Source organism: Methanothermus sociabilis (assembly GCF_055392295.1).
On the sequence record NZ_AP042467.1, the window covers coordinates 346,029 to 575,106 of the forward strand.

Sequence of the window (229,078 nt, forward strand, 5' to 3'; positions counted from 1 at the left end):
TAAAGTTCAAAGCCTCGGGCGGGATTTGAACCCGCGACCACGAGATTACAAGTCTCGCGCTCTACCAGCTGAGCTACCGAGGCACATGAAAGCTAATGGATAGATTAGATAAAACCATATTTATATTTTTCGATTTTATAAATAATAAATAAAATTTAATTCTTAATACAATTTTTAACAACTGGAAAATTCGATGCAAAAAAATTAAGAAAACATTTTTTAACATTATTATATGAAATTCTATGTAACATTTCCTCCAGGATTAGAAGAAGTTGTTAAACAAGAACTTCAAAATTGTTATAAAGTTAAAATAGAAAAAGCGGAAAGAGGTAGAGTTTATTTTAGAGGCAGTGAAAAATTAATACCTGATTTAAATTATTGGGGAAGATACTGGGAAAGGGTTGTATGGTTGTTACATAAAGACGAAGTTAAAGATTTAGAAGAAATATATAAAAAAGTTAGAAGTATTGATTTTTCATTCATTAAACCTAATCAATCTTTTGCAATTAGAAGTAAAAGGTTCGGAGAACATGATTTCACATCTATGGACATAGCTAGGGTTGCAGGACAGGCTGTAATTGACAGTTATTTATCATCAAAAAATAAACGTTTAGAAGTGAATTTAGATGAGCCAGACGTAATAGTAAGGGTGGAATTAATAGATAATTTATTGCTTGTTGGAATTGACACAACAGGAGATGATGGGTTACATAAAAGAGGATATAGAACATATCAACATCCAGCACCATTAAATCCAGTTATAGCAGCTTCAATGGTGAAAATTTCTTCTTGGAAAATAAATGAGACTCTTGTTGACCCTATGTGTGGAAGTGGCACAATACTTGTTGAAGCAGCATTTATAGGTAAAAATATTCCACCAGGACATCTCAGAGATTTTGCATACAAAAAATTATTTGATATGGAACCCACACAAAAGAAAATACGTGAAGTAGATTTAAATTTGATTGGCATAGAAAAATTTAAAAAGCATGTAGAGGGTTGTAAAAAAATTGTAAAAAATCTAGGGTTAGATATAAAAATTTTTCAAGGTGAAGCTGAAAGAATGCATGAATATGTTGAAAATGTAGATGTGATAGTTACAAACCCACCATACGGGCTAAGAATTGGAAGAAAATATATTACAAAGAAATTATATAAAGATTTTTTAAAAGAGACTTATAATATTCTTCCATCTCATGGTAGAATTGTTTTTATAACACCTATGAAAAGATTTATGAGAAAAATAGCAAATAAAATTGGATATGATATTAATAAAGAAATAAAAATTGAATATGGTAAGTTACCTGCAAGTATATTTTTGCTGAAATGCTAGGTGTTAAAATTGATACCAAAGACACATCCAAGGTACAAATCTTTGATGTTAAGAGAAAAAATAATAGATGGGTGGAAGAAAGGTATAGTGGCAACTGCAGGATTAATAGCTCATGGAAGAGGAGAAGCTTTTGATTACATGTTAGGTGAAAAAACTACTCTTCCTGCTAAAAAAGCTATCAAAGCTGCTGCAGCATCATTGCTACTTTCAAAAAATCCAGTGATATCTGTAAATGGAAACACTGCAGCTTTATCTGCTAAAGATGTTGTAAAATTAGCAGAAATAATAGGTGGAAAAATAGAAGTTAATTTATTCCATAGAACGGTAAAAAGAGCTAGAAAAATAAAAAAAATATTAATGAAGGCAGGAGCTAAGGAAGTACTTGGAGTAGATGAAAAACTAAAACACATTGATGTTGATAGTAATAGATCTACTGCAAGTCCTCATGGTATATATAATGCAGATACAGTTTTAGTGCCTTTAGAAGATGGAGATAGAACTGAAGCATTGGTTAAAAGTGGAAAAACTGTAATAGCTATAGATTTAAATCCTCTTTCCAGAACTTCACAAACAGCAACGATAAGCATAGTTGATAATATAGTTCGTGCACTACCAAAATTATATGAAGAAGTTGTAAAATTAAAAAATAAAAATAAAGAAGAATTAAAAGAAATCATTGAAAAGTTCGATAACAAAAAAAATCTAGAGGAGGTGCTTAAGTTAATTGAAATTGAGAGATATAAAAGTCATAGGAGTAGTAGGACTTCCAGGAGCAGGTAAGGGTGTTGTATCGCACATAGCTGAAGACTATGGAATCAAGGTTGTAAGAATGGGGGATGTTATTAGAGAAGAAGCAAAAAAGATGGATGAGAGCTTGGGAACAGCATCTATAAAATTAAGAGAAAAATATGGGAAAAACGTTGTAGCTGAAATTTGTATTGAAAAAATAAAGGAACATTATTCTAGACATGGTAATGGTGTTTATCTTGTGGAAGGTGTGAGAAGTCCTGCAGAAGTTAAAACCTTTAAAAAACATTTTCCAAAATTTAGACTTTTATCTATTTTTGCAACGCCTAAAACAAGGTTTAAACGTTTAAAGAAAAGAAATAGAGCCGATGATGCTGATAAATTCTCAAAATTTGAAAAAAGAGATAAAAGAGAGTTAGAATTTGGAATAGGCACTGTAATTGCAACATCTGACTATATGATAGTTAATGAAGGACCATTATGGAAATTTAGAGAACATGTGAAAAAAATTTTAGAGAAGTGGTTAGACGATGAATGGTGAAATATTTGTTAGTGCGAAAATAAATCCTACTGAAGATAAAGAAAAGGTTAAGAAAGCTATTAATAACATATTTCCTTTAAAACTTGAAATTAACGATGAAATTAAGGGTAAGGGAGATTTAAGTTGTTTATTAAAACTTAAAGAAATGTTAGCTGAAAGAAAAATTAGAGATAGTGTTAGGCAATTGTTGTTAAATAATAAAATAGGTAATAAAACTTATTTTTATGTGAATAAACAGGCAGCTTTTGTGAACATTGTCAATATAAGTGATGAGGAGTTATCTCCCTTAGGTGATATAAAAGTTGAAATAAGAAGTGATGATATCGATAAAATTATTGATTGGCTTACAGAGCATTAATTACGATTTCTTTACTAGTTTAGCTTCTTCTATTCTTAGAATTCCATGATAATTAAACCATTCTTTTTTTGCTTTAACAATTTTTATTTTCTTTTTAAATATAGGACAATCTAAAACTAAAGTCTCAGCTTCTCCTCCTTCAAAAGCTATATGTATTCCATATTTTTTATTAAGTTCTAAAATATCTTCTAATGTTTTATAATTTAATTCTTTTCCTAGCCACGATTTATCAAAACCTTCTGCAGAAACAGAAGTTATAATAACTTTAAAATTTCTTTTTATTATTTTTTCCATGTAATCTAAAGGATCTACCTGCCAGAAAGGTGCTTTAGCTTTGATACCTAAGCGTTTACATACTTTATATACCCTTGACCTTTGGTAATTTGATTCTAGCCCTCCAAAATATAATACGTCAATGTCTAATTTTTTTAAAGCTTTCTCTAAATCTTTTACTTCTTTTTCTTTTTCTCCTTTTGTTTTTACTTGTATTAGAGGTATTCCAACAGCTTTTGACGATAATTTAGTTAATTCAATGTTTGGAACATGAAACATGTATGATTCTGGATTTTCTGGGAATACAGAAATAAGATATTTTACTTCTTCAGTTTTAGATTTTAAAGCTTCATATAGAGCCATAGTACTATCCTTACCACCTGAATACAATACACCTGCTTTCATTTTACTTTAATTCTCCTAACAGTTCTTATTATTGCATCTGAAAAAATTCCAGCAATTGCAACTAAAATACCTAAAATTCCTGAAAATAAAACAATCTGTGATTTTGGTGGCATCATAGATTTCACATTTTTAACCTTTTCTTCAACCGGTCCATGGATTCCTGTAACTATAACATTTTCAGCTGATAACATGTCCAAAACATTGTCAACTTTTGATGCATCAACAGTAATGCATGCATTCACTCTACTAGATTTTGTATATATGCCTCCTGTATAAATTAGCCAGTCAGATATTTTTTTTGTTATATTGTTTGGATCTCCACCTTCAGTTTTAATGATAATTTTGCCATTTGAATATACTTGCCAATCTTTTATATGAGGATCTAAATATTTTAATTTGCTTTCTATAAATTGTTTTCTTTGTTGTGAGAATGGGTCAGTGTGCATTATAATCCCTGTTGTAGAAATATTATGTACTCCTGGTGTGGATTTGATTTTTGAAACAATTGAACCTATATCTACACCAGTAGGTATTTCTACCGTTATAGTTTCAGTTGCATGTATTGTGTATTGGTAATAACCCCGTACTAATGATGGAATATCTGTATAAATAGGTAGTAGTAGGAAAGCACCTCCAACACAACCTAAAATAAAGCTTGTAATAAATGCAAATATGATGTTTTTCTTTGAATATGGTATTAGAGAAGCTAATGAAAAAATGAAAAGCATCAACAGAATGTAAATTATAATTATCAATGTTGTAATCAATATGTTCATTGTTTACCTCCTTAACTAATCTTTGTGAAAATTATTTTATCGCTATTTTGATCATATATTATTTCCCATGTCTCACCTGGATTCATGCTAGTAGGTGAAATTAAGTTTGAGTTTTCAGGTATAATATCTATTTTTGTAATGTTGTTGACATAAACACCAGTATCATTTACAGTTATTGTGTAGTTTCCATCCGGTAATGTGATATTAACCATGTAGCCAGGTCCATTAGTGTACACTAAATTTATGGTTTCAGCTACTTTTTCTCCTGCCATCCTGGCTATACCTGTTTTACTTACTTCAGTACTATTTAATTCTGAATTTATGAAATATCCTATTCCAGAAATAATTATAGTTGCAATAAGTATGGTTAGAATTATGTCTCCACTTAACACTTCACCTTTTTCATCCATAGCTAATTCTCCTTAAGGTAATACTGCTGCTGGGGGTTTAAAGTAATTTTGATAATTTAGGGATAAACAAAAAACATAACCATAGGGATCATATACATAACGATATCTATCGGGCAGGTTTTCACCAGGTCGGATAAATTTAACATTTGCATCGTCGTCATATGCTACTCCACAACCTGGCGTTCCATTAAAGTATTCATGATCTATTTTTGAAATAGCGGGGGATGAATCAATTTGTACTCCTAGTTTACTTTTATAATCAAGAGGATCACCTAAAATAAATGTACTTATTCTACCTTCACCATTAGGGCATGTTTTATTTTCTAATCTATCAAAAAATGATAAACCCTGAGGATCATAGAAATAATAAGGTCTTAGTGGTTTATCTAACTTACTTGGGTTATTTGTTCCATTTAAATAATCCCAAAGATGCTGTAATCTGCCTGCACTATCCACAGAATCATTAAAATGATAGTCACTTATGATCATTCCTCCAGGGCCGAAATAGCTAGAATAGTAAGGACTACGCCAGATGACATTACTTTGCCTACGTTTAGTGTTTATCCAAATATAAGGATCAACCACTCCTTCAATAGAGACATATGCATCTATAGGTTTTGTATATCCTTCAAATGCTTGATTTTGTTGCACAACTTTAATTTTTATAGAAGGGATGTGTACATAAAAACCAAAAGGTTCAGAGTCTGTTTGATAAATATAAACATCGTCAATATCAAAAACAGCTTGTGTATAATTATCTACAAGTATATCGTTAATATATATTTGCCTTCCAGTTTCATTTTCTAATTTTCTACATAAATCTATAGTTCTGTTGTTTAGTGCATCAACAATCAATTTCCTAACATATAAAACACTATTATTAGTACTTGTATCATTATAAGAACTACGTGGCTGGAAAAATCGTTCTTCGTCTATGACTTTCTGAGTGGCACTAAAAGACGCATTACGACCTGCATCTCTCGCAGCTTTTTGTAAATAAGATTGTATATTATCAGCGACTTTTATAGTTACATCTCCTCCAATTGCTATAGCTATAATTCTATTAGCTTCATCAACTATATGACCATATGCAACAGCTAATAATATGATTGGTATAAGTATTAGAACTGTAAGTGGTGTAAAGGCATATCCTCTATTATCCAAAATTAATCCCTCCAAAGATCTAACCTTACAGGAGTAACAGTTAAATTTCCAGTGTATAAAGCTTCTGTCTGTATAGCGTTTGGATCCACATTATACCCCATTTCATTGAGAGTTTTATTAAGAAGTTTTGTTGCATTTTCCATGGCTCCACTTGCAGTTTCATTAAATGATGTTGACCATACCTGAGTAAATGTCGTATATATCACAGCAACCCTAGTACCTGAAAATATCTCAGCATAATTATCTCCAGATTCCCACCCCTGACTTGGACCATAAACTGTAACCCTAACATAGTAATCTCTTGGATTACAGGTGTAATTGTCAGGGGTTCCACCACTTGTCAATATATTGTAGTTATTTTGCCTATCTATTGAACCAAGATCTATTGCAAACTGTGGTATGCCATCATAGTATAGTTTGTATTGACCAGTGTTTGGATCTTTAACTTCAACAGTTACTCTCTTTGTATCTAAACCAACTCCCATGAAGAGGTATATTCTTTTTGCATACTGACCAACAGATATCAACCTTTCTTGTGTATTTATATTAGTATTGCTTTGATAGCTATTAAATGGGAAATTCAGCCATTTAACTCCAAATGAACTATAAGCTACTGAGACATATGAATTCACAAGTCCTACAAAATCATAATCTCCGCCTGGAGCATAATCCCATATAGTTACACGTACCCTATTGTTAACTCCTGCCTTGAGCTTATCTCCAATATAAATAACCCCTGGTAAATTACCATATCCACTTCTTACTGCACTATAATCTGCTCCAAAAGAACAGAATACTACCTGCCATCCTTTACCATTATTAACTTCAACAACTGCAGCATCAACAGCTCCATATGGATTTAAGACAACATAGGCATCATGAACTGTTACATTACTAGGTATTGGGACATCTGTAACAGTGCAGACAGCAGATCCTTCAGTTGTGGAAGAAGGAATATCTGTAAGTCTAAAGACTTGATTTTCTGCACTTGGATTATCTTTACCTATCAAATCATTCCAGGATATTGTTAATGGCTGAGCAGAAGTTAATTTCCCAGTATTTAAGTCAAAGAAATATCTACTTTTTGGTGCTCCAATACCGGCTAAATCTTGCAATGGAAATGTTTGAAATGTTACAGTCTTTGGGACTTTTATTGTTGTTGTGTAATTTGCAATCAATGAGAACCATGGCATGTCATACCAATATGGCCTCATATTTGAAAAGGCAACATAAAATGAATTGTTGCCAGGTATTAAGCCAGTTGCATTTCCATAATATGTGTAGAAATACCATCCATTATTGTAGTAAAGATATTTAAACGCTGATTTATCTGCAGAATTATTTTGACCATTTAAAACTAAATTTGCAGAAAATCTGTCATTGTATCCATTACAAGCACTACCAATAATCCATTTAACAGAATTTATGGTTGTATTTTGTGGTGGGAGTGAACAATTTATTGGAACTGGTCTTTTCCACTTATCACAACCCCAATAAGGATATTTATAAAGTCCTCCATTACTACTATTCCAAGGATAAAAATTAGTAAGCCAGTTATGGAAATTCCAAACTGTTGTTGTAGTATTAATCTGTTTATCTTCAAAAGGAACTTCTGGAATATAATACCATGCTCTTCCTAACCAACCTTCCTTAGCAGAAACAACCTTAACTCTTGATGTAACATGTGTAAATGATGGGGGAGTATTGTTAGTAATTTTAACAAATCTATGATAATGCTCGCTCCATATCCAAAATGTATAGTTTATATGAGTAATACCAGGACTTAAAGTCTCATTAAGCGCAGGATCTATAACCTCATTTGCTTCCTCTATGGCTTTAGTGATGTTCTTGTCTTCATATAAATTAAACTTAACAACTGCAGCTATTAAACTTCCATCTTGTTCTAGAATATTTAATGTATCTATTGCTATATCACTCAAACGTTGCTGATCACTGCCTATGTATTCAGGTAAAACATAATAATGGAGGATTGAAGTTAGAAATATAAAGACAATTGTAAGAGCAATAATTGAATCAGTTGTAAATATTAAGCCTTTTTCATCCAATATTAACACCATATTTAATTTTTAATGTTTAGGCCATACAAACAATTCTAGTCTTGCATTTACTTCTTCAATATACTCTAACTTAATCATATCTTTTACAGTGTCTTTTGGAACTTTTACAATGTAAAAATCCATGGTAGCATTTTTCGTTGCATTTGAAGTCGTTATAGTAACTGAATTGGAACCGCTTTTTAAATAAGTGCTATTTATCTGCACTGGCATATCGTTGAGATTTGTCTCATTTACAACTGTATTATCATTAATCTTGACCGTAACATTAGTATATCCATTATTCTTAATTAATATCCAATAATCATAATTATTTAATTCTGCATCAGAAATTGTAAAATCTATTGTATATGGTGCCCATGTCCCTAGACGCTTTCTAATAACACTAACTAGTTCGCCTACAATAAGGTTCTGGAACCTAAAATTAACTAATGAGACTACAACTTCTATTGGATATCTATTCACTCGTACTTCTCTTTCAACACGATAAATATTAGGTACATTACTTGGAGGTGATCCTAAATCGTTTGATGAAAGATTTCTAATAACTGTATTGTTATGATCTACAACCCTCAAATAAAAATCATATTGTGGTCCTAGCATATTTTGCACTTGTTCTTTTCTTAGTGCAAATAATTTAAAACTTGATAAATGATTTTTTTCAACCACATTATTTCTTACAATTGCTAAACCAGGAATTCCTTGTCCAGTTAAATACCAATCTGGTGGTTTTCCAGGAGTTTCAACTAATGCATCTGCAACATTGGTTGCTGCTCTATCAATGGATGCATGGAACACTGTTAATTGAGAAAGATAAAATAAATTATCCATAGCTACAGTTGCCATGCCAAAAATTATTGTCAGTGGTATTAAAGCCAATAATAAATCACTACTTAATACCATGCCTCTTTCTTTCATACATGTACAATTTTTTTGAATTTTAATATATAATCTTTTTTATTTAACTCCATCAGCTGGAAGTCTCCATATGAATGTATAGATATGAATTAAAAAGCATTACATCAAAAGGGCTAAGCTATAGAAATAAGTTAAATATAATCATGAGAAAAATAAAGAAAAAATCTTAATAGTCTGTTTGAGAGAAGACATTTACTTAAGGAATATTTTATATATAGAAATGGTCTCTAGCAAGTTTTCTTGATGAAGCAAAAGTGAGGAGTTATATTTTACCAATTATTTTAGTAGGTTTGTTTCCTTTCACAGATAATCTTCCACCTTCTACTTTCAATTTAACAATTTCACCTTCTTTAACATCAAAATTTCCCTTCTCAACAATATATATATCAGGTAACACATTAGCTCTAATATCATAATCTACCTTAACATGTACTGTGTTTTTCCCAACTTCCACAACTTCACCATAAGTATAGTTCCTATAATATTTAATCCTAAAAACATAATACATGAGTAAAACAAGTAATATTGAAAATAGGATTAAAGTAATTGATGGAAAATATTGAAATGGTGTATATAACACAAAGAGAGGATTATCAGCAATCATGACAAGAAAAATACCTATTCCTACATAACTCAAGAAAAAATTACGGTATACTTCATAATCCTGAGGATACATAACTCTGATTTGATATTTTAAAATATAATAAATGAGACAAATAGTTGCAATGCCAAGGAATAAATATAAGGGCAATGAAAGGTAATTAAAAATGTATAAGATTGATAATAAAACAAAAGTTATTGAAAGAATTTGTAACTTAAAAACAGTCTTTTCCTTCTCTTTAATATCCATAATCTTAATGTCTTTAACTATTATTTCTCCTTCATCCTTGTTTTTATTCATTTCCCATTTATTTTGGAATTTCTTAAATTCTCTTCCTAACTCTCTAATATTTATTCTTTTTATTTTATTTGGTAAATTTACAATTTCAATGACTATAGTTCCCACCAATGAACATAATTTCAGAAAATATTCACCTATTTTTGATAACATTGGACCACCTTTATCTTTGCATAACCTTTATACCTTACCTAATAGTAATGGTTCCTCCTATTGGCCACTCAACAACAACTGTATTCCAACCTTTATTAAGTTGGATAGGAGGAATATTTGTGAAATTATACTGAGTAAATGTTGTTACATTGTGAGGCCCGTCACTACATGTTACCTGTAATGTAACGTTGTTTCCACTAACAGTTAAGTTTGTAGTATCAGGTACATAAACAGTGACAGTTCTTTTGGCTCCTGGACCATTTGAATAGACAACATCAAGTGCATGGGCAATCTCTTGAGCAGCTACCTTAGCATCTGATACTTTTGAAATGTCCATACTTGCATCTATAGATTTTCCAATCATGGGGATCATCACATATACCAAAATAAAAAATAAAAGTGCTATAATAAGAATATATTCAACTGAGACTATTTGACCTTTTGAATTCATAAAATCACCAACCAAATCATGTATATTCTTTTCTTTCCCTTACAAGTTTTAAAAGTTCAGCAGGAGTATCTATATCCTCAATTTCATATTGCCTAATAACAGGGACTCCCTTAAGAGATTCTTTCACATTTTCACTTTTCATAATAAAAGCTGCAAGAGACCCTGCTACTAATGAAATATCTTTAAGTGAGGATGCCAATTTTAACAATCTACTTTCACTTCTATTCTTCTCTAAACCTGTGATCAATGTTTCGTTTCTTTTTTTACCAAAGTTTGCTAACGCATCAAAAGGTGTCCTTCCTGTTTTAATGAAACTAAATCTGGAAAATTTTATCTTGTTCTTATTTTCATACTTTAAATTTTCAGGGACTTGGAAAACATCTATAGAAAATGTTATTTTACAACCTAAATATTTTTCTAGAGCTAAGGCAACATCAAAAGACATTCTCCCCAATCCTCTTTCATATTTATATATAGATTCTCTAGACACGTTTATATGATCTGCAAGATCTTTTAAAGATAAACCAAGTTTTTCTCTAACCCTACGTAATTTTCTTCCATCAATGTTTACGTAATACCCGCCTCTATCTGCAAATATCTCTGGATACTCTCCTTCAGCTATTATCCTTTTTAATGTATTGACACTTGATGCAGGAATTCCATATCTGGTATAAATCACGCCATCTTCTAAAGGTTTATCTTTTGATCTTATACCAACCAAAAATGGTGAGGCTAGAAGGTTTGAAGCAACCTTTTTCATTTCATTAGCTTGTATTTCATTGAATGAATTTATATTTACAAGTACTTTCAATAACAATAATAATAGTTCTTTCCGTGCTAAAAAATCGAAACAACTTCTTTCATATATTCTTGATACTTCAAAACCCTGGTCAATGAAAAAATTATACATGTCTTCGATAAGCTTTACTCTAGATTCCATAATTTATCACCGGTGATCATATGCTTCATATAGGTATAGATGATACAGACTCCAGCAAAGGTATGTGCACTACCTATATAGCTTGTATACTTTATCATGAATTTAAAAGTTGCGGATTTGAAGTGATAGGTTATCCTAGATTGATAAGATTAAATCCTTTTGCACCACATAAAACCCGTGGAAATGGTGCCGTATCACTCAGAATAAAAACAAAAAATGAAGAAAAAATTAAAAATAAAGTATTAAACACTGTTTCAAATTTAGCAGAACTTGAAGATGAAAACACAGATCCTGGAATTGTATTTTATAAAGGAAAAATAACTCCTGAAATGGAAAAATTTGCATTAAAAGCCATAAGGAAGATTGTTAGTTTAAATGAAGCTAAAAAATTAGCAAAAAAAGTTAATGCTGAAATTTATAAGTTTAAAAAAGGAAGAGGTATCATAGGAGCTCTTGCAGCAATCTCTTGTCCTCTAAAAGATAAAACTTATGAATTACTTGCATATCGAACACCAGAAAATTATGGTAAAGAAAGAAAAATAGATAGCAATTCTGTTTTTAAAATGGATAAATTATTTTATCCAAAAACATTTGACAATGTTGACAATGATAACATACTTATAACTCCAAATACACCATGTCCTGTTCTTTATGGTATACGAGGTGAAACTCCTGAAGATGTTAGAGAGGCAAATAAAGTTGTTAAGTCAAGGGAACCTATTGAAAGGACATGTATTTTTGAAACAAACCAACACACTGATCAACATATCCAAAAAGCAAAAAGAATAGCGGATATGAAGCAGTTTGAATCTTATGTTGTTATAGGGGAAGTAAAAGACGAACCAAAGGTTATTGAAGGAGGACATGTTTTTTTCACATTGAAAGATAGTTCTGGTGAAATTACTTGTGCAGCTTATGAACCTACAAAAGAATTTAGGAAAATTGTAATGAAATTAAAACCAGGAGACAAATTGAAAATATATGGAGGTATAGGTGTTCACAATACATTGAACATTGAAAAAATGAAAATATTAGAAGTAGCACCTTTATATAAAAAATTAAATCCACTATGTCCAAAATGTGGAAAAAGAATGAAGTCTGCTGGGAAAAATAAAGGTCTCAAATGTTTAAATTGTGGTAATAAAATCCCTTATGAATATAAAATAATTAAGAAAATTCCTAGGAATATAAAGAAAAAATGGTATGAAGTTCCCCCTGCAGCAAGGCGTCACCTTTCTAAGCCGCTTATAAGGTGTAAAAATGATATCTAAAGATTTGGCTAATTTTATTAAAAAAATAAAATATTCAAAATTAAATAAAAATGTTGTTGATAAAGTTAAATCTTCTTTTTTGGATTTCTTTGGAGTTGCATTAAGAGGATCAAGAGAAAAAAGTGGAATCATAGCATTTAAAAGTTTATACAAGAAGGGAAAGAATTCAACTGTAATTGGTTATGGAAAAAGCGATGAAATGACTGCAAGCTTAATAAATGGCATATTTGCACATAATACAGATTTAGATGATGGTCACAGAAATGCATTGATGCATCCTGCATGTACTGTAATACCAGCTGCACTGTCTCTTGCAGAAAAATACAATGTAAGAGGTAAGAGATTTATAGAAGGCATTGTTTGTGGTTATGAAGTTGGCATTGCAATTGGAATTTCTATAAATCCAGAACATAGGGAAAGAGGATTTCATACAACAGGCACATGTGGTGTATTTGCAGCCGCTGCAGCTGCATCAAAGGTTTTAAACCTTAAAAAGAATGAAATAGTCAATGCCATCGGGTTGGCAGGTACTCAGGCATCTGGATTGTTAGAATCTGATCATGCTGGTACAATGGCAAAACATCTGCATGCAGGAAAAGCGGCTCAAAGTGGAGTAATATCAGCTATTTTAGCTAAAAATGGTTTTACTGGTGCAAAAACTATATTAGATGGAAAAGAAGGATTTTTCAATGCATATTCTACTTTAGATAAAATTTCAATAATAAAAAGAGAATTAGGTAAATTTCACATTAGAAACACTTATATGAAAAAATATCCTGTTTGTAGACATCTTCATTCCACTTTAGATTCTGGAGAATCAATACTCAAAGAATTAGGAATTAAAAAATTAGATCCAAATAAAGTTAAAAAGATAATTGTAGAGACATATGAGGTTGCAGCACAACATAATAATTACAGACCTAAAACTGTGGAAGCTGTTAGACAAAGCCTACCTGTTTCTTTAGCAATTCTTTTGTATAAAGGTGATTTATCTTTAGAAAATTTAAAAGAATATGAAAGATTAGAGTCTGGAGTGAAAAAAATTATAGATAAAATTATAATAAAGGTAGATAAAAGTTTAGATGCAAACAAAAGACCATCAAAAGTTTGTATTGAATTTAAAAATAGAAGAATTGAAAAATTTACACCTATACCTAGAGGAGAACCAGAAAATCCCTTTTCAAAGGAAGATATATTGAAAAAATTCAAAAAATTGAATCCTGAATATCCAATAAAAAAATTAAAAATTATAGATGAGTTGGAAGATATTGAGGTTGGAGACTTGATGGAGGAATTGTCATGGAAGCAAGAGCAATAAATTTTCTTAAAAAAATAGGTATTAAATATGAATTTAAAAAATCTAACAAAAGATTTGAAGACGGATCTGAATATAGGTTTGAGGTTCCTGGAATACAAGGAGTGGAAGCTCTTGAAGCATTGATAGACGCTATAGATGAATATGATGTAACTGTTCATAGAGTCACTCAGACAAAGGGAATTATGATGCTCACTGATTCTGAGATAGAAAAAATGGCTGAATTGGCGTTGGAAGCTAAACTTGAATTGTTTTTAAGTGTGGGTCCACGAGCAACATATGATACAAGTGCAACAGTGCATACAAAAGAAGGAGCAAGAATTGGATATAGGTTAAGAGGTTATGAAAATTTAGTATATGCAATTGAAGATGTAATGAGGGCCATTGATTTAGGTGTTAGAGGAATAGTTGTTTATGATGAAGGACTTCTCTGGGCATTGAATAAAATGAGAGAAAATGGTGACATACCAAAAGATGTACATTTTAAAGTATCAGCTCATTGTGGTCACGGTAATCCTGCATCTGCAATTTTACTTGAAAAAATAGGTGCAGACTCCTTTAACCCTGTGCGTGATTTGCAGATACATATGCTTTCTTCATTAAGGCAGGTAATAGATATACCTATAGATGTGCACACTGAAAATCCAAAATCTTCTGGTGGTTTTATAAGACATTATGAAGTGCCTGATATGATTAAATTTTCAGCACCAGTATATCTTAAAACAGGAGGATCTGTAGCATTAACACATGCTTGGGAAACAACTAAAGATGAAGCAAAAAAAAGGGTAAAGCAAGTTTTACTTGTACAATCCATGATAGAGAGATACTATCCTGAAGCAAAGATTTCTAGTAAAAAACATTTGGCAATACCTTCACCTTAGGTGGTAATTTTGGACTTAGTTAAAAAAGTTAAAAAAGCTGTTATAAAATGTAGCACAGAATATAGTGAAGATCAAATAAAAGCTTATAAAAATGCCATAAAAAATGAAAACAATGAAAATGCTGTTTGGGTTCTTAAGTTACTCTTAAAAAATGCTAAAGTTGCAAAAAAGAAAAGAAGACCACTTTGCGATGATACAGGTATTCCTCATGTATATATAGAAATTGGCAAAAAATCAGAAATTTCTAGTACGTTTTTTCAAAAAATCAGGCGAGGCATAGCTGAAGGATTACGTGAGCTTCCAGGACGCCCTATGGCCCTAAAAGGAAATGATATAGAAAGAATAGAACAAAGTAAAGGGATATATGAAGATCCTGGGAAAGTGGTTCCTCCTTCATTCTTCATAGATAACAATAAAGAAGAAAATGGAACAAAAATTCATATAATGATGTTAGGAGGTGGTCCAGAAATTAGAGCTAGAACTAAAAAAGTTTTCCATGAACATGATTACAGAAAAGTATTTAAAGAAGTAATTAGATGGATAATAGTAGAGGCTAAATCTCTAGGTTGTACACCTTGTGTACCCGCCATAGGTATTGGAAGGACACATTATGAGGCAACATCGTTAATGCTCAAGGCAATTGCTCATGGTAAATTAGATCAGCAATCAGAACTAGAAGAATATATAACTAATTCTGTAAATTCTTCAGGAATAGGTCCTTTAGGTTTAGGAGGATCCACCACTGCATTAGGAACTTTAATTAAAATAGGTCCACAAAGAGCCAGCGGTGTCAGAATCGTATCTACAAGATTATGTTGTTGTGTAGAACCAAGAAAATACACGATAACCATTTGAGGTGAGTTTTATGACAAAAATGCGGACAAAATGGAGAACATCAATTACTAAAATTGAACCAAACAAAATAATAATTAGAGGAATTCCAATAGAAAGACTCATTGGGAGTATAAGTTTCCCGGAAGTTGTATATTTATTAATAAAGGGAAAATTACCTAGTGAAAAAGAGGCAAGAATGTTAGAAGCTGTATTAGTTTCATTTGCTGACCATGGAGTGACTCCACCTAGTACTCAAGTTTCAAGGATAATAGCATCAACAGGATCACCTGTCAATGCCTGTATTGCTGGTGGGCTATTAGCATTTGGTAAACATCATGCAGGAGCAATAGAACATGCCATGAAATTATTCCAAAATTCAGTTGAGTTATGTGATTCTGAAGATGATATACCTGAAGTTGCAAGGGATGTTGTAAATAAATACATTTCAAAAGGAAAGAAAATTCCTGGTTATGGTCATAGATTCCATAATGAGGATCCACGACCCGTGAGACTTTTTGAATTAGCAGAAGAACTTAATTTCAAAGGACCACATATGGTTTTTGCCCTTGAAGTTGAAAAAATCTTAAATGAATTAAAAAACATAAAAATGAATGTTGATGGAGCTTGTGCATCAATACTATCAGATCTTGGATTTGATTGGAGAATTGGAGTAGGAATGTTTATGTTAGGTAGGTTACCAGGAATTATAGCCCATATTTATGAAGAACGTACAAAAGAACCTCCATTTAGGAAATTCTTTGATGTTGATGAAATTGAATATGAAGAAGAACAAATATTCAGACCTCCTAAGTTAAAAACACCTGAGTAACTATTTATTTATTTTTTCCCAAAGAGTGCCATTATTGGTTTCATATCTTCTAGCATATCCTTCTCTTTCAAGAGCTTTTAATATATTTAACATGCTTTCAAATTTAAGTTCTTTAAATCCGACTTTTTTGACAAAATCATGCAATTCCTTAGCCGAGGCTTTTTTAGATGGTAATAAATGATATATTTGAGATTGAAAAGACGTAAGCCCGGGTTTAGGTTTAGATGTCAATGCTTCAATATATTTCTCAAGTTTTTTTAATTTTTTATCTTTTTTTGATAATTCTTCCTTCAAAACTTTAATTTTTTTATCTTTTTCTTGGATTATATTTTTTAAATTGATTATTTCTAAATTTTTATTTCTAATCTCTGCCTCATATCCTTCATTTTTTAATTTCTTTAGCTTATTCCGACATTTATTTAATTCTAATCTTAATTTAGAAATTTCTAATAAACATGACTTAACAACTTTTTTTAATTCTTCTTTTTCTGAATCTTTAAATAGTCGCATAGATATCCCAAAAAATAAAAATCAAAGAATTGTTTCTTTAATGAGTTCTGCGTTTAGCACTGACGCTCCTGCCGCACCTCTAATTGTATTATGTCCAACTAACACATATTTAAGACTATTTTCAATTGTGTTATCTTTTCGCAATCTTCCAACTGTTACAGCCATTCCATTCTCGTTATCTCTATCTATTCTTGGCTGAGGTCTATCTTCATCGTCTAAAACTATTATTGGTTTTTTTGGTGCAGAAGGAAGATTTAGTTTTTGTGGTAAACCCTTAAACTTTGCCATTGCATCTTTTATATCTTCTATATCAAAATTTTCTTCTAATTCAATGAATACGGCTTCAGTATGTCCATCTAACACAGGTACTCTATGGCAAGAAGCAGTTATTTTAAATTTTGCCGGTTCAATACTATCATCCTTTAAAGTTCCAAGAATTTTTAAAGTTTCTGTCTCTATCTTTTCTTCTTCGCCACTTATAAATGGTATTATATTATCTAAAATTGCCATGGATGGAACACCAGCATATCCAGCACCAGATACTGCTTGCATAGTTGCAACATATACTCTTTTTATATCAAATAAATCATAAATTGGTTTTAATGTCAATGTAAGTGCTATTGTCGAACAATTAGGGTTAGTAACTATAAAACCTTCCCAACCTCTTTTTTCTTGTTGTATTTCAATTAAATCCAATGATTCTGGATTTACTTCGGGAATTAAAAGTGGAACATCTGGTTCCATCCGCATAGCACTTGCATTAGATGCAACGATATATTTTTCTGCAAATTTAGGCTCTACCTTGGCAGCAATGTTTGATGGTAAAGCTGAGAATAATATATCTACATCCTCAACTTCTTTTGGATCTGTGTTAACAACTGTTATATCCTTAACAGATTCTGGCATTTCTATATCTAAATACCATTTAGCTGCGTCTTCATACTTTTTACCTGCTGACCTTGGGGAAGCTGTTAAAACTTCAATTTCAAAGTCAGGATGATCTGCCAACAAACTGACAAATCTTTGTCCAACCATGCCGGTGGCGCCGAGTATGCCTACTTTCAACATCTTATCACCTGAGGCCTAAAACATCTTTCATGTCACTTATTTTTCCTGGTTTCGCATGTTTTATATATCTTATAGCACGTAAAACTCCATTAACGAATGCTTGTCTACTATGTGCACGATGAATGATTTCCAATCTTTCACCATTGCCTAAAAACATAACTGTATGGTCTCCAACAACATCTCCGCCTCTTATTGCATGTACGCCTATCTCTTCGTCACTTCTTTCGCCAACAATTCCTTTTCTACCATAAACAGCCACATCTTTACTTTTTCCTCTTTTATCACATATTATTTCTAAAGCTTTCATGGCAGTGCCAGATGGAGCATCTACTTTGTGTCTGTGATGAGCTTCAATGATTTCTACATCATAGTCTTCAAGTAATGACGCAAGATCTTCAATAATTTTGAAAAAAACATTTACTCCGACTGCCATATTTGGAGAAATAACTGCTTTAATGTTATTTTTTTCTACACAATCCTCAATTATTTTCATCTGTTCCTCATTAAAACCAGTTGTACCAACGACTAAATTTACTCCCATTTTACTAGCTGTTTTTATATTTTCAACTGCAGCATTTGGAGTTGTGAAATCAACTAAAACGTCAGGATCTTTGTCTTTTAGAACTTCTTTTAAAAAATTTGCACCTCTTATCTTTACACCAACATGTCCTATACCAATTGTTTCACCAATGTCTTTACCTTCTAATTCCGTATTTGGAGCTTCTATCGCACCAACAAGTTCCATGTCTTTCTCTTTAACTACATTCTTTATAATTAATGATCCCATTCTTCCACAAGCGCCACAAACAACTATTTTCATGATTGATACCTCAATGCTAAATAAGTGATAACCTTTCCAATATTTCTCTTAAAGTTTTTTTATTTTCTTCTTTTAACGATGCTAAAGGCATTCTTACATGTCCTGCTGGTCTTCCCATCATATTCAATGCCTCTTTTACAGGGGCAGGGTTAGTTTCAATAAACAATGCCTCCATGAGTTCATAAAGTTCATAATGTTTTTTCTTAGCTGTTTCAAAATCACCTTTTAAAGCACTTTTTACTAGTTCACACATTCTGGTTGGATCTACGTTGGCAACAACGGAAACAACGCCTTTAGCACCCATAGAAATCATTGGCAAAGTTAAATTGTCATTTCCTGAAAGAACTATAAAATCTAAATTTGTATCCATGGTTTCTTTAATAATCATGGAAACTTTATTTAAATCCGTGCTAGCCTCTTTTATTCCTACAATATTGTCAACTTTTGCCAGTTCGCACAAAACATCTACACCTATATCTATTCCAGTTCTTGATGGTACATTATAGATGATAATAGGAATATCTGATTTCTCAGCCAATGTTTTGTAATGTTTTATTAGTCCATGTGGTTGTGGTTTATTGTAGTATGGTGTTATAACAAGTGCTGCATCTGCCCCAGCGTCTTCAGCATATTTTACTAATCCAAGTGCCTCTCTAGAAGAATTACTTCCTGCACCTGCTACTGCAGTTACTCTACCATTTACTTCATCTACGAGTATGTCTATAAGCCTTCTATGTTCTTCATGAGTTATTGTCGCTGATTCTCCTGTTGTACCTGCAGCTAAAAGTCCATCAACGCCTTTTTCAATCAAATAATTTATATTTTCACGCATTCCTTCTTCATCTATCTCATCATCTTTTGTAAAAGGAGTTACCATAGCAACTATCGTTCCTTCGATCTTCATTTTTCACACCCAAAATATACTATGAAAAAAGTTAAATATTGATTTTACGAAAATCATGAGGATCCTAAAACATCGCGAACAAGATTATAGACTTTTTCGCAATCTTTCCATTCTACAAAAATAACTATTGATGTCTGGGAAGATGAAATTTCCACAATGTTTATGTTATGTTTTTTCAATGGTTCTGTAATTTTTGAAATAATTCCAGGAGTTGTTACAAAATCAGGGCTTGAAACACTTATCATTCCTACATCTTTACCTATGGATACAGAACTAAGATCCTTGTCTTTAATAACTAATTCATGTAAAATTTTATGGGCTTTCCTAGCATCTTTTTTGTTAACAAATAAAGTTACAGAATTTTGACCTGTAGAAATTCCTAAAATATTTATATTATCTTTTGCAAGTCTGGAAGTTATTTTAGCAAGTATGCCTGGCTTATAAAGTATCTCTTCACCAACTACTGCTATAACAGATAATGGTTCTGGATAGGACATTGTTGTTTTTAAAGTTTTCTCTTTTGATGGTCCTATAATTTCAGTTCCAGGTGCAGATAAATCTCCATGCTTAAAACTTATTATTTTTGCTCTTAAATTAGGTTCTTTATATTTTAATGCATCTGGATGTAAAACCTTTGCACCATGTGTGGCCAAATCCCTCATTTCTTCTACTGATATTTTTTCCAATCTTTTTGCACTTTTTATTAAATTAGGGTCTGTCGTCATTACCCCACTTACATCAGTAACAATGATAACCTCATCTGCATTTAAACACTTTGCTAGAACAAAAGCAGTTACGTCACTTCCACCTCTTCCCAATGTTGTAATATGTCCTTCCTTGTCTTTACCAAGAAATCCACATATAACTGGAATTATTCCTTCATCCAGAAGATTTAATATATTTTTTGACAATTTTTTGGTTGTTTCTAAATCTACTTCAGCGTTTAATAGATTACTATCAGTTATTATTGGCCATTTATCGCTAAATGGATCTATATATTCAGATTTTACTCCAAAAGATTCTATAGCAGATGCAAATATTCTAGCACTGGTCATTTCACCCATAGAAATTACTTCAGCCAACTGTTTTTCTGTTACAATATTTTTTGTTGCATCTTCTACAATTTTAATTAGCTCATCTGTTGTTTTGTTTATGGCAGAAACTACGACTACTACTTTCTTTCCAGACATGTATTCTTTAACTACCGCATTGGCAGCCTTTCTAATTCTTTTTCCATTCCCTATTGATGTCCCACCAAATTTAACAACTATTAGTGCCATTTATACACCATTAAGATGATCTTTGTTTCATAAGTTTTGTTATGTAACCTGCTATTTTATTTCTCAAATGTTTTGTTTCTACGGTTGAAATTTCTTCTAAAACTGCCTTGTTTTCATCAAAATTGTCTGAAAACTTGTCTGGAAAAGTTTCTATTAATTCTTTTGCAACTCTTTTTATCAACGCAGTTCTAATGTTTCCCATACACTACCTCCCCATCACTTTTTTTTGTTCTTCTCTATTCATCTCAGTTAATATCTTTACTATTTTTGTAATTTTCTTTTCATTAATTTTATTTTTTCTAGCAATCTTCCTTGCCTTATTTTCAATTTCTTTCTCCCTTATAGGGTCTTCAATATCCATACCTAGTATCATTTTTGCTTTTGCTATTTTTTTGCCAAGGAGTGTTCTTTCACAGATAAGCTTCAAAATTTTTTTATCTAATATATCTATTTGTTCTCTTGTTTCATTTAGAATTTTCTTTGCTTCCGATTTATCCATTAAATCACCTTTGTTCCTTCATTGTCAACTTCAGTTAATATTACTTCGCCAGGATATGAATTCCATGCATCCACAACATTGTCAACTTTGTCATTGTCAACAATTGCAATGAAAGAAGGCCCTGTTCCTGAAAGCCCCGAAGCTAGTGCACCAGCATCCAGTGCATCAAAAATTATATCTGTGTTGAATCCAAGTGCAGAGGAATAAAGTATACCATTCAATGTTAAAGCCTTATAAATATTTTTATTTAAAAGTTCTTTGAATGCAATATCTACCCATGGTGATATTAACTTCATTCTTTTTACATCTGCTTCAGCAGTGAAAGATTTTTTCTTAGGATTATATATTACTACTTTTTTTTCATCCATTTTACCTTTATATATTATTTCCCTTCTTAAATTATCTGTTATTGTTAATCCTCCAAAAAATGATGCTGTGGCATCGTCAAAAGCCCCTGTTATTGTCACTCCTGCTTCTAATGATGAATCGATTGCTAACTCTATAATATCCATATCATCTAATTTTTCTGTGTCAAATTCTTCTGAAATTAATTCATATACTGCCAAAGTAACTGCATTTGATGCCGCACTACTACTTGATAAACCTGAAGCCACTGGAAGATTTGATTCAGTTTTTATTTTTAATCCTGTTTTTACCCCTAAACGTTCTAAAACTTTTTTTGCACAAATTTCCATTAGTTTTGTGTCAACTTTAGGTTTTGTACTACATTTAATACCAGAATTAATTATTTTAGCTTCAGCAGTAACATAAAGTTTTATTCCAAATGCTGATCCTTTTCCTGTGGCGATAGCATTAATAACTGTTGCTGAACCAGGAGATTTCACCTTTTTCTTAATAGGTATCCCTCCAAACAAAAATTTTTTCTAGCTTATTATATCATAATTTAGGAATAAAGATTTAGAGGTGATAATGTGGTAGTAAAAATAGAGATATTTACATCTCCCACATGCCCTCATTGTCCATCAGCCATTGCATTAGCCGAAGAAATTAAAGAAGAATATGGTAACAAAGTTGAAATTGAAGAAATAGATGTGATGGAAAATAGAGAAAAGGCAATAGAATATGGTTTGTTAGCAGTTCCTACAATAGCAATAAATGGAGAAGTTAAATTTGTTGGAACTCCCTCTAAAGAAGAATTTAAAAGAGCTATTGAAGAAGAATTAAAAAATGAATAAAAGTAAGATAGGAATAACAACAGGTAGTGCAGCCACTGCAGCTGCAACTGCTTGTATTTTATTTTTAAAAAAATCTAAAAAACCTAAAATTGTAAATATTGATGCACCTATAGGTAAATTAAAAATTGAAATAAAAAGTATAAAAAAAATATCTGAAAATGAAGCTGAAGCTTTAGTTGTCAAGAAAAAATATCCAGATCCTGATGTAACGATTGGACTTGAAATAGGAGCTAGAGTGAAACTTATAAATGAAAATAAGATAATTATTAAAGGTGGAAAAGGAGTAGGAATAGTAACTAAGCCAGGATTGCCAGTTCCTGTTGGTGAACACGCAATAAATCCTGTACCTAGGAAAATGATTAAAAAAAATTTAAAAAAATTCCTTGAACAAAATGAGGGTGCAATAGTCACAATATTTGTACCTAAAGGAAAAGAGGTTGCACAAAAAACTATGAATCCAAAGTTGGGAATTAAAAATGGGATATCAATCCTTGGAACAAAAGGCATTGCACGACCAATGTCATCTAAAGCATATAAAAAATCTTTATCTTATCAAATTGATGTTGCAATAGCACAAGGATTTGAAGAATTGTATTTTGTGCCAGGAAATATTGGTGAAAAAATTGCTTTAAATAAATTTAAAGTTGAAAAAGACAGAATTGTACAAACTAGTAACTTCATTGGTTATATGTTGAATGAAGCATCTAAAAAAGGAGTAAAAAATATTGTACTATTGGGGCATGCTGGAAAATTGGTGAAAATTGCTGGAGGAATATTTAATACACACAGTAAAGTTGCCGATGCTAGAAGGGAAATAATAGCTGCTTATGCAGCGTTAGCAGGGGCATCAAAAGTTCTTGTAAAGAAAATATTTAAATCTAAAACTACTGAAGAAATGATAAAATACTTAGAGAAAGCTGGAATCAGAGAAAAGGTTTTTAATTATATTGCAAAATCAATAAAGAAGAGATGCGAAGACAGATATCCATTAAAAGTCAAAGTTATAATAACAGACATGAAAGGAAGAGTTCTTAATAGTGTTAAGGGTGTGTAGATGAAAATATGTTTAATAGGTCAATATCCTCCACATGTTGGCGGAGTAGCTTCCCATGTTCATTTTTTATCAAACATGCTTAAAAACAAAGGTCATGAGGTATTTGTAATAACCTATCCACACAAAAATTTGAAATCTAATAATGTTAAGCAAGCTCCAACAATTAATATTAAAGGATTAAGAGGATTGATATTCACATTGACAGCAACGATTATGGCTCTCTATCTCATAGTGAAGGAAGATATTGATATAATACATTCACATTATCTATTGCCTCCTGGATTAGTAGGATATTTAGCATCTAAGATAACAGGTAAACCTCATTATGTAACTGTACATGGATCTGATGCTTTAATCTTATCATCTAACAGATTTTTAAGAATTTTGATTAAAATGATTTTACAAGATGCAGAAAATGTTCTAGTTGTTAGCAAAACATTAAAAAACAAAATTTTGGAAATTATAGAGGATGAAAAAAAAGTAGTAATAACAGGCAATGCTGTAGATTTAAAGACTTTTAATCCAAACATCAAAACAACATTTAGAGATGAATTAAAAATAAAAAAACCCATAATTTTATTTGTTGGGAATTTAGTACCTCAAAAAGGTTTACAATATTTATTAAAAGCAAAAAAATTGGTTAAAACACCATCAACCCTTGTCATTGTAGGAGATGGCCCTTGCCTTAATCAACTGAAAAAAATGGTTAAAGAAGAAAAAATTAAAGATGTGGTATTTACAGGTGTAAGGTATGATATAAATAATGTAATGGCTGCTGCAGATCTTGTAGTCCTTCCTTCTGTTTCAGAAAGCTTTGGATTAGTTTTGTTAGAAGCTATGGCCTGTGGAAAACCAGTTGTGGCAACCAAAGTTGGTGGTATCAAAGAAATAGTAACTGAAGATGTTGGATTGTTAGTTAATCCTCGTGATCCTAAAGCCTTGGCAAATGCTATAGATTATATACTTAAAAATGAAAAGAAAAAAAAGGAAATGGGAAAAAATGCTAGGAAAATAGCTATAAAATATTCAAAGATTTATGTCCCTTATCTAGGTGAAAAAGATGAAAAAGATTCAAATGGTAGAAATTAGGGAAAAACCTGTAGTTTATAGGTCTGCTATTGCATCAGGAGAAATATTTTTAAAAGAAAAAACAATCAAGGCAATAAAAAATAATAAAATTAAAAAAGGAGATGTATTGACAACTGCACAAATTGCAGCTATAAACGCTGTTAAAAATACTCCATCAATAATACCACTTTGTCATCCAATTCAAATCACTGGCGTTGACTTAGATTTTGAAATAAAAAAAGATAAAATAAAAGTTAATGTTAAGGTCACATCAGAAGGAAAAACTGGCGTTGAAATGGAAGCACTCACTGGAGTTAGTGCTGCACTTCTAACTATTTGGGACATGGTAAAAAGTGTGGAAAAAGATGAAAAAGGTCAATACCCAACTACAAAAATATCCAATATAAAGGTGGTTGAAAAAAGAAAGGAGAAAAAGTGATGAAAAATATCTTAAAAATTCTAAAAAATTGTTACCCTTATTTAAAAGATTTTAACCCAGCGCAAAAAGCTGCACTAAAGAGTGGTTTTCTTGAAAAAGATAAAAACTATGTAATTGCGATGCCAACAGCTAGTGGAAAAACATTGCTTGGTATCTTAGCAGCTTTAAAAGTTATAAATAATGGTGGAAAAGTAATTTATCTTGTACCTCTTATTTCACTACAAAACGAAAAATTACAAGAATTCAAAAAACTTGAAAATCATGCTAAGATTAAAATAGGTCGAGATCCTAGATATTCTGATTTGTCTGTCATGATATATGAATCATTTGACATTTTAACACGTACATATCCAGAAATTTTAAGTGATGTAGATTTGTTGGTTGTGGATGAATTTCACATGCTTGGTGATTATTCAAGAGGACCCATACTTGAATGTGCTATCACAAAAGCAAAAAAATTGAATCCAGGAATAAGAATTATTGCCTTATCAGCCACTCTTAAAAACATGCATGAGATTGCTAAATGGTTAGATGCAGAAGTGTTTGAACATGATTATAGACCAGTTCCTTTGCATAAAGATGTGTTAGTGGTAGAGAATCACAATGTTAGAAATAAAAACGATCTAGTTTTTAAGCTACTTAAAAAAAGTAGACAAATGCTAGTTTTTGTTTCAACAAGAAGATTTACAGAATCATTGGCAAATTATGTAGCTAAAAAATTGCAAAACAGGGAAAAGTTTGAAAAAATTGCCAAAAAAATTTTAGAAGTTCCAAAGAGTAAAGGTTCACCGCCAACACCTACATGTAAAAAACTTGCGAAATGTGTAAAAAAAGGAGTGGCTTTCCACCATGCTGGATTGTTTAATGAGCAAAGATCAATCATAGAAGAAGAATTTAAAAAAGGTAACCTTTTAATGATCACTGCGACACCAACATTAATGTATGGTGTTAATCTTCCATCACAAGTTGTAGTTATAAGAGATTATAAACGTTGGACACCAACAGGTATTCAAAACATCCCTATATTTGATTATGAACAAATGTCAGGAAGGGCTGGAAGACCTCAATATGATAAAAAAGGATATTCTTATTTAATAGCTAAAACTAATGAGGAAGCAGAAAAACTTTATGAATATTATATAGAGGGAGATATAGAAGAAACAAGGTCTCAATTACTTGATAATAAAGATTCTCTTTGTAAACAAATAATAGGTCAAATTGCTTCTGGATGCAGGGACATAAATGATATCATAGAATTTTTCTCAGATACATTTTGTGGATATCAAATCAAAAAATTTAGTTATGATGCTTTAGAATATGAAATTGAAGATGCTTTAGATTTCCTATTAGATTCAGATCTAATAAAAATGACATCTGCTGGATTCAAAATTACAAAATTAGGAGAATTAGCTTCAAAATCTAATTATTCTGTGGAAACCGTTGTAAAATTGAAGGAATTTGTAGAAAATACAACAGATCTAAATATAAATAACTTGATTTATGAATTATCACAAACTCCTGACTTACCATTAATATCCTTTAAGAATTATAACTACAAAAATCGTGTAAAGGAAAAATTATTAGAAAATGAAATATTTGTTTGGGATGTAGGAAATAGAGAAGCCACTGCAGCTTCTCTAATTGAATGGGTGAATGAAAAAACTGAATATGAAATTGAAAACTTTTTTGGTGTTTATGGAGGATCTGTACGCAGGGCTGCATATGAAGCTTCAAAACTTTCTAAATTTCTTAAAGATATTTGTGAGGCAATAAATATATACAAATATTCTCATGATCTAGAAAAATATTCGGCAAGGCTTTATTATGGCGTAAAAGAGGATATTTTACATTTAGTAGTTAGAGTTAAAGGGTTAGGTAGAAGAAGGGCAAGAAAAATTTTCAACATATTTGGCGATAATATTGCATCAGTCAGTGAAAAAGAACTTCAAAAAGTTGAAGGAATTGGTCCTAAATTAGCCTCTGCAATAAAAAAGGCATTCAGGTGATAATCTGTTAAATATTAACTTTTCAGAAAAAATATCAAAAAGAAAATTATTACACATCCTAAAAAAAGCTTCAAGGAAAGTCAGTGTAAATGATCTCATGAATGCGAGTGTTTTTTTAAATGAAGAAATTAAGTATATGCACAAGCAAGAAAAAAAGGAATATATAAGGAGATTTATGCATGCTTTTTTCATGAGATTAAATGAATTGAAAAACGATAAAAAAAGATATGAAGGGTCTGTAGATATTAAAAAACTAAAAGAGCTCGTTGATTTTATGGAAAATAAAATAAAAAATTCTAAATCTGAAAAAGAACGTAGTTTTTATAAAATAGCGGCTATTGTTTCTATCTATGCTACATTTGTCAAAGAGATGCCAATACATCCTCTAAGTACAAAGTTTCCTGGCAACTTAAAGATAAGATATAGGAAAGGTAAATATCTTTGTCCTGTAAAGGATAAACAAAAAGAAAGCCCTGAAGCATTGTGTAAATTTTGCGTTGCTGTACAGGATGAAAGTGTACTGTAAATATTGTTTTTAACCTCCACCATCACATACTTCTGAACTAACATCTACTTCTTCTAGTTCTTCACGCATTTTCTTCAATTTTTTAATTTGTTCTTTTATTTCTGGTTTAACTTTTCTTTTCTCTTTGTATTCTTCTTTTCCAATGACTTCAAGATATTTACTATTATACCAAAGGTCATTCTTATCTAATTTTACCCATCCTACATTATTTTCAACTTTTATTGCTGATACTTCACCAGTGGTCCCAGTGCCTGTATATCTGACTATTGAACCAATTGTTATTGTTTTACCTTTTTTGTCAACAACTTCCATCCTTCCACTCCTATTCTGTTTTTTCTAAAGTTACCTTTTTAGCCTCTTCTTTTTCTTCTACCTCTAATTCCTTAGGTTTAACTCCTAAAATAACATAATCACCTATTGTGTTTACATCTTCTATTTTAACTGGGAAAGTCTTAGGTTTAAATGATAAACCAGCTTTAGAAACAATTAAATAATCAATAGTCCCTGTAGAAGTGTCTATTTCTATATCTGCTATTTTTCCAACTTCGTTAGCATCTTTATCAATAACTTTTTTACCTAAAAGTTCGCTTGCTCTCATCTTCCCACCTCCCAGTTTAATTATATGTGTAATTTAACCATATATAATGCATGATGATAAAGAAAGCATGTCGCTACATAATAAAGCAAGTAAAGGAAGGAAAAGTTAAAAATAAAGATGAATTGGAAATTGTTAAGCGTAAAGCATGCAAAAAATTTGGCATAAAAAAATTTGTTAGCAATTCTGAAATTTTAAAATATGCTACCCAAGAAGAGAAAGAAATAATTGCTCCCATCATACGTAAGAAACCAGTTAGGACAATATCCGGTGTTGCAGTTGTAGCAGTAATGTGTCACCCAACACCTTGCCCACATGGAAAATGCCTATACTGTCCACAAAGTACTAAAGCTCCACCAAGTTATACTGGAGAAGAACCTGCTGCTCTCAGGGCACGTAGACATAAGTATGATCCATATAGACAAGTCAAAGATAGATTAGATCAATTAAAGAGCATAGGACATCCAATTGATAAAGTAGAATTAATAATTATGGGTGGAACCTTTCCAGCCCATGATTTATGTTATCAAGAGTGGTTTGTATCACGGTGTTTACAAGCGATGAATGAATTTGGATCTAAAAAAGAGAAAAAAGAATTTCAATATTTAGAAGACATTCAAAAAATTAATGAAAAATCAAAGGTTAGATGTGTAGGAATGACTGTTGAAACTAGACCAGATTACTCCAAAGAGGAAGATGTAGACAGAATGTTGTCATTTGGGGTAACTAGGGTAGAATTGGGAGTACAGACAATATACAATTATATATATCATAGAGTTAAAAGAGGACATGACATTAAAGATGTTATAGAAGCAAATAGGATTTTAAGAGATTCTGGATTAAAAGTGGGAATGCATATAATGCCTGGGTTATTTGCAGATGAAGAAAAAGATTTAAGAATATTTAAAAGATTATTTTCTGATCCTTCTTTTAGACCAGACATGTTGAAGATATATCCATGTTTAGTAACAAAAGAAAGTGAATTATATGAGTTATGGAAGAGAGGAGAGTATAGACCATATAATACAGAAGAAGCTGTCGAATTGATTGTAAAAATAAAAAAATTACTACCAAAATGGGTTAGAACGATGCGAATACAACGTGACATACCTTCACCATTAATTGTAGACGGTGTTAAAAAATCAAATTTAGGAGAGTTAGTTTACAGAAAATTAAAAGAAGAAGGTGTCAGATGCAAATGTATTAGATGTCGTGAAATAGGTCATAGAATGAAGGAAGGTGTCATGCCAGAGGAGGACAATATAAAAATTTTCAAAGAAGAATATAAAGCTGCAGATGGCAAAGAAATATTTATTTCTCATGAGGATAAAGAAAATGACGTATTAGTTGGATTTTTACGTTTAAGAATTCCTTCCAAAAAAGCCCATCGGAAGGAAATAGATGAAAACACGGCTATAGTCCGTGAATTGCATGTTTATGGACCTATGGTCCCTATTGGTAAAAAATCGAAAATGATTGGACAACATAGAGGTTATGGAGAAGAATTACTTAAATTTGCTGAAAATATAGCATTAAAACGTGGAAAGAACAAAATAGTTATCACTAGTGGTATAGGTGTTCGAGATTATTATCGAAATTTTGGTTATAAACGTGAAGGTCCTTACATGGCAAAGATTCTTGATCAGTAATTAAATATTTGGAATAGCTGACAATGGTCTTATGTTGTTATAAAGAGTATCTCTTAATGCTGGTATACGTCCTAAATTTTCTACTATTCTTCTTAAATTACTTACGTCAGTTTTAGTACCATGAGGAGACCCTGCAGACCTTGATATATTTTCTTCTCCAAGAGTTCCACCTAAATCGTTAGCACCTGCCATTAAACAAAATTGTGCAAATTTAAAACCAAGTTTCACCCATGACACTTGTATATTTTTTATTAGGTCATGGAACATTAATCTGGAGACTGCATAAACTTTAAGGTCCTCGATGCCAGTCGCACCAGGCCTTGCATCTCCAGAAAGATATAGAGGAGATTTTGCATGCATAAAAGTTAATGGTACAAATTCTGTAAACCCACCTGTTTCTTCTTGTATGTCTCTCAATATTTTGAGGTGCTTAACAATATTTTCCATGTTTTCTACATGTCCATACATCATTGTAGATGTTGTAGGTATTCCAAGCTTATGAGCTGTCTTAATTATGTATATCCATTGCTCTGTAGTTATTTTACTTGGACAAATTTTTCTCCTTACTTTGTTATCTAATATTTCTGCTGCAGTTCCAGGCATAGACCCTAATCCTGCTCTTTTAAGAATTTTCAAAGTTTTTTTAATGGATAATTCTGAATTTTTAGACACATAGTATATTTCCATTGGTGAAAATGCATGAATATGGAGCTCAGGATAATTATCTTTTATTTCTTTTATGAGTTCTTCATAGAAGTTAATATCTAAATTGGGATGTAAAGCTCCCTGGATACAGACTTCTTCAACACCGCTCTCAACAGCTTTTCTAACGACCTTTAGTATCTCTGGAATATCCATAAAATATGCTTCAGGATCTCCATCTTTTTTACGAAATGCACAAAATCTACAATTTCCAACACATATGTTTGTGAAGTTTATATTCCAATTTTTAATAAAAGTCACAATGTCTCCAACAATTTTTTTCCTTACTTTATCAGCTGTAATTAAAAGAGCATATAGTTCATCTCCACGCAAATTCATTAAATACATAGCTTCTTCTACAGTTATTTGCCTATAAAAAGATTCTTCCAAAATTTCTTTTGTTTTTGGTCTTATAGTTAGATTATTCAACATACATAAGTTATTTAAATTGAAAACTTTATATAAATTTATTTGAAACCTCAGATAAGATTTAAATAATATCAAGAAAGTGGTGTTTAACTTGGATATTGAAAAGGGTTTGAGTCCATTAGCAAGCTTTTTGAATAAATTTGTACCAAAAAAATTATTATTACATGTCCAAGAAAGCTTGGTACGCTGTGGAATATATATGAAAGCTTCTTATTTTCTTTCTTTATTGTTTATGTTGAGTGCTATTTCAGCTGTAGTTGCAACAATGCTTGCAATAATATTAAATTTTAATATAATTTTGGCAGTTTTAGCAGGGATTTTAGCACCTTTTGCTGCTGCATTTGCTGCATTGTATATTATAGCAGAGAGAAGAAGAGGAACAATAGAAGAAAGTACTCCTGATTTTTTAACACAATTAGCATCAGAACTTCGTGCAGGAATTTCATTGGAAAGTGCTATAGATGATTTAACAAAATATGGTGAAGGTCCTCTTTATGATGAACTAAAGAGAACCGCAATTGAAATAAAGATGGGTAGAAGCTTTGAAAGTTCATTGATAGCAATGGCCAATAGATTGAAATCTGAACAACTTAACAGAACATTTAGAATGATATCTGAGGGTCGTAGGGCTGGAGCCTCATTGTCACGAGTATTAGAATCTGTAGCTGAAGATTTAAGACAAGTTTTAGCCCTAAAAAGAGAAAGAAAATCAAATGTCATGATGTATGCAATGTTTTTCCTTATAGCAGGACTTTTTGGCGCTCCATTAGTTGTAGGATTAATATCAATTGTTATAAAATTTTTCATAGACTTATATTCTGCTTCAGGAGGAATTGGCGGCATGACACTTGTAGGAAATGTACAGCAGAGGCTTGTTAATTTAAGAGATCCTATTCAAATTGCATGTGGTGGTTATGTAGCAATACATGCATTTCTTGGAGGTATATTGTTAGGAACTGTGATGTATGGTGATCCTAAAAAAGGTTTAAAATATTCAATACCTATGGCTTTAGTTGCATTTGTAATTTATTATTTCATAAGTACAACCGGCTATGATCTCATAAGTTCATTTGGTGGAGGATTTAAAGGTGCATATAGTTATAGCAGATGAAAAAGGGCAAAGTAGTGCAGAATATATACTTCTTATAGCAGGAGTATTGGGGATAGTGTTAATAGTTCTTTATGCATCTATCTCATACATGAATGAAGTTAAAACTGGGACATTTAATGCCACAAATAATACAACGATTTGGAGTAGTTTAAAAGATAAATTTAAAAATTGGTGATAAATTTGGAAATGTTAATTAATGGAAAAAATGTAACTTCTGAGGATGAAATACCAGTATTAAATCCTTATAATCAAGAAGTTGTAGATACAGTTCCCTCAGCTTCTCAGAAAGATGTTAAAAATGCTATACAATCTGCAAACAAGGCTAAAATCAAAATGAAGTCACTTACGTCAAGAGAAGTTTCAGAAAATTTATATGAAGTTAGTAATGAAATGAAGAAGAAAATTGATGAATTTTCAAAAATGATAACACTGGAAACTGGCAAACCTATTAAATTCTCTCGTGAAGAAGCTAAACGTGCAATAGAAACTTTTAAATTATCTGCAGAAGAAGCAAAAAGAATTTATGGTGAAACTATTCCATTGGATGCATGCAGGGCTGGAGAAGGTCATATAGCATTTACAATAAGAGAGCCACTTGGAGTTGTTGCAGCCATTACTCCATTTAATTATCCACTAAATTTAGCAGCGCATAAGGTTGGGCCTGCTATCGCTGCTAAAAATACAGTAGTATTAAAACCATCTCTAAAAGCTCCTTTAACAGCTATAATGATGGGAAAAATAATAGATACCTATTTTCCTGACGGTGTAATAAATGTTATCACTGGAAATGCAAAGATGATTGGCGATGAGTTTATAAAAAGTGATTTAATCAATAAAATTACTTTTACTGGAGGATTAAATGTTGGAAAGAAGATTGCAAAAAGTGTTGGATTAAAGAAATTAACTTTAGAGTTAGGAGGAAATGATCCACTAATAGTTCTTAGTGATGCTGACATTGATAAAGCTGTTGAAGCTGCAGTTAAAGGATCCTACTTATATTCAGGACAAGTATGTATTGCAGTGAAAAGAATAATAGTTGAAAATGAAATTGCAGATGAATTTTCTGAAAAACTCGTTAAAGAAACTAAAAAATTAAAAATTGGAGATCCTATGGATCCCAAAACAGATATTGGTCCACTAATAGACCTAAATTCTGCTATAAATGTAGAAAAAGTTGTAAAGGATGCCGTAAAAAATGGTGCAGAATTACTATATGGAGGAAATCGTGAAAAAAATTTATTTGAGCCAACAGTGCTTGATTACGTGACTCCTGAAATGAAAGTTGTAAAAGAAGAAACATTTGGTCCTGTATCTCCAATTATTAGGGTGAAATCTATTGATGAAGCGGTGAAAATTGCAAATGATACATGTTATGCGCTTCAAGCAGGAGTTTTCACTGAAAATATACACAAGGCATTAGAACTTTCACAAAAAATTGAAGCAGGCGCAGTGATTATAAATAAACAATCTACATTTAGAACAGATAATATGCCATTTGGTGGATTTAAATGTAGTGGAATTGGAAAAGAAGGAGTTAAATATGCAGTTAATGATATGACTCGTGAGAAACTCATTATATTTGCTCCAAAATAATTTTTATTTTTTGTTAAAGATAATGATCAAACTTATTTTCACTGATAGATAATTTGCGCTGTGAATTGAAAAATTACCAAAAACTAATTCATTTAAATTTTTATTGTGGTATATATAAGGTTTTGTAGACTTATCTGAAGTTATAACTGTGGAATGCCAATAAGACCTTTCTTGTTGTTAAAGTCCTCGCTGCTAATTTCTAAATGTCTAAAATATTAAATTCTGCAAACTTTCTGGAAAGGTGATACACTATGAGTTTTGAACTTAAATATACTCCTAACATTTGTCCTTATTGTGGTTGTGGATGTGGACTAAATATAGTGACTCTTAATGGGAAAATAAAGGGAGTTGAAGGCTGGAAAAGGCATCCTGTTAATGAAGGCAAATTATGTCCAAAAGGTAATTTCTCATACCAGTTTGTTCAAAGTAAAGACAGGCTTAAACATCCTTTAATAAAAAAGAATGGAAAATTTATAGAAATTTCTTGGGATAAAGCTGTAGATATCATAGTTTCAAAATTAAATGAATATCGTAAAGAAAATCCTAATTCAATAGCATTTCTTGCTTCTGCAAGATGTACAAATGAAGAAAATTATATTTTACAAAAATTTGCGAGAGTGGCTATTGGTACAAATAATATTGACCATTGTGCTAGGTTATGTCATGCACCATCAGTTGCAGGTCTTGCTCAAACATTTGGCTCAGGAGCAATGACAAATTCAATTCTAGACATTGAAGAAGCCGAAAGTATTTTCATAATTGGGTCAAATACTGCTGAGCAACATCCCATTATATGGAGAAGAGTTTTAAAAGCTAAAAATAAAGGCGCAAAATTAATAGTTGCAGATCCAAGAAAAACTCCAACTGCTTCATTAGCAGACATCCATCTGCCGATAAAACCTGGAAGCAACATAGCACTGATAAATGCAATGATGAATGTTATAATAGAAGAAGGCCTTGAAGACACTGATTTTATTAAAAAAAGAACAAAAGGATTTGAAAAATTAAAAAAAGTTATTGAAAAGTATAAACCAGAAAAAGTTGAAAAAATTGTAGGTGTACCTGCAAAAAAAATAAGAGAAGCTGCAATAACTTATGCAAAAGCTGACAGGGCAACTATATTATATGCAATGGGAATTACACAACATACTACAGGTACTCATAATGTTATTTCAACAGCAAATCTTGCTATGTTAACAGGTAATATTGGTAAAAAAGGTACTGGTGTAAATCCTCTAAGAGGTCAAAATAATGTACAAGGCGCATGTGACATGGGAGCCCTTCCAGAATTTTACCCTGGTTATCAGAAAGTTACAGATAAAAATGCTATTGAAAAAATGCAAAAAATTTGGAAGTGCGATGATCTCAGTTCTGAACCTGGGTTAACAGTTGTTGAGATGATGGATGCTGCTATAGATGGAAAAGTTAAATGCATGTATATAATGGGTGAAAATCCAGTTTTATCAGATCCTGACATTAAACATGTTAAAAAAGCATTGAAAAATTTAGAATTCCTTATTGTACAAGATATTTTCCTTACAGAAACAGCTGAATTTGCAGATATTGTTCTTCCTACAACTGCATGGGGAGAAAAAAATGGTACATATACAAGTACGGAAAGGCGTGTACAATGTATAAGAAAAGCAGCAGATGGTCCTGGAGAAGCAAAAGATGACTGGAGAATAATATGTGAAATAGCAAAGAGAATGAATGTTAATGGTTTTGAATTCAATTCTACAAAAGAAATATTCAATGAAATTAGAAAAGTTACACCACAATATGCGGGCATGAACTTTAAAAGATTACAAAAACCAGGTGGATTACAGTGGCCATGTCCTGATGAAAGCCACCCAGGAACACCAATATTACACACAGAGAAGTTTGCAACACCTGATGGATTAGGAAAATTCATTCCTGTAGAACATGAAGAGCCAGCCGAACTTCCTGATGATAGATATCCATTTATCCTAACAACTGGACGTATTTTATTCCACTACCATACAGGTACAATGACAAGAAGATCAGAAACTTTAGACAATGAAGTTAGTACAGGATTTGTTGAAATAAATGATAAAGATGCTTCTAAATTAGGTATTAAGGATGGTGAAATTGTTAAAGTTATGACTCGACGTGGTGAAATTAAAATACCAGCAAAAGTGACTTCAAAAGTTAGAGAAGGTGTTTTATTTATTCCGTTCCATTTTGTTGAATGTGCAGCTAATATGTTAACAAGTACTAATTATGACCCTATTTCAAAAATACCTGAATTTAAAGTATCGGCGGCTAATATAGAAAAATTGGAGGATTAAACATGGTCAAAGTAGGTGACATGTTTTATGTTTATTCTGAAGATAAAAACATTAGAAATAAAGGGGAATATGGAGGAGCCATAACTTCTTTACATAAATTCCTTCTTGAAGAAGGAATTGTGGATGCTGTTCTCGCCGTTAAAAATGGTTCAGATCTTTATGATGCTGTTCCAACCTTGATAACGGACCCTGATAAAGTTATAGAGTCTGCAGGTTCACTCCACTGTGGTACACTCAACATTGCAAAAGTTATTACATGTTACTTAAATGGTGCAAAAGATATGAAAATAGCTGTTACAGTAAAGCCATGCGATGCAATGGCAATAGTAGAGGTTGCAAAAAAGGGTAAAATTGACCTTAACAATGTTATAATGCTGGGTGTCAACTGTGGAGGGACACTTCCACCTGTAAAGACAATACAAATGATAGAAGAAATATATGAAATGGACCCTGACAAAGTTATCAAGGAAGAAATAGCCAAGGGGAAACTTATAATTGAAACTCCAGACACTGAGAAGGAAATAAGTGTGGATGAATTAGAAGAGATGGGTTACGGTAGAAGAACCAACTGTAGGAGATGTGAAAATAATATACCTAGAATGGCCGATCTTACATTTGGTAATTGGGGAGTTATAGGACCTATGGCTGGAAAAGCAACATTTGTAGAAGTAACATCAAAAAAAGGTGCAGAAGTTCTTGAAAAAGCTGTAAATGCTGGGGTCATTCATGTAGAGGATCCAATACCTAAAGGTATCGAAATACGTGAAAAAATAGATAAAGCTATGGTTAATCTTGCAAAGAAATGGCAACAAAAAGAATTCAAAGATAAAAAAGATGTAATTGAAATATTCAAAGAATATATGGAAGAGTTCAGGAAGTGCATAAAATGCTATGGCTGTAGAGAAGCTTGTCCCTTATGTTACTGTGAAGAATGTTCACTTGAATCAGAAACTCCTGAATGGTTTAAAAGAGGGGAGATTCCTCCATCACCCATTTTCCATCTTGAAAGACTACTTCACACTATAGATTCTTGTGTCAATTGTGGTCAATGTGAAGATGCCTGTCCAGCAGAAATACCTCTTACAAGAATATGGCATGAACTTAATTGTAGAGTCAAAGATATCTTTGGATACGTACCTGGGTCACATCTGAAAGCACCTTTAACACAAGGTCAGAGGTAGTTTCCTCAATTTTTTATTTCTTTTAAAAATTTTCCTTTTCCTACTCTTTCCATAACTGCAGATAATCTTTCCCTCTGTGGTTTTTCGGCATATTTACTGTATACATTTAGTACAGCATCGATTAACTCTAATATTTTATCTTCATTGTCAATGATTCCGATGTCTATTCCCTCAACAATTTCACGTCCTGATTTCCCGCCTATATATAATCTATATCCTTCATCTTTAACTTCTCTTCCTTCATTAGGACATGCATCAATGCATTTGCCACATCCTATACATAGATTATAATTTGTGTACGATGTTTCTCCTCTAATGTCGATTGCCTCAACTTTACAAACTTCTGCGCATCTTCCACATCCATTACATTTTTCTTCGTTTATAAGTGGATATCTAACTCCTGCTACTCCTATATCATGAATTTGTGGTCTTACACATTTATTTGGGCATCCACTTATTGCAATTTTGAATTTATAAGGTGAAGGTCTTTCTTTAAATTTATCTTCAATTTTTTGTGCAAGTTTTTTAGTATTTATTATACCACTTCCACAATTATCTTTTCCTGGACAGGCAAGGGTTGCTCTTACAAGAGGACCTTCTGACCCTGTTATCAGTCCTTCTTTCATTAACTCCAAAACCACATCTTCAACATCATACCCTGCTATGCCATGTATTTCAAATCCACCTCTATTTGTGATTTTTAAATTAGCATCATATTCCTTAACTATTTTTAATATTTTTTCGACTTCATCAATATCGTACCATCCACCTGGTCTTGCTCTAATCCGTATAAAGTATGTGCCATCTGCTCTTTTACTTACTCCTGGATAACAATCTGTCCAATAAAATGATACTTTTTTTCTTTTTCTTTTTTTGATTTCTTCTTTAAATCTTCTGATTTTTAAACTTTTTAATTTTTCAATTGATTCGATATCTACACCTTTTTTTAATTTTACAGCGTTTTTAATTTCCTCTCCTTTTTTTGTCCTTATTATTATCGTTGAATATCCTTCTGGACTTCCAACAGACCCTACTGAAACATCGGCCATTTCAGAATCAAAATCCCTACATATTTTACATCCAGAACATACATCCAATTCTTTTAGAGGAATTTCATGTTTCTCATTTTTAAGATACACAAGTAGTTTATTCCCCTTAATATCAAATTTTTCTACTTTCTCAATATCTATCCCATGTTTTTCCAAAGTTTCATAAAAAGAATCATGTTCAAATTTTTCCATGCAGAACAATCCAATTAAATATTTTATTTTTGGTAATGAAGTAGGTTTCCCATCTTTACCTAACTCTCCATCATATTTTGCTAAATATGGGAAATATTGGATTTTTCTTAACCCTTGTATTTGACAAGGCAATCCAACAACTGCCACTTCTTTACATCCAATCTCACTTGCTTTCTTGAGGGCATCTAATGTTGACACCGTATATTTTGACTTTGCAGATTTTTCAATGTCATCTGGATCTTTTATAATCCATGAAGTAGGTTTCCACAATTCATCTCCAACTACAATTGCCCCATCAATTTTTCTCTTTTTTAGCAAATACTTCAAGAAAGTTGATACTACTCCACCATCCTGACCTTTTACATCTCCTTTCCCATAAAAAAATTCTTTTTTGAAACTTTCTCTAATTTTGATTTGATATCCACCAGATGATACACGAGGACATATGTCATAACACATTCCATTTCCCTTTCTTAAACATTCTTCAATAAGTTTTGGATGATTCTCAAAATCCAATAGATCATTTGGACAAACTACAACACATGTTCCACACTTAGCACATAATTCTGTATCTACAATTTCATCTTTTAATTTCCATTCCCATTGATGTGTCATGAATATAGCCCCTATCAAGTTCGTATTCCATGGTTATTATTTCTGATATAAATACTTTTCAACTCTTGTTTCCTAATTTGCAAAAGACTTCTCACTAATAAAGTTAAATTTTTTGATTATTTTTGTTATGTGTTTGTGAAACACCGTATCTTTAACCTTTAGACCTCTGATGCCGGCAAGAAATCCCGAACATCCACAAGCCATTTTAAAAATTAGAATTTTTTACAAACATAATTTTTTCGTTTTTAAAAAGATTGTGAAAAAGATTCCTTTCTATCAGGGATTGAGAAATAAGAAAAGTATTTATATAGATGAAGTACAAAATTAGCATTTGTTCTAAAAAATATACACAACTCTTCTTTTACTTCCTCTTTCTCTCTCCAAAAATGCTCTAGAAATTAAGAAAACTATATATATCCTCTCATGCTACTTTTTTCATACGAGATGACTTCCCATACAATTACAAAGCTGAAAAAAACTGGTAGGTAGTTAAGAAGGTCTAAATACATTAAAAGGATTAAAAAATAAGTTAGGAGATTATATATCAGCATTTAAGACACTGTTGAGGGAATAGAGTAACCTTGATAGCCTGTTTAAGAAAATACTCTACTCAAAACTATTTCATATAGAGATATAGTCTCTGGGCAAGTTTTTTCTATAAAGCAAGGGAACATCTGCAAAAGTTGGGGAGTAATTCAAAAACAGAAAAGTATTTTAAGTTGAAAATTACATAAAAATTAAACATGCCAGGCCCAAAAGATGTAGAATTGCAAAGAGCAATTGGAATTTTAGCAGTGATCGTTGGAATATTAATGTTGATATATCCATTACTTGTAGGTTATTTAGCAGGAATATTTCTAATAGTATATGGAGTCGTCAAAATTTTTACATAACCTCCAGATTAATTTCAGTGATTCACCAGGTTCTAAAGCTCCAGCACGATTCTCCCTAAGTATCCTTTGAATAGAATAAAATCTAAGTCTTGGGAACCTCTTATGAACTTCATGTAGTAATGGACATCCAAACCGTGCTGGTAACTCTAAATCAAAATTAGACACTTGTTGTTTAATTTCATGTTTTGACATGCACAGCAAGGCAGGAAGAGATATTTTTACAATTCCATCCTCTAGAGAAATGGCACCATATCCAGTACTTAACAAATCACCGAAAACTAAAATTTTTATTCCTTTCTTTTTACAATATTTTTTTATCTTTTCATATATTTTTTTGGAACATCGTCCGCATGGGTGAAAACGACCTTTTAAACACTCCTCTATAAAATTTGAAAAATCGGTCTTTATGTATTTGTGTTTAACCTCTAAAGTACTACATAACTTTTCTATATTTTTTTTAAATATTTTTGGTAATATCATTGGTCCTGGATCTACTGTCACTGCTTCCACATCAAAACCTAAGTATTTCATCACAACTAAAGAAAAACTACTATCTACGCCACCAGAAAGAGCCACTAATACCTTTTCATTAGTTTCAAAGTTAGGTATGTTAAAGAGAGGTAACTCAGTTATTCTATTCTTCAAAAGATTTCTAATAATTTTTAAAGATTCTAGCCTAAGAGATTTTATAAGTTTATTTAATTTTTCCAATGATAGTTTCATCCTATATTTTTTTACAAGAAGATCTGAATAGGTCTCTACATGGACATGTTTAACATTTAATGTTTCTCTTAATTTACCTACTACCCATCCACCCTTTCCAATTACAAGTGATTTGTCGTATCTATCAGGCACTATAATAATTAATTCATTGTTTAATTTATCAAATATAATTTCTTTAATTTTAATTTTCTCTTTTTCATGTCCTATTTTTTCTCTTATATTTTCCACTAGCTTTTCAAACTCTTTTTTATTTATCATCCAAATCACAAATATTTCTGGCTATGAGTAAAATTTTTTAATTTATTTATATTTAGTTATTAAAAAAGAAAAAATTGTGAAAAACAATGTCCATAAAATCTTTAATATTTGGTGAAGAAGTAAGAGATGGAAAGATAGATGAAAATGTAATATTAGGTTATGAATATAAAAAAGGTAGTAAACCACCAATAATTGGTAAAAAACCATTGATTAGAGCCAACACTATAATTTACAACGATGTAGTAATAGGTGACAACTTACAGACAGGTCACAATGTATTGATAAGAGAAAAAACAAGGATAGGAAACAATGTATTGATTGGAACAAATACAGTTATAGAAGGCTATTCAAAAATTGGAAACAATGTACGAATACAATCAAACGTTTATATTCCTAAAAATAGTTACATAGGTAACGATGTTTTTATAGGACCTTGTGCATGTTTTACAAATGATAAATATCCTTTAAGAGTTAAGTACAAACTTAAAGGACCTAAAATACAAAGAGGAGTTACAATTGGTGCCAATTCAACATTTTTATCAAATATAGAAATTGGTGAGGGAGCTATGGTAGCTGCTGGAGCTGTAGTAACTAGAGATGTACCTCCTTGGTCTTTAGCAATAGGAGCACCTGCAAAGATAAAACCATTGCCAAGAAAGCTTAGAACCCTAAACAAAGTTCCAAAAAATTTCAATGATTTAAATTCTTTATGAATTTCTCAGATTTTATTCAATGTATATTGCTGGTTTGTAAGGTTCTGCCATTTTTGATTTGTTTTTTGGATCATAATCAGGTTTTTTATGTATAACTATTTTTGCATTCACTTCTTCCTCAATATAGTCTTTGGCTTCCTTAAATACTTTGTATTCATCTATATAACCAACATATTCTTTTTTTGCTATTTCACTAATACTTTTCTTTATGAAATTCACAATTTCCTTTTTATCGCCTTCAATTTCTGACAATGCTTTAGGAATTATAGTTCCTAAGTCCTTTCTATCACTACTACTTATCATATCATATATTTTGTATTTCCACTTTGGAGATATATAGATGTGAACCTTTTCTGGTTTTTTTCTAATTATTTTCTTGATTTCTTTGATATCTTTTATAACTTCTTCTACAATCTCTTCAGACTTTTGTATTTTCTTGTCAATAAATTCTTCTTTGGGTTCTGGCCATTTAGAAACTGAAATTAACCCATTACCACCATATTTTTCCCATATTTCCTCTGCAATATGAGGTATGAAAGGTGCAACCAATTTTACCCATACCTTCATCACATATCTTAAAATTTCCTTGGTTTCTTCCAATTCAATCCATGGTTTTACTCGTTTTAAGTAATGATCAACATCTTTTCTAAATAAGAAAAATCCTTCTTGTAAAGCCTTCCTAGTTTGAAATTTCTCCAGAGCTTCTGTAACATTTTTTATTCTTTGGTTAACTTGACTTAATATCCATTTATTTATAAATTTTTTAGGCCTGATTTCCAATTTATTTTCAAAATTAAGTCCTATTTTTTCATCAATTTTTTCATATAGTTCAAAAAATTGTTCAATTCTCCTTTTAACACCAATAACTTCTTTTTTTCTCCAATCAAAATCTTGCCATGGCTCTGCTGAAGACATTAAAAACATTCTTACAACATCTGCACCATATTCTGAAATTGCCTCTGACAGAGTTACTATATTTCCTTTTGAAGATGACATTTTTTGTCCTTCAAGGAGACCCATACCAAAAACAACTATGCCTTTTGGCCATTTATCTTCTGGAAATATTGCTGAATGGTGAAATATATGAAATGTTAAATGATTACCTATCAAATCTTTTGCAGATAATCTCCAATCAAGAGGATACCAATATGCAAATTCTTCATCTGGATTATTTAAGAAAACTTCATCAAAGTATTCACTATTTAATTCTTCAGGATCTTTTTCTTTTATTTTATGAGCTATAGTATAATATGCCATGTAGATAGTTGAATCTGTTAATGGTTCTACAATCCACCTTTTGTCCCAGGGTAATTTTGTTCCTAATCCTATTTTACGTGCGCATGCCCAATCTTTTAACCATTTTATAAAGTATTCAATATTTTGTCTAATTTCATCTGGTACTATCTTCATCTGATTTAAGCAAGATAATGCTTTATTTTTCCATTCTTCATTTGAATATTTGAGGAACCATTGATCTTCCATTATTTTAACAACGCAGTTAGCACCACATCTACAGATTACAGGAATTTCAGAAAATTCATAAAGTTTATCAGCTTTACCTTCCTTACACAACCTCTCAATTATTTTTTCCCTAGCCTCTGAAACAGGTATTCCATCATATTCTTCAACTTTCATTATTCCTTTATTGTGCTCAACTTTGTAAATTTCATTGGTAGCCTTTTCAAGCTTAGGATCATTTTGATCCTTGACATTTAATTTATCTACTATATCTTTGGCAGGTAATTCTCCAAATCCTTCTACTTCTATTACTGGCACTGGTTTTATGGATGCCAGCATTTCTTTATCTAATTTATATTCAGCTATTATGTCATCGTTATTTTTTAAATCTCGTAATGCAACATAATCAGCTGGAGCATGAGCCGGAACTGAAAAAACTACTCCTGTACCAAATTTGGGGTCCACGAATTCTGCTGGCAATATAGGATGATCTTTTTTTGTAATGGGGTTTTTAACATGTTTTCCTATAAGTTCCTTTGGATTTACGTCTTCTAAAATCTCTATATCTTTCTGATGAGAAATATTTTCATAAGATTCTTTACTTATTATCCATTTTTCGTTTCCTACTTTAACTTTAATATACTTTGAATCAGGATTTAACCAAATATTAGTTGTACCAAAAATTGTTTCTGGTCTAAATGTTGCAGCAACAAGATAAGAGTCATCTATTTTAAATTTTAAAAGTGTTAACTCAACAATGTCTACACCTTCACCTTCCAGTAGATCATGATCGCCAACTGGGTTTTGACATTCTGAACAATATTTCACAGGATGTGTACCTTTTCTTATCAATCCCATTTCTTTTAATTTTTTCATTTGCCATTCTATGAACTTTTGATAATGTGGATCAGTAGTTTTGAATTCTCTTCTCCAATCTATAGAATATCCCATTTTTTTCATGATTTTTTTGTATTCTTTGCTGAAATACTCAACTATATAATGAGGATCTGAAAATTTCTTTAGTTCATCTTCTGGAACTTTATGAACTTCTTTATAAGTTTTTAATGTCCATGGATCCTTACGTTCTATTCTTTTAGCAATGCCTACCACAGGTGCGCCAGTTACATGCCAAGCCATTGGAAAAAGTACATTGTAACCTTGCATCCTTTTAAATCTTGCATACACATCAGGAACTGTGTATGTTCTTCCATGTCCTACATGCATTGCACCACTAGGGTAAGGATATGCAACTGTTATGAATATTTTCTTCTTATCATTAGGATCTGCTTCAAATATTTTTGATTCTTCCCATATTTTTTGCCACTTCTTTTCTATATTTGTGAAGTCCACGAAATCACCGCCATGTTTATTTTAATGATTCTTTTAACCATTTAGCATACTCTTCTGTAAGAGTTATAATTGGAATTGCTAATATACATGGATTTTCATAACTATGGATTTCTTTAGTTTTGTTTATCACATCTTGTATTTTAGATACTAATGTTTTAGCAATGACAACAGCTTCTACATCTTTTTCAATTTCACCTTCCCACCAATATATCGATTCTATTTTAGGTATTATATTCACGCATCCAACTAATTTTTCTTTAACTAAAGTGTTGCCAATCTTTTTTGCTTCATCTACATCTTTTGCAGTTATATATACAATTGCAAACATTTTCTCACCAGATACGTGCCACTTCAGGTGGATTTAGCTTATGTTCTGCATTTTTAATCATTTCTTCAACTCTTCCTATTGTTTTTAATGGTATTCCTAATTTTTCATGGATCTCATGATTTTTCAATTTTTTTTCAACCATCAAAAATAATATTTTGTCCAATGTTTCATAATCAAGACCTATTTCATCTTCATCTGTCTGTCCTCTCCACAATCCAGCACTTGGTGGTTTTTCAATGATTTTTTTTGGGACGCCAAGTTCATAAGCAATTTTTCTCACCTGAGTTTTGTAGAGATCACCTATTGGCAATATATCTACACCACCATCTCCATACTTAGTAAAATATCCTATCAACAATTCACTTTTGTTTCCTGTACCTGCAACAAGACTATTTAAAGAATTAGAATGATAATACAGTATAGTCATTCTTACTCTTGGTCCTAAATTAGCTATTGCTATTTTGTTTCCTTTATGTTTACACATTGACCTAAATTTTTTTAAAATGGGTTCTATATTTATTATTTCATAATTTATTCCAAGATTTTTTGCAATAGATATAGCATCCTTTACATCTTCCTCTTTAGTAGTTTCACTGGGCATTATAAGCCCAAATACATTTTTAGATCCAAGCGCTTTTTTTGAAAGATATGCAACAACACTTGAATCTATACCACCACTCAAACCTAAAACTACGCCGTTAGCACCAGCTTCTTCTACCTTTCTAGATATAAAATTTTCAATTTTATTTATAACTTCAGAATACTCCATTTCAAACACTAAAGACCCTCCACAGAAAACTAACAAATTTTAAAAAACAACAGATGATAACAAATAATTACTATTTCATTGTATTTACCAAACTTTATTTAAATTTAACTACTTATCATTAGAATTGGAGAGATAAAATGTTGAGTAAAATTAAAAAAGAAATGAACCAAATGATAAAACCTATAGCTGAAAGAACAAATCTTCACCCTGATTATATAACCATCCTTGGATTTATTTTAGCACTTATTGCTGGATATTTATTTGCAACAAAAAATTTATTTTTTGCAGCAATAGTTTTGGGAATAAGTGGATTTTTAGACATGTTAGATGGTGCAGTTGCAAGAATCAAATTTAGACCCACCCCATTCGGAGAATTCTTAGATTCTGTTATGGATAGATTTTCAGATGCAGCAATTGTTTTAGGAATAACCTTTGGAGGATTTATAAATTGGATTTTAGGAATTTTTCTTTTACATTCTTTTTTCACCATAAGTTATGTTCGCGCAAAGTCTGAGAGTATAGGTGTAAATTGTGAAATAGGAATTGCTGAAAGGCCTGAAAGATTGATTATTATATTTATAGCTTCTATTTTAGGAGAATTTGTAAACTTAAAAATAATGACAATATTTATGATATTCCTCCTCCTGATATCATATATAACTGTCTTTCAGAGAATTCACCACACTTGGAAAGCGGTGAAAAAATAATGAAATATAAGGAAAGAATTTACAAAGATATAGATTTATTTGAGGAAGTTTTAAAAGATCTAAAAGTTATAGAGCTTAATGAAAAAGAAAGAAAAATAATAGACATTGCAAAAAGATATAAAAAAGATGCAATTTTTTATTTAAAAAAGAAAGATTATTTAACATCTTTTGCGTGTATAAATTATGCACATGGATTAATAGATTCTTTAAGATTTCTTCATGGGAGATTAGAATGAAAAAAATAAAAAATTTATTTTATAGGGAATCAGAAGTCGAAAAATTTGTTGAGAAACATGTGGAATTAGTTGGCGAATGTTATGAAAAACTTAAACTTTTGATGGAAAACTTTTATGAAGGAAATTATGATGAAGTAGAAAAATTGGCCAAGAAAATATCAGAATTGGAAAGAGAAGCAGACGAAGTTAGAAGAAAAATGGAATTAAAATATTATTCAGGTGCATTTTTACCATTTGACAGAGAGGATAGAATATTACTTACAGAAAAAACAGATAAAATAGCTGATACAATAGAATCTGTGGCGTTCTCGATATCTTTAAGTAAAATAAGATTTCCGAAAATTCTTAAAAAAAATTTCAGGGAATTTATAGATGCTATAGATAAAACATTAAAAGCATTTGAAAAGAGTATGGAAAACCTCGATAAAGATTATGGAGAAGCCATTAAAAAAGCACATGAAACAGAAAAACTAGAAGAAAATGCAGATAAAGTTGAGAGGAAAATTATTAAAAAATTATTCAAACTCTATAAAAATAAAAAAATAGGAACAGTAAAACTACTGGGACTTAAAGAAATAACAACAAAACTAGGTCATATAGCTGATCAAGCAGAAGATGCATCCGACCGTGTACTCATAATTGCAGCGAAAATTAGAGGCTAAAAATTTTGTGATAAGATGGGAAAAATCGATGAAGCCATAAAAGATCTTAGATATTTACTTGATAGAGGATATAGGAAAACTATTGCATTAAAATTTGTTGCTGATCATTATTTACTTTCAAAAAAAGAAAGAAATTATCTTTCTAGACATGTTTTTTCCAGGAGGAAAATTAAGGAAAGGAAATCTAAAATTATTAAATTAAAAAATATTAAAAACAAAAAACTTCTTATTGATGGTTACAATGTGTTGATAACAGTGGAAAATATTATTAGGAATTCAAAGGATATATTCATTGCCCAAGATGGATTTTTAAGGGATTGTAGTGCTGTATTTGGAAAACATAAGATATCTACTACTACATATAAAGCTCTCAAAGCTATAATAACTACTTTAAAGAAATATCAACCTAAATATGTTGTATTTTATCTTGACAAAAATGTAAGTTTTAGTGGTGAATTAGCAAAAAGAATTAGGGCTTGCATGTCAAAACACAAAGTCAATGGAGAAGTTATTTTATCTAATAAAGTAGACTATATTTTAAAAAAAGAAGGTAAGAAAGGAAACGTTGTTGCAACAAGCGACAGCGTAATTATAGACAATGTCAAACAAGTTGTAGATATTCCTAAAGAAATTTTAAAATGTTCAAACACTTTACTTTCTTAATCCTCTATGTCCTCAAATCTATCTTTCAATTTTTTAAGTACATCTGGTAAAGTTGTATATTCCATCTCATCACTAGGTAACCTATGTGGCTCAAATGGCCCATGACGCCTCATATATTCAGATATATTTGCTGCTAATCTCCTTGAACGCTCAAAGATAGGGTCATCAAACAAATCGATAGGTCCTATTAATTTACATTCAGATATTTGGAAACCTAATGCCATAACACGTGGTGGTCCATCAAATCTTGTTGGAACTGCATCTTTTTCAGATACTGGCATTAAAGGACCATTATGTGATCCTCTCATCCATCCTCCAACTAGATGTGGTTGGGCAAACGCTTCTAATATTTCACCAGTTGCTGGAAATCCTGATTGTGCCCTAACTATTGCCACAGGGTCATCTTTTCCTATGTATTTCCCTGCTATTAAGTTTAATCTTTCAGTGCTTACTGAGGCAGCTATTTCATCATCTTTCTTCCTGTAGATTTTCTTTATCACATATCTACTAATTGATCCTAAAAGAGCAAGTAAATCATACATCTCTTCTGGACATGACATCATCACTCTTTTGTGGTCTATCACATCATATACCTCAAATTTATATCCTTTGTGTAGAGAAGGATCAATAACTAAACCAGCTGTGTTAAATGGATCAGCAAATATTCTGAAGAGTGGTAAATTAAATGCTCCTGGCTCTGTTTTATCACAACAAAACACAACTACAGGGTCACTAGGTCTTTCTTTAAACTCCATTTCTGCACATCCAGGTCCTAAACCCTTTACATTACCTGAAAAAGTGTCAGATAGTAAATCTTGTCCAGCACCATATAATTTCATCTTTTTAGAAACTTTAGTTGCTTCCTTGAATGCTTCCCATGCAGTCCTATGCACCTCTTCATCATCTTCTCCTCTTCTATGTGTCATTATAAGGTTTACATCGTCACCACAATTTGTGACATAAAAGTCCTCTATAATTCCATCTTCCTTTGCCTTTGACAGTACTTCTCTACATTTGTCTTTAAGGGCTTTATGTGCAACAACATGTCCAGCTACACTTCCAATATCTGCCTTTATAACACTAATAGTCGTTTTCATATAATCCCTCCAAATTTGTTTTACAATTTTTTAAGAATTTAAATTTTTTTATGATAATAGGTCTTTTTCCAATATATGAAGGAATGCACAAGGATCAGAAACCACTCCTAAAGCTTGATGACTACCTCTATCCTGAAGTCTAGTCACAACATAGGGATTCATATCCACACAAACAGTTTTAACTCTGGCAGGTAAAATATTACCTGTGGCAATACCATGTAACATTGTAGCTAGTATTATACACATATCTGATTTTTTAGCATATTTACGCATTTCATCCTGTGCTTCCATGACATCAGTTATTGTATCTACAAGTGGTCCATCATCTCTTAAAGATCCTCCTATCACGTATGGAACATTATTTTTTACACATTCATAAAATACTCCCTTATTTATTATTCCCTTTTCAACAGCTTTTTTTATGCCCCCTGCCTTTGATATTTCATTTATAGCAACTAAATGACTTTTATATCCGCCTTTTACAACTTTAGCTCTATCATTCATTCCCAAAGTTGTTTTAAATAATGCATATTCAATGTCCATTGTTGCAAACCCATTTCCACAAAACAATGCATCTACATAGCCTTCCCTTACGAATCTTTCTAAAATTCTATGTGCTCGGGTATGTGCAATTGCAGTACCAACAACCCAGACAATCTTTCCATTATTTTTCTTTATTTTTTTCATTTCTTTGGCAATCACTTTTGAATAATAATCTAATGGTTTTTCTGGTGAAACTTCACTTTGCATGAAACCAAAAATTTCTCTACTCCTTTCTTTTTCTAAAGGTATTACTTTTATTCCTTCATATCCAACAACTACTTCCTCTCCTTTCTTAACCAATCCCATCCTTTTACAAACAGGTATTTTTTCTCCATTTTCTTCTTTAATTACTATAACACAGTCCATCTCAATATCTCTAACTTTTTTCCATTCTCCATTTATCCTTACATAAGTTGGTAAATTTGTAGTGGCATAAAAATTGTCTGGTAAAACCCCATCTTTTGGTGCTTTTTTTGTTTTGACTTCTTTTGTTGGAACTATCGCACCTAATTGTTGAATTTCACCTAAAATTTCATCTATATTTTCACCTTTAACTATGAGTCTCGCATAACTCTCATCTTCATTTGTTTTTCCAACATCAAGCTTTTCTATTTCAAAATCCCCACCCATCATTATTATTTTATCCAAAACTTGTGACAGAATATTTGAATCTATTATATGGCCTTTTAATTCCACAACCTCAAATTCCAAATTATTACCTCCTTATCACTTATTGAAGATTTCAATCATTCGATTTATTGCACTTTTAGCTTTTTTGGCAATCTTTTTTGGAACTTTGACTTCATATTTTTCTTCTATCAATGAATTCCTTAATTTCTTTAAACTATGATACTTCATTTCTTCACAAATTGCTTCCTTATATGCAGGAATTGCCTTTTTATTAGGTACTTCTCTCTCTATTCTAGTACATAAATCAACTTCAGTGCCAATGATGAATTCTTTTGAATCAGATTCCATAGTTCTTCTTATCATTCCACCTGTACTTAAAATATGGTCAGCTAACTCCTGAACTTCAGGGTCACATTCTGGATGAACAAGAATTTCAGCATCCGGATATTTCTCTTTTAAACGTATGAAATGTTCAGGCTTAAACATTTTATGTACATAACAATGCCCATCTTCAGGCACAGGTATAATTTTTTTGTCAGTATTTTTTGCAACATACATGGCTAAATTTCTATCAGGTCCAAATATTATAGTATCTTCATCCAAACTATTTACAACCTCAACAGCATTTGCAGATGTACATATAATATCTGCTTCTGCTTTTGCCTCCGCTAAAGTATTTACATATAAAACTACAGCTGCATCAGGGTATTTTTTCTTAGCTTTCTTAATATCACTTACTTTAAGCATGTGTGCCATCTGACATTCAGCAGCAGGGTCTGGTATTAATATTTTTTTATCAGGGCTCAAAATATACGCTGTTTCAGCCATAAAATCAACGCCACAAAATACTACCATGTCTTTATCTTTTATTTTAGTTATTTTTAAACAAAGTTCTAAAGAATCACCTATAAAATCAGCTATTTCCTGTATCTCTTTAGGTTGGTAATTATGTGCAAGTATGATAGCATTTTTTTCTTTTTTAATTTCCTCTATTTCTTCCTGTATTTCCACAAAACCCATCCCCTTAATAACTTTTTATTAATATACAATGTGTTATCCATGCTGCATCTTTTCTTCCAGGAGGATAACATGTTATAAGCAATAAACGTGGTTTACCACCATGTTCAAATCTTATTGGATTATTTTTGTAATCCCATCTTATATCCTCACCATTTGAAACAACTACATAGATATATTTCCTTGAACGTGTATAATCATAAACTATAACTTCGTCTCCTGGTGACAACTCACCAATTCTTTTAAAAGGTCCAGAAAATAATGTCCTATGACCTAAAAGTGCACATTCTCCGTTTTCACCTAATCCTGCACTTTCTGGATAATGATACACAGTGTTATAATCATTTACCGATGTTTCTTTTATTAGACAATCTAGACCAATCTTTGGAATTACTAATCTTCCAATTACATTTCGTTGTGGTACAGCATATATACTAGGAGATGAAAGGCGCTGATTTCCATGTTCTTTAACAATTTCTTTATATTTTATAATTTTTTGATGATTTAAATAAGCTTTTAAAAAAATGAAGGAGGCGAAAATAAAAGATATAAATAAGATTAAAAAAGCATAGACTCTATAATTCATTTTGTCCACCTTTAACTTCATTAATTGTTTTTTTAACAATTTCTGCTAACAATGATTTATGGACGTCTATTTTAGAAGGATGTTTACTCCATACAACAATTCTATACTTTGTAGTGTCGTCTTTTACTTCTTCCACAAGAATTTTAGGTTTTGGATTATCTAAAGCCCATCCCATATTCTTTATTTCTTGTCTTAATTTTCTCTTTAATTCGTTAATTTTAATATTATTTGAAATTTCTATTGGTAATTCTATTCTTCTAACTCCTGCTTTTGTATAATTGATATATGCAGACTTTGAAAATAAAGAATTAGGCACAACAACAATTTCATTATTGGAAGTAAGTATTATTGTATTTCTAATTCCTAATTTTATAACCTTTCCTTTTTTATCTGTTATTTCTATTATGTCACCTACTTTAAAACTTTTATCTAAAAGTATAAACATTCCAGAAATAAAATTAGATAAAGTATCACGAGCTGCAAAACTTATTGCTACGCTTAATATACCTAAACTTAATATGATAGCAGTTATATCTATTCCAAATATCCTTAAAACAACTATTGCAGTAGCAAAATATATTCCATACTTTGTAATATCTAAAATTATATGAACTGCTGTAATGTCTAACTCCAGATCTTTTCCAGCCTTTCTTATGAAATGTGAGAAAAGTCTAACAAGGAAAACCGCAACAATTATGGTTAATAATGATAAAATACAATTTTTCAGTAATATTTCAAAGTTGATCTTAATCATTAAACTTCAACTCACTTCTTGGAATTGTTTCTTCATTTATTTCAAGTATTCTTCTTTTTATTTCTCTTATCTCTTTCCTTACTATTGTAATTGACATCAAATCCTCTGCAACTATTGATTTTTTAAATATTTTTTTTGCGTCATTTTCTATTTTTTTTGCTTCTCTATATCTTGTACTTAAGTGCGTTAACACAAGATACTTAACATTGGCTTCTTTAGCTATTTTAGCAGCGTCTTTTGCAGTTGAATGACCAGTTTCCAACGCTTTATTTTCTTTTCCAGCTTCAAATGTAGAATCATGAATTAATAGATCAGCATCTTTAGCAAATTCAATCATTTTTTCATGAGGAACTGTATCTCCAGAATATACAACTTTTATCCCCTTTCTAGGTTTTCCAAGTACTTCCTCAGGTTTTACGATTCTGTCTCCAACTTTTACAGGTATGCCTCTGTGCAATTTGCTGAATGCAGGTCCTGGTTTCACTCCTAATTTTATTGCTTTCTCTCTTAAAAACCGTGGTCTTTTTTTCTCTTCGATAGAATAGGAATAGTTTTCAGTAGTATGTTTTGTTTTAATACATTCTATTTTGTATTTTTCATTTTCAAATACTATTCCTTCATTTTTAATTTCCTTTACATTAATGTCAAAATCAATAGAAAATTCACCAAGTTTCATCATTGCTTCCTTTACTTCTTTAATACCTGGTGGTCCATATATAGTTAATGGTTTCTTTCTATTTCTAAAGCCCATAGATTGTATTAAACCAGGAATGCCTAAAATATGGTCTCCATGTAAATGTGAAATAAATATTCTTTTAACTTTCATTGGACTTACTTTTGCTATTGCCATTTGCCTCTGAGTACCTTCCCCACAATCAAATAAAAATATTTCTCCAAATCCTTTAATTGCTATACTTGCATGATTCCTATATTTGGAAGGTACTGCAGATGATGTTCCTAAAAATACAACTTCCATCATATATATATCTCCTCCAATGAAAATATCTCTAAAATATGATGATTGAATATTTGAAGAAATACATAATGGAAGATATTGGTGTCGAAGATATTACAACTAATTCAATTATCAAGAAAAATATGAAAGCTAGCGCAAAAATACTTGCAAGAGAGGAAGGAATAATAGCTGGTGTTAGGATAGCTGAAGAGATTTTCAAAGATTTTAATTTAGAATGTATAACTTATAAAGATGACGGTGAAAAAGTTGCTAAAGATGAATGTGTGATGCGTATTAAAGGAAATGCACGCAAGATTCTAACATTGGAAAGAAGCGTATTAAATATAATGATGAGAATGAGTGGCATTGCTACCATTACAAATAAAATTGTCAATAAAGTTAAAAGTGTAAACCCAAAAGTAATAGTTGCATGTACAAGAAAAACAACTCCAGGCATGCAATGGTTAGAAAAATTAGCAGTGAAAATAGGTGGTGGTGACACTCATAGATTCAGGTTGGATGATTGTGCAATGATAAAGGATAATCATTTAGCCTTGGTGGGATTGGAGAAGGCAATGAAAATGTTGAAGAAGAAAGTAAGTTTTACAAAAAAAATAGAAGTTGAAGTTGAAAACATAAATGATGCAATTTTAGCTGCCAAACTAGGGGCGGATATAATTCTTTTAGACAATATGTCTCCAAAAGAAATTAAAATGGTTATTAATGAATTAAAGAAAAGAAATCTAAGAAATAAAGTTATATTAGAGGCTTCCGGAAATATTAAACCAAACATAGTTCAGGATTATGCACGTACAGGTGTAGATGTAATTTCATTAGGATTTATAACACATTCAGCTCCAGCTTTAGATCTTAGTTTAGAAATTGAAAAAGATCTCTACTAAATTTTTTATTATTGCAGTATCATGTTTTACTTTTAAAATATTAAAAAAATTCATTAAAAAGAAAGATTAAACTAATTATGGTGACAAAGATGGTTAAGTTATCAAAGAAAATTATAGAAATGTTTAATAATGAATATTGTGATAAGAATAAACCCTTAATATGGGTTGCAACTACCGATAATGAGGGAAATCCACATCTGGCTCCAATTGCTTTTCTAAAGTTATAAATAAAAATAAGATACTAATTTCTATAAATTTTGCTAAAAAAACATTGGAAAATATAGAGAATGGTTCAAAAGTAGCTGTAGCTTCAGCAATTTACTATGATGGATATCTTGTGAAAGGACCTGCTTCAGTAATAAAAGAAGGAAAATATTTTGATGAAGTAAAAAGCATGGTAAAAGAAAGGTTTGGAGAAAAAATTAAACCACAAGCTGCAATATTAGTCGATGTAGAAGAAGTATATTCTCTAAAACCAAAACCAGGAAAAAAGAAAATAAAATTATGAAAATAGAAGAATTAGATGTTATTGAAAGTGTTTATGAATTAAAAATAGAGAATAGAGAAAGTTTAGAAAAAGAAATTTTAAAAAAGGTTAAAAAAGGCTATGATATATTGTTTCTCTGCACAATAGTTAACTCATGGATAGCCCAGAATTATAAACCTAATCTTAAAAAAATTGAGGTTCCACTAGATATCATCAAAAATTATAATAAAATTTAGTATAACCTAAATTTGTACACTAAAAAATTTTTAGTAATCTTTATATTTTGAGGCTTATCAGTCATTAATAGGTGATTATCATGACATTATTGAGGAAAAGGGAAGAAGAAGTTATAAGAGAAGATAGCATAGATAAAGAGTTTGCAGAAAAAATAAAAGAAGTTGGTGCAGATAGTGTTGAATATTGTTTCCAATGTGGAACATGTACTGGTTCATGTCCTTCAGGAAGAAGAACAGCTTACAAAGTTCGTCAAATTATAAGAAAATTAAACATGGGAATGAAAGAAGTACTTGCAGATCCAACACTTTGGATGTGTACAACTTGTTATACTTGTCAAGAAAGATGTCCAAGGCGAGTAAAAATTGTGGATGCAATTAAATTGGCAAGAAATGAGGCTGCTAAAGAAGGATATATGGCTGACAGTCATAGAGCTGTTGCATCATATGTTATAAAGACAGGGCATGCTGTTCCTATAGATGAAGCCACACAAAAATTAAGAGATGCTGTAGGCATTGGTAAAATACCTCCAACAACACATGAAGATAAGGAAGCTTTAAAAGAAGTCCAGGAGATTATAAAACAAACGAAATTTGATTCATTAGTTAAATTTAATTGGGAAAAAGGAGAATTAGAATAAAAAGGTGATAAAATATGAAGTTTGCATATTTCCTTGGATGTATAATGCCAAACAGGTATCCTGGTATAGAAAAAGCAACAAGAGTTGTTTGTGAAAAAATTGGAATTGAATTAGTTGACATGAAAGGAGCATCTTGTTGTCCAGCACCTGGTGTTTTTGGATCATTTGATAGAACTACCTGGGCAAGCATTGCAGCAAGGAACATAACTATTGCAGAAGAAATGGGTTTAGACATAATGACAGAGTGTAATGGATGTTTTGGATCATTATTTGAAGCAAATCATTTACTAAAAGAAGATAAAGAAATGAGAAATAAAGTTAATAACATTCTTTCAAATGTAAATAGAGAATTTAAAGGAAAAATTAAGGTAAGACATCTCGCTGAAATTTTATATAATGATGTGGGCCTCGATAAATTAAAAGAATTCATTGTGAATCCACTTGATGGTCTCAATGTTGCAGTGCATTATGGTTGTCACTTCTTAAAACCAAGCGATGAATTAGGCATTGATAATCCAGAAAATCCAAAAATACTAGACGAACTTGTTGAAATTACTGGTGCAAAATCAATAGATTACAAAGATAAGATGATGTGTTGTGGTGCTGGTGGTGGTGTAAGATCCAGAGATCTAGAAGTTGCTCTTGACTATACAAGAGAAAAAATAAACAATATGCTAGATGCAGGCGCTGATGTAATAGTGAATGTATGTCCATTCTGCCACTTACAATTCGATAGGGGTCAAATAGAGATAAAAGAAAAATTTGGAGAAGAGTATAACCTTCCAGTAATGCATTTAGCACAACTTTATGGAATTGCAATGGGACTTGACATTAAAGATATAGTGATAGATGCTCACCAAGTTAAAGTAGATCCAGTAATAAAGAAAATTGAGGAAGCATTTAAAGAACAAGACATTATTACTGGTGGAGAATAATTTTTTTCCTTTTTTTATTTTTTTTTAAAGAAAAAAATTAAGGCCTAAGGCCTAAAGAATTTTGCATATATGGCTCCAGTTGCTATTGCCAATGCACCAAGTAATAATGGAGCAAGTGGTGCACCTGTTTCTTTTGTTGGAACTGTTGTTTGTCCTGGATATGTTTTATTAGATATTGGTGCACGATATTGATATGCTTGTGTAACTTCTTTAAAAGCTCCAACAGTGGTTTTACTACCAGTCCATTTATAAGTGTATGTAAAACTCTTAGTCTCTTCAGGATAAAATTTAACATCCCAATATGCAATTTCTGAACCAGGCAATGATGATTTATCTATTAATGCAGGAGGATCACTACATACTAACTTTGAATTTATAGGTACTATAGGTGCTCTGATTATGCCACTTACAGCTTCATCAACCATGTTTTCAGCTTTAAAGAAAAATGTACCTCTCCATCCTACAATTTGTAAGTCTGGATTCAATGATTCTAATTCTTCTGGCATAAACCAACTTGTATAAAGACCTGGTTCACTAACAAGTGGCCAATATGCATTACTAGGAAGCATGCCCTCTGGTAAAATACAACTACCCTTTTCTCCAAAAGGGCCTTTAGCAGCTAGTACAAATGTAACTGTCTTTGTTTCTTTAGGGCCAATTCTCCACCCATAATCTCCTCCAAGGTCTGGATAACTTGTCCTAATCATTTTGTCTGCTTTTGGATAAGTATCAACAATTACCCATTTTATTTCCCCATTTAATCTACCTTCTGCTGTGTACCTTTGACTAATTTTGAAATAATATGGTCTGTTGGCATTATTTTTTACTGTTACTGTTACAATACAGGATAAACTATGTAGAAGCACATTGGGCTTGCCTTCAATCCATTTTTCTTTACCAACCCAAGCAGTTGTATTATTTTGTTGTGCATAATTAGTTTTAATGCAATACATTGAAAATCCTACTACCAATATAGCTAAAATAAAGTAAAATATTTTCTTTTTCATTTATATCACTCTTTTAATTTATAGACAAAGGTATTTGTTTTTTAGACCTTAATAAATTTTTTGCTAATATTAATCTAGTATTCTTTCTATTGGTACAATAAGTATGTCCCTTGCTCCTATTCTCTTTAATTCATTTACAACTCTGAATACTTCATCTTCATCAACAACCGCATGTACTGCAACCATATTATTATGCAAAACTTTTGAAACTGTGGGACCTGTCATTCCTGGTACAATTTTTTTTACTTCTTCCACTTTTTCTTCTTCGATGTTTAACATTATCAGTTTTTTGTTTTTTGCTTCAACAACGCCTTTCAAAGCCGTCCTTATCTCTTCAATTGTTTTATTTTTTTCTTTGTAACTTTCTTTATTTGCTATCAATCTAACAGAGCTTTCTAGAATAGTATCAATAACTTTTAGTCTATTCATTCTTAAAGTTGTACCAGTACTTGTTAAATCTACAATAAGATCTGCAACTCCTATTAATGGAGTTACTTCAGTTGATCCACTAACTTCAACAATTTTAACATCAATTCCTAATTTGTCAAAATATTCTTTAGTTAATTTAGGAAATTCTGTTGCAACTGTTAATCCGTTTTTCAGGTCTTTTTTTGATTTAATTTTTGAATTTTCAGGAGATGCTAACACTAATTTAGCTTCACCAAACTTTAAATCATCTAAAATTATAACATCACGATTTTTTTCTAAAATTAAATCAAGCCCTGTTATTCCTACATCTGCCGCTCCATCTGCTACAAATTCAGGTATATCAGCAGCACGTGTAAACATCACATCTATGTTTGGATGGTTTGTACGTGAAAATAATTTTCTTGTTCCAGTTTCTTGCATGAAAATTCCTGCATTATTTAATAAATCTATAGCTGGCTTGCTTATTCTTCCTTTAGATGGTAATGCAATTCTGACTTTTGAGTCTTCACGCTTTGTCAATTAAAAATCCTCCAATTTATTCAATTTGAAAATTCTGGTAATCACCATTGTATTTTCCAGATCCTTTAACCTTAACTAAAACAGCTTGTGCAAATCTTTCTCCTTTTTTTATCTTGTATATATATTCACCATGATTTACTATTAAAAAATACAACTTTCCTTCAAAACCAGGATCTCCAAGTGCTGTTCTGACATCTACAAAAGACCTAATAAGCGTTGAACGTGGAAAATATAACATTGCATAACCTCTTGGAATTTTTATTTTTTGAGTTTCAGCTAAATAAGCTTTACCAGGTTTCAATTCATATATTGGTCCTTCTATTTTATTTAATTTCGGTAAATTTTTTTCTTCATTTATTAAACTTGCAGCTGACTTCTGTTCATATAAATTTTTTAATCTTAGGTCAATCCCTGCTGGCTGTATATCTTTACTTCTAAAGATTTTCCTTAGCTCTTTTTCACCAATTATCATGAACTTTACACCTATGAATAATTTTTTGATAAGACAAATTTTCATAAAAATTAAAAAATTTTAAATATTTATTTAAGTGAACTATTTTTGAATAACTATAGTTAAATTTTTTAGGTGAATAAAATGTGTGAATCAAAAGTATATTTAAAAAATGGTGAATTACTAATGGATGACGTGATCTTGATAAAAGTAGATGGTGATGAAATTTACATGAAAGATATTTTGAATAGAGAAAACAAAATAAAAGGAAAAATTGTGGAGATTGACCTAGACAAACATGAAATTATTATAGAAAAAGAATAAAGAAAAAAAGAGAGGAATTATTTACTTGCAGGTATTATCAATGTTCTTTCACCGTCTGGCATGAATTCTCTTAATGCTCCTCTTGCAATTTCTTTTCTAGGCCATCTGAAGTCAAAGCTGAGATCGTTGTCTGCAAATGCAACCTTTATTAATGGATTGACAACGAAAGCATCCCCTCTTGCAGCATGTGGTGCTTGGGCTATACCTGCATATTCTGGTTGATGTCCAACATTCATTGCATAGTTTGGATAGTTAGGTCCACGTAATTCATGGACAAGGCCTTCATCACTTCTAATTGATAAGGAATTTGATGCTCCGCACTGATCTTGTAAATCATAACCATAAAATCCTAATCTTGAATGGCCTTCTTTATGTAATATCTGTGAAAGGTACCATGCATTGATTCCAGCATTTGAATTTCCAGTTGCAAATGCCGTTGAGCATCCTGCTGCTGCAGCAACGACTGCTGCTCTTTGTGAACCTCCAAAGTGATCCTCTAGAAGTGTTGGATATTCTTCATATTGTTCAAGACCATAAAGTGTAACTTCGGTTGCTATATCCTTAACAACTTCCATTGATGGTTTCACACCACAGAATCCATATTTGTCTTCTACATACTCTGCACCATAGTAAACAAAGTCATCTAAGATATCATCTGTATAGGTAGCACTTGCATATTGTGTGAATCCTACTCCTCCTGACATATAGGATCCTAACCATACCTGGTCATATAAAGTAGCTGCTGCACCTATAACCTCTAGAGAGATACGTGCAGGATCGTCACTAACTCTTGATGTTTGAATTATATCTGCAAACACTCCAAATGGAATTCCTCCAGGTTCATTAGGACCTCTAGCTCTTCTTGCTGGCAATATTGTACCCATTTCAATTACGTCTGCATGTTTAGCAGCGAATGAGAAATCTGCAATTGCAGCTTCACCAGCACATAATTTATATGCTGAAATAAAACTCATACCTATTTGCATTGCTGACCATCTTGAAACAGTTCCACCATCACAACATCTAACAACTATTGTTGGAACTCGATTAACTTGATATGTCCTATTACCTATGTATTTTTTAAGCATTTCTGCTTGTTCTTCGGGAAATTCTTTATTAATGTCTATAAGTACTCTTTTATCAAGTTCATCAGCTAACTCGTCATTCCCTGTGAATATTTTTGCATAACAATCGTCTACAAGTCCTGGATGTACTTCCACCATATGTTCTTGAACAACTGCTCCACCTGGTAATGCATGATTAATTGTTTCCATATATTCATTGATAGTCTCTGGTGTAACTTCTACACCAAGTCTTTTTTCGAGAACTGCATGAGCAGTATCCATTCCAACAATTACAGTTCTCTTTATATCATCTACCATCTGTTGAATTGCAGCATTATTTACAAAGTGTAAATCATCTCCTTCAACATATGCATCTGTACCTGAAATTCTATATGCCATCAATTTTCTTTGTCCAAGAGGTACTCCTATATCTGGATTATAAAATGGAATTCCTCGCTTTTTCGCAAGTTTTTTTGCATATTCAACAAATTCTCTTTTTCTTTCAGATTGTTTCCATCCTCCAAAACAATAAAATGTTGTTTTCTTTTCTTCTGGAGATTCGCCTTTAAATTTTTTCTCTAATGCCTCTAAAAATAATTTTTTATTTTTCTTATTCATTAGCACCACCTAATCTTTTATTTAAATCTTTTTTAAATACTTCCATGCCGAATCCGCCAATGGTTCTTGCTTCATGGATCTTATTTACAACTTCCAGTAACTCTTCATCTTCTCTCATTCCAATATTGTCTTTTCTGTAAATCGTTGTTATTTCTTTAAGTTCATCTTCAGGTAAGGGTTCTCCCATATCAACAGGTTGATCTAAGGGTCTTCCAACTTGATCTTTGACATAAACGACATGACCTGAATCTTCATCATAAATATATCTTTGCAATGCATCAAACATCAGACCATTTTCATCAAGCCTTAAAGAATGTCCATGCACTGTTGCTCCTCTTATTCCACATCTTGCTGGATCAAAAATTTCTGTTTCTAAAAGGATTTTTGAAACCTTTTCAAGGTCTAACTCCCTCATCTCAATAACTTGTCTTCCTGACAATGTTCCAGTGTCCACACCTCTGAATCTCCACATGTATGTCCTAGCTCTGTCATAAGGTTGTGCAGGAGCATTATACATAGAGTCAGCAAATTGTATATATCTAATTCTTGTACCTTGTTTTGCACCTTCTATTGGCTCAACAATGTCCTTCATGGGATCTTCTTCAAAATCCATTTCTTCTAATGGAGGATGTACAGTTTTAAAGCTTTCACCTGGTGATCTATGTCCTAATACTCTTACAATGTCTTCATCAGCAATTTCACGCAATTTTTTTAATTCATAATTGGGATTCATGTGTTTTCTTCTATTTTCAGCTATTTTGGTTTCTCCAGGATTGAATTGAGGTTCATATGCCATTGTTTAATCCTCCTAGATTATTTTATTAATTTTACATTTTCTTTGACCTTTGAATTTGGATCTACAAGACCTATATATCTTGGATCTAATTTTTTCTCAAATTTTGGACCATATTTCATCCAATCAGTAACAGTCACATCTCTCTTTGTATATGTACCAACCCACATTTGGTATGAGCAAGGTAAGTTTTCATCCATAATCTTTTCAATTTTGCCAATATTTTCATCCATTTTATCATCACAAAGTACTCCAACAATTATCTCCCCAACCTTAACTTTTAACTCTACTTCTTCTCCCTTAACTTTTATGACTTGTCTATCTTTATGATTAACTTTTATTCCTTTTGCAGGTCCGTATGGTATTTCTTTAGGTATTGAAGGCCCATGAACCAAAACTCTAACTATTCCATCCAAATCATAAATTTTGTTTAGAATTGTTTCCACAGTTTGTGGATTTAGTAGTCTATAAGGAACAACTTTTACATCAATAAATTCTACTTTTTCCATTTTTTCCATTATAAAAACACCTCAGATTTTATTTTTAATTTTTGCAGCCCCTTCAGCTACATATTTAATTGGTTCTCTGAAATAGTCTATTTCACTATAAACTTGTCCAACGAGTCCTGAAGTTCTTTCAGGTGAAAACATTTGTGTTCCAGCATCTAAAGACATTGCAGCGGCAACACAAGGCAATGCAAATCCTTTACTATGCCTTGTCACAACATGGTTTCCATGGAATATTCCAGGTCCTCCACCACCATAGATTGAGTGACTGAAGAATGAGAAACCTACAGCTGTACCTTCTGCCCTTCCAAAATCAACGCCAGGCAGGCCAGTTTCATATTCTAAAATATCATTGTAGTAAAGAACTGTTGATGCTACACCCTGAGCTGCCCTTGCAGCGCCTATATTAACTATTGTGGCTGCTAATAATCCAGCTGCAGCATATGCATTCCATAATACCCAATCAATAGGTTCATAAACTCTAAAGCCTGATGGCATTTCTTTGCTTACTTTTATTACTTTATCTTCTATGGCTCTTTCAACAAGAGAAGCTATTACAGTTCCAACAGTTCCTTTTTTATTTTCTTTAACTAAATCATATACCAAATTATCAGCGTTTAAGCCTTGATATGCTAGACCAAGTAAATGCAATCTTTCAAATGCTCCAACAGCGTCCCCAGTTTCAAACATTGCAGTTTGTTCTAATATTGATGATAGTGCAACTGCATTTAATGTATTTTTCTTTGTAGTTGCAACTATGTGATTTGTTAAAATATTTCTTAATCCATATCCAAGACCTTCTAGAAGTACAGGAGGACTTAACATTGCTGCAACATTTGCACCAGTGAAATCTACAGTTTGTGGATATCGTCCGAGCACAGCTGTTTTTACAGTACTTGCATCAAACATGTCTACATCAAATGTATCTATTATTGCTTGAATTGTTGCAGCGCCTGCAACCAATGTGGAAACGGTGTAATCTGCAGCTCTTTCAATTCTTATGGTTGGAACTTGTACAAGTAATTGTTGCCCATTATTTATCATTTTAACGTTTGTGTCATCGTTTTCATCAACTTGAACCATTTTTTTAATTTTTTCTGCGATTATCTCAGCATTTTCTACAATGTCTAAATCTAATTCCCTACCAGGAATAAAATTAGCTTTTCCACCTAATGCTGCTTTTTTAAGACTGTTTTCTATACCTGCTAAATTAACAGCCACTGATCTTTTTACATCGTTAACAATTTTCCCAATAGTTGGATTTTTTAGAGGACTTATTGCTTCTAATGGTACGTTTTCATCTAACAATTTTCCGTTAGCATCGTACAAATCTATTTTGTCTTCATAAATTGCCATTTTGTCACCTCATATTTTTATGTAATTTTTTATTAATAATAAAATTTTTGGCTAACATCATAATTTAAAATCACAAATATATTCATCAGCATCCAGATGTTTTTTGAAGCTATGTTAAAAACTGTTTATATCCTTTACTAAAAAAATAAAAAAGAAAATGTTAAATAAATCATAAATAACAAATAATTAGTAATAATCATGGAGAAAAAGAAAAAATAAAATTATTTTAGAAGGAGAGCATTGAACCTACATGCATCAATACATTTCTCACATAAAATACAGAATCCTTTCACTGGTAATTTTTCGTCATCAGTTAACTTCAATATTCCATAAGGACAAACATCAACACAATTTCCACACTTATCACATAAAGATGGATTGTACTGTATTCTATTCCTCTTAACAGTTTCTCCATTGACTTTTTTACTGACTTCAACAAGTTTTAATGCTCCTGTTGGACACACTGTTGTACATGCACCACAAGTTGTACAAATAGTATATGATTCCTTTTCATCCACCTTTTTAAGTCCTGGGAATACACGTCCTTTTGGACTTACAACGCGTATAGCCTCATTTGGACAATTTAGTGCACATCTACCACAGAATTTACAATTTTCGTCATTGTACACAATTCCTTCCTCTGTTACTGGTTTAGCTGGTCCTAATTTTACTTCCAATTCAATTGCATCTGTTGGACATAATTTTTCACAAAGACCACATGCTGGACAAATCTCTGGTAATGAAACTGTCAAATCTGATTTTGGTTCTATAAATCCTCCCGGGCATATTTCTACACAAGTATTACATCCAATACACTTCTCTTTATCAAGTGTAAAATTCTCGATAGTTCTGGAACGTTTTTGAGGTTTTTTTCCAGATATATAAACGGAATTCCATGGACATGTTTGTGCACAAATACCACATTTGATACATTTTTCTTCATCAATCTCAATGCTTTCTCCATATTTTGGTAAAGTAATAGCATTAACTGGACACTCAGGTACACATAATCCACAACCAACACAATCTACAATATATATGGGCTTATCAATTTTGATCTCTACTCTAGAAGGTTCCTTAACACCTTCTATCCCTATTACTTCAATTGGGCAAACATTGACACATTGTTGGCATAAAACACAAAACCCCTCTAGAGGAACTCTACTTGCTTTTCCATCATTAACAAGTTTTAGAATACCAGGTGGACATACTTTTACACATTCTCCACATTTATCACATTTTTCTGGACTATAAGTTATTTTCTTTTTTTTGATTCCTCCTTCTAAAGTAATATCTTCATATCGTAATGCGTCATTGGGGCATGCTTCAACGCATTTTGGTTCTCCTCCACACATATCACAATATATAACATCTTCTGGCTTCACACTAATTGCACCTGTAGGACAGACTCCCTGACAGGCGCCACATCTAATACAATCTTCTTTATTGATAACTATCATGAGACCACCACAGTGATTGTAGTATGATATATCCACAGTAGATGATTACTCACATATAAATATTATCATAGTCTCTTTACAACATTGCCCTCACTGTCAAGAACCTCCAATGTAAATAATTTTACTTTTCCATCTACTGTGTGTGTAGCACAAGATAGACATGGATCATAAGCCCTGATTACCATCTCCATTAAATTGTAGATTTTATCATCTACGTCTACACCTGGTTTTATATGTTCCTTTGCAACTTTTTGTATTCCCATCTCCATAGCAGGATTATTTTGCACTGTAGCTACAATCAAATTAGCTTTGGTTATAATACCATTTTTGTCGCATGCATAGTGGTGAATTAGAGTTCCTCTAGGAGCCTCTACGATACCTACACCTTCACCTTCTTGTCTTTCAAGTTTTCCGTGGATTTTTTTGCCTGATAAATCTTCTTCAAGAGCACTGGCCATGCATTCTGCCGCTGCTAACATTTCTATTAATCTTGCCCAGTGGTAAAGTAAAGGTTGTTGTGCATATCCAAATTTATTTCTAAATTCTTTGAAATATTCTTGGGCTTTTGGAGCAGCGTCTGGCATCTTGTCAGCTACGTTAAGTCTTGAAAGTGGTGAAACTCTGTATACGCCATCAGGATATCCTAATTCTTTGAGATATGGGAATTTAAGCCAGGAATATGGTTTTACATGTTCAGCAATGTATTTTGTATATTCATCTGGTCCAAATTCTGCAAAATTTTCTCCATTTTTATCTTTTACCCTCACAACTCCATCATATACATCCCATGTACCATTCTTCACTAAACCCATATGGTAAGTTTCTATTGTTCCTAATGATTCCACAAGATCCATATTATCTTCAAATATAGGAATTGCTAATTCAAGTGTTGACTCTGCAATTTCTACATTCCTTTTAGCCTTCTTTAATAATTTTTCCTGAGTTTCTTTGTCCAGTTCTGTAGTGATTCCTCCTGGTATAAAACTAACTGGGTGGATAGCTCTGCCACCTGTTGCAGCTACAATGTCCTGTGCATTTTTTCGTAATTCTATAGCCTGTTTTGCAACATCTGGAGAATCTTGTATTATTTTAAATATATTTCTAGTTTCTCTGTCTTTACCGCCTATAAAATCAGGTGCGGCCAAGAAATAGAAATGTAAACCATGTGAATGAACATATGAGGCCCAATTCATTATTTCTCTCATCTTGTATGCAGTCTCAGGAATATCTTCTGGTTCAAATCCAAAGCATGCATCAACAGCTTTTGCACTAGCTAAATGGTGTTGGACCTGACATATACCACATATTCTAGGAACTATTCTTGGAGCTTCTTCTATCCTCCTACCTTGCAAGAATTTTTCAAATCCTCTAAATTCCATCACATGAAATCTGGTATCTTTAACATTTCCTTCTTCATCTAACTGTACAGTAATTTTTGCATGGCCTTCAATACGAGTGACGGGTTCAAGTACAAGTTTTTCCATTTATTTCCCTCCTTTATGGACTCTCATAGGAATTAAAGATGCTGGTAATGTGTAGGTGTAGAAAGTTCCTACAATATCATCAAGTTGTTCAGCAACTTTTTCAGGATCTACAGTTTTATCTTTTTCAACTCCGAAATCTGAAGCAATCGCACTTATCATTTTTGCACCCTGATCTTCAACTGCTTTAGTTGGGCCATAACAACCTTGACATGGTATACCTACTTTAGGACATTGTGCACCACATATTGAAGTTGTTGCAGGCCCCATGCAAACAAGTCCTTGTGCTATTAAACATAAATCTTTTTCAGGTTCGCCAATCTCAAATTGTCTTTTTATGAAGTCCATTGCTAATCCTTCAGGAGGTTTTTCTCTTTCACATTCTTCACATAGATTTGTTGTAGGTAACTCCACCTTTTCACCATTTAAAGCTTTCATCAATACTTCAGCAGCGAAGTCAGATTTAGGTGGACAGCCAGGGATCTCCAAATCTACATCAACTACTTCACTTATTGGTTTTACTCTTTCTTCTAAATGTGGAACTTCTTCGGAAGGTATTACTTCATCAGGGTTTGGAGTACTGGGTGAATTTATATAAGCCTCTTCTATCACTTTCTCTTTTCTCCATAGATTTCTTAGACCAGGTATGCCGCCATAGACAGCACATGTACCATAAGCAACTAAAATATCAGATTTCTCCCTTAACAATTCTGCAAATTCTCTATTTTCATCGTTTGCTATTCCGCCCTCAATTATTACAACATCTAAATCAGGTATTTCGTCGTACTTTACATCCATTAATACAGGAGAAAATTTAATATCAGCAACTTCTAGGAGATCTAATAATTTTTCGTGAAAATCTGTTATTGAGATATGACATCCAGAGCATCCACATAACCACATAGTTCCTATTTTAACCTTTTTTTCTGCCAATTTTAACCCTCCTTAGCTTTCAGAAATTTGTTTTTTTAAATTTAAAGGTCCAAGTTCTTTTATTCTCTCGACCATCATCTTTACAGTTTCTGCAAATTTTTCACCTTCTGATGCTGAAATCCAATCATGATACACTCTTTCTCTTCCAATTCCAATTTCATCCAACAATTTATACACGAGCCTCATTCTTCTATCTAGTTTGTAATTTCCTGCATCGTAATGACAATCTCCAAGATGACATCCAGTAACAAGCACTCCGTCAGCTCCTTCTCTAAATGCTTTTAGTATAAACTGTGGTTCTACTCTCCCTGAACACATAACCCTAATTATCCTCACATTTGGGGGATATTGCATTCTTGCAGTGCCTGCAGTGTCAGCGCCTCCGTATGAGCACCAATTACAACAAAACATTACAATTTTTGGTTCAAATGCCATACTTATTCCTCCCAAAACTAATGTTTTAGCTTAATATTTAGATCTAAAGCATTACATATAAACTTTACTCGTAAATCAAAAGAGAAAGGCTTATATTTGTGAATACTAATTTATCATTTTGTAATAACCGTTAAGATTTTTTAAAATAAATTTAATACTGATATGATAATAATTCCATAAGTTTTAGTTATTAATACCAAAAATAACTCGTTTTTAGATTCCGAAAATTATATATATTAGTGATACCATTCACAATTTTTTTAAGAAATTAATAAAATGATATGTTGTTGTGTGAACAATGATCAATACAGATTGCGGAATCCAAGGAAAAAATGAGTTTCTTTTATCGAATTAAAAGGTTATGAGGTGTTATATATGGAAAAATTCATTGTAGAACACACAATTTGCCCATCCTGTGGAGTAGGTTGTGGTTTAAATATAATATGTATTGATGGAGTACCAAAAGGCATCTACCCTTACAAAAGACATCCAATAAATGAAGGAAAAAATTGTAAAAATGGAAGAGATTCATACAAAATTGTAGAGAACAGAATTAAGCATCCAAAAACTAAAAAATCTGAGATATCTTGGGACGACGCATTTAATCTATTATCTGAAAAAATAAATGAAAAAGACAAAATAGGAATTTTAGCATCTGGTAGATTAAGTAATGAAGAAGCTGAAACATTGAAAAAATTATCTGAAAAAATAGATGCAAAAGCAGGATTTTATACATATAACATACCTAAGCAGGAATATCCCTCAATTAATATAAAAGACATAGAGAATTATAAAAAAATTATACTTATTGGAGACATTTTAAACGAAAATCCTTTATTAGGCCGTCGTGTTTTACATGCGCAAGATAATGGCGCTGAAATAATCTACATTGGAGAAAAAAGTAGAACGATGTTTAATGCAGATAAACATGGTAAATCTTTAGAAGAATTAGAAAAGTTTGAGTGCAATGATTCCTGCTTAATACTTTTCAATAAACTTGAAAACGAAAATGATATTAAAAAAATTGTAAATTCTGGCGCTGATTTTTCACCAGTTTTTAAAGAATGTAATGCAAGAGGCGTGATGGAATTCATTGATCCATTAACTGATGAACAATTAAAAAAATTTATAGAAGAAATTGAATTACTTTGGGTAATGCATGCAGATCCTCTAGAATTGGAATGTTTAGAATCTATTGATGTTGATTTTCTTGTCGTACAGACAGTTGAAAAAAATAAAACTTCTGAAGTTGCAGACCTTGTACTTCCTACTTCTTGTTGGTTAGAAAAAAATGGAACTTTTACAAATAGCTTTGGATATACTCAAAAATTTTCAAAAATTATTGAAAAACCAGAAACAGTTTTAGATGATGAAGAGATCATGAAAAAATTTATTTAGAAGGGGTTGTTTGAAATGACAAAATATTATTTGGCAAGGGCAAAAGATAATGAAATTAGAAAAGCTGGAGAATGCGGTGGGGCTGTAACTGCATTATTCAAATATCTTCTAGAAAATGAAATTGTTGATGGTGTTCTAGGATTAAGGAAGGGAAAGGACATCTATGATGGAATACCTACTCTCATTACAGATCCAAAAGAGCTTACAAAAATTAGTGGTTCTTTACATTGTGCACCAACAATGTTTGCAGATTTAATTTCAAAATATTTACAAGACTTGAAATTAGCAGTTTCTGTAAAGCCCTGTGATGCAATGGCAATAAAAGAATTACAGAAAAGAAAGCAAATAGAAAATGAATTGTATTTAATTGGACTAAATTGTGGAGGAACATTGAGACCAATTCCTGCAAGAGAAATGATAAAACTATTTTATAAAGTTGACCCCGACGATGTGATAAAAGAAGAAATTGCTAGAGGTAAATTTATAATAGAATTAAAGGATGGTTCACACAAAGAAATAAGCATAGATGATCTCGAAGAGAAAGGATATGGAAGAAGAGACATGTGTCAGAGATGCGAAATGATGATTCCAAGAAATGCTGATGTAGCATGTGGAAATTGGGGTGCGGAGGAAGGTTGGACATTTATAGAGGTTGTAACAGAAAAAGGTAAAAAACTTGTTGAAAATGCGATCAACGATGGTTTTATTGAGGTAAAATCACCAAGTGATAAAGCAATTACCATAAGATCAAAAATTGAAAAATCAATGATAAAAATGGCCAAAAATTTCAAAGAAAAATACTTAGACAAAGAATATCCAAAATTAGAAGATTGGGAAAAATATTTCAAGAGATGTATAAAATGTTATGCATGCAGGGATGTTTGTCCTATCTGTTTCTGTGAGGAATGTGAATTAGAAAAAGAATGGTATAAAGAACCTGAAAATGTTCCACCAAATCCACTTACTTTTCATGGAATTCGTCTATGGCATATGGGCTTTAGTTGTATAAATTGTGGACAATGTGAAGATGTTTGTCCTATGGATATTCCAGTTGCAAGGTTGTTCCATAAAATTCAAGAAAAATATCGTAAAGAAACAGGTTTTGTTCCTGGTGTAGATGAAGAATTACCTCCAATGTATAGTCCAGAAAAAATATGAAGGTGGTGTAAATGGCATTTGAACCAAAAATTGTTGGATTTTGTTGTAATTGGTGTACTTATGGAGGGGCAGATGCAGCAGGTACTGCAAGAATGCAATATCCCCCAAATGTAAGGATAATTAGGGTTATGTGTTCAGGGAGAATAAATCCATCACATGTGTTGAAGGCATTTAGAGAAGGAGCTGATGGTGTATTTGTTGGTGGATGTCATCTTGGAGATTGCCATTATGACTCAGGAAATTACAAATGGCGTAGAAGAGCAGAATTATTAAAAATGATTTTACCAGAGCTAGGGATCGAAAAAGAAAGATTTAAATATGAATGGATTTCAGCATCAGAAGGTGAAAAATTCCAAAAAACTATAACAGAATTTACAGAAACTTTGAAAGAATTAGGGCCCATTAAAAAAACAGTTAATTTTTTAAATTTTAAATAATTCTTTTATTCTTTTTCTTTTTTTGATTCTTTTTTTATTAGATAAATTATATCTCTACTAATTCTCATAAATTTTTTATACAAGCGTAAGAAAGGGATGATGCTAATGCATGATATAGTTAAAGAAGCTGTAAATAATTTAGATGCTGCCTGGGAATTAGCAAAAATGAAAAAAACTCCTGAAGAGATAGTAGACGCCGTTTCTGATCTCAGTAGAGAAGAAACAATGCAACTTGGGAAAAATTTTAAAAGATTTCCAATAGGTTGTGATCTCACCGAAATATTGGTAGGTGCATGCGCATCAGATATTAAAAAAATAGATCTTTTAGGCAATTGTATTGTTGCAGACATGCTGGGAGCATCTATTCATGTTTGTGCATATGCTTTTGCAGACATTGCTGAGAATTATGGCATGCGTGGTGTAGATCTCGTAAAAGAAGTAAGAGAATTGGTAGATGTTCCACTAGATATAGATCATTTTGGTAAATATGGACCAATGAGATTTCCCAGTGATATAACTAGATGTTGGGGTCAATGTTATTATGAGGGCCCACCTTTTAAGGAATGTCCTCGAGGTAGAATTCATAAAAGATTGTTAGAAAAAGAAAAGAAAGGTATAAAAGAAAGAGATGAATGGATAAAACTTGCATCTTCAGTTGCAATTAATTTAATATCTGTTCAAGGTGGAGAAGCTCATGCAGCTCCATTAGATGAAGCTATAGAAGTTGCTAAACTTACTAAAAAATATGGAAGAGGCCTTGAAGCCATCATGTGCGTCGGAGATGGTTATGAAGACTTAATAAAAGCTTTTGAAGCAGCATTGGAAATAGGAGTGGATGTATTTGTAATTGAGGGAGGTCCATTTAATCAAGCGAAAGATAGGTTGGATGCATTTGCTAGAGCAATTACATGTGCAAGAATATTAGCTCCAGGAAAAGTTGTTGGTACCAATGGTGCGTATGAAGACGAATGTCGCATTGGTTTAAGATCTGGATTAAATGCAATAATTACTGGATTCCCGAAAAATCATCACGGATACATGTGTGGTTATTCTCCTGGAACTGCCAGAAGAGGTAATTTTGGAATGCCACGAGTAATAAAGATAATTAAAGAAGAAGTTAAAAATGGACTTACAAGAGCGCCTATCCAAAAAGACGAATTGATTGCCCTTACAAAATCCGTCAAAGTAATTGGGAAAGAGAATATTTATCCAAATAAAATAGGATATACAACAGTTGGAGATGCTCACTGGGTTTGCGTCTCATTGACACCTCTATATGAAAAACTTCATGTGAATAAAACTGTTGATGATATAGTTAAAATGGCAGAAAATGGTTTGATAGGTGAAAAAGTTGCATTATTAGGTGGAAGATTCATTGCTTGGGTTTTAGCAAAGAAATTAGATAAGTATGTAGATCAAATTTTAATTAGTGATGCAGACCCATGGGTTGAAAAAATAACTGTAGAAAATTTAAGGTCTGAAATTAAAGCAGATGTGCATAGGGCTCATTCTAATGATAAAGAAGCCTATAATGAATCTGATGCTACAATAATTTCTTCAACAATTCCTGGAGTAGTCAGAAAATTAACTAAAAAATTGCCAGAAAGTGTTGCATTAATCTAAAAAATTTAATTTTAGGCTTTTTTGAATTTCATCAACTACTCTTTTATATAAAACTTTTTCGATTTTTTTTAAGTGGAAAAGTATATATTAAAATTTTGGGGAAGTAATATTACGGCAACACTTTTGTTTTATACTGAAGCACGGAGAATTTCGGAATGTTGATGAGGGGTCATTTGGACCCTGATAGCTTATTGAGTTGTGAATTTGTAAATACAAGGCTCCTTGCTTATGCAAGGGGCAATTCAATTAAGAGTGAGGTGTTGAAATGGAAATAAAAAAAGTTGCAATATTAGGAGCCGGATGTTATAGAACACATGCCGCAAGTGGAATAACAAATTTTGCAAGAGCTTGTGAAGTTGCAGAAGAAGTTGGAAAACCTGAAATTGCTCTGACACATTCTACTATAACTATGGGAGCAGAATTAATGGAACTATGTGGTATCAAAGACATAGTTATATCAGACCCTGTATTTGACAATGAATTTACAGTAATCGATGATTTTGACCCTGAAGAAGTTATAGAAGCTCATAAAGATGATCCTGAAAAAATAATGCCTAAAATTAGGGAAAAGGTAAATGAAGTAGCAAAAGAAGTACCAAAACCACCTAAAGGTGCAATACATTTTGTACATCCTGAAGATCTTGGATTTGAAGTTACAACAGATGATGTTGAAGCAGTAGAAGATGCAGATTTTGTAATGACATGGTTACCAAAAGGAAATGTTCAAGAGAAGATAATTCCAAAATTTGCAGACAGCATTAAAGATGGTGCAATAGTAACTCACGCATGTACTATACCAACAACTAAATTTTACAAAATATTTGAAGAATGCTGTGGTAGCGATATGGTAACTCCACGAAAAGCAGCAGGATTAAATATTACTTCATATCACCCAGGTGCAGTGCCTGAAATGAAAGGTCAAGTTTTTATAGCAGAAGGATATGCACATGAAGAGGCTATTAAAACACTTTATGATATAGCCAAAAAAGCTCGTGGAAAGGCATTTAAACTACCTGCAGAATTGTTAGGTCCTGTATGTGACATGTGTTCAGCATTGACTGCTATAACCTATGCAGGAATATTATCATACAGAAATTCCGTAATGAATATCTTAGGAGCACCTGCAGATTTTGCACAAATGATGGCAAAAGAATCTCTTGAACAATTAACAAACCTTATGGAGAAAGTTGGAATAGATAAAATGGAAGAAAAATTAGATCCTAAGGCATTGCTTGGAACTGCAGACTCCATGAATTTCGGTGATTTATCAGAAATTCTACCTACTGTATTTAAATACTTAGAAAAAGAAAAGAAATAAATAACTCCTTTTCCTTTTTTATTTTCTTTTTACACATGTTTAATGACTTCTACGTCGCACATTACAATTAACCCTTGGTTTATCATTGGAGAAATTTTTTTAAGAAATTTTTTAATTTTCTCTTCTTCTTCAATAATTTCAATAACAATGGGGAGATCTGCAGACAATACTTCAATTAATGATGAACGATAGTCACTATGCAATCCAAATCCTTCTATACCTCTTAACACAGTTGCTCCACTGAGTCCAAATTCTTTGGCTTTTTTAACAATGGCTCTATACAAATTTTCAGCTTTATAGCGGTCTGATTCCCCAATATAAATTTTTAGAAGTTTAGCTTTATTTTTTAAAGTTTTTTTATTTTCCAATAAATATACCTCCTAATTTAAAAAGCAATTTTAAAATTAATCTCCCTAAAATAACTGCAAAAAGACTTAAAAACAAATTCAGTGAAACATTTAGCAATGCAGAAATATATGCACCTTCAGAAAAAAGAGACATGGTTTCATAACTAAAAGTTGAAAATGTTGTCAATCCACCTAAAATTCCTGTAACAATGAAAAGTCTTAAATTTGGAGGTATCAAGGCCGTACTTAAACTTAATTCCATGAACAAACCAATTAAAAATCCTCCAATTACATTAACAGTTAATGTTCCTAAAGGAATTTGACAAGGGATTCTTGAAAGATAAATAGAGATTAAATAACGAAGACAAGAACCAATGAAACCTCCAAATCCAACTGAAAAAATATTTATAATAAAAAGTCTATCATGCATTTTAAACCCCGAAATTTATTTTTTTCTTATTTTTGCTATATCCCCTATTGTAAGTTCACCTGTACTATAAGATGTTGATGATAGTTCTTCTTCCTCCTGCAACTTTTCTAATAATTTTATATTTAATGTCTTTTCTAATTTACGTGCTAAATTGATGTCAGGTACCATTTTTTCAGTTTCAATTCTACCTACAACCGAAACTTTTTCATTTATTTTTTTTGCAAGGTCTTCTCTACTCCAGTTTCTCTCTTCTCTAGCTTCTCTTACAATTTTTCCATAATTTTCTACTATATCATAGCTTGGTTCTTTAAAACGTGGTACACGCCTTCTTACAACTCTCTTTCTAATCTTTTTTCTTCTTTGAATTTCTCCAAATTTTGAACAATCTTTACAAACTCTCATCTCACTTCCTTCTATTTTTATCGTTAAAGGTCTTCCAAATATTTTTTTGCCACATATCTCACATCTCATCTAAACACCTATTTTTACTCTTCACCTTGCTTAAAATATTTTTTATATAATTAATGAGGTTTTTGAATATTAAATGTTGTTTATTTTTTCTTAACAATTTATTTATCTCTCTTTTTTTAAATTTCTAAATAAAAGATAAAGGCGTCAGTAAAATGAAAATATTTGTGTTTGACAATGCAGGAACGTTAACAAAAAGATATATTGCTGTTAAGGACTTAAGATCTGGTAAATATTGTTTTGACATAGGTTCCCAAGAGATTGTAGACCATACAAAGAATCGTGTTTTGTTAGGTATAGATACAGACCCACTCTCATGTTTACTTAATGCCAACCCAAATCAAAAAATATATGATTTTATCAAGAAGAACAAAATAAGAGTAAGTGCTACTTATCCATTCAAAATTAAGAACAAAACAATTATTAAAATGTTAAAAACTTGTGAATGTACAGTTAAGGAATTACAAGATTTATTGAGGAAAGTAGGTAAAAAAGGCTTTAATATACAAATATGTACAGGCTCAGGATTCATTGGAAACCTGGACACCTGTGAAATAGAATTTTTATTAGCAGCTGGTGGAAAATTATTTCCTGGTGTTAAAGAAGTTATAAATGAATTAAAAAAGAGAAACATAGAGATCTATATTGCTTCTGGTGATAGAGAAGAAGCTTTGAAAGAGTTGGCAAGGATTATAAAAATACCTATTTCTAATGTTTTTGGACATCTTGATCCTAAAGGAAAAGAGAAGGTTGTAAAAAATTTTAAAAAAAGAGGTAAAGTTGTTATGGTAGGAAACGGTCCAAACGATATGTTGGCACTAAAAGCTGCAGATATAGGTATATTAACTCTCCAACATGGAGAAAAAATACCTAATGATGTTTTAGATGCTTCTGACATTGTCATTAAAAATATAAAGGAAATATTAAAAATTTTAGACGACATAGACTGCTAAAAAAGAAAAATTTAAATATTTCTTTCTTTTTAGATAACTTTCACCTTTATGGAAAGGAGGTGAAAATATTGAGAAATATGAATAAGATGGCAATAATTTTTGTTGCAATTTTAATCATGATAACATTTATTTACTCTGTTTATTCTGATAAAAATCAGCCAGAAAACGTTGTTCATTTGGAGTCATCCGACAGAATATTGGTGATTGCCCCGCACCCTGATGATGAAGTACTTGCTGCAGGCGGATTGATTAATAAAGCTGTAAAAGAAAATATTCCGGTTTACGTTGTTGTAATGACTTGTGGAGATGCAGAAGGAAAACTTGGGAAAAAGAATATTATAAACCCTGTTAGATTGGGATATCTAAGACATCAGGAGACGATAAATGCTGCCAAAAAATTAGGACTACCTGAAAATCATGTCATTTTTCTAGGATTTCCTGATTGTGGATTGGCTGCAATGTTTGATAAATATTGGGATCCTGGGAATCCATACAAAGGTGCAAACGGATATGATCATGTACCTTATTCATTTGCATATAAAAAAGGAGAAGAATATTGTGGAGAAAACGTTGTAAATAATCTTGAGGAAATTATAAGTGTAACAAAACCTACAATAATCATATACCCTGATCCTGGAGATTATCACACTGATCATTGGGCCACATATCTCTTTGTACAATACACTTTAACAAAAATGAAATATACCTGCACAAAATATACATATCTTGTCCATAAAATAAAGGGATGGCCAAGTCCGCCTTATTATAGTCCCCAAATGACATTAGAACCTCCAAAACTTTTGAGAAGACATGTTAGGTGGGTATATTTCAACTTAACTGAAGAAGAAGAACAAGCAAAAGCTAAAGCCTTGTCACAATATAAATCACAAATAACACCAGATCCCACACTTGAAGCATTTGTAAGGAGAAATGAGCTATTTGGAATATATCCAGAACCAAAACTAGAAATATCAAAAAATATAACCGTACCTTCTATTTTAGCTTCTAAGGCAAACCAAGAGAAAAAAGTGAATATAAGTGATATATCTCAAGGCGACATTGTGGCATTATCCATCTTACATCAAGGAAATAAAATTAAACTAGGTGTTTCAACCAACTATAACATAGGTGAGAACTGTATTGTAATTTTCCATGTGAGGATATTTAGCGATAAGAATGTTTCACGAATAGACATTATATGTAGAGGGAATAATGCATTTTGTAAAAAATTTGCAAGTAATAGTATTTCAGTGCAAAATATAAGTATGAATAGAAATAAAAATTCTGTGATGATTGAAATTCCTACCTCAAGTTTTGATAATGCATATGCAGCGATGTTTGGCGTTGATATAATAAAACCAGGTAAAAAATTCAAGGAAAGGTCAGACTATGTGACTGTGTGGTTAAAATGAAAAACGTAATCAAAAAAATAAAAAAAGTACTTGATAAAAAAGATGAATTAAGAGAAGAAACTTTACAAATAACTAGAAAGATAATAAGATTGTCAGGAGAATGTATAAGAGCATTACATAAAGATGAGTTAGATTTAGCAACTGAAAAATTAAGGAATGCAGAAAAATTAGTTAAAAAACTCAGAAAAATGCTTAAAGATCACCCCGATTTGTATTATGCAGGATATGTTAGGAATGCACACCAAGAATATGTAGAGGCATTGTTATTTTATAATTATATAAATAAGAAAGATTTTCCTCTTCCAGAGGAAATTGGAATCCCAGAGTCTCATTATTTACTTGGCATTGGTGATCTAATAGGTGAACTTAGAAGATATTTTTTAGAAAAATTGGTTAAGAATGATTTAGATGAGGCAGAAAAAATTTGTAATTCAATTAAAAATTTACATGATGAGTTGCTAATTTTTGATTATCCAAAAGGGCTTATAAACATTAGACATAAACAAGACCGTGCTAGGTATATTTTGGAGAGAACTCTTGAAGATCTTGCACGAGCAAAAACTTCATAAATATAATATTTTAAAATTTATAATTGATAATATTTGGAGGATAATTAATGAAATACATTGCTTTAGCATTAACAGCGCCTTTCATATTAATTCTTGGTGCTTACATAGTGATAACTTTTGGATTTACAATCCCTCCAAACTTTTTTATGTATGTTGTTGGTGTGATACTATTTGTGATAGGTCTTTTAATGACATTAATAGCTATTTCTGGCATTTCTACTGACATAAGAGAACTTAAGAGACCTATAAAGAGCATTGAATCAAAAAGAAAAGAACCTGTTTTAAAAGAAAAACCAAAACCTAAAAAACCAAAAATCGAAAGATTAAAAAAAGCTATTGAAACTATCAAACCTAAGCCTAAGATTGAAAAAAAAGAAATAAAAAAACCTGTTGAAAGAATAGAAAAAAAGAAAGTTAAAACACAAAAAATTAAAGATAAAGAAAAGTTAAAGAGGAAAGATAAAGGTCTTAGTGGAAGATTGAAACAAATAACAAATTCTATTGGAAGTATTGATGACATACAAGGATTTATAAATGAAAAATTGTCAAGTACTACACCTTTAAGAGAAATAGGTGAATCAAATATTATATGGTCTTTTGATGACTCAAAATTAGATGAAACTTTAAGAAAAATAATAATGAGTGGCAAAAAAGAAATTTTGATGACATATCCTTGGATAAGAGAAATGAATTTAGATGTTGTTAAAAAATTAATAAGTGTTGACAATTGTAAGTTAATAGTGCAAGAGGCAAACCTTGATGATGAAATTGCTACGAGTATTTTAAAACTTTTAATAGATAATGGTGTTAAGATCAAAGTTATGGAAAATATACCAACTATAGCAGCTGTTGTGGATAACAAACAAGGGATTCTTATATCAACCGACCCAATTTATGATAGTTTTGAGGTAGGCAGTGTATATAAAGATAAGGAATCTGTATCTAAAATAAAAAAACTATTTGAAGAAGCATGGGGGATTTCAAAAGAGATAGGAGGTAAATTAACGTGAAAATAACATGGTTTGGCCACTCTGTTTTTGAAATAATATCTGAAGAAGGCCTAAAAATATTAATAGATCCGTTCATAAGCGAAAATCCTGCTTGTGATAAAGTTGTAGAAGAATTTAAACCTGATATTGTATGTATAACACATGGCCACAGAGATCATTTTGGCGATGCTTTAGACATTGTAAATAAAACAAATGCAACAGCTGTCACTATTCATGAACTTTCAGAGATATTTTCTGAAAATGGTCTTAGAGCTGAAGGTATGAATATAGGAGGTTCTTTGGAAATTGAAAATATTAAGATAAGAATGGTAGAAGCAAAACATTCTTGTACTGTAGATATAATGGGTGAAAGAAGACCAGGCGGTCATCCTGCTGGTTTTATAATAGAGTTGGAAAACAATAAAAAAATTTACCATGCAGGAGATACAGGACTTTTTGGCGACATGAAAACTGTAATAGGTGAAATTTATAAACCAGATATTGCTTTGTTACCTATTGGTGGACACTACACAATGGATCCTAAGGATGCAGCAATTGCTGTAAAATGGATATCTCCGCGCGTGGTAATACCTATGCACTACAATACTTTCCCTGTAATAAAACAAGATCCTGAAGAATTTAGGGATTTAGTTAAAAGAGAATCTCCAGAAACAAAAGTAGTAGTTTTAAATCCGGGAGAAAGTTATGAGGAGTGATATTGTGAATTTTTTTCAAAAATACTTGATAAACTCTTGAGAAGAAATAAAAAATTAAAATTGGGAATATATGGACACCCTAATGCAGGAAAAACAACGCTTGCAAATGCAATTTGTGAAGATTGGGTTGGAAAATCATTAGGCAAAGTATCTGAAATTCCCCATGAAACTAGAAAAGTAAATTTTCAAAGAGAAGTTGTAATTGAAAAAGACGGTGCAAAATTGATTTTTGACATTGTAGATACACCAGGAATAACAACAAAAGTTGATTATAGGAAATTTTTAGAGTTTGGTTTACCTCCTGATGAAGCTAAAAAAAGAGCTAAAGAGGCAACAAAAGGAGTAATTGAAGCAATTAAGTGGTTAAATGACGTAGATGGCGTATTATTGGTTATGGATTCAACCAGAGATCCATTAACTCAAGCAAATGTAACTATAATAGGAAATTTAGAGGCAAGAGACATACCATTTTTCATTGTTGCAAATAAAATAGATCTACCAGAAGCTAAACCACAAAAAATAGAATCTATATTCCCACAGCATATTGTAGTTCCTATATCTGCCCTTAAAAAAGAAAATTTAGATAAATTGTATGAGACCATGCTACGTACTTTTAGATAGGAGGTTTCAAATGGAAAAAGAAAAATTAAAAATGGATTTTTTATCTCGTGAATTGCTTAACAAAAAAACTAGTATGGAAAAAATATCGATGATTCTTGAAAAAGTTAAAAATGGAAATATTCTGGTAATTGAGGGTGGGTTATCTCCTACTGAGGAAGCAGAACTCATTGAAACAACGATGAGAGAGATTGATACTGAAAATTTTATTGGAATAGACATTCAAAAGTTTGAAAAAAATAAAAAATCATTTTTAGGCTTCTCAAGTAAAAAAGATGTAAAATTTACAATTATTGGACCTGCAAATATTATGAAAACTGTTAAAAGGAAACCTAATTTTCTTTCAATAGTTGCAAAGCTTGGTGATTCTTGTGCATCAATGCATCAAATGTAAGAAAAAATATAAATCCATGAAAGATGTTATTAATGGTTGTCCTAATTGTGGCAATAAATTTTTTAGATATTTAAAAGAAAAGAAAGATAAAGATGGCATTGAAACAATATCAATTAAAAAAGACGGTGTTTATGAGATTAACATTGGTATGCTTATGAACAGCGAATCTGTTATAGTGTCTGATAAGGAAGGAAGATATGCTATTGATCTAAATTTCATGTTAAAGAGATCATGAAACTAAGTCACATTTTCCCGGTGGTAAAACCCTTATTATATCTTCAATTCTAAAAATTTTTTCCTTATCTATTATTTTTAATATTTTTCGGGCTATAGTCTCTTTTTTTGTATAACCAGGTATAATTTTCACGTATCTTTTTGAAAATTTTTTAAGTGAGGATACAGGTCCACACATAACTCTTGGTCCTTCATAATCAACAATTCCAACTGCAAGTTCTATAGGAACATTTCTTATATAATTCCGTTTTCCTCTTATTACAAAAGCACCTTTAGATATATATTCTCCAGAAGGAGGGGATTTTGTAACTTGTTGAGGATAAACCCAATAGACATCTGCAGATCCTAATCCATATGTCCATGCTTTAGAAAATGATGCTGCAAATATAGCTGCTTCATTTATTGTATTTTCTGGAATTTTCTTGTTTTTATTTTTTATTACAACTGATGGTGCACCATGAATATCTGCATGTAAATAAATGTCATTTTCCTCCATGTATTTTTTTACGATTATTTCATTTGTTTGTGCATCTCTCCCTCCAATAACTAAGAATCCGTCTGAAGAAATAAACCATCTAAATTTTTCAAACCATTTTAATTTTCTTCTTTTTTTGATGGGTATGAGTATATTCTTTATTTCGATGTCTCTTTTCTTTTTAAGGTTGTTTAACTTCTTTTCTGTTTCTTCCATTGCTTTTATTGCGCCTTTAATCTTCTTCCTAATTTTTTTAGCCTTCTCGTAATAAATCTCTGCATTTTTTTCAAGACTTTTGTTGATATCTATATTCACACTTTTACCATCGATATTTAAAGTTACTATTCCATCCTTGGTTATAGAATTTATTATTTTAATTTTATTCTCTTTTTTTGCTTTTTTTACTTTTTCAATGATTTCTTTCCAAGTGTATTTTTCTTTAGCATTTTTTAAAGTATTTATTACTTTAGATATCAACTCATATTTGAGATATATTAAATCCCCAATCTCTCTATATTTCTTTGCTTTCTTTTTAAAACTCTTAATTGCATTTTTTTGAGAATTTAATATTCTCTCCAATTTTTCAATTTTATTTTTCCATACTTTTTCTTTTTCTTTTTTCAATTCTTCACGGAGTTTTGGAGTAAAAAATTCGTCAAGCGCCTTATTAAAGTTATCAAAGTACCTTTTTTCATAATTTTTATAAATTTTTAATTCAATAGGAACAACATCCTTGTCAACTATAATTTGAGGCTTAAAATTATACTCTTTGAGGGATCCATATATTTCCTCTATTGAATCATATATCTTATTGATTTCATTATCTGATAAAGATTTTGAAGGAGTGTTTTTATCTATTCCTGATCTATATACAATTTCTTCAGCATATGTTCCTCCAAAACCATTTAAAGCTAAAGTTCTAACAACATCTTTATCAGAATTTAATAATAATTCTTTAAGTTTAGATTTAGTTATTTTTAATGGATTTAATCCCCTACTTTCTGGATATTTGTATTTTTTACCAGCCAAAATTTCCCTATCACTCCATTTCTCAGTTCTTAGTGGCTGAATTATTTTTCCATTTTCTTCTGTTAAGATTATATTTCCTTTACCAAATAATTCCACTATTAACTTATAATTTTTCTTACCTAGAACCTTAACATTAAATTCTACAATCCTATCAAATTTATGTTGTTTTACAGATTCTACAATTCCACCTTTTAAATATTTCCTAAGTAGCATAGGGAATGATGGTGGAAATTTGGGATTTTCAAGTGAATATCTTGTAGCATGAATCCTAACTCCAGTTTGTATAATTACATCTACCCGACCCTTATTTTTAACATGGAATCGCAACACTATAATGTCTTTCCTTGGTTGATATGCCTTAACAAATTTTGAACCTTTTAATAATTTATTTAATTCATAAACAACTGCATAGACATCTACATTTGACATAGATTTCATTTTCTCACCAGGATTCAAAAATATTATATCTTTTAGATAAAAATCTATTCAACAGTCTTTTCATGAAATTAAAAAATTGGATGTGAAAAAAATGTCAAGTATGGAGAGTATAAAAAATCTTTCAAAATATATTTTATCATTGCCAGATACAAAATTTTCATTTTTAGCAATAACAATTGTGAGTTTTGTTATTGGAATTCTTAGTTTTATTATTTGCGACACTGCCCATAATCCTATCTACAATATTCTTTATGGTGGAACCTTTGGATTTTTAGTTTTTGGAGTTTCAGCTATTATAAGTGGTGCAATAACACAACCATGGGTTAATTCTCTTGGTGGAAGAAGAATGAAAATGAAACAGTCCATGTTTTTATCATTTTTCGCCATGACGATATCATCAATAATATATCTTTTAGGGTGTTGTATATATGCAATATTTAAAGTTGATGTTGTATTAAATGCTTTTATTTTTACTTGTGTATTGGTCTTTGCAATAAGGATGATCATAATATGGACAACGTCAAATATAAACGTATATAATTCATTACTTATAAGTTCTGTACAACCAGGCCTTATTGTAAGTATGTTTGTAATTTTAAAATTTTTAGATATTATAACGATGAATGTTGGCTACTTAAGTGTACTACTTCTTTCCATAAAAATAATTATTGCTTCAGCAATATTTTTATTTGCCATATATTCTTTTGTATTAGTTGTTGAATCCCCCTTAAGGAGAAATTTGGGTATAGGTGCACTTGAATTATTAAGCATGGCAATAGCACATCTCACAGAAGAATCACCAGCGTTAGAATCTGTATTCAAAGAAATTGGAGTACCTGTAAGTACTTTAGTTGGTCTAATTTCATTTAAAGCCAGAAATAAAAAGAAAGCATTGTTTATAACTCCTTGTGTACACCCAGGACCTATAGGTAAAATAGGTGGATCTAACATGCCTGCATTGTTGTCAAAACGTTTTAATACGTTTACTATGGTTGCCCATGGTCCTTCCACACATGATTTCAATCCTGTATCCTCTAAAGAAATATATAAAATAGAGAAAGCTATCAAACAAGAAATAAATAAGATAGAATATTCAAAACATGCTAGTAAAGTTTTTAAAGTTTCTAGTAAAGACTGCAAAATTAAAGGACAGTTTTTTGGCAAAGATTTATTGTTATTAATAACCTTTTCACCAAAAGGCTCAGATGATATAGATTTTGGTGTTGGACTTGCTGCTATGAATCTTGCAAAAGCAAAATGTAATTCAAAAAACGTGATAATTGTAGATTGTCATAATTCCTTCAACGAAACAGCTAGAATACTCCCAGGAAATAAAGAAGTGTTTGAAATTATGGACGCTATAGAAAAAATAGACTGTAATATTAAAAAATATCCAATAGAGGTTGGATGTTCATCTATAAAGCCAAATGACATTTCTAAAGAGGAAGGCATTGGAGAAGATGGTATCAAAACACTGGTAACTAAAGTCAATAATCAAAAATTTGCATATATACTATTAGATTCAAATAATATGGTAAAAGGTTTTAGAGAAGAAATTTTAAAAAAATTAAAAAATTATGTAGATGATGCAGAAATAATGACAACTGACACACATTCAGTCAACACTTTATCTGGAGGTTACAATCCTGTAGGTATGAAAAATCGAAAAAAAATAATAGAATATATTATAAAGTCTGTAAAAAATGCAATTTCTGATTTAGAACCAGTTGAAGTTGGATGCAAAGTCATAAGAATAGAAGGATTAAATACCTTTGGACCCACAGCATCTACAGAACTTATATCTACTATTAGTTCTACAGTGGCTGTAAGTAAAATTGTTGCACCAGTAATTTTTGCTTTGGCAATTATCTTTGCTTCATTGTGGATTTTTTATGCTCCGTAATCACAATTTAACACCAAGGTGCCAAAATAGATCATTTATTTTAATCTTAGCCACGCCTACAACAGTATCTGCCGCACCATAATATAGATAAATATCTTTATTTATTTTCACTGCTCCACAAGGAAACACTACATTTGGGACTATTCCCCATCTTTCATACCACATTTCTGGTTCAAGAATTGGATACATAGATCTACGTATGATTTTCAATGGATTGTCTAACTCTAAGAGCAAGGCTCCAACCCTATAAACTTTGTTTTTGTCAACTCCATGGTAAAATAAAATCCACCCATTATTAGTTTTTATTGGCGGCGCTGCAATTCCAACTTTTACGCAATCCCACATACTTTTTCTTGGTGATATCCATTTATTATCATCAAGCTCCTTCACAATATTTAAATCTTCACAAAGACTATAATGTATAGAATCATCTAAACGATGTACAATTATATATTTTCCAGCATATTTCTCTGGAAATATACATGCATTTTTATCCGGAATATCTAAAGGAGAAATTACTTTTGCTTTTGCCCACTTCCAATTTTGCTCTAAGAAATCATTTACATCTATTGATGTCATTGCTACTCTAGGTATTTCTCCATCAAATGCTGTATACAACATATAAATTTTGTCATCAATTATTGTTAATCTAGGATCCTCGCAGCCAGAGGCCGCATCTGGAAATTTTTTATTTTCAAAAGGTTCTTTTGGCGTATATATAGGTTCTGACGATCGATAATCAATATTTATGCCATCTTTACTTTTTGCATAACCAAAAACAGAAGTATTATCTTCTGATAGTGCCCTATATATTATATGAACCTCGCCATTTAGATATATAGCTCCTGGATTGAATGTAGCTTTGGATTCCCATTTATGTTTAATAATAGGTGTTATTATAGGACGTTTTGCTGCTCTTTTCATTTTGATTTTTCCATGTTTCATTGTTTTTATTAAAAAAGGTAAATCAATGAATGCTAAACAACATGTTGTATCTGCTGCACCATAGTATAAATAAATTACATTATTTTTAATAAATGCGCCACTTGGAAATATAACATCAGATACAATTCCTGTCTTTTCGTAATATTCTTCAGGTATAAGAATTGGAAAATTAGTCCTTGAAATTATTTTAAATGGGTTTTTTAAATCTAGCAATACTGCTTCAACTGTAAAAAGTCTTTCTTTTTCAGAAAAATAATTCTTTATGTAAGAATAGATTAACAACCAACCATAAGGTGTCTTTAATGGTGGAGTTCCAACTTCTATATGATCATCACTGCTTCTCTGTAGAGGTAAACTGTAATCTTCAAATTTTTGGTACCATTTATACCAATATTCACGAGACCAAATTTCCTTTTCATTATTAAAAGATGCTAAACATATTTTTGCTGGTGGAAGGTCTGTATGTACAGTTAAAATTGCCCATATCTTTCCATTTATTTTTTCTGGAAACAATGCCATTGCCTTTGCATTAAAATGTGTAATCAAATATTTTTTATCAATTTTTTTGAAATTTTTAGTTATGGCAAGTCCTACACGGATTCCATCTGGTCTTGGTGGATAATGAGAAAGAGCTGTATAAAATACATAATACTTATTATTTAATTTTGTAACTCTTGGATCTTCACAACCAAAACAATCCCAAAGAGTATCAGGAGTTATTAGCAATCTCCTTTTATGAAAACTGATACCGTCGTAACTTTCAGCAATGCCTATCTGTGAAATAGAAACTCCATTTTTATTTTTCCGCGTCATTGCCCTATAAAGAAAATATATTTTGTCATTTTTCTTCACCGGGCATCCATTGAATACAGCTTCGCTTTCCCAGGGACTGTGAGGGTCTGGTTCTAAAACAGGGTTTCCTTTGAATCTTTTTACTAACATCTTCATCATAATAGCATCCTCTTTCCTCTAATAAACTTTCGACAAACTCATCTATATTTGCATATGCAACACAAAGATATGTATCTGAAGCTCCATAATATACCAAAAGTTTAGAATTTTTTATAACAGCGCCTGTTGTATAAACAACTCCTGGTTTTATGCCACTGAATTCATAATTTTCTTTTGGCTCTAAAATTGGTCCATTAGAACAAGATATTATTTCAGTAGGATTTTTCTTGTCAAGTAACATTGCTCCAATTTTATAGTATCCGTCTTTGCCTATAGCGTGAAAAAGGAGAAGCCATCCTTCTTTTGTTTTCATTGGAGGAGCTGCAGCTCCTTTAACACACATTTCCCATCCAAACTTTGGCAATGGACAATGATAACTTTCAATGTCTTCAGGACATCTTAAATTCTTTAAATATTCTATATCTACTTCTGGTGATATTGTATGTAATATTGCATACCTTTTCCCTATTTTTTCAGGGAATATGACCCAATTTTTATGTATTCCATTCATAGGAGATAAAAGAAGAGGGGTTTTCCATCTCCAATTCCTAATTTTGAGATCCTTAATACTTATTTCTGTCAACATGACTCCTATATTGTATCCATCATAAAAATTATAAGTCATGTAAATTTTTCTTTCATTATTTACCCTAACTACACGTGGATCTTCAGCTCCATATCTACTTCCTCCAGAATTAGGTATTAAATTCCTATTATTGTTGAATGGAGAAGGATAGGAATGTTCAAAAACAGGGGAAGAACTTCTTTCCTCAATATTTATACCATCCTTACTTTTTGCATATCCAATTCTTGATATAAAATCTTCACCAATAGCTCTATAGAAAATATGGATAGTATCATCAATTAAAATGGCTCCTGCATTAAATGTTTGGAAATTTTGCCATTTATCGTCTGTAGGAGATAAAATAGGATTATCTTTCCATTTTACAAGTTTCAATTAAACCATCTCACAAACATGATAATATAATATTTAACAAAAAATAATAAATAAATTTTACGAAAAAAAAAACAAGCTATTTTTATCAAATATCACCAAGTATTGCTAGCTTCCCAGCAGTTGTTACTTTTAATTCATCTTTTTTTATCATTCCCTTCTCCCTAAGATCTCTAATATGATTGTAAACCATCCCTCTACTTATATCTAATTTATTTGATAATTCTTTCACACTAGTCGTACCTTTTGTAATTTCCATTAATATCTCTTTTTTTGTTTTTGATATACCAAAACTAAGTATTGGAATATCTAAAATTTCCTTTGTATCCTTTAAATATACAATCCTGTCTACATACCTGTATTTTGCATAGCAACCATATAACATTCCAAAACTTTGTAAATTATTACTACAGGTAATGTTTACAGTTATTTCATTATTTTTTTCATTTTCAATTATTTCAATGATTTTTTTAGCAGCTGCAACAATGTCACTACTTTCTACTACAGTCTCCTTTATATTTATAAAACTCATTGTTTCTTTAACTTTCTCTAAATTTTCAACTTTTTCTTCATATTCTTCCTTATCAAAAATTAAGTATGTACGATTTGGTGAAAAACGTGTTACACAAAACATAAATGATTCTAATGAATCTAATGGAGATACCAATACTTTCATAACCTCACCTCTATTACTTGTTAATTCACGCCTCTATGACTTTGATAATAATTCATCACTTGCATTTTCTGCGATTTCCATCACTTCTTTTTCGTTAATTACTTGAACAACATTATCTTCCATTAATATTTTTCCATCTACAATAACTGTTGTGACATTGTAACCATTAGCTGAATATACCAAATGTGAAATTGGATTCCTAAATGGGGTTAAATTACATCTCTTTACATTTATTAACACTAAGTCTGCTTTTTTACCTACCTCGATCAGTCCTGCATTTATTCCAAGTGTTTTAGCACCATTTATAGTAGCCATTGCAAAAACATCTTTTGCTGACAATTTTGTTGGATCTAAATAATGAACTTTCTGTAATAAAGCTGCTATCTTCATTTCTTCTAACATGTCAAGATTGTTATTAGATGCTGCACCATCAGTGCCCAAAGATACAGTAATATTTTCATCTAACATTTTACTAACAGGTGAAATTCCAGAGGCAAGTTTCATGTTGCTCACAGGGTTATGGGATATTTTCACATTATTATTTTTAATTATTTTGATTTCTTCTTCTGAAAGCCATACGGCATGTGCAGCTATTACATTTTCACCTAGAAAGCCTATGTCATCTAAATATTCAAACGGTCTCATCCCATACCTTTCTTTAATTGTTTTAATCTCCTCTCTTGTCTCTGAAACGTGTATGTGTATTTTTAAATTATTTTTATTAGCATATTTTGAAGTTTTTTTAAGTAATTTTTCTGAACAAGTGTAAGGAGAATGAGGACCTAAAGCCACCGATATTCTACCATCTGCCATCCCTTGACATTTCTTTACAATCCTTTTAGATTCTTTGATTTCTTTTTTCATTTTATCTTCGTTATTTAAATCAATCATCCCATGACTTATAACAGCCCTCAAACCACATTTTTCAATTGCCTTTGCAACAGAATCCATATAAAAATACATATCATTAAATGCTGTTGTTCCAGATTTTATCATTTCTATACATCCAAGAAGTGCACCAGCATAACAATAATCCTCATTTAAATGTTTTTCAAGTGGCCAAATATAATTTTCTAACCATTTATGCAGCTGTAAATCATCAGCTATACCTCTAAACAACGTCATAGATAAGTGTGTATGTGTATTAATTAATCCAGGAATAACCAACTTGTCGCTGGCATCTATAATTTTATCTCCTTCATCTTCTCTTATATCACCTATCTTTACTATCTTATCATCTTCAATAAGAATAGATCCTTTCCTTGTACCTTTAACATCAACAATTTTTGCATTTTTTATTAATATTGACATCCTATCACCTAAAAAATTAATAAAGTAAGGTAAATTCCTGAAGATAGTCACTATATTCTTTATCAAGAATTCTTAATGCTGACATACATTCAGGCAATGCCGCTGCTCTTTCTTCCACAAGATTTCTTAACGTTCCATTACGTATATGGGATTTTACTTCTCTTATTACATAATCTAATGTTTTTTTATTGTATTCAAGCAACTCTTTTTTATCAAAGTCATAGATTTTGTATGTATCTAAAGAATAAGATTTTGTTGGTGTCATTAAGACATTAAATTCAGCATAATACTTACATATCCCATCAGGAAAAATATCCACTCCCATGTAGACTAAAAGCGGTATAAACAAAGGTTCAGGAAATGTAAAGGATAAAGAAGTAGTGGGTTTAAGATTTTTTCGTAATTTTACAATTAGGTTAACAAGATCTTTTGGTCTTTTAAGTAATTCGGTTCCGTTACTTATCACTAAATTTGTAAATCCCAATTCCTCAAGTTTTGTTGCGCATTTGACTCTAAGATCAATGTATTTTCCACCAGTAATTATTGCAAACTCACCTTCATAACTTTTATATTTGTCTATAGTATATTCAACTGCCCACTCTGCTAATTCCCTCGGCACATCATAAGGTAGTGGAAGAAAGATGGGGTCTATATATTCCTGTGGAATTATAAGTGGTGTTTCTTTACCATCAATTTTTCCTAATCTAGCAGGACCGTCGTGAGCTATTATCTCTATCATTTTCTAAACTTCCTACAATCTTTGTATTTTTTAAATAACGTAAGTTTATATAAAATTTTTTACTAATTTGGAAAAGTTAATTTCATAAAAAAGAATTATTGAAAAGCAGAAAAAGATATTTATTTAAACACAAACACAAAAGGAGGTTCTTCGATTGGATACGGATGCTAAAATTACAAGTATTCATACAGTTTCGGGCATAATAGCCGGATTTATTTCATATATCTTATCCTCCGGTACTTTGCCAATTATAGGTAAAAATGAAGCCTTAGCAACATTCGTTGGAGTCATAATTTTATTAGTAGTTGGAAATTTATGTGAAAAATGGTTTAGTAAAGAAGAAGTTGGTGGTTTTAAAGGATGGTTTGCAAGTGGTGTTATACCATTCTCATTAGTTTGGTTTTTAGTTTGGGCAATGTTATTAACCATGAACTTACATCCATTGCATGCAAATCCACTTCCACAAGGAAAATAAAAGGTGTTAAAAATGAAGACTTTGAAAACACCCATATCTACTAAAGATATTTTAGAATTAAAAGTAGGAGACATTGTAAAGGTAAACGGTACAATTTTTACGGCAAGAGATCAAGCTCATAAAAAAATTATAAAAGAAGGACCACCATTCGACCTCAAAGGATCAGTTATTTTTCACGCTGGGCCCATAGTTAAAAATAATGAAAATTTTAGTCTAGTGGCTATAGGTCCTACAACAAGTGCTAGAATGAATCCTTTTGGACCTAAACTTATCCGAATGGGTGTAAAAGCTATTATAGGTAAAGGTGGTATGGATAAAAATACTAAAAAAGCTTTAATAAAAAATAAAGCTGTTTATTTAGCTGCTGTTGGTGGATGCGCTGCTATGTATGCAGATAAAGTGAAAAAAATAAAAAGTGTGAAATGGTTAGAATTAGGAATTCCAGAAGCTATATGGGAATTGGAAGTCAAAGATTTTGGACCATTGATAGTAGCTATGGATTCTCATGGTGGAAATTTATATGAGGATGTTGAAAAGAAAATTAGACACTTCAGAGATAAAATTAGAGGGAATGATAGATACACACGTCCACACAAAACCTGATATTAAACCACGTCTTAAAGATGATATTAGTGTCGCTAAAGATGCAAAAAAAGAAAAAATGAAAGCATTGGTTATTAAATCACATGGTGAATCTACAGTGGGTAGAGCGCAACTAGCTACTGATTTAGTGGGGATTGATGTTTTTGGTGGCATTGTCCTCAATGAAAATGTTGGTGGAATAAATCCTAATGCTGTAGAAGTTACTGCAAAATTAGGTGGCAAAATTGTATGGTTACCCACAGTTTCAATTGATAAAATAAATATAAACAAAAATAGTCTCGAAGATGTGATCATTATAGTAGCTGAGAATGATATGGTATTAGCTACTGGACATTTAAAGCCATCGCAGATATTTCAAGTATTAGATATAGCACAAGAATATAATTTAAAGAAAATTTTAATTAATCATCCTCTCACAAAAGTTGTTGGTGCTAATTTAGATGAACAAAAAGAAATGGGAAAATATGGTTTTTTAGAACATTGTTTTGTAGCATGCATGCCTAAACCTAAGCATGATGGCTTGGACATTACAAAAATCGTGGAATCTATAAAATATGTTGGATATAAAAGATGTATTTTAGCAACTGATTTTGGGCAAATACATAATCCTCCTCCTGTACTTGGATTAAAAATTTTTATAAAGGAATTGATGTGTCATGGAATATCCTGGAAACATGTGAAATACATGACTAGTGTAAATCCTAAGAAGTTACTCTACATGTGATGTAACAATGTATTTTTAATTTTATGGTGATATTATGCTTTATATGGTAGGACTAGGACTATATGATGAAAAAGACATAAGTGTAAAGGGATACAATATTTTAAGGAAAGTAGATAAAGTATTTGCTGAATTTTACACGTCAAAATTGTTTGGAACCAACATCGAAAAATTAGAAAATTTTTTTGGGAGGAAAATAGAGGTTTTGGAAAGAAAAGAAGTAGAAGAAGAAATGATTCCTGTAAAAGAAGCTAAATCAAAAAATGTTGCATTTCTAGTGCCAGGAGATCCTCTTATAGCAACCACACATCAATCATTAATCATCGAGGCAAAAAAATTAGGCATTGACGTTGAAATTATCCATTCTTCATCAATATTATCTGCGGCTCCAGGGATTACAGGATTACAAGCATATAGATTTGGAAAAACTACAACTATACCATTTCCTGAAGATGGTTATTTTCCTCATTCTCCATATCTTACTATCAAAAAAAATTTGGAGAATGAGGCACATACACTTGTGTTGTTAGACATAAAAAGCGATGAAAATAAGTATATGACTGCTAACGAAGGTTTAGAATATCTATTGAAAGTTGAAAAAGAAAGAAAAGAAGGAATAATAAATAACGACAGAGTAGTGATAGTTCTTGCAAGAATTGGATCTCATAATCCAGTAATAAAAGTTGGTAGAGTGTCTGAAATGATTAATGAAAATTTTGGTAAGCCTTTACATTGTTTGGTAATTCCTGCCTCTCTTCATTTTATGGAATATGAATACTTAACCACTGTTTTAGGTGCTAAAAAGGAAATATTGGAGGATATTGTGTGAAACATTGTGACTATGGTAAAAGTTCTGAAAAATATCTCAATGCTAAAGAAGTTTTAAATAAAATTGAGATGGAAGGTTGCAAAAGATTTTTAGATGCCGGATGCGGCAATGGTTTTATTTCTATTGAGGTTGCTAAAAAATTAGGTAAAAATGGAGAAGTATATGCTGTTGATATACATGAACCATCGATAAAGAAAGTTAGAGAAAAAATAAAGAATTTAAATATTAAAGTTAAAGCAATTCTAGCTGACATTACTAAGAAAATACCAATTGAGGAAAATTCTGTTGATATATATTTCATGGCAAATGTTCTTCATGGTATTGTAGCAAATGAAAAAACTGATGAGCTAATGAAAGAAATAAATAGGGTCTTGAAACCAAAAGGAAAACTTATAATAGTTGATTTTAGAGTTGATAAACCAGCAGGACCTCCTGAAAATTTAAAAATAAGTGAAGAAAAATGTGTTGAAATTTTAAATTCTTATGGCTTTAAAATTGAAAATATTGACAAAGTAGGTAAATACCATTACATCGTCACCGCTAGAAAATTACAAAGAGAGGGAAAAACATGAAATTTCTAAGATTTAAAGACAACGGTGCTATAAAATCAGGATATATAGCTGGTGATGAAATAGTTGAAATTGAAAATATCATAGATGCTTTGAATGGCGATCTTAAAATAATAGAATCTCAAACTTATTCATTTAAAAATATTGAAATTTTACCTCCAGTATCACCATCTAAAATTGTTTGTGTTGGTCTTAATTATAGAGATCATGCTGCTGAATTAAATATGGAAATACCGGAAGAACCAGTTTTATTTTTGAAACCACCTTCAAGTGTAATAGGACATGAAGATACTATTGTTTATCCAGAAATTTCAAAGCAGGTAGATTATGAAGTTGAGTTAGGTGTCGTAATTTCAAAAAAAGCAAAAAATGTAAATGCTTCAGATGCCTGGGATGTAATTGGTGGATATACTATTGTTAACGATGTTACAGCACGTGATATACAAAGAAAGGATGGTCAATGGACAAGGGCAAAAAGTTTTGACACTTTTTGTCCTTTAGGTCCTTTTATAGAAACAGAAATGGATCCACATAAACAAAAAATATCTCTTAGGTTAAATGGCAAAACTAAACAATTTTCAAACACTTCAAAAATGATATTTAAAGTAAATGAACTTGTTGAATTTATATCAAGTGTTATGACACTCCTACCAGGAGATATAATAGCAACTGGTACTCCTCCAGGAGTAGGTCCAATGAAACCTGGTGACATTGTCGAAGCAGAAATAGAATCTATAGGAACTTTAAGAAATTATGTTAAGTCTCAATGAGTATTTTTTATATTCGCTTATCAGGGATTGAGAAATAAGAAAAGTATTTATATAGATGAAGTACAAAATAACACTTGTTTTAAAAAATATACACAACTCTCTCTCACTCCTTCTTTCTCCAAAGCAAATTAATATTTAGAAAAAAGAAAAGCATAATATACCACTTTTCTTCATAAGATATAGCTATATAAATTCAGAAGTTTATTAAGCAAAGAACAGAAGATAAACTATTAGAAAAGTTTAGAGATTTATAGGCATGTTTATAATTATTTTTCTAACATGTAAGAATAAGTCTATATAGAGTATTGTTGAGGATATAAGGTAGTTTTGACTGCCTGTTTAGGAGAATGCTCTACTCAGGATTGTCTCTTATAGAGATATAGTCTCTGGGCAAGTTTTCTTTATGAAGTAGGAAGCTCTGTAGGAGGTAGCCTATATTCACTCCTGACATATTTACCTTTATTTTTAAATACTTCACCTTCCTCCATAATTACTTTGCCGCGAAGTATGGTCATTACTGCTTCTCCAATATATTCAAAACCTTCAAAAGGTGTATATTGTGCCTTACTATAAAATTCATCAGCACTTATCTTACCAGTTTTTTTATGATCTATGACAACAAAATCTGCATCCATGCCTTCCTTAATAAAACCTTTATTAGTTAAACCAAAAATAGTTGCTGGTTTTTCGCAAAACATAGTTTTTATTTCATTTAATTTAATTTTACCTTTTGCAAATAAAGTTAAAAATAATTTTAAAGATACTTCAAGATTAGGTATACCTGCTGGTGCTTCCCAAAATTCTTTTTCTTTTTCATCTAAAGTATGTGGAGCATGATCAGTAGCAATAATATCGATATCATTTAAGTCTTTAATATTTATACCTTCCTCTCTAGACCGTAGTGGGGGATTTGTCTTTACAAAACTGCCAAATTTGTTGAAATAACTTGAATCCAAAAATAAATGATGAGGTGTAACCTCACATGTAACTGGTGCTAAATTTCGCATATTTTTTATGATTTTTAAAGCTTTTTTTGAGCTTAAATGGCATATATGTATAGGATGATTATAATGAGCTGAAAATGAAACAGCTTCTGCAACTGCAATTTCCTCACTTATAGTAGGTCTTGCATCTGAATAAAAATGAGGACTTTTTCCTCTGTGATCTCTTTCATAATTAATTTCTCTTTTTTCACAATGAAAAGTAAGTGGGATATTTGTTGAATTTAAAATATCAAACATTTTTTTTATAGTGTTTATACTCGTGTCTTCCATGTAAATTTTAAAAGAAGCTGGACTTAACTTTACAATTTTTTGGACTTCTTGTAAATTTACACCAGCATGTAATCCAAAATCCACAATACTTTTTTTAGATGCAAGTTTAATCTTTCTTTTAAATTCTTTTAAAGTATTTGTGGGAGGTTTTGTATTTGGCATGTCTAGAACCGTTGTAAATCCTCCATGCGCTGCTGCCATTGATCCACTTTTAAAGTCTTCTTTATATTCCATTCCTGGTTCTCTAAAATGTACATGTGCATCAATCAAGCCTGGGAATATTATTCTACCTTTTATGTCTATTGTTTCACAATTTTTAAATGGTAATTTACTGATCTTTATTATTTTGCCATCTTCAACCCCAATATTTACAATTTTTCCATTTAATTTGCAATTCTTAATACATAGGTCCACCATGGTGAACTACTCCTACAGAGCTTCCTACTTCTAAAGAAAACTTGCCTACAGGCTATCAAGGTTACTCTATTCCCTCAACAGTGTCTTAAATGCTGATATATAATCTCCTAACTTATTTTTTAATCCTTTTAATGTATTTAGACCTTCTTAACTACCTACCAGTTTTTTTCAGCTTTGTAATTGTATGGGAAGTCATCTCATGAAAAAAAGTAGCATGAGAGGATATATATAGTTTTCTTAATTTCTAGAGCATTTTTGGAGAGAGAAAGAGGAAGTAAAAGAAGAGTTGTGTATATTTTTTAGAACAAGTACTAATTTTGTGCTTCATCTATATAAATACTTTCTAATTTTTCACTAATCCTTAGATAGCTTTTCTCTATGAGGAGTAGTTCACCAACCAAAAAAATATCTATATAAAAAGAAGTTATTTTATCTAATACTGGAAAAAAATTTACTTCTTTAGGAGATATACCATGAAAATTTTATTTATAGGTGCAAGATTATTTGACGATGTCCACTATTATGCTAAAGAAAAAGGAATTACAACAATACTTACTGAAGCTAATCCTAAATCACCAAATATTAAATTAGCTGATAAATATTTCATTGTGCCAAGAGGAATGAAATATCCTATGGAAATTGCTATTAAAGAAGATGTAGATGCAGTTGTACCATTGATAGGTGTAGATGAACCTCTAATAGGCGTTGCAAAAATGAAAGAAAAGTTAGAAAAAGATTATGGAATCCCAGTAGTTGCATCTAATTTACATGCAACATCAATAGCTGTTGATAAGTTCAAAACAAAAATATTTTTTAAAAAAATGAATGTTAGAACCCCTAAATATAAAATAATCAAAGAACCACCTTCCGAAGTAACAAAACCTGTTGTATTAAAGAATAAAAAGGGTCAGGCTGGAACTGGAGTAGTTGTAACCAACTCAAAAGATGAAATAACAGAATATCTAAAAAAATATGGTGTAGTTCTTATGGAAGAATTTATTAATGGCATTGAAATTTCAGTAGAAGTTTTAAGATGGGAAGGCAAGTCATTAGCCTTGGTCGTTGTAGATAAAGGTAGAACAACCTTAGAAGCTGTACATCCTCTATACAAAATAAAAAAAGCTCCAGCACAAATAAAAGGTTTAGACAATGAAAAGGTATTATTGTTTAGTAGAATGATAGTAAACAGTTTAAATGCAGAAGGTAATACTGACATTGACATGATATTTGATGAAAAACTTCGTAAAGTTTATGCAATAGAACTTAATACAAGACCAAGCGGTACTAGATATATTTCAGCTGCGGCCACTGGAATCCATCCACTACACCAATTAGTTGATATGGCTATAGGGGAATGGGATCCTAAGAAAATTAAACTTAAGAATTTTTTTGCAATAGAAATTCCTATAGGTACTACTGACTTAAAAACAACTAAAAAATTTGAAGGAGAGAAATGTTGGGTTGTTCATGGTCCTCCAGGACATCAAAGAATAACTATAAGAGGTAAAAACATGGAAGATATTGTAGAAATTTTGGAGGAACTAGACCTAAATAAGGTGATAAGATGTTTATATTAATTTTAGCTTTCGTTCTTACAGTTATTTTTACCTATATATTGAAAAAAATTCTTTTAGAAGCTGAAATAGTTGATAAGCCTATTGTAACTGAGCATAAACACAAAATAGGTACTCCAACAATGGGTGGTCTTGGATTTTTATTAACAGCCTCAATGGTGGCAATGGTTTTAGGAGATAGACATTTAAATCTGATTGTATTAACAATGGTGATAGCTGGCATAATTGGAGCCTTAGATGATTTACTTGGATTGAGCATTAAAGAAAAACAAAAAATTGTAAAAAATATTTCATCAGAAGTTGTTGAACTAGGAAGATTAAACCTCCAACCTGGTGAAGAAGCAAGAGTAGCAACTAAGAAAGCTAAACAAGATTTCAAAAAGCTAATGGCTGAAAAGAAAATTAAAGTAGTTGGTGAAGTTCCTATAAAAAAAGAATTTACAGAAAAACAAAAGATTATGTTACAATGTATTCCAGGAATATTTCTTGCATTATCATTTGGAGTTGGAAGTATTTTTGGATACTTTTTAGGATTCTTAACAATTCCAATTGTAATATTCGGAGTATTAGGCGCCATTAACGCCATAAATTTAATAGATGGAATGGATGGAATGGCAGCAGGAATAATTGCAATATCTTCATTATTTTGTGCATTTTATTCTTCTATGAAAGGCCTTCATAGTTCTGCATTTTTAATGTTATCAGGCATTTCATTAGGTTTCCTGGTGTTTAATCGTTTTCCTGCATCAATATTTATGGGAGATGTTGGATCCTTTGCTTTAGGTGCTGGATATGCTGCAGCAGTTATGATGAATGATATAATATATTATGGAGTACTTGCCATTGCAGTTCCTATAGTATCGGTAATTATAAGCCTTATGCATCGTGCAAACATTATAAAATTACCCGTGGAGCCATTACACCATACTCTACATTATAAAGGATTATCAGAAAAAACAATTGTAATTACTTATTGGTTAATAACATTTGTATTATGTAGTGTGGGGCTAATAATGTATAATTTAGGATTATTCCCATAACATGGTGGTTAAAAAATGAGATTAAGTGAATTAGCTTCATATGTTTCTGGAAAATTAATAGGGGAAGATAAGGAAATAAAAGTGGGTATATTTAATACTCTAGGCGATGCTAATCCAAATGATATTGTGATTAGACATTGGATAGATGAAAAAGGTGTAGAAATTGCAAAAAATAAAGAAGTATCAGCACTTATAACTCAAAATCCAAAAGGAAATTCATTAGAATATGCAAAAAAGTTGAAAGTACCTATAATTTTAGTTAACAAGATTGAACTTGCCAGTGCATTTGCCATAAAATGGACAATAAAAAATTTTGCACCAAACACTTATAGAGTTGTAATCACAGGTACTAATGGTAAGTCAACAACAACCCATATGATATATCATATTTTAACCCATGCTGGAAAGAAAGCATTTACAAACACAGATGCAAAGTCAGAGTTTAACACTCTGATAGACCCAATGGTAGCTAAGTTACTTGCTGAAAAGGCTAAAAAAGAAAACCTCGAATATTTGGTCATTGAAGTGTCTGAAGTTCAAGGATGGCTAGATCGTCTCATGAAAGACCATGCATATCTCATGACAAAATCCATAAATCCTAATGTAGTTGTAGTTACCAATGTAGCATTGGACCATATAGGTTTAGTTAATTCAATTGAAGAAGTGTTTGAAGAAACTAGTGGGGCTGTAAAAGCATTGGAAAAAGGATTTGCTGTACTTAATTATGATAATGAATTTACAAGAAAAATGGCTAAACTCACAAATAAAAATGTAAAAGTCTTCTTTTATGGAAAAAATTGTCCAGTAACTTTTAAAAGTGGTGGAATTTATGTTAACAATGATTTATTCATAAAAAAAGAAGAACTTCCATTCAAAAGTGAATATTTTATACAAAATACTCTTGCTGCAATATCTGCTTGTTTATGTTTAAATATTCCTCCAGACATTATAAAAAAAGGAATTTTAACATACAAACCACTAAAGAGAAGATTTTCAATTTTATGTAAAAAACCATTAATAATAGATGATTTTGCACATAACCCTGACGGTATCAAAATGGCCATAAAGAGTGCAAAAAAACTTACAAAAAACAAATTGTGGGTTGTATGTGCTATACGTGGGTCTAGAGGAAAAATTATCAACAAATTAAATGCGGAATCGTTATCAAAGACTTTAAAAAACATTGAAAATTATGAAGTTGTTATAACCAATAGTGACGATGTTGTGGATAACCTTAATAAAGTAAAAAAAGAAGAAGAAAAAACATTTTTAAAAACACTGGAGAAGTATAATATAAATTATAGATTCCACAAAAAATTGAAAACTGCTTTGGAAGAAACTTTAACTAATTGTAAAAAAGATGATACGATCTTGTTGATAGGTGCTCAAGGTATGGACCCTGCCTCAAAACTATTAAAAAAAATAAAAGTGATACCATGTTCATAAAAGTCAAAAGAGATACTCTTATAATTTTATTTGTGGCATATCTCCTCATATTGGCTGGTAGATTCTTAAATTATGCGTCTTATGCTTCATCTAAAGACTTTAGTGGGGCAGTTCCAATTTCAGGTGTTATTGTGAAAGGTAATGATATAGTACCAACAAGCTCAATAAAAATAAATGTAGCTGCTGCTGGATTTAGACCAGGAAGTTATATTAAAGATAACATGCTTATAACTTCAAAACGTAAAATACCACTTGATAGGGCTATAGCCAATGCAAGAGAATTTGTTAAACTGTCAACAATACCTGGTACAAAAGTCATGCCAATAGTAGATGCAGATGTAAAGGTTGATAAAAAAACAGGTATCGTAACTGTCACTGTAATTGAAGATTTTTCCTTGGCTAAGGTACAAGGGGGGTGAAGAAAGATTAGAAAATTTAGATATCTAGTATTATTTTTGTTAATAAATTTTATGATAGGTACTGTATCTGCAACATGTAATATAATTGTAATAACTGATCCATCAGGTAGAGATCCAAATGGAGTGGCAGGTGCTAGTTTATCTTATGCTCCTAACATGTTTCAATCAACATTCTTACTTTCTAAAGATAAAAAATTTGCAGTTTTATCAGGTGGTGAAGGAGAGGCAATTCCTAGATTGATGGCGATTGTAGAAACAATAAAAAGATTAGAGAATGGAATGTCAGCTGCTGACGCTGCTTCTGCAGCAAATCAATACCCTGGAATAAGAGTTATGTGTGGTGGACCAGGAATAGGTGCAGCAGTTGGTGGATCATTTGACGCATACATAGTAACTGTTGAAGATGATGGAACTATAAAAATTACTCCAGTATCTGGTGGGCTAGCCGTGCTACCACCTGGAAAAAAGGGAGCTATAATTCACTTAAGAAATACACCAGGGAATCCAAAATATGGTACTGCAGATAATGTACGTAGAGATGTAGCAATAAATGTAGGAAAAATGATTAGGGATGGATATCCAGCTACAGTAATTGTTGGGAAAGCTGTAGAAGAAGTTGCTAGAGATTCTGGAGAAAGATATGGTGGTGGTGCAGTAAACATTGCATCTGGTACAACAACTGGAGACATGTTTACTCCAGCTACATTAAACCAAACAGGATATCCACTAGATGAACCATATGTTAAACTGTGTCCACAATGTGGATGGAGTATGGGATTTCCAACAGCTGAACGTTATGATCGATGTCCCATCTGTGGAAGTCAGTTAAAAACTATATATGCTTATCAAGCACTTACAGATGCAATCACGGTCTCAAATAAAACAGTTATAGTGTCTGTGTATGGATCTGACAGTAAAGGTGTAATTGGAACTACTAAAGAAATTGTGGAGGCAGTAGTCAATAAATATGGATATGATCCTGTAAAAATTTCTGAAGCAATAAACCGTGCAATAGACAATGGATTAATTTTAGGTGTTAATTACGTTGAACCAAAAGATATTAATGTAAAACCTTCTGCAAGAGCTGTAGGTGTATATTATACGCCTCTTCCAGATAATAGGAGTGGACCACCATGGGATTTACCCATACCTGCAGGAATTTTAGAAACTCTTGGTAATGTCCAAACTGTTTTAGGTTTTGCACTTGCATTCCTAGCATTTTTCCGAACTATAGTGGTTGGCAGAGTTAAAAAATAAAGATATAAAACTTTTACAATCCTTTAACACACATATCAATCATCTTTTTTGTTTCAGCTGCCAGTTCTGGAGGTAAACCTTTTATGTCAATGCTTAAAAATCCTCTTACAATCATAGATATGGCCTCTTCTTCTGTTAAACCGCGAGACATTAAATATAATATTTTTTCCTCGTCAATCTTACCTACAGCAGCCTCATGTGACATTTCTAAATCTGTTGCACTTCCTTCTAATTCTGGAATCGCATGTATCATTGAATCATCAGATAATATTAACCCATGACACTCTAGGTGGCCTTTTACTCCAGGTATCCGACCTGCTAAATGACCTCTTGAATATATTTTAGATTCATCCATAGACACTGCTCTAGATATTACATTTGCACTTGATTCTTTACCTTCCAATATAACTCTTGAACCAATGTCAAGTAGCGAATTTTTCTTACCTGCCATGACAGATTGGAATATTGCCTTCGAATTTTTTCCTGTACAATATGCTGTAGGGTATGACTGTATTACGCGAACTGGACTTGTCAATATGTAATTATTTATATATGTTCCATTGTCACCAATCACAATGCCTGTTCTTGGTCTTACTTCTACTTGTTCTGCCCAATTATGAACCATTGTAAATGTAATTTTTGCATTTTTTTTAACATAAAATTCTGAGATCCCTATATGCAATGCTGAATTAACATCTTGTCCTGTGGCACAACCCGTAATTATGTGTAATTCAGAATTTTCTTCTGCAATAATTATATTATGAGCTGTTTGCATTATGCGTTCATCTCCAATAAATAAACATGCCTGCAGTGGAAATATTTCCTTTGATCCTGGCAATGATCTTATAAAGTAACCCGTATATTTTTCCTCTTCTAACTCTTTCAGAGCAACATGTGCCGTATATTTATCTGTATCTGGTGCAACTGCTTTCCACATATAATCTTTTACCCAATCATATTTTTCTAATGCTGATTTGATCCCCATTATTTCTACAGACTTAGATGGAGAAACAGAATATATTTCACTTTCATCAAGCTGTATATAAGTACCTGCTCTCTCTTTTTCTGATGTGTCAATACCTACTTTAACTAATGTATCCCTAACTTTTTTTGGTACATCCTCTATACTTTCAATTCTTTCATGTTCTCCAGGATCTTCTGCTAAAAATTTTTTGAGGTCTGTTTTAGGGCCATATGGTGATTCTTTATCTTTAGCTTTTTCTGCTCTCTTTTTTATGTCTCGTAACATTTTTTACACCCTTCAAAGCCTTCTTTCCTTATATCTTCTAATATTTCGTCTGGACACCCTGAACAAACAATTTTTCCATCTAGAAGTACGTGCGCAATTTCAGCTTTAACAAAATTTAAAATATAACCTAAATGCGTTATAATTAAGCCTGCTTTCTTTCTTTTACTTGGTTTTTTATCTTTTTCTAAAAGTTTGTTTATCATTTCAGCCAAAATTTCAACATTTTCTATATCTACACCAGAATCTGGTTCATCTAACATTATAAATTCTGGGTTTTGTGCTAGAAGCTGCAATATTTCAGATCTTTTCATTTCTCCTCCTGAAAATCCTAAATTTACATCTCTACTAAGGAAATCTTTATTAAATTTTAATTTTGTTGCAAATCTATATATTTTTGGATCTAATTTTTCATCTAAAGAACAACCACTTTCTATTTTTAATAAATCAATAAGGCGCACTCCTCTTATTGCTGGTGGATTTTGAAATGCCACTCCTATTCCCATTTTAGCTCGTTCTGTAGTATTTAAATTGGTAATATCTTTGCCTTTAAACAATATTTCTCCTCTAACTACTTTATATTCTGGAAAACCAAGAATTGTTAAAAATAAAGTACTCTTTCCTGCTCCGTTTGGTCCAAGTAAAACATGAGTCTCTCCCTTACCTATATAAAGATCTACACCATTCAATATTCTTTTACCATTGACCTCTACCACAAGATCATTAATTTCGAGAAGCAATTTAGATCCTCCTATAAAATTCATTTAAATTCATCAATCAATACCTTCTCAAATAATTTTAGACATCTTTTTATTCCATGAGCTTGTCTTTCCAAAATTTTTTTGGGTTCTGAAAATCTTAAATCTGCATGAACACCAGAATCTGTTATTATTTCAGATTTATTTGTTACAATTGCTATACCACCTCTACCAACGCCTGCTGTAGTGCCTATCCCTATATCCGCATTAGTGATTCTTTTAATGGATTTAGCCATCTTAAGAGCCATTTTTTTGTCTGATTTTTCATTGTAAACTTTTATATCTCCTAAAACATGGTCAGGTGTCAATGGCTTAATTTTAAGAATTGTTTTTAATCCAGAAATCGTTGGAATAAACAATGCTGCAACTAAAGATATTTTATAGTCTTCTCTCTTTATACTCCAATCATAGTTGAGAGGATATCCTTGTGCAAATGCATGTATTTCCCTGCCAATTTTTCCATGTGTGAAACATTCTGCTGTTGCTACCCTAATCATCTAACTTCTTCCTCAAAAGTTTTAAAATATTGGCTGTAATAACATTTGCAATTCTATCAAGGACATATGGAGTTATTGGTTCCCAATCTTTTATTAATTTACCTGTACCTACAAGAATATGATTTTTCTTAATTCCTTCATTTCTTAAACCTAAAACTATTGGATTCTCTGGAGCATCTTCTATATTGAATACTTTAATTTCTTCTTCCCCAATTCCAAAGACACCCATTGTACTTATTGTATATGCACCTATTTCATGAGCTTTTTTTATGATTTTAGCTGTGATGGGTATGGTATTACCTCCTGCAATAGTAATACACACAACATCTCCATCTATAATTTCTAGATTATCCTTTGACACATAACAAGGCATGGTTTCAATTTTCTTAGAACATGGTAATCTTTTTAGGAATTCTGTTTTATATTCTCCAATTTTACCTCCTAACATCCTAAATATAAAATCTTCTTCAGAAATTTTTTGACCATCTATTGCTTTTATTATTGCAGGTCCGCCTCTATGTACTTCTATTAAATTTAAAGCTATTCTAATACCTAACCTACCTAACCCAACAATAGTTACTTTACCTTTTGGATTTTTAAGTTTTTCAAGCTCTGAAATATTCATAATATGTCCCATTTTATTGGTTTGTCAGCTATATCTACTTCAATTCCTAAATTTGAAATAATTTTAGCAAGTTTGTATAGCCCTGGAAGTTCTGTGAAATAATGAGTGGCATCAATTAAAGTTAAATTTAGGTGATATGCTAAAACCATTGTTTTATAGATTAAATCACCTGAGAGATAAACATCTGCATTCTTTTCATATGCTTTTTTAACAAGATGTTCATTGCTTAAACCAAAGCCTGAAACAATTGCCACATATTCTACAATTAAATTTTTATCAAAATTAACAACTTTAACATTATCTATTGATAATTTTTCTTTGATAAGTTTTATAAATTCTGGTAAAGAAACAGCTTTTATTTTGCAAAGTCTTCCTATTCCACTATCCTCATCCAAAACATCCTTTATTTCCATATTTAATGTTTCTGCAAGAGCATCACAAGCTCCGCCTTTTACCACATCCCAATTAGAATGTATAACATAAGTAGGTATTTCTGGCTTAGACAAAGGTGGATGATGAAGAATCAGAAGATCATATTTGTTTAATTTTTTTGTTGGGACATAATCCATTGAAACCAAAACTTTTTTTACTTCTAAATTTTCAAGATCTTTACCAATAAAACCAATTTTATCCCCATCAACTGCAAGATTTTTTGGAACAATTTCTTCTATTTTTTTAAATAATTCTTTGGCCTTCATTTTATCTCAATAACTTTAGATTTTATTTTTTTAATAAATTTTTCAATTACTTTATCGCAAGATACTGGCCTCAAAGAAGACACAATAAGCGCATGTTTTTTTAATTTTTTCATGAATTTGGTGAAGTTATTTTCTTTAAATAACATTCCCTCATAAAATTCAAATGGTGACATGCAATAAAGTACGCCTTCAACATCAAAAAAATAATTCATAACATTTTTTAAAACCTCAATTGTGAGTGTCATTGTTCCAGAAGTTTTACTTTGTAGTCCATAAGTATAAAGAAAAGCCTTGTATTTGGCATTGATACTATCTATCAATCTTTTTTTACTGCCGATTTTTCTTATTGTTTTATCACTTCCGTCTGATCGTGGATCCTCAATTATAAATGCTTTTGTATAAAATTTATTTAGATTTTCTATGCCACCAATACCAGTAGTGTCTATAATTAGATCCCATTTCTTCCTTAATCCATCTAAACCAATCTTAAATTCTATATTTTTTTCTACTAAATTTATAACCTGAGGATGGATATCAACTAAAGTAATCTCTGTATTTAAATTATTGGCTAAAAAAGAACCAGTAATGTATCCACCAATTATCAGACAATTTTTTGGTTTTAATTTTTTTTCTTTGAGCCACTTTATCACTGCTTTAGTTTTAACTTCACCAATATATTTTATTATATCATGAAATGTGTATTCAGAATAATATGTTTTTACTGTTGGTGTTATACCATTTTCAACTTTCATGTTTTTCATTGAGTCCTATTCTTTTTAATGCAGTAATCATTTCATCTTTTACAGCTTTTTCAACACTTTTTTTGTGAATTATATGTGGTGGAGATAACGCTGCACTTAATATTCTACCTTTTGAATCCATGATAACTAACATTGAACCTGAACCAGGAACACCAAGCCTTCCTCTAGCAATAACTAAATCGCAGTCAACGATATCTAATGCCATTAATGCTTTACTTATTGCTGGTGTTCTATTTAGATCACATGCATCTGTGTAGAATTTAAGATGTTTTGCTTTTTGAATTCCAAATTTCTCTAATACTTCATTTATAGCTTTTACTTTCTCTTTTGTTTTATTTGGAACAACTATATTTTTTGCATTAAGAATATATTTTTGAATTTCCTTTACTTCTTTAATTTTATCTCCCTGTCTCCTGCCTTCCGCAGATTCAACATATGCTTTTTTTATTAATTTTTCCATAGTCATGCGCATCTAACATGTAACTTCAGTTCAGGTTTTAAATGTAATTCTTTAATAACACGTATTACGTCATCTAAATTTCCAACCTCTGGTGATCCTACACCTTTAACATCATGAGGATAGTTATTGGGGATAACTGTGGCTAAATTGTCAGCACCTGCCATAAGTGAATATTTAACATTTTCTGGTCCGATAGTAGGAGTAGGTACAGTTATTCTTATTTCCGGGTACATCAACCTAGTTATCGCAATAGTTTTCATTTGTTCATGTAAAGGACAAGGAGGATGATTTTCCATAGGTGTTCCTTTATATGGATTGAAACCCATGATTGGTATTTCTCCTAAAGTTTTAAAGGTTTTTAAAAATTTTAAATGCATTAACCTATCATAATATGATTCACCAATGCCTATCAATAATCCTGAAGAAAGTTCAATATTGGCTTCTGATACTAGTTTACATACTTTAATTCTATCCTCAAGGTTTTCACCAGGCTTTAAATCTTTAAATAACTTCCTGTTTATAGTTTCCAAATTACAACAAATAGTGTCGGTATCATATTTTTTCAATTTTAAAATTGTTTCCTTATTAAGATCTGAACCAACATTTATCAATAATTCAAGTGACGTGTTTTCCTTGACAATTTTGGCTGCCTTGACAGCCTGAGAACCACCATAACCATGTGCACCTGAACAGCTAACTCTTGGAATTCCTGATTTCTCTATTTTTTTTGCTGCTTCCAATATTTCATCACCAGTTTTATGAAATGGATGATAATAACCTTCTGGTGAAGTTCCTGCAGCGAAACCACAATATTTACATTTTGGAGAAATCTGACATATATTTGTGATGTGAATTGTTGAAGTTAATTTGATTGAATCCTTATATCTATCTCTAAGCTCAGAAGCAGTGTACATCAGTTCCTTGAAATCATTAGAATTCTTAATTTTAAACAATTTTAAAATTTCACAATCACTCAATTTTTTTTCTTTTAAAGCTTTTTTTAAAATGCTCTTAATCATCATCTTAGCATCACGGCTTTAAAAAATTATTCTGTTATTATTATGAATTCACCGACTTTTTCGACCCTGTGGAATGGAATGTAAAGATAATCTCCCCTTCTTTTTGCCCCTCTCAAATTTACGTTCTTTTTATCTTTTTCAACTTTAACAACAATGTCTGTTATTTTACCGGTTTTATCATTTATTATAATTTCTTCAAGGTCTCCAAGAATTCGAGCATTATTTGTGGCTACTCTATAGCCCCTAATTTCACTCCAAATTTTTTCTTCACTTTTAATTTTTGTTTTTTCCACCATTAAAACCACCAAATTTTTTGAGAAATTCAAGATCTTCAGGAGTATTGATATTCAATGCAAGTTCCAAAAGTGGAAGTTCTAACTTTTTTTCATCTTGTTTTTTATTTACAGCTTTTAATAAATTTAACCCTATTGGTATTTGTTCAGTGTTATATGGAGGAGGAATTAGCCCATATTTTTTGTAAATACTTCGTGGTACAACAACGGTTAAAGCCGGTTTATCACTTTTTTCATAAATATCTATGATCATGTTTATTGTTTTGGGTTTTACCAATGGCAAATCAGCGTTTATTACAAGTAATGTATCTCTTTTTGGAATCTTTGTAATTACATATCTTAAATCATTTACATAACCCTTTCCAGGTGTCACTATTACTCTATATCCTCTTTTTTTTATGTATTCTGTAGTTTTAGGTGTATGGACACTTGTTGCAACTATTATTTCCTTTACTCTATCAACTTTTTCTAAACATTCTATCACATGTTGTATCATTGGTTTACCATTTATATTTATGAGGGGCTTTTCTTTGAAAGATTTAAGAGATTTAAGGCGTGTTCCTTTACCGCCAGCCATCACTAAAGCCTTTAAAAATTTTAGCTAAACCCCTCCAGATTGTTTCTTTTTATGATATTTTAATCTTTCTGCAAGTATACATCTATCTCCACGATTACCTCCTATTGGTATACGTGGTGTCCCTAAAGAATTCATACATCTAGCCATCATGGCAGCTCCAAGTGCTAAACCATCAGAAACAAATACACAATCTTCAAAATAATCGTTAACATATTCAAGAATTAATTCAGGTTTTTTACCTGTTATACCAGCCCTACCTGTTACTCCCAAAACTGAGCCATCTTCAATTATGTCTTCATTAACAGCTTCTTCCACTAATCTTTTAGCTATTAGTGCACTTACATAATCAATTGTTCCAAATAAAAGCTCTAAACCATCATTTTCATAAATTTCTTTTCCAAGTTCTGATAGTTTATGGAATTTGCTTCCATTTTTTCCTACATCACACCCGATAAGAACTGTTCCAGCATTTTCTGCAGCTTTTGGGTCTACAGGTACAGTACCAAATCTACTTCTACTTTTTGGAACTTTTCTTATGTCTATATATTTATGGACTTCTTCTGCATATTCTTGTGCTTTTTCTGCATCATATTTACCTTTTGTAGCTTTTACATCTAATACTGCACCTAGTTTTTTATCAACAAGATTAGTACCCTTTATTATGGCATCTGGTATTGCACCAGCCAATCCACAGAAATTTCCAACAGTTTTAGCATATGGTTTTTCACTATTTACAATTCTCCCAGCTAGTGTAGTACCAAAATCCATTGATACACAAGGATTACGAAAATCAACGTCAGTCCATTTGGCACCAAGCTTTATTCCAGCAGTTACAAGTTCTCCTTCCATTTCATTTGCAACCACTTCTCTACCAGTAGGAGGAAGTACTCCAGCTACTGCACCATCAAATGCTATCTTATCTAACAAACTATAATCTTGAAATTCTTTAGGTAAATTTTCCAATGATAATGCAGGTGTCATTCTTGCTGGAGGAATGCCTGCCTTTAAACAACCCTCTGCCAATGCTTTTATCATTTTTCCAACTTCTTCCGGAGATGCAAAACCAGCTGTGACACCTGTAGATCTCACTACAAAGTGAATATCTTTTTTTATGTCTAATTTAGCTCTTTTTGCAGATTCATGTATAGTATCCTTGACCAAATCTGCCACAGATTCTTTTGTAAGTTCAACACCCCAAATTGTTTTCCCAAAAACTTTTTCACCGGGTTTTGGAGGTCTAACGTCCCGTGTCATTTTAACAGTTTTATCTAATAAATACGTTCTACTTGTTCTGAGGTTTGTAGCTGTTATTATGCATTTGGTCGTTGTGTTTCCTAACTCTACTGATGCAACAATGTAATGTACATCTGGCTCCATTGAATATCCAGAACCAACAGTTTTTTTAATAAAAGAAGTAGATTTTATTTCTTCTATTGTTTTATATTTACTTTTTGCTATGGTTGGTTTAGGTCCAAACAATCTTTTTAAAAATGACAAAAAATTACCTCCAAAAAAACAGAAAATAAAAATTAATTAAAAAAATAAAAAAATTAGAGAAGCTTAAAGAATGGATGCTCTTCAATAGGTTCAGTGCCTATATCTTTTACAGCTTCTGCTATAAATACATCACACATGGCACATGCTGGGAATGCCATCTTAGCGTTTTCTATTGGACCATATAATACGAAATCTCCACCTGCCATCTGTTGAATTAAATTAGATCCAACGTCACATACTGGCCATGCTTCTTTATGTTCTTTCCTGTATTCTCGTAGCCAATCCCATGCAGATGGCACGTTATGAATACCACTTCCAACTGGGTATCCCCATTTACTTTTGGCAACATATGATGTTCTTACAGCGACCCCAGCCCCTTGACCAAGAGGTGTTACTGCAACATCCAACAATGGTTTATCAATACCACATTCTTCTGCAATTTCTAAAAGTCCTTTATCTAATGCATCTCCACCATTTTCCCATATTGCGATTTTACCTTCAACACTAGGATCCATTGCATTAAATCCAAGGACAATTGATGCTGATACATCAGTTTCTTTTAGTGCATCAAATTCTTTTTCTTCTCCTGACATGTTAATTGAATTATAAATAGCGCGATCTGCTACTCCTATTTCATCTACATACTTTGCACCAGCTATTCTAGCATCAGCTGATGTTGAATCTATAAGAAATGGTGCGTCTGTGACATCTGCAACAAATTCTAAGTATTTAACTATTGCATCTTCTGTTGCACCGAAAACTTGTACAAGATGGGGATTTCCTGTTGTGTCAGACATCTCTTCTTGGATCTTTATTAGTTCTTCTGCCTTATCCTTATCGAATACACCTTTTTTCTCATCTTCAATGATGCTATGACCACCATAAAATATAGTTCCAGCTAATACTGTTGGATATTCACCAGGTTGTCCACCAATTTTTACTCCTGCGATATCAAGAACAATTTGTTCTTTATCAAATCTAAACATGTTGATTAAACCTCCTTTAACTTTTTTAAATTCTAAGTAATAATCTCACTGCTGGAAGTGCAAAGAAAATTATTAAAATTATTATACCTAAGATAACACCATAAGCTATTCCAATGTCTCTGCCAATTTGTTGTCCTAACCTTTCAAAATATTCTCCAGCTGCAAAGTCAACTTTCTTTTCCATTTCATCAAGTCTTTCATCTATTTTATTGTATTCATCTACTGATACTAATACACGAGGTATTGTGGTTCCTTCATCATCATTATTTGTCAATATATCATCCTCCTAAAGCTCTAAAAACGGCGACAATGCCTATTAAAATTACAGCAAGTAAAATACCATAGATTAATCCAAGAATTCTTGTTTGTATTAATCCTGAAAATACTCTTCCTTCTCTTGCAATCAACTGAACCCTATAGCAAATATCATCTGTTGTTTTTTTCACGCCTTTAATATTTGGTTTATTAGATAATGATATTGCCAAGAAATACACCCCCTCAAATTAGAAGTATAAATCCTATTAAAAGTGTAAGTGCAAGACCTATACCAGTACCTTGAATTTTTCCTGCATACATTCCTGCCCACATTCTCTGTATTCCTCCAACCATCATTATTTGTGTCTGCATATCTCTAATTCTTGCTTCAATTAAAGCTGTCTCTGGTGAAATTGGATTTATTTTCTCTGCTTCCCCTTCTTCCTCTTCTTCTTCAACCTTTACTACCATTGCTTCCTCTTCAAAAGCCCCTGGATCCTTCTCTATGCATTCCTTAACCTTTTCCTTTATCTGATCAGCATCCTCAACATCTATCAAATCAACAATCTCAACCTGTTTCTGGAATCTCTCCAATGCTTCCTCTGGTAAATTCTCTATGTAAGGTATTGCTCCCTTTGCACCAATTATCTTCTTTTTATCATCAACGCCATTCTTATGCAGTGCTTTTATACTTTGTCCAGTTATATGCCCTTGAACCTCTGAACCACATAGAACTAGGAATCTTATGTTTGGATTTGAGATTATATTTGCTATTACTTTCTCTATTCCTAAATTCTCTGTCTTGCAAGGCCCAGCTATTGCAGCTCCTGCATCTATTGGTATATCTTCTATATGTGATGCTAATGTTACTGCTGCAACAGGACTTTCAGGATCTCCAACAATATAATCTCCACTAACTACTGGCCATCCTTCTGCTGGTTCTTTTTTCTCAGCCAAAATCATACACCTCCAAATTTAAGTAAAATTAAAGCGAAAACTATCAATCCAAATACAAATCCATATATCATGTTTGTAATTTTTCCCTGAGTTTTGTAGATACCTTCTCTTCCTGGATATGACTCTGGAGGAATTGTATCAGGATCTAAAGAATTATAAAGATTATCCACAGCCACCTCCAATTTATCCAACTCTTTATTTAAATCGTCCATTGAAAGAACAATTACATCTCTTCCAAGTGCAGTACTAATGACACCAGCTGATGGATCCAAAGCTAAATTAAATTCAGGTGCTACATGAATGAAAGGAAGCATTTCCATTTTTATACAACCTCCAAGTGTTTTATAATCTATTGTTCTTCTTCAGGCCACCAGCCTGTTCTTTGTACTATTGTGTTCTCGAATACATCCTTGACAAACATTTTCATAGATATTGCCCAGCCAACAGCTGCAACTAGTGAAATTAGCCACCAATATGGATTCTTTATTATGGAGAGTATGCCTACAATTGCCATCATTGCAAATCCTGCTGCTAATGCACATTTCAATGTTCTGTATTGATCTTCATTTGGACCTAAGCAGGCATTAAATGGATGTTGAATTGCCATTGCACACATAAAGTATAAGGCAGGCATATAACCTGTGAGAAGTGTTGGATTAAGTAATCCTGACCCTGTCATTAAATAACTACCTGCTATAGCTGATGAAAATGCTAAAACAGATAACACACTAGCTCCAGCTAACTCTGTCGTACATTGTACAAATATAGGTATTTCCATTTTTATGAAAACTCTACCTGCAATTCCAGAAACTGCACCTATGATTAATGCAATTATTAAAGCTGCAATAGGTGCTAATAATGAAGGTATCGCTTTAGATAGTAGTGGAACTGAGACACCCATTATAACTGATAATAAACCTACTGCACCTAACATTGCTCCAATTGATGGTACTCCAGTACCTAATCCGTAACTTGCAACCCTCCTTACTGTATCAGCGCCCCAGAAAATTGCACATACACCGCCAAGACCTGCAATTACAGGACCAACCACTGGAATACCTGAAAGATAAATTCCTACTAAACCACCTATTGTTCCAAGAGCTATCAAACGAATAGGTGGTATTTCTACCTCAGCCACTTTAGTAGGCGCACCATGTCCACCAGCAGCGGGTGATACCATTAAAATGCACCTCCTTTAGCAATTATCAGTGTTAATATAGCTATCACAAATGATACTATTAAACTACCTACAATTCCACGAGGTAAACGGTGTATTTTAGGATCCCAAAGTCCTTCTGTTGTACCTCCAATGTTATAGGATGCTAGAACTGCATTAACAAAGAACATTCCAAGAGCATATGCCACAGCAATTGCTTTAGCACCAAGATCTCCAAAATATGGTATTGTCACTAAAGCATGATATAATGTCCAATATATTAATGCTCCACCAACTCCACCAAGGAAAGCTCCCATGGCTCCACTTATGTAAGCTGATGTAGGTGCTCCATGTCCTTCTGTACCTGGTGTAACATATTTCTCTTGATTCCAACCGGTAATTGGATCTTTTTTTCTCTTAGCAATTGTTGGCACTGATCCAATACCATACACAAGACAAATGTTTGTGAAAATTCCTGTCAACGTAATCATGACTGATGCACCAATGCCTCCTGCAAGTAGAATCATCCAGAGAGGTTTTTTCAATGCCATTCCTGCAACAATTAAACCTGTCATTGATGCACCAGCTGCAAGTTGGGTTGTACCTGTTGGTATTCCTGAAGATGTTGCCATTGCTCCTGATGCTCCACCAACAGGTACTAAATGAACTCCAGCAAAAACAGACATTCCACCTAGAGTTAAAGCTGCAACCAAAGTTATAGGATCTATCAATTTACTCCCTCCTGTATGGTCCATACTTTTCTCTTGCATGTTTTTCTAATCTATTATTTATTACTATCAACAACATTACGAAAAGAAATGCTGCAAGTATACTCCATTTTTCAAACACTATATCGAACCAGAATGTGAAAAGCACTATTAATCCAAATGCCATTCCTGTTATAGGAGATCCATATTTAACTGTGAAATTACCTACTTCCATAGGACTTCTAGCTCCAAGCACTCCCTTTCTTGCTATGTCTCCATGACTAGCTACTGGTATTCCCCCTCCAAATTTTTTATGTACGTACAGCACTTCTGCTCCATAATATACATCGCCAACTGCTGAACCTATTGCACCTATAGTCATTCCCCATATCATTCCAATGACAGGTATTGGGAATGGATGTGCAAATCCCTTTACAGGTAAAGTCATTAAGTATGATACTGCAGTTATAGTGAAAAATACTATAAATACATGTCCAGCTATTGGTCCTAAGTTCTCTGTTAGCATGTCTAAAAATACTGGCTGATTAAAATTAGATTGTCCAGATATTCTACCTAGATATGCAGTTGTTGAATATGCTAACCATATAAGTGTTGTAATTGCTGCACCTATTGCCAGTGCAATAACTGCATGAATATGTAGATATAACATTGCAACTGTTATTGCCCCAGATACTCCACAAAATGCACCATATGCAAATGGTTCTCCAGCTATTGCCTTATTAAAAAATCTATGTAAATTACCCATCTGTGGTGCTAACTGTACTTGTGAATTTGGGTTACTTTGTGATCCTATATTGGTCTCTACATCCTCAATTGTTTGTCCTATAATTGCAGAAGCTGTTGTAAGTGCCAAAATACCTAAACTAGCCACTGCGGGGTCCATATCATTCCTCCTTTTAACTTTATTAACTAAGTTATTACTAATTCTTTAAAAAGTTTTCGGAAAAATAAAGAAAAAGAAAAAAATCAAAAAATTTTGAATTATGTTAAGAATTTATTTACCAGCAGGCCTTATTAAGTCTCTTTCACCAGCTGGCTCAAATTCACGTAATGCTCCTTTAGCAAATTCGCCACGTGGATTTGTCCAATCGAATGGTAGATTGTCATCTGCAAATGCGACTTTAACCAATGGATTTAGACAATAGGCATCTCCTCTTGCAATATGTGCTGCCTGAACTATACCTGCATATTCTCCCTGATGTCCAACATTCATTGCATAGTTTGGATAGTTAGGTCCACGTAGTTCAGCTGGTAATCCTTCATCACTTCTAATTGAATATGTGTTTGCAGCTCCACATTGATCTTGTAAGTCATAGCCATAGAATCCTAATCTTGCATGAGCTTCTTTATGTAGTATTTGTGATAAGTACCAACCACTGAATCCTGCTTGAGCATTGCCTGTTGCAAAGGCTGTTGAACATCCAGATGCAGCTGCAGCAATCGCTGCTCTTTGTGAACCTCCAAAGTGATCTTCCATTAATGTTGGATATTCTTCATATTGTTCAAGACTGTAAAGTGTAACTTCGGTTGCTACATCAAGTATTGTGTCGAAATCATGTGGTGCCTCTGTTAGTCCACCATATTTGTCTTCTACGTATTCTTTACCATAGTATGTGAAATCATCAAGTATGTTGTCGGTATATGATGCTGTAGCATATTGTGTGAATCCTACTCCACCTGACATGTAAGATCCTAGCCATATTTGGTCATATAGCATTGCTCCAGAAGCTACTACATCTAATGCCACTCTCACAGGGTCTTCATAATGTACTCTGCTACTCTGGACAATGTCTGCTAGAAATCCAAATGGTACTCCTCCTGGTTCATTTTCACCTCTAGCTCTTCTAACAGGTAAATATGTACCTAAATGTATAACTTCTGCATGTTTTGCAGCATATGCGAAATCTGCCGTTGCAGCTTCTCCAGCAGCTTGTTTATATGCAGAAATCATTGACATTCCTATTTGCATTGCTGACCATCTTGATGTAGTTGCACCATCACAAGTTCTAGAAACTATTGTTGGAATTCTAACTGCTTGCCATATAGAATCTCCAATAGCTTTTTTCAATTGCTCAGCTTGGTGTTCTGGGAACTGTTTGTTTATATCTATTAAATAACAGGATTCTATTTCATCTGCTAATTCATCGTTACCTGTAAATACTTTTACATAACTGTCTGCAGTAAGTCCTGGATGTGTTTCTACCATGTGCTCCTGTACTACTGCAGCTCCGGGCATTGCGTGGTTTACAGTTTCTAAATAATGATTTATAGTTTCTGGTGTCACTTCTTTACCTAATCTCCTTTCAAGAATTCTATGTGCATGATTTAGTCCTACAATAACAGTTCTTCTTATGTCATCCCAGAATTGCTGCATTGCAGCATTGTTTACAAAATGTAGGTCATCACCTTCAACAAATGTATCTGTGGTAGAAACTTGATATGGCATTAAGACTCTTTGTCCTAATGGAGTACCAATGTCTGGGTTGTATGCAGGTATGCCTCTTTCCTTTGCAACTTTTTTACCATACTCTACAAATTCTTTCTTTCTTTCAGATTGTTTCCAACCACCTAAAGTATAGAAAGTTGTTTTTCTTTCTTTAGGTTCTTCTTTAAATTTTTTCCTTAATGCATCAACAAACAATTTTTTTCTTTCTTCAGCCATATTTAAACACCTCCTAATTATTCAGGGGAAAATCCTGCTTCTGATCTTAATTGATGAATTCTTTGTACAATTTCAAGGAGATCTTTGTCTTCTCTGTAAGGTATGTTATCTACTCTATATATTGTCGTTTTTTCTTTAAGAGTTTCCTCATCAAGAGGTTCTCCAAGGTCTATTGGTTCATCAAGTTCATCTCCGATCTGATTCTTGACCATTTTTACTCTGCCAGTTTCTTCATCGTAAACCTGTCTTCGTAACATGTCGAACATCATTCCATTTTCATCTAATCTTAGTGAGTGTCCATGAACAGCTTTTCCTCTAATTCCTGTTCTAGCTGGATCAAAAAACTCTGTTTCTATTAATTCTTTAGCTATTTTTTCAACGTCCCTCTCTCTAGCTTCAATTATTTGTCTTCCTGATAAAGTACCAGCATCTGCACCTCTGTATCTCCATAAATATGCTCTTGATCTAATATATGGTTGTGCTGGCGCAAAATACACAGAATCTGTAAATTGTATATATCTGACTCTATCTCCAGCTTTTGCACCTTCAGTTGGTTCAACAATGTCTTTTATTGGATCTTCTGGCTCATCTAATTCTTCAAGTGGAGGATGAACACTTGGATATTCTTCACCAGGAGCTCTATGTCCTAGTATCCTAACTACATCTTCATCTGAAATTTCTCTCAATTTTTCTAATTCTGCATCTGGATTCATAAATTTCCTTCTATTTTCAGCTATTTTCGTAGATCCAGGATAGAATTGGGCCATATCTAAACACCTCCTAATCTAATACTCCAAACGTGTTAAAACATTAAGCCATTTTTTAACTTTATTAACGATTTCATCTAATTTCTCCTGGGGGCAGGTTTCGCCTCTCACAACCCCACTTACAATGTCTACAACGATGCCTTTTGTTTGAGGTTTATCAGGCATTACTGCACTCGTCTTAACACCGATTTTTGCAAAATCTTCAAAATCTACTGGATATTCACACACAATAATGCAAGGAACATCGACGTTCCTTAGTATTAAACGAGCCTTGTAGATTATGTGATATCTGACAGCTCCCAAATGTACCAAAGCCAATTTATGTCTTCCTATTTGTTCTGCCTCTTCAGGAGTAATTCCAAAAAGCCCTCCCGCCCCAGCCTCAGGTGCATCACTTGGAACTCCAGCTCCAGCATTTAATACCAAAGTACTTACCTTTATATCATTTTCTCGCAATGCAAAGGTTATTTCACAAACAGGTTTAGTTATATGTCTTCTTCCTGGTGACATTGCAACAGCTACAACATCGCCACCACATTGAGCAAATGTACCTCTTTGGGCCAAACCTCCTCCTTCACCTAGTCCCATTGTTTCCCTACAATCTACAATATGTGTTGTTCTTCCAATCATTTAATCACGTTTTTTCTTTTTTGTTTTTGGTATTATTGATACCCTATCTTTTAATCTAGCACTTTGATCTGTCATTCCTACTAACTCCGTTGGTAACTTATCAACATCTTTACCAAATTTTATAGCATCAGTCACCGTTTTTTGTCTTCTAAAGAATGTTCCTGGAATTAATTCATATTTAAATGAAAATACTTCATCGCAAACTTCTTTAATTTTTTCCATTGTCTTTTTATCTTCTATTTCTACAAATATTCTCCCTGTTTTAACTTTAAGTTCTATATCCTGACCTTTTACATTTATAACTCGTCTATCAGGGTGTTCTCCTGCTGGTAATCTTTGACCTTGTATTATCATTCTTTTTATACCTTCAATCTCCCCAAGCTTATTCAACAATTTTTCAGTTGTCTCAGCACTGAGGAGTCGATGTGGAAATATCTCTATATCCATTTCCTGCCCCCAGGATCCACAGTTAACTTTATACTTTATCTTTTATTTCGGCTGCAGCCTCTACAACATATTTTAATGGCTCTCTAAATTCATCTACTTTACTAAACACGTCTTTTATTAATCCTGAAGTTAATTCTGGTGAAAACATTTGTGTTCCAGCATCTAATGCCATTGCAGCGGCAACACAAGGAATTGCAAATCCTTTACTATGCCTTGTCACAATGTGGTTTCCATTAAATATTCCAGGTCCTCCACCACCATAGATTGAGTGACTGAAGAATGAGAAACCTACAGCTGTACCTTCTGCCCTTCCAAAATCAACGCTAGGTAATCCAGTTTCAAATTCAATAATGTCATTGTAGTAAAGAATTGTTGACGATACACCTTGAGCTGCTCTTGCAGCTCCTTGATTAACAATTGTAGCTGCTAATAATCCAGCTGCAGCATATGCATTCCATAATGCCAAATCATCTGTACCATATACTTTGAATCCATTTAATTCTTTTTCAACTTTTATTACACCATCTTCTTTTGCTCTTTCAACAACGTCCTCAACAACTGATCCAACTGTTCCATCCTTTCCATTAGCTTTAACTAAATCATATACCAAATTATTAGCATTTAAGCCCTGATATGCTAGACCAAGTAAATGCAATCTTTCAAATTTTCCAACAGCGTCTCCCATTTCAAACATTGCCGTATGTTCTAGAATTGAAGATAAAGCTACAGCCTGCAATGTATTTTTAAGTGTTGCTGCTACTATGTGATTAACTAAAATGTTTCTTAATGCGTATCCAGGTCCTTCTAATTTTTGAGGTATATCTAACATTGTAGCAATGTTTCCACCGACATATTCTACAGATTGTGGATATCTTCCCAATACAGCAGCTTTAACCATGTTTGCATCATAAATGCTAATATCACATACATCAATTATTGATTGTATAAATGCTGATGCTGTAACAAGAGGTGCAACAGAGTATTCAGCAGCAGATTCTAATCTTAATGAAGGTACTTTAACTAAAGCTCTTTTACCATCATGTAGTAACTCTACAACTGTATCATCGCCCTCTTCCACTTGAATCATTTCTTTGGCTTTTTCAGCAATTGCTTCAGCATTGTCTATGACATCAACATCAAGTTCTCTACCAGGTATGTGACAACCAGGACCTCCAACCTTTGCGCTTCTTAATGCATTTTCAATTCCTTCTAAATTTACAGCAACTGTTCTTTTGATGTCATGTATAATTTTCTTTATTGCTGTATTTCGCAATGGACTTAAAGCCTCAATAGGTACTTGTTCTTCAACTAAGTTTCCCCTATCATCATACAAATCTACTTTATCTTCATATTTTGGCATTAATTAACCTCCTTTTTAAATATCTTTTTGTGAATAATTGTATAAATTACATATTTAATGAAATTTTCTTTTACAGTCAAGTAGAAAAATATATAAGTGCAGAAAAATGATTATATATTAGAGTTACTCCTAAAACTGTCTCATATTTTTTATTTCAATAGTATTATTACAACTACATAAAAGTGAAAAAAATGCAAATAATTGCAGATGTTGGAGGTAGGCCAGGCAAAGATTGCGGAGGCTTTTGCAAGTATTGTTACTTTAGAAATGTAGGTAAATTTAAACCATTTGGATGTAAAAATTGTCCACCAGGCAAAATAGGATGTAAAGTTTGTACAAAAGAAATAGCAGAACTTAACAATGGTTTTTTACCTCCAGCGTTTGTAATATCAAATATTCAATCAAGCCTTCTTATGTATGGACACAAAAAAGATGTAAAGATTAATATTAGTGGTGGTGGAGACGTCAGCTGTTATCCATATCTTCTTGATTTAACAAGAGAAATAAACAATTTAGGTTTACCCATACATCTTGGATATACAAGTGGTAAAGGAATCGATGATGCAAGAATAGCATATGAATTAATAGATAATGGCGTAGATGAGGTAACTTTTACAGTATTTTCTGTAAATCCCAAATTAAGAAAAGAATGGATGTCAGATAGAAAACCAGAAGAATCTCTAAAAGCATTGAAAATATTTTGCGAAAATATAGAGGTTCATTGTGCTGCAGTGATAATACCTGGTGTAAATGATGGTGAGGAGTTATATAAGACTTGCGCCAAGCTGGAAGAATGGGGAGCTGAAGGATTTATATTGATGAGATTTGCAAACTATAAAAACCAAGGATTAATTTTAGGCAATGGGCCAATAATTAAAGGAGTTGAACCACATACATTGGAAGAATTTTCTGAATTAGTTAAAAAATTAGACAAAGAGTTTGATTTGAGGATAACTGGTACTCCATTGTGTGATCCAAAAAATGGTGCACCATTTGCACTTTCACGTGAAGAAAATAAAGAATTTTTAAAAATATTACCAAAAATAAAAGGAGAGGCTACAATATTAACAAGTAAAATAGCTGCCCCATATATATATAAAATAATTAAAAATTTAGGTGCAGAAGACAAAGTGAATGTATATCCAACAAAAAAAGATATAGGATGTTTAATTACACGTGAAGACCTCAAAGACGTTGATTTATCTAAAATCAAAGACACTGTAATAATTCCAGGACGTGCGTTAGTTCATGACATGGAAGCAGAAAAAATCCTTAGTAAAGATGGAAATAAAAGAATCGTAGTTAGAGGACCTGACAGATTGTCAGTTGATGGTGAAATGAGTGGGACAATGTCAGAGTATGATGTAATAGAAACTGAAATGGAGGCATGGTACGAGTTAATTAATATAATAAACTTCTATGGGTTAAACCATGAATACCATAGTTATAAGCCCTGAATTCTACAATTATGGATCATTAGTTGTTGCAGGTATACTTAAGAATTTAAAACATAAAGTGAATTATTTTAAAGGATTTAAAAATAAAATAAATGCAGATATTACTTTTATAAGTCTCCAATCTACAATTCATCTTCTCAAATACCAAAAAAATATAAATTCAATTGATTCTTTTAAAGTTGTAGGTGGACCAGTAACAATGGATCCTAGCATGGTCTTTAAGTATTTGGATGTAGATGCTGTGATGGTAGGGGAAGCTGAAAACAAATTAGAAAATTTTATGAGAAAATTTGAAGAAAATAAATTAGATGAAATTGAAGGAGTAATATTAAAAGATCAAAAAGATGAAATTCCTAAAATGATACATTCTAATTCTTTGGATAGACCCCTACCATATATACCTCCAGACATCAAAAATGAAAATATAAGGGGCGCCAATGTTTACATAGAAACTCACAGAGGATGTCCTGGTAACTGCGGGTTTTGTCAAGTACCAAAATTTTTTGGAAGAGAAGTGAGAAGTAGAAAATTAAATGAAATTGTAAATGAAGTAAAAGAATTCGTAAAAATGGGTGCTAGGAGAATTGCCATAAGTGGGGGCACAGGAACTTTATATGGATGCAAAAAATTCAAAGAAATCAATGAAGAAGCTTTTATAGAGTTATTAAAAAATTTGAGTAAAATTACAGGAAAAGAAAACTTAACAATACCTGATATACGTGTAGATACAGTTTCACCAGAAATAATGGAGGCTATAAGTAAATACACAAATGGATGGGTATTTTATGGAATAGAATCTGGCAGTGAAAAAATTTTAAAGAAAATGAATAAAGGCATCAAAATAGAAACAGTTTATGAAGCTGTAGAACTAGCTAGGGAACATGGTGTTAAAGTTGCTGGATCATTTATAGTAGGGTATCCTGGTGAAACAGAAGATGATTTTGAGGCTACATTAAGTTTAGCTGATGATTTAATGTTAGATGATTATTTTGTAAGTATAGCTGAACCAATTCCAGGTACTCCTCTTGCTGAAGAAGTTAAAAACCTTCCACTAGATAAAAATCCTGTATTTATGGAAGTAAATGATACAAATGTTTCAACAATTGCTGAGTTTAGAGCATTGAAGCTCATGCTGGATTCATATGTTTTTAGGAAAATACCAATACCTATGACTGAAAAGTTATTTAACATGATTTTAAAAGAAGTCAAATCACAATCAAAACATATAAAAACCGTAACTTACATGATTAAAGACATGATTTAACTTTTAGCTTTAACAGCGTTTTTTATTATTTCTTCTAAGGAACTTCCTTCAGCTTTCACAATTTTACATTCAGGTAACAAAAATTCTAAATTTTTAGATGGATTTTTAATAGCCAAAATGTCTATATTCTCTGATTTTAAAAATTTTGCAGCTTTTATTCCTTTCTTCTTCTCTACTTTGGCTCCGGGATTTTCTTTCATTTCAATCTTTGTTATTTTATTATCTACAATTTTAGCTATAGCAAAATGAGAAGCTTTACCAAGATGTCCACTTACTTCACCATTTTTTAAAGGCACTGCAACAATTTTATAATTTTTTTCAAATGCCTCTGTTTGAATTGTTAAAATATCAACAGATTTTATTTCATCTTTAACCTTATCTTTTACCTTTAATATAATCTTATGTGCATCTTTAATTGTCTTCTCTGGATCTAGCTCCAGATGCATCTCACCAAAAATATATGGCCCACATCTTCTAAGTCTTATTGCATGTGCACCTCTAACACCATCAACCTTTTCTGCAATATTCTTTATCTTATTTATTATCTTTGGATCGATTCCTGCATCTAAAAGTGCAAGTATATCTGCTTTACATAACTCAATACCCATATGAAAAATTAAAATTGAAATTATAATACCTGCTAGACCTTCTATCCATTCATAACCAAAAAATGAGGATAAAATACCTATGAATACAATTAAAGATGAAAAAGTGTCGATTAAGCTATGTTTTCCATCGTTTATAAGTGCTTGAGATCCTATTTTTTTACCAATCTTCTCTTTATAAATAGCTAGAATATAACATATAATTGCAGATAAAAGTGCAATTACTATACCAATAGTAGGATACTTTAATGTATGGGGGTTTATGATACTTTTAATAGATTCATACATTATTTCAATTCCTGCCACCAGGATTAAAACCGATACCACAAAAGAAACAAAGGTTTCAACTTTGTAATATCCATATGGAAACCTCTGATTTGGTTTACGTTGAGAAATTTTTAATCCTAAATATACAGCCAAAGAAGAAAAGATATCAGAAAACGAATGCATAGCATCCGCTATTAAAGATATACTACCTGAAATATAACCAACAGCGCCTTTAACAACTGTTAAAAATAAATTTATATAAGTAGAATATTTTGCAACCTTTTCCCCTCTCTTTAAGTTCATTCTACCACATTATTAACTCAAATCTAATTTATTTTTAATTTTTTCTATTATTTCAAAAAACTTCTTAGAGATTTTTGAGTCTGGGTATTTTTCAATGACTGGAGCTCCATCGTTTAAAGCCTCTATATTTTTAATATCTAATGGTATCGAACCAAGATATGGAATAGAATATTCTTTTGCTAATTCCTTTCCATTTCCTTTACCAAAAATACGGGTTTCTTCACCACATTTTGGACATACAAAACTACACATATTTTCTACAATTCCTATAACTTCCATATTTAATTCTTTTACCATGTTTATGCACTTTTTAACATCGTCTATAGCCACTGATTGAGGTGTGGTAACAATTATCACTCCATCAAGATTAGATATAGATTGCAACACTGTTAATGGCTCATCTCCAGTACCTGGAGGATTATCTACAACTAAAACATCAAGATTTCCCCATTTTACATCAGAAAGTAACTGTCTAATGGCACCTGTTTTTTTTGGACCTCTCCATATAACCGGTAGATCATGGGAAGGAAGTAAATATTGCATTGAAACAACTTTTAAATTATTTCTTTTTAGAGGAATTATACCTTCTTTATCAACCATTAAATTACCGTCTAACCCTAATATTCTTGGAACATTAGGGCCATGGATATCTGCATCTAGCAATCCCACCTTAAAATCTTTACTTAAACCTACTGCAATGTTTACAGCAACTGTGGATTTTCCAACTCCTCCTTTCCCACTCATAATTGCTATCTTATGTTTTATTTTGTTCATTGCTTTACTTATTTTTATATCTTGCTCCATTAATTTTTTAGCTTTATTTTCGTCCAAATCTTCCACCTCCTCTATGTAAAATTCCCTTACATCCACATACTGGACATATCTTTATCTCTTCAGGCCATTCAGATTTACATTTTTTACATACATACTTTTTTTCTTCAATTATGTATTTTCCTCCACTTACAACTATCATTTTTCCCTCTATTATTGCTTCAGCAATTTTTGAACGTGCAGAAGTCAATATCCTATGAAATGTTGGTTGTGATACGTTCATTACTTTAGCAGCTTCTTCTTGTTTCATTCCCAAATAATCTTTAAGCCTTATAGCTTCCAATTCTTCTATTTCCATCTTTACAACTTCTTCTGTTGCCCAGGGAGGACAGGGACCAAAACTTTTAACTCTAGGTTTCTCAATAACCCTCCGAAACCTTCTTGGCCTTGGCATTTTTTCACCCAAAACATTATGAATAAATATTTATAATCCAGAATAAAAAGTTTATGATGATGAAAGTAGCTGTAGTTACAGATGGTAGATATGGTGAAAGAAGCTATAAAACAATAAAAAAATATTTTGATTGTAAGATTGTAAAGATGAAATGTCCTTCAGAAGCATTTTTAGATGATGTTGAGATCCCCAACAATGTATTTAAAAAATTAAAAGATACAGAGATAATTTTAATTTATATATTACATCCTGATGTAATTTATGAGCTTGTTAGAAGGATAAGTGATGGTAAAAAATGGATTATAGTAGCTTCATGGGATGGAGAAGGATTCAAAAAACAATTACAAGCATTTAAAAATGTTATATGTCCTGATTTAATGTGTAATATTAGAAAAATTGGTGACAAAACTTTTGATAAATTTGCATCTAAAATTGGGAAACCTAAAGTTGAAATTAAAATAAAAAATGGCAAATTAAAAGATATAAAAGTATTGAGGACTTCACCATGTGGGGCAACATTGTTTGTTGCTAACTACATTAAAAAGAAGTATATTAATAAAAAAATAACTAAAGATTTGCCTCGTGAAGCCGGTTTTAAAGTTCAACATTATCCCTGTATGGCACCTAAAATCAATATTCTTGTTGATAATGAATGTAAAAAACAATTTGCATCTGAATTACATAAAGAAGCATTTGAAAAAGCATTAAAGAATTTTTAAATTATATTTAATTTAATTTTATTTAAGAAAATTTTATATATTAATTGATTAAAAAAATTGATTTTGTGTAATAAAAATTTTTTAATTATTGAGAAGAGGTGGTATTGAATGCATATTCCAGATGGATATATTCCTTTGTGGCAGTGTCTCATCTACGGTATTATAGCAATTGTGGCAGTAGCTTACTCTCTTAGGTGGTCTGCCAGAAATCTTACAGAAAGAAATATTCCATTGTTTGCAGTACTAGCTGCAGGTATATTTGCTGTGATGTCTTTTAATGTTCCAATCCCTTGGGGTACCAGTGGTCATATGGTTGGTGCAGCACTTGTAGCAATTGTATTTGCTAGTCCATGGGCAGCAATACTTTTAATTTCAATAGTGTTGCTGTTACAGGCATTTATTTTTGGAGATGGTGGTATAACAGCTTTAGGTGCAAATATTTTAAACATGGGTATACTAGGAGGCTTTGTAGGTTACTATACATTTAAGGCATTAGTGAAATACAACAAACCAATAGCTATTTTCTTAGCAGGATGGTTATCAATATTTCTTGCAGCAATTTTATGTGCAATTGAACTAGCGTTAGCAGGCAAATTCCCAATAAACCTAGGACTTACATTTATGGGACTGTTCCATGCAGTAATTGGTATAATAGAAGGTGTCTTGACATTGATAGTAATCCTTGCAATTGAAAGAATACGTCCGGATTTAATAGTTTGGAAAAAAGCTCCAGAGGAGGCTGCAACAGAATGAAAGACACTCACAAAATCATAATAGTTGGTCTAGTAATTTCATTAATAATATGTTGTCTTTCACCATTTTTAGCATCTCAAAATCCTGATGGTCTAGAAAAAACAGCTGAACTAGTGAAAGCTGGTGAAGGAACAACATTCCATCAACCTCCAATGCCTGATTATGAAATACCAGGATTAGGAACTATTGGTTCTATATTGGCATTAGTGATAGGTACAATTATTGTATTTGCTATTGCCTATGGAGTAGCAATCGTTGCAGGTAAAAGAAAAGCTTAATTTTCTCCTTTTTTATTTTTTAGAGACATGACAGGCATTGATGATATTATATTCATTGAGAAAGATGCAAAAAAGAATAGCCCCATACATAATCTTGATCCAAGAGTGAAATTAATAATTTTTATTTTTTTAGTTGTTTATGCTGTTCATACACAATCATTTTATGTTTTAATTGCACTAGAATTGTATCTTTTCCTACTTATTTTTATATCTAAATTAGATTTCATAACTTTTTTAAAGAGATTACTTTTAGTTCTTCCATTTGGTGGTTTTATTGCTATTTTTCAAATTTTCATTAGACCAGGACATATATTACTTTCATTGCCTCTCGGAATCCACATAACTTTTGAAGGATTAGTATATGGGACTTTTCTTTTATTAAAGTTGATAACTTGTGTTACCTCAGTTCTCATGCTTTCATCAACAACGCCACTTCAAGATTTAGTTGAGGCTGGAAAAAGACTACACCTTCCTCCACTTTTTATGATGTTGATAAGCATAACAGTGAGATACTTATTTTATTTTTATGAGAAATTTGTAACAATTACAAATGCACAAAAATCAAGATGTTTTAGTATTTGGAATAAAAATTTACCATATCTTCTTAGATTAAGAAAAATTGGGGAAACAATAGCTATAGTTTTTCTCAAAGCATATGAACAAGGTGAAAAAGTATATTTAAGTATGTTAAGTCGTGGCTATAATGAAGAGAGTATCAGTAATTATCATACTCATGTGAAATTAAAAATGAGTGATTATATTTTTATAATAAGTAATGTTGCTTTAGTTTTGTTTCTAGAAATTGTTTCACTATTCATAATTTAAATATCCTTCATTGTATAATTTTTGTAGGTCTGAGGCATGCATCAATTCATAAATAGCATATGGATTGTTAAAATAGGGTTCAATCATACCTTTTATTACATAATAATATGCTCCAAATCTTCCATAATATTTCCAGGTTATTTGTACATATAGAGGGAAACCACAACCTTGATTTATCAATGGATTTCCTTCACGTACAGTCCCATGATAAAACATTGGAATTGGTCCTTCTTGTCCATTTTCTTTTGCAATTTCCATTACATAATTCATTGCTTCATCTAATGTATCAAACTCATATCCATCAGCTCTATACCTATATTTATTTTCAGGAATTCCAAATAAAAACGTCTGTATAACTTCTTGCCAATCTATATTTGTACGCATACCTCTATTATCTATAAATGCAAGATTTATAACTGTAATGTCTCCTTCTTTATAATGTGCATAACCAGATGCTCCTGCATAATGAACAACTAAGACACATTTTGATCCCATCCTTCTTGCATAATCTGCAGCTACTTTTGATTGTGGGTGTCCCGGATACATATCTGGATTTGCCAATTTAACAATTCCTAAGCGTCCTACGGGTTTTACAGGAGCTAAAGTACCATGAATATATAAATAAATCCCAAAAATCATGAAGACCATGAAGAATATACCTGTCTTTCTCATTAAAACACCTAAATAAATAATTAAGAAATTCTTACTATCACCTCCTTTTAAATATTATGGTTTTGCAATATTTTCTAATTTTTTTGTATTGATAGTGTTGCTAGGTATGTAATGCCATGGTACCGGCGTGGATTCGGAGTGCCTATTTAGGCTCGATGAAGAATCGCACTCCAGCCATGGCAACAAAATTGGTGAGAGCCTGAGTGAATAACTCAGGCTTGATCATAGGTCCCACGGGTGCTGGTAAAGTCCCAAAGGAATCCCCCGCCAACTCCGTTTGATCCTGGCGGAGGCCACTGCTATGGGGGTCCGACTAAGCCATGCAAGTCGAACGGGCCTTGTGCCCGTGGCGAACGGCTCAGTAACACGTGGACAACCTACCCTGGGGTCCGGGATAACCCCGGGAAACTGGGGCTAATCCCGGATAGGCGAGGTCTCCTGGAATGGGGCCTCGCCGAAAGGTCTTTTGACCGCCCCAGGATGGGTCTGCGGCCGATTAGGTAGTTGGTAGGGTAACGGCCTACCAAGCCTACGATCGGTACGGGTTGTGAGAGCAAGAGCCCGGAGACGGGGCCTGAGACAAGGCCCCGGGCCCTACGGGGCGCAGCAGGCGCGAAAACTCCGCAATGCGCGAAAGCGCGACGGGGGGACCCCCAGTGCCACTCCGTAAGGAGTGGCTTTTCCGGAGTGTAAAAAGCTCCGGGAATAAGGGCTGGGCAAGACCGGTGCCAGCCGCCGCGGTAACACCGGCAGCCCGAGTGGTGGCCGCGTTTATTGGGCCTAAAGCGTCCGTAGCCGGTCCGGTAAGTCTCCGGTGAAAGCCCGCAGCTCAACTGCGGGAGTAGCCGGAGATACTGCCGGACTTGGGGCCGGGAGAGGCCGGAGGTACCCCCGGGGTAGGGGTGAAATCCTGTAATCCCGGGGGGACCACCTGTGGCGAAGGCGTCCGGCTGGAACGGGCCCGACGGTGAGGGACGAAAGCCAGGGGAGCGAACCGGATTAGATACCCGGGTAGTCCTGGCCGTAAACGATGCGGACTTGGTGTTGGGGCAACCTCGAGTTGCCCCAGTGCCGAAGGGAAGCCGTTAAGTCCGCCGCCTGGGGAGTACGGCCGCAAGGCTGAAACTTAAAGGAATTGGCGGGGGAGCACCACAACGCGTGGAGCCTGCGGTTTAATTGGATTCAACGCCGGACACCTCACCGGGGGCGACGGCAGGATGATGGCCAGGTTGATGACCTTGCCTGACGAGCCGAGAGGAGGTGCATGGCCGCCGTCAGCTCGTACCGTGAGGCGTCCTGTTAAGTCAGGCAACGAGCGAGACCCGCGCCCCTAGTTGCCAGCGGGTCCCGTAAGGGACGCCGGGCACACTAGGGGGACCGCCAGCGATAAGCTGGAGGAAGGTGCGGGCGACGGTAGGTCCGTATGCCCCGAAACCCCCGGGCTACACGCGGGCTACAATGGCCGGGACAATGGGTACCGACCCCGAAAGGGGGAGGTAATCCCATAAACCCGGCCGTAGTTCGGATCGAGGGCTGCAACTCGCCCTCGTGAAGCTGGAATGCGTAGTAATCGCGGGTCACTATCCCGCGGTGAATACGTCCCTGCTCCTTGCACACACCGCCCGTCACGCCACCCAAACGGGGTTCGGATGAGGCCATGGCCTCTGGCCATGGTCGAATCCGGGCCCCGTGAGGAGGGCGAAGTCGTAACAAGGTAGCCGTAGGGGAACCTGCGGCTGGATCACCTCCTTAAAATAATAATATTCCTTTGGGACACCAAAAGCACCCGTGGGACCTTTTTTTATTTTTGGGCCCATAGCTCAGCCTGGGAGAGCGCCGCCCTTGCAAGGCGGAGGCCCCGGGTTCAAATCCCGGTGGGTCCATGCAACTAGCCATCTTATGATGGCTAGTGAAGCTAGATGATCAAAGATGATTCTAGGTGCATAGGTAGTTCGTGGACACCAACTGTAGGGAACTGGTCCAAGGTTTAAGCCGCCCGGTGGATGGCTCGGCTTGGGCGCCGACGAAGGCCGTGGCAAGCTGCGATAAGCCCGGGTGAGGCGCATGCAGCCGTAGAGCCCGGGATCGCCGAATGGGACCTCCTGGCCCTCCGTAAGGAGGGTCACTCCGTAAGGAGGGGGAACCCCCCGAACTGAAACATCTTAGTAGGGGGAGGAAAAGAAAGCAAAAGCGATGCCGTGAGTAGGGGCGACCGAAAGCGGCACAGGACAAACCGAACCCTCTGTAGCGATACAGGGGGGATGTGGTGTTGCAGGATGGCAACATATGTTCCCTGCCTGGTGAAGCCGAAGTCCGGCTGGAATGCCGGCGCCGGAGAGGGTGAAAGCCCCGTAGGCGTAAGCCAGGCAGGGAACGTTGCCATCCTGAGTAGCGTCCCTTGGATATGGGGCGCGAATCTGGGAGGCATCGACTCCCAATCCTAAATACGTCCCAAGACCGATAGCGCACTAGTACCGTGAGGGAAAGCTGAAAAGAACCCCTGACGGGGAGTGAAAAGAGCCTGAAACCGGGCGGCGACAATCCGGCAGGGCGCGAAAGAGATGACCCACCCCAAAAGAAACCCCGGCGACGGGGGAGTATGAGGGGTGGTGATCGGCGTCCTGCCGTCCGTGTTGAAACACGGGCCAGGGAGTTCACGGCCGTGGCGAGGCTAAGGGGTTTACGCCCCGGAGTCGTAGGGAAACCGACATGCCCGCAGCACTTTATGTGCGAGGGGCGGGGTCCGAAAGGGCCCGGAGTCACGGCCGTGAGACCCGAAGCCGGCCGATCTAGCCCTGGGCAGGGTGAAGCCACTCTTACGAGTGGTGGAGGCCCGAAGGGGTGTTGTAGTGCAAAACGCTCCCCTGACCCGGGGCTAGGGGTGAAAGGCCAATCGAGGCCGGTGACAGCTGGTTCCACCCGAAATGGCTCGCAGGCCAGCCCGCCCGGAGGCAGGTGGCGGGGTAGAGCACTTACTGGGTGTGCAGGGGGAGAAATCCCTCGGCACCCTGTAAAACTCCGAACCCGCCACCGCCGTAGAAGGGCGGAGTCAGGGGCACGGGGTAAGCCTGTGTCCCGAGAGGGGAACAACCCAGACCGGGGTTAAGGCCCCTAAATGCCGGCTAAGTAGCGAAGGTGGTCCCCGGCCTCAGACAGTGAGGAGGTAGGCTTAGAAGCAGCCATCCTCTAAGGAGTGCGTAACAGCTCACTCACCGAGGCCGGGGGCGCCGAAAATGGACGGGGTTTAAGCCGGCTGCCGATACCCCGGAGCACCGCGAAATGCGGTGATCTGGTAGGGTGGCGTCCCGCCAGGGCAGAAGCGGGGGCGTGAGCTCCCGTGGACCTGGCGGGAATGAGAATCCTGGCGGTAGTAGCAGCAAAGTAAGGTGAGAATCCTTACCGCCGAAAGGGCTAGGGTTCCTGGGCAATGTTCGTCAGCCCAGGGTTAGTCGGTCCTAAGGCCAGCCGTAACCCGGCCTGGCCGAAAGGGAAACAGGTTAATATTCCTGTACGGCCCAGGTACGCGGCGACGCAAAGGCTGGCTCCTGACGCCTCGGGGTAGGCCAGGTGGGGCTGTCGCCCCATTTAAAGGCTGAAGCCTGGGGAGTCCCGTAATGGGGAGAACCAGGTGAAGGCCTGAACAGCCGTCCCTTAAGGGACGGTCTGGCCGATCCCCGGGGCCCTTGAAAAGGGAGCCAGCTATGGATCCTGGGCCACCGTACCGAGAACCGACACAGGTGCCCCTAGCTGAGAAGGCTAAGGCGTGTCAGGGTAACCGGGCTAAGGGAAATCGGCAAATTGGCCCCGTACCTTCGGAAGAAGGGGTGCCAGCCGCGAGAAGCGGCTGGTCGCAGTGACTAGGGGGGCCCGACTGTTTAATAAAAACATAGCTCCCAGCTAGCCCGTAAGGGTGAGTACTGGGAGTGACACCTGCCCAGTGCCGGCACGTGAAGCCCCGGTTCAACGGGGTGAAGCGCCGGTAAACGGCGGGGGTAACTATAACCCTCTTAAGGTAGCGAAATGCCTTGCCGGATAAGTACCGGCCTGCATGAATGGTTGAACGAGGCCCCCACTGTCCCTAGCCCGGACCTGGTGAACCCGCTTTCTGGTGCACATGCCAGATACCTCCGGTGGGAAGCGAAGACCCCGTAGAGCTTTACTGCAGCCTGCTGTTGGGGTCTGGTCATGGGTATGCAGCGTAGGCGGGAGGCTTCGAAGCCAGGTCGCCAGGCCTGGTGGAGCCGCCCATGAGACACCGCCTTCCCATGGCCGGGCCCCTAACCCCCGAAAGGGGGGACAGCAGTAGGTGGGCAGTTTGGCTGGGGCGGCACGCCCTTGAAAAGATATCAAGGGCGCCCAAAGGTCGGCTCAGGCGGGTCAGGAACCCGCCGTAGAGTGTAAGGGCAAAAGCCGGCCTGACTGCACCCCTAACAGTAGGGGGTGCAGGGGCGAAAGCCGGGCCTAGCGAACCTCCGTGCCTCCTCGATGGGGGCCGGAGATGACAGAAAAGCTACCTCGGGGATAACTGGGTGGTCGCGGGCAAGAGCCCACATCGACCCCGCGGCTTGCTACTTCGATGTCGGCTCTCCTCACCCTGGGCGTGCAGCAGCGCCCAAGGGTGGGGTTGTTCGCCCATTAAAGAGGAACGTGAGCTGGGTTTAGACCGTCGTGAGACAGGTTGGTTGCTATCTACCGGAGGTGTTGGCTGCCTGAGGGGAAGGTGGCCCTAGTACGAGAGGAACGGGCCGCCGGCGCCTCTGGTGTACCGGTCGTCCGACAGGGCGACGCCGGGCAGCTACGCGCCGGGTGATAAAGGCTGAAAGCATCTAAGCCTGAAGCACCCCCCGAAAATAGGCAGCCATAAGGGGGCGCCTAAAAGAGGCGTTTGATGGGGCGGAGGTGTAAGCCTCGAGGCGAAAGCCGAGAGGCTTAGCCTGCCGCTCCCAACACCCCGAAAACCTTGGACCAGTTCCCTACAGGTGATATCCACGAACTACCTATGCACCTAGAAGGGTACGGCGACCATAGCGGGGGGGCCACACCTGAACCCGTTCCGATCTCAGAAGTTAAGCCCCCCTGCGTTGGAGGTGGTACTGCAACGTTAGTTGCGGGAAGCCTCCAACGTCGCCGGCCCACTTCATTCTCATCTTTTCATCATTTCACTTTAAACCCCCGCCGCGATACCCTACGGTCCTCCTATGATGATAGGCGTTTAGCCTCAGATGATTAGGAGAAACCAGGTATCGTACAATAGCCTGCCACGAGGGTTGCTCAGGGGAGGACAAGGACTAAGTCCTTCCTGTGAACCTGTTGAGTTAGTGGGCAGGCAACAATACGACTCATTTTTCAAATTTTTTTAGCATTTCATGATACATTTTCTTCACTTTTCCTTTTGATTGCTTATACAGCTTTTTCAAAATTAATTCCGGAGTACTTTTAGCAAGATAATTTATTTTTGGTGTCCTATCAACAATTAGATTATAGTTTTCATCTAAACCTTTAGCTTCAATTCCATCGACCCTGACATCAACTAACTTTATAATTTCTCTGGCCATGTGTGTAACTATAACAGCAAATGATTCTGATTCTTTTATAAATTCAATAAAACTTGCTATTATTTTTGCACCTGCATCTAATTCTGTTATTGACTCCAATTCATCCAATAATATTAATTTTCTTTTTTTAGTAGCTAAAGCTGGCGTAAATGTTTTAACAAAATGCTCAAACGCACCTGCATCTAAACTCCTTTGTTTTGAGAAAAAGTAAATTTCATCAAATATTGGAACTTCTGCATATTCAGCGTTCACTGGTAATCCCATATGTGCCAATATAACTGTCTGAGCTAAAGTCTCTAATAGTGTTGTTTTTCCTCCACTATTTGCACCTGTTAACAACGTTACTCCTGGAACATCATAATCTACTCTCTGTGCATTCTTAGTGTGGATCAAATCTAGATGCAAAGCATTTTTAATTATAAATCTCTTGGATAATTTAGGAGGATTTAATCCATAATTTAAAGCAAAAGATGCTAATGCAAATTTATAATCAAATTCTTGAAACCACTTTATTTCTTTTTTTACATCATTAATCAATTTTTTTAACTTTTTTGCGGCATTGACTTTTGCTTCAAATTTTTTAATTTCGTTTTTACCTTTTATTTCCCTAACAACTCTATTTAACTCGTTTTTATCTATTGATAATGGATATTCTTTCAAAAATGGGTCAAAATTAATTCCAGTTTTTTCTTTTATCTCTTTTTTAGCCTCTCTAATACTTTCTTCAAATATTTTATCAACTTTCTTAGTACTGCCTTCATTCAACAATTTTAAAACTTCTGCTCCTTCAAGCTTAATTTTCTTTATTCTTTCCTTGATTTTTTTATTGGTTTTAACTCTTACCGACTCAACAACTTCCTCTATATTTATCTCTTTAGGTTCAGATTTTTTTAATTTATTAATAATATTTATAACATCCTCTAAAACCGTTTTTTCGCCTAAAATTCTTTTTATTTTTAATATAATGTCCAACAATTTTTTATTTTCTATAAAATAATCTAAAATAATTTCAGGTACTATCTCTTCTTTAGTGAAATCAGGTGTAAGTGTAATTAAATTTGGTAGGTAATCTATATCTGCCTCATGTCCAGATTGTATATAAATTAGTAAGTCATAATCTTCCAATTCATCTGTACTTGGATTTAACAATATTTCACAATATTTATCTATTTTTAAATTTAAAAGATTTTCATATATTTTTTCATCATTTACTAAGACAGCTCTACCAAAAATAAAATTTGGTTTTGTATCTTTAATTTTGAATCGTCTGGCTTTTCTTAATAAATTTTCTATTTTTTTTCTGGGTAATTTTTCTAATTTATTTTTGAATTCTACAATAGAATTTAGATCTTCTTTTATTTTTTTTGGATCATTTGATGGATACAATAATTTTACTTTATTTTTGGAGTAATTAGTGTTAGTATATTTTAGAATTTTTTGTATGATATCTTGATAGAGTTGGAAGGCCCTTTCAGTTTTTAAAAATTTTTGAACTTTTTCTCCTCTAAATTTTTTTATTATTTCAATTGCTCTTTTTTCACTTACTCCTCTAACTTTGACAAGTTCATCTATCTCTAAATTATTTATTACTTTCTTAAATTCTCTTTCTCCACCAACTTCTTCAACAATTTTTTTAGCTAACTTGTTGCCTATTCCTTTTATTGTTTTAAGTTCTGCTATTACACTCATAGTTATTCTTTTTTTTGTATTTTTGCAGCGATGACTTTTAATATTTCGTTATGAACGGTTTTTATATCATTATTAGCATCTATAATGATGAAATTATGTTTTTTTGCTAGTTGTAAGTATTTCCTCCTAGCTTTATTTAAATATGAACTATTTTCAAATATTTCTTTTTTTTCACATCTTTTCATGGCTACATCAACATCTACATCAAGAAGAATTGTTATATCAGGTTTTAGAGCATATTTATTAACTTCCTCAACCCAATCTTCACCTATATCAATACTTTGATATACAAAACTAGACCATAAACATCTATCACTAATCACAAGATAACCTTTTTTTAACAATTTTTTTATTTTCTCAGATAATATAATTCTATCTGCAGCAAAAAGCAATGTCATCAATGCGTTGTTAACTTCTTTCCGCAATAATTTCCTTATCAATTTTCCTATTTCGGAATCGGTTGGTTCTTTTATCTGAATTACTTTGTATCCACATTTTTTTAGTTTTTCTGATAATAGTTTAACTTGTAGTGACTTTCCAGCCCCATCTATCCCCTCTATACATATATACATAAACAATAATTTTGTATGAGATGTATGTATAGTTATTGACTTCACACAAAAATATGTAAAAACAAATTCTTATTAGAAGAAATTTACTTCTCCAATTCTTTTATACGTTTTTTAAGATCTTTAACAATTAAATCCTTTGCCTTTTCTAGATCTTCTTTTTTACCTCTTAAAACTGGACCATCATCGGTTTGAACAAGTTTAAGATTATATTTATTCACAACTTTAGCAATACTACTATAACTCACTCCAGGAGGTATTCTCATCTCATACATTTTATCACCAATTTTTTACTTATTTTTATTTGGATTCAATTTTTAAATTTTTGGGAAAATTTTTTCTTAACAAATAATTTTAAATATTTAAAAATTAGATAATTTAGTTAGATCTAATCCCTTTTATCAAAAAATATTAAGTTCATAAATTTGGGAGTGGACATCATGTCTCGAAACTTAGACTACACAAATAAAATCAGGGAGCTTGTAAAGAAACATAATGAATGGATGAAAAAAAGCATTAATCTGATTGCCAGTGAGAATGTCACTAGCTTACGAGTTAGAGAAGTGTTAATTTCTGATTTGGGGCATAGATATGCAGAAGGCTTGCCTGGTAAAAGATTGTATGAAGGTTGTTATTATATAGATGAAATTGAAGAACTTACAATAAAATTATCGGAAAAATTATTTAATGCTGAATATGCAAACGTACAGCCTACATCGGGAGTTATAGCAAATTTAGCAGCACTTTTTGCATTTACAAATCCGGGAGATAATATAATAGCTTTAGATGTCCCAAATGGTGGCCATATTTCTCATGCTAATGTAGGAGCAGCCGGAGTTAGAGGATTAAAAGTTCATCCACACCCCTTTGATGAAGAGAAATTTAATATTAATGTGGATAAAATGGTAAAGGATATCTTAGAAATTAAACCTAAGGTTGTGTTGTTTGGTGGTAGTTTATTTTTATTCCCTCATCCAGTAAAAGAAGCTAGGGAAGCTGCAGATGAGGTAGGAGCAAAAATAATATATGATGGTGCACATGTCTTGGGATTAATAGCGGGTGGTCATTTCCAAGATCCTTTAAGGGAAGGCGCTGATATATTAGCAGGGAGTACTCATAAAACATTTCCAGGCCCTCAAGGAGGAATAATTCTTTGTAAAAAAGAATTTAAAAATAAAATTGACAATGCTGTATTTCCAGGACTTGTTAGTAACCATCATTTACATCATTTAGCTGCACTTGGCATTGCTACAGCAGAAATGCTGGAATATGGTGAAAAATATGCAAAGCAAGTAATAAAAAATGCTAAAACATTGGCTGAGAGTCTATATGACTTAGGGTTTAATGTTCTATGCGCCGATTTAGGTTTTACAGAATCTCATCAAATTGCTATAGATGTTTCAGACATAGGAAATTCTTCTCAAATAGCTAAAAAACTTGAAAAGAATAATATAATATTAAATAAGAATTTATTACCTTGGGATGACATAAATAATTCTGATAATCCATCTGGATTGCGTATAGGTACACAAGAAGTAACTAGAAGAGGCATGAAAGAATCAGAAATGAAAGAAATTGCTGAATATATCAAAAAAGTTGTTATTGATAATAAAGATGTTAAAAACGATGTTTCAGAATTTATGGAAGATTTTACTAAGGTTGATTATGCATTTGAGAAAGAAGAAGGTTATGATTATATAGAAATACTTGAAAAGTATTTGTAAAACTATGAGGGTAGCATGGGCTTTTACTGGTGCTGGACATTTCCTTAAGGAAAGTGTCATGATTTATGAGAAAGTAGCAAAGAAACATGACGTAACAGTGTTAATGTCTAAGGCTGGAGAAGAAGTATTGAAGATGTATGGATTATATGATAGAGTTAAAAAATTTACAGGAGGTTATTATAAAGAATTGGTACGTGAAAAAGATCAAGAATATAGTTTTCCAATAACTGGAAGATTTTCACTTGGTCGTTATGATTTACTTATAGTTTCACCAGCAACTGCAAACACTGTTGCAAAAATTGTGCATGGAATAGCAGATACGCTGGTTACTAATGCTGTTGCACAGGCAGGAAAAGGACGTGTAAAAACACTTATAGTACCTGTAGATATAAAAGTTGGAAAAAATGAAACAGTTTTGCCTTCTAAACTTGAGCTAGATTTATGTAAAAATTGTGAAACTTGTAAAGCGGCGGCAGCATGCCCAACAGATGCCATAATTCCTGGAAGAGAAATTGAACTGTTGAAATGCATTGGATGTGGAAGTTGCGAGAAAGCTTGTCCTTACAATGCAATAGTTGGTGGAAAAATCATTGAAATATATGTAAGGAAAATAGACGTAGAAAATACAAAGCTTTTAAATAAGTTAGAATGTGTTGAAGTCATAGATAATCCAAAAAAAATATTGGATTATATTACATCTTTCTCATAGAGATTTTATCGCCAATTTCAGTTTTTGACTTTTTTATCATGCCTTTTTTTAATTCTATAACATATTTGGCTCGTGATGTAGGAACATAAAAACTCCATGGTTCTAATGTTTCTGCATCTATCACTATTTTTTTGTCATTTAAAAATATAACGTCTATTGGCGCTAGCATGAAAAACGTATGGATTGCTGATGTAAATCTATTTCTTCCTGTAGGTATTTTTATAATTATACCTTCTTTTATTTCTTTTTTGAGCATTAAACCTTTAAATCTGGAAAAAAATGTATTAGCGCAAGTAGCTATACCTAGCTTAGAATTTTTATTTTCATTAAAAATTAAAAATTTAAGATGCCTTTGGTTGTCCATATAACATCTCAGCTATTTTTTCAAGTGTTTTAATGCCTCTAGCTTCTTTTTTAAGTAATGGAACTTTCGATATTTTTTTGTCTTTAAACTTTTCCTCTATTTCTTTTAATCTTTCGTTTTGAATTCTTCTTCTTGCCTTACAAAACTCACAATCATCTTTTTTTGGTAACACCTGATTAACTACAATGTTATCAACAGGGATATCATATTTTTTTAGAGCCTTTATAGCTCTTTCAGATTCATATATTGACATTTCCTCAGGAATAACTACCATTTTAAATGAAGTTCTTTCAGGATCAGACATTATTTTCCTAGCCTTCATTATCTGTTTTTTAGTTTTTTCTAAATTTTCTAGAGCTTTATCTTCATCGTTTTCATCTGATGTAAATGGTAATATTTTCTTGAACATTTTGGTCATTGCCTGTAGTTGTTTTCTTAATTTTATCATTTTGCCAACCCATGAGTCCATAATGTCTGGGAAGGATAGAAGACGAAGAGTGTGACCAGTAGGTGCTGTATCAAATATTACAACATCATATTCATTTGTTGTCATGTAACGTATAAACTGATCAAATGCTGCTGCTTCATCAATTCCAGGTGACATTGATGCTAAATCCATTTCTTCTTCTAGTAAATCTAACCCCATACCTTGAGTCATGTCCATTTGTGACTTTAATTTTTCTTTATATTCTTCTACAGCTTTTTCTGGATCTATCTCTACAGCATATAAATTTTCTATTATTTTTGTTGGTACATGTCCTATTTTCATACCAAAAGAATCTGACAGAGAATGTGCAGGGTCTGTTGAAATTATAAGTGTTTTTTTACCTGATTTCGCCATCCATAATGCTGTGGCAGCTGAAATGGTAGTTTTTCCAACACCACCCTTACCACCAACAAATATAAAATTTGTTTTTTTATTGTTCATTTTAATTAAATCTTTGATTGCCATATTGTCCCTCCTTTATTTTTGATCACTTTTGATTCCAAGTGCCATCTTTATTATTAACCAGTCTATTTCATCTAGCACTCTCACTGCAATTATTCCTATGAAATATGCAACAACGCCCAATATTATTTTTAGAATAAGATATATTGGCGTCATTAGTATTATAGCTAAAACAATGTTTAAGCATAAAATTTTTAGTACAGTGTTAATCATTGAAAACTTTAATTTATATTTTGTTTTGTTAACACAATAAATAAACATTATTGTGATGAGGAGTTCTGTTGCCACAGTTGTTATACTTGCACCAATGTAGCTCATTTTTGGTATTAATATTAGATTCACAACAACATTAAATGCTGCTGCGATTCCAGTAGTTTTTGTCACTGTTACTTGTCTATTTGACGAATTTAAAAGATTTGCAAAAATTCCATTGGTAAATATAAATACTATGGTCCATATTAATATTTGAAATGCAGGGACAGCAGGAAGATATTGTGGACCATATACTAGTAATGTTATTTCTTTTGCTAAAATTGTTGTAAACACTGCTATTGGCATTGAAATCAGCAGCATGTATTTTAATGATTTTTGATATGTAAGTGTAAGTCTTTCCGAAGATTGGATATAAAATTTAGACATAACCGGAAACAACGCTATCATGTAGGTAGAATAAATAAAAAGGAGAGCCTGCATGATTTTATATGGAGCATTATATAAACCCACTACAACATCATTTTTCATAAAAGACAACATTGCAGAATCTATCCAAAAATAAATATTTGTAAATATTCCTGTTATACCAAAAGGTAAGGCTTCTGGTAATATTTTTTTCCATAAATCAGAATTGACAGCGATACCAACTTTTAAAAATTTTGAATTACAGATAAGATATGAATAAAGTAAAGATATAAATGCTGAAAGTGTGTAGGCCATTCCAATTTCAATTATTCCTAATTTTAAATATATTACACCCAAAATGAAAATAAGGAGGAGAGAGTTATTTAAGATCGTGCTTATTGTTTGATACTCCATTTTTTCAAATCCTTGGAACACGCCATAAAACACGTTATTAAAAGATTGTAGTATTACATAGATGCCAATAAGAATTGTTACAATTTTTCCATAAACAGGATATTTACGGATAAAAATAATAACAAGTAAAAATGTGAAGGTTATAATCGAAAAAATTGTTTTGAGTGAAATAACGTTTCTAAATAAATTTAAAGATTTTTCACGTTTTCTTGCAATTTCTCTTGTTAAATATATGCTTAGGCCTAGATCTGCAAATATACCAAATATACTTGTAATAGCAAGGGAAGCTGAAATAATACCAAATCCACCAGCACCTAAATATCTAGCCATTGCTACAGTCCATATAAATCCTGCAATGTTTGTAAAGATTGATGCCAAAAGCAACACAAATGTGTTTTTTACTACTGTACGAACTTTACTCATTCCATCACCTTTTTATTTTTTTGAATTTAAAAGTAAAAATGTGTGTTGATGTATTTTCATTAAGAGGTGGTATTTTGAAAATTGGAATTATAGGTACTGGTTATGTAGGACTCACAACAGCAGTATGTTTTGCAGAGTTTGGTCATGAAGTTATATGCAGTGATAAAGATGAAAAGAAATTAAAATTATTAAAAAAATGCAAGTCTCCTATTTATGAGCCTAAATTGGAAAATCTATTACATAAAAATTTCGAAAGGCTAAAATTCACATCTAAAAATAAAGAAGTTGTGGATTTTGCTGATGCAATATTCATATGTGTAGGAACTCCTGAAAAAAATGGTAAGCCAGATCTTTCACAAGTTGAAGAAGCTGCCAGAGAAATAGCCCTATCTTTGAAAAATGATTATAAATTGATAATTGAAAAATCTACAGTCCCTGTCAATACTTATCAATGGGTAAAAAAAACCTTAAAACGCTATTCCAAATCTTCCATTAATTTTGACGTTGCATCAAATCCAGAATTCCTTAGAGAAGGATCTGCCATTGATGACTTCATGAATCCCGACCGAATAATCGTAGGAGTTGAAAATAAAAAGGCTGAAAAGATTTTAAGAAAAATTTATAAACCATTGATTAAGAAAGGTGTTCCCTTCCTTGTAACTGATCCTGCAACAGCTGAAATTATAAAACATGCATCTAATTCATTTCTTGCAATGAAAATTTCTTATATAAACATGGTTGCTAATTTGTGTGAGAAATTAGGTGTAGATGTTACCACGGTAGCAAAAGGAATGGGATATGACCCAAGAATTGGAGATAAGTTTTTAAATGCTGGAATAGGTTATGGAGGATCTTGTTTTCCAAAAGATGTTAGGACATTTATAAAAATAGCTGAAGAACATGGCATTAATTTTAGTTTATTACGGGAAACTGAGAAAATAAACAAAGCTCAAAGAAAAAGATTTATTGAAAAAGTTGAGAACGTACTTTGGATAAATAAAAATAAAAATATTGCAATATGGGGATTATCATTTAAACCAGGGACTGATGACATCAGGGATGCTCCATCAATTGACATTGTATCCGAACTTTCGAAGCAAGGGGCAAACCTAAGATTATATGATCCAAAAGCTATGGAAAATTTCAAGAAGATATTCCCAGAAAGTGAGAATATAAAATATTGCAATGATAAATATGAAGCACTCAAAAATGCTGATGCACTGCTAATATTAACAGAATGGGATGAATTTAAAAATCCTAATTTTAATAAAATGAAAAAATTAATGAGGTTGCCCATAATTATCGATGGAAGAAATATTTACGAATTAGATGAAATAGAAGAAGGTTTTGAATATTATTCTGTAGGACGACGAGCGGTGAAAAAATGAGAATACTCATAACAGGTGTCGCTGGCTTTATAGGTTCACATTTAGCTGAAAGGTTTATAAAAGAGGGTCATAAAGTTTTAGGAGTCGATAATTTCATTACAGGTAATTTTAGGAATATAAAAAAGTTAGTTAAATCGCCTAATTTCAAATTTAAAAAATTAGATATCTCAAAAAAAACTATAGATTTTGATGCAGATATTGTAATGCATTTTGCTTCTCCAGCAAGCCCTGTTGATTATTATAGATATCCACTAGAAACTTTGAAGGCAGGTTCGTATGGTACATTCAATACATTGAATATAGCAAGAAAAAATGATGCAAGGTATATTTTAGCATCTACTTCTGAAGTTTATGGAGATCCAGAAGTACACCCACAAAAGGAATCATATTGGGGTAATGTAAATCCTATTGGACCTAGGGCAGTGTATGATGAGGCTAAAAGATTTGCTGAGGCCACAACCGCAGCATATCATAGAGAATTTGGATTAGATACAAGGATAATAAGAATATTTAACACTTATGGACCTAGAATGAAGCCAGACGATGGCAGAGTTATTCCAAATTTCATAACACAGGCATTAAAAGGAGAAAAAATAACAGTTTATGGAGATGGTACCCAAACAAGGAGTTTTTGTTATATAGACGATTTAGTGGAAGGTATTTACAGATTGTCAATTAAAGACAACTTAGATGGTGAAGTTGTAAATCTCGGAAACCCTGAAGAATATAGGATAATTGATTTAGCAAAACTTATAATTGATCTTGTAGGTAAAGATTTGGAGATAACATATAAAAAGTTACCAAAAGATGATCCAAAACGCAGAAGGCCTGATATTACCAAAGCCAAAAAATTAATTGGATGGGAACCAAAAACTCCATTGAAAATAGGACTAAAAAAAACGATAAAATACTTTAAAAAAATATTGGGTGAAAAAACATGAAAGACGTTGCGGTTGCTTATAGAATCTACCCAGGAGTTTCTAAAACACCTGCAATATTTCAGGAGGATAAATATAAACTTTCAAAGTTATGTTTGGAATCATTTAGAGAGTCTCTTGGGGATTTAGATGTGAAAATTTTTGCAATTTTAGATGGCTGTCCTGATAGATATGTGGATTTATTTAAGGAATATTTTAATGATATCGAATTTATTAGGTTAGATTCAGTAGGTAACCAGAAAACATTTGAAAAACAAATAAATTTACTTTTAAATCAAAAAGACTCTGACATTGTTTATTTTGCTGAAGATGATTATTTTTATTTACCAAACACGTTTGAAGAAATGATAGAATTTCTTGAATATGAAGACGTTGATTTTGTAACTCCTTATGACCACTTGGATTACTATGAACATCCTCTACATCAGCATAGAAAAGAAAAAAGGACATACAAAGGTAGAATATGGAGGACTGTTGCATCCACATGCTTAACTTTCTTAACAAGTAAAAAAGTGCTTAAGGAAACCAAAAAAATAATGGAAAGTTATGTACATGGAAATCATGATGCTAGCCTATGGATAAGTTTAACAAAAATAAATATAAACCCTCTGAAGTGTTTAAAATCACGGGAAATGAGGTATATAATTTATTTAGCTTGGAAATATTGTTGGAAACAAATATTATTTGGAAAGAGATATAAACTCTGGGCTCCTAAGCCATCAATAGCTACACATATGGAAAGTACGAAATTAGCTCCAAGTGTAAATTGGAAAAAGTTAATAATGGCTAAAGCTAAGAAGATTGACCCTGAATGTAAATTTGTTGTTTAAACCATTCTATTGTTTCTTTTAGTTGTTCTTTAAAATTCCCTGGCTTAAATTTCAATTTTGATTTTAATAGGCTAATGTCTGCCCATGAATGTTTAATATCTCCTGGTCTAGGGTCTGTGTATATAGGTTCAACCTCTACATCTAAAATCTCCTTAATTAATCTAAATAATTTATTTACAGAGATGGATTCTCCCCTAGCAACGTTCAATACACCTGTAAAATTTGACTCTGCAACCTTTATATTTATTTTCACAACGTCTTTAACATAAATAAAATCTCTTGTTTGGGTACCATCTCCATAAATTTTTGGAGGCTCATTTTTAATCATTTTATAAATAAATTTAGGAATAACTGCTGCATATTGTGAATGTGGATTTTGTTTTGGCCCGAAAACATTAAAATATCTCAAAGAAACTGTTTTTAAGCCATACACTTCATTAAACACCTTACAATATAATTCAGATGAAGCTTTAGACGCTGCATATGGTGACAAAGGATTCAAAGAATCGTCTTCTGAGAGTGGTAAATTAGGATTGTCACCATATACTGCAGAAGATGATGCATTTATGACTTTTTTAACATCTGTGTCTCTAGCTGCTAATAATACTTTTAAAGATCCAGTTACATTAACTTTATGACATTCTATGGGATTTTCAATACTTCTAGGTACACTTGCTATTGCTGCATGATGAAAAACATAATCTTTATCTTCAAATATTTTTTTTAAATTGACTTCATTAATGTCTTTCATTATGACCTCTATATTCTCGTTTTCTAAATTTTTCAAATCACCTGTTGATCCATTGTCTATCACTGTAACTTCATTATTTTTAGATAATTCATTGGCTAAGTGAGAACCAATGAACCCTAAACCCCCCGTTATCACTATTTTTTTATCTTTCATTGTAGACATTAGATTACCTCCCACTGAAAAGCTAAAGCTAAATACAAAAGAAATCTTTTTTGTTTGTCTGTTCTGTTCCTTTTATTTCTATAGCATGGTTAAACTTTTTACATAATTCTATTCATAAATAACTTTTCACTTAATGTGAAAAATTAGTTTTGAAAAAACAATAATTTAAAAGGCAAAAAATTAGTTAAAAAAATTTAAAAAATAGGTGGAAAAATAAAAGAAGTTATTTTGGTTTGGCCATTAACGCTACTTTTTCTAATAATTCTCCTTTTTTACCATGTGGAGTTCTCTTTACAGTGTCATTTGATTTTTCTATTTCTCTAGCTTCTGAAGCTAATTTAGCAGCGATTGATACCATTTCGTGTGCTGAAGCAACAATAGGTATATATTTCTCTGGATCTTGTACCATAAAGCATCCTTTTACATCTAGATCAGCAGCTTTTGCTGCTATTTCATACGCTGCCATGGCTTTTGCTTTAGCATATGGATTTTCAAATTCTCCTGCTTCTACAGCCTTTTCACTGTCTATAATTAATTTTGGAAGTTCTATTTCTTTTCCTGCCTCAAGATCTGATATTAAATCATCTAAAGTTTTATGTATTAATCTGTATGCACCAGTACATGCTAAAACTTTAATTACATCAGCATTAAATGATGCCATTTCTGTTGGATCAAGGAATTCTCTTCTAGCACCTATCATAGGATCTGCTTCAACTATTATATATCCAAGACCCTGTTTTTCGATTTCATCTTTAACTCTTTTACCAGGAGCATCTCCTATGATAATGCTAGGTACATCGCTCTCAGATAACAATTCTCGAGCTTTTGCTGGACCTGGGGCACCAGGATTTGGACTTATGAATATCACTAAATCTCTGTCCATGTCTAACATCTTGGGTACAACATCTTCAACTTGTTCAGGATTCATTTTTGCGCTAGATCCAATAACTCTCACATCAATGTTTGGCCTATCAGCTCTTTCATCTAAAAGAAGATCTATCACCGGAGATGTCCCAATATTTCCACATTTAATTACGCCAATTTTTACAACCATAAATTCACCTCAGTATTAATTATACACGAACTTATAATACATGTTTTCAATATTAATATTTTTCGACTTATTCTTAACCATTATTCATATCTTCAACCTCTTACAAATGCTAACAGTTTAATTTTTAATTTTCCAAGATTAAAAATTTTGGGAAAACAAAATTTTTATTATTTTTCATCGAAAAATTATTTTAGAGAGAATCCTATTTTTGGTGATATTATTGAGAATTGTGTTAAGTAGTGAAACATCCAACAAATTAGAAAAAATTGTTGGAAATTTAAAAGTATCTAAACATTGTGTAGGTTGTGAAGGTTTAGATATTAAAAAAGAAGATCCACAACATCATCCATCAATTGAAATTACCCAAAAATGTAATCATAATTGTATTTTTTGTTATTCAAGATTAGTAAAAGTAAAACCAGGTATTTATGGAGATTTTGAGAAATCTAGTGCTGTAACTATAAGTCAATATGGAGAACCATTATTGTATCCAAAAACTGTTAAAAAATGTATAGAATATGTAAAATCATTTGGTTTAAGATGTGATTTACAAACTAATGGTTCTTTATTAAACAAAAAACTAATGGAAGAATTTAAGGAGTTGGGTTTAGACATTGTTATGATAAGTTTAAGTTCTTCTAATAAAGAAACACACCAAAAAATAACAGGTGAATGGAATTTTGATAAGATATTTGAAAATATAAAAATGGCAGGAAAATATTTTTATACAATTATTAGGGCTGTACATATTCCTGGCTTTAATGATAATGAGTTAATTGAGTTAGCTAGCATGCTTAACAAAACTGAAGTAGATGAGATGATGATACATAATTTAATTATTCATAAAGGAAACAAAGACAAAATTAAATATAATGAAAATATAGGAAGAATAAAAGATTTATTACTTTTAGTAGATGAAATACAGAAGAAGGCTCCAAAACTAAATGTCACTATAAAAGGATGTTTGCTTACTCACTTGAAAAAAATGGATGGGTTTACTCTTGAAGGAATAACTTTTAATAGTTTTTCAGATGTCCCAACCATTAAAAGAAAATATTCTCCTTTACCCTTTGACATCGCTGATTAATTTTCAATAACTTCTAAATATTTCTCAAGAGCTTTAGTTAATAATTTTATACAATTCTTAACATCGTCTAAATGTGCAACACTTACTGGAGTATGGATATATCTTGTTGGAACTGAGAGAACTCCTGATGGTATACCAGCCCTAGTAAGATGTATAGCTGTTGCATCAGTAGTTCCACCTTCACTTACTTCTAACTGATATTCTATATTTTCCTTCTCAGCAGTAGTTATTAATAATTTTCTAACTTTTGGATGTGTTATTATCCCTCTGCCACTTGCATCTGTTAAAACTATAACTGGTCCTTTACCTAATTCAACTGGTGCATCTTCTTTTTTTATTCCTGGATGATCTCCTGCTATAGTTACATCTAGTGCTATAGCTAAATCAGGGTTTATCTGATATGCAGAAGTTCTTGCACCTTTAAGACCTACCTCTTCTTGAACGGTTCCAACGCCATAAATAGTTGCAGAACTATCAACTTTCTTTAAAACTTCAATCATTACTAAACAACCAAGTCTATTGTCTAATGCTTTAGCTTTAAAAATTTTATCAGATAACATCTCAAAATTTCCTTCAAAGGTTATAGGATCACCTACAGATATTAATTTCTTAGCTTCTTTTTCATTTTTAACACCAATGTCTATGAACATGTTTTCATAACTTATAACTCTCTTTCTTTCTTTAGGCTTCATTCGATGTGGTGGTTTAGATCCTATAACTCCTGTAACTGTTTTTTCACCATGAATTTTAACTGTTTGGTTTAACAACATTTGATCGTTTATTCCTCCAATTTTAGAAAATTTAACAAAACCTTTTTTATTAATATGCTTGACCATTAATCCAATTTCATCCATGTGAGCTGCTAACATTACTTTTTTATCTCCTCCTTTTTTTACAGCAATGAGATTTCCAAGAGAATCATATTTTACTTCATCTACATAATCCTCTATTTCATTTTTTATGAGTTCTCTTATCTTTTCTTCAAATCCAGAAATTCCGGGAGTTTCAGTTAATTTTTTTATCAATTTTTTCATTTTTTTCCACCTTTACCAATGTTTTTCCAATTTCTAATGATCTCATATATTTCTTCAGGAGTTTTAAAAACATGAGTATTGTTCATTTTTTTTATTCTTCTTACATGTTCTACATCATGTTTAGTTATTGTTAATTCTAGTTTTTCTCCATTAGGCAACGTTGTCAATGTTTTTCCTTCTTTAAAATCTGTTGGCATAATATAAACTGGAACTCCTGATTTTTGTGCCATTATTGCTGCATTGGTAAGTAATGTGTCTCCAATTCTTAGAGAAATTTTTGCCACTGTATTCGACGTACATGGTGCCAATAAAAGAAAATCATATTTTCCTAATTGTATTTGCCCTGCCAAAAATGGAGAATTCGAATTAATTTCAACCCAAATTTTTCCAAAATTTTCTTCTAATTTTTCTGCTATTCCGTAATATTTTACAACTTGTTCTCCTGCTTTCGACATGAAAACCCTTATATCAATGTCTTTGTATTTTTTCTTAATATTCTTCATGGTTTCAAAAGTTTCAACAAGTTTTTCTCCAGCTCCTGTTATTCCCCAAGCTATTTTCATATTCTTTCCTCCAACTTATACAGCATAATTAAATTCTTAAATATTTTATGGCAAAATTTTATTAGTAAATATAAAGAAAAAAATTATTCATGACAAAAAGAGAAATTTTAAACAAGGCTTCATTGTTGCTTAACATGGGCAGGTTTAGCGATGCATTATACCTCTACAACAAAGTTCTTGAAGAAGATCCTGACAATTGTGAGGCTCTAAACAATTCAGGTATAGCATTGCTCTTTCTAGGCAAATATGAGGAAAGTATCCAATATTTTGATGAAGTATTAAAAATAAAAAATGATAGTGGGGCATGGATTAATAAGAGTAATGCATTAATAAACCTCGGGAGATATGAAGAAGCTATTGAATGTTGTGATAGAGCTTTAGAGATAGCAATCAATGATTCAGAAAAGGTTTATGCATTAGTAAATAAAGGTAATGCGCTTTTTAGTATTGATGAATACGATGAAGCTTTAGATTGCTATGATGAAGCATTAAAAATAAATCCAAACGACGTTGGTATATGGAACAATAAAGGTAATTTATTAAAATCAATGGGTAAGTATGAAGAAGCTATTGAATGTTTCGATAAGGCTCTGGAAATAGATCCTAGAAGTATTGGCAGTTGGTACAATAAATCATTGGCTTTGGAAGCATTAGGTGAATACGAAGAAGCTCTAAAATGTATAGAGAATGTCATTAAAGCTTATCCTGGATTTGAACCTGCCATGAAAATAAAAGAAAAGCTTAAAAAGAAATTGAAAAATGAATAAAATTTTGTGTGAAAAATTAACTAGGTGGAAGGGAAAAATGAAAGAGGAAGTTTTTTATGCAAAAGGAGTTAAGTATATAAAGGAGGAATATCCTGAAATATATGAAAGTCTTGTCAAGTTAAATGAAGCTGTTTACACAGGAAAGGTTTTAGATTATAAGACACAAAAGTTAATAGCTTTGGGAATAACTGCAGCTAAATCTGATGATAGAGCCATTAGGCAACAAATAAAAAGCGCTATAGAGGAATTTGGAGTCACAAAAGATGAAATTATGGATGTATTAAGAGTTGTGTTATTAACATCTGGAAATCCTCCATTTATGAAGGCAGTGAAAATATTACATGAAGTTTTAGAAGAATAGAGGTGCAAAAAATGATGTATAAATACATCAGAGAAGCATGGAAAAGGCCAAAAGATTCATACGTCAAAGAAATAATGATGGAAAGAGCCCCAAAATGGAGAAGAGAAAATGCAGTTCAAAAAATAAAAAGACCAACCCGTATAGACCGTGCTAGATCTTTAGGGTACAAATCAAAACAGGGATTTGTTGTTGCACGTGTTCGCGTTAAAAGAGGAGGTAGAAAAAAATCTAGATTTAAAGCAGGAAGAAGACCAAAAAGGATGGGAGTCAAAAAAATAACTTCTAAAAAGAGCCTTAAGAGAATCGCAGAAGAAAGAGCAGCAAGAAAATTCCCAAATCTCGAAGTCTTAAATTCATATTGGGTGTGGGAAGATGGTGTATACAAATGGTTTGAAGTTATATTAGTCGATCCACACCATCCTGTTATAAAGAGTGATCCTGATATTAACTGGATATGTGAACCACAGCATCGAGGACGTGTATTTAGAGGTTTAACTAGCGAAGGCAGAAAGAATAGAGGATTAAGAAAGAAAGGAAAAGGCGCTGAAAAAGTAAGATGATACATAATATTTCTTATAGGGTTTTTGTACATGCAACAGAAAATGAAGACAAGGTCTTAGAAGCTCTTAGGACAATTATCCCCAATGCAAAACCAGAGAAAGAAGAAATAGAAGGTCACCATCATAATCCAATTCTTGTAATGAAAGAAAAGATAACTGACAAAAAAACAATTAAAAAGTTTATTGAAACAATGAAGGAAATAGGTAAAGAGATAAACAATGACCTTGAGAACATGATTGATAACCATGCAAATTTATTTTTGAGATTTGATAAACAAGAAGCATATAAAGGAAGAATAAAGTTAACAACGCATGGTGATGCAATCCATATAAAAGCAAAAATAAAGGCATATCCAGCAAAGAAATCTGTAGCCATAAAAAAACTTAGAGAATTTTTGACAAATGAAGTTCTATGAGTTATGTATTGTTGGCAGTGACTATGATTCTGATCTACAACTTTTATTTGAAAGTAAAAGGCTAGGTTATACAGGGGCATGTATCAAATACTCTCCAAATAACTTACCTGAAAAATCATATTTTAAAGATCTTGAAGAGGAAGTTGGAATAAAGGTAATACCTCGGATAGAACTTAAACCTGAAAATTTTCCAGATCTTAGAAAGAAAGTAAATAAATATAGAGATAAATACAAAGATTACTTGATATCAATACATGGAGGAACTATAAAAGTTAATCGTGCTGCTTGTGAAAATTTACGGGTAGATATTCTTTCACATCCTTATCGTGGTAGAAGAGACCCAGGAATGGACCATATACACGCACGTGCAGCAAGTAGGAACAACGTTGCAATAGAATTATCACTGAGAGATCTCATAATGTCATGGTCAAATGTAAGAGCAAAACTGATGCAACATTTTAGAGATATAATAAAGTTACATCGTAAATTTAAATTTCCACTCATAGTTTCAAGTGAAGCAAAATCTCCATATGATTTAAGGAAACCAAAGGATATAATGTCTATTTTAGAATGTTGTTTTGATCTTTCTAAAGAGGAAATAATTAACATAGTTCACAAGACACCAATAGATATCATTAAATTTAATGAAGAAAGACCTAAAATGGTAGTATTAGGTGTCAAAGTTTTATGAAGTTAAAAATACTTCCTTCAAGTTTGCGATACAAAAAAAGATATATCGCATTTGAAATTATATCAGAACTTTCATTAAATAGACGAGACATAATAAATATTATATGGGATTCATGTCTCAAAGTTTATGGAGAATGTAACGTTAGTAAATTTCGAATATGGGTTACAAAGCTTTGGTGTCCTCCATCTTTACAACATGGAAGAGTAATGGCAGGTTTATTAAGATGTAAGAGAGGAGAAGAAAAAAAAGTTATTTCAGCATTGTCTTTAGTATCTCAATATAAAGGTAAGAGAGTTGTGATACATACTCTTGGAGTATCAGGTACTATGCGTGCTGCAATGCGAAAATTTATATTACCACTACTTAAAAATTCTTCAGGAAAGCTTGAGAAATAAAATTTTGAGGATAATGACAATAATTCTGATAACATCGTAAGCTTTATTATAAAAATCATTAAATAAATTTATTTTTTTAGTCTAAGTATTTAAATAAGAATTATAAAAAGGTGGGATATTATATGCAACCATTACAAAGTGCAGGATACGATAGAGCAATAACAGTTTTTAGCCCAGATGGTAGACTCTTCCAAGTTGAATATGCTAGAGAAGCTGTTAAAAGAGGTACAACATCATTAGGTGTAAAATCAAAAGAAGGAATAGTATTATTAGTAGATAAAAGACCAACAAGTAGATTAGTGGAACCAAAATCTATAGAAAAAATATTTCAAATAGATGAACACATAGGCGCTGCAACATCTGGTTTAGTTGCTGATGCTAGAGTAATAATCGAAAAAGCTAGGATTGAAGCACAAATTAATAGAATTACCTACAATGAACCTATAAGAGTTGAAACTTTAGTTAAAAAAATATGTGATATGAAGCAACTCTACACCCAGCATGGCGGAGTAAGGCCATTTGGTTCTGCATTAATAGTTGGCGGTGTTAATGGAAAGAAACCTAGACTTTTTGAGACAGACCCTAGTGGAGCATTAATTGAATACAAAGCTACAGCTATAGGTGCAGGCAGGCCAATAGCTATGGAAGAGTTTGAAAGGAAATACAGAGACGATATAACATTAAAAGAAGCTATAGATTTGGCATTGGATGCTGTATACGAAGCTACAGAGGGTAGAACAACAGCAAAAAGTATAGAAATAGCTACAATTACCACTAAGGATAGAAAATTTAGATTGTTACCAGATGAAGAGGTTAAAAAATATGTAGATGAATTGTTAGAAAGAAAGAAAGAAGAAAAGGAGGAAAAAGAGGAATAAAAAATGGTTAGCATCGAAGATGCAGTTATTGCACGTTTTGAATCTCATGGAGAAAGATTTGAAATTCTTGTAGATCCAGATTTAGCTTTAGAATTTAGAAAAACGCCAGAAAAATATGATATAGAGGATATAATTGCCGTAGAAGAAATTTTTAAAGATGCCAAAAAAGGAGAAAAAGCTTCTGAAAAAAAGATGGAAGAAGTGTTTGGTACAGCTGATCCTTTAGAAGTTGCAAAAAAAATTATACTCAAAGGCTCTATTCAACTTACAGCTGAACAGAAAAGAAGGATGATGGAAGAAAAATTTAAAAAAATAGTAAATAAAATTTCGCGAGAAGCAATAAATCCACAGACAGGTCACCCGCATCCACCAAAAAGGATAGAAAGGGCAATGAAAGAATGTAAAATCCATATAGATCCATTTAAACCTGTGGACGAACAAATAAAGGAAGTTTTAAAAGCTATACGTACAAAAATACCAATAAAATTTGAAAAAGTTAAAATAGCAGTTAAAATACCTGGTAAATATGTAGGATCTTCCTATGGTACTATAACTAAATACTGTAAAATTTTAGAGGAAGAATGGCAGGATGATGGATCCTGGATAGGGATTGTCGAACTACCAGGAGGTCTACAAAACAAATTTTATGAAGAACTTAGTAAATTAACTGCTGGTGAAGTAGAAACAAAACTCCTCAGAGAATAGGAGAGATAACCGTGTTGTTCGTCAAGGAAAGGGACATTGTGGTCCCTGGAGAAAAATTGGCAGGAAATGATTATATTGCGGGTAGAGGAACTTTTATTGAAGAAGATAAAATATATTCTTCTGTTGTAGGATTAGTATCAATAAAAGGGAAAAGAATTGAAGTTATTCCTCTCCAAGGTAAATATATACCTAAAAAAAATGATAGTGTTATTGGGAAGGTCGTTGATGTAAAATTTGCAAGATGGATTGTCGACATAAGATCTCCTTATTCTGCTATTTTACCAGTTTCTGAAGTTATAGATAAAGGTAAAAAGAATTTAGAAGAAATATTTGGCATTGGAGATACATTATTTTTAAAAATTATAGAAGTAGATGAAGTTAAAAAAGTTAAACTAGGTTTACATGAGGGTGGCCCAATAAAACTTGAAGGTGGAACATTAGCATATATAACACCTAGTAAGGTTCCTAGAGTCATTGGAAGAAAAGGATCAATGATAAAAATGTTAAAAAAATTGACGAATTGCGAAATCTTACTAGGACAGAATGGCGTAATTTGGGTTAAAGGCGATAAAAAAATGGAAGAAATTGTTAAACGTGCATTAGAGATGATAGATAGAGAAGCACATACTTCTGGACTTACTGATCGTGTTAAAGAATTTATAATTAGATCTATAGAATAAGGTTGATGATAATCGTGCCAGATACAGTAGAATTCGTTAGAAAAGATGGAAGAGCATACAACGAACTTCGACCAGTAAAAATTAAAGCAGGAGTATTAAAAAGAGCAGATGGATCATCCTATATTGAGTTAGGGTCCAATAAAATATTAGCAGCGGTATATGGTCCTAGAGATCCTCAAATAACAAAAATAAAGAGACCAGATAGGGCAATAATTAGGTGTAGATACAATATGGCACCATTTTCTGTAGAGGAACGAAAAAGACCAGGACCTGATAGAAGATCAATAGAGATTTCAAAAATAACAGCAGAAGCTTTAGCGCCTTCTATAATTTTAGAAAAATTTCCAAGATCATCAATTGATATTTTCATTGAAGTTTTGGAAGCAGATGGTGGAACAAGATGTGCAGGAATAACTGCTGCATCTGTTGCACTTGCAGATGCAGGAATACCTCTTCGTGATTTGGTAGTCGCATGTTCAGCAGGTAAAGTTAATGGTCATGTAGTATTAGATTTAACTGAAGAAGAAGATAAAGAAGGTGAAGCAGACGTTCCTGTGGCAATAATGCCCAGAACTAAAGAAATAACATTATTACAAGTTGATGGAGAATTGACACCTGAAGAACTTGAAAAAGCTATAGATCTTGCTATTGAAGGTTGTATGAGTATAAATAAACTTCAAAAAAAAGCATTGAAAGAAAAATATGGGTGTATTGACCATGGAAATAATTCCGGAAATAATGAAAGAAGATATAATAAGTCTTATTAGCAATAACAAAAGATTGGATGGCAGGTCTTTCTATGAATTTAGAGATATAAAAATTAAAACAGGTGTAATATCTAAAGCAGAAGGTTCAGCAAGAGTCAAATTAGGAGATACACAAGTTCTTGTTGGTGTAAAACCAACAATAGGTGAACCATTTCCAGATAATCCTAATTTAGGAATAATAATAACAAATTCAGAGCTTTTACCAATGGCATCTCCTACTTTTGAGCCAGGGCCTCCTGATGAAAGATCCATAGAGCTTGCTAGGGTCGTTGATAGGTGTATAAGAGAAAGTAATATGCTTGATTTAGAAAAGCTATGCATAATTGAAGGTGAAAAAGTTTGGATACTTTTCATAGATCTCCATATTTTGGATTATGATGGGAATTTGTTTGATGCCTCTGTACTTGGGGCAGTAGCAGCATTAATGGATACAAAGTTACCAAAAGTTAGCATTGAGGATGATGAAGTAGTCATTGATGACAGTTCAGTTGAGTTACTTGATATCAAAGATAAAGTTGCTATGTGCACATTTGCAAAAATAGGTGATGAATTAGTATTAGATCCTTCTTTAGAGGAAGAAGAAATACTTACAGCAAGATTATCAATAGGAATGAATTCAGAGGGAAAAATATGTGCCATGCAAAAAGGTGGAAAAGGTTCATTAAGTAGAGAGGATATATCAAAAGCTATAAATATTGCAGAAGAAAAAACACCTGAACTGTTACAACATTTAGAGAATATTAGGTGATACTTATGGGTAGGACAAAAAAAGTTGGAATAACTGGTAGATTTGGGCCAAGATATGGAATGAAAATAAGAAGAGCTGTTAAGAGAATTGAAGAAAAAATGAAAGAAAAACATATATGTCCATATTGTGAAATGCCACGCGTTAAAAGGATAAGTAGAGGTATATGGAAATGTAAAAAATGTGGAGCTGTTTTCACTGGCGGTGCATATTTACCACAAACATCTGTAGGTAAATCTGCATCCAGGACAATTAAAAGGATAATTGAAGGAGGATCTTAATTGTATAAGTGTTTAAGATGTGGGACTACTATAGACCCCAAAAAACAGAAAAAATACATGTGTCCTAAATGTAGGTACAGGATATTACTTAAAGAACAACCGGAAATTGTGAGAGAATTAAGAGCTAGGTAATCATGCCTAGTATTTTAATTACAACTTCCCGTAGACCTTCACCCCGCACTAGGGCTTTTTGTCAGAGATTTAAAAATGGATTAGATGCACTTTATATTAATCGTGGAAAAATGAATATGCAAGAAGTATTTCTGAAGGCATGTGAAGAAGGTGCACATGTTGTAGCTATTGTACTGGAGTTAAAGGGTAATCCCAGTCGTATAACTTTCTATGATGTGAGTGGTGAAGAATTAGCTTATATATTAATGAATGTTGCAATTCCAAGGAGAAGGGAATTTAATATTGATCGTAAAAGAGTTACAGCCAAAGTAGAGGTGGAAGAGTTACTTCCATTAACATATTTACTGTTCTTAACTCCCCATGATAGCCCAATGTCAAATTATTGGCATATAAAAAAAGGACATGGGAAATATATGGCAATAATGGAATTAATTGATGAAGAAGGTAAAAGTACTGGTCTTAAATTATTTATATTGGATTTTGAGGTTGTAAAGCATGGGACTTGAATCCATAATTTCAGATATTGAAATTTCCTTAAATTTAGAAAAAGATGCAGAAATTGTTTATAAATCCATTAAGCCAGAAGTTTTGACAGCACCATCACAAAGGTCTAAGTTAAATATTAAACGTGATAAAAAAAAGATATTATTTAAAATAATTGCAGAAGATTCACATGCATATAGAGCATCTTTAAATTCTATTTTACGTTGGGTTATAATTTCTCTAGATATTCTTAAATTAATGAAAAGAGGTGATATATAATGGAACAACTTCCAAAAAGTGTGCAACATCAAATAGCTCAATTTCAGCAATTACAACAACAAGCTCAGGCTATAACTGTCCAAAGACAAAGTATAGAGATGCAAATAAAAGAAGCTGAGAGAGCATTAGATGAATTAAATAAAGTTAAAGAAGATGCTGAAATTTATAAGTCTGTTGGAAATATATTGATAAAATCTAATAAAGAAGAGGTCAAGAAAGAATTAGAAGATAAGTTGGAGACTCTTAAGCTTAGGGAAAATACAATAAAAAGACAGGAAGAACGTGTAATGAAAAGGTTACGTGAAATGCAGGCTACAATACAGGAAGCATTGAGGGGAGGAGGATTAGGAACTTAAAATATCTCATACCTCTTCTTCTTTTAATTTTTTCATTACAGGTTGGCGCTGCTACACAAGTAAAAAATTTTAAAACTAATCAAACTTGGAATAGTATACAAAGGGCGATTGATGATTCCAACACTAAAGATGGAGATATTTTACTAGTCGATGGAAGATATTACGAAAATATTACTGTAAACAAACAATTGGTTCTATATGCCCCAAATGGAGCAGAGATACATGGCAGTATTTTTATATTTTCCCCTTCTGTAACAATCAATAATTTTACAATCTTAGGAGAAGTATATATAGAAAAAACTAAAGATATAATATTGAAAAACAATAAAATTAAATCTAATGCTAGAGGTATTTTTATAAATAATTGTCAACAGTGTATACTCACTCAAAATGAAATTTATGGATGTTCAAAAGATGGTGTATACCTTTTTAATTCTACTAACAATACAATTATTTTTAATGTAATTAAAAATAACTCGTGGTGTGGAATATCCTTAGACTCAAGTAGCAACAATATAATCACAAATAATGAAATTTTTGGAAATATAAATGGTGTTCGATTGATAAACTCAGATGGGAATTATATATTTAATAATGTTGTTCACAATAATTGGTGCGGTATATCTATCTATAAAAGTAATCAGAACATTATTGAAAACAATGTTGCTTTTAACAATGGAAAAGATGGAATATATCTGGAAAGAAGTTGTTACAACCAGATTAAAAATAATCATTGTTATACAAACAATGGATGTGGTATTTCACTAGAAACCTCTAGTTATAATGTTATATTGCAAAACATAGCAAATAATAATGGAGAGGATGGAATTTACTTAGGAAATGTTTATAATTGTACACAAAGAAATATGAGGATTTTATATGGTGTTGGCCATGATAATTTGATTTCAGGAAATGAAATTTATTCTAATTCTTGGAATGGAATATATGTGGAATTTAATTTTAATACAACATTATCTGCCAATAAAGTTTACAATAATACGGGAGACGGGGTGTTTCTTAGAGATTGTGAAAATTCATTGCTCATAAATAATGAAATTTATGGAAACCATAGGTCTGAATTGAAATTTGACAATGTTAGTTGTATAGTTTATTTCATGCCAGGAATTTATTATTTAAGTGTTAATTCTATGAGTGAGATATTTTTAATAGGTTCATCAAATTTTAAAAATACTGAAGATGTTTATTTAGAAGCAGTATTGAAGATGGATGTCAATGACATGGAAGTTAATTCCACTTCAACAATTTTGGCACCATATGAAGAAAAAGCATTGTCTGTAGAATATAAATTAAATAAAGTAGGAAATTATAGAATAAACATTTCCTATGAAAAATTTTTGAAAGAATTTGTATCACCAATATTAAATAATTTAACAGTCACTCCAACATCTGGAGTTGCACCACTAACAATAACTGCAACATGTAACATCACAAACACTGGAGGAACAGCTGGAAACTACACAGCAACATTATATGTGAATAACAATGCTGTAAATCAAACAACAGTAACACTAAATCCAGGAGAGTCAAAAACTGTAAGCCTATCTTACACCTTAACACAACCAGGAACCTACAACGTTACAATAGGAAACCTAACACCAGTTACGGTAACTGTAAGTCAAGCATCAATCCAAAACAAAACCTTCACAATAACCCTAACAAACTTAGGAAAATCAACAATAACCATAAAATATTACATCTCAATCTACACAAATCCAGTTAATGGAACTAAAGTCAGCTACAGAGAATTAACAATAACTCTAAAGCCAAATGAAACAAAAACAATAGAGTTAGGTAAATATCTATTTAAATATGCAGTATCTGGAACAATGATTGTCAAAAATCCATCAAGATATAGAATTCCATTAAATCTAAGAATAAAATATGAAATTGAGGGATTGAATCCACAGATGAGGGAGATAAGTAAATACATAGCTCCAAGGGGAGAATTTAGGTATATAGCTAGATACACAGGAAAAGAAGAAGGATATGTTGGCATGTGGTAATAGTGGAGGAAATATTGATGAGTCTTATTTTAGCATATGTCGGAAAAAAAGGTTGTGTTATAGCTGGAGACAAAAGAAAAATTGCATATTTTGGTGATAAGTCTTCTAGGAAAATTCTAGAAGAAAAATTGTATACTGGTAAAATAAAAACTTTAGATGAGCTTTTTGAAGAAGCTAAAAAGTTAGGAGTATCAATAAATATAACTGATAATGCAAAGAAAGTAAGAGAAAAGGGGCATGTTGCAATCGGAGAAGTAGGAATAAAAGCTACACATAGTGCAAAAAGAAGAAGATTATATGCGACAACTAACTGTTATGAAATTATAGAACTTGAAGGCTCAAAAATTGTTAAAAGAAAAAAAGGTAATAGTGCTCTGATTGTTTTTGGAAATAGAATAACAAAAAAAATTTCCAATGAAATTTTAAAAAAAGAGTTTAATCCAAAAATGAGTTTACAAGAAATAGCAAATTTATTTAAGAAAATAATAAAAAAAGCATCGGAATTAACTCCAACAATAAATAAGTCTTGTGATATCGTGATTAAAAATCCTATACTTAATAAAGAAATGGCAGAAAAGATATTGGAGATGAGTATATCAGAAGATATTAAAAACTTGCGAAAATGGAGAAAATCTTTAAAAGATAAGATGATAAAAGCTGCAAAAGAAATAACTTTAGCTTCCAAAATTATTACAGAAGGAGATGTCGGAGAAATAGTTGATATAAAAGATGGAAAAATAATGGTCAAATTAAATCAAGACGTTTGTGCATATGACTTAAATTGGGAAAAAGTTGCTAATCCGGGAGAAATTGTTACAATGACTGCTGACAATCCTTCAGAGATTAAAGTTGGAGACAAAGTAGTTATAGAAAATGAAGAATTATATGTGGAGCGTTGTAAAGAACCTTTACAATGTGAAGTAATACTAACATATTGTAACAGAGGATAAGGAGGTGGAATCTGTGTATTTAACATTCCTAGGAAGTGGGGGAGGTAGGTTTTGCTACCATAACACAAAAAAGAATGACTGGTGGATTTAGGATAGATCACCTAGATAACAAAAATTTTCATATTGATCCAGGACCTGGAGCATTTATAAGAACATATCAATTTGGTTTAAATCCCATAAACCTTGATGTTGTACTTGTATCTCATGCACACACTGATCATTATTCAGATGTTGAAGTCATGATTGAAGCAATGACAAAAGGAATGACTAGAAGAAGAGGAACTATAGTTGGAAGTAGGAGTGTAATAGAAGGTTATAATGATTTTGGTCCCTGCATATCAAAGTATCATTTAACAAAATCTGATGTTGTAGTGATGGAACCTGGAGACACGACAAAAATTGGAAATGTTAAAATTAAGGCCACACCCACACAACATGGAGATCCAACAGGTATAGGTTTTCAATTTAAAACAAAAGATATAGTTATATCCTATACATCAGATACAGCATATTTTGAAGATTTAGGAAAATATCACAAAGGCGCTGATATATTAATTGCCAATGTTATAAGGCCAAATGGTGAACGTATTAGAGGGCATATGTGTACAGATGATCTCAAAAAACTTTTAAATATTGTAAGACCAAAATTAACTATAATGACACATTTTGGTATGAAAATGATTAATAATAACCCTGCTAAAGAGGCTAGAGATCTATGTAAAGAAACATCGTTAAGAGTTATTCCAGCATCTGATGGAATGAAAATAGATTTATCAAATATTGCACAAAGAACCTTAAATGATTTTTTCATGCCTCGGTAGCTCAGTTGGTAGAGCGCGGGACTCGTAATCCCGTGGTCGCGGGTTCAAATCCCGCCCGAGGCTTTTATATTACATGGATGTATAATCCCACTTCTTATTAGATGATCAGCTATAACTATTGCAGCTGATGCTTCTGCAACAGGTACAATTCTTGGACAAATGCATGGGTCATGTCTACCTTCTATTTTTATTTTTGTTTCTTCCATTTTCTCTAAATCGACAGTTTTTTGAGGTATTGATATTGAAGGTGTTGGTTTGACAGCCATTCTTAATATTATTGGCATCCCATTAGATATTCCACCCAATATGCCTCCAGAATTATTTGTCACGGTTTTTATTTTATTTTTATCTAAATAAAATTCATCATTGACCTCGCTGCCCATATGTCTAGCAACTTCAAATCCCATACCTATTTCAACGCCTTTAACAGATCCTATACCCATTATTGCATGAGCTAAATCTGCATCTAATTTTGAAAATACTGGATCTCCAACCCCTGGAGGTACACCTAAAATAACTAATTCTACAATCCCTCCAATAGAATTTCCTTCTTTTTTTACTTTTAATATTAACTCTTCCATTTTTTTGGCAGCATTTTTGTCTATACACCTTACAGAATTTTTAAAACGTTCTTTTCTTTTTGAATAATCAATTTTTCCTGCTTTTATGTTTCCAACTTGTATTACATGTGCAAATACTTCAATGTTAACAGTTTTAAGTAACTTTTTTGCAACAGCTCCTCCAATTACATGTCCTATTGTAACTCTACCGCTGCCTCTTCCACCACCACGATAATCATAATGCCCATATCTTTTTATCCAACCATAATCTCCGTGACCGGGCCTTGGTTTATTCTTTAATTTTTCGTATGCAGAAGAATCAACATCTTTATTATACACCAAAGCTGCAATTGGAGTACCATCTGTTTTACCATTGAAAACTCCTGATAATATCTCAACCTTATCAGGTTCTTTTCTAGGGGTCGTTATTTTGCTAATCCCAGGCCTTCTTTTATCTAATTCTTTCTGAATATCTTTTTCACTCAACTCTAAGCCAGCCGGACATCCATCAATGACAGCGCCTAATGCTTTCCCATGGCTAGATCCAAACGTTGTTACTCTAAACATTTTTCCAATAGTATTTCCTGGCATAGTATCCCCAGACTTAATATACTACTCCTGACTAAGTGGAAATGTATTTTTCACAATCTTTTCTTTTATTTTAAAAATATACAAACTCTCTTTTATTTCTTCTTTCTCCAAATGCAATAATATATAGAAAATTTATTAATCCTTACTTTTCTTTATGTCATATATCTATACATATAAATCCAGACTTTATCCAGTAAAGAACAGGAAGACAAGCTATTGAAAAGTTTAGAGATTTGTAGGCATGTTTATAATTATTTTCCAAAGAATAAGTCTATATAGAGTATTGTTGAGGAGTGGAGTAGCTCTGACTGCCTATTTAGGAGAATGCTCTACTCAGGACTATACTTTTTCTTGATGAAGCTGGAAGCTCCACAAGGGTGGCTCACTGTCTGTAACCATGAGCAAAATCTCCATTATAAAGTTTTGAACGTTTAAAATCTTTTGCTTCTAAGATTTTACCAACTATTATTATTGCAGATCTCTTTATTCCTTTATTTTCAACCTTTTCAACAATATTCTCTAAGGTACCTTGTAAAATAGTTTCATCTTCCCATGATGCGTTTTTAACTACTGCAACAGGAGTATTTGGTGGATAATGCTTTAACAGCTTATCCACAATTTCTCTGATTTTATGTACACCAAGAAATATACACATAGTAGCTCTATGTTTTGCTAACTTTTCTATATCTTCTCGTTTGGGAACTGGAGTTCTTCCAGCAGGTCTTGTTATTATAACAGTTTGAGAAATTTCCGGCAGTGTTAATTCAACTTTTAAAGCTGCCGCAGCTGCGAATAATGAACTTACTCCAGGTATTATTTCATATGGTATACCTCTTTTATCTAACTCCCTCATTTGTTCTGCGATAGCTCCATATATTGAAGGATCCCCAGTATGGATTCTAGCAATTATTTTATTTTCCTTAGCTTTATCTTCAATTATCTCTATTATTTCCTCCAATGTCATAGATGCACTATTGTAGACTTCTGCATCATCTCTTGCAAATTCTAAAATTTTTTCATTCACTAATGATCCTGCATATATGATTACATCAGCTTTTTTTATTATTTTATAAGCTTTAAGAGTTAACAATTCAGGATCTCCAGGACCACCACCAATAAAAAATACCTTTCCATGCATTTTTACACCCTATAGAATAAAATATAAGCTAGTATCATCAATATTATCGCAAGTACAACTCCCAATATCGCCATCTGACGGTCACTGCCAAATATAATTGGAATAGGGCCTATCATTACAACTCCGCCAGTTTTCACTTCAGATTTCCCAGTTTTAGAAACACTAGCATATTGAAGAATACTTCCAACAATTACTAACAACATTCCAAGGAATACAATGACAATCCCAAATAACACTACTAGATCGGCTCGCATATTTGACACCTATGTTTATTGCTACAACTGTGTGTTAAGTGAAACTATTAATCTTTTATTTTGTATTTTGCATTTTTTTCCTTTATTATATCCATTTCAACCATTGCATTGAGAATTTCCTTTAACCATTCTTTTGAACATAATTTTTCTTCACAGAAGAAATAGTCACATGGACAAGATATCTTATTTTTTATTTCTTTTTTATCCATCCAATCTCCTGACTTTGACAATATATCATATACTGCCAGACACCATAAAGACTTTTCCTTGACTTCATCTTCTACATCTATAGTTTCTATTTCACCTTTTAAATTTTTGGCAAATTTTTTGACTTTATTTATTTCACATTCTGGTACAAGTGTTAATGCCTTTATTTCTTCCCTTAAAAAATATATGCCTCTATGAACCTCAAATTTGTCTTGTCTAAGTATTAATCCACCTATATCTTCTATGAATTCTTCAAACTCATCGTACTTATAAACACCACCTGTAAACAAAACTAATTCATACATATCTACATTCCCCAAAAACTTATAATTTTTGACTTAATTTGTGTATTTGTATATTAAGATTTGAAATTATTTACTTATTAAGGTAGGGGGTGGGTTTCTTGAACATCAAGAAATATCTCCTACTAGCTTTAGTTCTGTCTTTGCCATTTACATTTAGCTTTAGCTATGGATGGAAAGAAGAATCTCATCGCTATATAGTTGAATTAATCTACAATAACCTACCTTCTGAATATCAAAGCAAAATTGACCTCGAAGCTATGAAGGAGGGTTCAACAGCCCCTGACTTAATATTTAAGGACTTTAAAAAACACCATTTCCCTCCAGCTTATTATGAAGCTAAGAAATGGCTTAATAAAGGTAAAGATGCCTGGAAGAAAGGAAATTACAAGTATGCAAGTTATTGCTTTGGAGTTGCAACCCACTATATATCTGATTCTTTCTGTGCACCGCATTACGTCTCAGGAGAGTCAAAAAAAGATCATGAGATGTATGAGTCTCAAGTTATTGGTTATATTCCAACTATCAGGTATATTCCAGGAGATCTCTATACTTTGATGTCATCAGGTGTCTCCACACAAGAAGAATGGGATGCATGGTTAAAAACTAGAGATCCGAATATACCTAGAAAACATTTTGATAAGGCTGCATCAGTTGCATATTCTGCGATAAAAGATACTATAGATCCTATAGAAGGCAAAGACAAAAGAGGCTATTACCCATCTAATACAAATACAACTATAGAACAAAAACCACTGTTCAATAATTCAGAAACAATCCCAACAAAAAAAAACTGGCGTACCTCTCGCTCCACTACTGCTCAGTGCATTAATGATGGCGGTTGTAGCTATATACACAAGATACTTTAGACCTTAGATTTTTTCTTTTTAAAGTTTTTTAGATTTCTATACTATTTTAGTCTAGACCTTGAAGCTATGAAAGAAGTTCAATAACTCTCAGTCCCAGATGAGGCTAACATATTAAAAGAAATAAAATATGACATTTCCAGGGAAAATTAAAATAACGTCAATTTTAATTTTAAAGAGATTCTAAAATTCTATTTATTTTATTTTTTATACGTTTTTACTTTATATTTAGTCGAAATGTTTATATTTGCTTATCACTTTTAATTATATGTATATCGTTGGGAGGCTAAAAAATGAAAAAAGAAATTGGAATCATTGTTTTAGCGGCTATAATCATTGCCATTGTTGGATTATATGCAACAGGATTTTTTGAAACAAAACACGAAACAATAACCGTCTATGCAGGAGCCGGATTGATGAAAGCCGTAAATGAAATGAAGTCAGAATTTGAAAAATCAAATCCAGGAGTTACTGTGAACGTTAGGTATGGATCTGGTGCTGAGATCGTAAGTTTATTGAAAACACAGAAATCTGCAGATGTACTAATTGCTCCAGCAAATGATTATATGAAAACAGCGATAAAAGATGGATTAATAAAACAAGAAACCGTAAGGAATGTTACAAAACACGTACCTGTTTTAATTGTGCGTAAAGGTAACCCTAAGAATATTAAATCTATTTATGATCTCACAAAACCAGGCATAAGAGTAGCTGTTGGAGATCCAAAAAGTCCGGCAATAGGAAAAAAGACGTGGAAAATATTGAAAAAAGCAGGGATAGAAAAAGAAGTGGAAAAAAACATTGTAGCTAAAACGGGCACTGTCAATGAGTTATTGACATATGTTGCAACAGGACAAGCAGATGCAGCAATAATATGGGAAGACATGGCAACATGGAGTGAAGCACAAGGTAAAATTGAAGTTATACCAATACCAAAAGATATTAATGCTATAGACACTGTTTCTATAGGGGTGACCACCTGCACAAAGAATTACAAATTGGCTAAAAGTTTTGAAGATTTTGTTTTAAGTCCAAAAGGCAAATCAATTTGGCAAAAATGGGGATTTAAAGTTTTATGAGGGTCTAAAGATGAAATTTAAACATGTTCTTATTTTCTTTTCTTTTTTAGTTATAATATTGTTTTTTGTTACATTGACAAGTTTATTTGGAATGATAGATACAAAGAAATTTCTTACATCAGTTTTTTCCTATGAAATGCTATATTCGATAAAATTAACAATTTTAACATCTGTTTGTGCGACTTCATTAACAATGTGTACAGCTATACCTGTTTCATATGCTATGAGTAGGTATAAATTGCCATTTAAAAAATTAGGCAGAAGTATTTTAGTTGTTCCAATAGCATTGCCGGAATTAGTAGTTGGAGTTGCATTGGTATTATTATTCAGTCCTGATCATTTAGGTAGAATTATACCTTTAAGTTTTACAGTTCCTGGAATAATTTTAGCCCAATTCTTTGTTGCACTACCTTATGCAATTAGAATATTACATACGACTTTCAACTATATAGATGAACGTTATGAATTTGTTGCAAGATCTTTAGGATGTTCTGAATTTGGAGCTTTTAGACGTGTGACACTACCATTAGCAAAAAATGGTATATTAGCATCATCTATCATAGCTTTTGCGAAATCTATGGGTGCATTTGGTGCAGTACTAATGATGGGGGGAGGAACCTACTTAAAAACTGAAACATTACCAATCACTGTATATTTGAACATGTCTTATGGTAATTTAGACATGGCAATTTCAGCTGCTTGTGTGTTGTTAATCATTTCATTCGCAATTCTAATAATAATTGAAAAGTATTTTAAGAATGTTCCTGTTTATTGAAAACTTTCATATTATCTTTTCTGTAATCATTTAAAGATCTTCTTTTCATTTTTCCATCAGGAAAAACTGTTATCCATGTCTTTATTTTCTTTTTAGGAAGAGTTTCACGCCTACAGCTTTTACTTAAAAATACATTTTTAAGATATTTTTTAGCTATTTTATATACATTGAGCATTTCAGAATAAGTAGGTTCTCTTGAAAAATTTTTAATGGGCCTGTATGGATTTATTCTGTACTCTATTTCTGGATTTAATTTTGATAGAAATCTTGCTATATTCTTAATTTCTTTTTCTTCAACCCATCCAGGAATATATATTGTCTTAATTATTAAGTTAATATCTTTTTTACAAATGTTTTTCAAATTTCTCAAAATCCTTTTGTTTGAAAATCCAGTATATTTTTTATGTATTTTTTCGTCAAATGCCTTTAAATCAAGCATTATTCCATCTAAACCTGCCTTTATTAATTCATCAACATACTTATCATCTAGTAAATAACCATTGGATTCTATGATTATTTGGGAAGATCTCAAAGATGAAATAAGTTTTTTTAAATATTTTTTATTTAAGGTAGGCTCCCCACCAGTTATTATAATTTCTTTAGGTAAATCACCATAGTAACTTCTTGATGAATCCTCAACTAATTTTACGAGTTCTTTAACTGTCATTGGTTTACCAACAATGTCCTTTGCAATGCTAAAACAACCTAAACAATTAAAATTACAACCTGACAATGTTATCCAAACTCTTGGTGAAATTTCAGATAAAGTTATAAAAGGAACATGTCTTTTTCCTTTAAACAATGCCTACACCATTTTATTATATTTTTTATTTGGATTTTTTATTTTCTTTGTTGTTAAGAAAATATTTATATATTATAAAGTATATTTTAAAATGAAAAAATATTTGAAAACTATTAAAAATAAATTGAAGGGGAAGAGAGATGTAATTTTATTAGGTAAGTATTATTTAGAAATCTTATAGTAATAATAGTATATAGAAATATAAAAAGGGGGTTTAGATGAAAAAGTGGAGAATTAATATTTTTATGTTAATAATCTGTATATTTCTACTTTGTAATACAATTTCAGCTGCAGATTCCTCAGCAAATACTTCAAATAATCAAACACCGAAAATTGTAATCCTAAACGCTAACTGTCTCTCATCTTATTATCATCAAATACTAACGTCAGAAGCAAAAAAATTAACCGAAAGCAAAATACTAAATGTAAGCGTATATGCAGGAAGTGACCTCAAAGACCCAAGCATACCAAATGAACAAAAAATACCATCAAATATCAACCTCAGTGATTATGACGTAGTTTTTGCGGTTGGATATACTAAAGGAGCACCTGATTTACAATCTAAAATTGAGGAGGCAAAACAACGCACCAAAGTGATAGTTGTTTATCCAACTGCTTTAGGTCCGGGCAATATTGATCCAACCAAATATCCTGATATTTTTAAATACTTGGAAAATCCTACTCCCAAGAACCTGCGAAACCTGATTATATATCTTGGAGTCAAGTTTTGCAATTTAAATGCCACAGTTGAACCACCAGAAATCTTTCCCACAATAGGTATATACCATCCAGATGCACCAAAACTATTTACCAATTTAACAGAATACTTAGAATGGTATAAAAATCAAGACCCTAATTATACATATGATACAACTAAAATCACGGTGGGAATTCTTTTTTACCGAACTCATATACTTAGTAATAATACCAAAGTTATAGACTATATGATCAAAATCCTAGAAAAAAAAGGTTGTAATGTAATAGCAGTATTTGGGTATAGTCAATGGGATGTTCACAAATTTTTAGCTAGAGACAACAAATCTTTAGTAGACGTGATAATTTCTTTGGCATATAATGTTCAAAAAGAAGCAGAAAATTTCAAATTTTTAAATGTTCCTGTGTTATATGGTGTAGGACTTTACTATGAGTCTCCAGAACAATGGGAAAATAGTAAAGAAGGAGTATTTCCTCATCAAGTACCTTATATAGCCTTATCCGAAATATATGGTCTTATTGAACCAACAGTTATTTATGGACAGGTAATAGATGATAAAACTACAGGTGCTTATCATTATGAACCTATTCCATATCAAATTGATTACATTACAGATAGAGCCATTGCTTGGGCTAAGCTACGTAAAATGAATAACTCTGAAAAAAAAATAGTTATAGTTTACTACAACGACGGTGGTGGAAAGGCCAACATAGGGACAGAAATGGAATTTTATTTGGACGTACCTGCAAGCATGATTAATTTATTACAAGAAATGCAATCACGAGGATATAACTTAGGTGGATCAATACCGGACTTAAAAAACTTAACCGATTTAATGGTTAAATGTAGGAACATTGGTCCATGGGCTCCAAATGAACTAGATACATTAGTGAAGACAGGAAATACCATATTAGTACCAGAAGAAACATATTTATCATGGTTCCGAGAACTTCCCTTGAAAAGACAAGAAGAAATAATAAAATATTGGGGAAAACCTCCTGGAAATTTAATGGTTTGGAAAGATAGTAAGGGTAGAAAATACATCGTAATACCAGCAATCCGATTAGGAAATATAATTATTGCACCGCATCCTATTAGACCTGCATTTGCATGGCAATTATATGGAGTAAGTGTAAACAGCACATTTCCTGGATACCAAGGTGAGATACCACCACATCATCAGTACGTAGCATTTTATTTAGCCATGAAGAAAATATTTGGTGCACATGCTCTTATACAAATGTGGTCTCCATTTGCAGGAATTGCAGGAAAACAAGTTGGTCTCGGTAAAAACGACTGGAATGGAATACTACTGAGTGACATGATAAATCTACGACCATGGCCTCTTCATTACAATCCAGAGACACATAAAAGAAGAGGTGGTTTTGTTATTGTCAGTCATTTACCTCCCACAATGGTCCCTTCGGGTCTCTATGCAAACTTAACTACACTACAACAGAAAATCACATTATACAAACAAGTGACAGAAGAAGGCCTCCTGAAAAATGAATACAAAAAAGAAATCATCAGTGAATGTAAAAGGTTGGGTCTTGATAAGGATATGAACGTTGATCTTTCAACACTTAATGATACTACAGCTTTTGAAAATTTCTTAGAAGATTTGAGTGCGTACCTTAATGAAATTAAAGCTAGCTACATCCCCTATGGCTTACATATATTAGGTCAAGGACCTACTAATGAAAGTTTAGTAGCAATGATAGAAGCAATGTTTGGAGATTCTTTACGGAAAGATGTGTCTGCTGTAAACACACAGGAAGGTTTAACAACCAAGTTATTAGTGGAAGTACTCTTAAATGGCCTTAATCCTGAAGAAGCACAAAAAAAGGTTTTGGGACAAATATCGGCTAATGTGACCGTAGATTTGAATCTTGCCCTCAATTATAAAGAGATGATAAACAAAAGTGCCCAAATGGAAATTTCAAAAATACTGGCTGCCTTGGATGGACAGTACATAGAACCAGGTTTATATGGTGATCTGGTTGGTCATCCAGAGCTTTTACCAACTGGTAAAAATTTATACAGCTTTGATGGGCGATTGATACCTACCAAAGAGGCATGGAACATTGCAATGAAATTGGTAGATGAGTTAATAACAGAATATAGAAAAAAACATGGCAATTATCCCAAAAAAATAGCATTTATACTGTGGAAATCAGAAACGTGTAGACATCATGGTGTGATGGAAGCTGAAATTCTCTACTTGTTAGGTGTCAAACCAGTGTGGGATAAATACAACCGATGGACCGATGTTGAATTAATTCCCTCTAATAAATTAGGTAGACCAAGAATTGACGTAGTGATAATCACCAGTGGATCTTATAGAGATATGTTCGGTTATAAATTTGAGCTTTTAGAAAAGGCTGTTAAACTCGCAGCCAATGCCAATGATAGTGAATATCCAAATTATGTCAAAGAACATAGTAACAAAATTTATCAATGGTTAATAGAAAAAGGATATAATTCAACAGAAGCTTTTGAGTTGTCTACGGCTAGAATATTTTCCCACGAAGTAGGTAGATTTGGAACAGGTCTTAATGATGTAGTAGGTATGGATGCTCATTGGCGAAATGAAAATGACATCGCAAATGTTTACATAAGTTCCACTAGTTATATTTATGGGAAGAATTTCTGGAGTTTACAAGCAAAAGATGTCTTTCGGAAAAATCTCGAAGAAATCAATATAGGGGTATTTAGTACTTCTTCCCATGTAGTGGGTATCCTTGATCAGGGAGTAGATGGTTATTTAGGAGGTCTTGCTCTTGCAGTTCGGAGTATTTCCGGAGTAACACCTGATTTATACATAAATAATCTTCGTGACTTTAGTAACCCCACTATAGAACCATTAACCCGTACGGTTAACAGAGAACTCAGAAGTCGGTATTTCAATCCTAAATGGATCACAGGAATGATGAAAAATGGTTATGCTGGTGCTAGGAACATAGAAGAGTTTGTGGAAAGAATCTGGAATTGGAACGTTGAAGTGCCAAGTTTGATTTCAGAAAACACTTGGAACCAAATATATGAGACATATATACTAGATAAATATGATTTAGGGTTAAATAAATTCTTTAGTAGTAATAACCCCTATGCTAAACAATCTATCGTTGCTAGGATGATAGATGCTTTCATGAAAGGTTATTGGAATCCTTCACAAAAAGTGATAACAACGTTAGCCAATGAGTACATTAACAGCGTGATACGTTACGGTGTAACTTGCTGCCATCACACATGTGGCTACATCGACCTAAACAACTTCATAGTTAGAATATCAAATATGCCACTTCCATCATTACAAAAATTTGCAGCTGCATTTGCAGAAGCTACTGGAGTTAAGTTATCAATCCCTGGAATATCAATAACAGTCCCTGGAATTCCAACAACTACACCACAACCTTCAATTCCAGGAGCACCATCACAACTAGGAGCTCCAAGTGCATTAGGAAGAGTAGGAATTGGAACTGCAGCAACAAGGGGAGTTTCACCAGGAATTTCAGGTCCTTCAGGTAGAGTTGGTGGTGAAATTGGTGCAAAAGGAGCAGCTCAAGCTTCTGGAGCAGCAGGTAAAGCAGGAATTACAGGTGCTGCAGCAGGTAAAGCATATGAGATTACACCAGTGTCTAAAGGAATTGGAAGTCCATCATCAGTGCCATTTGCAGGAATAGTTGGTGTTATAATATTGATTGCATTAATAGCAGGAGGATACCTGTTAAGAAGGCCTGAGCGATAGTCACATGAATTTAGATCTTGCATCCCATATTTTTTTTAAACTTTTAAAACCACTTTTTTCTTTTTTTTCAAATGAGAAATTTTCTATTATTTTTACAACATTATTCACAGATTTTTTAGAACCTTCAATCAAACTTTTAGCTTTGGGTTTTTTAAGATTTGGTAGATATTTAGGTATATCTTGAATTTTAACAATAGGTATGCCGACTTCTTTAGCTAAATCAACACTTGCATGTTTATAGTGAAATCCAGCGACCTTTATTGATGGAATCTCTAAAACAGCGACTTCAATAGTTACACCCATACCAGCACAATAAATAACAGCGTTAGCATTTTTAATATAACTTAGAAGATCTACAAAACCTTCTAAAACTTTAACCTTTGAAGAAGTAATAAGACTTTTTATATAACTAGTTTTAAATCTAAAAGGAACAATTAAAACTTTTTCATCTAGGGATTCAATTGTTTTTATCAACTTTGGAACATCATGATATTTAATGTCTCCTCCAAGTACCAACAAGATAAAATCATCTTCTTCACATGTTTTTATTTCAGATTCAAGAACATATAGAGCGTGTGGATACCCACTAATGTTTCTTACATTTTTTAATAAATATTCTCTCTCTAAATATTCTTTATAATCTTTTGATGGAGCTGTAATAATATCTGCAAATGCTATCATTTCAATTGGGTTGTAAATATCCTGCTCAATATGTAATACAGGAATATGGAGTATGTTAGCTGAGATAATTCCTTTCCTTACATCCCCAGCATTTCCACATGTTAGCAATAAATCAGGTTTAATTTTTCTTAAAACTTTGGTAGTTCTAATTATGTCCTTAAATATTAAATAACAAGATTTTAACTTATTTTTTTTATAAGTTATTTTTCTACCTTTTCCAATATAATATAATGAAGAACAATATGGTTCCAATATATTTTTAACTTCTTTTCCATGCATTAATCCAATTATCTCATGCTCTTCTAGTCTTTTGATTATTGGAATAAAGGTTTTTGCTGGTGCTAACTCTGCTATAATACAAATTTTCATTTTTTACACCTTTTTAAACATTTAAGTGCAAAAACAATTCCAAAGAAATACAATATCCAAACAACTAAATCTGTAGGTCCAGTTTCAATCCATGTAAGTGCATGCGACATCATTATTGAATAAAATGCGGTGATCAATCCTTTTTCCTTCAATTGTAAATTATGTAAAAATTTAAGTATGAAACCTAAAAGGAACATTTGAATCAACATTCCTCCAATACCAAAATCTAAAAGTGGAGGGCCAATTATTGTGGATGTAGTGGAATGATGATATCCAAGAACTTTTAAACCTACAATTGCTCTTGGATCAACTGACATGAAAAATCCTACCAATGTGTAATAAAACAGTAAGCCATGAGTTATCCCCTGAAGTTTTGTTGCCTTTTCCACAACTAAAAGTGTGTAACCTGCCCTATACAACAATAATTGTATTGGATTTAAAGTCCAATGTTGCCATTCTATAAATTTGACAACTATGTATCCTAAAATTGAAATTATGAAGAATATAATTAGTATGCCTACCAACGAATATTCTACTGGTATTTTCTTTGTATAGTATAGTGTCATTAAGACACTCAAAATTATAACAACTACAGGGGTTCTATAACCTGTCAATGAAAATAGAACCACACCCAGAATTAAAAATATAAAGTATTTTTTATTGTAAAATTTGGCAAACAAAATATTTATGCTTGGTAAAAACAGCAAATATGAGAAAAACCAAAAAAGATTGACAGCCTTAGCTTTTAAGTGACCACTAAAAAGAGGTATTCCTCCTAAATAATAAAAATTAAAAATCTGTAACACAAATGCTGTATAAATAAAATATTTTAAAAGATTTTTGTTTATTTGTAACTTACATTTACAACCATCTCTCACAAATTTTACAGGATAAAAACCTAAGAGATAAAAAGCCATTGCAAATAAAAAATAAATATATACATATACAGATGGCAATTTAAGACCCTTAATACCCATAAAACATCCCAATGTTGCTAGAAAAAGATAGAAAAGTAAAGCAAAAATAAAAATAAGAGGATGAAATATATCTTTGCTCACTAAATCACCAAAAATTAATTATTTAAAATCATGAAAACTGCATCCTCAACGTTTTTCAACGATTTAACTTCTTCTAAAACATCTTCAGGTACCTTTTGATCTACTTTGAGTACCATTACAGCTTCTCCACCAGGTTTTTCTCTTCCTACTTGCATTATTGCAATATTTATATCATGTTCTCCAAGCTTTGTTCCAATTGCACCAATAGTTCCTGGCAAATCGCGATACTTAACAATCATCATGTTCCCTTTAGGTTCAACATCTACTTTATAACCGTTTATATTGATAATTTTTGGCTTATTGGTGTAAGTTCCTTCAATACTAAACTTTTCACTTTTTGTTTCTACATCTATCTGTATTACAGACTTATAATTATCTGCTTTTGGTCTTCTACTCTCCGTTACAACTATACCTCTCTTTTCCGCAATTGTATGTGCATTGACAATATTTACAGGTTCTGTTAAGATGGGATTTAAAATATTCTGCAATAAAGTCCTTGTTAAAACATCAAGACTTTTGAATTCTGAAATCTCACCAGCATAAACAACATTTAGACTTTTTATTTTGTCTGGTGCAAGTTGTGTAATCATCAAACCCATTTTTTCACACAATTCTATATAAGGTTTCAAAAGTTTAAAAGATTCTCTGTCTAGAGAAGGCATATTAATAACATTTTGTGGTGGCTTACCATCAAATATTCTTTTTATTTCATTTGCAACTATTATGGCTGCATCTCTTTGTGCCTCGACTGTAGATGCACCTATATGTGGTGTCAAAACAACATTGTCAAATTCAAGTAATGGACTATCTGAAGGTGGTTCTTCTTCAAACACATCTAAAGCTGCACCAGCAATTTCATTGTTTTCTAATGCTTCAATTAATGCTTCTTCGTCAATTATTCCTCCTCTAGCACAATTTATAATATATGCAGAATTTTTCATCATCTTTAATTCTCTTCTGGATATAAGGTGTTTAGTTTCCTTTGTTAGAGGAACATGTATAGTTACAATGTCTGATTTTTTTAACAATTCATCTAATTCAACTAGTGTTGCTCCTACACTTTCTGCACTTTCTTCATCAATATAAGGATCATATGCAAGTATCTTCATTCCAAATGCTCTTGCTCTCAATGATACTTGAGATCCTATCCTACCTAACCCTATGATCCCAAGGACTTTATCCTTAAGTTCTATCCCCATAAATTTACTTCTGTTCCATTCACCCCTCCTAACAGATTTATCAGCAAGGACGATTTTTCTTGCTAAAGTTAACATTAAACCCATCGTATGTTCAGCAACTGTTATAGATGTTGATTCTGGTGCATTCACAACCATTATTCCTTTTTCTGTTGCAGCACCTACATCTATGTTGTCAACTCCAACACCTGCTCTTGCTATGATCTCTAAATTTTTTCCAGCTTCTATAACCTCCCTTGTGACTTTTGTTCCACTTCTTACAACTAAGGCATTATATTTACCAATCTCATCAATTAATTCTTCTTGGCTCATATCTGTTTTTACAGTTACGTCTGCAATTTTTTCTAACTCTTTAATTCCTTTTTCATTAATGGGGTCTGTAACTAGTATTTTTTTCATGATTTCCACCACTTAGCCACATTCTAATGCTGCACGAGTAAAGTTAGCAGCAAATTTTGGATAAGATGCAACATGTATATGCATATAATTTGCAAGAGTGTTATTTGATATTAATCCATCTTTCGAATTAACAATTCCTCTACCTCTCATGATTCTAAATGCAAATTTTGGATTGCCAGTTATCTTTATTTTAGAATAATGAAATTCATGTCCTTTTATAATTTCTCCTTTCGAACTAATAATGTTGTTATTCTCAACTTTTGCTATAACATAACTTAATCCCTGAACGTTTTTAGTCATTTTTGCTATATGTGGATAAATTCCACACATTTTAGCACTATCTAATGCCTTCATAAGGTACATAAGGCCTCCACATTCAGCATATATGGGTCTACCATCCATATGAAATTTTTTAATTGATTTACGCATTGATATATTTCTTTCTAATTCTTTACTAAATATCTCTGGATATCCTCCCCCTATATATATGCCATCCACATCAGGAATCATCTCATCTTCGCAAGGACTAAACTTTATTATTTTAGCATTGTTATCCTCTAAAGCCTCAATATTTTCTTGATAATAGAAAGTAAATGCCTTATCATATGCAAGACCTATCTTCACTCTTTTCTTATTTTCCTTAACCCATAGAGATTCTCTTGAAGATGGTATCTTACCAGCATCTTTCATTATTTCCTTTAGCATGTCAATATCAATGTTTTCTTCAACAACCTTAGCCCATCTATCGATGTATTCAATGATTTTTTTATTCTCCACCGCAGGTATTAAGCCCAAATGTCTCTGCTTCACTGTTAATTCTTTTTTTCTTGGAATACCTCCAAGAACTTTCACGTCTGTAAGTGACTCTATAGCTTTTTTTGTTTTTAAATAATGTCTACGATTTTTAATAAAATTTAATATTACACCCTCTATTTTTACTCTTGGATCTAATTTTTCAAAACCAAGAATTATAGCTGCAGCACTTTTCACCAAACTTCTTGTATTCATTATTAACACAACAGGAGAATTAAGTGCCAATGCTATTGAAGATGTTGATCCAACGTCACTAATTGGACTTATACCTTCATAAAGACCTCTCACTCCCTCAATTATACCGGCTTTTGCATTTGATATTTCTAAACCTCTACAAAATGCTTCCCTAATTTGATCATCTGACATAAAAAATGAGTCCAAATTTCTGGAAGGTACTCCCGTGGCAAGATAGTGATAAGTTGGATCTATATAATCAGGGCCAACTTTGAAGGGTTGAACTTTCATTTCTTTTGATAGAGCCCTCATTATACCTGTAGATATGGTTGTTTTCCCTACAGCGCTTCCGGTTCCCGCCAATACTACTCGCATTAAATGCCTCCTAATAATAAAAATTAAGGTCCAAAATGGCCAAGTTCTGTCTGTACAATCACAGTTTTTAACCCAATGTTATTTAAAATTTCCTTTACTTCCAACATTTCATAAAAACTAGGTCTTTTTATATTTTTCCTCCTGAACTCTGGTCTATAATCAAGTACACAAATTTGAACTTCGTCATTCATTTTGTAGATTTCGTCTCCAATTTTTTTAACTTCTTGTTTTGAGATAAGTTCCTTATTGTAAGGAATTCCAATCCCTAAAAATACTTCATCCAAATAATTATCTATTATATATTCAACAGCTTTCCATGAAGTGTTAAGATACTTTTTTGCAATATTTTCATCGGCTAAACCAGTTATGTTCATAAAGGTGGAAACTTTTTTTGCCTTGATATCTATTCCAATATCAGTCATTCCAACTTCTATCAATTCATCTATATACTTTTTAGTTAGGATAGTTCCATTGGTATCCACATGTATATGAACATTCTCATCTTTTTCTCTAATTGATTTTATAAGTTCAATAAGCCATTTTTTATTTAATGTACATTCTCCACCAGATATTGCTATTCTATTTACTTTATACTTGTTTTTTAAATTTAGCAATATTTCAGCAGTTTTTTGAGCTTTTAATAAATATCCACCAGCTGTGAATGCTATTACATGATTTTGACATTGAGGACATCTCAAATTACATCCATGCGTAAACACTACAACCTCTATAGGTCTATTGTATGATTTGAGCCAATAAGGTGTACCAACACCGCCTACACTATGGGGGCCAAAACCACTTACAACTCTTATATCTCTTTCATTTACTTTTGTTTTTATTTTCATCCCATTTTTTAGTGGTGTACAACAAGCTAAAACTGGTTTTTTATTTACTTCAACGATACATGCATAACATGCGGCAGAATTACATGGAACAAATACTTTATCCTCTTCTGGAAACTTCGTGAATTTTGAACAAGATTTTAAAGCATCTTTTATAGTGCCAGAAGCAATGACTTTCTCTCCATCAACAAAAACAGTCTTTTTTTCATGTTTATATTTTTCCAAAATTAATGCTTCCCTTGGACATGCAATGATGCATAAACCACAACCAATACATTTATTATTCTTAATACTGTCCTTCACATTTCCCATAGGACATGCAACTGAAGCACAAATACCACAGTTTATACATTTTTCTGATAATAATTTTGCTATCATCATGAAATTAAATGAAATCCATTAATGATGTTTGTTTCAGTTTTTCGTTTTCAAACAATGATTTTATTGTAGATTCTAATAATTTAATTCTTTGCTTAACATATGGATCTAAAGGATATTCTTCCTTTAATTTAGTTGCAACATCAAGATACTTTATTACAGATCCTTTAGAAACTGTTAAAACTAAATTTCCTCCACATTCGCATTTACCAGAAAGAGGTATTCGCCTATATTTCTTATTACACGTTGTACATCTAACTTTTTGTCTTAAAAATGCCCTTACATTGCCTGCTATATCTGGAAGGAAATGAGAAACTAAAACTCTTTCAGCAGTGTCTTTATGGTCAACAGCTCTTATTTTTTTTGCCAATGATAATTGTGAATCAACTTTTTCTTCCATTTTACCTAATTTCTTATATAAGCATGTTTTTGGAGCACCGTCAATCTTCGAGGTATTATGTGAAAACCATAACTGTTTATATTGTTTGGAAGTACCAAGATGTTTTTTAACGTTGTCTATTAATTTTTCAACTTTACTAGGATCTGCATATTTCATTGTTTCATTGTAAAACTCTAATGGAAGTTCCTGCATAGTATCTATATTATGTGCTTCATCATCTATTTCTTCTGGATCTATTCTAGTTGATAATACCAGTGGTGCATCCATACTTCCTCCACGTTTTTCAGGTAAGTAATATTTGCTAAAGTTCAGTAATGCATCGAGAAGTAACATGACAGAGTCTTCATCGCCATCGCATTGGTGTGTCAAAATGTTTTCATTTATTAAAATTGTGTGGTAATTGTCAACATTTAATGAATAAACATAGTCTTCTTTTGGTTTTATGATTTCTATCTTCTTTACTTTTAAGATCTTTCCATCTTTTTCTTCAGTATTTGAAATTTTTAATATTGCTTCATTTCCATTATATTCATATTTACCAAATATACCAAGCTTTGATATTAACAATAAATCTATTTCCTCTAGCAATTCTTTCTTACCTCTAATTCTTAAATCATCGTCTGTAGCTATTTTAATCATCTCATGAATTTTCTCTTTTGACAAGTTAAATACAAAATCAGGAAGTTTATTGTTTCTCAAATCTTTAAGGAATGGTTGTGAAGAATCTAAAATTAATTTACCATTATTTTTATCATAATTGTTACCAAAAACTTTTTTAACATATTTTTCTGCAGAAGAAGGTAAAGTTACTTTATCTCCACAATTTTCACCCTCTCTCAAATAATATCCAATTATTTTTACCATTGAATCCAACTTTGGATCATCATAATTCTTTTCATTTAATCTAACTCTTGGTATAAAAATTGAATCTCCTTTTTGAACTTCAAATGCTCTTTTTTCTTTAAATTTTCCATCTTCATAAACAATTACAGGATGATCAATGGTTGTTTCAAAACTCCTATTATCCTCAAGTATGATTTTAATAAGATGATCTGTTGTAGGAACTTTTAAAACCTCTTTTATATCACTTAAAACAACTTTTTTCTTGTTTTTATCAAAAGAATATGCTTTTATATTATGGTCTGTCCGATCTCTAACATATGCCTTATTCTCATTCTTTTCATTGTAAAATTTCTCATATAACTCGTCAATCCTCATCTTGGAGATTTTACCATCTATTTGCACAAGTATTTTTGAATCTCCTGGGAAACAATTTCTTCTTTTTGCAGCATGGAAATATGGATGTGCATAACATGCGGAAGCCTTTGTAAATCCAATGATTCTACCCACAATTGCAGCAGACGTATGGGGTGCTAAAGCAGCTACAAGATGTCCAACAAGATCCTCCTTTTTCTTTACATTGTAAAATCTTGGTAGGCCATAATATTTTTCCAACAAATCATCTACAAAATTTGCAACCTTCATAAGATATGATGCACAATCTTCAGAAATTATAATGTCTTGAACTTTCAATTCTAAAATCTGATCATCACTCACAAGATCTCTACCATAACAATCTTTTTTATATCCTAACTCTTTCAACTTTTCTATGTCAACTCCTATTTCCTTTGGTGTGAAATGTGTTAATGGAAGGTTTGTTGAATCATGCCGGATTGTTCCATCTTTAAACGTTGATACTCCATTTTTAGCTCTTAATATTCCTTTTTCAAGTGCTTCTGGAAGTTTCTTACTTGATATCATTCCTTCTACGCCTTTAATTTCGTCTAATCCACGAGTGTTGGTGTTTTTGTATGCCCTTTCAAGCATGGATTTTATATTTATTTTTCTTTTCTTTGGATTGAGTAATTCTGTTTTTGACTTACAATATGGGCATACAGACCTAAATGAATTTATCTTACATTTTTTACATCTTCTACGTGAAATCTCAACAGTTATATTTACTTTTTTTGCAGCCTCTACAATATTTCTTCTGTTACCTCCACTTTTACCTATTGGGAACAATACATGTGGAGCTGGTCTCATTCTCCTTTCTTTACTTTTTTCAGGTCTTCCTATTCTTCCTCCAATATATGTAGGAGCTTTAGGCATTATTTTTACTGGGGAAATCTTATTTAAAGCTTTTAAAGGATCATCTAAGCTTTCATCTAATGGTTTTCTTAAGGTATTTAGTAATGCATAAGCATGATCATCCTTTATTATCACCTTTGAGTCTTTTATATGGTGAGGAACTCCCAATTTTTCTAATATTTTCTTTTCATCGCTTATTTTAAGACGTAAGCCTTTACCACTTATGTATTTAGATGATCTCAACCAATTGTATAATCTATTTAATTCTTTGACACTCACGTCATGGTAAAAGTATGTATATTTAGGATGAAGAGGAACATTATATTTCTTTGATATTTCAAACGCTTCTTTAGCATTTTTGGGTTCTATATCTTTATTAAGAAGTTTTTTCCACCATTCTTCACACCATGCAGAAGGCATAAAAGGGTGGTTGTTATTTATAAATTCACCAGGAGCTACTAGGATGTCACCTAAAAACAATATTTCATCTATTTCATTTTTAATTTTCCTGGCTTCTTCTCTACTTTTAACTTTTATGACATCTCCATTCTTTAATTTAACAATAGGTCCTTCAACACTATCTACAGGAACAACACAATTTCCTTTTCCCGGTCTTTCAATTTTCATCTGAGTTCCTACTGCTGTAAATTCCAATATTTCCATTGTAGCAGGGTGTAATCCCATGGCTGCCAAACCAGTATTCCTTGCCCTTCCATATCTTAATCTAAAACCACCTTTTTTTGAAGGATAAGCCAAAACTGGTCTTCCACCAATTACATCTTTTAAATATTTATCATTGGGTTTTACATTGACTTCTTCTTCATCTTCCTCTACTTTTAAAAATTTTTTTAACCATTTCCAATTATCTAAATTTAATTTTTCAGCATATTTTACAACCTTTGAAGCTTTTTGTATTAATCCTTCTACAAGCACTAATAAGGCTCCACCACGTAAATGATTTGTTTCGACTCTCTCAAGGTTACGATATGATACTTCAATTTTGTCTGTTGGTTCACCTGTTATCTCTACAGGTATATTACTAGCAACTAATCTCACTTCATCTGGAGATGGAGAATATTGAAAATTAGTTACTTCTGATTCATATAATTCAACTTCTTCCACATACCTCTCTATTTCTTCTTCAATTGGTTTATAAACATCTAAACCTAATTCTTTACGGATATAATCAGCTATAAGTACAGAAAGTGCTGATGCTGTCCCACCAGCACTACGAATAGGTCCTGCATAATATACTGATAAATATTTAGTACCATCATAATTATCTTTAATTTTAACTTTAGCAATTCCTTCAATAGGGGCTGCCACAACACCTTCAGTAAGTACTGCCATAGAAGTCCTTAAAGCCTGTTCAGCCATTTTTTCCTTGTTATTACCTTTTGATACAATTTTTTTGGCTATAGTGAATGCTATGTTTTCTCTACTTATGCCTTTTTCTTCTAGCTTTTTTATTTCTTTTGATATACCTTTGGGACCTACAATACCTTCTACTCTTTCTGCTAAATCTTTAGCTAATGGAATTTCAGGCGTTGGACTAGGATCAAGTCCTTTTGATCTTGCTGTTTCGGCAATTTTATATACTTTTTTAATTTCTTTTTCTAAAGAATCAAAATACTCGTTTACCATGAATTTATCCCTCAATGATAAATTTTGTCCTTTTGTATCATCTAAAAAACATTTATTATGTTTTTTATTATAGTTTTTTCTTAAAAAATAAAATTAAAATAATTTTGAAAAAAGTTATATACAACTTTACAATACCAATGAAAATAAAAGTAATAACAAAAAAGGAGGTGAAAAGTTGAGGAAGTTTTTAGTGATTGCATTGTTTGCAGTGTTTTTATTGATTTCAGGGGCTTTTGCTGAAAATGTGACTATGACTGATAAAGACGGTAATTTTATTTTTGAAAATGTAACACAAAAACCTCACATACTTTGGATTGAAAATAAAGACTTTCAAGTAAATAATATATGTGCAGAGAAAATTGTGTTAAGATTAGAACCTGATAAAAGCAATAGAAGTATAGTAGGTCCTATAGATGTATATGCAGAATTTAAGGGAACAAAAATACAAGGAAAAGTTTGTTTAAATGGTAAAGGTGTCCCAAACATACATGTCTATGATCCAGAAGAAATAAATTTGGTAGTGTTTGGTGCTAAACAATCAATGATTCAAGCTGCTTATCAACTTTGTAAAGATTATCCCGAAATTAAACCTATTTTTGTTGGAGACCAAAATATTACAGAAACTGAAACAAAGAATTTGATAGAGAAAGCAGATATTATTTTCATAGGCATGACAAGTACTTATTGGACAATAAAAGGAATTTATGACAAAAATCCTAGTATTTTCAGTGGTAAAACTGTTTGGTCAGGTATTATGTATGCTGAAAGCATGAATCTAACAAAAATCAGAGGCGAAACAGTTTTTAAAGGTTTTACATTAAGTCAACTACAAAACATCTCTGATGGAATTTTCGCTGCCAAAGATCAATTTAATTATATACTGAATTTAACAAGGCAGTACCCAAATGACCATCCAATTCAATTCTGGTTATATTTAAGACTTGTATACAACAATGCGTGTCCAGATGATTACTACAATGGTTTTCTATACATGGTGTGGACACATACAAGAAATGATAAATACAAGAAATTTTTACCAATTGAAAAATTGAAAAAGCCTGATTACTTTATTTACAGAGATGGATCATTGTATACTAGTTTTGATGATTACAAAAAATTTATAGATCCTTCAAAACCAACAGTTGGAATTGTAGTGATGTATTCAACTTATAGTGATGGAAATATATACATAGCAGAAGAAATAGCGAAAAAACTTGAATCAAAGGGTTTAAATACAATAATAGTTGTTGGAAAATATTATCAACCAATATTTAAAGGCATACAAGAATATTTCTGGGATTCCACAAAAAATAAAAGCAGAGTAGATTTAATAATTTCGATATGTGCTTTCACAATTGGAGGAGCTACTGGTGGTGTAAACGCAAGTGATGCAGCCAGATTTTTTGAAAAACTTAATGTACCTGTATTATTAGCAATAATATCTTCTGATGTAACAAAGGAAGAATGGTATATATCAGAAAAAGGTTTAAGTTTTACAGCAGTTTATTATTGGCTTGCAATGCCTGAACTACAAGGTGTATCAGAGCCAATTATCGTTGCTCTTCCCAAAATTGTTAGGGATTCACTAACAGGTGCAATTGTTAAAAGACCAGAAATTTTACCAGAGAGAATAAATAAATTAGTTGAAAGGGCATGCAATTGGATTAAATTAAGATATAAACCAAATTCTGAAAAAAAGATAGCATTTATCATTTATAACCATGAGGCAGGTAAAGCAAACATAGGTGCATCTCTCCTAAATGTTCCAGAAACATTGATAGAAATTTTGAAAAGATTAAAACAGGAAGGTTACAATGTAAGTGAAATTCCAAACAATGCTACTGAACTTGTCAATATTTTACTTAAGAAGGCTATAAATGTGGCTACTTGGGCACCTGGTGAACTAGAAAAATTAGCTAAGTATGCAATACTTTGGGATGCTAACGAATATGTAAATTGGTTTAAAAAACTTGATCCTCTAGCACAAAAATGGATGGTTGAAGGTCCTGTAGGGTACTTAGAAGCAATAATTAAAAAAGCTATCGAAGTAAATGAGAGAAAAGAAATATTTAGAAGAATAGAACAATGGAAGGAAGAAACTGGAAACGCAATAAAAAATGTACTAAAAGATGATCAAAATAAACTACAAAAAGCCTTGTCACTTCTAGATCAAATAGTGCAATGTGCAAATCAGTTGCTTAACAACACAGACAATGAAACCTGGAACAAATTTTATGAGTTAAAAAAGGAATTACAAAAGATGGAGATTGATGGACTAAGTGGATGGGGAGAACCACCTGGTAACAGAATGGTTATTGAGAAAGATGGCAAAAAATACATTGTAATTCCTGGAGTAATATTTGGAAATATATTCATTGGTCCTGAACCATTGGCAGGCTATATAGGGGACGAAGCTGCTTTATACCATTGTCAAGTACTTCCAAGACCACACCAATTTTTAGCATTTTATGCATGGCTTGAAAATGTTTTCAAAGCAGACGCAGAAATACATGTTGGTAAACATGCTAAATATGAGTGGAGTGTCCTTAGACAAACAGCATTAGGTCCCGATGACACACCTGACATTTGTGTTGGAAATGTGCCTCAACCCTACATCTATATAGTAGATGATATAGGTGAAGGTTTACAAGCAAAAAGAAGAGGATCAGCAATAATTGTTGACCATAGAGTTCCTGCATTAAGAAATTCAAACCTTTACGGTAATTTAACAGAATTAGCAAACCTAATTAATCAATATAGACAAAGCAGTCCAGAAAATAAAGATTTAAGATCAAACATAATTTCAATTTTGAAACAAGAAGTTAAAAAACGTGGAATAGATAAAGAACTTGACATAAACCTTGATAACATCACTGACGATGAACTAGTGGAAGCTGTAGATGATTATCTATCAGATATGACAAGTATGTATATGTACTATGGATTAACAACGTTTGGTAGGCCTTTCAACGATGAAGAACTCTCATATATGGTATCAGCAATGCTTTCCATTGATGGAACAAATTATACAGCGCTGCCAAATTTAATTGGAAAAATTAAAGGCATAAATTATGATAAAGCTACAGCACTAATAAAAGATGAAATTAACAATCAATGTATAGAAATTTGTAAAAAGTTAATTTCAGGAAAATCTGTAGACGAACTAGCGAGGGAATTAACTAATAATCAAACCTTACAAGAGGAAATAATAAAAACTTTAAAAGCAGGTCTAAAATATCTTGATCTTTTCAAACAGTGTCCAATATGTGAAATGAACAATCTTATCAATTGCTTGAATGGCGGATTTGTACCACCAAGGATTGGAAATGATCCTCTAAGAAATCCAGATTCATTGCCAACAGGTGCCAATTTTTATGGTATTGATCCATCTTTAGTTCCTACGAGAGCTGCATACCAATTAGGTTCAAAGCTGGCAAACATGACAATCCAAAAATTAGGAAAAGTACCAGAGAAAATTGGAATGATATTATTCGCTGTAGAAACTCAAAGAGATCAGGGAGCAAATATCGCATTTGTACTTTATATGATGGGTGTAAAACCAATTTATAATCCTGCAGGTAGAGTACAAGGTGTTGAAGCAATTCCACTTTCTGAATTAGGAAGACCCAGAGTTGACGTAATAATACAGAGCAGCGGATTATTTAGAGATCTCTTCAGCTATTCTGTTGTCAATGTTTTAGATATTGGAGCTAGAGTAGCATTGGCAGCATCGTATAACACCATTATTAAGAAATATCCTGAACTCCAGGCTGAATTAGATAAGGCAATGAAACCATTAATAGAAAGAAATATTCTTAAAAAAGGAGATGACCCAATAGAAATGAATTATATTGCAAAACATTGGATAGAACTCGTCAAGAAAGGATATGATGGGGATTTGGCTATATCAAGAGTTTTCACAGAGCCTGTTGGTGATTATGGAACAAGAATAGCTGAAGCTGTAGAACAGGCAAGCACTTGGAAAGATAGAGACAAACTTGCCACCCTTTACTTAACAAGAATGTGCCATGTTTACTCAAACACTAACTGGGGTATTGCAAATAGAAATCTATTTGAAGATTTATTAAAAGGAACTGAAGCTGTATTCCACACTCGTACAAGTAATGCCTATGGAATTGTAGATGTTGATGATTGGGCCCAATATCTAGGTGGTCTTTCATTAGCTGTAGAAAAAGTTAATGGATGGAAAGCACCTGCAGCTTATATACTTGAATATAGTAATCCTGCTAGACCATGTGTAGAACCACTTTCATATGCTATAGGTAGGGAAATTAGGGCGAGATATCTCAACCCAGAATGGATTAAAGGAATGATGAAAGAAGGATATGCCGGAGCTAGACAGTTTAGTGAAAAATTTGTTTCATATGTTTGGTTATGGGATGCAGTTACTCCACATGCAATCCACGACGAACAATGGAATGAAATTGTCAATGTTTACGTCAAAGACATCTACAACCTAGGCCTTAAACAATTCTTCAACACCCATAACCCCTGGGCAAGACAATCATTAATAGCTACAGCATTAGTGGCAGCATACAAAGGATTCTGGAAAGCAGATAGAGAAACTTTAACTTTCCTAGCAAGAGAATACATTGAAAGTGTCAATAAGTATGGAGTTACATGCTGCCATCACACATGTGGCTATATCGACCTAAACAACTTCATAGTTAGAATATCAAATATGCCACTTCCATCATTACAAAAATTTGCAGCTGCATTTGCAGAAGCTACTGGAGTTAAGTTATCAATCCCAGGAGCTCCAACTACACCACAGCCTTCAATTCCAGGAGCACCATCACAACTAGGAGCTCCAACTGCATTAGGAAGAGTAGGAATTGGAACTGCAGCGACAAGAGGAGTTTCACCAGGAATTTCAGGTCCTTCAGGTAGAGTTGGTGGTGAAATTGGTGCAAGAGGAGCAGCTCAAGCTGCTGGAGCAGCAGGTAAAGCAGGAATTACAGGAGCTGCAGCAGGAAAAGCATATGAGATTACACCAGTGTCTAAAGGAATTGGAAGTCCATCATCAGTGCCATTTGCAGGAATAATCGGAGTTATAATATTGATTGCATTAATAGCAGCAGGATATCTATTGAGAAGGCCTGAGCAATAGTCTTTTATTTTTCATTTTAAAAAGAAGGGGGTGATAAATTGCCAGCAGTCCCAGGATCAGAAGCACTCCAAGGAATTATGCATGTAGTTTCACAAAGCCTCCTAATCCCAGCAATAGTAACATTGCTGGCATTTGTTGCTTATAGTGTAGTTGCACTTGGAGGATTGATTGCTGAATATGTTGGAAGGGTTAGAGTTGATGTAGATGAAATAAAGGAAGCCATATACAACATCTCAAATCCAGGGGATCCAAAGGAGATAATAGAGATAATAAATAATTCAAAGCTCCCAGAGAGGCAAAAAGAAATATTAACAGATATTGCAAACACAGAGGACTTAGATTCAAGGACAAGAGAAGCACTTGCAAGGAGATATGTTGAAGGAGAAGAACTGAAAGCCATGAAATCTGTTGAAATAACAGATTCAATAACAAGGCTTGGTCCACAGGTAGGACTCCTCGGAACTTTAATTCCAATAGGTCCTGGATTAGTTGCTTTGGGAGCCGGAGACATAACTCAGCTAGCAAATCACTTCTTAGTTGCTTTTGATGCAGCAATACTTGGACTTGCTTCAAGTGCAATCTCTTTCTTTGTATCAAAGGTTAGGAAAAGATGGTTTGAGGAATATCTGGTTAACTTGGAAACTCTGGCTGAGGCTATATTGGAGGTGATGGAACAACCATCCATAAAATAATTTTTTCAGCAAATTTTTTTATTGAACCCTTATTTTTAGTTTAATTTTTTGAAACCATAAACTTTATAAATTAGTTTCAACAAAATCTTTTGAATGGTCTCTATTCTATCGATTTTTATTCCGGATTCCCTAACAATTGAATCTAAGGATAAAAAAATAAAAACGTATAAGGTTGGAATAATTGGAAGAACAGCAGCAATATTCAGAGTCAATGAAATAATCATATATCATGATGAATTTGGAAATAGTAAGGAAGGAAAGTTCATTAAAGATATTTTAACATATATGGATACACCACAATATTTACGTAAAGATACTTTTCCATTAACTAATAATTTAAGATATGTAGGTGTACTCCCACCACTCAGGACTCCCCACCATCCTACTGGACAACCAAAGGTCGGTGAATTAAGGCAAGGATTGACACTTAAAAGCACGAAAAAAGGAACTATTGTAAATATAGGAGCTAAACGATTAGCTCTTTGTAAAGAAAAGTTACCTATCTATAAAGTTTATACTTTTCGTATCAAAAAACTTGGAAAAAGAATTTTAGTTGAAAGAGACATTCCAGAAAATGTCTATTGGGGATACAAAGTAAAATACATTAATAAACCTATAGAAAAAGCGATTAAAATGAAAAAATATGATTCAATAATAGCTACATCACGTAAAGGTGTTCCAATAACTTTTGTTCTCGAAGAAATAGAAAATATTATACATAATACTCATCATTTAGCAATATTATTTGGAGGACCATACAAAGGTTTACCAACAACTTTAGATAGAGAGATAGATATGAAAATAAACACTATACCAAACCAAGGTACTGAAACCGTAAGAACTGAAGAAGCAGTTTTAGCGACATTGTCAATATTCAATATGTTGCAACATAAAAAATAGAGGAGGGAAATTATATGGCTAAGCATCATCGTCCAAGAAGGGGTTCCTTAGCATTTAGCCCAAGAAAGAGAGCATCAAGAGAAACCCCAAGAATAAAATCCTGGCCTGAAATTAAGGACACGTGTTTGTTAGCTGCAGCTGGATATAAAGTTGGCATGACACATGTAATGGCAATAGACAATAAAAAAAATTCACCTACTGAAGGAATGGAAGTTTTTACCCCTGTTACAATAATAGAAACACCTCCGCTCACAGTGATGGGTATAAGAGCATATGAAAGAACAAGTAGGGGACTTAAAACATTGACTGATGTTTTGGCGGATGATTTAAAGGAAGACCTTGAAAGAAGGATTAATTTACCTAAAAACTATGATAAAGACAAGGCATTGGATAAAATAGAAGAAAATAAAGATTATATTGAAGAAGTGAGAGTACTTGTGCATACTAATCCAAGATTAGTGACAGGAGTTCCAAAGAAAAAACCTGAAATATTTGAATGTGGATTAGGAGGTAAAGATCCACAAGAAAAATTGGAATATGCATTGGAGCTACTAGGTAAAGATGTGAAAATTAGTGAAATATTTTCAGAAGGAGAATACGTTGATACAATAGCTGTTACAAAAGGAAAAGGATTTCAAGGACCAGTTAAAAGATGGGGAATAAAAATTCAAAATGCTAAAACTGCCAGAAGTGGTAAAGGCAGACATATAGGATCATTAGGTCCATGGACGCCTTCAAGAACTATGTGGAGAGTTCCACAAGCAGGACAGACAGGTTACCATAGAAGAACTGAATATAATAAAATGATAATGAAAATAGGTACTTCAGATGAAGTTGAAAAAATAAATCCAAAAGGAGGATTCATTAGATACGGACTAGTAAGAAATGATTATTTATTAGTTAAAGGCTCTGTTCCCGGGCCAACAAAAAGATTAATAATGTTAAGAAAAGCTATAAGACCAAAAGTGAGACAAGAAAAACCTCCTGAGATAACTTATATCCATAAAGCTTCTTAGAGGGATAACATGAAAGCTAATGTTTATTCATTAGATGGAGAGGTAATAGAAAAGGTGAAACTACCTGAAATATTTGAAGAACACCTTAGACCTGATTTAATAAAAAGAGCAGTATTATCAATTCAAACAGCAAGGATTCAACCTTGGGGACCTAACAAAATGGCTGGAAAAAGAACAACTGCTGTATCAAGAGGAGCCGGATATGGTATCGCCATGGTCCCAAGAATAAAAACACCTCCAGAAAGAGCAGCATTTGTTCCACAGGCTGTAGGAGGTAGAAAAGCACATCCACCTAAACCCGAAAAAATATATCATGAAAGAATAAACAGAAAAGAAAGAAGACTTGCATTAAGGTCTGCAATAGCAGCTACAGCTAATAAAGAATTAGTTAAACAGAGAGGTCATAGAATAGACAATGTTCCAGAAATTCCTTTAATAGTTGAAGATAAATTATCAACATTGAAAAAAACTAGGGAAACTAGAGAAGTATTTAAGAAATTAGGAGTGATGGATGACATTATAAGAGCCAAAAAAGGTAGAAAAATTAGATCTGGAAAAGGTAAAATGAGAGGTAGAAAATACAGAAAACCAAAGGGGCCATTAATTGTAGTGGATGAAGATAGAGGAATAGTGTTAGGAGCAAGAAACCATCCTGGTGTAGATATTGTCACTGTTGAAAATTTAAATGTTGAATTGCTGGCACCTGGTACTCATCCAGGAAGATTCACAATATATACAAAGTCAGCTTTAGAAAAATTAGAGGAGATGCCATGGTAGGTGGTAACATGGACCCTCACAAGATTCTCATAAGACCTCATGTAACAGAAAAAACTATGGATCTCATAGATAACAATAATGAATTAGTATTTGTAGTTAATAGGAAAAGTAATAAGCCAAAAATAAAAGCAGCATTTGAAGAATTATTTTCTGTAAAAGTAGAGAGAGTAAACACACATATAAACCCCAAAGGCGAAAAAATAGCTTACATTAAATTAGCAAAAGAACATAAGGCAGAAGATATTGCAATGAAATTAGGAATTCTCTAAAAACATAAAATGGTGATAGTATGGGAAAAAGAATAATACCACAAAGAAGAGGTAGGGGTACTCCAACATACAGGGTTGCATCACATAGATTTAAAGCTAAAATAAAATATAAAATGATGAATAAAGATAAAAATGGAAAGTTAGAAGGTACTGTAGTTGACATTATTCATGATCCTGGTAGAACAGCTCCAATAGCTGAAGTCCAATTTGAAAACGGTGAAAGAGATTATATATTAGCTCCTGAAGGGATTAAAATTAATGATACAATTGAAGTTGGACCAGAAGCATCTATCAATATTGGAAATATATTGCCACTCAAAAAAATACCAGAAGGTACTCCAGTATTTAATATAGAGAATAGACCAGGAGATGGAGGTAAATTAGTTAGATCATCTGGTACACATGCATCAGTAGTTACACATGAAGAAAATAAAGTAATTGTTGAGCTACCTTCTGGTGAACTTAAAGCATTTCATCCAGAATGTAAAGCAACAATTGGTGTCGTTGCTGGAGGAGGAAGAATAGAAAAACCATTTGTCAAAGCTGGTAACAAGTATTATGCAATGAAATCAAAAGGTAAGAAACATGTCAAAGTTAGAGGCGTAGCAATGAATCCTGTGGATCACCCACATGGCGGAGGACATCACCAACATCCTGGTAAACCAACTACAGTGTCTAGACATGCTCCACCTGGAAGAAAAGTTGGATTAATAGCTGCTAGAAGAACTGGAAGAAAGAAAAAATAAGGAGGTGAGTATGTGGCACGTGAATTCATGTATCGAGGTTATAAATTAGAAGAATTACAAAAAATGCCACTTGATAAGGTAATAAAATTGTTTCCAAGCAGGCAAAGAAGATCTTTGAAAAGAGGATTTCCACCTAGACATAAAAAAGTATTAGAGAAAATAAGAAAATATAAACGTGAGAATAAAACAGATAAAATAATTAAAACACATTGTAGAGATTTAATAATATTGCCTGAAATGGTTGGTTTGACATTTGGAGTCTACAATGGTAAAGAATTTGTAAAAGTTAAAATAAAACCTGAAATGATAGGTCATTATTTAGGTGAGTTTGCACCTACAAGGAAGAAAGTAGAACATGGAGATCCTGGAATGGGTGCTACAAGATCTTCAATGTTTGTACCTCTCAAGTAGGTGAAATTACAATGCCTAAATTGAAATATGCTTACAGACCTAAAAATAAAAACAAAGCCGCAAAAGCCATAGGTAGAGAATTACAAATTTCTACAAAACATTCGGTAGAGATATGTAGAGAGATTCGAGGGATGATGCTAGAAGATGCAAAAAGATATCTCAAGGAAGTCATGGAAAAGAAAAGACCAGTACCATTCAAAAGATATAACAAAAAAGTTGCACATAGAAAGGGATTACAAGGATGGCCAAGTGGAAGATACCCTGTTAAAGCTGCAAGGGAGATCCTTAAAGTATTAGAGAATGCAGAAGCCAATGCAGAATATAAAGGTTTAGATACAGAAAGATTGAAAATTACTCATATATCAGCCCATAAAGCCAGACCTATTCGTGGCTGGATACCAAGAGCGTTTGGAAGATCAACACCATTCAACACTTCAAGAACACATATACAAGTGATATTAGAGGAGATATAATGATAGAAAAGGAATTTATTGCTGAAAGTCTAAAAAGAGCAGAAATCGATGAATTTTTAGAAAAAGAATTAGAAAGAGCAGGATATGGTGGAATGGATATACAACTTACACCATTAGGAACAATGATAACAATTTATGCAGAAAGACCAGGACTTGTCATTGGTAGAGGAGGCAGAACTGTCAGAAGATTAACAAATATATTACGTAAAAGATTTGGTTTAGATAACCCACAAATAGAAGTCAAGGAAGTTGAAGTACCAGAGTTAAATCCAAAAATAATGGCACATAGGATTGCCAGTATGTTAGAAAGAGGCATGCATTTCAGAAGAGTTGCATATGGTACATTAAGAAGAATAATGGCTGCAGGTGCACAAGGAGCTGAAATAACAATATCTGGAAAAATAAGAGGTGCAAGAGCAACATCCGTCAAATTTACCGAAGGTCATATTAAAAAATGTGGAGAACCTGCAGAAAAGTTTGTTAAAACAGGTTTTGCGACCGCACAATTAAAACCTGGGGTTTTGGGTGTGCATGTGAAAATAATGCCTCCCGGAGTTAAATTGCCTGACGAAATAAAAATCAAAAAAGAAGCCCTAAAAGAAACTGAATCTAAACCAGAAGAATCCGTTGAGGAAGGTGCTTCAGAAGAATAATCTGGGAGGCAGAGAAAAATATGGCTATATTAAAACCAGATGAATTGAGAGAAATGAGTGTTAAAGAACTAGAAAAAAAGTTGGAAGAACTAAGAGCAGAATATTCTAAAGAAGAATCCAAAGCCGCAGCCAGTGGAGCTCCAGATAATCCTGGCAGAATGCGTGAACTTAGAAGAACAATAGCTCGAATACTCACGATCATTAATGAGAAAAAAACTTGATAAGGAGAAGTAAATGAAGAAGATTTGTGAGAAGTGCGGTCTTCCAAAAGAACTTTGTGTTTGTGAAGAAATAGCTCGAGAAACACAAAGAATTAAAATATATACTGTAAAACGCCGTTTTGGAAAGATAATGACGATTGTGGAAGGTATAGACAGTCAAGAAATAGACCTAAAGAAATTGACCAAAGATCTCAAGTCCAAATGTGCATGTGGGGGCACAACAAAAGATGGACGAATTGAACTACAGGGCGATCACAAAGAAAAAGTGAAAAAAGTGCTTATAAAGAAAGGTTTCCCAGAGGATGCCATTGAAGTACGATGATAACACCAAGAAATGTATTTAGGCATGAGTTAATAGGTTTAAATGTTAAGATTGCAAAGTGTACACATAAGCCACTAGAAGGTGTAGAAGGAAGAGTCATCGACGAAACAAAGAACACACTAAAAATTGAACTAAAAAGTGGTAGAGAGATTATAGTACCAAAAGATATTGCAATATTTCATTTTAAATTGCCTGATGGTACTAAGGTAGAAATTGATGGGAAAATACTTGTAGCTCGGCCAGAGGAAAGAATTAAAAAGAAATTTAAGAGAGTGTGAAATAAATGGTGGGTCTAGATGTAAAAAAACCTAAAAAAAAGTGTGACGATCCAAACTGTCCGTTTCATGGGAATTTAAGAGTTAGAGGTCAAATATTGGAAGGTGTAGTTGCAAGTGACAAAGCACGTCGTACAGTAGTTGTAGAAAGGGAATATTACAAGTACATTCCAAAATATGAGAGATATGAAAGAAGAACATCGAAAATAACAGCTCATAATCCAGATTGTATAGGTGCAAAAGTTGGAGATAAGGTCAAAATAGGAGAATGTAGACCAATAAGTAAAACGAAGTCCTTCGTTGTTATAGAAGTAATGGAGGATAAAAAATGAAAGCAATTCCAGCAAAAGTCACTAGAGCATTGCCAGTTGGTGCTAGACTTCATTGTGCAGATAATACTGGTGCCAAAGAACTAGAAATAATAGCTGTAAAGGGATATAAGGGTGTAAGAAGAAGATTACCAGCTGCAGGCGTTGGAGATATGGTAGTAGTTTCAGTGAAAAAAGGAACTACTGAGATGAGAAGAGAAGTTTTAAATGCAGTGATTATAAGGCAAAAAAAAGAATATAGAAGACCTGATGGACTAAGAGTTAAATTTGAAGATAATGCAGCAGTTATAGTCACTCCTGATGGTAAAATGAGAGGATCTGAGATAAGAGGCCCAGTTGCAAAAGAAGCTGCTTCAAGATGGCCAAACATTGGGAGTGCCGCAAGTATGATTGTATGAGGTGAAAAAATGCCTAAAATAAAATCTAAACAACCAAGAAAACAAAGAAAATTTCTTAGGGAAGCACCACTACATATACGTCAGAAAATAATGCGTTCAACATTGTCTAAGGAGTTAAGAAAGAAATATAAAAGAAGAACTGTTCCAATAAGGAGAGGAGATAAAGTAGAAGTCATGCGTGGAGATTTCAAAGGACATGTTGGTAAAGTTGAGAATGTAGATTTAAAGAGATATAGAGTTTATGTAGAAGGTGTTACAATACAGAAAGCAGATGGAACATCTACTTACTATCCTCTCCATCCATCAAATCTTAGAATAGTTGAATTAAATTTAAAAGATGAAAAAAGGGTTGAAATGTTAGAAAGAAAATTGAAGGGATAAACATGGCTAGGATGGGATCAAGAAGACACCTAAAACGATTAAAATCGCCAAGACATTGGCCAATACCTAGAAAGGAAAAAAAATGGACTGTAAAACCTTCCCCTGGTCCTCACAGTGCTGATGAATCTTTACCATTGTTAATAATAATTAGGGATGTATTGGGTTTAGCAGACACTGCTAGAGAGGCAAAAAGGATAATTCACCATGGAGAAATACTGGTTGATGGTAGACCAAGAAAAGATCATAAGTTCCCCGTTGGATTTATGGATCTCTTAGAAATTCCAAAAATTGATAAAAGTTATAGAGTTTTAATAGATAAAAAAGGTAGATTGTATTTACATGAAACTAAAGAAGAAGAAAGATACAAATTATGTAAAATACTTAATAAAACTACTGTAAAAGGTGGAAAAATTCAATTAAATTTACATGATGGTAGAAATCACCTAGTTGATAATGATTTCAAAACTGGAGATGTTATTAAATTAAGAATACCTGATCAAGAAATATTGGATAAAATAGAATTTAAAGAAGGAAATCTTGCATTTATAACTGGTGGAAAACACGTTGGTGAAATAGCAAGAGTAGAAAAAATAAACATCATTAAAGCTCCAACACCTAACACTGTAATATTAAAATCTAGAGACGGAAAAATGTTTGAAACAATACATGAATATGTTTTCATGATTGGAGAAAAAGAACCAGTGATTCCATTGCCGGAGGGTTAACGATGAATCCAATGAGAAAAATAAGAATAGAAAAAGCAACATTAAACATTAGTGTTGGAGAGAGTGGAGAAAGATTATTAAAGGCAGAAAAATTATTAGAGAAGCTTACTGGACAAAAACCAGCTAGAACATATGCCAAGGTAACCAACCCAGATTTTGGAATCAGGAAAGGTCAACCCATTGGTTGCAAAGTAACTTTAAGAGGTAAAAAAGCAGAAAAAATAATTAAAATGTTTTTAGAAGCGAAAGGAAATAAACTCAAAAAGAGTCAATTTGACGACTTAGGTAATGTGTCTATGGGAATAGAGGAATACATAGATTTACCAGGCATGAAGTATGATCCTGATATAGGGATATTTGGCATGGATTTAGCAATAACATTTGAAAGGCCAGGATATAGAATCCAGAGAAGAAAAATTCAGAGAAGAAAAGTGCCAAAGAAACATAAAATTACTAGAGAAGATACAATGAAGTTTTTAGAAGATAAATTTAATGTAAAAATAGAGGAGGGATAAATCAATGCCAAGAAAAAAATTTGGAAAGGGAGCTATCAAATGTTCAAGATGCGGAGACCATGCAGGAGTAATAAGAAAATATGGTATAATGTTATGTAGACAATGTTTCCGTGAATTAGCACCAAAGATGGGATTCAAGAAATATAGTTGAGGTTATACTATGACTCTCAATGATCCACTTGCAAATGCACTTACAACTATAAAAAATAATGAAATGAGAGGCAATATACGATGTAAAATAGCCCCAGCATCTAAATTGGTAGGAAGAGTATTGAGAACTATGCAAAAAGAGGGATATATAGGTGAATTTGAATTTGTCGATGATGGTAAATCAGGACAATTTATAGTGGAGTTAAAAGGTAACATTAACGATTGTGGTGTTATAAAACCACGGCATTCTGTAAAGAAAGATGAGTTTGAAAAATTTGAAAAAAGATATCTTCCAGCACGAGATTTTGGAATACTCATTGTAACCACGCCTGAAGGAGTAATGACACACCGTGAAGCAAAAAAGAGAGGCATTGGCGGCATACTCTTAGCTTATGTTTACTAGGGTGATTTTATGGTCTTAACTGCAATAATCAAAGATGAAATTCAAATACCAGATGAAGTAGATGTTAAGATAGATGATCATAAAGTTAAAGTAAAAGGTCCTAAAGGTGAATTATCAAGAAAATTTGATTATCCTAATGTCAAAATTATAAAGAAAGATGAAAAAATAATTTTAGAAAGTAGATTTCCAAGAAAAAAAGATAAAGCAATGTTAGGGACCATTAAAGCACATATTAAAAACATGATAAAAGGTGTAACCAAAGGTTTTAAATATACTATGAAAATTGTTTATGCTCATTTTCCGATGTCTGTAAAAGTTTCAGGCAGGAAAGTCATAATTGAAAATTTTCTTGGTGAAAGGCATCCAAGAGTCGCTAAAATTGTTGGTAAAGATACTAAAGTAGAAGTAAAAGATGACAAAGTCTACATTACAGGAATAAACAAAGAACATGTTGGACAGACGATGGCTAACATAGAACAAGCAACGAAAATAAAAAGAAGGGATCCACGAGTGTTCCAAGATGGAATATATCTTGTAAGTAAAGAATAGTGTTAAGGGGTCATAAAAATGAAAAAAAGATTCAAGAGGCAAGAGTATGCAAGATATAAGAGGTTAGGAGAAAAATGGAGAAGACCTCGGGGAAAAGATAGTAAAATGAGAAGGAAAGAGAAAGGTAAACCACCAATGCCTAACATAGGTTACAGGTCACCTAAAGAAACTAGAGGTTTACATCCATCAGGATACGAAGAAGTATTAATACATAATCCAAAAGAACTTGAAGATTTAGATGCTGAAAAACAGGCTGCAAGAATTTCTGCAAAGGTTGGTAAAAGAAAAAAAGCTTTAATTTTAGAAAAGGCTAAAGAACTTGGAATTAAGGTGTTAAACCCTTAATAGGGAGGAAAAGTTATGGATCTTAGTACTCAAAAGAGATTAGCCGCAGATATTCTCAAAGTTGGAGTAAACCGTGTATGGATAGATCCAGACAGAGTAGACGAAGTTGCTAGAGCTATAACTAGAGAAAGCATTAAAAAATTAATCAAAGAAGGTGCAATAAAAGCTAAACAAAAAAAAGGTATAAGTAGATATAGGGCAAGAAAAATCGCAATGCAGAAGAAAAAAGGTAGAAGAAGAGGAAAAGGTAGTATAAAAGGTGCTAAAGGAGCCAGAATGCCTAAAAAAAGAGCATGGATATCCAGAATACGTGCATTAAGGAGAACTTTAAAAGAATTACGAGATAAAAGGAAAATTAGCACAAAAACATATCGTAAAATTTATAGAATGGCCAAAGGCGGAATGTTTAGAAGTAAAGCTCATATGAATGCATATATTAAAGAACATGGGTTATTAAGAAGATAATGGAGGAGAAGTGATGGCACACGGGCCAAGATACAGAGTACCATTCAGAAGGAAAAGAGAAGGTAAGACAAATTATAGGACTAGAATGAAATTAATAGAGAGTGGCAAACCAAGGTTTGTTGTTAGAATTACAAATCAGCATGTTATAGCGCAAGTTATAGATGTAGATTTTGATGGTGATAAAACATTAGTGTCTGCACATTCTAAACAACTTCAAAAAATGGGTTGGCTTGGTAATACCAAAAACACTCCTGCAGCATATTTAACAGGGTTTTTATGTGGTAAACGAGCCGTAAAAAAAGGAATCAAAGAAGCTGTTTTAGACATTGGACTTAGAACACCGACAAAAGGTGCAAAGGTTTTTGCAGCACTTAAAGGTGCAGTGGATGCAGGCATGAATATTCCACATAGCGAACATATATTTCCAACTGAAGATAGAATAAAAGGAGAACATATAGCAAAATACGCAAAATTGCTGGATGAAGAAGAATGTAAAAGGAAGTTTTCTCATTACTTCAAAAGAGGTCTTCCACCTACGAAATTACCAGAGCATTTTACGGAAATCAAGAAAAAAATAATTGAGGCAGAAACATGAGTGTAGATATAGAAGAATGGGAGCCAAAAACAAAAGTAGGTAGGATGGTTAAAGAAGGCGTAATAACAGATATAGATGAAATTTTGAAAAAAGGACTTCCTATAATGGAGCATGAAATTGTAGATATTTTACTTCCTGATTTGGAAGAAGAAGTTTTAGATGTAAATTTAGTACAGAGAATGCATAAATCAGGTAGAAAAGTAAGATTTAGAGTCACAGTAGCTGTTGGAAATAAAGATGGATATGTTGGCGTTGGTGTGGGAAAAGCCAAAGAAGTTGGACCAGCAATTAGAAAAGCAATAGACAATGCTAAATACAACATAATAAAAGTTAGAAGAGGTTGTGGAGATTGGGGATGCATCTGTGGGGAAAAACACTCAATACCATTTAAAGTAACAGGTAAATGTGGAAGTGTTAGAGTTACTCTTTTACCTGCACCTAGGGGTGTAGGTTTAGCAATTGGAGATGTAGGAAAAGCAGTTTTAAGGTTAGCTGGTATTGAGGATGTATGGTCAAGAACAAAAGGTAAAACTCAAACAACTATTAATTTTGCTAAAGCAACTTTTGATGCTTTGAAACGATTAAATTACATGAAAGTCAAAGAAAGTACACCGAGCTCTCAGTAGGTGAAAATAATGTATGCAGTTGTTAGAGTAAGGGGAAGAGTAGGTGTTAGAAGAGACATAGCAGATACTCTTAAGATGCTTAGACTTCACAGAGTAAATCATGCTGTACTTGTCGATGAGACTCCAAGTTATGAAGGAATGTTACAAAAAGCAAAAGATTACATTACATGGGGAGAAATAGACTTAGATACACTTGTTGAATTAATTAAAAAACGGGGTAGATTACCAGGAAACAAAAGAGTTGACGAGGAATATTTCAAAGAACTTGGTTATTCTTCTATAAAAGAATTTGCAAAAGCATTGCTTAACAATGAAACTTCTCTAGAAGATGCAGGGCTAAAACCAGTATTTAGGTTACATCCTCCAAGAAAAGGTTATGAAAGTGTAAAAAAACCATTTTCAGAAGGCGGAAGCTTAGGTTATCGTGGAAAAAAAATAAATGAATTATTAAAAAGAATGATTTAGGAGGGAAAAAATGATACGAAAACGACGAAAAATTACGAGGATGAGAGGAACAAGGACTGTCGGTGGTGGCAGTGCAAAAAAAAGAAGAGGTGCAGGAAATCGTGGTGGAAGGGGAATGGCCGGAAGCCACAAGCATCTCTGGACATGGATTGTCAAATATAAGCCAGATCATTTTGGTAAAAGAGGATTTAAGCGTCCAAAAGCAGTTACAAGAGAAGTAAAAACTATAAATTTAAAAGAAATTGATGAAAAATTAGATGAATTGTTAGAAAAAAATTTAGCAGAAGAAAAGAATGGAATGATATATATTGATTTGGAAAAATTAGGATATGATAAGTTGTTAGGTGCTGGTCAAATATCAAGGCCTATATCAGTTAAATCACCAGAAATTTCAAAAAAAGCTAAAGAAAAAATAATAGAGGCTGGTGGAGAAATTAGATAGGTGAAATGAATTGCAAGAAGTTTCTAAATTAAAAAGAAGTTTTGAACCAATATTTTCTATATTACCTTATGTAAAGGCGCCTGCATACAGAGTTCCACTTAAAGAAAAATTAAAATGGACAGGAATAGTTTTAATATTATATTACTTACTTACACAAATACCTCTTTATGGTCTTAGCCCTACTGCTGTTGACCAATTTGCACAATTAAGAGCTGTTATAGCCGGTAGTTATGGATCAATATTAACTTTAGGTATTGGACCAATTGTGACAGCTTCAATAGTATTGCAACTACTAGTAGGTGGAAAAATTTTAAGGTTAGATTTGTCTAGACATGAAGATAGAGCATTTTTCCAAAGTTTCCAAAAACTTTTATCGATAATTTTTGTTGTATTGGAAGGAGGCGCACTGATAGTAAGCGGTGCCCTTCCACCAATCTCACAAGCCTTTGCACCAATTTTACTCCTTCAAATTGTAATAGGAGGAATTTTAGTAATTTATCTTGATGAAGTTGTATCCAAATGGGGACTTGGAAGCGGGGTTGGACTTTTCATAGCTGCAGGAGTTTCACAAGCAATAATTGTAGGAGCATTTAATCCATTTCCATCCCCTGCACAACCAGGAGTCCCTGCTGGTAGAATAACAGGGTTTATATATCTTCTAGCAACAGGACAAATGCCAGATTTCCAAACATATCTATTGCCAGTTATATCATTGATATTTGTATTTTTAGTTGTTGTGTATGCAGAAAGTATGCGTGTAGAAATTCCAATAGCACATGGTGGTGGAAAATATCTTAAAGTTCCAATTCAAAAATATCCAATCAAATTTTTATACCCAAGTAACATGCCTGTAATTCTCACAAGTGCACTTCTTGTCAATCTTCAAATGATTGCAATGATGTTCCAAAAGATTGGTCATCCAATACTTGGCATTGTTGAAAGAGGCAGGCCAATAAGTGGTTTAGTTTATTATTTAAGCCCGCCACGTGGAATAGATGTATTATTGGTAGATCCTGCCCATGCATTGATTTATGGAATTGTATTTATATCTCTTTGCATTGTTTTTGCATGGTTCTGGGTAGAAGTGGCAAATTTAGGTCCTAGAGATCTTGCAGATCAGTTATATAAAATGGGTATTAAAATACCAGGGTTTAGGGGAAGCAAAAGACATATCGAAAGAATATTGAATAGATACATCCCACCATTAACAATCCTTGGAGGAGCATTTGTAGGATTCCTAGCTTTTGGAGCAGATCTAACAGGGTCCTTAGGTGGAGGCACTGGTGTATTATTAACTGTCGGAATACTACATAATCTATACGAAGAAATAGCACGAGAACAAATGATGGAATTACATCCAGCATTAAGAAGATTTTTCAAATGAGGAAGATAACATGAAAACTGTGGTAATAACTGGAGTACCAGGTTCTGGAACTACAACCGTATTAAAAAACGCATTAAAAAATCTGAATTACGTAAATGTTAATTATGGTGACGTAATGTTAGAAATTGCAAAGGAAAAGAAACTAGTCGAAGATAGAGATCAAATAAGAAAATTACCATCGGATATACAAAGAGAAATCCAAAAAGAGGCTGCAAGAAAAATTAGAAAGATTGCAGAAAAAGAAAATGTTATTGTAGATACTCACTGTACAATAAAAACACCAACAGGATTTCTTCCAGGGCTTCCTAAATGGGTATTAGATGAATTAAATCCACAATTATTTATATTGGTTGAGGCAGACCCAGAAGAAATATTAGTTAGACGCATAAATGATAAATCAAGATCCAGAGACATGGAAAAGATAAATGAAATAAAGCTCCACCAAGAGATGAACAGAGCAGCTGCAATGGCTTATGCTGTGTTAACAGGTGCAAGCGTAAAAATAATAGAAAACCATGATGAAAAATTAGATGAAGCTGTTAATGAACTTGTTAATATATTAGAAGGTGTGAAACAATGACAATTTTTTTAAATCCGGTTGCTTTAGATCCTAATCCAAATAATCCACTCTTCACAATATTTTTAATATCAATTTTTGTAGCTTTTATAAGTACTTTAGCTAGTAAAATATTAATAGACCATGAAAAATTAGAAAAACATAAAAAAGAAATAGAAAAGTTTCAAAAAGAATTAAAGAAAATAAGTTCATCATCCGACCCCGAAGCGATGAGAAAATTACAAGAAAAACAAATAGAATTTTTTGACAAACAAAAAGAAATAATGATAATGTCATTCAAACCATTATTAGTAACTTTCATTCCAATACTTCTTGTATTTTATTGGATGGCACGTGATCCACATATATCAAAGACTGTAGTAATACTACCAAAAGTTGCCTATTATTTATTACTTGTGCCACTTTGGCACATGTTATATCCACCACATCATCCTTTACCACCTTACTCAATAGGATGGTTAGGTTGGTATATACTCTGTACCCTTACATTGTCACAAATATTCAGAAAACTTATGGGAGTAAAAGCATAATAAGAGGTGTTATGTATGCCACAACCAAGATATAGATCCAGATCATACCGAAAAGTTTTCAAAAGGACACCTGGTGGAAGAACTGTAGTACATTATGAAAAAAGGAAACCAAACCCTGCCAGATGTGCTGGCTGTGGGAAAGTACTTCATGGAGTACCTAGAGAGAGACCATATAGAATTAGAAAATTATCAAAAACAAAAAGACGGCCAAATAGACCATATGGTGGTTATTATTGCTCAGAATGCATGAGGAAAGTCTTTAAAAAAGAGGCTAGATCAATATGATAATAACCATCAGTGGTTTGGCTGGCAGTGGTACAACCACACTATCTAAAATTTTATCAAAAAAATTAAATTATAAGCATATATCTGCTGGTGATATTTTTAGGAAAATGGCAGAAGAAAGAAATATGAGTTTATTAGAATTTAGTAAATTTGCAGAAGAAAATGAAGAAATTGACATAAAAATAGATGAAAAACAAGCAGAATTGGCAAAAAATTCTGACAATTTAATAATTGAAGGTAGATTATCTGGTCATTTTGTAGATGCAGATTTAAAGATATGGTTAACAGCGCCATTTGATGTGAGAGCAAAAAGAATTAGTAAGAGAGAATCTAAACCGTTAGAAGTTGTTAAAAAAGAAATAAAAAGAAGAGAAAAAAGTGAAGCACTTAGATATAAAAAAATACATGGAATAGATATAAACAATCTTGATATTTATGACCTTATAATAAATTCTAGTACTTTTAGTGCAGAAGAAATAGCCGAAATCATAATAAAAGCATTAGAGGTGATTCAATGGCGGCAATAGACATTGGAAGAGTATGTATAAAAACTGCTGGAAGAGAAGCAGGGAACGTTTGTGTAATTTTAGATATAGTTGATAAAAATTTTGTTGAAGTTGTTGGACCTAACGTTAAACACAGGAGATGTAATATAAAACATTTAGAACCAACTAACAAAAAAATTGATATAGACACTGATGATATAGAAGAAATAAAGAAAAAACTTGAAGAATTTGAAGAAAAAATAAGAAGTTGAAGATGAAGCAACAATTGGCTGTTTTTAATTCTTTTTTTGTAGGGATATAATGTGTAGCTTCTTAGTAAAATCTGAGGCCAATACAAATCCCAAGTATGGATGTTCTCCAGAAGATAGACCTATAGAGGAGTATATAGCTAAAGGAGTTGTAAATTTAGATAAACCTGCTGGACCTACTTCTCATGAAGTTGCAGCCTGGGTTAGAAAAATATTAGGCGTTAAAAAAGTTGGACATGGTGGAACTTTAGATCCTAAAGTAACTGGAGTATTACCCATAGGTATAGAGAAAGCTACAAGGATAATGCCTCTTCTCCTAAAAGCAAAAAAAGAATATGTTTGCTTAATGAGACTACATAAAAAAGTAGATGAAGAAGAAATTCGTAAAATATTGGAAGAGTTTCAAGGTAAAATTTTTCAAACGCCTCCCTTACGTTCAGCCGTAAAAAGAGAATTAAGAGTTAGAAGAATATATTATGTGAAATTGTTGGAAATAGAAGGTAAAGATGTTTTATTTAGAATAGGTTGTGAAGCAGGCACTTATATCAGAAAATATTGTTACGATGTTGGGGAAGCTCTAGGTGTAGGAGCACATATGGCAGAACTCCGACGTACAATGGTTGGTCCATTCAAGGAGGATGACACATTAGTCACCCTTCATGATTTGACTGATGCATATCACTACTATATTGAAGATGGTGATGAATCTTTACTTAGAAAAGTCATATTACCTATGGAGAAAGCTGTTGAACATCTTCCTGAAATTGTGATACGTGATACTGCTGTTGATGCTATATGTCATGGTTCATATCTTGCAGCTCCTGGTGTTGTTGGATTAAGTGATAATATTAAGAGGGGAGATATTGTAGCTATCAAGACTTTAAAGGGAGAATTAGTTGCTGTAGGGACAGCCACCATGTCCTCACAAGAAATACTTCTTTCCAGTAAGGGCATTGTTGTAAATATTAATAAAGTTTTTATGGAGAGAGGTATATATCCACAAGTATGGAAGACCGAAAAATATAAAAATAATATATCATAATAAATAAAAATTTGCAGAAAGCCGGGGTAGCCTAGCCTGGTAAGGCGCGAGCCTGGAGAGCTCGTGGGGCATTACGCCCCTCCTGGGTTCAAATCCCAGCCCCGGCGTATTTAATACATGATTTCTATTAATCTTTTTTGATAAAAGATCATTCTTACTGGAGGTCATAGTATGGAAAAAGAATTTAAACATATTGTTCGTTTAGCAAGAAGAGATTTAGATGGAAATAAAAATGTAGAGGAAGCAATAACAGGCATAAAAGGTATTGGAAAAGCTTTAGGTAAAGCTATAGCTAGAGTCACAGGATTTGAAGGTAAAAAAATAGGTTATTTATCTGATGAGGAATTAGAAAAATTAGAAGATGCCATAGAAAATCCTGGTAATTATGGTATACCTTCGTGGATGTTTAACAGAAAAAAAGATTATAGAACTGGTGAAAACAAGCATCTTATTGAAGCAGATTTAGAGATGACTATTAGGGAAGACATAAATAGACTTAAGAGAATTAGATCCTACAGAGGTATAAGACATGAATTAGGCTTACCTGTAAGAGGTCAAAGGACAAAATCAACATTTAGAAAAGGACAAACAGTTGGTGTGAAAAGAAGACGAAGGTAAGGGATATTTATGGGACATCCAAAAAAACCTAGGAAAAAATATGATACACCCCCACATCCATGGGATGCTCAAAGAATAAAAGAGGAAAAAAAATTAGTTAAAAAATATGGATTAAAAAACAAAAAGGAGATTTGGAAAGCAGAAACTATGGTAAGAAGGTATCGTAGAGAAGCAAGAAAACTTTTTGGAATGCCAGAAGAACATGCAAAAGTAGAATCAAAGCAATTAATGAAACATTTGTGGAAGCTAGGACTATTAGATAAAGATGCTGAGTTGAGGGACATCTTAGATCTTACTGTTGAAGATGTACTTAGACGTAGACTTCAAACTATGGTTTATGAAAAAGGACTTGCAAGAACAATAAAGCAGGCAAGGCAAATGATTGTTCATGGACACATAGCAATTGATGGCACAAGGGTGAGATCTCCTGGACACATTGTAAAAAGAGAAGAAGAGGATAAAATTGATTTTTATCCACACTCACCAATGAAAGAGATTATAAAAAGTGAAAAGGAAAAAGCAGAAGGATAAAAGGTGAAAAATCATGGCAGAAAAAAAGAAAAAACGAGAGAAATGGGGAATTGCTCATATCTATTCATCCTTTAACAACACAATCATAACAATTACTGATATTACAGGAGCTGAAACTATAACTCAATGGTCTGGTGGAAGAGTTGTAAGAGCAGATAGGCAAGAAGGAACACCATTTGCAGCAATGGAAGCTGCAACTAGAGCTGCCGAAGATGCAAAAGAAAAGGGCATTGTAGGTGTACATATCAAAGTACGTGCACCAGGAGGAAATGGTCCTAGAACACCAGGTCCTGGTGCTCAGGCAAGTATAAGGGCTTTAGCAAGGGCAGGACTAAAAATAGGTAGAATAGAAGATGTAACACCAATACCTCATGATGGTACTACTAGACCTGGAGGCAGGAAAGGGAGAAGGGTTTAAATGGATGTTGTTGTAAATAAAGAAAACAATACTGAAATTAAATTTACAATAGATGGCGTAGATACTTCTTTCGTCAATGCTTTAAGACGAGCTTCAATGACTGAAGTTCCTAAATTAGCTATAGAATATGTAAGAATTGTCACTAATACATCAAGAATGTATGATGAAATGCTAGCACATAGGTTGGGATTAATACCGCTACGTTCTAATGAAAAAATTGTTGGTAATCTTTTAATGCCTGAGGAATGTGATTGTGATAAATATTGTGCAAAATGTAGTGTTTCTTTCACTTTAAAAAAACAAGGGCCTTGTGTTGTTTATAGCGGTGATCTTGTACCATCTGATCCAGAAATAAAACCAGTGTATGAAAATATACCTATTATAAAACTTGAAGAAGATGAAAAAATAGAATTAGAAGCAATTGCTCAACTTGGTTTGGGTAAAAAGCATGCAAAATGGAGACCTACAACTGCGTGCGGATATAAATATTATCCAAAAATTATAATTAAAGATACATGTGACAATTGCCAAGCTTGTATTGAAGAATGTCCCAAAGATGTACTAAAAGCTAATAAAGATACAACAAAAATTGAAAATATCGAAGCATGTTCATTGTGCAGAGCTTGTGAAAGGACATGCGAAAATGAATCTATCTCTGTTCAATACATCGATAATAAATTCATATTTAAGATGGAAACTGATGGTTCAATGCCGCCAAGAGAAATTTTAAATAAAGCATGTGATTCTATTATAAAAAAGGCAGATGAAATTATCAAGTTCTGCGAGGGTGAATAAAATGCCATTAAATATTACCAAAACTAATCCTTACCTTGTAAATCTAATCATAAAACTTAAAAAGAAATCTAACGAAGAAAATGTAAAAATATGGAGAGATGTGGCTGAAAGACTAAATAGACCTACAAGACGTCGTGCAGAAGTAAATATATCTAAAATAAATAGATATTCTAAAGAAAATGAAACGGTACTAGTGCCTGGAAAAGTTCTTGGCAGTGGTAAACTTGATCATAAAGTTACAGTAGCTGCATTGGCTTTTTCAAAAAACGCTAAAAATAAAATAAAGAAAGCTGGTGGTAGGTGCATAAGCATAGATACTCTACTTGAAGAAAATCCAAAAGGTAGTAATGTAAGAATAATGGAGTGATAATAATGATTTACATTGATGGCGAGGGTCATATATTAGGGAGGCTTGCAAGCATTGTTAGTAAAAAATTATTAGAAGGAGAAAAGGTTACAGTATTTAATACTGAAAAAATAATTATCACCGGTTCAAGAGATTGGATATTAGAAAGATATCAACAAAGAGTTAGAAGATCAAGTCTTACAAATCCTCGAAGAATGGGACCAAAATATCCACGAAGACCTGACGACATATTTAGAAGAACTGTGCGTGGCATGTTACCTTACAAAAAACCAAAAGGAAGGAAAGCATTCAAAAATTTAAGAGCTTACGTAGGAATACCCAGAGAATTTAAAGACGTTGAAACAATTAAAATAAAAGAAGCTATGAGAGAAAGAATTAAAAAAGGTATAACACTTGGTGAAGTTTCTAGACATTTAGGAGCTAGATTTTGAGGTGTTCAGATGGATAGGATTGTACAAGTAAGTGGTAAAAGAAAAACCGCGATAGCCAGAGGTACAATAAGAAAAGGTAAAGGAAGAGTCAGAATAAATAAAAGACCTGTAGAATTATATACACCTGAGTTAGCACGTTTAAAAATAATGGAACCATTAGTTCTTGCTGGTGAAGACGTTGTTAAGAATATTGACATCGACATCAAAGTACAAGGCGGCGGAGTGATGGGACAAGCAGAAGCTGCTAGAATGGCAATAGCTAGAGGGTTAGTTGAATGGACAAATGATGTTGAATTAAAAGAGAAATTTATGCAGTATGATAGAACTATGCTTGTTGGAGATCCAAGACGCTCAGAACCTAAGAAATATGGTGGTAGAGGAGCTAGAGCTCGTAGACAGAAGAGTTATAGATAAATTTTTAGGATGGTAAAATGATAATACCTGTAAGATGTTTCACATGTGGAAATCCAATATCAAGATATTATGATGAATTCCAAAAAAGGGTTAAAAAAGGAGAAAAAATAGAAAAAATTTTAAATGATTTAAATATCAAAAGATATTGTTGTAGAAGGATGCTAATTTCACATATTGATATACTGTGATGGGACCGTGGGGTAGCCAGGTCCATCCTCCCAGCCCGGGGATGGACCCACCGGAACGCTGGAGACCCGAGTTCAAATCTCGGCGGTCCCATCACATTTTCTCCCAAAAAACTACTATTTTTTTATTTAGGAGGAAAAATAATGTCAAAGAAACTTACACGTTTTGAGAAAGCTAGATTACTTGGATCTAGAGCATTACAATTAGCCATGGGTGCAAAACCCTTAGTAAAAACAGATAAAATTAATCCTGTAGATATTGCAATTCTAGAACTTAAAAAAGATGTGATACCATTAAAAGTTGTAAGAAACAGTGATTGAGGTGAATCTTGTTGAATAGCATTATTGAAGATATTAGAGTTAGAAAAATAATAGACAGTAGGGGCAATCCAACAATTGAAGTTGATGTACTAACTGTAAGTGGTTTTGGACGTGCTGCCGCACCTAGTGGTGCCAGTACTGGTGTCAAAGAAGTTAAGGCGTTTCCTGAGGGAGATATCGATAAAATAATAAGTGATATTGAGGACATACTATCATCAGAATTAATAGGTATGGATGCTGAAGATTCTAGAGAAATAGACGCTGTTTTAAAGGAAATAGATGGCACAAAAGATTTATCATCATTGGGTGGTAACACTATAGTAGCTGTTTCAATGGCTACTGCTAAAGCAGCTGCATCTTCTTATGGATTACCTCTGTACAAATTCTTAGGTGGTAATCTTTCATTTAGATTGCCTTATCCGTTAGGCAACATGATAAATGGAGGAGTGCATGCAGGTAAAAGAACACCAGATATTCAGGAATTTTTGGCATTGCCTAAAGGAGCATCTACATTTAAAGAAGCTGTACTCACAAATTCAAAGGTTCACAAAAGAATTCGAGAATTAATAGATAAGAAAGATAAAACATTCACTGGTGGAAAAGGCGATGAAGGCGGATGGACACCAAATATAACAAGTATGGATGCATTGGAAATATTATCAGAAGCTTGTGAAAATGTTAGTGATGAAACTGGTGTAGAAGTTTCATGTGGATTAGATTTTGCAGCAAGTGAGTTATGGGATCACGAGAGAAAAAAATACATTTATGAAAGAGATGTTTTAGAGAATGATCCTGGAGAACAAATAGACTTTGTTATAGATGTTATAAAATCATTTAATCTTTATTATGTTGAAGATCCATTCCATGAAAATGATTTTGAAAGTTTTGCAGAGTTAACAAAAAAAGTTGGCGACAAATGTATAATTTGTGGCGATGATTTGTTTGTAACGAATAAAAAATATCTAGCAAAAGGTATAAAATATGGAGCTGCAAATGCAATAATTATAAAACCCAACCAAGTTGGAACATTAACAGATACTTATGATACTTTAACACTTGCAAAAGAAAATCAATATATACCTGTAATGTCTCATAGATCTGGAGAAACTACTGATGAAACAATTGCTCATTTGGCTGTTGCATTTTCTTGTCCAATCATTAAAACAGGTGCTATTGGTGGAGAAAGAATAGCCAAACTCAATGAACTTATAAGAATAGAAGAAGAAATTATTGATTCTTCAATGGCAGAATTAGAGAGGTGATAATTTGTCAGAACTACTAATACCGTTGGACAATTATCTAGCAGCTGGTATACATATTGGAACTCAGCAGAAAACTGCAGATATGGAAAGATACATTTATAGAGTTAGATCTGATGGATTATACATCCTAGATGTTAGAAAAACAGATGAAAGAATAAGAATTGCTGCAAAATTTCTTGCAAAATATGAACCACATGATATATTAGCTGTTTCAGTAAGACAATATGGACAACCGGCTGTTAAAAAATTTGGAGAGATAACTGGAGCAAAAGCAATACCTGGAAGATTTATACCAGGAACATTGACGAATCCAAACCTTGATTCATTTGTAGAACCAGAGGTATTAGTTGTAACCGATCCACGTGCTGATTCTCAAGCATTGACAGAATCAAAAGAAATTGGTATACCTACAGTTGCATTTTGTGATAGTGAAAACTTATTAGGTAATGTAGATATTGCAATACCAGCAAATAATAAAGGTAGAAAATCTCTTGCTACTTTATATTGGTTATTAACCCGTGAACTTTTAAAGGAGAGAGGGGTTATTGAAAAGTATGAAGAATTTGACGTGCCTCCAACTGAATTCGAATTTAAACTTTAAAGAAGTGATTATATGAAAAGAAAACCTGCTGTAGCAGGAACATTTTATGAATCAGATCCAAAAGCTCTCAAAAATAGAATAGAATGGTGTTTTAAACATGAATTAGGTCCTGGAGATTTTCCTAAAGTCGGTGGAGATAGAAACATAGTTGGGGTCATTGCCCCCCATGCAGGTTATATTTATTCAGGACCTATTGCAGCCCATGCATATTACAGAATAGTTGAAGATGGATTCCCAGAAACATTCATAATTTTATGTCCAAACCATACAGGTATAGGATCTTCTGTTTCATTGATGGCGGAAGGTGAGTGGGAAACCCCACTAGGTTCTGTTAAAATTGATGAAGAATTTTCTAGCGAATTGTTTAAGAAATCAGAAATAATAGACATCGATGACACAGCACATTCACAAGAACATAGTTGTGAAGTACATATCCCTTTCCTTCAATATTTTAAAAAAGACTTCAAAATAGTTCCAATTTGTATGTGGTTACAAGACTTAGAGACTACAAAAGAGGTTGCACAAGCAATTGTTGGTACAATTAAAAGCTTAAATAAGGACATTGTTTTAATTGCTAGTACAGATTTTACACATTATGAACCCCAGGAAATAGCAGAAAGCACTGACAAAAAAATTATAGATGCTATATTAAAATTGGATGAAAAAGTTATGTACAAAAGAATAAATGATCTTAACGCTACTATGTGTGGTTATGGACCAGTATCAGTTGTTTTAATATCATCAAAAAAGCTTGGAGCAAATAAAGCAAGGCTTTTAAAATATGGAACTAGTGGAGATGTTACAGGAGATCGCTCTTCAGTGGTTGGATATGCATCCATAACAATAGAAAAATAGGTAAGGTAAATATGCATTCGGTTGCTTCTGCACCAAATAAAATAATTTTATTTGGAGAGCATGCTGTAGTTTACAAAAAACCTGCAATTGCAGTAGCTATAAACAAAAGAGCAAAAGTTTCTATAAAAAATACCAAAAAAGATTCAACAATAATTAAATGTAATGATATAGGTCTTCATGCAAATATAAATCCTAAAACTTATAATATTGAATTTTTAGAAGGTAAAAAAGGAATATTAAATTACATTTTAGAAGTATTAAAATCTCATCATGATAATTCCCCTATAAAAATAGACATATCTTTGGAAGTTCCTTTGGGGATAGGATTGGGATCATCAGCTGCAATTACTGTAGCACTAATAGCTGCACTACATAATTATCATGAAAAAGTCATCGATAAATCTTCGCTGTCAAAAAAAGCTCATGAAATAGAATTAAAAGTTCAGGGTGCAGCAAGTCCTCTTGATACAGCAGTGTCAACATATGGTGGAATGATTTATCTAAAAGATTCAAATATTGAATATATTAAACCAAATATTGAAGGATCTTTTATAGTTGCATATACACCAAAACCAGCAGATACAAAAAAGATGGTATCGCTCGTAAAGAAGAAACTGGAAAAGTATCCAAACATTGTTGGCAATATTATAGATACTATAGGCAATGTAACTAAGACTGCATATGAACTAATAAAAGAAGGAAAATTTGAAAAAATTGGAGAACTAATGAATATAAATCATGGATTGTTGGATTCTATTGGTGTCAGTTCATCTGAATTATCACAGATGGTATACAGCGCAAGAAACGCTGGTGCACTAGGTTCAAAAATAACTGGTGCTGGTGGTAGTGGAAGTATAATTGCATATTGTATAAATAACGAAGATAAAGTGTTAAATACATTAAAAAGTCAGTGGGATGCGTTTAAAACTAAATTCTCAAAAGACGGTGTAATTATACATTAGGTGTTTTCATGATTATTATTAAGATAGGTGGTAGTGTTATCACTGATAAAAATTCAAAATATCCTAAATTAAATAAAAAAAATTTGAAAAGGGTTTGTAAGGAAATTTGTGAAGTTATGCCCTTCCCTTTAATTTTGGTACATGGGGCAGGATCATTTGGCCATCCAATCGTAAAAAAATATGATATTATTGCTAATCCCAATAAAAAAGGTTTTTGTATTGTCCACTATTGGGTAAAAAAGTTAAATCTTTATGTTTGTAGGTATCTACTTAAATATGGTATGGATGTAATATCCATACAACCTTCTTCATGTATTATAGCATCTGATGGGTTTATAGATTATTTTAATGTAAAAATTATTGAGCAATATTTAGAAAAAGAAATTGTTCCTGTGTTATATGGGGATATAGTATTAGATAAATCATTAGAGTTTTCTGTTATTTCTGGAGATCAAATTGTAAGATATTTAGGAGAAAAAATGAAAGCTAATAAAATTATATTGGCTACAGATGTTGATGGTGTATATGATAAGGATCCAAAAAAACATAAAGATGCAAAATTAATAAAAAGGATAAAACCTGAAGATAAAATCAAATTAAAAGATTTTAAAGAAGACGTAACAGGAGGTATGGCAGGCAAAGTTTCAGAACTTTTAAAATTAGCAGAAAAAGGTGTAAAATCTGAGATTGTAAATGCAAAAAAGAAAAACAGATTGAAAAAATTACTACTTGGGAAAAGAGTCCGTAGAACAATAATAGGTTAAAGATTGGAAGAGGGTGTAAAATTGACCTCAAATAGAAAACTAGAGCATTTAATACTTTGCCTATGTCGTGATGTAGAACACAAAAAGAAATCTGGTTTTCAAGACATCGAACTGATACATAGAGCATTGCCAGAGATAAATAAAGATGAGATAGATATTAGTGTAAATTTTCTTGGTAAAAAGTTAGAATCCCCTTTTATGATAACAGGTATAACAGGCGGTCATGAAATATCTTATAAGATAAACAAGGAATTAGCTAAAGCTGCTAAAGCTACTGGGGTAGCATTGGGTTTAGGAAGTCAAAGAGTTGCCATAGAAAATCCAGAGCTGGAATATACATATACAATTGTAAGAGAAGTAGCTGAAGATGCGTTTATTATAGGGAATATTGGGGTTAGTCATGTTAAATATGCAAAAAAAGCTGTTGAAATGGTTGATGCAGATGCCTTAGCAATTCATTTAAATCCATTGCAGGAAGCAATACAGCCAGAGGGCATTACTCACAGCAAGAAAACATTGGAAAAAATAGGAAAAATTGTGAAAGAGCTAGATGTTCCTGTAATAGTAAAAGAAACTGGTGCCGGAATATGTTATGAAGATGCTAAATTGCTAAAAAATAAGGGAGTTGCAGCTATAGATGTTGCAGGTGCTGGTGGAACTAGTTGGTCAGCTGTAGAAGCATATAGATCTAAAAATAGCCATTTAGGGAAACTTTATTGGGATTGGGGTATTCCAACAGCAATAAGTACTGTAGAAGTTCGGGAAGCTGTAGACATACCTGTAATTGCATCAGGTGGTATAAGAACAGGTTTAGATGCAGCAAAAGCTATTGCCCTTGGTGCAGACATAGTAGGCATGGCCTTACCAATAATGAAGAAGGCTTTTTTCGGATATAAAGAAGTGATTTCATTTATTGAAAATTTCAATGAAGAATTAAAAATTGCAATGTATTTAGTTGGTGCAAAAAACATAGAAGAGCTAAAAAAATGTCCATTGGTTATAAGAGGCAAAGTAAGGGAATGGCTACATGAAAGAGGATTCGACACAAAAAAATATGCAAGGAGGTCACTTCATGGACGTTGAAATAATTTCGATAGGAGGCTACGAAGAAGTAGGTAAAAATATGACTGCAGTCAAAGTTGGGAAGGACATAGTAATTTTTGACATGGGCATTCATCTAGATAGAGTACATATTCATGAAGATACTAATCTAGCACGTATGCACAGTCTAGAACTGATAAATAGGGGTGTAATACCTGATGACACAATTATGAGAAACGTGGATGGGAATGTACGTGCAATAGTTTTTACTCATGGCCACTTAGATCATATTGGAGCTGTAACAAAGCTTGCAGAAAAATATAATGCACCTATAATATCAACTCCCTACACATTAGGATTAATAGAAAGGATGTTAAAAAGTGAGAAAAAATTTAATGTACTTAAACGTTTACAAGTTCTAAAAGGCGGGGAAAAGTGTCAGATATCCTCTAATATAATACTGGAATTCATACATGTGACACATAGTATTCCCCATTCAGTTATTGCAGTGTTACACACACCAGTTGGAGCAATAGTTTATGCACTTGACTTTAAATTTGATAATCATCAGATAATATCACCGCCACCGCAATACTCAAGATTGAGAAAACTTGGCAAAGAAAATGTTTTTGCATTAATAGTTGAGTCAACTAGAGTTGGGGAAGTTTGTGAAGTTAAAACACATTCAGAAAGAATTGCAAGATTTGTACTTGAAGACATAATGAAAAATCTTTTAGATGAAAAAGTTGGAATAATAATAACGACATTTTCTTCACATATAGAACGTATTCAAGCAATAGCTGATATTGTGGAGGAGAACAGCAATAGACACATGTTAATCCTTGGAAGATCTATGGAACGTTATTGTAGTATAGCTGAAAATATGGAACTTTTAAAATTACCTGAAAATGCAAGTATATATGGAAATCCAAAAGCAGTGTCACAAGCACTTGCCAGGGCAACCGCTAATAAAGAAGACTATGTACTTATAACCACCGGACACCAGGGGGAACCAGATGCATTGCTTCCTAGAATAGCAAATTCGAAAACACCATACAAAATACAGAAAACAGACAACATTATAATTTCTGCTCCAGTGATTCCACATCCTGTAAATACTGCAAACAGATATCTTATGGAAAAACGTCTTCAAGCAAGAGGAGCAAGGATATTTACAGATGTGCATGTTTCAGGACATGCTGGAAGAGAAGACCATAGAGACCTAATTAGAATGCTAAATCCAATGCATATAATACCAGCTCATGGTGACCTCCAGATGTTATCAGCATATGCAGAACTTGCAGAAGAGGAAGGTTATAATCTTGGTGAAGATATACATCTTCTTCGAAATGGTCAGGCACAAGTTTTTGAAGGAGGACAATAAATGCATTATTTAGAAAAATATTCTAAATTAATTGAAGAGGAAATTAGGAAAAATATATCAGACATTGAACCTACTGAATTATATAAATCATCAGCACATCTAATTGAAGCTGGTGGGAAAAGAATAAGACCATCATTAGTGTTGTTAAGTACAGAATCAGTTGGTGGAAAGATTGAAGATGCATTAAATGCAGCAACTGCTATAGAATTAATACATACATTCTCTCTTATACATGATGATATAATGGATAAAGATGAGGTTAGAAGAGGTAGGGCTACAGTACATGTCATATGGGGAGAACCTCTAGCAATCCTTGCAGGAGATGTTTTATTTTCAAAAGCATTTGAAGTCATGTTAAAAAGTAATATAGATGAAAAAAGATTGGTTAAGGTATTAGATGTCATGACAAAAGCTTGTGTCAATCTTTGTAAAGGGCAGGCATATGATATGTTATTTGAAAAAAATTTTGAAGTTAAAGAAAAAGAATATCTTGAAATGATATATTACAAAACTGCTTCTTTGATAGCAGCATCTACTAAAATTGGTGCTATAATTGGCAATGGATCAAAAGAAGAAATAAATGCTCTTTATAATTATGGAAAATTCCTTGGATTAGCATTTCAAATTCATGATGATTATTTAGATATCGCTGGGGATGAAAAACAATTGGGAAAACCTGTGGGCAGTGATATAGTTGAAGGAAAAATGACATTAATAGCTATAAAAGCATTAAATGAGGCTAATAAAGAAGATAGAGAAAAATTAATTTCAATTTTGCAAAGTGGTGATGAAAAAAAAGTAAAAGATGCAATAGAAATTTTTAAAAAATATAATTCCATAGAATATACACATGAAAAGGCTTTAAAATATGCTAAAAAGGCAAAGGCCAGCATTGAAGTACTTGAAGATTCAAAAGCTAAAGATACGTTGCTTTCCATTGCTGATTTTGTTGTTAAAAGAGAATATTAGGGATGATTATGGTCACAGATCTTAAAAAACTTGCTTATAAATGTGCTTTGAACAACGCTGTAAAACACGGAGGCAAAGCAAAAGAAAGCGCTGTCATTGGCATGATTTTTTCACTTGAACCAAAATTCAGAAAAAATGTTCAGGAAGTGATACAGGCTACAAAGGACGCTGTGAAAAAAGTAAACAAAATGGAAAAAGATGAGCAGATTAAAGAGCTTGAAAGAATTGGAAAAATAAAAAGTAAAAGAAAAGAAAAAAAGGAAGAGTTAGAAGAGTTACCAGAACCTCACAAAAATGTAGTAATGCGTTTTGCACCAAGTCCAAGTGGTCCTCTACATATAGGACATGCAAGGGCTGCAATTCTTAATTATGAATATACAAAAAGATACAATGGAAAATTGATAATTAGAATAGAAGATACAGACCCCAAAAAAGTGTATCCTGATGCTTATGAGATGATACCTGAGGATCTTGAGTGGTTAGGTGTAAAATACGACGAGATTGTTGTACAGAGTGATAGGATACCTATTTACTATGATATAGCAAAAGAGGTTATAAAGAGGAATGGCGGATATATATGTACCTGTGAACCTGAAAAATTCAGAAATCTTCGTGACAAATCAATTCCTTGTCCTTGTCGTAATAATTCAGTTGAAGAAAACTTAGAAAAATGGGAACAAATGTTTGAAATGGATGAAGGTAAGGCTGTTTTAAGAATAAAAACTGATTTAAAGCATAAAAATCCAGCAGTCAGAGAATGGGTAGCTATGAGAATTGTGGATGCTGAACATCCAAGAGTAGGAGATAAATATAGAGTATTTCCAACAATGAATTTTGCTGTAGCTGTAGATGATCACTTAATGGGAATGACTCATGTACTAAGAGGAAAGGATCATTTAGCAAATACAGAAAAACAGAAATATCTTTATAAACACATGGAATGGGAACCACCTGTTTTTATTCATTATGGTAGGGTCATGATTGAGGATTCACAGCTTAGTACAAGTAACATTAGGAAAAAAATAGAAAAAGGTGAATATTCAGGATGGGATGATCCACGGCTTGGTACTTTAAGAGCTCTGAAAAGAAGAGGGATAAAACCTGAAGCATTGAAAAAATTGATACTTGAAATTGGAATTAAAATGGCTGATGTCACAGTGTCTTGGGAAAAAATATATGGATTTAATAGAAACATTGTAGAGAAAGAGGCCAATAGGTACTTCTTTGTTCCTAATCCAAAAAAAGTTAAAATTAAAGGACTTCCAAAAAATTTTGAAGGCAAGGTTGTTAAACGACCTCTACATCCTGATTTTCATGAAAGAGGGTATAGAAAGCTAACAATAAATAAATGTGTATATTTACCAACAGAAGATATTTCTGGCGATGGAATTAACTTCAGACTTATAGATGCTATAAATGTTAAATTTGAGGAAAATGATGTAATATATCATAGCAAAAGCTTAGAAGATGCTCATAAAATAAAAGCAAAAATGATCCAATGGTTACCTTGTGATGAAGTTATTAAAGCCAAAGTTATAATGCCTGATGCATCTGTTGTTAAAGGAGTAGTAGAGAAGAATATTTTGAAAGAGAAAACAAATGATATTGTACAGCTAGAAAGATTTGGATTTGCAAGAATAGATAAAATAGATAAAAATGAAATAACATTATATTATTCCCATAGATAGGGGGAATAAAATTGGCAAAAATCAATGAAAATTATTTATTACTTCCAGAAAATTACATATTTTCAGAAATTGAAGCAAGGATACAAAAATTCAAAAAAGAAAATCCTGATGCAAATATCATAGATTTAGGTATTGGGGATGTTACAAGACCACTACCTAAAGCTGTTATTGAGGCATTTCATCGTGCTGTAGATGAAATGGGAAGACCTGAAACATTTAGAGGATATGGACCTGAACAAGGGTATAAGTTCCTTATTGAAAAAATAATAAAATATGATTATGAGAAAAGAAATATAGAATTGTCAGTAGACGAAGTTTTCATAAGTGATGGTGCAAAGTGTGACATAGCCAACATACAAGAATTATTTGATGTAAATAATCGTGTAGCTGTATTGGACCCAGTATACCCTGTTTATGTTGAAACAAATGTAATGGCAGGACGTGCAGGCAAACCAACTGATGGAAAATATGAAAATATTGTATATTTACCATGTAAAGAAGAAAACAATTTTATACCTCCTCTACCAGATGAAAAAGTAGATCTTATATATTTATGTTATCCTAACAATCCAACAGGTACAGTGCTTACAAAAAAAGAATTAAAAAAATGGGTAGATTATGCACATGAAAATGAGAGTATAATTTTGTATGATGGAGCATATGAAGCATTTATTCAGGAAAAAAACATTCCACATAGTATATATGAGATTGAAGATGCTAAAGAGGTTGCTATAGAATTCAGAAGCTTTTCAAAAACTGCTGGATTTACAGGAGTTAGATGTGCATATTGTGTTGTTCCTCTCCAAGCCAAAGCAAAAGACAATAAAGGTAGAAAACATTCCTTAAACAAATTATGGAGACGTAGACAGGCAGCAAAGTTTAATGGAGTATCATACCCTGTTCAAGTTGCTGCGAGTGCTGTGTATACAAAAAGAGGACAAAGAGAGATTAAAGAGTCTATAGAATATTACTTAAATAATGCGGAAATTATGAGAAAAGCCTTGAAAAAAATTGGTTTAAAGGCTTATGGAGGTGTAAATGCACCTTATATCTGGATAAAAACTCCTAATGGTATGAACTCTTGGGACTTTTTCGATTATTTACTTGAAAACGCACAAATAGTTGGAACGCCGGGTATTGGATTTGGACCCAGTGGTGAAGGATACTTTAGGATAACCGCGTTTAATACAAGAGAAAATACTAAAGAAGCTATGAAAAGATTAGAAGATTTGTAGTTGATGAATATGACGAAGTTAAATCAAGTGTATAGATGTAATGTTTGTGGAAATATTGTAGAGGTTTTGAATCCAGGTGAAGGAAAGTTAGTTTGTTGCGGACAAGAAATGGAGTTATTGCTTGCAAGAAAGACTGATGTAGGTCCTGAAAAACATGTTCCTGTTATAGAGAATTTTGATAACAAAATTAAGGTAAGAGTTGGCAAGGTTCCACATCCAATGGAAAGTAATCATTACATTTTGTGGATAGAACTAATAACACCTAAAAAAAGTTATAGAATATCATTAAACCCTGGTGATAAACCTGAAGCAATATTTCCAAGGCCTAAATCTAAAAAATACATGGTTAGGTGCTATTGTAATATACATGGTTTGTGGCATGACTTAGAAGGAAAGATGAAATTTTGAGGCCTTAAAATGAGAAAAATTTTGCTGTCGCTGTTTTTTATTTTATTAATCTTTATTATTTTCCATGTTTATAGCAATGATCATGATCTAACAAAAATATCAGAGGAAATTAATAACCATCTTAAACAGGGAAATAAATACTATAATAATGCTGTTATAGCTATAAATTCTAATGATACCTATTCTGCCTCTAAAAATTGTGAAAACGCAATATCTGAATATAAAACTGTACAAAACTTAACATTATTGGCCTTATCTGAAGGAAAAAATGATGAAGTTTTTAATAGATATCTTAATTTAGTTCTTAAGGACATAGAAAACAGAATAAATGCTGTAAATGAGTTAAAGTTAGCAATAGAAATGATCAGTAATGGTAAGAATGTAACTGCAAGAGAACATGTAAAGAACGCCAACTATTATATGCTGGTTTCAGAGAATTTAGAAAAAGAACGAGAAAAGATAATGAAACAATATCCTCAAAAATTTATACAAGTTTATTTGTTGGTCTTGATTTAGGTTTATATGTAGCATAGAAGCCATCAGTGTCTGCATATACAGTATGAAATCCAAATTTTTCAGCTTCTTTTATAGTTTCTTTAATATATTTTCTACCCCATGCTGTTATTGCTTCTGCACATTCAATACAATACCATCTAAAATTAGGATATCCATAAACACCATACATTGTGTTGGCTAATCTTTTCAATGCTTCTTGCTGTACATTTAAAATCTTTTTTTCTAGAGGATCTTTTGTTTTTTTCATCTTCTCTTTTATTTCTGCTCTTTCATCCAATATTTCTCCAATAATTGAAGGTATAAAACCTTTAGGCTTTTTTAAAAATTTATGTCCTGATTCTGGTGCAACATAAACATCTTTCTTATCTTCGTTTGTCAATGTATCAGGTGAAACATTTTTAGAAATTATTATACTTGGATATAAACTTTTAAAATCAAATTGTACAAGATCCTCATGTAATCCTTTTTCAGGTTCTTTTACATATCCACCTACAGGCCGTCTTCGTTTTCTTTCTTCAAGTTCAGCTTTTGATGGTTTGTTTGGTACCAATTCATTGCGTTCAAATGCTTTCCTGATTAAAAACCATTCTACTTGTTGTCCCGTTGTCATTCTTGCTATATCAGAAAGAGGCTGACCAACTATCCTTGTTAATTCTAATATTAGAGGTAAAATTTTTTTAGCTATTTTGTATGTAGATTCTGCATCATCAAGAGAATATTTAAATAATTCGTCTCTTTTTTCATCACTATCCCAATACTTCCATAGTTCATCGCCAGGTATTCCTAACTTCTTCTCTTCACCAAACAATTCATAATAAACACGTTCAAGTGTATAGGTATCCAATCTTATATATTGCCGTATTACCCAATAAAGATCAACATGTAATATTCCTTTAATCATTGCTGCAGTTGAAAATCCTCTCCTCACAAACTTTATTTCTGATCCATCAACTCCAAGATCTAATTTAATTCCCAACTTCCTTGCTCTATCTCTTATGTAAGGGAAATCAAAATTATCTGAGTTATAACCAATAATTATATCTGGATTTTCAGACTTTACTATTTCTTTAAACCTTTCTAAAATTTCTTTTTCATTGGAAACTTCTTCAACAAAATTTAGTGTACTTCCTTCACTTGATATTACTTTCTTTACACCAGAATTACCCACAATACTGATCATTATAATTTCATCTTTTTCTGGACGCGGCATGCCTTTTGGATTCCGAACTTCAATATCAAAAGCTAAAATTTTATAATCATGATAAACATCTTTCAATACTTTAGGAGGTTTCTCAAGTTCTATAAAAGTGACATCGCCCCTTTTATATTCTTTACCTTCAGCAATGATTTTTGACATTGGGAATAAATTGTTATCAATAAGATATCGTCTATAAAATGGAATATCATATTCTCTAATTTCCTTTACTTCATTTAATTTTCGTATCTTATCTCTGACTTTAGGAACTTCTTGTGGATGTGAAAAAACAACCTTCAAAACTTTTATTTTTTTACCTAAATCTCTTTTCTCTATAACTTTAATTTCTTCTACATCAAATTTTTCCAATTTTTCTTTACACTTTTCAATGTCTTTTGGTATAACATAGATATATGGCTTAAATGACCTATCTAATGCAATCACAGGTCTCCTATTATTATCTTTACAAAATAAACGTACCACGGGTTTCTTATTTTCCGTCTTATAGTCAGCATCTAATAATATCATTTTATCTCAAATTAAGTTGTTTAAATCATTAAATATTACATCTAAATTGTTACTTGGCAAGTAAATAGCAGCTTTTGCAGAATCAACGCCAATAGTCTTATATCCAAGGTCTTCAATAGGAGTTACTACCATACAAGTATCACATAAAATTTTTCCTCCAGATTTTTCGATAATTTTTGTGTAGCCCATTCTATCTGCCATAATTTTTGTGGACAATGACGTACAAACCCACAAATCACAATTTAATTTTTTATTTGCTACTATTTCAGCAACTTTTTTAATATCCTGAATTGATGAATGAGGACAACCTATACATACAATTTCAGGTTTTTCATTTGTTGTAGATAATTCTTCCTTTGCAGCCTTTAAATCTTTTTTGGTTACAGTAATTTTATCTTCAAATTCATTTTTATCTATAAGAGAATACTCAGGTGTTACTCCTTCGATATGGTAAAGAGCAACAGCTCCAGCAGATGCCAGTGCAGCTCCTAAATTTTTTAAATCATCTACATCTGGTCTATTTAACATTTTAAAATAAGGTATTTTATCATTTATTTCTTTACCTATTAAATATCCTAAAACAGCATAATCAATTCCATTTAATTTTTCTTTTACTTCCACTAATACATTTGGATTTCTATTTTCCTCTAAATGATATCCATATCTTGGTGTTTTTCCACATATAGCAGCTGCTAGTGCACTTGGACCTCCTTCTCTATTTGTTCTAGCACCTAACACTGAATTTGCATATATAACTGCAGAGGATTCTGACCATGCAATATGTGATTTAAAAGTTGGAATATTTCCACAAAAATAGGGAGTACATGTACATGATAAAGTCACGCCCATCTTTTGATAGGCTTTAACTATTTTAATTTGTTTTTTAGCAAAATTAGAAGGTATATTCAATTCTTCCCATCTTTTTAAATCCATGCCAATTGGATTAAGCGTTGTGTAAACACTTGTAGTTGCAGAATTTTTTACCATATCTTCTAAATATTCAAGTCCAGCATCTCCGATAGTCTTATAAGATGCTCCCGAAACTTGCGCTGAAGAAATATTTATCAATCTATCAGCATCATATATATCACCTAATGTAACTAGTATTTCCATACTTATCCTAACAGCCTCTCCAAATTCTCCTTCATACATCTTTTCTTCTTCACGTGTAAGATACATGTTATACACGCCAAATCACTTTTTTTGCTCACCAACAATTTCATCTACAATATTTAAAAAATTATTCATTTCTTTGTATGGTATCATTGCACCTGCAGCAACGTTATGGCCACCTCCATTTCCACCAACACTATCAGAAGCCCGTTTCAATGCCTTACCTAAATTTACACCCTTTTCAACGACAGACATGTTTGTTCTTGCAGAAACCTTTACATGGTTGTTAATTTTGTATAAACCTAAAGTCGGCATTGAATCATCAAGAATTCCTACTGACATTGCAATACTTACCAATGTTCCTATAATTGGCTTTATAGATTTATCTTCTGTGTAAACGTATTGTATATTCTTCATTTTTTTACTATTTTCTCTTTTTAACCACTTTAATCCCTTTATTATTTTTTCATTATATTTTTTGAGGATCTTTGTGGCTTTTTCAATGTCTTCATTTTTATTTTTGAGACATATGCTGAGTGCCAAGCCATACTCCTTGCTTTTACCACATGCGTCCAAAATTTCTGAAAAATATCTAAGGTCTTTAAGTTGACCAAATCCAGGATCTAAATAAATTTTTCCATAGATATCTGGATTTATTTTACATAAGGATTCTTTAAGTTTTTCTTTTTCTTCTTTGTCCAATTCGTTATACCTTGCTTTGGGATTTATCCCTATTTTTTCTAAAAATTTTTTTGCAGAATCAAAATCTCCAGTTATTCCGGTAAGTGGTGGATAAAAAGTAAATGCAAGTGCTCTATACAAATATTCATCTTTATGTAATATCCTAATATCTTCCTTCACTTTAATCTCGCCTTTTTTCAAACCTTCATCTAATATTATTTTATTTACACCCAAAAATCCATTTTCACATTGCATGTCACCTATAGCACCTACTAAAGCCATGCTAGCTAAATGTTCTATTTCAAAATTTTTCATAATTAGATATGCAGTACCTGAAGCGCTCAACTCTTGTGTACCATCAATATTAAAAAGATGTGGGTTCACATGAACAATGTTACCATTTCCTTCAATATCGTTTATTTCTCCAGTTATCTGATGGTGATCAGCAACAATTACATCTCCTTTTAAATTTTTTGATAATATTTCTATCTCAGAACTTCCCATGTCACAGAAAAAGAATACTTTATATTTTTCTCTTGCTAATTTTTTTATAAATTCTTCATGAAGTCTAGAAATTATAGATACATGAAATTGTCCATCATTTTCAGATATGGCACGAGCTACCAATCCTGCAGATGATAAACCATCAGAATCATTATGTGATATTATACGCACAATATTTTCATTGTCCAAATGTTCTTTAAGAATTTTAAATCCTTCATCTGCCTTATTTAACAAGGACTGCAGCTTTTTCTGGGTCATACTTCCATCCTTCTGGAAGAACACCTTTCCTCTTGTAATATTTTACTAGACGCCTGATCTTTGACTCTATTAATTGCAATCCTCTCTTACTATGTAGATCTTTTGGATGTTCTTTTAGGTGTTCACGTAATCTAACTGCTCTACGAATTAAATTCATTAAATCCTCAGGATATTCTGGCTTTAAGCCATGTTTTTCAAGTATTTGTGTAATTTTAAGTCCAATGACATCCTTTACTTTTGGAATTCCATATTGATCTCTTAATATTATACCTATTTTGCTTGGTGGATGGCCTTCTTTGTATAATTTCACCACTAATTCTTCTATTTCTTCTTTTGAATAATCTACCCAGTCAGGTTTTCTTCCTCTCATTTGATCACCTTCTGTTGTTTTTTGAACCATGATACAAATTTTCTAAAGGATTTGCCTCTATGTGATATTCTGTTTTTTTCTTCAGGATCCAATTCTCCAAATGTTTTTTTGTATCCTTCAGGATAGAAAATGGGATCAAATGCAAAACCCTTATCACCAATCTCCTCTGTAGATATATTACCTTTAACTACTCCTACAAAAATTTTAGGTTTTGAACCTGGTTCACAATAACCTACAACAGATTTAAATTCAGCTTGTCTATCCTCTATGTTTTCCATTAATTTAAGTATACCTTTATTTCCTATTGTTTTTTGTACATAGGAAGAATAAGGCCCTGGAAATCCATTTAAGGCCTTAATAAATAATCCTGCATCCTCAACAATTACAGGGTGATTGAGTTTTTCCGCTAATTTTTTTGCTGCATGAGAAGCCACTTCTTCTAATGATCCTTGGATCTCATAATATTTAACATTTCTATGCTCCATCTCTATATTATTTTCCTCAAATATTTTCCTTGCCTCAGATACTTTGTGTAAATTACTAGTTATAAATATTACCTTTTTCATGTCTTTCCCTCATAACTTTTTAAGAATTATGTATAACGTCGTCTTGCTTCTATTTCTTTTATTTTTTCCATAATTTCTTTTTCTCCAGTCACTTCAATATATGCTTTCATAATGTTTTTAAAGCACTTATCTGATATATTAAAATTAGTATTTTCTAATGATTTTTTTAGAACTAAAAGATCTACTCCTTTATCTTCAATTTCATTTGAAAATTGTCCAAGGCCAAAATCTATAAAAACTAATTTTCCATCCCTTAAAATAATATTTGAGGTTGTGAGATCTCCGTGAATAATTCCTCCATTGTGGAGTTTCCCAATGCATTTCCCTAATTTTTTACAGATTTTTATACATTCTTTGTAATTTATACTGTGAAATACGTCCTTAAGTGCTTTTCCTTTTATGTATTCCATCACAATAGTTTTCTTTTTTAAATTTATATCTAGAAGTAGAGGTGTCAACACGCCTTGTTTCTTTGCTTCATGTATTAATTTTGCTTCTCTTTTCACTCTACTTTTTCTAAGTATTTCATCTATTTCTTTTATCCTATATTTTTTTGGAATTCTCTCTTTAACAATTGTATCATAATCATTCCATTTAGATTTATAAATATTTGCTTCTGCTCCTTTTGCAGTTATATTTCCAGGAGGTTTAAGTCTACTACCTAAAGATTTCATCCATGGAACATCAACTTCATCAGTTCTATATCGTTGAATTACAGTTGTATTCTCAATGTCATCTCCACCATGATATTTATACATCAGCTGTCCTAACCATGCTATCATTGCTCCATTATCGCCACAATATTTAGCAGGAGGTACATAAAATTCTGCTCCATGTTCATCACACATAATAGACAACATTTCCTGTAATCTTTTATTGACAGCTACTCCTCCACAAAGTAAAACTTCATCTTTTTTTGTATGTTCTAATGCCCTCTCAGTTACTTCTGTTAACATTGAAAAAGCAGTTTCTTGAAGACTGTAACATAAATCCTCTAGTGATGCTCCTTTTTCATATTTTCTTATGGTAGCTGTTAATAATCCAGAAAAAGATAAATCCATTCCTTTCACTGTATATGGAAGTTGAATATATTTGGATGATTTTTTAGCCAGTTTCTCTACAATTGGTCCACCAGGGTGTCCTAATCCAACTTCCCTACAAAATTGATCTAAAAGATTCCCAACAGCTATATCTAATGTTTCTCCTAAAACACGATATCTTCCTTCTTCAAAGGATATTATTTGTGTGTTACCACCACTTACATAAAGTGAAACAGGGTCTTCAGCACTTGTTGTTAAACGTCCAATTTCTATATGTGCTATACAGTGATTAACACCAACAATTGGTACTTTAAGACCTAAAGCTAATGTTCTAGCAGCTGTAGCTACAGATCTTAAAGCAGGACCTAATCCAGGTCCTTTTGAAAATGATACAAGATCAATATCATGTATATCTATTTTTGCTTCATTTAATGCTTTTTTTATTAATTTAGGAATAGTTTTAGCATGATGTTCAGCAGCTTCTCTTGGATGAATTCCCCCAGCTTGTGGAATCAAAGCCTCACCAACAGATGCTAATATGTTTCCATTGTTATCTACAATTCCTACTCCTGTTTTTTCAGCTGTACCTTCAATACCTAGTGACAACATTTATATATCCCCAGTTTTTTATCTGATATTATGGATTTTTTAGACTTAATACATTACTACAATAATTATCTATTCAATATAATTAATCATAAATTAGATAATCCATATTTTGACGTCATAATGCCTA

259 protein-coding genes, 5 tRNA genes and 3 rRNA genes (1 of these 267 running past the window's edge) are annotated in these 229,078 nt (G+C 32.6%); 158 read left to right on the forward strand and 109 right to left on the reverse strand.

The features are described 5' to 3' along the window. Positions 1-10: 10 nt before the first annotated feature. A tRNA-Thr gene (locus ACZ5LY_RS01860) sits at positions 11-83 on the reverse strand. Between the two features lie 149 nt (positions 84-232). Here ACZ5LY_RS01860 and trm14 point away from each other — a divergent pair. Genes trm14 through ACZ5LY_RS01880 form a run of 4 tightly spaced genes read left to right on the forward strand, consistent with a single transcriptional unit; the run spans position 233 to position 2,979 of the window. Further along, on the forward strand, positions 233-1,333 hold the full coding sequence (gene trm14, locus ACZ5LY_RS01865; protein WP_464577761.1) for a tRNA (guanine(6)-N2)-methyltransferase: 1,101 nt from the start codon (positions 233-235) through the stop codon (positions 1,331-1,333). Positions 1,334-1,342: 9 nt separating this feature from the next. Next, entirely contained in the window at positions 1,343-2,113 is a 771-nt protein-coding gene (locus ACZ5LY_RS01870) for a 4-phosphopantoate--beta-alanine ligase (RefSeq protein WP_464577762.1), read from the forward strand. Further along, positions 2,058-2,621, forward strand: a complete 564-nt coding sequence (locus ACZ5LY_RS01875) for a nucleoside monophosphate kinase (RefSeq protein ID WP_464577763.1) — start codon at positions 2,058-2,060, stop codon at positions 2,619-2,621. The genes ACZ5LY_RS01870 and ACZ5LY_RS01875 overlap by 56 nt, the downstream gene beginning before the upstream one ends. After that, complete coding sequence (locus ACZ5LY_RS01880) at positions 2,611-2,979, forward strand: RNA-binding domain-containing protein (protein ID WP_013413735.1); 369 nt, start codon at positions 2,611-2,613, stop codon at positions 2,977-2,979. Before ACZ5LY_RS01875 ends, ACZ5LY_RS01880 begins: the two co-directional genes overlap by 11 nt. On the opposite strand, the gene ACZ5LY_RS01885 is transcribed toward ACZ5LY_RS01880, so the two are convergent. The 9 genes from ACZ5LY_RS01885 to ACZ5LY_RS01925 all read right to left on the reverse strand — a co-directional run bounded on the left by ACZ5LY_RS01885 (position 2,980) and on the right by ACZ5LY_RS01925 (position 11,442). Continuing rightward, a complete protein-coding gene (locus tag ACZ5LY_RS01885) occupies positions 2,980-3,657 on the reverse strand; it encodes a diphthine--ammonia ligase (protein ID WP_013413736.1) in 678 nt (225 codons plus the stop codon). After that, entirely contained in the window at positions 3,654-4,433 is a 780-nt protein-coding gene (locus ACZ5LY_RS01890) for a hypothetical protein (protein WP_464577764.1), read from the reverse strand. The genes ACZ5LY_RS01885 and ACZ5LY_RS01890 overlap by 4 nt, the downstream gene beginning before the upstream one ends. Before the next feature lie 11 nt (positions 4,434-4,444). Continuing rightward, entirely contained in the window at positions 4,445-4,843 is a 399-nt protein-coding gene (locus tag ACZ5LY_RS01895) for a hypothetical protein (protein WP_013413738.1), read from the reverse strand. 12 nt (positions 4,844-4,855) lie between these two features. Next, positions 4,856-6,007 (reverse strand): hypothetical protein, encoded by a 1,152-nt coding sequence (locus ACZ5LY_RS01900; RefSeq protein WP_464577765.1) that lies wholly within the window; start codon positions 6,005-6,007, stop codon positions 4,856-4,858. A gap of 2 nt (positions 6,008-6,009) precedes the next feature. Next, on the reverse strand, positions 6,010-8,073 hold the full coding sequence (locus ACZ5LY_RS01905; protein WP_464577766.1) for a hypothetical protein: 2,064 nt from the start codon (positions 8,071-8,073) through the stop codon (positions 6,010-6,012). Between the two features lie 21 nt (positions 8,074-8,094). Beyond that, complete coding sequence (locus ACZ5LY_RS01910; protein WP_464577767.1) at positions 8,095-9,000, reverse strand: hypothetical protein; 906 nt, start codon at positions 8,998-9,000, stop codon at positions 8,095-8,097. Positions 9,001-9,262: 262 nt separating this feature from the next. Further along, a complete protein-coding gene (locus tag ACZ5LY_RS01915) occupies positions 9,263-10,051 on the reverse strand; it encodes a DUF2101 family protein (RefSeq protein ID WP_464577768.1) in 789 nt (262 codons plus the stop codon). A gap of 34 nt (positions 10,052-10,085) precedes the next feature. Next, positions 10,086-10,502, reverse strand: a complete 417-nt coding sequence (locus ACZ5LY_RS01920) for a class III signal peptide-containing protein (protein WP_464577769.1) — start codon at positions 10,500-10,502, stop codon at positions 10,086-10,088. Between the two features lie 16 nt (positions 10,503-10,518). Further along, a complete protein-coding gene (locus ACZ5LY_RS01925) occupies positions 10,519-11,442 on the reverse strand; it encodes a transcriptional regulator (protein WP_464577770.1) in 924 nt (307 codons plus the stop codon). A 20-nt stretch (positions 11,443-11,462) separates the two neighbouring features. Between ACZ5LY_RS01925 and ACZ5LY_RS01930 the strand changes: the two genes are divergently transcribed. The 5 genes from ACZ5LY_RS01930 to ACZ5LY_RS01950 are packed head-to-tail and all read left to right on the forward strand — an operon-like array spanning position 11,463 to position 16,572. Continuing rightward, positions 11,463-12,713 (forward strand): exodeoxyribonuclease VII large subunit, encoded by a 1,251-nt coding sequence (locus ACZ5LY_RS01930; protein WP_464577771.1) that lies wholly within the window; start codon positions 11,463-11,465, stop codon positions 12,711-12,713. Further along, positions 12,703-14,031: an MmgE/PrpD family protein gene (locus tag ACZ5LY_RS01935; protein ID WP_464577772.1), complete on the forward strand. Its 1,329-nt coding sequence runs from the start codon at positions 12,703-12,705 to the stop codon at positions 14,029-14,031. The genes ACZ5LY_RS01930 and ACZ5LY_RS01935 overlap by 11 nt, the downstream gene beginning before the upstream one ends. Then, the gene (locus ACZ5LY_RS01940) at positions 14,013-14,909 is read left to right on the forward strand and encodes a peptidase (RefSeq protein ID WP_464577773.1); all 897 of its coding nucleotides are present in this window, start codon (positions 14,013-14,015) and stop codon (positions 14,907-14,909) included. Before ACZ5LY_RS01935 ends, ACZ5LY_RS01940 begins: the two co-directional genes overlap by 19 nt. A 9-nt stretch (positions 14,910-14,918) precedes the next feature. Further along, the gene (locus tag ACZ5LY_RS01945) at positions 14,919-15,764 is read left to right on the forward strand and encodes a fumarate hydratase (RefSeq protein ID WP_464577774.1); all 846 of its coding nucleotides are present in this window, start codon (positions 14,919-14,921) and stop codon (positions 15,762-15,764) included. Between the two features lie 10 nt (positions 15,765-15,774). Beyond that, positions 15,775-16,572: a citryl-CoA lyase gene (locus ACZ5LY_RS01950; protein WP_013413749.1), complete on the forward strand. Its 798-nt coding sequence runs from the start codon at positions 15,775-15,777 to the stop codon at positions 16,570-16,572. Here ACZ5LY_RS01950 and ACZ5LY_RS01955 read toward each other — a convergent pair whose 3' ends face one another. The 8 genes from ACZ5LY_RS01955 to ACZ5LY_RS01990 are packed head-to-tail and all read right to left on the reverse strand — an operon-like array spanning position 16,573 to position 22,510. Further along, entirely contained in the window at positions 16,573-17,082 is a 510-nt protein-coding gene (locus ACZ5LY_RS01955; RefSeq protein ID WP_464577775.1) for a hypothetical protein, read from the reverse strand. A 21-nt stretch (positions 17,083-17,103) separates the two neighbouring features. Beyond that, a complete protein-coding gene (gene asd / locus ACZ5LY_RS01960; protein WP_013413751.1) occupies positions 17,104-18,150 on the reverse strand; it encodes an aspartate-semialdehyde dehydrogenase in 1,047 nt (348 codons plus the stop codon). Positions 18,151-18,154: 4 nt separating this feature from the next. After that, on the reverse strand, positions 18,155-18,973 hold the full coding sequence (gene dapB / locus ACZ5LY_RS01965) for a 4-hydroxy-tetrahydrodipicolinate reductase (protein WP_048060561.1): 819 nt from the start codon (positions 18,971-18,973) through the stop codon (positions 18,155-18,157). A gap of 13 nt (positions 18,974-18,986) precedes the next feature. Continuing rightward, the gene (dapA, locus tag ACZ5LY_RS01970) at positions 18,987-19,874 is read right to left on the reverse strand and encodes a 4-hydroxy-tetrahydrodipicolinate synthase (RefSeq protein WP_013413753.1); all 888 of its coding nucleotides are present in this window, start codon (positions 19,872-19,874) and stop codon (positions 18,987-18,989) included. Positions 19,875-19,927: 53 nt separating this feature from the next. Continuing rightward, positions 19,928-21,154 carry an aspartate kinase gene (locus ACZ5LY_RS01975; protein WP_013413754.1) on the reverse strand — a complete coding sequence of 409 codons (1,227 nt, stop codon included), beginning with the start codon at positions 21,152-21,154 and terminating at the stop codon, positions 19,928-19,930. Between the two features lie 10 nt (positions 21,155-21,164). Continuing rightward, positions 21,165-21,356, reverse strand: coding sequence for a 30S ribosomal protein S17e (locus ACZ5LY_RS01980; RefSeq protein ID WP_013413755.1), 192 nt, complete (start codon positions 21,354-21,356; stop codon positions 21,165-21,167). A 3-nt stretch (positions 21,357-21,359) separates the two neighbouring features. Further along, on the reverse strand, positions 21,360-21,653 hold the full coding sequence (locus ACZ5LY_RS01985) for a chorismate mutase (RefSeq protein WP_013413756.1): 294 nt from the start codon (positions 21,651-21,653) through the stop codon (positions 21,360-21,362). Beyond that, positions 21,653-22,510, reverse strand: a complete 858-nt coding sequence (locus ACZ5LY_RS01990) for a shikimate kinase (protein ID WP_048060670.1) — start codon at positions 22,508-22,510, stop codon at positions 21,653-21,655. The genes ACZ5LY_RS01985 and ACZ5LY_RS01990 overlap by 1 nt, the downstream gene beginning before the upstream one ends. Positions 22,511-22,585: 75 nt before the next feature. Between ACZ5LY_RS01990 and ACZ5LY_RS01995 the strand changes: the two genes are divergently transcribed. The 6 genes from ACZ5LY_RS01995 (at position 22,586) to ACZ5LY_RS02020 (ending at position 27,942) form a co-directional block, all read left to right on the forward strand. Then, positions 22,586-22,849, forward strand: a complete 264-nt coding sequence (locus tag ACZ5LY_RS01995; protein ID WP_013413758.1) for an MJ0307 family thioredoxin — start codon at positions 22,586-22,588, stop codon at positions 22,847-22,849. Next, on the forward strand, positions 22,842-23,903 hold the full coding sequence (cbiD, locus tag ACZ5LY_RS02000; RefSeq protein WP_464577776.1) for a cobalt-precorrin-5B (C(1))-methyltransferase CbiD: 1,062 nt from the start codon (positions 22,842-22,844) through the stop codon (positions 23,901-23,903). Before ACZ5LY_RS01995 ends, cbiD begins: the two co-directional genes overlap by 8 nt. Beyond that, on the forward strand, positions 23,904-24,992 hold the full coding sequence (locus ACZ5LY_RS02005) for a glycosyltransferase family 4 protein (protein ID WP_464577777.1): 1,089 nt from the start codon (positions 23,904-23,906) through the stop codon (positions 24,990-24,992). After that, positions 24,964-25,410 carry a cyclic pyranopterin monophosphate synthase MoaC gene (gene moaC, locus ACZ5LY_RS02010; RefSeq protein ID WP_464577778.1) on the forward strand — a complete coding sequence of 149 codons (447 nt, stop codon included), beginning with the start codon at positions 24,964-24,966 and terminating at the stop codon, positions 25,408-25,410. The genes ACZ5LY_RS02005 and moaC overlap by 29 nt, the downstream gene beginning before the upstream one ends. Beyond that, the gene (locus ACZ5LY_RS02015; RefSeq protein ID WP_464577779.1) at positions 25,410-27,416 is read left to right on the forward strand and encodes a DEAD/DEAH box helicase; all 2,007 of its coding nucleotides are present in this window, start codon (positions 25,410-25,412) and stop codon (positions 27,414-27,416) included. The genes moaC and ACZ5LY_RS02015 overlap by 1 nt, the downstream gene beginning before the upstream one ends. A gap of 97 nt (positions 27,417-27,513) precedes the next feature. Beyond that, positions 27,514-27,942: a DUF2115 domain-containing protein gene (locus ACZ5LY_RS02020; protein ID WP_464577780.1), complete on the forward strand. Its 429-nt coding sequence runs from the start codon at positions 27,514-27,516 to the stop codon at positions 27,940-27,942. Between the two features lie 9 nt (positions 27,943-27,951). On the opposite strand, the gene ACZ5LY_RS02025 is transcribed toward ACZ5LY_RS02020, so the two are convergent. Then, positions 27,952-28,254, reverse strand: coding sequence for a DUF2098 domain-containing protein (locus tag ACZ5LY_RS02025; protein WP_464577781.1), 303 nt, complete (start codon positions 28,252-28,254; stop codon positions 27,952-27,954). Between the two features lie 10 nt (positions 28,255-28,264). Next, on the reverse strand, positions 28,265-28,540 hold the full coding sequence (locus ACZ5LY_RS02030) for a PRC-barrel domain-containing protein (RefSeq protein ID WP_013413765.1): 276 nt from the start codon (positions 28,538-28,540) through the stop codon (positions 28,265-28,267). Between the two features lie 56 nt (positions 28,541-28,596). Here ACZ5LY_RS02030 and ACZ5LY_RS02035 point away from each other — a divergent pair, with 56 nt between their 5' ends. Further along, entirely contained in the window at positions 28,597-30,186 is a 1,590-nt protein-coding gene (locus tag ACZ5LY_RS02035; protein WP_048060671.1) for a tRNA uridine(34) 5-carboxymethylaminomethyl modification radical SAM/GNAT enzyme Elp3, read from the forward strand. On the opposite strand, the gene cofH is transcribed toward ACZ5LY_RS02035, so the two are convergent. After that, positions 30,187-31,320 carry a 5-amino-6-(D-ribitylamino)uracil--L-tyrosine 4-hydroxyphenyl transferase CofH gene (cofH, locus tag ACZ5LY_RS02040; RefSeq protein ID WP_013413767.1) on the reverse strand — a complete coding sequence of 378 codons (1,134 nt, stop codon included), beginning with the start codon at positions 31,318-31,320 and terminating at the stop codon, positions 30,187-30,189. 79 nt (positions 31,321-31,399) lie between these two features. Between cofH and ACZ5LY_RS02045 the strand changes: the two genes are divergently transcribed. From ACZ5LY_RS02045 to ACZ5LY_RS02065, 5 genes are all read left to right on the forward strand, one after another. After that, the gene (locus tag ACZ5LY_RS02045; RefSeq protein ID WP_464577782.1) at positions 31,400-32,428 is read left to right on the forward strand and encodes a type II secretion system F family protein; all 1,029 of its coding nucleotides are present in this window, start codon (positions 31,400-31,402) and stop codon (positions 32,426-32,428) included. After that, positions 32,406-32,603, forward strand: coding sequence for a class III signal peptide-containing protein (locus ACZ5LY_RS02050; RefSeq protein ID WP_013413769.1), 198 nt, complete (start codon positions 32,406-32,408; stop codon positions 32,601-32,603). The genes ACZ5LY_RS02045 and ACZ5LY_RS02050 overlap by 23 nt, the downstream gene beginning before the upstream one ends. A gap of 5 nt (positions 32,604-32,608) precedes the next feature. Next, entirely contained in the window at positions 32,609-34,021 is a 1,413-nt protein-coding gene (locus ACZ5LY_RS02055; protein ID WP_464577783.1) for a lactaldehyde dehydrogenase, read from the forward strand. Positions 34,022-34,272: 251 nt separating this feature from the next. After that, complete coding sequence (gene fdhF / locus ACZ5LY_RS02060; RefSeq protein WP_464577784.1) at positions 34,273-36,330, forward strand: formate dehydrogenase subunit alpha; 2,058 nt, start codon at positions 34,273-34,275, stop codon at positions 36,328-36,330. A 2-nt stretch (positions 36,331-36,332) separates the two neighbouring features. Beyond that, the gene (locus ACZ5LY_RS02065) at positions 36,333-37,511 is read left to right on the forward strand and encodes a Coenzyme F420 hydrogenase/dehydrogenase, beta subunit C-terminal domain (RefSeq protein ID WP_464577785.1); all 1,179 of its coding nucleotides are present in this window, start codon (positions 36,333-36,335) and stop codon (positions 37,509-37,511) included. 5 nt (positions 37,512-37,516) lie between these two features. On the opposite strand, the gene ACZ5LY_RS02070 is transcribed toward ACZ5LY_RS02065, so the two are convergent. Further along, complete coding sequence (locus tag ACZ5LY_RS02070; protein WP_464577786.1) at positions 37,517-39,367, reverse strand: Coenzyme F420 hydrogenase/dehydrogenase, beta subunit C-terminal domain; 1,851 nt, start codon at positions 39,365-39,367, stop codon at positions 37,517-37,519. Positions 39,368-39,439: 72 nt separating this feature from the next. Next, on the reverse strand, positions 39,440-39,571 hold the full coding sequence (locus ACZ5LY_RS02075; protein ID WP_464577787.1) for a DUF5402 family protein: 132 nt from the start codon (positions 39,569-39,571) through the stop codon (positions 39,440-39,442). Between the two features lie 563 nt (positions 39,572-40,134). Here ACZ5LY_RS02075 and ACZ5LY_RS02080 point away from each other — a divergent pair. Beyond that, complete coding sequence (locus ACZ5LY_RS02080) at positions 40,135-40,260, forward strand: hypothetical protein (protein WP_464577788.1); 126 nt, start codon at positions 40,135-40,137, stop codon at positions 40,258-40,260. Here the strand turns inward: ACZ5LY_RS02080 and ACZ5LY_RS02085 are convergent. Next, on the reverse strand, positions 40,225-41,241 hold the full coding sequence (locus ACZ5LY_RS02085; protein ID WP_464577789.1) for a 7-cyano-7-deazaguanine synthase: 1,017 nt from the start codon (positions 41,239-41,241) through the stop codon (positions 40,225-40,227). The genes ACZ5LY_RS02080 and ACZ5LY_RS02085 overlap by 36 nt on opposite strands. Positions 41,242-41,327: 86 nt before the next feature. Between ACZ5LY_RS02085 and ACZ5LY_RS02090 the strand changes: the two genes are divergently transcribed. Then, on the forward strand, positions 41,328-41,954 hold the full coding sequence (locus ACZ5LY_RS02090; protein ID WP_464577790.1) for an acyltransferase: 627 nt from the start codon (positions 41,328-41,330) through the stop codon (positions 41,952-41,954). A 12-nt stretch (positions 41,955-41,966) separates the two neighbouring features. Here the strand turns inward: ACZ5LY_RS02090 and leuS are convergent, their stop codons facing one another. From leuS to ACZ5LY_RS02105, 3 genes are read right to left on the reverse strand one after another with little or no spacing between them, the layout of a single operon-like run. Further along, complete coding sequence (leuS, locus tag ACZ5LY_RS02095) at positions 41,967-44,762, reverse strand: leucine--tRNA ligase (RefSeq protein ID WP_464577791.1); 2,796 nt, start codon at positions 44,760-44,762, stop codon at positions 41,967-41,969. A gap of 16 nt (positions 44,763-44,778) precedes the next feature. Next, on the reverse strand, positions 44,779-45,090 hold the full coding sequence (gene cutA, locus ACZ5LY_RS02100) for a divalent-cation tolerance protein CutA (protein WP_013413832.1): 312 nt from the start codon (positions 45,088-45,090) through the stop codon (positions 44,779-44,781). 4 nt (positions 45,091-45,094) lie between these two features. Further along, complete coding sequence (locus tag ACZ5LY_RS02105; RefSeq protein ID WP_048060681.1) at positions 45,095-45,859, reverse strand: NAD+ synthase; 765 nt, start codon at positions 45,857-45,859, stop codon at positions 45,095-45,097. Positions 45,860-45,996: 137 nt separating this feature from the next. On the opposite strand from ACZ5LY_RS02105, the gene pgsA reads away from it, so the two are divergent. The 4 genes from pgsA to ACZ5LY_RS02125 are packed head-to-tail and all read left to right on the forward strand — an operon-like array spanning position 45,997 to position 48,127. Beyond that, positions 45,997-46,566: an archaetidylinositol phosphate synthase gene (gene pgsA / locus ACZ5LY_RS02110; protein ID WP_013413830.1), complete on the forward strand. Its 570-nt coding sequence runs from the start codon at positions 45,997-45,999 to the stop codon at positions 46,564-46,566. Beyond that, positions 46,566-46,802: a DUF357 domain-containing protein gene (locus tag ACZ5LY_RS02115; protein ID WP_013413829.1), complete on the forward strand. Its 237-nt coding sequence runs from the start codon at positions 46,566-46,568 to the stop codon at positions 46,800-46,802. Before pgsA ends, ACZ5LY_RS02115 begins: the two co-directional genes overlap by 1 nt. Then, a complete protein-coding gene (locus tag ACZ5LY_RS02120) occupies positions 46,799-47,464 on the forward strand; it encodes a TIGR00153 family protein (RefSeq protein ID WP_013413828.1) in 666 nt (221 codons plus the stop codon). Before ACZ5LY_RS02115 ends, ACZ5LY_RS02120 begins: the two co-directional genes overlap by 4 nt. Before the next feature lie 15 nt (positions 47,465-47,479). Then, complete coding sequence (locus ACZ5LY_RS02125; RefSeq protein ID WP_013413827.1) at positions 47,480-48,127, forward strand: DUF434 domain-containing protein; 648 nt, start codon at positions 47,480-47,482, stop codon at positions 48,125-48,127. On the opposite strand, the gene fbp is transcribed toward ACZ5LY_RS02125, so the two are convergent. Genes fbp through rnz form a run of 6 tightly spaced genes read right to left on the reverse strand, consistent with a single transcriptional unit; the run spans position 48,124 to position 53,730 of the window. Beyond that, the gene (gene fbp, locus ACZ5LY_RS02130) at positions 48,124-49,224 is read right to left on the reverse strand and encodes a fructose-1,6-bisphosphate aldolase/phosphatase (RefSeq protein ID WP_013413826.1); all 1,101 of its coding nucleotides are present in this window, start codon (positions 49,222-49,224) and stop codon (positions 48,124-48,126) included. The genes ACZ5LY_RS02125 and fbp overlap by 4 nt on opposite strands. Positions 49,225-49,272: 48 nt before the next feature. Continuing rightward, positions 49,273-50,478 carry an ornithine cyclodeaminase, nickel-pincer nucleotide-dependent gene (locus tag ACZ5LY_RS02135; protein ID WP_464577792.1) on the reverse strand — a complete coding sequence of 402 codons (1,206 nt, stop codon included), beginning with the start codon at positions 50,476-50,478 and terminating at the stop codon, positions 49,273-49,275. A 15-nt stretch (positions 50,479-50,493) separates the two neighbouring features. Then, on the reverse strand, positions 50,494-51,417 hold the full coding sequence (gene nadA / locus ACZ5LY_RS02140) for a quinolinate synthase NadA (RefSeq protein WP_048060568.1): 924 nt from the start codon (positions 51,415-51,417) through the stop codon (positions 50,494-50,496). Between the two features lie 4 nt (positions 51,418-51,421). Continuing rightward, positions 51,422-52,000: a class E sortase gene (locus tag ACZ5LY_RS02145; RefSeq protein WP_464577793.1), complete on the reverse strand. Its 579-nt coding sequence runs from the start codon at positions 51,998-52,000 to the stop codon at positions 51,422-51,424. Then, entirely contained in the window at positions 51,990-52,754 is a 765-nt protein-coding gene (locus tag ACZ5LY_RS02150) for a mechanosensitive ion channel family protein (protein WP_013413822.1), read from the reverse strand. The genes ACZ5LY_RS02145 and ACZ5LY_RS02150 overlap by 11 nt, the downstream gene beginning before the upstream one ends. Beyond that, on the reverse strand, positions 52,747-53,730 hold the full coding sequence (rnz, locus tag ACZ5LY_RS02155; RefSeq protein WP_083790807.1) for a ribonuclease Z: 984 nt from the start codon (positions 53,728-53,730) through the stop codon (positions 52,747-52,749). Before rnz ends, ACZ5LY_RS02150 begins: the two co-directional genes overlap by 8 nt. A gap of 53 nt (positions 53,731-53,783) precedes the next feature. On the opposite strand from rnz, the gene nadC reads away from it, so the two are divergent. From nadC to hdrB, 6 genes are all read left to right on the forward strand, one after another. Next, the gene (gene nadC / locus ACZ5LY_RS02160) at positions 53,784-54,611 is read left to right on the forward strand and encodes a carboxylating nicotinate-nucleotide diphosphorylase (protein WP_464577794.1); all 828 of its coding nucleotides are present in this window, start codon (positions 53,784-53,786) and stop codon (positions 54,609-54,611) included. Between the two features lie 89 nt (positions 54,612-54,700). After that, on the forward strand, positions 54,701-54,838 hold the full coding sequence (locus tag ACZ5LY_RS02165) for a hypothetical protein (RefSeq protein WP_464577795.1): 138 nt from the start codon (positions 54,701-54,703) through the stop codon (positions 54,836-54,838). A 44-nt stretch (positions 54,839-54,882) separates the two neighbouring features. Then, on the forward strand, positions 54,883-55,119 hold the full coding sequence (locus ACZ5LY_RS02170; protein WP_464577796.1) for a hypothetical protein: 237 nt from the start codon (positions 54,883-54,885) through the stop codon (positions 55,117-55,119). Then, a complete protein-coding gene (locus tag ACZ5LY_RS02175) occupies positions 55,116-55,334 on the forward strand; it encodes a hypothetical protein (protein ID WP_464577797.1) in 219 nt (72 codons plus the stop codon). The genes ACZ5LY_RS02170 and ACZ5LY_RS02175 overlap by 4 nt, the downstream gene beginning before the upstream one ends. A gap of 80 nt (positions 55,335-55,414) precedes the next feature. Next, a complete protein-coding gene (hdrC, locus tag ACZ5LY_RS02180) occupies positions 55,415-55,972 on the forward strand; it encodes a CoB--CoM heterodisulfide reductase subunit C (RefSeq protein WP_464577798.1) in 558 nt (185 codons plus the stop codon). A 14-nt stretch (positions 55,973-55,986) separates the two neighbouring features. After that, on the forward strand, positions 55,987-56,907 hold the full coding sequence (gene hdrB, locus ACZ5LY_RS02185; protein WP_013413816.1) for a CoB--CoM heterodisulfide reductase subunit B: 921 nt from the start codon (positions 55,987-55,989) through the stop codon (positions 56,905-56,907). A 44-nt stretch (positions 56,908-56,951) separates the two neighbouring features. Here the strand turns inward: hdrB and ACZ5LY_RS02190 are convergent, their stop codons facing one another. The 3 genes from ACZ5LY_RS02190 to ACZ5LY_RS02200 all read right to left on the reverse strand — a co-directional run bounded on the left by ACZ5LY_RS02190 (position 56,952) and on the right by ACZ5LY_RS02200 (position 59,331). Further along, entirely contained in the window at positions 56,952-57,914 is a 963-nt protein-coding gene (locus ACZ5LY_RS02190; RefSeq protein ID WP_464577799.1) for a hypothetical protein, read from the reverse strand. Between the two features lie 69 nt (positions 57,915-57,983). After that, positions 57,984-58,862, reverse strand: coding sequence for an ATP phosphoribosyltransferase (gene hisG, locus ACZ5LY_RS02195; protein ID WP_013413814.1), 879 nt, complete (start codon positions 58,860-58,862; stop codon positions 57,984-57,986). A 16-nt stretch (positions 58,863-58,878) separates the two neighbouring features. Further along, a complete protein-coding gene (locus ACZ5LY_RS02200; RefSeq protein WP_048060676.1) occupies positions 58,879-59,331 on the reverse strand; it encodes a dCTP deaminase domain-containing protein in 453 nt (150 codons plus the stop codon). Positions 59,332-59,457: 126 nt separating this feature from the next. Here ACZ5LY_RS02200 and ACZ5LY_RS02205 point away from each other — a divergent pair, with 126 nt between their 5' ends. Then, positions 59,458-59,637 carry a CooT family nickel-binding protein gene (locus ACZ5LY_RS02205; RefSeq protein WP_013413812.1) on the forward strand — a complete coding sequence of 60 codons (180 nt, stop codon included), beginning with the start codon at positions 59,458-59,460 and terminating at the stop codon, positions 59,635-59,637. A gap of 17 nt (positions 59,638-59,654) precedes the next feature. Here the strand turns inward: ACZ5LY_RS02205 and mcrA (ACZ5LY_RS02210) are convergent, their stop codons facing one another. The 8 genes from mcrA (ACZ5LY_RS02210) to ACZ5LY_RS02245 form a co-directional block, all read right to left on the reverse strand. Continuing rightward, positions 59,655-61,319, reverse strand: coding sequence for a coenzyme-B sulfoethylthiotransferase subunit alpha (mcrA, locus tag ACZ5LY_RS02210; protein ID WP_013413811.1), 1,665 nt, complete (start codon positions 61,317-61,319; stop codon positions 59,655-59,657). Further along, positions 61,312-62,115, reverse strand: a complete 804-nt coding sequence (gene mcrG / locus ACZ5LY_RS02215; RefSeq protein WP_464577800.1) for a coenzyme-B sulfoethylthiotransferase subunit gamma — start codon at positions 62,113-62,115, stop codon at positions 61,312-61,314. The genes mcrA (ACZ5LY_RS02210) and mcrG (ACZ5LY_RS02215) overlap by 8 nt, the downstream gene beginning before the upstream one ends. Before the next feature lie 17 nt (positions 62,116-62,132). Next, a complete protein-coding gene (mcrD, locus tag ACZ5LY_RS02220) occupies positions 62,133-62,630 on the reverse strand; it encodes a methyl-coenzyme M reductase operon protein D (protein ID WP_013413809.1) in 498 nt (165 codons plus the stop codon). 12 nt (positions 62,631-62,642) lie between these two features. Then, entirely contained in the window at positions 62,643-63,974 is a 1,332-nt protein-coding gene (gene mcrB, locus ACZ5LY_RS02225) for a coenzyme-B sulfoethylthiotransferase subunit beta (protein WP_464577801.1), read from the reverse strand. Positions 63,975-64,195: 221 nt separating this feature from the next. Next, complete coding sequence (locus tag ACZ5LY_RS02230) at positions 64,196-65,434, reverse strand: 4Fe-4S binding protein (RefSeq protein ID WP_464577802.1); 1,239 nt, start codon at positions 65,432-65,434, stop codon at positions 64,196-64,198. A 65-nt stretch (positions 65,435-65,499) separates the two neighbouring features. After that, positions 65,500-66,918, reverse strand: coding sequence for a Ni/Fe hydrogenase subunit alpha (locus ACZ5LY_RS02235; protein ID WP_464577803.1), 1,419 nt, complete (start codon positions 66,916-66,918; stop codon positions 65,500-65,502). After that, entirely contained in the window at positions 66,919-67,818 is a 900-nt protein-coding gene (locus ACZ5LY_RS02240) for an NADH-quinone oxidoreductase subunit B family protein (RefSeq protein ID WP_464578028.1), read from the reverse strand. Positions 67,819-67,860: 42 nt separating this feature from the next. Beyond that, positions 67,861-68,283 carry a hydrogenase iron-sulfur subunit gene (locus tag ACZ5LY_RS02245; protein WP_013413804.1) on the reverse strand — a complete coding sequence of 141 codons (423 nt, stop codon included), beginning with the start codon at positions 68,281-68,283 and terminating at the stop codon, positions 67,861-67,863. Between the two features lie 375 nt (positions 68,284-68,658). On the opposite strand from ACZ5LY_RS02245, the gene ACZ5LY_RS02250 reads away from it, so the two are divergent. From ACZ5LY_RS02250 to hmd, 5 genes are all read left to right on the forward strand, one after another. After that, entirely contained in the window at positions 68,659-69,681 is a 1,023-nt protein-coding gene (locus ACZ5LY_RS02250) for a molybdopterin oxidoreductase family protein (RefSeq protein WP_013413803.1), read from the forward strand. A gap of 15 nt (positions 69,682-69,696) precedes the next feature. Then, positions 69,697-70,839, forward strand: a complete 1,143-nt coding sequence (locus ACZ5LY_RS02255; protein WP_464577804.1) for a Coenzyme F420 hydrogenase/dehydrogenase, beta subunit C-terminal domain — start codon at positions 69,697-69,699, stop codon at positions 70,837-70,839. A gap of 11 nt (positions 70,840-70,850) precedes the next feature. Continuing rightward, positions 70,851-71,276, forward strand: a complete 426-nt coding sequence (locus ACZ5LY_RS02260; RefSeq protein ID WP_013413801.1) for a hydrogenase iron-sulfur subunit — start codon at positions 70,851-70,853, stop codon at positions 71,274-71,276. Between the two features lie 105 nt (positions 71,277-71,381). Continuing rightward, a complete protein-coding gene (gene hmdC / locus ACZ5LY_RS02265) occupies positions 71,382-72,899 on the forward strand; it encodes a 5,10-methenyltetrahydromethanopterin hydrogenase cofactor biosynthesis protein HmdC (RefSeq protein WP_464577805.1) in 1,518 nt (505 codons plus the stop codon). A 265-nt stretch (positions 72,900-73,164) separates the two neighbouring features. Then, positions 73,165-74,217 carry a 5,10-methenyltetrahydromethanopterin hydrogenase gene (gene hmd / locus ACZ5LY_RS02270; RefSeq protein WP_464577806.1) on the forward strand — a complete coding sequence of 351 codons (1,053 nt, stop codon included), beginning with the start codon at positions 73,165-73,167 and terminating at the stop codon, positions 74,215-74,217. A gap of 29 nt (positions 74,218-74,246) precedes the next feature. On the opposite strand, the gene ACZ5LY_RS02275 is transcribed toward hmd, so the two are convergent. Genes ACZ5LY_RS02275 through ACZ5LY_RS02285 form a run of 3 tightly spaced genes read right to left on the reverse strand, consistent with a single transcriptional unit; the run spans position 74,247 to position 75,465 of the window. Beyond that, on the reverse strand, positions 74,247-74,585 hold the full coding sequence (locus tag ACZ5LY_RS02275; RefSeq protein WP_013413798.1) for a DUF190 domain-containing protein: 339 nt from the start codon (positions 74,583-74,585) through the stop codon (positions 74,247-74,249). Then, the gene (gene crcB, locus ACZ5LY_RS02280) at positions 74,575-74,994 is read right to left on the reverse strand and encodes a fluoride efflux transporter CrcB (RefSeq protein ID WP_013413797.1); all 420 of its coding nucleotides are present in this window, start codon (positions 74,992-74,994) and stop codon (positions 74,575-74,577) included. The genes ACZ5LY_RS02275 and crcB overlap by 11 nt, the downstream gene beginning before the upstream one ends. 15 nt (positions 74,995-75,009) lie before the next feature. Further along, positions 75,010-75,465 carry a multiprotein bridging factor aMBF1 gene (locus tag ACZ5LY_RS02285; protein WP_013413796.1) on the reverse strand — a complete coding sequence of 152 codons (456 nt, stop codon included), beginning with the start codon at positions 75,463-75,465 and terminating at the stop codon, positions 75,010-75,012. A gap of 152 nt (positions 75,466-75,617) precedes the next feature. Here ACZ5LY_RS02285 and ACZ5LY_RS02290 point away from each other — a divergent pair, with 152 nt between their 5' ends. The 8 genes from ACZ5LY_RS02290 (at position 75,618) to ACZ5LY_RS02325 (ending at position 81,348) form a co-directional block, all read left to right on the forward strand. Next, the gene (locus ACZ5LY_RS02290; protein ID WP_464577807.1) at positions 75,618-76,415 is read left to right on the forward strand and encodes an HAD-IC family P-type ATPase; all 798 of its coding nucleotides are present in this window, start codon (positions 75,618-75,620) and stop codon (positions 76,413-76,415) included. A gap of 77 nt (positions 76,416-76,492) precedes the next feature. Next, positions 76,493-77,827 carry a PIG-L deacetylase family protein gene (locus ACZ5LY_RS02295; RefSeq protein WP_464578029.1) on the forward strand — a complete coding sequence of 445 codons (1,335 nt, stop codon included), beginning with the start codon at positions 76,493-76,495 and terminating at the stop codon, positions 77,825-77,827. Then, complete coding sequence (locus ACZ5LY_RS02300; RefSeq protein ID WP_464577808.1) at positions 77,824-78,396, forward strand: translin family protein; 573 nt, start codon at positions 77,824-77,826, stop codon at positions 78,394-78,396. Before ACZ5LY_RS02295 ends, ACZ5LY_RS02300 begins: the two co-directional genes overlap by 4 nt. A gap of 47 nt (positions 78,397-78,443) precedes the next feature. After that, positions 78,444-79,406 carry a hypothetical protein gene (locus ACZ5LY_RS02305; protein WP_464577809.1) on the forward strand — a complete coding sequence of 321 codons (963 nt, stop codon included), beginning with the start codon at positions 78,444-78,446 and terminating at the stop codon, positions 79,404-79,406. Beyond that, entirely contained in the window at positions 79,403-80,101 is a 699-nt protein-coding gene (locus ACZ5LY_RS02310) for a metal-dependent hydrolase (protein ID WP_013413791.1), read from the forward strand. Before ACZ5LY_RS02305 ends, ACZ5LY_RS02310 begins: the two co-directional genes overlap by 4 nt. 36 nt (positions 80,102-80,137) lie before the next feature. Then, positions 80,138-80,722: an Era-like GTP-binding protein gene (locus ACZ5LY_RS02315; protein ID WP_013413790.1), complete on the forward strand. Its 585-nt coding sequence runs from the start codon at positions 80,138-80,140 to the stop codon at positions 80,720-80,722. A gap of 10 nt (positions 80,723-80,732) precedes the next feature. Further along, positions 80,733-81,113, forward strand: a complete 381-nt coding sequence (locus tag ACZ5LY_RS02320) for a DUF2073 domain-containing protein (RefSeq protein ID WP_013413789.1) — start codon at positions 80,733-80,735, stop codon at positions 81,111-81,113. Then, positions 81,091-81,348: a Zn-ribbon domain-containing protein gene (locus ACZ5LY_RS02325; RefSeq protein ID WP_464577810.1), complete on the forward strand. Its 258-nt coding sequence runs from the start codon at positions 81,091-81,093 to the stop codon at positions 81,346-81,348. Before ACZ5LY_RS02320 ends, ACZ5LY_RS02325 begins: the two co-directional genes overlap by 23 nt. Here ACZ5LY_RS02325 and rqcH read toward each other — a convergent pair. Further along, positions 81,343-83,289, reverse strand: coding sequence for a ribosome rescue protein RqcH (rqcH, locus tag ACZ5LY_RS02330; RefSeq protein ID WP_464577811.1), 1,947 nt, complete (start codon positions 83,287-83,289; stop codon positions 81,343-81,345). The two genes, ACZ5LY_RS02325 and rqcH, sit on opposite strands and share 6 nt — an antisense overlap. A gap of 91 nt (positions 83,290-83,380) precedes the next feature. On the opposite strand from rqcH, the gene ACZ5LY_RS02335 reads away from it, so the two are divergent. Beyond that, complete coding sequence (locus tag ACZ5LY_RS02335) at positions 83,381-85,192, forward strand: DUF2070 family protein (RefSeq protein ID WP_464577812.1); 1,812 nt, start codon at positions 83,381-83,383, stop codon at positions 85,190-85,192. Here the strand turns inward: ACZ5LY_RS02335 and ACZ5LY_RS02340 are convergent, their stop codons facing one another. From ACZ5LY_RS02340 to ACZ5LY_RS02360, 5 genes are all read right to left on the reverse strand, one after another. Beyond that, entirely contained in the window at positions 85,193-87,088 is a 1,896-nt protein-coding gene (locus ACZ5LY_RS02340; protein WP_083790787.1) for a glycoside hydrolase family 130 protein, read from the reverse strand. Continuing rightward, the gene (locus ACZ5LY_RS02345; RefSeq protein ID WP_464577813.1) at positions 86,976-88,046 is read right to left on the reverse strand and encodes a glycoside hydrolase family 130 protein; all 1,071 of its coding nucleotides are present in this window, start codon (positions 88,044-88,046) and stop codon (positions 86,976-86,978) included. Before ACZ5LY_RS02345 ends, ACZ5LY_RS02340 begins: the two co-directional genes overlap by 113 nt. Positions 88,047-88,131: 85 nt before the next feature. Then, positions 88,132-88,719, reverse strand: coding sequence for a CRISPR-associated CARF protein Csa3 (csa3, locus tag ACZ5LY_RS02350; protein WP_013413783.1), 588 nt, complete (start codon positions 88,717-88,719; stop codon positions 88,132-88,134). Positions 88,720-88,752: 33 nt separating this feature from the next. Continuing rightward, positions 88,753-90,030: an amidohydrolase family protein gene (locus tag ACZ5LY_RS02355; RefSeq protein ID WP_464577814.1), complete on the reverse strand. Its 1,278-nt coding sequence runs from the start codon at positions 90,028-90,030 to the stop codon at positions 88,753-88,755. 16 nt (positions 90,031-90,046) lie between these two features. Beyond that, positions 90,047-90,769 carry a queuine/other tRNA-ribosyltransferase gene (locus tag ACZ5LY_RS02360; RefSeq protein ID WP_013413781.1) on the reverse strand — a complete coding sequence of 241 codons (723 nt, stop codon included), beginning with the start codon at positions 90,767-90,769 and terminating at the stop codon, positions 90,047-90,049. A 154-nt stretch (positions 90,770-90,923) separates the two neighbouring features. On the opposite strand from ACZ5LY_RS02360, the gene ACZ5LY_RS02365 reads away from it, so the two are divergent. Genes ACZ5LY_RS02365 through ACZ5LY_RS02390 form a run of 6 tightly spaced genes read left to right on the forward strand, consistent with a single transcriptional unit; the run spans position 90,924 to position 94,736 of the window. Then, entirely contained in the window at positions 90,924-91,244 is a 321-nt protein-coding gene (locus ACZ5LY_RS02365) for an EMC6-like membrane protein (protein WP_013413780.1), read from the forward strand. 12 nt (positions 91,245-91,256) lie between these two features. Beyond that, positions 91,257-91,847, forward strand: coding sequence for a FumA C-terminus/TtdB family hydratase beta subunit (locus tag ACZ5LY_RS02370; RefSeq protein WP_013413779.1), 591 nt, complete (start codon positions 91,257-91,259; stop codon positions 91,845-91,847). Continuing rightward, on the forward strand, positions 91,771-92,571 hold the full coding sequence (locus ACZ5LY_RS02375; RefSeq protein ID WP_464578030.1) for a DUF6282 family protein: 801 nt from the start codon (positions 91,771-91,773) through the stop codon (positions 92,569-92,571). The genes ACZ5LY_RS02370 and ACZ5LY_RS02375 overlap by 77 nt, the downstream gene beginning before the upstream one ends. 34 nt (positions 92,572-92,605) lie before the next feature. Next, positions 92,606-93,397: a diphthine synthase gene (dph5, locus tag ACZ5LY_RS02380; protein WP_464577815.1), complete on the forward strand. Its 792-nt coding sequence runs from the start codon at positions 92,606-92,608 to the stop codon at positions 93,395-93,397. Further along, entirely contained in the window at positions 93,394-93,969 is a 576-nt protein-coding gene (locus ACZ5LY_RS02385; RefSeq protein WP_464577816.1) for a class I SAM-dependent methyltransferase, read from the forward strand. The genes dph5 and ACZ5LY_RS02385 overlap by 4 nt, the downstream gene beginning before the upstream one ends. Further along, positions 93,966-94,736 carry a fumarylacetoacetate hydrolase family protein gene (locus ACZ5LY_RS02390; RefSeq protein WP_464577817.1) on the forward strand — a complete coding sequence of 257 codons (771 nt, stop codon included), beginning with the start codon at positions 93,966-93,968 and terminating at the stop codon, positions 94,734-94,736. The genes ACZ5LY_RS02385 and ACZ5LY_RS02390 overlap by 4 nt, the downstream gene beginning before the upstream one ends. Positions 94,737-95,137: 401 nt before the next feature. Here ACZ5LY_RS02390 and ACZ5LY_RS02395 read toward each other — a convergent pair whose 3' ends face one another. Continuing rightward, positions 95,138-96,427: a dihydroorotase gene (locus tag ACZ5LY_RS02395; RefSeq protein WP_013413774.1), complete on the reverse strand. Its 1,290-nt coding sequence runs from the start codon at positions 96,425-96,427 to the stop codon at positions 95,138-95,140. 473 nt (positions 96,428-96,900) lie between these two features. Between ACZ5LY_RS02395 and ACZ5LY_RS02400 the strand changes: the two genes are divergently transcribed. The 5 genes from ACZ5LY_RS02400 to ACZ5LY_RS02420 are packed head-to-tail and all read left to right on the forward strand — an operon-like array spanning position 96,901 to position 102,163. After that, positions 96,901-98,004 (forward strand): ATP-grasp domain-containing protein, encoded by a 1,104-nt coding sequence (locus tag ACZ5LY_RS02400; protein WP_464577818.1) that lies wholly within the window; start codon positions 96,901-96,903, stop codon positions 98,002-98,004. Then, complete coding sequence (locus tag ACZ5LY_RS02405; protein WP_464577819.1) at positions 97,992-99,041, forward strand: glycosyltransferase family 4 protein; 1,050 nt, start codon at positions 97,992-97,994, stop codon at positions 99,039-99,041. Before ACZ5LY_RS02400 ends, ACZ5LY_RS02405 begins: the two co-directional genes overlap by 13 nt. 15 nt (positions 99,042-99,056) lie before the next feature. Further along, positions 99,057-100,487 (forward strand): Mur ligase family protein, encoded by a 1,431-nt coding sequence (locus ACZ5LY_RS02410; RefSeq protein ID WP_013413839.1) that lies wholly within the window; start codon positions 99,057-99,059, stop codon positions 100,485-100,487. Further along, positions 100,478-100,906: a hypothetical protein gene (locus ACZ5LY_RS02415; protein WP_464577820.1), complete on the forward strand. Its 429-nt coding sequence runs from the start codon at positions 100,478-100,480 to the stop codon at positions 100,904-100,906. Before ACZ5LY_RS02410 ends, ACZ5LY_RS02415 begins: the two co-directional genes overlap by 10 nt. Positions 100,907-100,957: 51 nt before the next feature. Further along, complete coding sequence (locus ACZ5LY_RS02420) at positions 100,958-102,163, forward strand: hypothetical protein (RefSeq protein ID WP_464577821.1); 1,206 nt, start codon at positions 100,958-100,960, stop codon at positions 102,161-102,163. 13 nt (positions 102,164-102,176) lie between these two features. On the opposite strand, the gene ACZ5LY_RS02425 is transcribed toward ACZ5LY_RS02420, so the two are convergent. From ACZ5LY_RS02425 to mcrB (ACZ5LY_RS02540), 24 genes are all read right to left on the reverse strand, one after another. Further along, positions 102,177-103,412 (reverse strand): SufB/SufD family protein, encoded by a 1,236-nt coding sequence (locus ACZ5LY_RS02425; RefSeq protein WP_464577822.1) that lies wholly within the window; start codon positions 103,410-103,412, stop codon positions 102,177-102,179. Further along, positions 103,397-104,149, reverse strand: a complete 753-nt coding sequence (gene sufC, locus ACZ5LY_RS02430) for a Fe-S cluster assembly ATPase SufC (RefSeq protein WP_013413843.1) — start codon at positions 104,147-104,149, stop codon at positions 103,397-103,399. Before sufC ends, ACZ5LY_RS02425 begins: the two co-directional genes overlap by 16 nt. A gap of 20 nt (positions 104,150-104,169) precedes the next feature. Further along, the gene (locus ACZ5LY_RS02435) at positions 104,170-104,664 is read right to left on the reverse strand and encodes a UPF0254 family protein (protein ID WP_013413844.1); all 495 of its coding nucleotides are present in this window, start codon (positions 104,662-104,664) and stop codon (positions 104,170-104,172) included. After that, positions 104,657-105,289, reverse strand: a complete 633-nt coding sequence (locus tag ACZ5LY_RS02440; protein ID WP_464577823.1) for a hypothetical protein — start codon at positions 105,287-105,289, stop codon at positions 104,657-104,659. Before ACZ5LY_RS02440 ends, ACZ5LY_RS02435 begins: the two co-directional genes overlap by 8 nt. Beyond that, on the reverse strand, positions 105,286-105,987 hold the full coding sequence (locus ACZ5LY_RS02445) for a Nif3-like dinuclear metal center hexameric protein (RefSeq protein WP_464577824.1): 702 nt from the start codon (positions 105,985-105,987) through the stop codon (positions 105,286-105,288). Before ACZ5LY_RS02445 ends, ACZ5LY_RS02440 begins: the two co-directional genes overlap by 4 nt. Further along, positions 105,984-106,748: a DUF1188 domain-containing protein gene (locus ACZ5LY_RS02450; protein ID WP_013413847.1), complete on the reverse strand. Its 765-nt coding sequence runs from the start codon at positions 106,746-106,748 to the stop codon at positions 105,984-105,986. The genes ACZ5LY_RS02445 and ACZ5LY_RS02450 overlap by 4 nt, the downstream gene beginning before the upstream one ends. Next, complete coding sequence (locus tag ACZ5LY_RS02455; RefSeq protein WP_464578032.1) at positions 106,729-107,214, reverse strand: DUF3236 domain-containing protein; 486 nt, start codon at positions 107,212-107,214, stop codon at positions 106,729-106,731. Before ACZ5LY_RS02455 ends, ACZ5LY_RS02450 begins: the two co-directional genes overlap by 20 nt. Further along, a complete protein-coding gene (gene hmdB / locus ACZ5LY_RS02460; RefSeq protein ID WP_464577825.1) occupies positions 107,211-108,227 on the reverse strand; it encodes a 5,10-methenyltetrahydromethanopterin hydrogenase cofactor biosynthesis protein HmdB in 1,017 nt (338 codons plus the stop codon). Before hmdB ends, ACZ5LY_RS02455 begins: the two co-directional genes overlap by 4 nt. A 26-nt stretch (positions 108,228-108,253) precedes the next feature. Next, positions 108,254-108,523, reverse strand: coding sequence for a PRC-barrel domain-containing protein (locus tag ACZ5LY_RS02465; protein WP_013413850.1), 270 nt, complete (start codon positions 108,521-108,523; stop codon positions 108,254-108,256). Next, the gene (locus ACZ5LY_RS02470; RefSeq protein WP_013413851.1) at positions 108,501-109,097 is read right to left on the reverse strand and encodes an NTP transferase domain-containing protein; all 597 of its coding nucleotides are present in this window, start codon (positions 109,095-109,097) and stop codon (positions 108,501-108,503) included. Before ACZ5LY_RS02470 ends, ACZ5LY_RS02465 begins: the two co-directional genes overlap by 23 nt. A 24-nt stretch (positions 109,098-109,121) precedes the next feature. Further along, positions 109,122-110,594 carry a methanogenesis marker 14 protein gene (locus tag ACZ5LY_RS02475; protein ID WP_464577826.1) on the reverse strand — a complete coding sequence of 491 codons (1,473 nt, stop codon included), beginning with the start codon at positions 110,592-110,594 and terminating at the stop codon, positions 109,122-109,124. 53 nt (positions 110,595-110,647) lie between these two features. Then, positions 110,648-111,580, reverse strand: coding sequence for a tetrahydromethanopterin S-methyltransferase subunit H (gene mtrH, locus ACZ5LY_RS02480; protein ID WP_464577827.1), 933 nt, complete (start codon positions 111,578-111,580; stop codon positions 110,648-110,650). Positions 111,581-111,605: 25 nt separating this feature from the next. After that, positions 111,606-111,854, reverse strand: coding sequence for a tetrahydromethanopterin S-methyltransferase subunit MtrG (gene mtrG, locus ACZ5LY_RS02485; RefSeq protein ID WP_013413854.1), 249 nt, complete (start codon positions 111,852-111,854; stop codon positions 111,606-111,608). 4 nt (positions 111,855-111,858) lie between these two features. Then, entirely contained in the window at positions 111,859-112,065 is a 207-nt protein-coding gene (gene mtrF, locus ACZ5LY_RS02490; protein WP_464577828.1) for a tetrahydromethanopterin S-methyltransferase subunit F, read from the reverse strand. A 13-nt stretch (positions 112,066-112,078) separates the two neighbouring features. After that, a complete protein-coding gene (mtrA, locus tag ACZ5LY_RS02495; RefSeq protein ID WP_013413856.1) occupies positions 112,079-112,792 on the reverse strand; it encodes a tetrahydromethanopterin S-methyltransferase subunit A in 714 nt (237 codons plus the stop codon). 2 nt (positions 112,793-112,794) lie between these two features. Next, complete coding sequence (gene mtrB, locus ACZ5LY_RS02500) at positions 112,795-113,112, reverse strand: tetrahydromethanopterin S-methyltransferase subunit MtrB (RefSeq protein ID WP_464577829.1); 318 nt, start codon at positions 113,110-113,112, stop codon at positions 112,795-112,797. 29 nt (positions 113,113-113,141) lie between these two features. Then, complete coding sequence (gene mtrC, locus ACZ5LY_RS02505; protein ID WP_464577830.1) at positions 113,142-113,972, reverse strand: tetrahydromethanopterin S-methyltransferase subunit MtrC; 831 nt, start codon at positions 113,970-113,972, stop codon at positions 113,142-113,144. Continuing rightward, positions 113,972-114,676: a tetrahydromethanopterin S-methyltransferase subunit D gene (gene mtrD, locus ACZ5LY_RS02510; protein WP_464578033.1), complete on the reverse strand. Its 705-nt coding sequence runs from the start codon at positions 114,674-114,676 to the stop codon at positions 113,972-113,974. Before mtrD ends, mtrC begins: the two co-directional genes overlap by 1 nt. A 4-nt stretch (positions 114,677-114,680) precedes the next feature. Next, positions 114,681-115,559: a tetrahydromethanopterin S-methyltransferase subunit E gene (mtrE, locus tag ACZ5LY_RS02515; RefSeq protein ID WP_464577831.1), complete on the reverse strand. Its 879-nt coding sequence runs from the start codon at positions 115,557-115,559 to the stop codon at positions 114,681-114,683. A 111-nt stretch (positions 115,560-115,670) separates the two neighbouring features. Beyond that, positions 115,671-117,338 (reverse strand): coenzyme-B sulfoethylthiotransferase subunit alpha, encoded by a 1,668-nt coding sequence (mcrA, locus tag ACZ5LY_RS02520; protein ID WP_464577832.1) that lies wholly within the window; start codon positions 117,336-117,338, stop codon positions 115,671-115,673. 17 nt (positions 117,339-117,355) lie between these two features. Continuing rightward, positions 117,356-118,105: a coenzyme-B sulfoethylthiotransferase subunit gamma gene (gene mcrG / locus ACZ5LY_RS02525; RefSeq protein ID WP_464577833.1), complete on the reverse strand. Its 750-nt coding sequence runs from the start codon at positions 118,103-118,105 to the stop codon at positions 117,356-117,358. An 18-nt stretch (positions 118,106-118,123) separates the two neighbouring features. After that, positions 118,124-118,735 (reverse strand): methyl-coenzyme M reductase I operon protein C, encoded by a 612-nt coding sequence (gene mcrC / locus ACZ5LY_RS02530; RefSeq protein WP_464577834.1) that lies wholly within the window; start codon positions 118,733-118,735, stop codon positions 118,124-118,126. Continuing rightward, complete coding sequence (gene mcrD / locus ACZ5LY_RS02535) at positions 118,736-119,182, reverse strand: methyl-coenzyme M reductase operon protein D (protein WP_464577835.1); 447 nt, start codon at positions 119,180-119,182, stop codon at positions 118,736-118,738. 28 nt (positions 119,183-119,210) lie between these two features. Beyond that, positions 119,211-120,542, reverse strand: a complete 1,332-nt coding sequence (mcrB, locus tag ACZ5LY_RS02540) for a coenzyme-B sulfoethylthiotransferase subunit beta (RefSeq protein WP_464577836.1) — start codon at positions 120,540-120,542, stop codon at positions 119,211-119,213. A gap of 191 nt (positions 120,543-120,733) precedes the next feature. Between mcrB (ACZ5LY_RS02540) and mmp10 the strand changes: the two genes are divergently transcribed. Together mmp10 and ACZ5LY_RS02550 are read left to right on the forward strand one after the other, a co-directional pair. After that, positions 120,734-121,999 (forward strand): methyl coenzyme M reductase-arginine methyltransferase Mmp10, encoded by a 1,266-nt coding sequence (gene mmp10 / locus ACZ5LY_RS02545; RefSeq protein ID WP_013413866.1) that lies wholly within the window; start codon positions 120,734-120,736, stop codon positions 121,997-121,999. After that, positions 121,974-123,263 carry a methyl-coenzyme M reductase glutamine C-methyltransferase gene (locus ACZ5LY_RS02550; RefSeq protein ID WP_464577837.1) on the forward strand — a complete coding sequence of 430 codons (1,290 nt, stop codon included), beginning with the start codon at positions 121,974-121,976 and terminating at the stop codon, positions 123,261-123,263. Before mmp10 ends, ACZ5LY_RS02550 begins: the two co-directional genes overlap by 26 nt. On the opposite strand, the gene ACZ5LY_RS02555 is transcribed toward ACZ5LY_RS02550, so the two are convergent. The 3 genes from ACZ5LY_RS02555 to ACZ5LY_RS02565 are packed head-to-tail and all read right to left on the reverse strand — an operon-like array spanning position 123,260 to position 125,663. Further along, entirely contained in the window at positions 123,260-124,438 is a 1,179-nt protein-coding gene (locus ACZ5LY_RS02555) for a cation diffusion facilitator family transporter (protein ID WP_464577838.1), read from the reverse strand. The genes ACZ5LY_RS02550 and ACZ5LY_RS02555 overlap by 4 nt on opposite strands. A gap of 12 nt (positions 124,439-124,450) precedes the next feature. Continuing rightward, the gene (locus tag ACZ5LY_RS02560) at positions 124,451-125,242 is read right to left on the reverse strand and encodes an Mrp/NBP35 family ATP-binding protein (RefSeq protein WP_464578034.1); all 792 of its coding nucleotides are present in this window, start codon (positions 125,240-125,242) and stop codon (positions 124,451-124,453) included. Positions 125,243-125,255: 13 nt separating this feature from the next. Beyond that, positions 125,256-125,663 (reverse strand): DUF134 domain-containing protein, encoded by a 408-nt coding sequence (locus tag ACZ5LY_RS02565; protein ID WP_013413870.1) that lies wholly within the window; start codon positions 125,661-125,663, stop codon positions 125,256-125,258. A gap of 59 nt (positions 125,664-125,722) precedes the next feature. Between ACZ5LY_RS02565 and ACZ5LY_RS02570 the strand changes: the two genes are divergently transcribed. The 4 genes from ACZ5LY_RS02570 to cbiQ all read left to right on the forward strand — a co-directional run bounded on the left by ACZ5LY_RS02570 (position 125,723) and on the right by cbiQ (position 128,238). Next, positions 125,723-126,382, forward strand: a complete 660-nt coding sequence (locus tag ACZ5LY_RS02570; protein ID WP_464577840.1) for a DUF166 domain-containing protein — start codon at positions 125,723-125,725, stop codon at positions 126,380-126,382. A gap of 108 nt (positions 126,383-126,490) precedes the next feature. Then, positions 126,491-127,135 carry a cobalt transporter CbiM gene (cbiM, locus tag ACZ5LY_RS02575; protein ID WP_464577841.1) on the forward strand — a complete coding sequence of 215 codons (645 nt, stop codon included), beginning with the start codon at positions 126,491-126,493 and terminating at the stop codon, positions 127,133-127,135. Beyond that, the gene (locus ACZ5LY_RS02580; RefSeq protein ID WP_464577843.1) at positions 127,132-127,413 is read left to right on the forward strand and encodes a PDGLE domain-containing protein; all 282 of its coding nucleotides are present in this window, start codon (positions 127,132-127,134) and stop codon (positions 127,411-127,413) included. The genes cbiM and ACZ5LY_RS02580 overlap by 4 nt, the downstream gene beginning before the upstream one ends. 27 nt (positions 127,414-127,440) lie before the next feature. Continuing rightward, the gene (gene cbiQ / locus ACZ5LY_RS02585; protein ID WP_013413874.1) at positions 127,441-128,238 is read left to right on the forward strand and encodes a cobalt ECF transporter T component CbiQ; all 798 of its coding nucleotides are present in this window, start codon (positions 127,441-127,443) and stop codon (positions 128,236-128,238) included. Here the strand turns inward: cbiQ and ACZ5LY_RS02590 are convergent. Next, positions 128,224-128,910: a hypothetical protein gene (locus ACZ5LY_RS02590; protein ID WP_464577845.1), complete on the reverse strand. Its 687-nt coding sequence runs from the start codon at positions 128,908-128,910 to the stop codon at positions 128,224-128,226. The two genes, cbiQ and ACZ5LY_RS02590, sit on opposite strands and share 15 nt — an antisense overlap. Before the next feature lie 270 nt (positions 128,911-129,180). Between ACZ5LY_RS02590 and ACZ5LY_RS02595 the strand changes: the two genes are divergently transcribed. The 4 genes from ACZ5LY_RS02595 to rrf all read left to right on the forward strand — a co-directional run bounded on the left by ACZ5LY_RS02595 (position 129,181) and on the right by rrf (position 134,043). Further along, positions 129,181-130,660, forward strand: a 16S ribosomal RNA gene (locus ACZ5LY_RS02595). Between the two features lie 59 nt (positions 130,661-130,719). Beyond that, a tRNA-Ala gene (locus ACZ5LY_RS02600) sits at positions 130,720-130,793 on the forward strand. A 94-nt stretch (positions 130,794-130,887) separates the two neighbouring features. Next, a 23S ribosomal RNA gene (locus tag ACZ5LY_RS02605) occupies positions 130,888-133,877 on the forward strand. 47 nt (positions 133,878-133,924) lie between these two features. Further along, a 5S ribosomal RNA gene (gene rrf, locus ACZ5LY_RS02610) occupies positions 133,925-134,043 on the forward strand. The 16S, 23S and 5S rRNA genes sit together here with 1 tRNA gene alongside, the layout of an rRNA operon. Positions 134,044-134,249: 206 nt before the next feature. Here rrf and ACZ5LY_RS02615 read toward each other — a convergent pair. Genes ACZ5LY_RS02615 through ACZ5LY_RS02625 form a run of 3 tightly spaced genes read right to left on the reverse strand, consistent with a single transcriptional unit; the run spans position 134,250 to position 136,998 of the window. Next, complete coding sequence (locus tag ACZ5LY_RS02615) at positions 134,250-136,154, reverse strand: MutS-related protein (protein WP_464577847.1); 1,905 nt, start codon at positions 136,152-136,154, stop codon at positions 134,250-134,252. Between the two features lie 2 nt (positions 136,155-136,156). Then, on the reverse strand, positions 136,157-136,771 hold the full coding sequence (gene tmk / locus ACZ5LY_RS02620) for a dTMP kinase (RefSeq protein ID WP_464577850.1): 615 nt from the start codon (positions 136,769-136,771) through the stop codon (positions 136,157-136,159). Positions 136,772-136,809: 38 nt separating this feature from the next. After that, positions 136,810-136,998 (reverse strand): hypothetical protein, encoded by a 189-nt coding sequence (locus ACZ5LY_RS02625; RefSeq protein ID WP_013413878.1) that lies wholly within the window; start codon positions 136,996-136,998, stop codon positions 136,810-136,812. Positions 136,999-137,163: 165 nt separating this feature from the next. Between ACZ5LY_RS02625 and glyA the strand changes: the two genes are divergently transcribed. Both glyA and ACZ5LY_RS02635 read left to right on the forward strand, forming a co-directional pair. Next, positions 137,164-138,447 (forward strand): serine hydroxymethyltransferase, encoded by a 1,284-nt coding sequence (gene glyA, locus ACZ5LY_RS02630; protein ID WP_013413879.1) that lies wholly within the window; start codon positions 137,164-137,166, stop codon positions 138,445-138,447. 4 nt (positions 138,448-138,451) lie between these two features. Continuing rightward, complete coding sequence (locus tag ACZ5LY_RS02635) at positions 138,452-139,156, forward strand: dihydromethanopterin reductase (acceptor) (protein WP_013413880.1); 705 nt, start codon at positions 138,452-138,454, stop codon at positions 139,154-139,156. Here ACZ5LY_RS02635 and ACZ5LY_RS02640 read toward each other — a convergent pair. From ACZ5LY_RS02640 to ACZ5LY_RS02650, 3 genes are read right to left on the reverse strand one after another with little or no spacing between them, the layout of a single operon-like run. Next, the gene (locus ACZ5LY_RS02640; protein WP_013413881.1) at positions 139,140-139,520 is read right to left on the reverse strand and encodes a DUF192 domain-containing protein; all 381 of its coding nucleotides are present in this window, start codon (positions 139,518-139,520) and stop codon (positions 139,140-139,142) included. The two genes, ACZ5LY_RS02635 and ACZ5LY_RS02640, sit on opposite strands and share 17 nt — an antisense overlap. Beyond that, complete coding sequence (locus ACZ5LY_RS02645; RefSeq protein ID WP_013413882.1) at positions 139,498-140,472, reverse strand: ArsA family ATPase; 975 nt, start codon at positions 140,470-140,472, stop codon at positions 139,498-139,500. The genes ACZ5LY_RS02640 and ACZ5LY_RS02645 overlap by 23 nt, the downstream gene beginning before the upstream one ends. Positions 140,473-140,484: 12 nt before the next feature. Further along, positions 140,485-141,924 carry a flippase gene (locus ACZ5LY_RS02650; RefSeq protein ID WP_013413883.1) on the reverse strand — a complete coding sequence of 480 codons (1,440 nt, stop codon included), beginning with the start codon at positions 141,922-141,924 and terminating at the stop codon, positions 140,485-140,487. Between the two features lie 74 nt (positions 141,925-141,998). Between ACZ5LY_RS02650 and ACZ5LY_RS02655 the strand changes: the two genes are divergently transcribed. From ACZ5LY_RS02655 to ACZ5LY_RS02665, 3 genes are read left to right on the forward strand one after another with little or no spacing between them, the layout of a single operon-like run. Further along, on the forward strand, positions 141,999-143,312 hold the full coding sequence (locus tag ACZ5LY_RS02655; protein ID WP_464577856.1) for a UDP-glucose dehydrogenase family protein: 1,314 nt from the start codon (positions 141,999-142,001) through the stop codon (positions 143,310-143,312). Continuing rightward, positions 143,309-144,253 carry a UDP-glucuronic acid decarboxylase family protein gene (locus ACZ5LY_RS02660; RefSeq protein WP_013413885.1) on the forward strand — a complete coding sequence of 315 codons (945 nt, stop codon included), beginning with the start codon at positions 143,309-143,311 and terminating at the stop codon, positions 144,251-144,253. The genes ACZ5LY_RS02655 and ACZ5LY_RS02660 overlap by 4 nt, the downstream gene beginning before the upstream one ends. After that, a complete protein-coding gene (locus ACZ5LY_RS02665; protein WP_013413886.1) occupies positions 144,250-145,080 on the forward strand; it encodes a glycosyltransferase in 831 nt (276 codons plus the stop codon). The genes ACZ5LY_RS02660 and ACZ5LY_RS02665 overlap by 4 nt, the downstream gene beginning before the upstream one ends. On the opposite strand, the gene ACZ5LY_RS02670 is transcribed toward ACZ5LY_RS02665, so the two are convergent. Further along, entirely contained in the window at positions 145,043-145,984 is a 942-nt protein-coding gene (locus ACZ5LY_RS02670) for an SDR family oxidoreductase (protein WP_048060687.1), read from the reverse strand. The two genes, ACZ5LY_RS02665 and ACZ5LY_RS02670, sit on opposite strands and share 38 nt — an antisense overlap. A gap of 232 nt (positions 145,985-146,216) precedes the next feature. After that, positions 146,217-147,047, reverse strand: coding sequence for a F420-dependent methylenetetrahydromethanopterin dehydrogenase (locus ACZ5LY_RS02675; RefSeq protein WP_464577859.1), 831 nt, complete (start codon positions 147,045-147,047; stop codon positions 146,217-146,219). Between the two features lie 229 nt (positions 147,048-147,276). On the opposite strand from ACZ5LY_RS02675, the gene ACZ5LY_RS02680 reads away from it, so the two are divergent. Continuing rightward, a complete protein-coding gene (locus ACZ5LY_RS02680) occupies positions 147,277-148,134 on the forward strand; it encodes a radical SAM protein (RefSeq protein ID WP_245526754.1) in 858 nt (285 codons plus the stop codon). Here the strand turns inward: ACZ5LY_RS02680 and ACZ5LY_RS02685 are convergent. After that, complete coding sequence (locus ACZ5LY_RS02685; protein WP_013413890.1) at positions 148,131-149,168, reverse strand: M42 family metallopeptidase; 1,038 nt, start codon at positions 149,166-149,168, stop codon at positions 148,131-148,133. The two genes, ACZ5LY_RS02680 and ACZ5LY_RS02685, sit on opposite strands and share 4 nt — an antisense overlap. After that, positions 149,165-149,731 (reverse strand): archaeoflavoprotein AfpA, encoded by a 567-nt coding sequence (gene afpA, locus ACZ5LY_RS02690; protein ID WP_464577861.1) that lies wholly within the window; start codon positions 149,729-149,731, stop codon positions 149,165-149,167. Before afpA ends, ACZ5LY_RS02685 begins: the two co-directional genes overlap by 4 nt. Before the next feature lie 89 nt (positions 149,732-149,820). Between afpA and ACZ5LY_RS02695 the strand changes: the two genes are divergently transcribed. The 20 genes from ACZ5LY_RS02695 to ACZ5LY_RS02790 all read left to right on the forward strand — a co-directional run bounded on the left by ACZ5LY_RS02695 (position 149,821) and on the right by ACZ5LY_RS02790 (position 162,085). Further along, positions 149,821-150,498 carry a tetratricopeptide repeat protein gene (locus ACZ5LY_RS02695; RefSeq protein WP_464577863.1) on the forward strand — a complete coding sequence of 226 codons (678 nt, stop codon included), beginning with the start codon at positions 149,821-149,823 and terminating at the stop codon, positions 150,496-150,498. Positions 150,499-150,535: 37 nt separating this feature from the next. Further along, the gene (locus ACZ5LY_RS02700; protein WP_013413893.1) at positions 150,536-150,859 is read left to right on the forward strand and encodes a carboxymuconolactone decarboxylase family protein; all 324 of its coding nucleotides are present in this window, start codon (positions 150,536-150,538) and stop codon (positions 150,857-150,859) included. A gap of 14 nt (positions 150,860-150,873) precedes the next feature. Next, positions 150,874-151,419, forward strand: coding sequence for a 50S ribosomal protein L15e (locus ACZ5LY_RS02705; protein ID WP_148217915.1), 546 nt, complete (start codon positions 150,874-150,876; stop codon positions 151,417-151,419). Further along, the gene (locus tag ACZ5LY_RS02710) at positions 151,416-151,835 is read left to right on the forward strand and encodes an RNA-binding protein (protein ID WP_013413895.1); all 420 of its coding nucleotides are present in this window, start codon (positions 151,416-151,418) and stop codon (positions 151,833-151,835) included. The genes ACZ5LY_RS02705 and ACZ5LY_RS02710 overlap by 4 nt, the downstream gene beginning before the upstream one ends. Beyond that, positions 151,822-152,526, forward strand: coding sequence for a ribonuclease P protein component 3 (gene rnp3 / locus ACZ5LY_RS02715; RefSeq protein ID WP_464577865.1), 705 nt, complete (start codon positions 151,822-151,824; stop codon positions 152,524-152,526). The genes ACZ5LY_RS02710 and rnp3 overlap by 14 nt, the downstream gene beginning before the upstream one ends. Further along, entirely contained in the window at positions 152,523-152,921 is a 399-nt protein-coding gene (locus ACZ5LY_RS02720; RefSeq protein ID WP_013413897.1) for an Rpp14/Pop5 family protein, read from the forward strand. The genes rnp3 and ACZ5LY_RS02720 overlap by 4 nt, the downstream gene beginning before the upstream one ends. Positions 152,922-153,043: 122 nt before the next feature. Beyond that, positions 153,044-153,799 carry an archaeal proteasome endopeptidase complex subunit alpha gene (psmA, locus tag ACZ5LY_RS02725; RefSeq protein ID WP_013413898.1) on the forward strand — a complete coding sequence of 252 codons (756 nt, stop codon included), beginning with the start codon at positions 153,044-153,046 and terminating at the stop codon, positions 153,797-153,799. 3 nt (positions 153,800-153,802) lie between these two features. Beyond that, positions 153,803-154,504: a ribosome assembly factor SBDS gene (locus ACZ5LY_RS02730; protein WP_013413899.1), complete on the forward strand. Its 702-nt coding sequence runs from the start codon at positions 153,803-153,805 to the stop codon at positions 154,502-154,504. An 11-nt stretch (positions 154,505-154,515) separates the two neighbouring features. Beyond that, positions 154,516-155,184: an exosome complex RNA-binding protein Rrp4 gene (gene rrp4, locus ACZ5LY_RS02735; protein ID WP_013413900.1), complete on the forward strand. Its 669-nt coding sequence runs from the start codon at positions 154,516-154,518 to the stop codon at positions 155,182-155,184. A 5-nt stretch (positions 155,185-155,189) separates the two neighbouring features. Then, positions 155,190-155,951: an exosome complex exonuclease Rrp41 gene (rrp41, locus tag ACZ5LY_RS02740; RefSeq protein WP_464577867.1), complete on the forward strand. Its 762-nt coding sequence runs from the start codon at positions 155,190-155,192 to the stop codon at positions 155,949-155,951. Next, complete coding sequence (gene rrp42, locus ACZ5LY_RS02745; protein WP_048060571.1) at positions 155,902-156,699, forward strand: exosome complex protein Rrp42; 798 nt, start codon at positions 155,902-155,904, stop codon at positions 156,697-156,699. Before rrp41 ends, rrp42 begins: the two co-directional genes overlap by 50 nt. 5 nt (positions 156,700-156,704) lie before the next feature. After that, positions 156,705-156,977: a 50S ribosomal protein L37Ae gene (rpl37A, locus tag ACZ5LY_RS02750; protein WP_013413903.1), complete on the forward strand. Its 273-nt coding sequence runs from the start codon at positions 156,705-156,707 to the stop codon at positions 156,975-156,977. Further along, positions 156,978-157,109, forward strand: coding sequence for a TFIIB-type zinc ribbon-containing protein (locus ACZ5LY_RS02755; RefSeq protein ID WP_013413904.1), 132 nt, complete (start codon positions 156,978-156,980; stop codon positions 157,107-157,109). It abuts the gene before it with no gap. Between the two features lie 2 nt (positions 157,110-157,111). Then, the gene (locus ACZ5LY_RS02760) at positions 157,112-157,615 is read left to right on the forward strand and encodes a brix domain-containing protein (RefSeq protein WP_013413905.1); all 504 of its coding nucleotides are present in this window, start codon (positions 157,112-157,114) and stop codon (positions 157,613-157,615) included. Next, positions 157,605-157,871 carry a KEOPS complex subunit Pcc1 gene (locus ACZ5LY_RS02765; RefSeq protein WP_013413906.1) on the forward strand — a complete coding sequence of 89 codons (267 nt, stop codon included), beginning with the start codon at positions 157,605-157,607 and terminating at the stop codon, positions 157,869-157,871. Before ACZ5LY_RS02760 ends, ACZ5LY_RS02765 begins: the two co-directional genes overlap by 11 nt. Further along, on the forward strand, positions 157,871-158,227 hold the full coding sequence (locus ACZ5LY_RS02770) for a prefoldin subunit beta (RefSeq protein ID WP_013413907.1): 357 nt from the start codon (positions 157,871-157,873) through the stop codon (positions 158,225-158,227). Before ACZ5LY_RS02765 ends, ACZ5LY_RS02770 begins: the two co-directional genes overlap by 1 nt. A 188-nt stretch (positions 158,228-158,415) precedes the next feature. Continuing rightward, positions 158,416-160,251 (forward strand): right-handed parallel beta-helix repeat-containing protein, encoded by a 1,836-nt coding sequence (locus ACZ5LY_RS02775; protein WP_464577869.1) that lies wholly within the window; start codon positions 158,416-158,418, stop codon positions 160,249-160,251. Continuing rightward, positions 160,245-161,201 carry a DUF2121 family protein gene (locus ACZ5LY_RS02780; RefSeq protein WP_464577871.1) on the forward strand — a complete coding sequence of 319 codons (957 nt, stop codon included), beginning with the start codon at positions 160,245-160,247 and terminating at the stop codon, positions 161,199-161,201. Before ACZ5LY_RS02775 ends, ACZ5LY_RS02780 begins: the two co-directional genes overlap by 7 nt. A 35-nt stretch (positions 161,202-161,236) precedes the next feature. After that, complete coding sequence (locus tag ACZ5LY_RS02785; protein WP_013413909.1) at positions 161,237-162,022, forward strand: MBL fold metallo-hydrolase; 786 nt, start codon at positions 161,237-161,239, stop codon at positions 162,020-162,022. Further along, a tRNA-Thr gene (locus tag ACZ5LY_RS02790) sits at positions 162,013-162,085 on the forward strand. The genes ACZ5LY_RS02785 and ACZ5LY_RS02790 overlap by 10 nt, the downstream gene beginning before the upstream one ends. Here the strand turns inward: ACZ5LY_RS02790 and aroC are convergent. Further along, a complete protein-coding gene (gene aroC / locus ACZ5LY_RS02795) occupies positions 162,067-163,173 on the reverse strand; it encodes a chorismate synthase (RefSeq protein WP_464577872.1) in 1,107 nt (368 codons plus the stop codon). The genes ACZ5LY_RS02790 and aroC overlap by 19 nt on opposite strands. A 216-nt stretch (positions 163,174-163,389) precedes the next feature. Here aroC and ACZ5LY_RS02800 point away from each other — a divergent pair, with 216 nt between their 5' ends. Beyond that, positions 163,390-163,452 carry a hypothetical protein gene (locus tag ACZ5LY_RS02800; RefSeq protein WP_464577986.1) on the forward strand — a complete coding sequence of 21 codons (63 nt, stop codon included), beginning with the start codon at positions 163,390-163,392 and terminating at the stop codon, positions 163,450-163,452. A 103-nt stretch (positions 163,453-163,555) separates the two neighbouring features. Here ACZ5LY_RS02800 and cobM read toward each other — a convergent pair whose 3' ends face one another. From cobM to ACZ5LY_RS02815, 3 genes are read right to left on the reverse strand one after another with little or no spacing between them, the layout of a single operon-like run. Further along, on the reverse strand, positions 163,556-164,311 hold the full coding sequence (gene cobM / locus ACZ5LY_RS02805) for a precorrin-4 C(11)-methyltransferase (RefSeq protein ID WP_013413911.1): 756 nt from the start codon (positions 164,309-164,311) through the stop codon (positions 163,556-163,558). A 2-nt stretch (positions 164,312-164,313) separates the two neighbouring features. Next, on the reverse strand, positions 164,314-164,565 hold the full coding sequence (locus ACZ5LY_RS02810; protein WP_013413912.1) for a TIGR00304 family membrane protein: 252 nt from the start codon (positions 164,563-164,565) through the stop codon (positions 164,314-164,316). Between the two features lie 47 nt (positions 164,566-164,612). Then, positions 164,613-165,077, reverse strand: a complete 465-nt coding sequence (locus ACZ5LY_RS02815) for a methyl-coenzyme M reductase family protein (RefSeq protein ID WP_464577873.1) — start codon at positions 165,075-165,077, stop codon at positions 164,613-164,615. Between the two features lie 98 nt (positions 165,078-165,175). Between ACZ5LY_RS02815 and ACZ5LY_RS02820 the strand changes: the two genes are divergently transcribed. The 3 genes from ACZ5LY_RS02820 (at position 165,176) to ACZ5LY_RS02830 (ending at position 167,794) form a co-directional block, all read left to right on the forward strand. Beyond that, complete coding sequence (locus ACZ5LY_RS02820) at positions 165,176-165,943, forward strand: zinc dependent phospholipase C family protein (protein ID WP_464577874.1); 768 nt, start codon at positions 165,176-165,178, stop codon at positions 165,941-165,943. Between the two features lie 290 nt (positions 165,944-166,233). Further along, positions 166,234-167,019, forward strand: a complete 786-nt coding sequence (gene modA / locus ACZ5LY_RS02825; protein WP_013413915.1) for a molybdate ABC transporter substrate-binding protein — start codon at positions 166,234-166,236, stop codon at positions 167,017-167,019. Positions 167,020-167,029: 10 nt separating this feature from the next. Next, a complete protein-coding gene (locus ACZ5LY_RS02830) occupies positions 167,030-167,794 on the forward strand; it encodes an ABC transporter permease (protein WP_013413916.1) in 765 nt (254 codons plus the stop codon). Here ACZ5LY_RS02830 and ACZ5LY_RS02835 read toward each other — a convergent pair. Next, positions 167,772-168,596 (reverse strand): radical SAM protein, encoded by an 825-nt coding sequence (locus ACZ5LY_RS02835; protein WP_464577877.1) that lies wholly within the window; start codon positions 168,594-168,596, stop codon positions 167,772-167,774. The genes ACZ5LY_RS02830 and ACZ5LY_RS02835 overlap by 23 nt on opposite strands. A gap of 218 nt (positions 168,597-168,814) precedes the next feature. Here ACZ5LY_RS02835 and ACZ5LY_RS02840 point away from each other — a divergent pair, with 218 nt between their 5' ends. Then, entirely contained in the window at positions 168,815-173,059 is a 4,245-nt protein-coding gene (locus ACZ5LY_RS02840; protein WP_464577879.1) for a cobaltochelatase subunit CobN, read from the forward strand. Here the strand turns inward: ACZ5LY_RS02840 and ACZ5LY_RS02845 are convergent, their stop codons facing one another. Genes ACZ5LY_RS02845 through polC form a run of 6 tightly spaced genes read right to left on the reverse strand, consistent with a single transcriptional unit; the run spans position 173,060 to position 183,476 of the window. Next, positions 173,060-174,109, reverse strand: a complete 1,050-nt coding sequence (locus ACZ5LY_RS02845) for a hypothetical protein (RefSeq protein ID WP_464577880.1) — start codon at positions 174,107-174,109, stop codon at positions 173,060-173,062. Then, positions 174,106-175,167: an oligosaccharide repeat unit polymerase gene (locus tag ACZ5LY_RS02850; RefSeq protein WP_464577881.1), complete on the reverse strand. Its 1,062-nt coding sequence runs from the start codon at positions 175,165-175,167 to the stop codon at positions 174,106-174,108. Before ACZ5LY_RS02850 ends, ACZ5LY_RS02845 begins: the two co-directional genes overlap by 4 nt. Before the next feature lie 14 nt (positions 175,168-175,181). After that, positions 175,182-176,762, reverse strand: a complete 1,581-nt coding sequence (gene serA / locus ACZ5LY_RS02855; protein WP_013413921.1) for a phosphoglycerate dehydrogenase — start codon at positions 176,760-176,762, stop codon at positions 175,182-175,184. A 12-nt stretch (positions 176,763-176,774) separates the two neighbouring features. Next, the gene (cfbB, locus tag ACZ5LY_RS02860) at positions 176,775-178,124 is read right to left on the reverse strand and encodes a Ni-sirohydrochlorin a,c-diamide synthase (protein ID WP_013413922.1); all 1,350 of its coding nucleotides are present in this window, start codon (positions 178,122-178,124) and stop codon (positions 176,775-176,777) included. A 23-nt stretch (positions 178,125-178,147) separates the two neighbouring features. Continuing rightward, on the reverse strand, positions 178,148-179,344 hold the full coding sequence (locus ACZ5LY_RS02865) for a radical SAM protein (RefSeq protein WP_464577883.1): 1,197 nt from the start codon (positions 179,342-179,344) through the stop codon (positions 178,148-178,150). Positions 179,345-179,351: 7 nt separating this feature from the next. Next, positions 179,352-183,476, reverse strand: a complete 4,125-nt coding sequence (polC, locus tag ACZ5LY_RS02870; RefSeq protein ID WP_013413924.1) for a DNA polymerase II large subunit — start codon at positions 183,474-183,476, stop codon at positions 179,352-179,354. 175 nt (positions 183,477-183,651) lie between these two features. On the opposite strand from polC, the gene ACZ5LY_RS02875 reads away from it, so the two are divergent. From ACZ5LY_RS02875 to ACZ5LY_RS03155, 57 genes are all read left to right on the forward strand, one after another. Continuing rightward, a complete protein-coding gene (locus tag ACZ5LY_RS02875) occupies positions 183,652-188,607 on the forward strand; it encodes a cobaltochelatase subunit CobN (RefSeq protein ID WP_464577885.1) in 4,956 nt (1,651 codons plus the stop codon). Between the two features lie 38 nt (positions 188,608-188,645). Next, positions 188,646-189,299, forward strand: coding sequence for a MotA/TolQ/ExbB proton channel family protein (locus tag ACZ5LY_RS02880; RefSeq protein ID WP_013413926.1), 654 nt, complete (start codon positions 188,646-188,648; stop codon positions 189,297-189,299). Positions 189,300-189,392: 93 nt separating this feature from the next. Then, positions 189,393-190,199, forward strand: coding sequence for a putative RNA uridine N3 methyltransferase (locus tag ACZ5LY_RS02885; RefSeq protein ID WP_464577887.1), 807 nt, complete (start codon positions 189,393-189,395; stop codon positions 190,197-190,199). Positions 190,200-190,213: 14 nt separating this feature from the next. Beyond that, the gene (rpl3p, locus tag ACZ5LY_RS02890) at positions 190,214-191,215 is read left to right on the forward strand and encodes a 50S ribosomal protein L3 (RefSeq protein ID WP_013413928.1); all 1,002 of its coding nucleotides are present in this window, start codon (positions 190,214-190,216) and stop codon (positions 191,213-191,215) included. A 9-nt stretch (positions 191,216-191,224) separates the two neighbouring features. Further along, on the forward strand, positions 191,225-191,992 hold the full coding sequence (gene rpl4p, locus ACZ5LY_RS02895; RefSeq protein ID WP_013413929.1) for a 50S ribosomal protein L4: 768 nt from the start codon (positions 191,225-191,227) through the stop codon (positions 191,990-191,992). An 8-nt stretch (positions 191,993-192,000) separates the two neighbouring features. Next, positions 192,001-192,261: a 50S ribosomal protein L23 gene (locus tag ACZ5LY_RS02900; RefSeq protein ID WP_048060696.1), complete on the forward strand. Its 261-nt coding sequence runs from the start codon at positions 192,001-192,003 to the stop codon at positions 192,259-192,261. Between the two features lie 20 nt (positions 192,262-192,281). Further along, complete coding sequence (locus ACZ5LY_RS02905; protein ID WP_013413931.1) at positions 192,282-193,007, forward strand: 50S ribosomal protein L2; 726 nt, start codon at positions 192,282-192,284, stop codon at positions 193,005-193,007. Between the two features lie 27 nt (positions 193,008-193,034). Further along, complete coding sequence (locus tag ACZ5LY_RS02910; protein WP_083790809.1) at positions 193,035-193,418, forward strand: 30S ribosomal protein S19; 384 nt, start codon at positions 193,035-193,037, stop codon at positions 193,416-193,418. Positions 193,419-193,429: 11 nt separating this feature from the next. Next, positions 193,430-193,891, forward strand: coding sequence for a 50S ribosomal protein L22 (gene rplV / locus ACZ5LY_RS02915; protein WP_013413933.1), 462 nt, complete (start codon positions 193,430-193,432; stop codon positions 193,889-193,891). Further along, positions 193,891-194,544, forward strand: coding sequence for a 30S ribosomal protein S3 (locus ACZ5LY_RS02920; protein WP_013413934.1), 654 nt, complete (start codon positions 193,891-193,893; stop codon positions 194,542-194,544). Before rplV ends, ACZ5LY_RS02920 begins: the two co-directional genes overlap by 1 nt. Before the next feature lie 20 nt (positions 194,545-194,564). Next, positions 194,565-194,765: a 50S ribosomal protein L29 gene (rpmC, locus tag ACZ5LY_RS02925; protein WP_013413935.1), complete on the forward strand. Its 201-nt coding sequence runs from the start codon at positions 194,565-194,567 to the stop codon at positions 194,763-194,765. 13 nt (positions 194,766-194,778) lie between these two features. Beyond that, positions 194,779-195,087: a stress response translation initiation inhibitor YciH gene (gene yciH / locus ACZ5LY_RS02930; RefSeq protein ID WP_013413936.1), complete on the forward strand. Its 309-nt coding sequence runs from the start codon at positions 194,779-194,781 to the stop codon at positions 195,085-195,087. Next, the gene (gene rnp1 / locus ACZ5LY_RS02935; RefSeq protein ID WP_013413937.1) at positions 195,084-195,365 is read left to right on the forward strand and encodes a ribonuclease P protein component 1; all 282 of its coding nucleotides are present in this window, start codon (positions 195,084-195,086) and stop codon (positions 195,363-195,365) included. Before yciH ends, rnp1 begins: the two co-directional genes overlap by 4 nt. A gap of 5 nt (positions 195,366-195,370) precedes the next feature. After that, positions 195,371-195,694 (forward strand): 30S ribosomal protein S17, encoded by a 324-nt coding sequence (locus ACZ5LY_RS02940; RefSeq protein WP_013413938.1) that lies wholly within the window; start codon positions 195,371-195,373, stop codon positions 195,692-195,694. Then, positions 195,691-196,089, forward strand: coding sequence for a 50S ribosomal protein L14 (locus ACZ5LY_RS02945; RefSeq protein ID WP_013413939.1), 399 nt, complete (start codon positions 195,691-195,693; stop codon positions 196,087-196,089). The genes ACZ5LY_RS02940 and ACZ5LY_RS02945 overlap by 4 nt, the downstream gene beginning before the upstream one ends. Positions 196,090-196,098: 9 nt before the next feature. Continuing rightward, a complete protein-coding gene (gene rplX / locus ACZ5LY_RS02950) occupies positions 196,099-196,470 on the forward strand; it encodes a 50S ribosomal protein L24 (RefSeq protein ID WP_013413940.1) in 372 nt (123 codons plus the stop codon). Positions 196,471-196,472: 2 nt separating this feature from the next. Next, the gene (locus ACZ5LY_RS02955; protein ID WP_013413941.1) at positions 196,473-197,195 is read left to right on the forward strand and encodes a 30S ribosomal protein S4e; all 723 of its coding nucleotides are present in this window, start codon (positions 196,473-196,475) and stop codon (positions 197,193-197,195) included. A 2-nt stretch (positions 197,196-197,197) separates the two neighbouring features. After that, entirely contained in the window at positions 197,198-197,710 is a 513-nt protein-coding gene (locus tag ACZ5LY_RS02960) for a 50S ribosomal protein L5 (protein ID WP_013413942.1), read from the forward strand. Positions 197,711-197,714: 4 nt separating this feature from the next. Further along, positions 197,715-197,861: a 30S ribosomal protein S14 gene (locus ACZ5LY_RS02965; protein ID WP_013413943.1), complete on the forward strand. Its 147-nt coding sequence runs from the start codon at positions 197,715-197,717 to the stop codon at positions 197,859-197,861. Between the two features lie 9 nt (positions 197,862-197,870). After that, on the forward strand, positions 197,871-198,263 hold the full coding sequence (locus ACZ5LY_RS02970) for a 30S ribosomal protein S8 (RefSeq protein ID WP_013413944.1): 393 nt from the start codon (positions 197,871-197,873) through the stop codon (positions 198,261-198,263). 9 nt (positions 198,264-198,272) lie between these two features. Beyond that, complete coding sequence (locus tag ACZ5LY_RS02975; protein ID WP_013413945.1) at positions 198,273-198,812, forward strand: 50S ribosomal protein L6; 540 nt, start codon at positions 198,273-198,275, stop codon at positions 198,810-198,812. Positions 198,813-198,830: 18 nt separating this feature from the next. Then, positions 198,831-199,157, forward strand: coding sequence for a 50S ribosomal protein L32e (locus ACZ5LY_RS02980; RefSeq protein ID WP_013413946.1), 327 nt, complete (start codon positions 198,831-198,833; stop codon positions 199,155-199,157). 15 nt (positions 199,158-199,172) lie between these two features. Continuing rightward, positions 199,173-199,622, forward strand: coding sequence for a 50S ribosomal protein L19e (locus tag ACZ5LY_RS02985; RefSeq protein WP_013413947.1), 450 nt, complete (start codon positions 199,173-199,175; stop codon positions 199,620-199,622). 13 nt (positions 199,623-199,635) lie between these two features. After that, positions 199,636-200,217, forward strand: a complete 582-nt coding sequence (locus ACZ5LY_RS02990) for a 50S ribosomal protein L18 (RefSeq protein ID WP_013413948.1) — start codon at positions 199,636-199,638, stop codon at positions 200,215-200,217. Next, positions 200,214-200,843 carry a 30S ribosomal protein S5 gene (gene rpsE, locus ACZ5LY_RS02995; RefSeq protein WP_013413949.1) on the forward strand — a complete coding sequence of 210 codons (630 nt, stop codon included), beginning with the start codon at positions 200,214-200,216 and terminating at the stop codon, positions 200,841-200,843. The genes ACZ5LY_RS02990 and rpsE overlap by 4 nt, the downstream gene beginning before the upstream one ends. A 9-nt stretch (positions 200,844-200,852) precedes the next feature. Next, positions 200,853-201,308, forward strand: a complete 456-nt coding sequence (locus ACZ5LY_RS03000; protein WP_013413950.1) for a 50S ribosomal protein L30 — start codon at positions 200,853-200,855, stop codon at positions 201,306-201,308. Between the two features lie 10 nt (positions 201,309-201,318). Further along, positions 201,319-201,750 carry an uL15m family ribosomal protein gene (locus ACZ5LY_RS03005; RefSeq protein ID WP_464577897.1) on the forward strand — a complete coding sequence of 144 codons (432 nt, stop codon included), beginning with the start codon at positions 201,319-201,321 and terminating at the stop codon, positions 201,748-201,750. Between the two features lie 10 nt (positions 201,751-201,760). Continuing rightward, entirely contained in the window at positions 201,761-203,134 is a 1,374-nt protein-coding gene (gene secY / locus ACZ5LY_RS03010; RefSeq protein WP_464577898.1) for a preprotein translocase subunit SecY, read from the forward strand. A 10-nt stretch (positions 203,135-203,144) separates the two neighbouring features. Next, the gene (locus ACZ5LY_RS03015; protein ID WP_013413953.1) at positions 203,145-203,714 is read left to right on the forward strand and encodes an adenylate kinase; all 570 of its coding nucleotides are present in this window, start codon (positions 203,145-203,147) and stop codon (positions 203,712-203,714) included. Further along, a complete protein-coding gene (locus ACZ5LY_RS03020) occupies positions 203,711-204,241 on the forward strand; it encodes an EMC3/TMCO1 family protein (RefSeq protein ID WP_013413954.1) in 531 nt (176 codons plus the stop codon). Before ACZ5LY_RS03015 ends, ACZ5LY_RS03020 begins: the two co-directional genes overlap by 4 nt. 15 nt (positions 204,242-204,256) lie before the next feature. Continuing rightward, on the forward strand, positions 204,257-204,526 hold the full coding sequence (locus tag ACZ5LY_RS03025) for a 50S ribosomal protein L34e (protein WP_013413955.1): 270 nt from the start codon (positions 204,257-204,259) through the stop codon (positions 204,524-204,526). Continuing rightward, positions 204,523-205,053: a (d)CMP kinase gene (gene cmk, locus ACZ5LY_RS03030; RefSeq protein WP_464577900.1), complete on the forward strand. Its 531-nt coding sequence runs from the start codon at positions 204,523-204,525 to the stop codon at positions 205,051-205,053. Before ACZ5LY_RS03025 ends, cmk begins: the two co-directional genes overlap by 4 nt. Continuing rightward, positions 205,041-205,283, forward strand: coding sequence for a 50S ribosomal protein L14e (locus ACZ5LY_RS03035; RefSeq protein ID WP_013413957.1), 243 nt, complete (start codon positions 205,041-205,043; stop codon positions 205,281-205,283). The genes cmk and ACZ5LY_RS03035 overlap by 13 nt, the downstream gene beginning before the upstream one ends. A gap of 49 nt (positions 205,284-205,332) precedes the next feature. After that, the gene (locus tag ACZ5LY_RS03040) at positions 205,333-206,322 is read left to right on the forward strand and encodes an RNA-guided pseudouridylation complex pseudouridine synthase subunit Cbf5 (protein WP_013413958.1); all 990 of its coding nucleotides are present in this window, start codon (positions 205,333-205,335) and stop codon (positions 206,320-206,322) included. A 20-nt stretch (positions 206,323-206,342) separates the two neighbouring features. After that, positions 206,343-206,429 (forward strand) — tRNA-Ser (locus ACZ5LY_RS03045). Between the two features lie 64 nt (positions 206,430-206,493). Continuing rightward, positions 206,494-206,940: a 30S ribosomal protein S13 gene (locus tag ACZ5LY_RS03050; protein WP_013413959.1), complete on the forward strand. Its 447-nt coding sequence runs from the start codon at positions 206,494-206,496 to the stop codon at positions 206,938-206,940. A 9-nt stretch (positions 206,941-206,949) separates the two neighbouring features. Beyond that, complete coding sequence (locus tag ACZ5LY_RS03055) at positions 206,950-207,471, forward strand: 30S ribosomal protein S4 (RefSeq protein ID WP_013413960.1); 522 nt, start codon at positions 206,950-206,952, stop codon at positions 207,469-207,471. A 13-nt stretch (positions 207,472-207,484) separates the two neighbouring features. Further along, on the forward strand, positions 207,485-207,889 hold the full coding sequence (locus ACZ5LY_RS03060) for a 30S ribosomal protein S11 (protein WP_013413961.1): 405 nt from the start codon (positions 207,485-207,487) through the stop codon (positions 207,887-207,889). Beyond that, on the forward strand, positions 207,890-208,684 hold the full coding sequence (locus tag ACZ5LY_RS03065) for a DNA-directed RNA polymerase subunit D (RefSeq protein WP_464577902.1): 795 nt from the start codon (positions 207,890-207,892) through the stop codon (positions 208,682-208,684). It abuts the gene before it with no gap. A 1-nt stretch (position 208,685) separates the two neighbouring features. Further along, positions 208,686-209,051 carry a 50S ribosomal protein L18e gene (locus ACZ5LY_RS03070; protein WP_013413963.1) on the forward strand — a complete coding sequence of 122 codons (366 nt, stop codon included), beginning with the start codon at positions 208,686-208,688 and terminating at the stop codon, positions 209,049-209,051. A gap of 8 nt (positions 209,052-209,059) precedes the next feature. Continuing rightward, positions 209,060-209,482: a 50S ribosomal protein L13 gene (locus ACZ5LY_RS03075; protein WP_187286200.1), complete on the forward strand. Its 423-nt coding sequence runs from the start codon at positions 209,060-209,062 to the stop codon at positions 209,480-209,482. Between the two features lie 9 nt (positions 209,483-209,491). Then, the gene (locus ACZ5LY_RS03080) at positions 209,492-209,896 is read left to right on the forward strand and encodes a 30S ribosomal protein S9 (RefSeq protein WP_013413965.1); all 405 of its coding nucleotides are present in this window, start codon (positions 209,492-209,494) and stop codon (positions 209,894-209,896) included. Between the two features lie 20 nt (positions 209,897-209,916). Continuing rightward, a complete protein-coding gene (locus tag ACZ5LY_RS03085; RefSeq protein ID WP_464577987.1) occupies positions 209,917-210,084 on the forward strand; it encodes a DNA-directed RNA polymerase subunit N in 168 nt (55 codons plus the stop codon). A gap of 1 nt (position 210,085) precedes the next feature. Beyond that, positions 210,086-210,175 (forward strand) — tRNA-Pro (locus tag ACZ5LY_RS03090). A 50-nt stretch (positions 210,176-210,225) separates the two neighbouring features. Beyond that, complete coding sequence (locus ACZ5LY_RS03095) at positions 210,226-210,402, forward strand: DNA-directed RNA polymerase subunit K (RefSeq protein ID WP_464577903.1); 177 nt, start codon at positions 210,226-210,228, stop codon at positions 210,400-210,402. An 11-nt stretch (positions 210,403-210,413) separates the two neighbouring features. After that, the gene (gene eno, locus ACZ5LY_RS03100) at positions 210,414-211,664 is read left to right on the forward strand and encodes a phosphopyruvate hydratase (RefSeq protein ID WP_464577905.1); all 1,251 of its coding nucleotides are present in this window, start codon (positions 210,414-210,416) and stop codon (positions 211,662-211,664) included. Between the two features lie 4 nt (positions 211,665-211,668). After that, positions 211,669-212,265, forward strand: coding sequence for a 30S ribosomal protein S2 (gene rpsB, locus ACZ5LY_RS03105; RefSeq protein WP_013413969.1), 597 nt, complete (start codon positions 211,669-211,671; stop codon positions 212,263-212,265). Positions 212,266-212,277: 12 nt separating this feature from the next. Next, complete coding sequence (locus tag ACZ5LY_RS03110; protein WP_464577907.1) at positions 212,278-213,120, forward strand: MEMO1 family protein; 843 nt, start codon at positions 212,278-212,280, stop codon at positions 213,118-213,120. A gap of 11 nt (positions 213,121-213,131) precedes the next feature. Continuing rightward, on the forward strand, positions 213,132-214,082 hold the full coding sequence (gene mvk, locus ACZ5LY_RS03115; RefSeq protein ID WP_013413971.1) for a mevalonate kinase: 951 nt from the start codon (positions 213,132-213,134) through the stop codon (positions 214,080-214,082). An 8-nt stretch (positions 214,083-214,090) separates the two neighbouring features. Continuing rightward, a complete protein-coding gene (locus ACZ5LY_RS03120) occupies positions 214,091-214,846 on the forward strand; it encodes an isopentenyl phosphate kinase (protein ID WP_464577908.1) in 756 nt (251 codons plus the stop codon). Positions 214,847-214,867: 21 nt separating this feature from the next. Further along, positions 214,868-215,929 carry a type 2 isopentenyl-diphosphate Delta-isomerase gene (fni, locus tag ACZ5LY_RS03125; protein WP_048060698.1) on the forward strand — a complete coding sequence of 354 codons (1,062 nt, stop codon included), beginning with the start codon at positions 214,868-214,870 and terminating at the stop codon, positions 215,927-215,929. Next, positions 215,919-217,271: an RNase J family beta-CASP ribonuclease gene (locus tag ACZ5LY_RS03130; RefSeq protein WP_013413974.1), complete on the forward strand. Its 1,353-nt coding sequence runs from the start codon at positions 215,919-215,921 to the stop codon at positions 217,269-217,271. The genes fni and ACZ5LY_RS03130 overlap by 11 nt, the downstream gene beginning before the upstream one ends. Then, on the forward strand, positions 217,272-218,240 hold the full coding sequence (gene idsA, locus ACZ5LY_RS03135) for a short chain isoprenyl diphosphate synthase IdsA (protein WP_013413975.1): 969 nt from the start codon (positions 217,272-217,274) through the stop codon (positions 218,238-218,240). An 8-nt stretch (positions 218,241-218,248) separates the two neighbouring features. Next, entirely contained in the window at positions 218,249-219,928 is a 1,680-nt protein-coding gene (locus ACZ5LY_RS03140; protein ID WP_464577910.1) for a glutamate--tRNA ligase, read from the forward strand. Positions 219,929-219,939: 11 nt separating this feature from the next. Continuing rightward, entirely contained in the window at positions 219,940-221,163 is a 1,224-nt protein-coding gene (locus ACZ5LY_RS03145) for an LL-diaminopimelate aminotransferase (RefSeq protein WP_464577911.1), read from the forward strand. Positions 221,164-221,172: 9 nt separating this feature from the next. Continuing rightward, complete coding sequence (locus ACZ5LY_RS03150) at positions 221,173-221,571, forward strand: desulfoferrodoxin (RefSeq protein ID WP_464577913.1); 399 nt, start codon at positions 221,173-221,175, stop codon at positions 221,569-221,571. Positions 221,572-221,580: 9 nt separating this feature from the next. Further along, positions 221,581-222,087 (forward strand): hypothetical protein, encoded by a 507-nt coding sequence (locus ACZ5LY_RS03155; RefSeq protein ID WP_464577914.1) that lies wholly within the window; start codon positions 221,581-221,583, stop codon positions 222,085-222,087. Here the strand turns inward: ACZ5LY_RS03155 and ACZ5LY_RS03160 are convergent. From ACZ5LY_RS03160 to ACZ5LY_RS03185, 6 genes are read right to left on the reverse strand one after another with little or no spacing between them, the layout of a single operon-like run. Next, on the reverse strand, positions 222,056-223,810 hold the full coding sequence (locus ACZ5LY_RS03160; RefSeq protein ID WP_464577917.1) for a DNA polymerase domain-containing protein: 1,755 nt from the start codon (positions 223,808-223,810) through the stop codon (positions 222,056-222,058). The genes ACZ5LY_RS03155 and ACZ5LY_RS03160 overlap by 32 nt on opposite strands. 6 nt (positions 223,811-223,816) lie before the next feature. After that, positions 223,817-224,989 (reverse strand): aconitase X catalytic domain-containing protein, encoded by a 1,173-nt coding sequence (locus ACZ5LY_RS03165; RefSeq protein WP_013413981.1) that lies wholly within the window; start codon positions 224,987-224,989, stop codon positions 223,817-223,819. A 15-nt stretch (positions 224,990-225,004) separates the two neighbouring features. Further along, positions 225,005-226,366, reverse strand: coding sequence for a single-stranded-DNA-specific exonuclease RecJ (locus ACZ5LY_RS03170; protein WP_013413982.1), 1,362 nt, complete (start codon positions 226,364-226,366; stop codon positions 225,005-225,007). Further along, entirely contained in the window at positions 226,332-226,736 is a 405-nt protein-coding gene (locus ACZ5LY_RS03175; RefSeq protein WP_013413983.1) for a 30S ribosomal protein S15, read from the reverse strand. Before ACZ5LY_RS03175 ends, ACZ5LY_RS03170 begins: the two co-directional genes overlap by 35 nt. Then, positions 226,733-227,302 carry an XTP/dITP diphosphatase gene (locus tag ACZ5LY_RS03180; protein ID WP_013413984.1) on the reverse strand — a complete coding sequence of 190 codons (570 nt, stop codon included), beginning with the start codon at positions 227,300-227,302 and terminating at the stop codon, positions 226,733-226,735. Before ACZ5LY_RS03180 ends, ACZ5LY_RS03175 begins: the two co-directional genes overlap by 4 nt. A 26-nt stretch (positions 227,303-227,328) precedes the next feature. Further along, positions 227,329-228,951 (reverse strand): bifunctional N(6)-L-threonylcarbamoyladenine synthase/serine/threonine protein kinase, encoded by a 1,623-nt coding sequence (locus ACZ5LY_RS03185; RefSeq protein ID WP_013413985.1) that lies wholly within the window; start codon positions 228,949-228,951, stop codon positions 227,329-227,331. 30 nt (positions 228,952-228,981) lie between these two features. Between ACZ5LY_RS03185 and ACZ5LY_RS03190 the strand changes: the two genes are divergently transcribed. After that, positions 228,982-229,078, forward strand: partial view of a phosphatase PAP2 family protein gene (locus ACZ5LY_RS03190; RefSeq protein ID WP_013413986.1) — the 5' portion only. The gene runs 488 nt beyond the window's last position; only the first 97 of its 585 coding nucleotides appear in the window; its start codon is at positions 228,982-228,984; the stop codon falls past the right edge of the window.

What these genes read in the sequence shown, in the direction of transcription:
- ACZ5LY_RS01930 (WP_464577771.1), top strand. Translation starts at nt 11,463, where the DNA reads ATGCTTCATATAGGTATAGATGATACAGACTCCAGCAAAGGTATGTGC.
- ACZ5LY_RS02940 (WP_013413938.1), top strand. Translation starts at nt 195,371, where the DNA reads ATGGTGGGTCTAGATGTAAAAAAACCTAAAAAAAAGTGTGACGATCCA.
- ACZ5LY_RS02945 (WP_013413939.1), top strand. Translation starts at nt 195,691, where the DNA reads ATGAAAGCAATTCCAGCAAAAGTCACTAGAGCATTGCCAGTTGGTGCT.
- ACZ5LY_RS02005 (WP_464577777.1), top strand. Translation starts at nt 23,904, where the DNA reads ATGAAAATATGTTTAATAGGTCAATATCCTCCACATGTTGGCGGAGTA.
- ACZ5LY_RS02710 (WP_013413895.1), top strand. Translation starts at nt 151,416, where the DNA reads ATGATACATAATATTTCTTATAGGGTTTTTGTACATGCAACAGAAAAT.
- yciH (WP_013413936.1), top strand. Translation starts at nt 194,779, where the DNA reads ATGAAGAAGATTTGTGAGAAGTGCGGTCTTCCAAAAGAACTTTGTGTT.
- rnp3 (WP_464577865.1), top strand. Translation starts at nt 151,822, where the DNA reads ATGAAGTTCTATGAGTTATGTATTGTTGGCAGTGACTATGATTCTGAT.
- dapA (WP_013413753.1), bottom strand. Translation starts at nt 19,874, where the DNA reads ATGAAGATCGAAGGAACGATAGTTGCTATGGTAACTCCTTTTACAAAA.
- ACZ5LY_RS03060 (WP_013413961.1), top strand. Translation starts at nt 207,485, where the DNA reads ATGGCAGAAAAAAAGAAAAAACGAGAGAAATGGGGAATTGCTCATATC.
- ACZ5LY_RS02030 (WP_013413765.1), bottom strand. Translation starts at nt 28,540, where the DNA reads ATGAGAGCAAGCGAACTTTTAGGTAAAAAAGTTATTGATAAAGATGCT.
- ACZ5LY_RS02175 (WP_464577797.1), top strand. Translation starts at nt 55,116, where the DNA reads ATGAAAATAGAAGAATTAGATGTTATTGAAAGTGTTTATGAATTAAAA.
- ACZ5LY_RS02685 (WP_013413890.1), bottom strand. Translation starts at nt 149,168, where the DNA reads ATGAAAAAATTGATAAAAAAATTAACTGAAACTCCCGGAATTTCTGGA.
- ACZ5LY_RS02085 (WP_464577789.1), bottom strand. Translation starts at nt 41,241, where the DNA reads ATGATAAATAAAAAAGAGTTTGAAAAGCTAGTGGAAAATATAAGAGAA.
- ACZ5LY_RS03170 (WP_013413982.1), bottom strand. Translation starts at nt 226,366, where the DNA reads ATGACCCAGAAAAAGCTGCAGTCCTTGTTAAATAAGGCAGATGAAGGA.
- ACZ5LY_RS02235 (WP_464577803.1), bottom strand. Translation starts at nt 66,918, where the DNA reads ATGGAAAAACTTGTACTTGAACCCGTCACTCGTATTGAAGGCCATGCA.
- fdhF (WP_464577784.1), top strand. Translation starts at nt 34,273, where the DNA reads ATGAGTTTTGAACTTAAATATACTCCTAACATTTGTCCTTATTGTGGT.
- rpsE (WP_013413949.1), top strand. Translation starts at nt 200,214, where the DNA reads ATGAGTGTAGATATAGAAGAATGGGAGCCAAAAACAAAAGTAGGTAGG.
- ACZ5LY_RS02955 (WP_013413941.1), top strand. Translation starts at nt 196,473, where the DNA reads ATGGCTAGGATGGGATCAAGAAGACACCTAAAACGATTAAAATCGCCA.
- ACZ5LY_RS02555 (WP_464577838.1), bottom strand. Translation starts at nt 124,438, where the DNA reads ATGAACTTAAAGAGAGGGGAAAAGGTTGCAAAATATTCTACTTATATA.
- ACZ5LY_RS01950 (WP_013413749.1), top strand. Translation starts at nt 15,775, where the DNA reads ATGACAAAAATGCGGACAAAATGGAGAACATCAATTACTAAAATTGAA.
- ACZ5LY_RS02720 (WP_013413897.1), top strand. Translation starts at nt 152,523, where the DNA reads ATGAAGTTAAAAATACTTCCTTCAAGTTTGCGATACAAAAAAAGATAT.
- mcrC (WP_464577834.1), bottom strand. Translation starts at nt 118,735, where the DNA reads ATGATTGGAAGAACAACACATATTGTAGATTGTAGGGAAACAATGGGA.
- ACZ5LY_RS02665 (WP_013413886.1), top strand. Translation starts at nt 144,250, where the DNA reads ATGAAAGACGTTGCGGTTGCTTATAGAATCTACCCAGGAGTTTCTAAA.
- ACZ5LY_RS02390 (WP_464577817.1), top strand. Translation starts at nt 93,966, where the DNA reads ATGAAATTTCTAAGATTTAAAGACAACGGTGCTATAAAATCAGGATAT.
- serA (WP_013413921.1), bottom strand. Translation starts at nt 176,762, where the DNA reads ATGAAAAAAATACTAGTTACAGACCCCATTAATGAAAAAGGAATTAAA.
- ACZ5LY_RS01955 (WP_464577775.1), bottom strand. Translation starts at nt 17,082, where the DNA reads ATGCGACTATTTAAAGATTCAGAAAAAGAAGAATTAAAAAAAGTTGTT.
- ACZ5LY_RS02150 (WP_013413822.1), bottom strand. Translation starts at nt 52,754, where the DNA reads ATGATTAAGATCAACTTTGAAATATTACTGAAAAATTGTATTTTATCA.
- ACZ5LY_RS02990 (WP_013413948.1), top strand. Translation starts at nt 199,636, where the DNA reads ATGGCACACGGGCCAAGATACAGAGTACCATTCAGAAGGAAAAGAGAA.
- ACZ5LY_RS02190 (WP_464577799.1), bottom strand. Translation starts at nt 57,914, where the DNA reads ATGAAAAAGAAAATATTTTACTTTATTTTAGCTATATTGGTAGTAGGA.
- cbiQ (WP_013413874.1), top strand. Translation starts at nt 127,441, where the DNA reads ATGACAGGCATTGATGATATTATATTCATTGAGAAAGATGCAAAAAAG.
- ACZ5LY_RS02340 (WP_083790787.1), bottom strand. Translation starts at nt 87,088, where the DNA reads ATGATGAAGATGTTAGTAAAAAGATTCAAAGGAAACCCTGTTTTAGAA.
- cbiM (WP_464577841.1), top strand. Translation starts at nt 126,491, where the DNA reads ATGCATATTCCAGATGGATATATTCCTTTGTGGCAGTGTCTCATCTAC.
- mtrB (WP_464577829.1), bottom strand. Translation starts at nt 113,112, where the DNA reads ATGGAAATGCTTCCTTTCATTCATGTAGCACCTGAATTTAATTTAGCT.
- ACZ5LY_RS02965 (WP_013413943.1), top strand. Translation starts at nt 197,715, where the DNA reads ATGCCAAGAAAAAAATTTGGAAAGGGAGCTATCAAATGTTCAAGATGC.
- ACZ5LY_RS03080 (WP_013413965.1), top strand. Translation starts at nt 209,492, where the DNA reads ATGGATAGGATTGTACAAGTAAGTGGTAAAAGAAAAACCGCGATAGCC.
- ACZ5LY_RS01885 (WP_013413736.1), bottom strand. Translation starts at nt 3,657, where the DNA reads ATGAAAGCAGGTGTATTGTATTCAGGTGGTAAGGATAGTACTATGGCT.
- ACZ5LY_RS02770 (WP_013413907.1), top strand. Translation starts at nt 157,871, where the DNA reads ATGGAACAACTTCCAAAAAGTGTGCAACATCAAATAGCTCAATTTCAG.
- ACZ5LY_RS02075 (WP_464577787.1), bottom strand. Translation starts at nt 39,571, where the DNA reads ATGGCTTGTGGATGTTCGGGATTTCTTGCCGGCATCAGAGGTCTAAAG.
- ACZ5LY_RS02810 (WP_013413912.1), bottom strand. Translation starts at nt 164,565, where the DNA reads ATGCGAGCCGATCTAGTAGTGTTATTTGGGATTGTCATTGTATTCCTT.
- cmk (WP_464577900.1), top strand. Translation starts at nt 204,523, where the DNA reads ATGATAATAACCATCAGTGGTTTGGCTGGCAGTGGTACAACCACACTA.
- ACZ5LY_RS03015 (WP_013413953.1), top strand. Translation starts at nt 203,145, where the DNA reads ATGAAAACTGTGGTAATAACTGGAGTACCAGGTTCTGGAACTACAACC.
- rplV (WP_013413933.1), top strand. Translation starts at nt 193,430, where the DNA reads ATGCCTAAATTGAAATATGCTTACAGACCTAAAAATAAAAACAAAGCC.
- ACZ5LY_RS02370 (WP_013413779.1), top strand. Translation starts at nt 91,257, where the DNA reads ATGAAGACTTTGAAAACACCCATATCTACTAAAGATATTTTAGAATTA.
- ACZ5LY_RS02865 (WP_464577883.1), bottom strand. Translation starts at nt 179,344, where the DNA reads ATGATAGCAAAATTATTATCAGAAAAATGTATAAACTGTGGTATTTGT.
- ACZ5LY_RS02065 (WP_464577785.1), top strand. Translation starts at nt 36,333, where the DNA reads ATGGTCAAAGTAGGTGACATGTTTTATGTTTATTCTGAAGATAAAAAC.
- trm14 (WP_464577761.1), top strand. Translation starts at nt 233, where the DNA reads ATGAAATTCTATGTAACATTTCCTCCAGGATTAGAAGAAGTTGTTAAA.
- ACZ5LY_RS01940 (WP_464577773.1), top strand. Translation starts at nt 14,013, where the DNA reads ATGGAAGCAAGAGCAATAAATTTTCTTAAAAAAATAGGTATTAAATAT.
- rrp42 (WP_048060571.1), top strand. Translation starts at nt 155,902, where the DNA reads ATGGAAATAATTCCGGAAATAATGAAAGAAGATATAATAAGTCTTATT.
- ACZ5LY_RS02260 (WP_013413801.1), top strand. Translation starts at nt 70,851, where the DNA reads ATGGCATTTGAACCAAAAATTGTTGGATTTTGTTGTAATTGGTGTACT.
- ACZ5LY_RS02400 (WP_464577818.1), top strand. Translation starts at nt 96,901, where the DNA reads ATGAAAATTTTATTTATAGGTGCAAGATTATTTGACGATGTCCACTAT.
- ACZ5LY_RS02445 (WP_464577824.1), bottom strand. Translation starts at nt 105,987, where the DNA reads ATGAAGGCCAAAGAATTATTTAAAAAAATAGAAGAAATTGTTCCAAAA.
- ACZ5LY_RS02660 (WP_013413885.1), top strand. Translation starts at nt 143,309, where the DNA reads ATGAGAATACTCATAACAGGTGTCGCTGGCTTTATAGGTTCACATTTA.
- ACZ5LY_RS02240 (WP_464578028.1), bottom strand. Translation starts at nt 67,818, where the DNA reads ATGTGGTTATGTGGATGCTCTGGATGTCATATCTCAATAACAGATTTT.
- mtrE (WP_464577831.1), bottom strand. Translation starts at nt 115,559, where the DNA reads ATGGACCCCGCAGTGGCTAGTTTAGGTATTTTGGCACTTACAACAGCT.
- ACZ5LY_RS01925 (WP_464577770.1), bottom strand. Translation starts at nt 11,442, where the DNA reads ATGGAATCTAGAGTAAAGCTTATCGAAGACATGTATAATTTTTTCATT.
- ACZ5LY_RS02645 (WP_013413882.1), bottom strand. Translation starts at nt 140,472, where the DNA reads ATGGCAATCAAAGATTTAATTAAAATGAACAATAAAAAAACAAATTTT.
- fbp (WP_013413826.1), bottom strand. Translation starts at nt 49,224, where the DNA reads ATGAAAACGACTATTAGTGTTATAAAGGCAGATATTGGAAGTGTAGCT.
- ACZ5LY_RS02550 (WP_464577837.1), top strand. Translation starts at nt 121,974, where the DNA reads ATGAATACCATAGTTATAAGCCCTGAATTCTACAATTATGGATCATTA.
- ACZ5LY_RS02920 (WP_013413934.1), top strand. Translation starts at nt 193,891, where the DNA reads ATGATAGAAAAGGAATTTATTGCTGAAAGTCTAAAAAGAGCAGAAATC.
- cfbB (WP_013413922.1), bottom strand. Translation starts at nt 178,124, where the DNA reads ATGCGAGTAGTATTGGCGGGAACCGGAAGCGCTGTAGGGAAAACAACC.
- ACZ5LY_RS01985 (WP_013413756.1), bottom strand. Translation starts at nt 21,653, where the DNA reads ATGGATAAATCGGAAGCAAAGAAAATTCTAAATGAAACAAGAGAACAA.
- ACZ5LY_RS03140 (WP_464577910.1), top strand. Translation starts at nt 218,249, where the DNA reads ATGGTCACAGATCTTAAAAAACTTGCTTATAAATGTGCTTTGAACAAC.
- ACZ5LY_RS03110 (WP_464577907.1), top strand. Translation starts at nt 212,278, where the DNA reads ATGAAAAGAAAACCTGCTGTAGCAGGAACATTTTATGAATCAGATCCA.
- ACZ5LY_RS01895 (WP_013413738.1), bottom strand. Translation starts at nt 4,843, where the DNA reads ATGGATGAAAAAGGTGAAGTGTTAAGTGGAGACATAATTCTAACCATA.
- ACZ5LY_RS02025 (WP_464577781.1), bottom strand. Translation starts at nt 28,254, where the DNA reads ATGGAAGTTGTTGACAAAAAAGGTAAAACAATAACAATTGGTTCAATA.
- ACZ5LY_RS02580 (WP_464577843.1), top strand. Translation starts at nt 127,132, where the DNA reads ATGAAAGACACTCACAAAATCATAATAGTTGGTCTAGTAATTTCATTA.
- ACZ5LY_RS02375 (WP_464578030.1), top strand. Translation starts at nt 91,771, where the DNA reads ATGTTGAAAAGAAAATTAGACACTTCAGAGATAAAATTAGAGGGAATG.
- ACZ5LY_RS02250 (WP_013413803.1), top strand. Translation starts at nt 68,659, where the DNA reads ATGGAAAAATTCATTGTAGAACACACAATTTGCCCATCCTGTGGAGTA.
- ACZ5LY_RS02290 (WP_464577807.1), top strand. Translation starts at nt 75,618, where the DNA reads ATGAAAATATTTGTGTTTGACAATGCAGGAACGTTAACAAAAAGATAT.
- ACZ5LY_RS02470 (WP_013413851.1), bottom strand. Translation starts at nt 109,097, where the DNA reads ATGGCTGGCGGTAAAGGAACACGCCTTAAATCTCTTAAATCTTTCAAA.
- ACZ5LY_RS03180 (WP_013413984.1), bottom strand. Translation starts at nt 227,302, where the DNA reads ATGAAAAAGGTAATATTTATAACTAGTAATTTACACAAAGTATCTGAG.
- psmA (WP_013413898.1), top strand. Translation starts at nt 153,044, where the DNA reads ATGCAACCATTACAAAGTGCAGGATACGATAGAGCAATAACAGTTTTT.
- ACZ5LY_RS01910 (WP_464577767.1), bottom strand. Translation starts at nt 9,000, where the DNA reads ATGAAAGAAAGAGGCATGGTATTAAGTAGTGATTTATTATTGGCTTTA.
- ACZ5LY_RS03000 (WP_013413950.1), top strand. Translation starts at nt 200,853, where the DNA reads ATGTATGCAGTTGTTAGAGTAAGGGGAAGAGTAGGTGTTAGAAGAGAC.
- ACZ5LY_RS03160 (WP_464577917.1), bottom strand. Translation starts at nt 223,810, where the DNA reads ATGATATTATTAGATGCTGACTATAAGACGGAAAATAAGAAACCCGTG.
- idsA (WP_013413975.1), top strand. Translation starts at nt 217,272, where the DNA reads ATGCATTATTTAGAAAAATATTCTAAATTAATTGAAGAGGAAATTAGG.
- ACZ5LY_RS02405 (WP_464577819.1), top strand. Translation starts at nt 97,992, where the DNA reads ATGTTTATATTAATTTTAGCTTTCGTTCTTACAGTTATTTTTACCTAT.
- hdrC (WP_464577798.1), top strand. Translation starts at nt 55,415, where the DNA reads ATGACATTATTGAGGAAAAGGGAAGAAGAAGTTATAAGAGAAGATAGC.
- ACZ5LY_RS02845 (WP_464577880.1), bottom strand. Translation starts at nt 174,109, where the DNA reads ATGAAAATTTGTATTATAGCAGAGTTAGCACCAGCAAAAACCTTTATT.
- rplX (WP_013413940.1), top strand. Translation starts at nt 196,099, where the DNA reads ATGCCTAAAATAAAATCTAAACAACCAAGAAAACAAAGAAAATTTCTT.
- mcrG (WP_464577800.1), bottom strand. Translation starts at nt 62,115, where the DNA reads ATGGCATATGAACCTCAATTCAATCCTGGAGAAACCAAAATAGCTGAA.
- ACZ5LY_RS03070 (WP_013413963.1), top strand. Translation starts at nt 208,686, where the DNA reads ATGCCATTAAATATTACCAAAACTAATCCTTACCTTGTAAATCTAATC.
- ACZ5LY_RS02285 (WP_013413796.1), bottom strand. Translation starts at nt 75,465, where the DNA reads ATGAGATGTGAGATATGTGGCAAAAAAATATTTGGAAGACCTTTAACG.
- ACZ5LY_RS02395 (WP_013413774.1), bottom strand. Translation starts at nt 96,427, where the DNA reads ATGGTGGACCTATGTATTAAGAATTGCAAATTAAATGGAAAAATTGTA.
- ACZ5LY_RS03175 (WP_013413983.1), bottom strand. Translation starts at nt 226,736, where the DNA reads ATGAGAGGAAGAAAACCTGACTGGGTAGATTATTCAAAAGAAGAAATA.
- ACZ5LY_RS02420 (WP_464577821.1), top strand. Translation starts at nt 100,958, where the DNA reads ATGATAGGTACTGTATCTGCAACATGTAATATAATTGTAATAACTGAT.
- ACZ5LY_RS01890 (WP_464577764.1), bottom strand. Translation starts at nt 4,433, where the DNA reads ATGAACATATTGATTACAACATTGATAATTATAATTTACATTCTGTTG.
- nadA (WP_048060568.1), bottom strand. Translation starts at nt 51,417, where the DNA reads ATGGGTTTTGTGGAAATACAGGAAGAAATAGAGGAAATTAAAAAAGAA.
- mcrD (WP_013413809.1), bottom strand. Translation starts at nt 62,630, where the DNA reads ATGGAAAAAATGGAAAAAGTAGAATTTATTGATGTAAAAGTTGTTCCT.
- aroC (WP_464577872.1), bottom strand. Translation starts at nt 163,173, where the DNA reads ATGCCAGGAAATACTATTGGAAAAATGTTTAGAGTAACAACGTTTGGA.
- mcrB (WP_464577836.1), bottom strand. Translation starts at nt 120,542, where the DNA reads ATGCCAAAATATGAAGATAAAGTAGATTTGTATGATGATAGGGGAAAC.
- ACZ5LY_RS02015 (WP_464577779.1), top strand. Translation starts at nt 25,410, where the DNA reads ATGAAAAATATCTTAAAAATTCTAAAAAATTGTTACCCTTATTTAAAA.
- ACZ5LY_RS02905 (WP_013413931.1), top strand. Translation starts at nt 192,282, where the DNA reads ATGGGAAAAAGAATAATACCACAAAGAAGAGGTAGGGGTACTCCAACA.
- ACZ5LY_RS03150 (WP_464577913.1), top strand. Translation starts at nt 221,173, where the DNA reads ATGACGAAGTTAAATCAAGTGTATAGATGTAATGTTTGTGGAAATATT.
- ACZ5LY_RS02970 (WP_013413944.1), top strand. Translation starts at nt 197,871, where the DNA reads ATGACTCTCAATGATCCACTTGCAAATGCACTTACAACTATAAAAAAT.
- ACZ5LY_RS02975 (WP_013413945.1), top strand. Translation starts at nt 198,273, where the DNA reads ATGGTCTTAACTGCAATAATCAAAGATGAAATTCAAATACCAGATGAA.
- ACZ5LY_RS02360 (WP_013413781.1), bottom strand. Translation starts at nt 90,769, where the DNA reads ATGATAGAGATAATAGCTCACGACGGTCCTGCTAGATTAGGAAAAATT.
- modA (WP_013413915.1), top strand. Translation starts at nt 166,234, where the DNA reads ATGAAAAAAGAAATTGGAATCATTGTTTTAGCGGCTATAATCATTGCC.
- rpl3p (WP_013413928.1), top strand. Translation starts at nt 190,214, where the DNA reads ATGGCTAAGCATCATCGTCCAAGAAGGGGTTCCTTAGCATTTAGCCCA.
- ACZ5LY_RS01975 (WP_013413754.1), bottom strand. Translation starts at nt 21,154, where the DNA reads ATGGCACTAATAGTTGTTAAATTTGGTGGGACATCAATAGGGAATGGA.
- ACZ5LY_RS02355 (WP_464577814.1), bottom strand. Translation starts at nt 90,030, where the DNA reads ATGTCAATATTAATAAAAAATGCAAAAATTGTTGATGTTAAAGGTACA.
- ACZ5LY_RS02565 (WP_013413870.1), bottom strand. Translation starts at nt 125,663, where the DNA reads ATGCCAAGGCCAAGAAGGTTTCGGAGGGTTATTGAGAAACCTAGAGTT.
- hmdC (WP_464577805.1), top strand. Translation starts at nt 71,382, where the DNA reads ATGCATGATATAGTTAAAGAAGCTGTAAATAATTTAGATGCTGCCTGG.
- dph5 (WP_464577815.1), top strand. Translation starts at nt 92,606, where the DNA reads ATGCTTTATATGGTAGGACTAGGACTATATGATGAAAAAGACATAAGT.
- cofH (WP_013413767.1), bottom strand. Translation starts at nt 31,320, where the DNA reads ATGTTGAATAATCTAACTATAAGACCAAAAACAAAAGAAATTTTGGAA.
- ACZ5LY_RS02305 (WP_464577809.1), top strand. Translation starts at nt 78,444, where the DNA reads ATGAAATACATTGCTTTAGCATTAACAGCGCCTTTCATATTAATTCTT.
- rqcH (WP_464577811.1), bottom strand. Translation starts at nt 83,289, where the DNA reads ATGAAATCTATGTCAAATGTAGATGTCTATGCAGTTGTTTATGAATTA.
- ACZ5LY_RS02295 (WP_464578029.1), top strand. Translation starts at nt 76,493, where the DNA reads ATGAATAAGATGGCAATAATTTTTGTTGCAATTTTAATCATGATAACA.
- ACZ5LY_RS02465 (WP_013413850.1), bottom strand. Translation starts at nt 108,523, where the DNA reads ATGGTGGAAAAAACAAAAATTAAAAGTGAAGAAAAAATTTGGAGTGAA.
- ACZ5LY_RS03035 (WP_013413957.1), top strand. Translation starts at nt 205,041, where the DNA reads ATGGCGGCAATAGACATTGGAAGAGTATGTATAAAAACTGCTGGAAGA.
- mmp10 (WP_013413866.1), top strand. Translation starts at nt 120,734, where the DNA reads ATGCAAATAATTGCAGATGTTGGAGGTAGGCCAGGCAAAGATTGCGGA.
- ACZ5LY_RS02625 (WP_013413878.1), bottom strand. Translation starts at nt 136,998, where the DNA reads ATGTATGAGATGAGAATACCTCCTGGAGTGAGTTATAGTAGTATTGCT.
- ACZ5LY_RS03165 (WP_013413981.1), bottom strand. Translation starts at nt 224,989, where the DNA reads ATGTATCTTACACGTGAAGAAGAAAAGATGTATGAAGGAGAATTTGGA.
- ACZ5LY_RS02410 (WP_013413839.1), top strand. Translation starts at nt 99,057, where the DNA reads ATGAGATTAAGTGAATTAGCTTCATATGTTTCTGGAAAATTAATAGGG.
- ACZ5LY_RS02115 (WP_013413829.1), top strand. Translation starts at nt 46,566, where the DNA reads ATGAAATATAAGGAAAGAATTTACAAAGATATAGATTTATTTGAGGAA.
- mcrA (WP_013413811.1), bottom strand. Translation starts at nt 61,319, where the DNA reads ATGAATAAGAAAAATAAAAAATTATTTTTAGAGGCATTAGAGAAAAAA.
- ACZ5LY_RS03130 (WP_013413974.1), top strand. Translation starts at nt 215,919, where the DNA reads ATGGACGTTGAAATAATTTCGATAGGAGGCTACGAAGAAGTAGGTAAA.
- ACZ5LY_RS02165 (WP_464577795.1), top strand. Translation starts at nt 54,701, where the DNA reads ATGGTTAAGTTATCAAAGAAAATTATAGAAATGTTTAATAATGAATAT.
- ACZ5LY_RS02120 (WP_013413828.1), top strand. Translation starts at nt 46,799, where the DNA reads ATGAAAAAAATAAAAAATTTATTTTATAGGGAATCAGAAGTCGAAAAA.
- csa3 (WP_013413783.1), bottom strand. Translation starts at nt 88,719, where the DNA reads ATGAAAGTATTGGTATCTCCATTAGATTCATTAGAATCATTTATGTTT.
- ACZ5LY_RS02125 (WP_013413827.1), top strand. Translation starts at nt 47,480, where the DNA reads ATGGGAAAAATCGATGAAGCCATAAAAGATCTTAGATATTTACTTGAT.
- ACZ5LY_RS01980 (WP_013413755.1), bottom strand. Translation starts at nt 21,356, where the DNA reads ATGGGAAACATTAGAACTGCGTTGATAAAAAGAGTTGCAAAAGAATTA.
- ACZ5LY_RS02090 (WP_464577790.1), top strand. Translation starts at nt 41,328, where the DNA reads ATGTCCATAAAATCTTTAATATTTGGTGAAGAAGTAAGAGATGGAAAG.
- rnp1 (WP_013413937.1), top strand. Translation starts at nt 195,084, where the DNA reads ATGATAACACCAAGAAATGTATTTAGGCATGAGTTAATAGGTTTAAAT.
- ACZ5LY_RS02615 (WP_464577847.1), bottom strand. Translation starts at nt 136,154, where the DNA reads ATGAGTGTAATAGCAGAACTTAAAACAATAAAAGGAATAGGCAACAAG.
- ACZ5LY_RS01920 (WP_464577769.1), bottom strand. Translation starts at nt 10,502, where the DNA reads ATGAATTCAAAAGGTCAAATAGTCTCAGTTGAATATATTCTTATTATA.
- pgsA (WP_013413830.1), top strand. Translation starts at nt 45,997, where the DNA reads ATGTTGAGTAAAATTAAAAAAGAAATGAACCAAATGATAAAACCTATA.
- ACZ5LY_RS02440 (WP_464577823.1), bottom strand. Translation starts at nt 105,289, where the DNA reads ATGAATATTTCAGAGCTTGAAAAACTTAAAAATCCAAAAGGTAAAGTA.
- ACZ5LY_RS02985 (WP_013413947.1), top strand. Translation starts at nt 199,173, where the DNA reads ATGGATCTTAGTACTCAAAAGAGATTAGCCGCAGATATTCTCAAAGTT.
- ACZ5LY_RS03155 (WP_464577914.1), top strand. Translation starts at nt 221,581, where the DNA reads ATGAGAAAAATTTTGCTGTCGCTGTTTTTTATTTTATTAATCTTTATT.
- ACZ5LY_RS02205 (WP_013413812.1), top strand. Translation starts at nt 59,458, where the DNA reads ATGTGTGAATCAAAAGTATATTTAAAAAATGGTGAATTACTAATGGAT.
- ACZ5LY_RS02020 (WP_464577780.1), top strand. Translation starts at nt 27,514, where the DNA reads ATGAATGCGAGTGTTTTTTTAAATGAAGAAATTAAGTATATGCACAAG.
- polC (WP_013413924.1), bottom strand. Translation starts at nt 183,476, where the DNA reads ATGGTAAACGAGTATTTTGATTCTTTAGAAAAAGAAATTAAAAAAGTA.
- rrp41 (WP_464577867.1), top strand. Translation starts at nt 155,190, where the DNA reads ATGATAATCGTGCCAGATACAGTAGAATTCGTTAGAAAAGATGGAAGA.
- ACZ5LY_RS02105 (WP_048060681.1), bottom strand. Translation starts at nt 45,859, where the DNA reads ATGGAGTATTCTGAAGTTATAAATAAAATTGAAAATTTTATATCTAGA.
- ACZ5LY_RS02590 (WP_464577845.1), bottom strand. Translation starts at nt 128,910, where the DNA reads ATGAGAAAGACAGGTATATTCTTCATGGTCTTCATGATTTTTGGGATT.
- ACZ5LY_RS02650 (WP_013413883.1), bottom strand. Translation starts at nt 141,924, where the DNA reads ATGAGTAAAGTTCGTACAGTAGTAAAAAACACATTTGTGTTGCTTTTG.
- ACZ5LY_RS02415 (WP_464577820.1), top strand. Translation starts at nt 100,478, where the DNA reads ATGTTCATAAAAGTCAAAAGAGATACTCTTATAATTTTATTTGTGGCA.
- ACZ5LY_RS03065 (WP_464577902.1), top strand. Translation starts at nt 207,890, where the DNA reads ATGGATGTTGTTGTAAATAAAGAAAACAATACTGAAATTAAATTTACA.
- moaC (WP_464577778.1), top strand. Translation starts at nt 24,964, where the DNA reads ATGAAAAAGATTCAAATGGTAGAAATTAGGGAAAAACCTGTAGTTTAT.
- mcrB (WP_464577801.1), bottom strand. Translation starts at nt 63,974, where the DNA reads ATGGCAATTTATGAAGACAAAATAGATTTGTACGATGCTAACGGAAAA.
- glyA (WP_013413879.1), top strand. Translation starts at nt 137,164, where the DNA reads ATGTCTCGAAACTTAGACTACACAAATAAAATCAGGGAGCTTGTAAAG.
- ACZ5LY_RS02900 (WP_048060696.1), top strand. Translation starts at nt 192,001, where the DNA reads ATGGACCCTCACAAGATTCTCATAAGACCTCATGTAACAGAAAAAACT.
- ACZ5LY_RS02815 (WP_464577873.1), bottom strand. Translation starts at nt 165,077, where the DNA reads ATGTATGAATTAGTTTTGTTTACAGGTGGTGTTTATAAGTACGATGAG.
- afpA (WP_464577861.1), bottom strand. Translation starts at nt 149,731, where the DNA reads ATGAAAATAGCTTGGGGAATAACAGGAGCTGGAGAAAAACTTGTTGAA.
- ACZ5LY_RS01880 (WP_013413735.1), top strand. Translation starts at nt 2,611, where the DNA reads ATGAATGGTGAAATATTTGTTAGTGCGAAAATAAATCCTACTGAAGAT.
- ACZ5LY_RS03020 (WP_013413954.1), top strand. Translation starts at nt 203,711, where the DNA reads ATGACAATTTTTTTAAATCCGGTTGCTTTAGATCCTAATCCAAATAAT.
- cobM (WP_013413911.1), bottom strand. Translation starts at nt 164,311, where the DNA reads ATGCATGGAAAGGTATTTTTTATTGGTGGTGGTCCTGGAGATCCTGAA.
- ACZ5LY_RS02980 (WP_013413946.1), top strand. Translation starts at nt 198,831, where the DNA reads ATGAAAAAAAGATTCAAGAGGCAAGAGTATGCAAGATATAAGAGGTTA.
- mvk (WP_013413971.1), top strand. Translation starts at nt 213,132, where the DNA reads ATGCATTCGGTTGCTTCTGCACCAAATAAAATAATTTTATTTGGAGAG.
- mtrH (WP_464577827.1), bottom strand. Translation starts at nt 111,580, where the DNA reads ATGTTTAGATTTGATAAAGAACAAATTGTTCTTGATATCGCAGGAGTA.
- ACZ5LY_RS03120 (WP_464577908.1), top strand. Translation starts at nt 214,091, where the DNA reads ATGATTATTATTAAGATAGGTGGTAGTGTTATCACTGATAAAAATTCA.
- ACZ5LY_RS03095 (WP_464577903.1), top strand. Translation starts at nt 210,226, where the DNA reads ATGTCAAAGAAACTTACACGTTTTGAGAAAGCTAGATTACTTGGATCT.
- ACZ5LY_RS02840 (WP_464577879.1), top strand. Translation starts at nt 168,815, where the DNA reads ATGAAAAAGTGGAGAATTAATATTTTTATGTTAATAATCTGTATATTT.
- ACZ5LY_RS02230 (WP_464577802.1), bottom strand. Translation starts at nt 65,434, where the DNA reads ATGATAGTTATCAATAAAGAAGATTGTATTAGATGTGGCGCCTGTCAG.
- ACZ5LY_RS02255 (WP_464577804.1), top strand. Translation starts at nt 69,697, where the DNA reads ATGACAAAATATTATTTGGCAAGGGCAAAAGATAATGAAATTAGAAAA.
- ACZ5LY_RS02960 (WP_013413942.1), top strand. Translation starts at nt 197,198, where the DNA reads ATGAATCCAATGAGAAAAATAAGAATAGAAAAAGCAACATTAAACATT.
- ACZ5LY_RS02455 (WP_464578032.1), bottom strand. Translation starts at nt 107,214, where the DNA reads ATGACTATGGAAAAATTAATAAAAAAAGCATATGTTGAATCTGCGGAA.
- ACZ5LY_RS02675 (WP_464577859.1), bottom strand. Translation starts at nt 147,047, where the DNA reads ATGGTTGTAAAAATTGGCGTAATTAAATGTGGAAATATTGGGACATCT.
- ACZ5LY_RS02560 (WP_464578034.1), bottom strand. Translation starts at nt 125,242, where the DNA reads ATGGAGCAAGATATAAAAATAAGTAAAGCAATGAACAAAATAAAACAT.
- ACZ5LY_RS02335 (WP_464577812.1), top strand. Translation starts at nt 83,381, where the DNA reads ATGTCAAGTATGGAGAGTATAAAAAATCTTTCAAAATATATTTTATCA.
- ACZ5LY_RS02830 (WP_013413916.1), top strand. Translation starts at nt 167,030, where the DNA reads ATGAAATTTAAACATGTTCTTATTTTCTTTTCTTTTTTAGTTATAATA.
- ACZ5LY_RS02760 (WP_013413905.1), top strand. Translation starts at nt 157,112, where the DNA reads ATGCCTAGTATTTTAATTACAACTTCCCGTAGACCTTCACCCCGCACT.
- hdrB (WP_013413816.1), top strand. Translation starts at nt 55,987, where the DNA reads ATGAAGTTTGCATATTTCCTTGGATGTATAATGCCAAACAGGTATCCT.
- rnz (WP_083790807.1), bottom strand. Translation starts at nt 53,730, where the DNA reads ATGGAAGTTGTATTTTTAGGAACATCATCTGCAGTACCTTCCAAATAT.
- cbiD (WP_464577776.1), top strand. Translation starts at nt 22,842, where the DNA reads ATGAATAAAAGTAAGATAGGAATAACAACAGGTAGTGCAGCCACTGCA.
- crcB (WP_013413797.1), bottom strand. Translation starts at nt 74,994, where the DNA reads ATGCATGATAGACTTTTTATTATAAATATTTTTTCAGTTGGATTTGGA.
- ACZ5LY_RS02695 (WP_464577863.1), top strand. Translation starts at nt 149,821, where the DNA reads ATGACAAAAAGAGAAATTTTAAACAAGGCTTCATTGTTGCTTAACATG.
- ACZ5LY_RS03040 (WP_013413958.1), top strand. Translation starts at nt 205,333, where the DNA reads ATGTGTAGCTTCTTAGTAAAATCTGAGGCCAATACAAATCCCAAGTAT.
- rpl37A (WP_013413903.1), top strand. Translation starts at nt 156,705, where the DNA reads ATGGGTAGGACAAAAAAAGTTGGAATAACTGGTAGATTTGGGCCAAGA.
- ACZ5LY_RS02765 (WP_013413906.1), top strand. Translation starts at nt 157,605, where the DNA reads ATGGGACTTGAATCCATAATTTCAGATATTGAAATTTCCTTAAATTTA.
- ACZ5LY_RS02245 (WP_013413804.1), bottom strand. Translation starts at nt 68,283, where the DNA reads ATGGCATTTGAACCAAAAATTGTAATGTTTTGTTGTAATTGGTGCTCA.
- ACZ5LY_RS03025 (WP_013413955.1), top strand. Translation starts at nt 204,257, where the DNA reads ATGCCACAACCAAGATATAGATCCAGATCATACCGAAAAGTTTTCAAA.
- ACZ5LY_RS02670 (WP_048060687.1), bottom strand. Translation starts at nt 145,984, where the DNA reads ATGAAAGATAAAAAAATAGTGATAACGGGGGGTTTAGGGTTCATTGGT.
- ACZ5LY_RS02635 (WP_013413880.1), top strand. Translation starts at nt 138,452, where the DNA reads ATGAGGGTAGCATGGGCTTTTACTGGTGCTGGACATTTCCTTAAGGAA.
- ACZ5LY_RS01935 (WP_464577772.1), top strand. Translation starts at nt 12,703, where the DNA reads ATGATATCTAAAGATTTGGCTAATTTTATTAAAAAAATAAAATATTCA.
- rpmC (WP_013413935.1), top strand. Translation starts at nt 194,565, where the DNA reads ATGGCTATATTAAAACCAGATGAATTGAGAGAAATGAGTGTTAAAGAA.
- ACZ5LY_RS02730 (WP_013413899.1), top strand. Translation starts at nt 153,803, where the DNA reads ATGGTTAGCATCGAAGATGCAGTTATTGCACGTTTTGAATCTCATGGA.
- ACZ5LY_RS02070 (WP_464577786.1), bottom strand. Translation starts at nt 39,367, where the DNA reads ATGACACATCAATGGGAATGGAAATTAAAAGATGAAATTGTAGATACA.
- ACZ5LY_RS03050 (WP_013413959.1), top strand. Translation starts at nt 206,494, where the DNA reads ATGGAAAAAGAATTTAAACATATTGTTCGTTTAGCAAGAAGAGATTTA.
- mtrC (WP_464577830.1), bottom strand. Translation starts at nt 113,972, where the DNA reads ATGGTATCACCCGCTGCTGGTGGACATGGTGCGCCTACTAAAGTGGCT.
- ACZ5LY_RS03185 (WP_013413985.1), bottom strand. Translation starts at nt 228,951, where the DNA reads ATGTTGTCACTAGGTATTGAAGGTACAGCTGAAAAAACAGGAGTAGGA.
- ACZ5LY_RS02425 (WP_464577822.1), bottom strand. Translation starts at nt 103,412, where the DNA reads ATGTTACGAGACATAAAAAAGAGAGCAGAAAAAGCTAAAGATAAAGAA.
- asd (WP_013413751.1), bottom strand. Translation starts at nt 18,150, where the DNA reads ATGTTGAAAGTAGGCATACTCGGCGCCACCGGCATGGTTGGACAAAGA.
- cutA (WP_013413832.1), bottom strand. Translation starts at nt 45,090, where the DNA reads ATGTTTGCAATTGTATATATAACTGCAAAAGATGTAGATGAAGCAAAA.
- ACZ5LY_RS03055 (WP_013413960.1), top strand. Translation starts at nt 206,950, where the DNA reads ATGGGACATCCAAAAAAACCTAGGAAAAAATATGATACACCCCCACAT.
- ACZ5LY_RS02435 (WP_013413844.1), bottom strand. Translation starts at nt 104,664, where the DNA reads ATGATTAGGGTAGCAACAGCAGAATGTTTCACACATGGAAAAATTGGC.
- ACZ5LY_RS02570 (WP_464577840.1), top strand. Translation starts at nt 125,723, where the DNA reads ATGAAAGTAGCTGTAGTTACAGATGGTAGATATGGTGAAAGAAGCTAT.
- mcrD (WP_464577835.1), bottom strand. Translation starts at nt 119,182, where the DNA reads ATGGATATAGAGATATTTCCACATCGACTCCTCAGTGCTGAGACAACT.
- ACZ5LY_RS03005 (WP_464577897.1), top strand. Translation starts at nt 201,319, where the DNA reads ATGATACGAAAACGACGAAAAATTACGAGGATGAGAGGAACAAGGACT.
- hmd (WP_464577806.1), top strand. Translation starts at nt 73,165, where the DNA reads ATGGAAATAAAAAAAGTTGCAATATTAGGAGCCGGATGTTATAGAACA.
- rpl4p (WP_013413929.1), top strand. Translation starts at nt 191,225, where the DNA reads ATGAAAGCTAATGTTTATTCATTAGATGGAGAGGTAATAGAAAAGGTG.
- ACZ5LY_RS02705 (WP_148217915.1), top strand. Translation starts at nt 150,874, where the DNA reads ATGTATAAATACATCAGAGAAGCATGGAAAAGGCCAAAAGATTCATAC.
- hmdB (WP_464577825.1), bottom strand. Translation starts at nt 108,227, where the DNA reads ATGATTAAGAGCATTTTAAAAAAAGCTTTAAAAGAAAAAAAATTGAGT.
- ACZ5LY_RS02910 (WP_083790809.1), top strand. Translation starts at nt 193,035, where the DNA reads ATGTATCGAGGTTATAAATTAGAAGAATTACAAAAAATGCCACTTGAT.
- ACZ5LY_RS02885 (WP_464577887.1), top strand. Translation starts at nt 189,393, where the DNA reads ATGGTCTCTATTCTATCGATTTTTATTCCGGATTCCCTAACAATTGAA.
- mcrG (WP_464577833.1), bottom strand. Translation starts at nt 118,105, where the DNA reads ATGGCCCAATTCTATCCTGGATCTACGAAAATAGCTGAAAATAGAAGG.
- ACZ5LY_RS02640 (WP_013413881.1), bottom strand. Translation starts at nt 139,520, where the DNA reads ATGGACAACCAAAGGCATCTTAAATTTTTAATTTTTAATGAAAATAAA.
- ACZ5LY_RS02450 (WP_013413847.1), bottom strand. Translation starts at nt 106,748, where the DNA reads ATGAAAAACATGAAAGTTGAAAATGGTATAACACCAACAGTAAAAACA.
- ACZ5LY_RS02700 (WP_013413893.1), top strand. Translation starts at nt 150,536, where the DNA reads ATGAAAGAGGAAGTTTTTTATGCAAAAGGAGTTAAGTATATAAAGGAG.
- ACZ5LY_RS02145 (WP_464577793.1), bottom strand. Translation starts at nt 52,000, where the DNA reads ATGAATTATAGAGTCTATGCTTTTTTAATCTTATTTATATCTTTTATT.
- mcrA (WP_464577832.1), bottom strand. Translation starts at nt 117,338, where the DNA reads ATGGCTGAAGAAAGAAAAAAATTGTTTGTTGATGCATTAAGGAAAAAA.
- ACZ5LY_RS02320 (WP_013413789.1), top strand. Translation starts at nt 80,733, where the DNA reads ATGGAAAAAGAAAAATTAAAAATGGATTTTTTATCTCGTGAATTGCTT.
- ACZ5LY_RS01915 (WP_464577768.1), bottom strand. Translation starts at nt 10,051, where the DNA reads ATGTTATCAAAAATAGGTGAATATTTTCTGAAATTATGTTCATTGGTG.
- ACZ5LY_RS02300 (WP_464577808.1), top strand. Translation starts at nt 77,824, where the DNA reads ATGAAAAACGTAATCAAAAAAATAAAAAAAGTACTTGATAAAAAAGAT.